The organism is Nocardia sp. NBC_01730 (genome assembly GCF_035920445.1).
GTDB lineage: Bacteria > Actinomycetota > Actinomycetes > Mycobacteriales > Mycobacteriaceae > Nocardia.
The window spans coordinates 403,217-633,902 of the sequence record NZ_CP109162.1 but is presented as its reverse complement, the minus strand read 5'-3'; the positions used below and the strand labels follow the sequence as shown (position 1 = coordinate 633,902).

At 65.7% G+C, this 230,686-nt stretch carries 125 protein-coding genes and 7 pseudogenes (2 of these 132 cut by a window edge); 63 read left to right on the top strand and 69 right to left on the bottom strand.

The genetic code is table 11. From position 1 onward, the window contains the following. The 4 genes from OHB12_RS02530 to OHB12_RS02515 all read right to left on the bottom strand — a co-directional run. Nucleotides 1-7,832, bottom strand: the 5' portion of a protein-coding gene (locus OHB12_RS02530; RefSeq protein ID WP_327115752.1) for a hypothetical protein. The gene continues 2,263 nt to the left of window position 1, outside the view; only the first 7,832 of its 10,095 coding nucleotides appear in the window; the start codon lies at nt 7,830-7,832; the stop codon falls past the left edge of the window. An 82-nt stretch (nt 7,833-7,914) separates the two neighbouring features. Continuing rightward, complete coding sequence (locus OHB12_RS02525) at nt 7,915-9,060, bottom strand: IS701 family transposase (protein WP_327115700.1); 1,146 nt, start codon at nt 9,058-9,060, stop codon at nt 7,915-7,917. Between the two features lie 227 nt (nt 9,061-9,287). Beyond that, the gene (gene ltrA, locus OHB12_RS02520; RefSeq protein WP_327115698.1) at nt 9,288-10,631 is read right to left on the bottom strand and encodes a group II intron reverse transcriptase/maturase; all 1,344 of its coding nucleotides are present in this window, start codon (nt 10,629-10,631) and stop codon (nt 9,288-9,290) included. A 585-nt stretch (nt 10,632-11,216) separates the two neighbouring features. After that, entirely contained in the window at nt 11,217-12,065 is an 849-nt protein-coding gene (locus OHB12_RS02515; RefSeq protein ID WP_327115751.1) for an IS630 family transposase, read from the bottom strand. A gap of 90 nt (nt 12,066-12,155) precedes the next feature. Here OHB12_RS02515 and OHB12_RS02510 point away from each other — a divergent pair, with 90 nt between their 5' ends. Continuing rightward, a complete protein-coding gene (locus OHB12_RS02510) occupies nt 12,156-13,805 on the top strand; it encodes an IS1182 family transposase (RefSeq protein WP_327120843.1) in 1,650 nt (549 codons plus the stop codon). Here OHB12_RS02510 and OHB12_RS02505 read toward each other — a convergent pair. The 4 genes from OHB12_RS02505 to OHB12_RS02490 form a co-directional block, all read right to left on the bottom strand. Next, complete coding sequence (locus OHB12_RS02505; RefSeq protein ID WP_327115750.1) at nt 13,773-14,018, bottom strand: helix-turn-helix domain-containing protein; 246 nt, start codon at nt 14,016-14,018, stop codon at nt 13,773-13,775. The two genes, OHB12_RS02510 and OHB12_RS02505, sit on opposite strands and share 33 nt — an antisense overlap. A 117-nt stretch (nt 14,019-14,135) precedes the next feature. After that, a complete protein-coding gene (locus OHB12_RS02500) occupies nt 14,136-100,061 on the bottom strand; it encodes an inositol monophosphatase family protein (RefSeq protein ID WP_327115748.1) in 85,926 nt (28,641 codons plus the stop codon). 6 nt (nt 100,062-100,067) lie between these two features. Next, nucleotides 100,068-100,736 carry a YbaB/EbfC family nucleoid-associated protein gene (locus OHB12_RS02495; RefSeq protein ID WP_327115746.1) on the bottom strand — a complete coding sequence of 223 codons (669 nt, stop codon included), beginning with the start codon at nt 100,734-100,736 and terminating at the stop codon, nt 100,068-100,070. Nucleotides 100,737-100,822: 86 nt separating this feature from the next. Then, complete coding sequence (locus OHB12_RS02490) at nt 100,823-101,146, bottom strand: hypothetical protein (protein ID WP_327115744.1); 324 nt, start codon at nt 101,144-101,146, stop codon at nt 100,823-100,825. Nucleotides 101,147-101,441: 295 nt separating this feature from the next. Here OHB12_RS02490 and OHB12_RS02485 point away from each other — a divergent pair, with 295 nt between their 5' ends. The 3 genes from OHB12_RS02485 to OHB12_RS02475 all read left to right on the top strand — a co-directional run bounded on the left by OHB12_RS02485 (nt 101,442) and on the right by OHB12_RS02475 (nt 106,199). Next, nucleotides 101,442-102,965 carry a hypothetical protein gene (locus OHB12_RS02485; RefSeq protein ID WP_327115742.1) on the top strand — a complete coding sequence of 508 codons (1,524 nt, stop codon included), beginning with the start codon at nt 101,442-101,444 and terminating at the stop codon, nt 102,963-102,965. A 541-nt stretch (nt 102,966-103,506) separates the two neighbouring features. Next, nucleotides 103,507-105,417 (top strand): hypothetical protein, encoded by a 1,911-nt coding sequence (locus OHB12_RS02480; RefSeq protein WP_327115740.1) that lies wholly within the window; start codon nt 103,507-103,509, stop codon nt 105,415-105,417. Next, complete coding sequence (locus tag OHB12_RS02475; RefSeq protein ID WP_327115738.1) at nt 105,417-106,199, top strand: ESX secretion-associated protein EspG; 783 nt, start codon at nt 105,417-105,419, stop codon at nt 106,197-106,199. Before OHB12_RS02480 ends, OHB12_RS02475 begins: the two co-directional genes overlap by 1 nt. A gap of 466 nt (nt 106,200-106,665) precedes the next feature. On the opposite strand, the gene OHB12_RS02470 is transcribed toward OHB12_RS02475, so the two are convergent. From OHB12_RS02470 to OHB12_RS02455, 4 genes are all read right to left on the bottom strand, one after another. Further along, nucleotides 106,666-108,348, bottom strand: a complete 1,683-nt coding sequence (locus OHB12_RS02470) for a hypothetical protein (RefSeq protein ID WP_327115736.1) — start codon at nt 108,346-108,348, stop codon at nt 106,666-106,668. Between the two features lie 440 nt (nt 108,349-108,788). Further along, nucleotides 108,789-109,658, bottom strand: a complete 870-nt coding sequence (locus OHB12_RS02465; RefSeq protein ID WP_327115733.1) for an ATP-grasp domain-containing protein — start codon at nt 109,656-109,658, stop codon at nt 108,789-108,791. Between the two features lie 419 nt (nt 109,659-110,077). Then, the gene (locus tag OHB12_RS02460) at nt 110,078-110,287 is read right to left on the bottom strand and encodes a DUF397 domain-containing protein (protein WP_327115731.1); all 210 of its coding nucleotides are present in this window, start codon (nt 110,285-110,287) and stop codon (nt 110,078-110,080) included. After that, nucleotides 110,284-111,174: a helix-turn-helix domain-containing protein gene (locus tag OHB12_RS02455; protein WP_327115729.1), complete on the bottom strand. Its 891-nt coding sequence runs from the start codon at nt 111,172-111,174 to the stop codon at nt 110,284-110,286. The genes OHB12_RS02460 and OHB12_RS02455 overlap by 4 nt, the downstream gene beginning before the upstream one ends. Before the next feature lie 325 nt (nt 111,175-111,499). Here OHB12_RS02455 and OHB12_RS02450 point away from each other — a divergent pair, with 325 nt between their 5' ends. The 5 genes from OHB12_RS02450 (at nt 111,500) to OHB12_RS02430 (ending at nt 113,669) form a co-directional block, all read left to right on the top strand. Continuing rightward, the gene (locus OHB12_RS02450; RefSeq protein WP_327115727.1) at nt 111,500-111,877 is read left to right on the top strand and encodes a hypothetical protein; all 378 of its coding nucleotides are present in this window, start codon (nt 111,500-111,502) and stop codon (nt 111,875-111,877) included. Continuing rightward, nucleotides 111,877-112,215: a hypothetical protein gene (locus tag OHB12_RS02445; protein WP_327115726.1), complete on the top strand. Its 339-nt coding sequence runs from the start codon at nt 111,877-111,879 to the stop codon at nt 112,213-112,215. Before OHB12_RS02450 ends, OHB12_RS02445 begins: the two co-directional genes overlap by 1 nt. 572 nt (nt 112,216-112,787) lie before the next feature. Continuing rightward, nucleotides 112,788-112,910: a hypothetical protein gene (locus OHB12_RS02440; protein WP_327115725.1), complete on the top strand. Its 123-nt coding sequence runs from the start codon at nt 112,788-112,790 to the stop codon at nt 112,908-112,910. Nucleotides 112,911-113,053: 143 nt separating this feature from the next. Then, nucleotides 113,054-113,299 carry a type II toxin-antitoxin system Phd/YefM family antitoxin gene (locus OHB12_RS02435; protein ID WP_327115723.1) on the top strand — a complete coding sequence of 82 codons (246 nt, stop codon included), beginning with the start codon at nt 113,054-113,056 and terminating at the stop codon, nt 113,297-113,299. Further along, nucleotides 113,286-113,669, top strand: a complete 384-nt coding sequence (locus OHB12_RS02430; RefSeq protein ID WP_327115721.1) for a type II toxin-antitoxin system VapC family toxin — start codon at nt 113,286-113,288, stop codon at nt 113,667-113,669. Before OHB12_RS02435 ends, OHB12_RS02430 begins: the two co-directional genes overlap by 14 nt. A gap of 120 nt (nt 113,670-113,789) precedes the next feature. On the opposite strand, the gene OHB12_RS02425 is transcribed toward OHB12_RS02430, so the two are convergent. Continuing rightward, nucleotides 113,790-114,605 carry a hypothetical protein gene (locus tag OHB12_RS02425; protein ID WP_327115719.1) on the bottom strand — a complete coding sequence of 272 codons (816 nt, stop codon included), beginning with the start codon at nt 114,603-114,605 and terminating at the stop codon, nt 113,790-113,792. An 83-nt stretch (nt 114,606-114,688) separates the two neighbouring features. Here OHB12_RS02425 and OHB12_RS02420 point away from each other — a divergent pair, with 83 nt between their 5' ends. Then, nucleotides 114,689-115,111 carry a winged helix-turn-helix transcriptional regulator gene (locus OHB12_RS02420; protein ID WP_327115717.1) on the top strand — a complete coding sequence of 141 codons (423 nt, stop codon included), beginning with the start codon at nt 114,689-114,691 and terminating at the stop codon, nt 115,109-115,111. 368 nt (nt 115,112-115,479) lie between these two features. On the opposite strand, the gene OHB12_RS02415 is transcribed toward OHB12_RS02420, so the two are convergent. Further along, entirely contained in the window at nt 115,480-117,702 is a 2,223-nt protein-coding gene (locus OHB12_RS02415; protein ID WP_327115715.1) for a hypothetical protein, read from the bottom strand. A 428-nt stretch (nt 117,703-118,130) separates the two neighbouring features. Then, a complete protein-coding gene (locus OHB12_RS02410; RefSeq protein ID WP_327115713.1) occupies nt 118,131-118,322 on the bottom strand; it encodes a hypothetical protein in 192 nt (63 codons plus the stop codon). Between the two features lie 827 nt (nt 118,323-119,149). Here OHB12_RS02410 and OHB12_RS02405 point away from each other — a divergent pair. After that, nucleotides 119,150-120,055: a TAXI family TRAP transporter solute-binding subunit gene (locus tag OHB12_RS02405; protein WP_327115711.1), complete on the top strand. Its 906-nt coding sequence runs from the start codon at nt 119,150-119,152 to the stop codon at nt 120,053-120,055. Nucleotides 120,056-120,428: 373 nt separating this feature from the next. Next, a complete protein-coding gene (locus tag OHB12_RS02400; RefSeq protein WP_327115709.1) occupies nt 120,429-120,908 on the top strand; it encodes a hypothetical protein in 480 nt (159 codons plus the stop codon). A gap of 355 nt (nt 120,909-121,263) precedes the next feature. Here OHB12_RS02400 and OHB12_RS02395 read toward each other — a convergent pair whose 3' ends face one another. The 3 genes and pseudogenes from OHB12_RS02395 to OHB12_RS02390 all read right to left on the bottom strand — a co-directional run bounded on the left by OHB12_RS02395 (nt 121,264) and on the right by OHB12_RS02390 (nt 124,776). Next, nucleotides 121,264-122,238: a GlxA family transcriptional regulator gene (locus tag OHB12_RS02395; RefSeq protein ID WP_327115708.1), complete on the bottom strand. Its 975-nt coding sequence runs from the start codon at nt 122,236-122,238 to the stop codon at nt 121,264-121,266. A 770-nt stretch (nt 122,239-123,008) separates the two neighbouring features. After that, nucleotides 123,009-123,353, bottom strand: coding sequence for an ESX secretion-associated protein EspG (locus tag OHB12_RS35995; protein ID WP_442799943.1), 345 nt, complete (start codon nt 123,351-123,353; stop codon nt 123,009-123,011). 89 nt (nt 123,354-123,442) lie between these two features. After that, nucleotides 123,443-124,776, bottom strand: a pseudogene (locus tag OHB12_RS02390) (IS1380 family transposase). A gap of 51 nt (nt 124,777-124,827) precedes the next feature. Here OHB12_RS02390 and OHB12_RS02385 point away from each other — a divergent pair. Continuing rightward, entirely contained in the window at nt 124,828-126,537 is a 1,710-nt protein-coding gene (locus OHB12_RS02385; RefSeq protein WP_327115706.1) for an IS1634 family transposase, read from the top strand. A 63-nt stretch (nt 126,538-126,600) separates the two neighbouring features. Here the strand turns inward: OHB12_RS02385 and OHB12_RS02380 are convergent, their stop codons facing one another. Together OHB12_RS02380 and OHB12_RS02375 are read right to left on the bottom strand one after the other, a co-directional pair. Then, nucleotides 126,601-126,798 (bottom strand): hypothetical protein, encoded by a 198-nt coding sequence (locus OHB12_RS02380; RefSeq protein WP_327115704.1) that lies wholly within the window; start codon nt 126,796-126,798, stop codon nt 126,601-126,603. A 111-nt stretch (nt 126,799-126,909) separates the two neighbouring features. Beyond that, on the bottom strand, nt 126,910-127,455 hold the full coding sequence (locus OHB12_RS02375; RefSeq protein ID WP_327115702.1) for an ESX secretion-associated protein EspG: 546 nt from the start codon (nt 127,453-127,455) through the stop codon (nt 126,910-126,912). A 338-nt stretch (nt 127,456-127,793) separates the two neighbouring features. Between OHB12_RS02375 and OHB12_RS02370 the strand changes: the two genes are divergently transcribed. Further along, nucleotides 127,794-128,939, top strand: a complete 1,146-nt coding sequence (locus OHB12_RS02370; RefSeq protein ID WP_327115700.1) for an IS701 family transposase — start codon at nt 127,794-127,796, stop codon at nt 128,937-128,939. 357 nt (nt 128,940-129,296) lie between these two features. Here OHB12_RS02370 and ltrA (OHB12_RS02365) read toward each other — a convergent pair whose 3' ends face one another. Next, nucleotides 129,297-130,640: a group II intron reverse transcriptase/maturase gene (gene ltrA, locus OHB12_RS02365; protein WP_327115698.1), complete on the bottom strand. Its 1,344-nt coding sequence runs from the start codon at nt 130,638-130,640 to the stop codon at nt 129,297-129,299. Between the two features lie 687 nt (nt 130,641-131,327). Here ltrA (OHB12_RS02365) and OHB12_RS02360 point away from each other — a divergent pair. Further along, the gene (locus OHB12_RS02360) at nt 131,328-131,798 is read left to right on the top strand and encodes a hypothetical protein (RefSeq protein ID WP_327115696.1); all 471 of its coding nucleotides are present in this window, start codon (nt 131,328-131,330) and stop codon (nt 131,796-131,798) included. 53 nt (nt 131,799-131,851) lie between these two features. On the opposite strand, the gene OHB12_RS02355 is transcribed toward OHB12_RS02360, so the two are convergent. From OHB12_RS02355 to OHB12_RS02330, 6 genes are all read right to left on the bottom strand, one after another. After that, entirely contained in the window at nt 131,852-132,889 is a 1,038-nt protein-coding gene (locus OHB12_RS02355; protein WP_327115695.1) for a TAXI family TRAP transporter solute-binding subunit, read from the bottom strand. A 148-nt stretch (nt 132,890-133,037) separates the two neighbouring features. Beyond that, nucleotides 133,038-134,459, bottom strand: coding sequence for a sensor histidine kinase (locus OHB12_RS02350; RefSeq protein ID WP_327115693.1), 1,422 nt, complete (start codon nt 134,457-134,459; stop codon nt 133,038-133,040). Nucleotides 134,460-134,474: 15 nt separating this feature from the next. Continuing rightward, nucleotides 134,475-135,137 carry a response regulator transcription factor gene (locus OHB12_RS02345; protein ID WP_327115691.1) on the bottom strand — a complete coding sequence of 221 codons (663 nt, stop codon included), beginning with the start codon at nt 135,135-135,137 and terminating at the stop codon, nt 134,475-134,477. A 609-nt stretch (nt 135,138-135,746) separates the two neighbouring features. Continuing rightward, a complete protein-coding gene (locus OHB12_RS02340) occupies nt 135,747-136,763 on the bottom strand; it encodes an NADP-dependent oxidoreductase (RefSeq protein WP_327115689.1) in 1,017 nt (338 codons plus the stop codon). Between the two features lie 5 nt (nt 136,764-136,768). Beyond that, nucleotides 136,769-136,948: a hypothetical protein gene (locus OHB12_RS02335; RefSeq protein ID WP_327115687.1), complete on the bottom strand. Its 180-nt coding sequence runs from the start codon at nt 136,946-136,948 to the stop codon at nt 136,769-136,771. A gap of 32 nt (nt 136,949-136,980) precedes the next feature. Further along, the gene (locus OHB12_RS02330) at nt 136,981-138,279 is read right to left on the bottom strand and encodes a glycoside hydrolase family 27 protein (RefSeq protein WP_327115685.1); all 1,299 of its coding nucleotides are present in this window, start codon (nt 138,277-138,279) and stop codon (nt 136,981-136,983) included. Between the two features lie 194 nt (nt 138,280-138,473). On the opposite strand from OHB12_RS02330, the pseudogene OHB12_RS02325 reads away from it, so the two are divergent. Beyond that, nucleotides 138,474-140,010 (top strand): annotated as a pseudogene (locus OHB12_RS02325) (FAD-dependent oxidoreductase); the annotation flags it as partial. A gap of 350 nt (nt 140,011-140,360) precedes the next feature. Here the strand turns inward: OHB12_RS02325 and OHB12_RS02320 are convergent. Continuing rightward, nucleotides 140,361-140,861 (bottom strand): cupin domain-containing protein, encoded by a 501-nt coding sequence (locus OHB12_RS02320; protein ID WP_327115683.1) that lies wholly within the window; start codon nt 140,859-140,861, stop codon nt 140,361-140,363. A gap of 366 nt (nt 140,862-141,227) precedes the next feature. On the opposite strand from OHB12_RS02320, the gene OHB12_RS02315 reads away from it, so the two are divergent. Continuing rightward, a complete protein-coding gene (locus OHB12_RS02315) occupies nt 141,228-141,548 on the top strand; it encodes a hypothetical protein (RefSeq protein ID WP_327115681.1) in 321 nt (106 codons plus the stop codon). Between the two features lie 395 nt (nt 141,549-141,943). Further along, nucleotides 141,944-142,114: pseudogene (locus OHB12_RS02310) on the top strand (DNA alkylation repair protein); the annotation flags it as partial. 142 nt (nt 142,115-142,256) lie between these two features. Here the strand turns inward: OHB12_RS02310 and OHB12_RS02305 are convergent. The 6 genes from OHB12_RS02305 to OHB12_RS02280 all read right to left on the bottom strand — a co-directional run bounded on the left by OHB12_RS02305 (nt 142,257) and on the right by OHB12_RS02280 (nt 147,841). Next, complete coding sequence (locus OHB12_RS02305) at nt 142,257-142,562, bottom strand: hypothetical protein (RefSeq protein ID WP_327115679.1); 306 nt, start codon at nt 142,560-142,562, stop codon at nt 142,257-142,259. Then, nucleotides 142,517-142,993: a hypothetical protein gene (locus OHB12_RS02300; protein ID WP_327115677.1), complete on the bottom strand. Its 477-nt coding sequence runs from the start codon at nt 142,991-142,993 to the stop codon at nt 142,517-142,519. Before OHB12_RS02300 ends, OHB12_RS02305 begins: the two co-directional genes overlap by 46 nt. Nucleotides 142,994-142,995: 2 nt before the next feature. Continuing rightward, nucleotides 142,996-143,268 (bottom strand): hypothetical protein, encoded by a 273-nt coding sequence (locus OHB12_RS02295; RefSeq protein ID WP_327115675.1) that lies wholly within the window; start codon nt 143,266-143,268, stop codon nt 142,996-142,998. Nucleotides 143,269-143,289: 21 nt separating this feature from the next. After that, nucleotides 143,290-143,535 (bottom strand): hypothetical protein, encoded by a 246-nt coding sequence (locus OHB12_RS02290; RefSeq protein ID WP_327115674.1) that lies wholly within the window; start codon nt 143,533-143,535, stop codon nt 143,290-143,292. 1,869 nt (nt 143,536-145,404) lie between these two features. Next, nucleotides 145,405-145,995 (bottom strand): C40 family peptidase, encoded by a 591-nt coding sequence (locus tag OHB12_RS02285; protein WP_327115673.1) that lies wholly within the window; start codon nt 145,993-145,995, stop codon nt 145,405-145,407. A 325-nt stretch (nt 145,996-146,320) separates the two neighbouring features. After that, on the bottom strand, nt 146,321-147,841 hold the full coding sequence (locus tag OHB12_RS02280) for a catalase (protein WP_327115672.1): 1,521 nt from the start codon (nt 147,839-147,841) through the stop codon (nt 146,321-146,323). A gap of 564 nt (nt 147,842-148,405) precedes the next feature. Here OHB12_RS02280 and OHB12_RS02275 point away from each other — a divergent pair. The 5 genes from OHB12_RS02275 (at nt 148,406) to OHB12_RS02255 (ending at nt 153,991) form a co-directional block, all read left to right on the top strand. Beyond that, nucleotides 148,406-149,461: a fused (3R)-hydroxyacyl-ACP dehydratase subunits HadA/HadB gene (locus OHB12_RS02275; protein ID WP_327115671.1), complete on the top strand. Its 1,056-nt coding sequence runs from the start codon at nt 148,406-148,408 to the stop codon at nt 149,459-149,461. A 765-nt stretch (nt 149,462-150,226) separates the two neighbouring features. Continuing rightward, nucleotides 150,227-150,673 (top strand): response regulator, encoded by a 447-nt coding sequence (locus OHB12_RS02270; RefSeq protein WP_327115669.1) that lies wholly within the window; start codon nt 150,227-150,229, stop codon nt 150,671-150,673. Between the two features lie 338 nt (nt 150,674-151,011). Then, entirely contained in the window at nt 151,012-151,296 is a 285-nt protein-coding gene (locus tag OHB12_RS02265) for a cold shock domain-containing protein (RefSeq protein WP_327115668.1), read from the top strand. Between the two features lie 642 nt (nt 151,297-151,938). Next, a complete protein-coding gene (locus OHB12_RS02260; RefSeq protein ID WP_327115667.1) occupies nt 151,939-153,618 on the top strand; it encodes an IPT/TIG domain-containing protein in 1,680 nt (559 codons plus the stop codon). Between the two features lie 112 nt (nt 153,619-153,730). Beyond that, a complete protein-coding gene (locus OHB12_RS02255) occupies nt 153,731-153,991 on the top strand; it encodes a hypothetical protein (RefSeq protein WP_327115666.1) in 261 nt (86 codons plus the stop codon). Here the strand turns inward: OHB12_RS02255 and OHB12_RS02250 are convergent. Next, on the bottom strand, nt 153,988-155,325 hold the full coding sequence (locus tag OHB12_RS02250) for a cytochrome P450 (RefSeq protein ID WP_327115664.1): 1,338 nt from the start codon (nt 155,323-155,325) through the stop codon (nt 153,988-153,990). The two genes, OHB12_RS02255 and OHB12_RS02250, sit on opposite strands and share 4 nt — an antisense overlap. 362 nt (nt 155,326-155,687) lie before the next feature. Between OHB12_RS02250 and OHB12_RS02245 the strand changes: the two genes are divergently transcribed. After that, nucleotides 155,688-155,900, top strand: a complete 213-nt coding sequence (locus tag OHB12_RS02245) for a hypothetical protein (RefSeq protein WP_327115663.1) — start codon at nt 155,688-155,690, stop codon at nt 155,898-155,900. A gap of 404 nt (nt 155,901-156,304) precedes the next feature. Here OHB12_RS02245 and car read toward each other — a convergent pair. Further along, nucleotides 156,305-159,782 (bottom strand): annotated as a pseudogene (gene car / locus OHB12_RS02240) (carboxylic acid reductase). 394 nt (nt 159,783-160,176) lie between these two features. On the opposite strand from car, the pseudogene OHB12_RS02235 reads away from it, so the two are divergent. Continuing rightward, nucleotides 160,177-160,759: pseudogene (locus OHB12_RS02235) on the top strand (LLM class flavin-dependent oxidoreductase); the annotation flags it as partial. Between the two features lie 120 nt (nt 160,760-160,879). Here OHB12_RS02235 and OHB12_RS02230 read toward each other — a convergent pair. From OHB12_RS02230 to OHB12_RS02220, 3 genes and pseudogenes are all read right to left on the bottom strand, one after another. Beyond that, complete coding sequence (locus OHB12_RS02230) at nt 160,880-161,365, bottom strand: glutathione peroxidase (RefSeq protein ID WP_327115662.1); 486 nt, start codon at nt 161,363-161,365, stop codon at nt 160,880-160,882. A gap of 113 nt (nt 161,366-161,478) precedes the next feature. Continuing rightward, nucleotides 161,479-163,068, bottom strand: a complete 1,590-nt coding sequence (locus OHB12_RS02225) for a succinic semialdehyde dehydrogenase (RefSeq protein WP_327115661.1) — start codon at nt 163,066-163,068, stop codon at nt 161,479-161,481. 221 nt (nt 163,069-163,289) lie between these two features. After that, nucleotides 163,290-163,718 (bottom strand): annotated as a pseudogene (locus tag OHB12_RS02220) (SDR family NAD(P)-dependent oxidoreductase); the annotation flags it as partial. Nucleotides 163,719-164,116: 398 nt separating this feature from the next. On the opposite strand from OHB12_RS02220, the gene OHB12_RS02215 reads away from it, so the two are divergent. The 6 genes and pseudogenes from OHB12_RS02215 (at nt 164,117) to OHB12_RS02190 (ending at nt 170,754) form a co-directional block, all read left to right on the top strand. After that, nucleotides 164,117-164,446 (top strand): hypothetical protein, encoded by a 330-nt coding sequence (locus OHB12_RS02215; protein WP_442799942.1) that lies wholly within the window; start codon nt 164,117-164,119, stop codon nt 164,444-164,446. Then, on the top strand, nt 164,401-165,870 hold the full coding sequence (locus OHB12_RS02210; RefSeq protein ID WP_327115660.1) for an FAD-dependent oxidoreductase: 1,470 nt from the start codon (nt 164,401-164,403) through the stop codon (nt 165,868-165,870). Before OHB12_RS02215 ends, OHB12_RS02210 begins: the two co-directional genes overlap by 46 nt. Nucleotides 165,871-165,902: 32 nt before the next feature. Next, nucleotides 165,903-166,481, top strand: a complete 579-nt coding sequence (locus tag OHB12_RS02205) for a TetR/AcrR family transcriptional regulator (RefSeq protein ID WP_327115659.1) — start codon at nt 165,903-165,905, stop codon at nt 166,479-166,481. A gap of 139 nt (nt 166,482-166,620) precedes the next feature. Continuing rightward, nucleotides 166,621-168,189 carry a GMC family oxidoreductase gene (locus OHB12_RS02200; protein ID WP_442800063.1) on the top strand — a complete coding sequence of 523 codons (1,569 nt, stop codon included), beginning with the start codon at nt 166,621-166,623 and terminating at the stop codon, nt 168,187-168,189. A gap of 176 nt (nt 168,190-168,365) precedes the next feature. Beyond that, nucleotides 168,366-169,243, top strand: a pseudogene (locus tag OHB12_RS02195) (sigma-70 family RNA polymerase sigma factor). 311 nt (nt 169,244-169,554) lie between these two features. Beyond that, nucleotides 169,555-170,754: a cytochrome P450 family protein gene (locus OHB12_RS02190; protein ID WP_327115653.1), complete on the top strand. Its 1,200-nt coding sequence runs from the start codon at nt 169,555-169,557 to the stop codon at nt 170,752-170,754. Nucleotides 170,755-170,802: 48 nt separating this feature from the next. Here OHB12_RS02190 and OHB12_RS02185 read toward each other — a convergent pair whose 3' ends face one another. Then, nucleotides 170,803-171,768: an AraC family transcriptional regulator gene (locus OHB12_RS02185; protein ID WP_327115652.1), complete on the bottom strand. Its 966-nt coding sequence runs from the start codon at nt 171,766-171,768 to the stop codon at nt 170,803-170,805. Between the two features lie 238 nt (nt 171,769-172,006). Here OHB12_RS02185 and OHB12_RS02180 point away from each other — a divergent pair, with 238 nt between their 5' ends. Further along, nucleotides 172,007-172,345, top strand: a complete 339-nt coding sequence (locus tag OHB12_RS02180; protein ID WP_327115650.1) for a hypothetical protein — start codon at nt 172,007-172,009, stop codon at nt 172,343-172,345. A gap of 171 nt (nt 172,346-172,516) precedes the next feature. Then, a complete protein-coding gene (locus OHB12_RS02175) occupies nt 172,517-173,269 on the top strand; it encodes an LGFP repeat-containing protein (protein WP_327115648.1) in 753 nt (250 codons plus the stop codon). A gap of 206 nt (nt 173,270-173,475) precedes the next feature. Here the strand turns inward: OHB12_RS02175 and OHB12_RS02170 are convergent, their stop codons facing one another. The 8 genes from OHB12_RS02170 to OHB12_RS02135 form a co-directional block, all read right to left on the bottom strand. Then, nucleotides 173,476-173,604 (bottom strand): hypothetical protein, encoded by a 129-nt coding sequence (locus tag OHB12_RS02170; protein WP_327115646.1) that lies wholly within the window; start codon nt 173,602-173,604, stop codon nt 173,476-173,478. Between the two features lie 210 nt (nt 173,605-173,814). Then, entirely contained in the window at nt 173,815-174,033 is a 219-nt protein-coding gene (locus tag OHB12_RS02165; RefSeq protein ID WP_327115644.1) for a helix-turn-helix domain-containing protein, read from the bottom strand. A 255-nt stretch (nt 174,034-174,288) separates the two neighbouring features. Next, entirely contained in the window at nt 174,289-175,710 is a 1,422-nt protein-coding gene (locus OHB12_RS02160; protein ID WP_327115642.1) for an AMP-binding protein, read from the bottom strand. Then, complete coding sequence (locus OHB12_RS02155) at nt 175,703-176,305, bottom strand: energy-coupling factor transporter transmembrane component T family protein (protein ID WP_327115641.1); 603 nt, start codon at nt 176,303-176,305, stop codon at nt 175,703-175,705. The genes OHB12_RS02160 and OHB12_RS02155 overlap by 8 nt, the downstream gene beginning before the upstream one ends. After that, a complete protein-coding gene (locus tag OHB12_RS02150) occupies nt 176,302-176,982 on the bottom strand; it encodes an energy-coupling factor ABC transporter ATP-binding protein (RefSeq protein ID WP_327115639.1) in 681 nt (226 codons plus the stop codon). The genes OHB12_RS02155 and OHB12_RS02150 overlap by 4 nt, the downstream gene beginning before the upstream one ends. Before the next feature lie 76 nt (nt 176,983-177,058). Further along, the gene (locus tag OHB12_RS02145; protein WP_327115637.1) at nt 177,059-178,186 is read right to left on the bottom strand and encodes a thiolase family protein; all 1,128 of its coding nucleotides are present in this window, start codon (nt 178,184-178,186) and stop codon (nt 177,059-177,061) included. Continuing rightward, complete coding sequence (locus tag OHB12_RS02140) at nt 178,183-179,307, bottom strand: class I adenylate-forming enzyme family protein (protein WP_327115635.1); 1,125 nt, start codon at nt 179,305-179,307, stop codon at nt 178,183-178,185. Before OHB12_RS02140 ends, OHB12_RS02145 begins: the two co-directional genes overlap by 4 nt. Continuing rightward, nucleotides 179,300-179,884 carry a biotin transporter BioY gene (locus OHB12_RS02135; protein WP_327115633.1) on the bottom strand — a complete coding sequence of 195 codons (585 nt, stop codon included), beginning with the start codon at nt 179,882-179,884 and terminating at the stop codon, nt 179,300-179,302. Before OHB12_RS02135 ends, OHB12_RS02140 begins: the two co-directional genes overlap by 8 nt. A gap of 235 nt (nt 179,885-180,119) precedes the next feature. On the opposite strand from OHB12_RS02135, the gene OHB12_RS02130 reads away from it, so the two are divergent. Beyond that, nucleotides 180,120-180,662: a hypothetical protein gene (locus OHB12_RS02130; RefSeq protein WP_327115631.1), complete on the top strand. Its 543-nt coding sequence runs from the start codon at nt 180,120-180,122 to the stop codon at nt 180,660-180,662. A 162-nt stretch (nt 180,663-180,824) separates the two neighbouring features. Beyond that, nucleotides 180,825-181,523 carry an NUDIX hydrolase gene (locus OHB12_RS02125; protein ID WP_327115629.1) on the top strand — a complete coding sequence of 233 codons (699 nt, stop codon included), beginning with the start codon at nt 180,825-180,827 and terminating at the stop codon, nt 181,521-181,523. A gap of 151 nt (nt 181,524-181,674) precedes the next feature. On the opposite strand, the gene gndA is transcribed toward OHB12_RS02125, so the two are convergent. Together gndA and OHB12_RS02115 are read right to left on the bottom strand one after the other, a co-directional pair. Continuing rightward, the gene (gene gndA / locus OHB12_RS02120; protein ID WP_327115628.1) at nt 181,675-183,120 is read right to left on the bottom strand and encodes an NADP-dependent phosphogluconate dehydrogenase; all 1,446 of its coding nucleotides are present in this window, start codon (nt 183,118-183,120) and stop codon (nt 181,675-181,677) included. Between the two features lie 163 nt (nt 183,121-183,283). Next, complete coding sequence (locus OHB12_RS02115; protein ID WP_327115626.1) at nt 183,284-183,961, bottom strand: FadR/GntR family transcriptional regulator; 678 nt, start codon at nt 183,959-183,961, stop codon at nt 183,284-183,286. A gap of 215 nt (nt 183,962-184,176) precedes the next feature. Here OHB12_RS02115 and OHB12_RS02110 point away from each other — a divergent pair, with 215 nt between their 5' ends. The 5 genes from OHB12_RS02110 to OHB12_RS02090 all read left to right on the top strand — a co-directional run bounded on the left by OHB12_RS02110 (nt 184,177) and on the right by OHB12_RS02090 (nt 190,206). Then, the gene (locus tag OHB12_RS02110; RefSeq protein WP_327115624.1) at nt 184,177-185,658 is read left to right on the top strand and encodes an amino acid permease; all 1,482 of its coding nucleotides are present in this window, start codon (nt 184,177-184,179) and stop codon (nt 185,656-185,658) included. Beyond that, complete coding sequence (locus OHB12_RS02105; protein WP_327115622.1) at nt 185,655-186,776, top strand: asparaginase; 1,122 nt, start codon at nt 185,655-185,657, stop codon at nt 186,774-186,776. Before OHB12_RS02110 ends, OHB12_RS02105 begins: the two co-directional genes overlap by 4 nt. After that, nucleotides 186,773-188,203, top strand: coding sequence for an aspartate ammonia-lyase (locus OHB12_RS02100; protein WP_327115620.1), 1,431 nt, complete (start codon nt 186,773-186,775; stop codon nt 188,201-188,203). The genes OHB12_RS02105 and OHB12_RS02100 overlap by 4 nt, the downstream gene beginning before the upstream one ends. A 204-nt stretch (nt 188,204-188,407) precedes the next feature. After that, the gene (locus OHB12_RS02095) at nt 188,408-188,767 is read left to right on the top strand and encodes a DoxX family protein (RefSeq protein ID WP_327115618.1); all 360 of its coding nucleotides are present in this window, start codon (nt 188,408-188,410) and stop codon (nt 188,765-188,767) included. Nucleotides 188,768-188,952: 185 nt separating this feature from the next. Further along, nucleotides 188,953-190,206, top strand: a complete 1,254-nt coding sequence (locus OHB12_RS02090; protein ID WP_327115616.1) for a phosphatase PAP2 family protein — start codon at nt 188,953-188,955, stop codon at nt 190,204-190,206. A 167-nt stretch (nt 190,207-190,373) separates the two neighbouring features. On the opposite strand, the gene OHB12_RS02085 is transcribed toward OHB12_RS02090, so the two are convergent. Further along, on the bottom strand, nt 190,374-191,414 hold the full coding sequence (locus OHB12_RS02085) for an LLM class flavin-dependent oxidoreductase (RefSeq protein WP_327115614.1): 1,041 nt from the start codon (nt 191,412-191,414) through the stop codon (nt 190,374-190,376). 45 nt (nt 191,415-191,459) lie between these two features. Then, nucleotides 191,460-192,476 carry an alpha/beta hydrolase gene (locus OHB12_RS02080; protein ID WP_327115612.1) on the bottom strand — a complete coding sequence of 339 codons (1,017 nt, stop codon included), beginning with the start codon at nt 192,474-192,476 and terminating at the stop codon, nt 191,460-191,462. A 661-nt stretch (nt 192,477-193,137) separates the two neighbouring features. Between OHB12_RS02080 and OHB12_RS02075 the strand changes: the two genes are divergently transcribed. Beyond that, a complete protein-coding gene (locus tag OHB12_RS02075) occupies nt 193,138-194,688 on the top strand; it encodes an acyl-CoA carboxylase subunit beta (RefSeq protein WP_327115610.1) in 1,551 nt (516 codons plus the stop codon). A 213-nt stretch (nt 194,689-194,901) separates the two neighbouring features. Here the strand turns inward: OHB12_RS02075 and OHB12_RS02070 are convergent, their stop codons facing one another. The 6 genes from OHB12_RS02070 to OHB12_RS02045 form a co-directional block, all read right to left on the bottom strand. Continuing rightward, nucleotides 194,902-195,486, bottom strand: a complete 585-nt coding sequence (locus OHB12_RS02070; protein ID WP_327115608.1) for an Rv1733c family protein — start codon at nt 195,484-195,486, stop codon at nt 194,902-194,904. Next, a complete protein-coding gene (locus OHB12_RS02065) occupies nt 195,468-196,127 on the bottom strand; it encodes a TetR/AcrR family transcriptional regulator (RefSeq protein ID WP_327115606.1) in 660 nt (219 codons plus the stop codon). The genes OHB12_RS02070 and OHB12_RS02065 overlap by 19 nt, the downstream gene beginning before the upstream one ends. 623 nt (nt 196,128-196,750) lie before the next feature. After that, complete coding sequence (locus OHB12_RS02060; RefSeq protein WP_327115604.1) at nt 196,751-197,692, bottom strand: helix-turn-helix domain-containing protein; 942 nt, start codon at nt 197,690-197,692, stop codon at nt 196,751-196,753. 352 nt (nt 197,693-198,044) lie between these two features. Beyond that, nucleotides 198,045-199,109 (bottom strand): fused (3R)-hydroxyacyl-ACP dehydratase subunits HadA/HadB, encoded by a 1,065-nt coding sequence (locus tag OHB12_RS02055; RefSeq protein WP_327115602.1) that lies wholly within the window; start codon nt 199,107-199,109, stop codon nt 198,045-198,047. 196 nt (nt 199,110-199,305) lie between these two features. After that, nucleotides 199,306-200,712 carry a lipase family protein gene (locus OHB12_RS02050; protein ID WP_327115601.1) on the bottom strand — a complete coding sequence of 469 codons (1,407 nt, stop codon included), beginning with the start codon at nt 200,710-200,712 and terminating at the stop codon, nt 199,306-199,308. A 231-nt stretch (nt 200,713-200,943) separates the two neighbouring features. Next, complete coding sequence (locus OHB12_RS02045) at nt 200,944-202,167, bottom strand: lipase family protein (RefSeq protein WP_442800061.1); 1,224 nt, start codon at nt 202,165-202,167, stop codon at nt 200,944-200,946. A gap of 297 nt (nt 202,168-202,464) precedes the next feature. Between OHB12_RS02045 and OHB12_RS02040 the strand changes: the two genes are divergently transcribed. From OHB12_RS02040 to OHB12_RS02020, 5 genes are all read left to right on the top strand, one after another. Further along, nucleotides 202,465-202,698, top strand: coding sequence for a hypothetical protein (locus OHB12_RS02040; protein WP_327115600.1), 234 nt, complete (start codon nt 202,465-202,467; stop codon nt 202,696-202,698). Between the two features lie 406 nt (nt 202,699-203,104). Further along, the gene (locus tag OHB12_RS02035) at nt 203,105-203,641 is read left to right on the top strand and encodes a DUF2599 domain-containing protein (RefSeq protein ID WP_327115598.1); all 537 of its coding nucleotides are present in this window, start codon (nt 203,105-203,107) and stop codon (nt 203,639-203,641) included. A gap of 34 nt (nt 203,642-203,675) precedes the next feature. Then, complete coding sequence (locus tag OHB12_RS02030; protein ID WP_327115597.1) at nt 203,676-204,335, top strand: NAD(P)H-binding protein; 660 nt, start codon at nt 203,676-203,678, stop codon at nt 204,333-204,335. A gap of 64 nt (nt 204,336-204,399) precedes the next feature. Further along, the gene (locus tag OHB12_RS02025; protein ID WP_043690427.1) at nt 204,400-204,702 is read left to right on the top strand and encodes a putative quinol monooxygenase; all 303 of its coding nucleotides are present in this window, start codon (nt 204,400-204,402) and stop codon (nt 204,700-204,702) included. A gap of 294 nt (nt 204,703-204,996) precedes the next feature. After that, nucleotides 204,997-205,224: a hypothetical protein gene (locus OHB12_RS02020; protein WP_327115596.1), complete on the top strand. Its 228-nt coding sequence runs from the start codon at nt 204,997-204,999 to the stop codon at nt 205,222-205,224. Between the two features lie 266 nt (nt 205,225-205,490). Here OHB12_RS02020 and OHB12_RS02015 read toward each other — a convergent pair whose 3' ends face one another. Together OHB12_RS02015 and OHB12_RS02010 are read right to left on the bottom strand one after the other, a co-directional pair. Next, nucleotides 205,491-206,378 (bottom strand): helix-turn-helix domain-containing protein, encoded by an 888-nt coding sequence (locus tag OHB12_RS02015; protein ID WP_327115595.1) that lies wholly within the window; start codon nt 206,376-206,378, stop codon nt 205,491-205,493. An 89-nt stretch (nt 206,379-206,467) separates the two neighbouring features. After that, the gene (locus OHB12_RS02010) at nt 206,468-206,689 is read right to left on the bottom strand and encodes a DUF397 domain-containing protein (protein ID WP_327115593.1); all 222 of its coding nucleotides are present in this window, start codon (nt 206,687-206,689) and stop codon (nt 206,468-206,470) included. A 338-nt stretch (nt 206,690-207,027) separates the two neighbouring features. Between OHB12_RS02010 and OHB12_RS02005 the strand changes: the two genes are divergently transcribed. The 4 genes from OHB12_RS02005 to OHB12_RS01990 all read left to right on the top strand — a co-directional run bounded on the left by OHB12_RS02005 (nt 207,028) and on the right by OHB12_RS01990 (nt 210,324). Then, nucleotides 207,028-207,825, top strand: coding sequence for an SAM-dependent methyltransferase (locus OHB12_RS02005; RefSeq protein ID WP_327115591.1), 798 nt, complete (start codon nt 207,028-207,030; stop codon nt 207,823-207,825). A gap of 223 nt (nt 207,826-208,048) precedes the next feature. Next, entirely contained in the window at nt 208,049-208,285 is a 237-nt protein-coding gene (locus OHB12_RS02000) for a hypothetical protein (RefSeq protein WP_327115589.1), read from the top strand. Nucleotides 208,286-208,622: 337 nt separating this feature from the next. Then, the gene (locus OHB12_RS01995; RefSeq protein ID WP_327115587.1) at nt 208,623-209,801 is read left to right on the top strand and encodes a PucR family transcriptional regulator; all 1,179 of its coding nucleotides are present in this window, start codon (nt 208,623-208,625) and stop codon (nt 209,799-209,801) included. 88 nt (nt 209,802-209,889) lie between these two features. Continuing rightward, nucleotides 209,890-210,324 (top strand): CBS domain-containing protein, encoded by a 435-nt coding sequence (locus OHB12_RS01990; protein ID WP_327115586.1) that lies wholly within the window; start codon nt 209,890-209,892, stop codon nt 210,322-210,324. Here the strand turns inward: OHB12_RS01990 and OHB12_RS01985 are convergent. Then, on the bottom strand, nt 210,321-210,752 hold the full coding sequence (locus OHB12_RS01985) for a pyridoxamine 5'-phosphate oxidase family protein (protein ID WP_327115585.1): 432 nt from the start codon (nt 210,750-210,752) through the stop codon (nt 210,321-210,323). The two genes, OHB12_RS01990 and OHB12_RS01985, sit on opposite strands and share 4 nt — an antisense overlap. 143 nt (nt 210,753-210,895) lie before the next feature. On the opposite strand from OHB12_RS01985, the gene OHB12_RS01980 reads away from it, so the two are divergent. The 10 genes from OHB12_RS01980 to ligD all read left to right on the top strand — a co-directional run bounded on the left by OHB12_RS01980 (nt 210,896) and on the right by ligD (nt 221,108). Continuing rightward, nucleotides 210,896-212,149, top strand: a complete 1,254-nt coding sequence (locus tag OHB12_RS01980) for an aminotransferase class V-fold PLP-dependent enzyme (protein WP_327115584.1) — start codon at nt 210,896-210,898, stop codon at nt 212,147-212,149. Then, a complete protein-coding gene (locus tag OHB12_RS01975; protein WP_327115583.1) occupies nt 212,146-213,432 on the top strand; it encodes a heavy-metal-associated domain-containing protein in 1,287 nt (428 codons plus the stop codon). The genes OHB12_RS01980 and OHB12_RS01975 overlap by 4 nt, the downstream gene beginning before the upstream one ends. After that, nucleotides 213,429-214,970: a decarboxylase gene (locus tag OHB12_RS01970; protein WP_327115582.1), complete on the top strand. Its 1,542-nt coding sequence runs from the start codon at nt 213,429-213,431 to the stop codon at nt 214,968-214,970. The genes OHB12_RS01975 and OHB12_RS01970 overlap by 4 nt, the downstream gene beginning before the upstream one ends. Beyond that, the gene (locus tag OHB12_RS01965) at nt 214,970-216,295 is read left to right on the top strand and encodes a pyridoxal-phosphate dependent enzyme (protein ID WP_327115581.1); all 1,326 of its coding nucleotides are present in this window, start codon (nt 214,970-214,972) and stop codon (nt 216,293-216,295) included. Before OHB12_RS01970 ends, OHB12_RS01965 begins: the two co-directional genes overlap by 1 nt. Nucleotides 216,296-216,369: 74 nt before the next feature. Then, nucleotides 216,370-216,999 (top strand): TetR/AcrR family transcriptional regulator, encoded by a 630-nt coding sequence (locus OHB12_RS01960; RefSeq protein WP_327115580.1) that lies wholly within the window; start codon nt 216,370-216,372, stop codon nt 216,997-216,999. Nucleotides 217,000-217,086: 87 nt separating this feature from the next. Next, a complete protein-coding gene (locus OHB12_RS01955; protein WP_327115579.1) occupies nt 217,087-217,320 on the top strand; it encodes a hypothetical protein in 234 nt (77 codons plus the stop codon). Between the two features lie 19 nt (nt 217,321-217,339). Next, on the top strand, nt 217,340-218,440 hold the full coding sequence (locus OHB12_RS01950) for an SPFH domain-containing protein (protein ID WP_327115578.1): 1,101 nt from the start codon (nt 217,340-217,342) through the stop codon (nt 218,438-218,440). A 39-nt stretch (nt 218,441-218,479) separates the two neighbouring features. After that, a complete protein-coding gene (locus OHB12_RS01945) occupies nt 218,480-218,878 on the top strand; it encodes a cold-shock protein (protein ID WP_442799940.1) in 399 nt (132 codons plus the stop codon). Between the two features lie 146 nt (nt 218,879-219,024). Beyond that, nucleotides 219,025-220,110: an ATP-dependent DNA ligase gene (locus OHB12_RS01940; RefSeq protein ID WP_327115576.1), complete on the top strand. Its 1,086-nt coding sequence runs from the start codon at nt 219,025-219,027 to the stop codon at nt 220,108-220,110. Then, nucleotides 220,107-221,108 (top strand): non-homologous end-joining DNA ligase, encoded by a 1,002-nt coding sequence (ligD, locus tag OHB12_RS01935; RefSeq protein WP_327115574.1) that lies wholly within the window; start codon nt 220,107-220,109, stop codon nt 221,106-221,108. The genes OHB12_RS01940 and ligD overlap by 4 nt, the downstream gene beginning before the upstream one ends. A 34-nt stretch (nt 221,109-221,142) precedes the next feature. On the opposite strand, the gene OHB12_RS01930 is transcribed toward ligD, so the two are convergent. The 3 genes from OHB12_RS01930 to OHB12_RS01920 form a co-directional block, all read right to left on the bottom strand. Beyond that, nucleotides 221,143-221,904 (bottom strand): DUF4190 domain-containing protein, encoded by a 762-nt coding sequence (locus OHB12_RS01930; RefSeq protein WP_327115572.1) that lies wholly within the window; start codon nt 221,902-221,904, stop codon nt 221,143-221,145. Nucleotides 221,905-222,190: 286 nt separating this feature from the next. After that, complete coding sequence (locus tag OHB12_RS01925; RefSeq protein WP_327115570.1) at nt 222,191-222,853, bottom strand: TetR/AcrR family transcriptional regulator; 663 nt, start codon at nt 222,851-222,853, stop codon at nt 222,191-222,193. Further along, nucleotides 222,837-223,982, bottom strand: a complete 1,146-nt coding sequence (locus OHB12_RS01920; protein ID WP_327120839.1) for an acyl-CoA dehydrogenase family protein — start codon at nt 223,980-223,982, stop codon at nt 222,837-222,839. Before OHB12_RS01920 ends, OHB12_RS01925 begins: the two co-directional genes overlap by 17 nt. A gap of 272 nt (nt 223,983-224,254) precedes the next feature. Between OHB12_RS01920 and OHB12_RS01915 the strand changes: the two genes are divergently transcribed. Both OHB12_RS01915 and OHB12_RS01910 read left to right on the top strand, forming a co-directional pair. After that, nucleotides 224,255-225,700, top strand: a complete 1,446-nt coding sequence (locus OHB12_RS01915; RefSeq protein WP_442799939.1) for an SDR family NAD(P)-dependent oxidoreductase — start codon at nt 224,255-224,257, stop codon at nt 225,698-225,700. Between the two features lie 59 nt (nt 225,701-225,759). Beyond that, on the top strand, nt 225,760-226,152 hold the full coding sequence (locus OHB12_RS01910) for a DUF2784 domain-containing protein (protein ID WP_327115568.1): 393 nt from the start codon (nt 225,760-225,762) through the stop codon (nt 226,150-226,152). Between the two features lie 26 nt (nt 226,153-226,178). Here the strand turns inward: OHB12_RS01910 and OHB12_RS01905 are convergent, their stop codons facing one another. Together OHB12_RS01905 and OHB12_RS01900 are read right to left on the bottom strand one after the other, a co-directional pair. After that, nucleotides 226,179-226,940, bottom strand: a complete 762-nt coding sequence (locus OHB12_RS01905) for a thioesterase II family protein (protein WP_327115566.1) — start codon at nt 226,938-226,940, stop codon at nt 226,179-226,181. 186 nt (nt 226,941-227,126) lie between these two features. Then, complete coding sequence (locus OHB12_RS01900; protein WP_327115564.1) at nt 227,127-228,107, bottom strand: MBL fold metallo-hydrolase; 981 nt, start codon at nt 228,105-228,107, stop codon at nt 227,127-227,129. 83 nt (nt 228,108-228,190) lie between these two features. Here OHB12_RS01900 and OHB12_RS01895 point away from each other — a divergent pair, with 83 nt between their 5' ends. Next, nucleotides 228,191-229,141 carry a LysR family transcriptional regulator gene (locus OHB12_RS01895; RefSeq protein WP_327115562.1) on the top strand — a complete coding sequence of 317 codons (951 nt, stop codon included), beginning with the start codon at nt 228,191-228,193 and terminating at the stop codon, nt 229,139-229,141. On the opposite strand, the gene OHB12_RS01890 is transcribed toward OHB12_RS01895, so the two are convergent. The 3 genes from OHB12_RS01890 to OHB12_RS01880 form a co-directional block, all read right to left on the bottom strand. Beyond that, nucleotides 229,126-229,338 (bottom strand): serine hydrolase, encoded by a 213-nt coding sequence (locus tag OHB12_RS01890; protein WP_327115560.1) that lies wholly within the window; start codon nt 229,336-229,338, stop codon nt 229,126-229,128. The two genes, OHB12_RS01895 and OHB12_RS01890, sit on opposite strands and share 16 nt — an antisense overlap. A 27-nt stretch (nt 229,339-229,365) precedes the next feature. Further along, nucleotides 229,366-229,713 carry a serine hydrolase gene (locus tag OHB12_RS01885; protein WP_327115558.1) on the bottom strand — a complete coding sequence of 116 codons (348 nt, stop codon included), beginning with the start codon at nt 229,711-229,713 and terminating at the stop codon, nt 229,366-229,368. 67 nt (nt 229,714-229,780) lie between these two features. After that, nucleotides 229,781-230,686, bottom strand: partial view of a hypothetical protein gene (locus tag OHB12_RS01880; protein WP_327115556.1) — the final stretch only. 1,416 nt of this gene lie beyond the right edge of the window; the window shows 906 of its 2,322 coding nt (coding positions 1,417-2,322); its start codon lies off the right edge, out of view; its stop codon occupies nt 229,781-229,783.

Sequence of the window (230,686 nt, the reverse complement as noted above, 5' to 3'; positions counted from 1 at the left end):
TCCGGCATCAACTCGGCGACCAGGAAGACTGCGTCGGGGTCCCGGGTATAGGTATCTCGCAGCGCGGCGGGGCCGGCAGCACCGTTCGGGCCATAGGAGTCGATGATTACCTTCCGCATCGCCTCCAACGCGTTACGCAGCGGAACTGCGATCCGGACCAACGCAGTCCTGAGTGCCTCGACTGCCTGATCTCGTTCGGAGACACCGTCGTTCTGCTGCTCGCCGTCCGAACGAGTGCCTGTCTCGGAATCCCCTCGAGACGGAGGATGTCCGGAGAACAGCCGGGCAGGCCGACCGAAGGCCCGCGGCGGCGCGATCCCTAGTAGCGCATCCGGGCTCCTGCGGGTCGGCTTGTTTGTCGTATCCGTAGGGCGGGTTCGTGCGAGCCAGAGATAAGCGCGGCTCGTCAGGCCCGTATCGGTCAGTGTGGGAAGGTCACCGAGGGAACGTGCTTCCTCGGGCCGGGGGCTGCGTTCTCGACGCGGCGGCTCGCCCGGACGGAAAACCGTCATCCGAGTCTGCTTGCTGAGCACTTGACGTTTGACCGCTGCCTCCGGTGGGGTCCGAGCCAGCCACCCGGCGGTCGCACCGTGCTGGAACAGACCCATTTCGTTCAGGATCAGCATCGCCACGTCGTAGTCGACAGGGTTGAGTTCGTGGCCGAGCCCGTCGAGAACCTTGAATTCAGCCCCGTCGATGTCCGAACCGACCGGCAACCATTCCCCGTCGTCGTTACACATGTAAAGTACGTTGTCCGGGCCGATCACTACGTCGGCCGGTACCGGCGGCGGAGAATTGAGCCACATGAAGTATTCGCCGCGACGGAGTTCGGCGCGTTTCTCCAACGCCGACCACTGCTCTGGTGTCACCAACGACCGCAACCACATCGGTAGCTGGGGCAGGTATATGCCCAGCTTTCCGAGATGCTGTCTCTCAGCACCCAGTATCCAGTCCAGCCGATCCAATGTTTTCATGTACATCCCGGCCAGTTTCGGAATGCACTTCCCCTCGGCACGCAATCGCGCGGCATCCGGATTGGAATCCCAAACGGCCAGCTGATAACAACCCCCGAGGCGGTCGAGCAAGTTCTGGATCTTTTCCTGTTCCTCGACCGCGATACCGTATTTGGTTTCGAGATCGGCGGGCGTCACCGGTCCCACGTAGTCGTGGTCGCGCGGGTCGAAGAATGCGTCCAGTACACGGCGAATCTCTTCGAATTCGCTGGGCGACCGCCAGGCGTTTTCGGTGGATTCGTCTCCGCCCGAGTCCGTTTCCGGATCGGGGCGGACCACCAGCACAGACCCCCGCACCGGGAACGGCCAGCGACGGGCGGTGACGTCGGGACCGATCAGAACCTCTGAACGCGGCATCGGTGCACATTCGGACACCGGATGGGTCAGTTCGCCCGCGGCGTCCGCCACGATCGCCGCCAGCCACTCGACCCGGGGCAACTGGTCCGGTCGATAGGAACGCATCCGCATCGCGCTCTTGGCGGAGCTGATACGGATATTGTCACCGTCAACGGTCATGCACATCAAATGGCCGACGCCGTGCGCACCTTGTCCGAGCAGCAAAGCAGACGGTGAGTCCCACGGATTTCTCCGGCGATCCGAACGTGCCAGCTCCAGCAGGTGTTCGATCACGCTCTCGTAGGAACCGAACGGACGCAGGCGCCCGCCCACCATCTCCTCCAGTTCCTCCTCATCGGCGCCGGTCATTCCGATTTCTCGTTCGAATCGCAATTCGCGGCCGATCAACGCCCCGAACTGATACACAGCCATAGGCACCAGATAGTTGGGCGGAAAGACTTCCGCTACGCCGTCCGATCCAGGCAGCCGGGACACCTCGACAAACGAAACCTCTTCTGTACCTGTTGGTTCAACGCCGACCCCAGGGTAGCGGTCTCCGACGATGCGTGAGATGGTCGCCTGCGAGGGTTTGAGGATCCGCGAGTCGTTGTCAGAGAATCCGAAGGGATCTCTCGAACGGCCTACACCCGAAAAGAGATATACGTCGTCGGATCTACGGAAGGCCAGCCGGGCCGCCGGCCCCGCGTCGATGAGGATCGCCTTCTCACACACCGCACTGTTCGCTGTGTCCAGGCGCCGCAGCGCCGCGTGCACGACCGCGGCACCGGCCCCCCAACCCAACCAGTAGTTCTTCGGCATTGTCGCCGGATCGGCACTGGTGGCGCGAATTGCCATGATTTCGTCGACATATCGAATCAATCCGGTGGCCAACCGACTACGCGGATTGATCGAACCGCGGTGGCGGTTGTCGACCAGTAGGACGGCAGCAGCGGTCGGGTCCGACTCGAGTGGAAGAAGTCTGCCAGTCGGCAGAGCGGTCAGCACAGTCGCCTCGATATGCCGTCGCATATCGTGCACACCCGAGGCCAAATGCAGGAAGGTGGCGGCGTTCGGCGGAAGGTACCACGTCAGCGATTGCGCAAAGAGACTTCCGACGAGCACCACCATTAGATCGCCGTGGTCATCAGAAAGGTACGAGACCAGACCTGCTGGCGCCGGCAGCCGCCCGGAATCACTGCTGGCATTCCAGCGCAGCGAATAGATCGCTGATTTCAGATCAGATTTACGCGCCAGCAGCTCCACTTGAATGATCGAGGAGCGCTCTTGTACCTCGAGATATTGCGCGTGCACCTCGGCATATTTTCGACACAGCTGCCTGAAATTCACGTCGTACCGTACAGAAATCGGAACGCCCGGCAGATTGCCGATCAAGGTCGGATACCGTTCGATCATCACCGCCTGTCCGGCGTCTCCGAGTTGTTCCCACCACCGTTCCACGATCCGCACTGTCTCGGCGGAGGTCGGTACGGCTTCGAGAGCACCCGGAGCTGTTTCGATCAGGCCGTGTACCCAGTCACGGTCGGGAAGCAGAACCAGCAACTGCTCGAGCAATGGTTCGGGATCACGGGAGCTCGGCAGTGGGTTGCTCGGCGCACCGCCGGTACCAGGCCCACGCCGCGGAGCCCGATTATCTGGGCGCGGTACCGCGCCCAGATTCCCCAAACGACTCAGATCCGGTGGGCCCTCCATACGATGATGGGGGTCCCGATACCGCGGGCCCCGCCCTTCGCCACGGGCATTCAGGCCATCCACTACGCCGGTGTCGACCTCATCGATCTCGTCGGCGGCGGCCACCGTCGCATCCTCGTTGCCCAGGTCTCCGTCTACTGGACGATAGGGGCCGATCAGCGAGATCGGACGGATCCGGCTGGGGCCGAACAACTCCGCCGGGAGCTCGGCCGAATCGTCCGGATTCCAGCACATTTCCCACCACATCGTCACTGCCCGCGGTTGCTGGACCCACACGTCGTACGGCATCGGCTCCGCCGCGCCTGGTTCAGTGATCGTGACTTCGGGACCGTTTCCTAGGTCCGCGACCGTCATAACGTACGGCTCGGTCGCGACCCCGTACCGATCGATCGGCCCGTTGTGCTGGCCGAGCAGCAGCGTCGTGGCACCGATCGCACTGTCTCGCAAGTTCTCGGCCGCAGCCCACGGACCGAGGACATGCCTCGCACGATTACGCCCACGCGTCTCCAACTCGCCCAGCGACATCACCGGACCGGCACCGGCAACATCAATGGACGCCCCCGGGTGACGCTGTGCGACAAGAGAAAGCGCCGCGCCAACACCACCCGCACCCGATTTCGGCGCGGCGGCGACACCCGACACACCAGGAATCCGATAGGGCACCGGAGCCGCTGCGGGCAATTCCATAGCCCATCGGCTCATCTCCTCGCGCAACGACTGTGGATTCGCGGTGACCAATCCGATGAGTTGGCCGCCCGACCAGCATTCCCGGTCAGGATCGTCATCATTCGATTGCCGAAGGGTGACCAGCTGGCCGTTGGGCGAGAGAAGTTCCTTGATGCGCGCCGAGTATTCGCGGTCCGAACTGCCCAGTCGGTAGCGGTGCTCGAAACTCTCGAGGATGCCGACCGTCCTTTTCACCAGAAGCCTCATCTCCAACCGCGGTGGATTGTCAGTCCGCGGGATCGGTTTCTTCGCCTCTCGTCTGTAGTCCGTGCCCTCGGTCAAGACGAAGTGCCCTACGAATGCACCACGCCAACCGAAAGTCAGCGCCCATGCGCTCATCCGCGCCAATGCCTCGACGTCGTCGGCCGTACCGATTTCGACGGCGACACCGTCGACGCCGAGGCGCATCGCGGCGAGGAATTTGTCCCGGACGGCGCGGGTCCAGGGGCCCGGCCTTCCCAGGTCGACGATGATCTCGAGCCGAGACACCGGATCGCGGTCACGCTTGGCCAGATCATCGGCCCGATGGTGCATTCGGCCGCCAGGCCGGACCGGGATGGCCTCGATTACGCCGGGCCGAGCCCGGATCCTCGGTGGCACCACGGCGGCCGGAACGTCGGTGGTCGGGTGCATGACGATGCGGCCCTGATCATTCTCCAGCAGATAGTGGTCACCGACCTCGTCACCGGGCACACCCGTCGTCACCACCGCCGCCGCGGAATGCCCTTGACTTTCGAGCCAGCATACGAGTTCGTCGAGCGACGAATAACTCCGGGCCCGCCCCATCGTCCGCTTCTCCGATTCGGCGGTAACCAGCTCGAACTTGCCGCGCTCGCGTAGGTCCGACTGCAACGAAGAATCGCCCGTCAGATCGCCCAGCAGCCACAACGCTGATGACCCTGACTCAACCCAGGCGCGGATTGCCCGGCCGAAGCGCTGCTGCCTACGGCGCCACTCCGGCCGGCGTCCGGACGCTTCCACCCGCTCCGCAGTGGGGTTTCCGATCAGGACCCCATACATGCCGGCGACCGCGGCTCGATGTAGTTCTCGCACGGCGGTGGCGTCGAGCCCACGAGCACGGCCGATCTCGCACGGCAACTGGCCGTCGATCAGCCACTGCTGGAGGAACTCCGCCTGTCCGGGAGCGATCTCGGCGAGCCGAGCCAGCGCGTCATCCCATCGGGCACCGGACCAAGGCCCAGATCTCGAATTCCAGGCGCAAGAAACGACTTCGATCCAGGCTGAACGTTCCCGCGGCTCTGGATAAGCCCCACCGGACAATTCAGTGTATAGACGGTGAATACCGATATACGCCAACGACTTCACCGAAATGATGTCCTCTTTGACGATCCCCTTCGACCATGGCGGCTGGTCGTCGAAACGACGTCGCGCAATCGCCTTGCCCAAGGCTGATCGAATCCCCTGCGGGTAGTGTGCGTAGATTTCCTGGAAGGCGTCGGTACCGATCGCGCGCATGACGTGAGCAAGCGCGGCCGGCCACTTGCGCCACTGCACAGCGATCCGGCTACCGGGTTGCGCCCACAGCGCGGCGACCAACCCTGGCTTGATCTGCCCTGAACGGTCTGGCACCCATAGCGGCGCGAGTAGATCCTCGGTATGCAGGTCGAACATCACAGGGTTGGCGGCACGCGCGGCCTGAAGCGCGGCATACAGTTCGTCCGGTGCTGAGCTTCCATCCACACCGAAGTCGGTAAGGAACCGACGCACCCATCGGGCCGCCGCACGCTGCCCGACGACGATCCGCTCGAGTGCGGACACGTTCGCCTCCCCGGGGATCGGATCTATAGCGAGAACGACCTCTGGATAGAGCGCCGCCACCGCATCTCGCTGCGCCTCGGGCAGTACCGCCCACCGCCGCGCGAAAGACTCCGCGTCGACCAGCGCCGTGTGGGACTCGGATCGATGCCACAGCGCGGAGACGACCGAATCCCAATCCTCGACATGGTCCCGATCCGGATCGGCGACGCCGGTCCCCAACATCGCCGTCAAGGCCATCGCGGCCTGCTCGTGCAACGCGAGCGCCTCGGGCAACCTGGCCGCCAGCTCCGGTTGGACGCCCGCCGCGAGCTCCTCCACCGCGGCCACCGAAATGCCCATGTCGAGGGCGATTTCAGCAAGCGACTCCCCAACGCTGAAGCGCAGGTGCGCATACCGCCTCAGGAAGTCGTTATCGATCCCCGAGAACACGACCTGCCATGCTCGCCGATCGGCCTCCGCGATCCTCGCCTCATCACCCGCCAGTTGGCCGCTCGACCACGGAGCCAGCAGCCTCACCAGTTCGAGTATCACGGCGCGCCGCAGATCCGCGCTCGGGTCGAACGACTCCACGACCTCCTGATCCGCTCGCGGCCTCCAGCCGAATATTCGATCGACTATGCGGAGCTGGTCGATATCCAATGCTCTGAGAGCGACTTTCACCACATCCGGGTCGGCATCCACGAGCACCTGTGCTAGCGGGAGGAATTCCGTGCCGCTGTCCTCGGACAGATACTGCGCCAGAATCAGATCCCTGAATCGCTCGGCACTGAACGTACGTAATACTGGGTGCGCGGCCTCCGCACGGGCCCCAGACTTCCGCTCAGAACTGTGCTGCTGCCATTGTCCCAACCGGTCCTCGCATCGAAATCGCAGTTGGGACCATAGTTTTGCCCACTCTGTCTCGGACATCCAATATGGCTGGAATGGACGCTCCGGCAGGGACGGTTGGAAGATCCTCGCCAGGCCGAGATCGGTAGGATCAGCCCCGAGCAGAACATCCAGCATGGTGATCGTATCGCGACGCTCCTCGTCGGCGAACTCGGATTTGGGCTCGGTGGTGGTGAGCACATCGACCACGAATTGGTCCGATATCTCGACGTGACCGCCGCGACCTTCCGGCGGCGCGCTCTGCGGCACTACGGAGTCGGTGAAATGTTCGACAAAGAAACGGACGGCTTCGTTTTCGAGGCTGTCGACGAGCTGAATCGGCATCTCCAACCAGCTCGCGGTCTGCTCGATCGAGAATCGGTAGCGCATTCGCAGCAGCAGGATCTCTCGGAGAATCGGCTTGTCCGTGAAATTCTCGAGCACGTCTCGCAGCCGTTGCTCGCCGGCCTGGTAAACCGCACGCACCAGCGGGTGTTCGGATTCGACGCGAAGGGTGGTGGCGTATCGGACCGCGACCTGACGCCGGAAGGTTCGCCATCCGAAGTAATCTCGCAGCCGGCGTACGGCGTGACTGCTCAACCATTGGCCGAATTCCCGCGGCTGCATGGCCGAGATTTCGCGACGGCAGTTCTCGCGGATCTCCGCGAGCAGCTCACGCCGGATCTGCTCGCTGTCCGACTGCCCCGGACCGAATTCAGCATTGAGACGGCGATACACATATTCGTACACCTGCGTTTCGACGCCTGCCCACAATTGTTCGAACGCCCGTTCATCGCCCTGCGCCGCCGAGGCGGCCAGCTCCGTCACCCGGGTGTCTCTGCTGCCGAACCGGGTAGCCCATTCGTCCGCCAGTACGGCGTCTTCCAGGCCGGGGTCCGGCGCCACATCCCTGGATACCGGATCGAGCCTTGTAGCTCCCTGATCAGCGGCTACGGCCACGACATGGTCGGCCAATTCCAGGACGGCCTCATACACGAGCCGTTCCGCCCGCGCATCGGGAATTCCCAGGTAATCAGCGATATTCGCGGATCGCGGCCTGGACAGCAGCAGATCCAGGGCGCCGGGATACAGCGAGTTGAGGGCCAGGGACCGGGTTGAGCAACGCCGTACCGCCGTCTTCCACTGAGCCAAGGTCAGCCGCCGCGCCCGGCTCACCCGCGGATCGGCCGCGCCCAGGCGCACGAAGTCGGTGAGGAATTCGGCGAGCGCGGTACGGCACAGCCAGAAGTCCTGGTACTCGGCCAGCAGATCCTCGGTCCGGGTGTCCGTCCAGACCGAATCGCCTAGTACTGCAACTGCACTCAGGTGAGTGGGTGGCCGCGGCGTCGGTAGTGCGAGAGCCTGGCTTGATGTTGTCGGCGTCGTCGCCAGCGTGACCAAGCCCAGACGTGGTCGGCGGGATTGAGGCGAGTGAGGACGAACGCGACGAGTAAGCGGCGGATCTCGGGTAACGTGAAAGCGATCATGCCGTCTTCGCTGTCGGTGAGTCCCCCTTTGCAGCAATGGTTTTGGTGGCCGCGAGCCAGGCCAGGGCGAGCATCGACAAAGTGATATGCGCATACCAGGCACGCCATTTTCGGACCTGGTAGTGATCGAGGCCCGCTTCGCCCTTGGCTTGCTGGAATGCCTCTTCCACATGCCAGCGCGACCCGGCAGTCCAGGCCAGGTCGACCAGCCGCGTGGTCGCTGGACCGTAGCAGAGGTAGTAGGCGATCTCGAAGGTCCCCTTGCTGTTGGGTGTCAACGCCCGCCGGGCCAGCAGCCAGTGTCCGCGACCGCTGTTCCAGGTGCCCTCGATCTGGCGGCGCGCCCAGTCGTATTCGCGGGGACCGTGCGCACCGGCACCGACCGAGAGTCGCTGCCAGGTGCGGTCCCCGAACTGCGCTACCAGATCATCGGCGCGGGCGATGCGGTCGGCGCGGGTGCTCACCTGCTGGTCGCAGCGGGTGGCCAGCACGTAGAACACGTCGTGGTCCTCGCACCAGTCGCGCAGGTAACCAGCCTGACCGTAGGCTTCATCGGCGGTGAACCATGCGAAGGGCACCTTCGCGGCCAGGGCGCGTTCGAGCATGGCGATCATCTGCTGCGGCTTGGTCGCGAACTCGACCTCGTCGCCGATCCCGGCGTCGCGGCAACGCGCGCGATCGACGGTCCACGATTGCGGAACATAGAGCTCCCGGTCGATCAGGGCGTGCCCGTGCTTGGACGCGTAGGCCAGGAAAACTCCGATCTGGCAGTTCTCGGTTCGCCCGGCGGTACCGGAGTATTGGCGTTGCACACCAGCGGATTTGGTGCCTTTCTTCAGGAACCCGGTTTCGTCACCGGCCAGCACCGCCGCAGGGTCACCGAGGTGTTCGATGACGTAATCACGCACATCGTCACGGACCCCGTCGACGTCCCAGTCCGCGGCCCGCAGCAACCGCTGCATCCCATCCGGGGTGCCCTCACCAGCACGTTCGGCCAGGGTCCACCCATTCTTGCGTTCCAAACCGGCGACCAGCCCTGACACATACTCACCAGCACGTCCCCGCGGTTCAGTGCGGGTAAACCGCTCCCCGATCCTCGCCATCAACGAATCCAGCTCGGCCACAGCACGATCCAACACCACCCGACAGGTCTACCAGCACCCACTCACCTGAGTGGTTGGGTCGAGAGCTGGCGCGGTGACCCGGGCTGATGGAAGGTGAGGGAGCCGCTGTGACCGGGCGGTTTCCCGCTCGGTTGTTCTTCTCCGTCACCGTGACCATCCCTGGTTTCCGTTTCCAGCTCCCGCCCGTCAAACCGTGCAAGCGGTTCTCCCGCACACGGCTTACCGACGTTCTTCACCGGCGGCATTCAACCCTTCCAAGCCCGAAAGGGCCTGGGCAGCACGACAATTCCATCGAGGCTGATCAATCCCAGGTGATCCGGCGAGGCCAGCACCCGGGCCATGCCCCAGCCCCACGCCCGACGCCGGTTGCCTCGTTTGGACAACAACAGCGCCAGCCGGGACAGGGCATAGTTTCTGACCTGACCGAACACCAGGGCGGAGTTTCCGTATCGGAAGTATCCGGCCCACCCGCGGAGGAACAGATTCAGTTCCGCCACGAGTTGTTCGGTCGGTAGCAGCATCCGGGACCGGGCCGTGATCGACCGGATCCGGTCCCGGGCATGCTGCACCGCCCTGCGTGAGGGCCAGCGAGCCAGGAACACCAGGTGCGCCGATCGCGGAGTCCGCCCACGCACCAACCGATTGTGGAAGCCCAGGAAATCCACTCCCTCGCCTCCCTCGGCCAGCTCCACGATGCGGGTCTTGGACTCCTTGCACTCGAGTCCGAGCCCGGCGAGCAAAACCCTCAGCCGCTCCAGCGCGGCCTGGGCCTGTCCCCGTGACCGGCACATCACCACCAGGTCATCGCAGTAGCGCACCAACACTCCGTGCGCATCCGTGTCCCATGCCCGGTCGAGTCGGTGCAGATATATGTTGCACAACAACGGTGACAGCGGACCGCCCTGCGCGGCTCCGGTCACCTCGCGACGCACTACTCCATCGGCCATCACTCCCGCTCGCAGCATCGCGCGCAGCAGCTTCAACACACCCTGGTCACTGACTCGTTCCTCGATCGTCTGCATCAACTTCTCATGCGGAATCGCTGAAAAGCAGTTGGCGATATCGGTTTCGACCACCCACCGGTTGCCCCGCCAGGACTTGTCGATGAGTACCTGCAGCGCGTCGTGTGTCGACCGTTTCGGGCGGAACCCGAAACTGCACGGCAGGAACTGTGCTTCGAAGATCGGCTCGAGCACGATCTTCACAGCCGCAGCCACCACACGATCACGCACCACAGGAATCGACAGCGGCCGTTTCTCACTCGACCCCGGTTTGGGGATGAGCACCCGCCGCGCGGGCCGCGACCGCCACCGATCGTTCTTCAAGTCCTCAGCCAGCTCGTCGAGGAACTTCTCGACACCGTATTCCTCGACCTCGGCCAGGGTGGTCTCGTCGATACCCGGCGCGCCGTTGTTGCGGCGCACCCTCACCCACGCACGCCACAGGACGTCTCTGCGATAGACCTTGTCCCGCAACGCATGAAACCGTCGTCCCGGATCGGCCTTGGCCGACCGGTAAAGCGTGTGCTGCAAGGCTCGAACCGGGTCCAACGACCCCACAGCGACGGAACTAGCCTGACCGGCACTCACCGGGCCCATCCTTTCCAGACACAACGCACGAACGAAGCAGCGGCCCTTCCCTCACCGGCGGTTATGTTGTCCGCTCGGCTCGATCAGTACTACGACCGCCTCCGACTCCCTCCCGGCACCCGATCCACTTCCCGGCTCCACACCGGTTATAGGACAAGCCTTTCCACGCAAAATTTCGCAGTGCGTTTCGGCCGGGGAGGGCCTCCCCAGTTCCCGCCGCCACCTTCTGAACGTTCCGCGCCCTCTACGCCGGGGAGTCCTTCACGGCTGCACATCCAGGCTCTTCACCGCTTCCATGGCCTTCACCGTGAACAGCCCGGCTCGGCTCTCCCTCAATGTCTAACGACGCGGCAGGCTTCGCTCCCGCTACGGACCGCTCAGTCGCTTCCCCCAACGGGGCTTTCGACGCTGGGCTTCGACCCGACCCGTTTCCAGACCGAACCGCCAGCCTGCTACCGGGCCTCCTGGCAGCTACCCGGACCGGACTCACACCGGCAGGCGACGACGAGCTTCCGACACAGGTCATGACCGCAAAACGATCACCTCCTGATCTCTGGGCGCACCAGTTGCAGTACTAGTGCCGCTTCAAGCAACGTAGGGCAGGTAATCGGGCAGCCGGATCTTGGAGTTGACGGCGAACTCGCGTTTGGGTTCTGCGTGCTGGTTGCGCCAGCGGATGTAGGCGCCGATGGCGTCGTCCTGCTCGCCGTGGCTGCGATGGTCGGTGCCGTTGAGCGCGAAGTAGCGCAGCGCGGCGAACTCGGACTCGATCCAGTTCAGCCACGACGAGTAGGTCGGCAGAAGTACCAGTTCCACGTCATTGTCGGCGGCCCATGCGCGGACCTCGGCCTTTTTGTGCGGACCGAAGTTGTCCACGATCACATACAGTCGCTGGCCGGGCCAGCGGGCGCGCAGGGTTTTGAGAAAGCCCAGAAACTCTTGCCAGCGCTTGCGATCCCGGATGCGGTAGTAGATCTGGCCGGTGGCCAGATCCAGCGCACCGAGCAGATGCCGCACCCCCTCGGTGCGGCGATAGGTCGCCCGCAACCGGGCCGGTCGCCGCTTCGGATACCAGCCCTGACCCGGCCGCAGCAGCAGGTTCAGCGGACCGAACTCGTCGGCGCAGATCACCCGCCCGTCGGCGGGCGGGTGATCGTAAAGGTCGAGAACGCGGGCCATCTTGGCGGCGAACTCGGGGTCCTTGCCGGCCTTCCACGTTTTGGTGGCCTGCCACGACACGCCCTCGGCCTTCAAAATCTTGCGCAGCGTCTCATGGCTGATATCGGCGATCTCGTTCTCGCGCAACACATCACGCAGCTTAGCCAGGCTCCACACCGAGAACGGCCAGCCCAGGTCACGGGGACAGCACCGAGCGATCTGACCGATGCGTTCACGCGTCACCCGGTCGGTCTTGCTCGGCCTGCCCCCGCTCATTTTGGACACCGTTGGCGAATTCGGTTGGGGCAGCGTTCATCCGGCAAGATCGACACGGGTATTTCGGGTCCGGGGTTGGTGGAGGTCGTGGTGTCGTTGCGTCCGTGTAGGTGCGATGTGGTTCCGGTGGAGACGGCCCGGGTTGCCCGGGCTGTCTTCCCGGAGGGCTGTCTGGCGATGCGGATGCGCGACGTTCTGGGGCCTGTGTTCTCCGATGACGAGTTCACGCAGGTGTTCTCGCGTCGCGGTCAGCCCGCGATCTCGCCGGCGTTGCTGGCGTTGGTGTCGGTGCTGCAGTTCGCCGAAGGGTTCTCCGATCGTCGAGCCGCGCAAGCGGTTCGGTCCCGGATCGACTGGAAGTACGCGCTGGGATTGGAGCTGAGCGATCCCGGTTTCGATTACTCGGTGCTCAGTGAGTTCCGGTCCCGGCTGATCGTCGGCGGGCTGGAGCAGCGGGTACTCGATGCGGTGCTGGAGGCGGCGCGTCGAGCCGGGCTGTTGAAGGCGGGTGGCCGGCAGCGATCCGACTCCACGCATGTGCTGGCCGCGGTGCGTGACCTCAATCGGCTGCAGTTCGTGACCGAGACGCTGCGTGCCGCGCTCAACGCGCTCGCCGCCGCGGCACCGGATTGGCTGGCCGGCATCGCCGAACCCGACTGGTTCGACCGCTACAGCGCGCGCTGCGAAGACACCCGGTTCCCGAGCCGCTGGGCCGCACGGGCGGCCCACGCGAACCAGGTCGGATCCGACGGCATGACTGTGCTGTGCGCGGTCACGGCCGGCAAGGCACCCGCCTGGCTGCGGCAGCTTCCGGCGGTGGAGTTGCTGCGTCGGGTCTGGGTGCAGCAGTACTACGTCATCGACGACGGGACGGTGGCCTGGCGGGACAAGAAGGATCTGCCCCCGGCGGCGATCCGCTACTGCTCGCCGTATGACGAGCAGGCTCGCACCGGCACCAAACGCGACGCGTCCTGGAACGGCTACAAGGTCCACCTCACCGAGACCTGCGAGCCCGACGCACCGCACTTGATCACTCACGTCGCCACCACCGCAGCCCCGGTTCCGGACATGGCGATGACCGCAGCGATCCACGCCGGCCTCGCCGAGCGGGATCTGCTGCCCGACGTGCATCTGGTTGATGCCGGATACGTCGATGCCGACCTGCTCATCACCGCGCAGCAAGACCACGGCGTCGAACTTCTCGGCCCGGCGAAGGCGCCGACCGGCTGGCAAGCCACAGCCGACGGCGGTTACACCCTGCCCGATTTCACGATCGACTGGGAGAACGAGAAGGTCACCTGCCCGCAAGGCGCCGTTTCCAACTCCTGGAAAGCAGACCGCTCCCAGGACGGGACACCCGTGATCAGGGTGCGTTTCCCCAGCGCAGAGTGCCGTCAGTGCCCGGCACGCGAACACTGCACCCGCTCCAGCACAGGTCGGCGCCTGACTCTTCGGCATCGTGCCCAGCACCAGGCCCTGCAGCTGGCTCGCGCCGAACAGCAGACCGACCAGTGGCAACAGCGCTACCAGCATCGCGCGGGCGTGGAAGGCACCATTGCCCAAGGCATCCGATCCTGCGGTCTGCGCCGATCCCGCTACCGCGGCCTGACCAAGACCAGTCTTCAACACCTACTGACTGCAGCAGGACTCAACCTCAACCGACTCAACACCTGGTGGGAGACAACGCCGTTCGCTCCAACCCGAACGTCACATTTCGCAGCCCTCCGGCCCGCCGCCTGACAGCGGGCCGGAATTCGCCAACGGTGTCCATTTTGGGTCCAGCGCCGCGAACCCTTTCTCGTTGAAATCGTGGATCACTTGGCGCACATAGCCTTCCGAGACCTGCATCAACCGGCAGATCAGCGGCACCGGCTGTCCCTGAGCCGAGGCCATCACCACGATCGCGCGCCGCATCCGCACCGGCTGCTTACTCGTCCGCGCGATCTGCTGCAACCGCCGACCCTCTTCCGGGGTCACCGACCGCACGAACACTTCCGGTTTCCGAGCCACCGGCATCACCTCCGCCAGCAGCATCACCGGCCGACCACCCACGATCAACCCGACACTCGGTTACCGAAGCAACCTTCCTTGAAGCGGCACTAGTTCGCGTACGACGCGGTAGAACATCGCACGGGTTTGGTCACGTGTGCGTGCGGTGTTGTCGAACAGCGCGCCGAGGGGATCGTTCTCCTCTATCAGCAACTGCACAATCTGCTGCTCGAATTCGGTTCGTGAGTCGTCGGCGACGGCGTCACGAAGCAGATGCGGATAGCCCAATCGGAGTACGGCGGCGATATCGTCGGTGGTGAACAGGTCACTCGTGGAATCGGCTGCCGCGGCGCGGACGGTTTCCAATGACCCGCCGCTGGTCGAAAGGCGTCCTGCGGTCAATCGGTCGACCAATCGCTTGATGATGTCGCGGTCGTGCCCGTGGCCAATCGGGGTGTCAGATGTCGAGGCGAGCAGTTGCTCAGCGCGCGTTCGTTCGTCGACGGACGTCAAGGTGCGAATCGCCAGCTCGGCAACGTGCGGCAGCCGGTCGTGCACCACTGTGAGCAACGCCCATCTTTCCGCGTCACAATCCAAAGTCTCGTTCCGCCGGTCGAATTCCGCATTGCCATCCGAGTGCGGGGCATGGTGCCCTCCCCGTACGGGAGGCTCCCGGTGGCGCCTCCGTCCACCCGGCTGTGACGTATTCGGATTGCCCTCGTCGTGCGGATGGACCGGCGGAACGGCACCTTCACGATGTGACCCGTCGGGGTGCTCCTGGGCACGAAGGTCCACCGCGGCCGGCACCAGCTGGTCGGGTCCGATCACCCGGTGCGGGATCCCGCCGATCTCACGGACTGTTTCGGGCGTGCTGGAGAAGTCCCAGAATTCGGGACTGGGGATGGTGGCATCCGCCGCATCGGCGTCCGGCAGGTTGGCGGCTGGATCTCGCTGGAACCAGAATCGCGAAGTGCCGTACTCCCTCGGTACGCCCCACGCCAGGAAGTCGCCGGCGACACGGTTTGGCACGGAGTCGGGGAACGGAGTCACCGCCCGCACGTCGACGTCGAGGTGCGGGGTCCCGTTCGTCTCGAGCCGGTGCACGACCACCGAGTACCGGCCGGGACGCCCGCCGACCAGATCGAGGATCTGGCGAGCGGTCGCGAGCAAGCCCGCGCCGTGGCTCGCCGGCGGAAGCAATTCACCGATCTGTTGGCGCACTACCTCATCGGTCAGATCCGCATGGTCGAATCGGCCGTCGGTGACTTCGAAGACGACCGTGTCGGGATCCTCCGAATTCGCCGCGGTGGGATCACGCTCGAGTGAGTCCGGCGTGTTCCAGGCCGACACCGGGCCCGGGACACCCTCGGGCAGCGACTGCGCAGGCTCCTCGTTGCTTTCACCGACGAACCGTGATTCGAAAGGTGCACCGATCCGCTTGGTCCTGCCCGCGATCTCCGACGGGAATTCCGCGATCGGCCGGGTCGGACGGTACTTCGGGGTTTCGCGATCGGTTTCGGTTTCGGGATCGAGACTTTCGGGAGTCCGCTCGAAGTACATGACCCACCGCTCCCGCACGTGGGCCGACAACGCCGCTTGGTCGAACGGTATCGAGGTATCGGTGTGGATGTCGATGTTCCGCGGATCGATACCCGAACTGTTGTCGAATACCCGGAGTTCGCCGTTGATGCGGGCAACCATATAGACATGGGCTCCGACACCGTGCTCGTCGGCCTTGCCGTAATAATCGTCGAGGATGAGCACGAAATGTCTCTCTGGCAAATCGGCGAAATCTTCGTCGATTCCGACTTCTTGGAATCGGCCACCCAGGTTGTTCTCCTCGTAGCCCTCGCCATCGATCCCGCTGAGGCCGGGTTCGCCGTCGGGAATCACCACGGGAACACCGAATCGGCGCAACCTATGGAGTTGGTGGAACCAGCAGTCGTTCCGGGGCGGATCTGCCGCCGGATCGGCGGGTGCCCGACGGAGACGATGCTGCCAGCGCGGCCGGGTGTCCGGCAGGCGGTGCGGAGCGGTGCTGACTTCGCTGGACCGACCAGCGGTGACGAGGGCGGCGTTCTCCGCTGCGACGGTGGGAATCCTGGTGCGCGGATCCTCGTAGTCGAAGTAGGGGACGACCATCCCCTCGGACACCCGGTTCCGGGGTTCCGCGTCGACGCGGATGGCCCCGAAGTCGGCGCTCAATGGATCCACCGGGGCACTGGCCGCCGGCGCCGTTCCCGGTGCCAGGGCAGCCCGCACATCGGCGGAAGCCGCTTGCACCAGAACATTTCCGGCACCCATGCCGAGTTCGTCGGCATGCCGGACCGGAAGACTGCGCGGCGGGGCGATCATCAGCACTTGCGTGACGCCGGGCAGGCCGTCAGCGCGGGCGGCCAGCGCGACGGTCACGTTGCCGTCGCGATAGCCGAACACATCCTTTCTCGGCAGCGGGTCACCTGATGTGTTCGCTGCCTCGCGGTATCCGTCGAAGCCGGCCAGATTCCGCGTGAGTTGCTCTGCGGCGCGGTCGGATTCACCGATGCCGAACCAGGCGACGGTGGCCGTATCCGGAGAACCGGTCAGTCGCATCGTGTTCTCGCTGTGATTGCGCGCGGCACCGAATGCGCGCGGTAGGTCCCCGTTCTCGTTGTGCACTATCCAGGTCACTGCGGCGGCGGTTTCGCGATCGGCGCCGAACACCATCCGCACGCTGTGCGTTAGGTGGTTGTAGCCGATGGCTCTCGGCTTTTGCATGCGGTGCGCCACATCGGGGTGCGGAAGCTCGGGTTGGTTGACCGCGCGGTTCACCTCGTCCCAAACCTCATCCAGGTGGGCTATTTCAGCCTCCAACCGGACTCGCCGGTACCGATCAGCTGCGTTGTACAGTGCAACCTGCAAGTCTCGTCGTCGCAGTTTCATGGCTAGCAGAGTCGCGGGGTGCCGGTCGGGGTCGTCGACACCGTCCGCATTTCCGATCAGATACGGCTCACTGACGATCAGTGCGTCTTTCTCGCTGCGCGACAACGAGTTCCACCACTGTTTGATCGACGCCGCCCGCAGATGAATCGCCACAACGGAATCGTCGGCATCGGGCGTCAATCCAGGCGCACCGCGGAATTCACCGCGGTCGAACAATTCACCTTGTTGAACCTTCAGACGATTCAGCGCCTGTCCGGCGAGCTCCGCTTCATCCTCATAAGGGTCCCTGACGTCAGCCCACCAGCTCGTGGCACGCGGCTCGGCCGAGGTGTCCGCCACACCGGATAGCGGTTCGAGCGTGTACACCAACTCACCCAAACCAGTTGCTATTCCTGCGATCTTGGCGAGTACCGGCGACGCCTCGTGCGTATACGGATCGCGTGTCAGATGCCGCAGGGGATCAGGCTGCACGGATTTCCCGCGCAGCGGCGGGGTTTTGACTGCGACTGCGTCGAAAGCATCGGCGGCTGGATTCATGCCAACGCCACGCTCGGGCAGACCCGAGAACATGGTCCCGATACCACCCGCTGAGGCACCAGCAGCAGGCACTACGAACACATTGCGCACTCGGTTATCGGAATCATCGAACAGTTCCGAGCTATCGGCGTCGCTGTCTTCTTCGAGCCGAAGCCGTACGACGTCGGCTTTGGTAGCGGGATAGAACTCGCCGGCATGCTTCAGCTTGCCCGCACCGACCGGCTCGACGAGAACTATGTTGTCGCAATCGCCCTCGAGCCCAGACTTCAGGTCAGCGAATTTGAAGAACTCGTCCGACCCGAGCGCATCGTCGGGCACGATGGGCTGACCGTACTCAGCGGCCGCGGCGAGGATCAGGGCACCATGCCCCACCCCGATCAGATCAACGTGCAGTCGATCGCTCGAATCGCGTTGCCGTGGCCGATGGAATGCCGTCAGCTCGCTGAGGAAGGCCCACGCCGCCCGAACCGCCGCCTGGTAGTCGGATACAGCCGCGCTGCTGAGGGATTCATGTGTCAGCCACGCTACGGCCGCCGGCTCGGCGCCGGGGTCGGTTCGCAGCATCGTCTCGACGAGGTCGACCGCCGCCGTCAAGGTGGGATCGAGATTCGAGCTGGTCGTCGCACTGCCATTCACCAGCCACGGCACCGATTCGGTCTGCTGACGGTTGCCTACACTGATCGCCGCGCGGAAAGGTGTGCGGCCGTCAGCGGGCCGCAGCGTCACCAACCGCACCGCCGGAGGGATTCCGCCGATAGCGGCGAGCGCGTCCGGATGCATCGATGCAGTCAATTGTTCAGTGCGCCACAGCGATTTCCACACCGACCACAAATCGCGCCGCCACTGCTGATCCTCCACGCTGAGATCGGCGCCCGGCTTTTCCAGCCGTCGCAGCTCATTCGCGGCCCACAGTCGATTCGCGCAGTCCAGGACCTCATCGGGAATTCCGGTGAGTTGAGCGATCAGCTCCGGGTGCGCTCGCGTCAGTGCGCCCTGCGGCGACGATTCTTCACGCCCGTACACATCCGGACCGAGCCCGCGCCACCATTCTTCGACGGCGTCGGTGAACTTCCGCGCCGCACCCCGGATGTCCCCATCCGCGAGTTCCTGCCGCCCAGCCTCGAACAACGCGTTCAGCTCTTCGAGCGTGGCGGGCGCAATGGCGGGGGTCGGCGCTGGTTCGCGCGGCCAGTACTCCGCCCACAAGGGCGGGAATTCTCCGAAGCGGTTCGGGCGGGGACGTTGTCCGATCCTCGAACGCAGTCCGCCGGTGCCCGGCTCGCGAGCCGCCGTCACGTGGCCACTCTCCAGCGTCAGAACAACCGCCGACCCATCCCCAAGGTAGGTACTCAGTTTGTCTACAGCATCACTGATTTCACTGCGACCCAGTTGTGGCTGTGCGTCGAGCCACTCCTTGACCGCGCTACCCAACTCTCTCCGATCGATATCGCGGAACGTCGGGTCGATCACGGTACGCACGATGCGGAATTCAGCGACCCGGGTTGTCTTCAACTCCAGCCAAGCCGGAGCGTCGGGCCGATCAGCGAAGGTGACGACGACATTGCCGTGGCCGTCGTCGGTCGGCACCATCGTCATGCTGCCACTACCGGCGACCCGCAGGATCTGCGCGAGCAGTTCCTCAACATTTGGGCGCATATTCTCGATGGGCTCGAGATACCTGTGCAATGCGTCGATGTCGATTTCACCCGATGGCCCGACAACGAAAGCGGGCGCCGTCGCGTCGGGTCGACTGATCCCACGCGAATTCGTCGCCCAGTCTTTGGCTGTGGCTTCCGCCCCTACAGTGACAGTCATGGCACGGTCCGAATCGGGACCGGTTATGCGGAGCTCGATCGTCAGTTGGTCGCCGTCCTCGAGTTCCACAAATCCCGGGCGATCGGGTGCCAGCTGCTGAATGCGCCTTATCTCTTGGCCGACAAATTGGCCGGACTCAGCGGTGTCCATTCTGGAATCTGGACGCCGCTTACCAGCGATGTACGCGGCGATGTCATCGGCGATCTTCGCCACCACGTCCAAATCTTCGATCGTCTCCGGGGCTTCGAGCGAATCGGCCAGCGCCACAGTGGTATCCACTCGGATGTTGCGAGCATCGGCGGGCCCAGAGGCGGTCAGCACGACTCGCGGCTGGCAGCCCTCGACGGTCACTAGCAACGACGTCCCGTCGCTGTTGACCTCGACGCACGGCGTCTCGTCGCCAGACCAGCCATCCTCGATCGCGCGGTACGCAACCTGGTTGACGATGTCTTCTAGACCCTCAAAACCGTTGGCACGAATGCGTCTTCCGACGACCAGGGCTTTATCGACGGTGTAGCCGTTGGGGCATGACGCACCCTGTGAACCGTCATCGGTGGAAGCCACTGGGGGGTCCTCGAACGCTCTGGTTCCGTCCCCGGAATCATCCGGCAATTCTTCTGGGGTGGATGGGAAACCACCGGCTGGATGTGTCCCGCCTCGCATCGGCCGCCCGCTGGGCGAGGACGGATAGCGCGGTCCGCCGCGTCGCGTCCGCCATATAGTGGCCGCCCCGCCGAGCAGCGTCTCATCGCTGGGGTAAGGCTCAACGGCTCCTCGCCAGGACGAACCCTCCTCCGGCGCAACAGCATCGCCGCCGGGCTCATCCGTCTGCTCAACTTCGCCGGCAGGCACGCCAGCAGCTGCCGCCATGTCAGAGGACGAGGAAGCCGAGCCGACCTCGTCCTCCCGCATGGCGGCAGCTGCCGGGTGTTCCCGCGGGGATCCTGGCTCACCGAGATCGAACTCGAACCAGGCGAAGGTTCCGTGATCTTCGATTGGTTCCGGACCTGAGCGGTCCGCCCACTGTGCCGTTGCGGCCTCGCGATCCGCGTCGGTGACTGCGCCGGGGCGGAAGTCGAGCTCGACTCGTAACGCCGGGCCGTGCGGGCCGGTGACGACCTCGGCGTACACCCCGCGCTCGTGCGCATCGTCGTAGAGAAGCCTCCGCAGCATCGTCACCGCATCGAGAACGCGGGGATTGCGACGATGCTCGGCAACCAGCTGTCCCAGCCAGTCGGCCAGCTGCTCCGGCGACGCCGACCGGGTCGCGCCCAACCGCAAGCCGACGGCCGCAGCTGAGCCGTCGACGCCGACGCCGTCGGACCACTTCCATCGCACGCCCTCGCCATCGACGACAGCCCGCACCCTCAGCCGCGACGACCGGCGTGTGGCGCGGATGTCCTCCAGTATGGGCTGCAGGCCAGCGAACCGACCGCGCACAGCGTCACGCAGCGTGCGTGGCAGGTGACCGGCCACCGCGTCCAGCTGGTCTGCGGCGGCATCGAGCATGTCCGGATCAGTCGGCGACACAATCCAATCCAGCTCCCACTTGCCGGTGTCCGTCGCCGTCGCTTCCAGAGAGGAGTCCGGGCCGCGTGACACCGTTATCAGTGTGGTCTTCTCCGAAGGGTTGTGGGTTGCGACAACATCGCCGGTGACGCCGGTGAGCCCCGACCTGGCCAGGTCAGCCGCGGCCTCAATAATCTCCGGGTCGGGCCCCGGCAAGCCGCGAACTTTCGCCGCGGCCTCGTCGACACCGACGCCCTGCTCGACGTTCGCACTGGTGCGCCACGTCTGGTCAGAAGTCCATTCCGTACCTGACGGCGAGAACACCGGCGCGGCTGTCTCGTATTCGAACTCTCCGAAGGCGGACTCGCCATACTTGTCTTTGTCATCCTCATATTTGTCACGGTCCTCGAGGTACTTGCCAACTGGAACCTCGAGAACGGGACCCTCGAGCTCTGTGAAGCCCACCTCCGTGAACATGAATTCGGTTTTAGCCACTCGTCCGGTGAAGGTGTTGCGCGCCGAGTTCACCCGGGTGAGGTCCGCTTGCAAGCCAGCATCGAGACTGTCCAGGTCGCCACCGCCGCCGGCCCCGCCTTCTCCCCCACCAACATCCGCCTCCCGGCGCGGCCGGATCCGCTGTGTCTCAATGGTTTCGGACGGCGGCCCATCGGGGTCACCCTCGAGCGGTCCACCACCTCGCCCCCACGGCGCATGCAACCCGACTTTCGCTTTCGAAGCGGTATTCGGCGCAAGCCCGTGCTCGGCCACGAATTGCCCGGTATCCGGTTGACGTTTGTAGACGATGCCGAAGATGGTCCATTCCTCCGGCAGCTGCTGTCCCCAGACATGCGGAACATCGCTCACCTCGGGCCGCAGCTGCCCATCGACACGCTTGAACACGGTCTGGCGCACCATGATCGTGTCATCGCCGTCGGGCAGATGGCTGTTGTCCCGGCCCGGATAGTCGCCCGCCCGGTACACCACAGCAAGGTACGAACCGACCTTGTCCGGCGCGGTCAGGTCCGGCGATTGGGTAGCGCGCACCACGAACCCGCCATGGTCACGAACATGTTGGGCAACCGCGTCCAATGAGTCGAATTCCCCGGATTGTTCGGGTTCGTCGACACCGTGCCAGTCCCCACGGAACGCCGAAGCTATCCAGCCGTAACCCACGCCGCGAGAGGTCAGTCCGGGCGAATTCTTATCAACCTTCGTGATTCCGGCGTCGGGAGCCAATATGGCGGCTGTGTCGACCGCCTCGATCAGGCAGATCATCGGCGCGCCTGGCAACTGCAGGTGGGCGTCGAAGCCGACATCGCTCAGCACCGGTGCTGGGGTGTCACCGGATTCATCGGCGTTGGTGGAGGCGAGCGGGTTGCCCTCGGCGGTGAACACCATCGCCCCGAGCACATCTCCCATCGCACCCCACTGTGCCTCGGTGCGCTCGTCGTACCGGTACTCGCATACCCCGCCGCCGAGATCTTCGGCGAATTCCGGAATCCGGGCGGGGTCAGCGGTCCGCTCGTGCACCCACACTTCGCGATCATCACCCTCGCCCTTCAGGAACAAGGACCAACCGTGCTCCTGCGGCTCCGTCGAGCCCGGCACACGAGCAACGACGTTCACCACGCCGCCCCTCGTCAATACCCGGTCGAAGGCGTCCTCGAATGATGCAATGCCGCCTTCGTGGTACTCGGCACCGATCCCGGTGGGCAGCCATTGCGATCCGGTCGCTTGAATATCCGATTTCGTGGGATCGATACCGCGCCAACCGGTTCGGCTCCATGTGAATCGCAGCATCTCTTCCGCCCACCCCTCGGGCAGGAGGCCGAGTGCCTTCTCGAACTCGTCGATACCGGCGAGCGCCCGCGCCTCGTAGTCCTGGACGTCTCGCGCCGGGACACCGAGCTTCCGAGCCACCTGATGCTCTGTCACGGGCTTGTCATCCAGGTAGAGCTTCTCGATGACGAACAGTTGCACGGTAGGAAGCCGGCGCAGGTGCTGGCGCAGAATCCAGCGTTCACGTGGTGGCGGTCCGGCCGCGAACACCGTCCACAGGGGTTTGATCGCGCCATCCGGCCCGAACTTCACGGGGATTCCGAGATCGCTCTCCTTGCCGACGTCAGCGAACAGCAGCTCGAGCTTGGAGTTCGGAGCCCAGACATCGATGCCGATTCCGGCGGCACGCAGCGAGGTAACAGCGGCCCTGGCCGCTCGCCCGCTGCCTGTGTTGTCCGCCAGCAGCCTCAGCACACCTGTTGGTGCGGCATTCAGCGCTTGCCGCATGCGGGTGTCCGCCGCGAGCAGCAGTCCGAAAGTCGCACCGTCGACGAAAACTTGTTCTCCGGAATCGAGCGCGATCAAGAACTGGTTCCGGTACGCATGCGCATGGATATCGATGAATAGCGGATCCTCCGCGTAGCCTGCCGACGGCGCCTGCAGCCGGAGATCGTAGGACGGCGGATGACCTCCCAACCGGGGGTGCACCCTGGGTTGTCGGGGGTAGCTCGGCCGGTAGGTGAAGCGGTCGTAGCGAATCGGCTTCGCTGCCCAGCGCTGGATTAGTTCGGCGTCGTCACGGGGGGTGAAATCTACTCCGTTGACCGTCCCGTCGTGGCCTCGCGTCACACGGCTGACAATCTGGTCGAGCCGGAACCGGACCTGACTTGTACTTATCTCACCGGTCTCGGTGCGAGCTGTTCCCACGAGAACGGGAATATCGGCCCCGTTCCAGTCCCAATCCTCGATCGCCTCCGCCCCGTCCCCTATCACGGCACGCCAACCCTCCATCACGGCACGCAGTTTCGGGTCGACGTCGGGAACGGTGTCGATGATGTCGACCCGCGGTGTGGCAGGTTCGGAGAGCTGGTAGTCGAACCATAACCGTGCACCATCAGGGAGATGCACCGCATCCATGCGGTAGGCGCGACGGCGCAGCATCTCACTTGTTGCCGGATTACCCAGATCGGACGGCTTTTTAATCGTGGCCGCCACCCGAACTGTCGGGACACCGTGGACGTTGTGCACCGAGATTTCGATCGTGTGTGATTTCAGAACCTTCGCTACCCGCAACGCCTCCAGCATTTCGGCGCACAGATCGGCGGCCGCGTCGACACGACCGCTGTCGACGCCTTCCGGCAGTAGTCCGGTGAGACCGGAACGGAACCAGGCGCGGGCTTGCTCGATGCTCGCCCATCCCGCCTTCCTGGCAGGTATGAACCTGGCGGGCATGAACCTGGCGGGCATATCGAGGCGACGCCCCTGAACTGCTCCGTCCTCGTCATCGATTGGCTCGACAACGGGGTGCACAGTCCAGGATTCAGCGTCGTCGGAATCCGTGTCGATTCGGGAATCGGCCTCGTCTCGATAGGCGTCCGCCAGATCGAAGAAGTCGTAGGGGTCGGTGGGGCTTGGAACCAATGGCTGTGGCGCCTCCACTCCCTCCTGTTCCTTGCTCGCGTGGGCCTGAGCCTTCTTGAACCGCTTCATCATCGAGTCGAACCACGCCCCGCGGCCGCGCTTGACGAACGCGGGCTCCAACATCGCCAGCTTCTCCGCGAGCTCGTTGTAGTAGTCCCGGCTCAGTCCGTTTTCGATGAACAAGCGGCGACCCCTGACGTGCTCGCTCGTCCCGACGAAGAGGCGCTCGAACTCGCTGAGCGCAGCGCTCTCCGTGAACGCCCGCTCGTGACCCACCAGCACATCGAACAGCCCGCGAAGAAGGCCGGGTGCCGCGTTGTCCGGGTATTCGGGAACGTGCCGATTGCGGCCCGCGGGGAAGTCAGTCAGGATGCCGGTCAGTGTGTATTCGTAGCCGCCCTGCGATTCGACATAGACGATATCGGAACCGCCCCGGACCACACGTCGCGTAGTCGCGCCGATCGTGCGCCCCACCAGTGTTGAGAGCTCCTGCGCGTCAGCACTCTCGATACTGTCGCATTCCACGCGCTCGACAGTCGAACGATCGGGGAAGACGAACAGATTGCGGCGATAATCGTTCAAGTACCTCGGCTTTACACGGGCATGCTCCTTCAGCTCCGCAAAACGGGTCTTTGTGGTGCTGGCTGATTCGCTGCCCGATCCCTCCGACGGCCGCCTCGGAGTAACTCGACGCGGCCGGATCCGCTGTGTCTCACTTGTTTCGGTCCGTGGCGGCGGCTCCGGCTCGGCCGGCACCCCCTTCGACGAACCGGGCCGCGCACCGAGCAGCGCATCCGGCATGGTCACACCGGCGATACCGCGTGATTTTCGGTCCGGGCCGAGGGAAACCTCGGCAGAGCCGTCACCATTGATGACGATGGCGTAGATGCCGATGACGTTGTCGCCCAATGGTGGCGGATACCGGTAGGTGTGGATCGTGCCACCGACTTTTTCGGTGATCCAGACGTTGCCGTCCGCACCGCGATACATGACCAGCAGATGCGCACCGACCTCGTTTTCGGAGAATCCGGCGAAACGCACGGCCACGTTGACCGTCGCACCGGTGTCCCGCACCAGGTCATGGAACTTGTCGAGTGAGGTGATCTCGTCCTGGTGCCAGTCGGCGACCAACGCCTCGGCGTAGCGGGCGGGGAACTTCCCGACCGCCCGCATCCGCTGCCAATCGACCGGCCGTCCGGTCAGCTCCTCGGTCACCTCGGCGCCGTAGATGTAACATTCGGGATCCTCCGCGAGCGTCAGTTGCTCCGTTCTCGACTCCGGGGGCGTGAATGTTGCGGTCGCGTCGGGAACCGGCGGACGATGGGCAATAGCGTGGTCGTGGGAGCGCCAGTCATATCCGGCGTCCGGGGCTTCTCGATCGGAGAAGGCGGGGATGCCGGCCCAGTGCCCCGCGCGGCGGAACTCGCGGTCGACCTCGGCGGCGATCCCCGGAGCACATGCCATGGTGGTCGCACCGTCGCTGCCGTCGGAATCGGTAGTGGGCGTGATAACCCACGCACCCGCCTCCTTCGCGATCAATGCCGCGGCGGCCCAATCCCACGGGCTGAGGCCGTGCTCGTAGAACAGTGCGCTCTGCCCGTCGGCGACCCGGCACAGGTCGAGCGAGGCCGGGCCGAGCCGCCGCAGGTCGGGGTTGGTATGCAACTGCGAGCCCAGCAGCTGCCATTGCAGACGCCGTCTATCGTCCGACTTCGTACTGAACCCGGTCCACGGGATGACACCATGCAAAGACCGGGCATCCTTGGTGCGCAAGGGAACCGGATCACCGGTACCGATCCGCTTGGTCGCACCATGCCCTTCTGCGGCGCAGTAGACGGTGCCGGTCATGACATCGACCACCGCACCGGCTACCGGCACGCCATCGACCACCGCGGCGATAGAGACAGCGAAACTGGGCACGCCATCGATGAAGTTCGTTGTGCCGTCCAGTGGGTCGACGACCCATTCGACATTCGTCCGGCCGGGCTGGTGGCCGCCTTCTTCACCGCGGAAACCATCGTCTGGGCGCAGCGTGGCCAGACGCCCGCGGATATGGCCTTCGCTGAGGCGATCGACCTCGGTGACCAGATCCGCGTAAGAATCCTTGGTATCCACGGTGCCGTGATCACCGAAACGGTCCCGGACGATCCGCGCCGCCTCCTGCGCGACGATCGCCGCCATATCCCGCAGCGGAGCGGAATGGGCCGACTCCACCGTCTCGGGGATGGTCATCAGCTCATTTGTCCCCACCGGCAACGCTTCGAGCAACTGCCGCAGCCACCGGTACCGCGACGCCGCCAATTCGTATTCGGTGACATGGTTTTCGAAGTCCGCGGCCACCTCCGATACCGACTCCCGCTCCTTGATCAACCGCCGCGCACACTCACGCTCGACATCAGAGGTGAAGGCGGCGAGCCAGCTGTCCACCAGCGCCGGATCATGCGCATGGATCTTCCCCGCGACAGATTCCGATTCCGCCGTCACCTCCCGCCCCGGCAGCACTTTGTGCATCGCTGACGCCGCGCCATACACCCGCTGCTTCACCGCTTCCGGGCTCAGCGGCCAACCACCGATCGTGACCTCGGCAGCGAGCCGCTCATGCGCCTCCGCCGCGGACATCCTGCGCCCGCGCAGTTCGAGGAACCGCCGGACGAGGTCAGCGTTCGCCGGATCCACCGCCCCGGCGGCGGTCTCGAACGCTTCGCTGCCCAATGCTGCTGCCAACTCGCTGAGGTGCGATGCCCTGCGAGTCTTTCCTGCCACCAGGCGCTCGGCCAGCACCAGCAGATAGCGAGTACGCCCACCATGATCGTTGGCACGGATCCCGCCTTTCACACCGCCGTGCGGCCAACCCGACTCGACCTGCTCGGCGAGAAAACGTCCCCGCACACCACCGAATCCGGCCAGCACGCCGGACATCACACTGGGAAGGTGACGTTGCATTGCCCGCACCAGGAGCAGGGCTTCTTCGGTCGCGGATCTCGGGGCCTGATCTTGCGAATCGGGACCGCTGACATCGATGTCCGGCAAAGAACCTGCCGCAGTATCGGGTTCGAGCAGCCGCCGAACGGCACCGTATCGCGCCACCCTGATCAGGTTTTCGTCCCGATCCAAGGCGGTGGCCATCCTGCCCACCGATATCCGGTCGAGTAGTCCGTCGATCACCGGCCAGATATCTTTGTTGGCAGGGTCCCGCCGCCACCGTCTCACCCGCTCCGGGTCCTGGCAGCGCAAGGTCGTCACCACATCGGCCGTGACGATCAGCCGGGCCGCGTTCTCATTGGCAATCAACGCCTCGAACATCGCCGAGCGTGCTCGGTTCTGCGCGACCGAAACGACATTCGGTCGTTTGATCTTCAGCGACGCGGCGATGTCGGCAACTGTCTTTTTCGCATCGATGATTCGGGGCAGCACACGAGGCTGGTCCGCCTTCGCCACGGCGTCCCAGATCGCCTCGAAAGAGCCATCGTCGCGTCCGCGCATCCCGCGGAACGCGGCCCACTGCTCCTCGGCACTGGGTTCACCACGGGTCAGTGCATCGGCCACCGCACACACATCGTTCTTGGCGGCCCACGATGCGGAGGAGACCCACCCCACGACCGAGTCGTGGCCGCCCGCCAGCAGATCCTCCAGCGTCCCCCGCTGAGTATCATTCAGCCCGGTGACGCCACCGGGCATCGACCGCTCAGCAGCCAGAATCAGCTCCCACGCCTGCACACAAACTTGCTCGTACGAGATCATCCTGACCGCGGGGCCGATGTCCCCGATGTCGGACGGCGCACTGTCGCGGTCCGGCGAATCAGCTCCACCTGAAGATGATTCGGCGAAGACATCGGCCTCGGACCGTGCTTCCAGCACGTATTCGGCGGTGCCCTCGCCGCCATCCACCACGGCACCAGCGCCGGCCGGTGACGGCGAATCGGCTTCGGTGGCTCCGGAATCCGGTGGGCTTTCCCTCGATGCCGGATCTTCCTGCGCCGCAGCAATATCCGCATTCTCCGCACCAACATCCGACCTGCGACCGAACGACCCGCCACCCGCACCGGGCCCACGCCGCGGAGGCCGCGGAAGTCCATGACCACGCTGATACCCTGGCCGACTACCCAACTGCGCCAAATCCGGCGGACCCTCCCCCATCACATGATTGGGGTCGAAATAACGCACACCGCCGACGTCCGAACTGTCGCCTGGCTGATCGGACCGCTCGTCACCGGAGCCCGGCTGTCCTTCCTCGGTCGACGTGCTCGGCGCACGTGAATCCGGAACGGGGAGGCGCCCGGCGTCACCCCCGCCCTTCGGTCCCGGGCCGTCATCTTCCTCGCCCATGCCATCCGGGCCGCCTGTCCACGGTTGCTGGAACAGGTATCGGCGACCGACGATGAATCTGCCGGAACGCAGCGGACTCTCCGCGACACGCTGGACAAGTGATTCCGGGGAGAGTCCGGCGATGACCTGCGAGCCATCCCGCGACGGTGCATCGACCCGTCCGTCATCGACGACCAACGTGAAGCCGGATTCATCGACGTCGAAACAGATTGTGCCGCTGCGACCAGCCGCACTGATCGCGGTCACCAGATGACGCATCACCTTGATGGCGTCGTCGGCCAGTTCGGTCGGCCAGTCATGAGTGAGTGACCGGATTTCTTCCTCGGCCTCCGCCGCCGACGCCACCGCATTGTCGGGTTCGAAGTCGATCCGGACCAGGTACTCGAGCGACTCATCCCAGCCCGATACGAAGTCGCCGGACAGCTGGCCGATACCACCGTAGGACACAACGAGTTTCACTTCGTTGACGCCCGCATCCGGGCCGACCGGGTTGATTTCCATGTCGAAGCTGTCAGCGAGCAGACGGATGAGCGCCCGGCTCTCGCGGCTCTGCGTGCGGTGCGCGTCCTGCACGGCACTGGTCACAGTGACCGACACCTCGAGAGCAGCGGTGTCGCTGGTCGGCTCGACAACCATCTCTACTTGGAGATCGTGGTCCGAAAGATCTTCGAGCAGCCGCGGAACCGCCTGTTTTGCCGGATCGCGCGAATCGATGTCCTGCCGATCCTCCAGGAGCCGCACACCTCGTTCGACAACCTCGATCCACTGTTGGCTCCCCGCAGTGACTTCCGCGGTAGCCCGCAGCCGACCGTCGCTCTCGACGCGGACAGTCAATACATTGCCGTCGACGTCGGCGTCGGCAATACGCATCTCGAGCACCGAGTGGACGATGTCCACCTCGGACTCGAACCTGGTGGGGTTCGCCGAACGCAACGCGTCCTTGAGCAACGCCACCATGTCCTCGGCCCAGCCTTCCAGCCGATACTGCCGCATCTGCGCGAGCAGAAGCCGTGGGGCAGAACCGATGTCACCGTCGGCGTCGATTTCGATCTGCGGGCCAGGAAGCACACCGTCGACCACCGGGCGCACCGCAGCGGTATCGACCGCCGCGCCCTCGGCGAGTCCGGCGAGCATCCGCTCGAACGCCGTGCGCACATGGTCGCGCACCGAATCCCGCGTGGCATTCGCCGTCAGTTCGGCGGCCGAGAGCTTCACCCACCGGCCCATCGCACTCCGGCCGCCATCGACAACACCCCAGCCGCCCGCGCCGACGACCCGAATCCCCTCCACCTCAACACTGTGCTCTGATCGCAGCGCCTCGACGGACTCGATCGCCCACCGGACCGCACCCGGATCGCTACCCTCGAATCCCCGCATCCGCAGGGCTCGATGCCGCTCATCATCGACCTCGGAGCTGTTCTCGAGTTCGCCCCCGTCACGACCGGAATCATCCGAACTCAACGAGTCGGTATCCGGCAGGGTCGCCGATCCACTCGGCAGCGCAACGTTCTCACTATCTCGCGTACCGGACACTCCATCCGCGTCGGCATCCGCCAGGGCAGCGAGCGCACTATCCGGGTTGCCGTCGGCGGCGGACCCCACCGTGGAACGTTCGTACGTACCGGTGCCCTCAGCCGCGGAATCGCTCGGCTCGCCTCCCGGCCCGGCGGAAGCGGCGCCGTCCGGCGTCTCTGTACCGGAGTCGACGAAGTCGGCCAGCTCGACGGCTGTCTCGGGCTCGTCGGGGAAGCGTACATACGCGGTCGCACGCAGGTCACCGGCGGACGGTTCCCGTATCGCTTTGACGTCGAATGAATCGGCTGCGCCCCAGCCGGATACCGTCACCATCCAGGCGCCTATGCCGTCGTGCATTTCGGCTGGGGCGAGCGCTGTCAATTGGGCCGCGATCATGTCGCAGTCCGCGGGGCGCGGATGGGCGATTTGCCATCGGGCCTCCACCTGGTCGGTGTGCACCCCTACCTCGAGGGACAGGGTGCCCCGCCGGTCGGTGATGCTGACCTTCAACGTGCCCGACTCCCGATCTTCGTGCACTGAGATTTCGGCGTACTCGGCGGCGAGCACTGCCCTGATCACGTCCGCAACTCGTGCCGCGGCGCCCGCACTGCCGGAATTCGCGTGCGCGTCGCTCCACTGCCGCAAATAGGTGTCGACTTCTGCCGCAGCACACGTGAATTGCTCAGCGTTGGCGAACATCTCGGCCGGGACGCCGAAGCCACGCGGACCCACCGCCTTCCCGACAGCAGTGCCCGATTCGATCCGCACGATGAATCCGGCACGTTCGGCGAGGTACCGCCAACGCAGATCTGCCGGGGACTGGGAATCGGAGTAGATCGAGCCCCGTCGCGCGAGGTCCTCAATATTGTCCGGCAGCGCCGACCGGTCGACCGGTGCCTCGCTGACACCAGCGGGCCGGAATTCAGCGTCCAGCGCCGACCGCCCGGTTTCGGTGCTCGTATCGACCGCGTCCGAGCGCCGGCTCGGCTCGGCTGCGGAGTGCGCGACCGGGGTGGCGTCGGTTTCGGTATCGACAGCCACCGAACGCTGGCCGTTCGGCGCTTCGTACATAGGGTTGGCGCCTTCGGCGGCTACCGCGACGTCGCGCACGATCCCCATCGATTCCAACTGGCGCTGAACCCGATAAATCGCGTCCGCCTGTTGCTGGGGAAGCACCCACTCCCATCCCCGGCCCATAACGTCGCCTGCTGCACGCAGCGAGTCACCACACAACAACCGCCGCAACACTTGTCGCTGAGGCGACACCAGCCCGGCGATCCAATGCTTCACTCGGGCGGGATCGTTGCGCCAGATATCGGCGACTTCCTCGCCGAGCAATGCGGCCACCCGCTCGGGATCGACATGGTCAGCCCAATCGTCACCGCCAAGCGGCTGGTCCACAAGCACCGTGCTCCCGACCATGCGGACCACGTCGGTGTGGGTGTCCGGGACGTCCGCACCGACCTGCCAGTACCGCACGGTCAGATCGGCTTGGTTCGCGACGAGCGTAGCAGTGGCCGCATGGTTTTCGCAGAGGTCGGAAACCAGTGCCCGCCGGGCGGTTTCGTCGTAGTCGGCGGGGACCACTACAACGAGTTCCTGCTGCCCACCAGCATCGGCATCGACGAATCCCGTCCAGAGTGATGAGAGCCGTACTTCCTGGTCGGCCAATTTCCGGACGGTCACAAGGAATTCGACCAGCGGATTACGGGGCGGCTGCTCGACTTCCACGGACGGCATCCGCGCCAGTTCGGCATCGAATTCCCGCTCCGTCAAGTCGACTCCGATGCGCCGTGCGAGATCCTCGAATTGGCCGGCCAGTTGGGCGGACCGTTGGACCTGCTGATCCCGGCGATCGCTGGTTTCCACCACCTCGGCGAGCTCGACCAGCATCGAGTACCGGCGCACAACGTCTGCGGGTACGAATGCCGTACCGCGCCGGAACATCTCCTCCAGTTCCCGGGCTGCCACGTCCCGCAGATGAGCGATCCAGGCTGCCGATTCCGGTCCCGGCACCTCCGGAATCGAACTGTCGTCCAGTTCGGCGAGCAGCGCACCGTATCGCGCACCGGCGTCCGCGCGGATCGAATGCGCTTCCCGCAGCGCCATTTCCAACCGATTGATACCACTGATCCGCGCACCCATCCGGTGCTTGTCGACGTCCCGTGCCGCCTCGGCTTCTCGGCGCAGCCGGTCCAACGATGGCCCGATCGCGACATTCGGTTCCGCCTCATCCTTGACGTCGGGTCCGCGGCGCGGTTCAGGTGCGCCGATGCGTCCACCTTCCGGATAGCCACGGCCGAGGTCCGGCAGCCCGCCGGCCCGGATCAGATCGACCGGATCGCCCTCGATATCGAAGTCGTAGTGGCGGGCCTCCACATCCGGGTAGTGCTCGGTCGCGTCGAATTCCTCATCGCGCTCCAGCGGCGGCCCCTGCAGCCGGGTGCCGTCTTCATCGACGGGGTAGACCCACTCGTGAATCCGCACCGTTTTGTCGGGGTTGCCGGCAGCGTCCTTCGCACCGAGCATGTCCGCGCGATACAACGTCAACACATGCCACTGCGCTTCACCTGGTTGCGCACCAGGACGATTCAGCACCGCCGCTACCGAGAAGCCACCCGCACGAGCCACCCGCTGCGCTATATCTCGCAACGGGACCAATCCGTCGGCGATCTCCGCACCCAGCAACATCGCCGCCGCAGGGAAAGTGATCCCGCGGTCGTGCGCGACCGGGTCACGGAGCGCCTTGATGGTCAACGGATCCCGCAGCCGTGCACGCACATGCGGTGACAGGTGTGCGGCGATGAACTCGAGTTCCGTCTCCAAACAGACGTTCGCTCCATTGCCATCTTGCAGCAGCAGCTGCGCGTCCTGAACCTGGCCTAGAATGCGGACGAGGTGGATCGGCGGCTCCGCGCCACCCTCGGTGAATGGCGGCGACGCTACGAAGTCCGAGCCACCAAGACGGATCGCGGGACCGCCCGCACCGTCGACCTCGCCTGCTACACCGTTCGCCGCGCTAGCGGCACGCAGCAGCTCAGCCACGTTACCGACCGCATCGCTGAGCTGCGGCCTGAACGAGGACGCGGTGGTATCGAGCGCCTTGGCGGATTCCTTGACCGACTTGCTCGCCAGATACCGCTGCCGGAACGCCGCCTGCTGGCCTGGTGCAGTCAGTCGCCCAACGAGCTCTTTGACCAGTTTCCGGTTGTGACGCATGGCCCAGTTGACAGTCGCCTGAGCGATCCGGGCGGGCGGGCACTCGCCACCGGACAGGACGTCGACTACCTGATGGAGTGCGTTCCAGAACAGCGGCGATATCGCCTTTTCACTCAAATCGGTCGCCAGAGCGGTTGCGGCAACCGAGTTGCGCGCTGGATCCAGATACCGAACCCTGAAAACATCCGCCTCATCCGGCGTGAGCAGATCCAGCGCACATGCGAACCGCTCCGGATCGTTGTACTGAACTTCTTCGAAAAGACGCTCGGCAACGATCAATTCGATAATCTGCTTCGCGCCTTTTCGCCGGTTCATCTCCACTGTCTTACGCAGGAACCCAGTTGACTGCGTAATTTCGGCGTCCGAATTGCCCTCCAGGAATGCCGCTGCTGCGACCCTTGCGATGGACGGGCTGAGCAGATCAATTGCCCTACGCACGGCTGCTTCCCCGTCAGGCTCCTCTACCAGTGCGAGGACCGTGACGCCGTCACTGACGGCCGTGACATCGCCGAGCGAACCCAGGTGACGGACCAATTCCGTCACTGCATCGGCCCGGCGGTATGGCATTTCCTCGAGCCTGTACCCGGTCACACGCACCAGGTGGGCATCGGGCACGTTCTTCTGCACGAAACTGCCCGCAAACACGGCATACAGATCCGGGTGCGAGATCTTCAGCATGGCCACCGCATCCGACCAGCGCCCATCATCTACGGTCCGGATCAGCCTGGCCTCCGGGCTGTCCTCGTCCCAGACCTCCACCGCGAACTCGAGAACCCGCCTCCGCGGCCCACTCATAGCGCGATCCGACGTCGAATCTTCCTGGGACGCTTCGGGCGCCATACCCTCGACTTCGGCTGCTGGGCCGTTGGCGGAAGTGGGGCTGTCCTCAGGGCCGCCATTCGGAGTAGTTGTGGCGGTGGGTGCCGGCGGCTCCGCAGGTGACACGACCGCGACAGGATCGGGGCCATTGCCCAAAGCACCGGCGGGGGCATCGGGGTTGTCGATATCGACTTCGGGGTGCCCGCCGCCAGGGCCGAGCGTGATCACGGCGATGTGTTCGTCGATGGTGGGGGTGCGGTGGTCGGTGCGGTAGGCCGGTTGGCCGGGGCGGGTGAGGATGTCGTAGAAGGCATCCGGGCCGTAGACGGCGGAGTAGAAGGTGAAAGGGTGGACGTCGGCGGGGTTGAATTCGCGCACCACCCCGTCTCCGCCGCGGTGCAGCATCCGGGTGCCTGTGTCGGTGGAAATCACTGCGGGGTAACCGGTTTCGGCTACCCAGTACGCGACGTCGTCGACCGATTCGAACGGCTGGCCCGCGCCGACGCGCTGCCAGTCCCGGCCGAGGCCGGTAGCCAGCTCGAAGCCGAACCAGCTGTCGGCGAAATCGTTGGCGTCGCCGAGGCTCAGCTTGGCCACACCATCCGCTACGACCGAGGCCACGCCCAGCAGGATCGGGGCGTCGAGACGTGGGTAGCCGAGCAGTGCTTGCGTCCAGCGGGGGTCCGCCGGGGCGGGTTGGGCAGACGGCAGGTTCCAGGTGCCGGATAGTTCACGGAGGTCGGTGAGGGTATGGGTGAACGTCTCGATCACCGGGTCGACGGCACCGAGCTGCTGGCCCGTGTAGTACTCGCGACCAGCGCGCAGGTCGTCGTCGCGGGCGGCAACCAGGGTTTCGACGTCCGGGCTGGAAAGCGGGATAAGGCGCAGCAGCGACGCACGCCGCCGCAGACGGCCCGCCTTGGCGTCGTGACTCTGCCGGCCGGCGTGTTGGCCCAGGACAAGGTCCAGGGCGTCGGAGACCCGGGTGACGGGTGTGTCGGTGACAGTGTGAATGTCGATGCACTCGGCAGTGTCGAGGTCGTCGCCGACAGCGATCTCCACGTAGCCGGTTCTCGGGTCCACGCGCGTCAGGTACACCTTCTGGTTGCCGTCCTGCTCGGCCGCCCAATCGTCGACACGCTGCAATGCCCGCAGTACCGCCCGTATTTCGTCCAGCTCCTGGCGGGTCACGTCGTCGAGTTCCGGCAGCGCTTCCAGCTCAGCGACGGCCTCATCCAACCCACGGCGCAGCGCCTGATCGCGCCACGAGGCGGTCATCGCCGTCATACCCACGCCGTCGCGGCATTCCAGCACCATCGGCGGATCCCAGGCGAGCAGTCGCAGCTTGTCGACGCCGCTGGTCAACCGCCAGGCCTCCACGCGGGCAGCATCCGGATCGGGTGGGCGTTCGGCGTCACGCACCCGCGCGGAGAACCGCCGCAGGGCGGCGAAGAATTCGCTCTGCGGCACCCCCCGCGCGGGCACCACCGGCCTGAACCACGACCGATCATCCTCGGCCAGCGGCGCGACAAACACCACCGGGGACACGGTGCCAGCACCCTCAACCGTGACGTTAGCGGCCAGCGCGCCAATGAGTTCCACCACCGACACCGTCACGGTCGCCGATTCCGCGCCCGCGTGCAGCGCCGCGATCACCAACGCCTGCACGCGCCGCTGCGCATAGCCGATTCGCTCGGGCGACTCCCAGGGGTGCCCGGACAACTGCCCGCCGACCCACCACGCGGCCTGAGCTGCCGCCTCCTCGGGGGTGGCGCCCGTGCCAACCACCAGAGACGGCAGTTCGATGGAAGTCCTGTCGTCGCTATTCTCATTGGGCTCGTCCCGAGGTTCTTCGGAACCCATACCGCCCATCAGCGAGAACAAACCATCCGAGCGAGGACCAGTAGTCTTCCGCGACAACGCATTCCGAACATCGGCGATGACCTGCGGGTCCACCCGCGCACCATCTCGGTCGTACCAGTCGTTCTCGGCACCCCCGACCCGGAGGTACACCGCACTGCCATCGACGAGGAGTTCGGCCGTCTCAGCGATCGCGTTGGAATCCGCACCGGTCTGGTAATAGGTAACCGGTATCCCCCACACCTCACGGCCGGCCCTACTACCGTGCCCGACGCCGCCGGACCCACGCTTGCGCAGCAATGCGCGCTCCACCGCTTCTATCGCGGACCGTTCAGCGGTCAGCGCTTCGAGCACCATCCGGCGCCGGTAGCCTTCCTCTACCAACTCCCCGGCTTGCTGCTCCAGAACAATCAGTTCCATATTGGAATCGACACCGCGCCAGCCAACCTGATCCGACAGCGGACCAGCACCCATTGCGGTCAGCAGATCCCGTCCGGCAGCATGGACTGTCGCAGCGTCCGCAGGCGAGCTCAGCGGCGCATGGGGAGGGCGGTCGGTCGAATCCGCATCGATGCCGGCGGTGTGCACTGCGCCCTCGGCATCGCGCCACTGCCCGTCCTCGTCGAGCAGTAATGCCGTCGAGCCGTGGCGCATGGCGCTGATGTCTTCCACATGCACGACCACACCGCCGGCTCGGATCAGCCACAGCCCCACCGGCGTCGGTTGTTCTCCGACCATCGCGGCGAGTTCCGTCAGCCGCAGCGCGTCGAATACAGCCGCACGACGAGCCGCCTTGTCGTTGCCGGGAGCAACGAGCACCAGCACCTTGCGCTGCCCACCCTCAGTAGCGAATCCGGCTCGCGGGGAGACGAATTCCACGTCCTCGAATTCCGGCCGGCGGGTGACCCGCTTCAGTTGGGATGCGAGGAACGGATCACCTTCACCTTCCCAGTCTTTTGCCGAGTAGCAGAATCCGGCGACACCGGTTGGAGCCAGCGAACGCATCAGCGGTCCGATCGGATTCACGACGATCACCGACTCGTCGTTGCCTGCCAGGCTCCCCGCACCGCCCTCGGCCAAATACTTACCGGCCGAATCCATTTCGACCAGCACCATGCCGACTTTCGCCTTGCGGCGGGCCGTGTGCTTGTGCAGTTTGCTGTCACGCAGGTCAGTGGCCAACTGCACATTCGGAGTGAACTTGCGGACCTGCTTCGCCGTGGCGGCGTCGCCGACCACCACCGCATGGTGGAGGTCCGAATCTGCCGGCCGGTGCAGGAGCGCCAGCACCATAATCAGCTCTGCCCGGTCGAGATTTCGAGGGACGGCCATCAGCCGCTGGCCTTGCTGCTCGGCCAGGCGTATCGCGTGCGCCAGCGGCAACGCCTTGGTGTCCACGAAAGCCGTTCCGGCACCGAATGTTTCCAGCCCCGCGAGTACCGGGACACCGTCCACTACCGAGACATCCACCCTGATCATCGAGGCACCGGATTCCAGACCGCGGACGAAACGCTCGACCATGCGCTCGGCCTGATACGAAGGCCAGGTCTCATAGATCAGCTCCCGCGATGCCGCGGGCTCCGCGATGCGCGGCCCGTGAACCGGAAGCGGCCGCTCGGGCAGCAGCTCCGGGTGCCGCGTCTGCACCCTCAGTCCCAACGCCATCATGCGGACTGCATCTTCTGGACTGTCAACGCGCACGAGCAGAGCCCGGCCGACATCGCGCACCAGGTCGGTGGTGACATCGGCGCGGTCCACCGACACGGTCGGCATGAGCCGGGGCGACCTGAACTCAGGAATCGTGCCACCGCGCGGCACGACAAGCACCTTCTTCCGATGCTCCTCTGGATAACGATTCTTGCGGAGGTGTAGCTGCAGCACGTCCGGGTCCGGACTCGCGAAGCTGTATGCCACATCCGTCATCCGGCGACGGAGATCCTTGGTGAACTCGTTCACCTGATCTCTGGTCAGCCCCTCGGTCACCAACTCCAGCACGATATTTCCGTCCCAGCCGGAATCATCGATCACCGACAGCGCCTCGGCCAAGCTGAAGCAACCGAGGTCGCGTAGATGGACCTGCGTCATGGTCGCGGTCCCGGTGACAGGTTCGGGGACGACAACGATGTCCCGATCCTCCACAGCGATGAATCCGGGATCCGCGGTGATAAGTCCGAGATCCGCCGTCCAGCCCACACGCAGTCGCACTGCGGCGACGTCGTCGCGCAGGACTCGACGCAGGCCCTCGGTTCCGGCATGGTCGCCGACCGCGGTTACCGGCACCGGGTGGGACTTCGGCCGTTCGGCCGCCGTACTCGGATCCGGCCCGATCGCCGAGGGTTGCCAGTGCTCATGTTCGGTGACGAGCTGTTTCATCCGGTCCGGCGCGGACGTCGTGATACCGGCAACGCCTGCGGCTTTCAACGCGATTCCGGTGTCCAGGTTATCGACTCGGTCGGCTATGACGGCGATCCTGTATTTGCGAGCGCGACCGAGGAGATCCGCGTCTATGTAGCCGACCGGAACCGTCCAGGTGGTGATGTTGTGCTTCTTCGCGAAACGCATCGACGAGGCATCCAGGGTGTCGGGCCACATGCCCACCGAGGAATGCACATCATCGTCTTCGGACATCAGCCGGGCCACATTGCGGTCACGGAACCCTTCGAGGCGTGTGGCGATCCCGCTGCGGGCCAGAATCGCTTCGACGGCCAGTACGCCGTTGCGGGCATCCGGCATCTCTCGATACGGCTCGTCACCGACCTGCAACGACACCGCGATCGGCCATCCGACGAGTCGGCGGGCGAACTCGTCGAGCGGCATCATCCCGTGTGCTCGGGCCTGCTCATAGTCTGCCGGTTCGTCCCAGTTCCGGCCGACCGGGAACACCATCGGCACACCGCGGAACCACCGCAGCTCAGCGTGGATCACGTTCGCGCCGCTCCGCAACACGCGATCGACACCATCCGGGCTCGCCTCGCCCAATTGGGTCTGCACCTCGAAGTCCGGCCACGACATCCGGGCCGGGCGGCGGCGCTCGAGGTGTGTTGTCGGATGGCTGTTCACCACTCGAGCGGCCGCATCGGGCTCGGCCGACACAATGCCATCGACACCGAGATCCAAGGCACGCGCGATGTCCGTGGCCCCGCCGGCGCGGGCGATCACCGGGATGTCCTTTCGGCGCAGCGCATTCCACAGCAGTCGAACGTCGATTGTCCGATCCACCGTGATCAGGTAAGCCTGCCGCGAATCCGGCGCGATCTCTCCGACGGCATCCAGCACCGTCCAGTCGTCGGCGACGAACTCGGCGATCGGCGCGATCCCATCCGTCGCCAGCACGCAAGCGCCGACCAGGCCCCGGGCGCGTTCGCTATCGATCCCGGCCTCGGCAACAATGCGGACCGACAGTGCCACGCCGCAGTAAGCGGCATGCTGGGCGACCTCTGTCAGTGTGGTGTCGGTGCCGGCCAGACACATCCGGTCGCCGTCTTTGTCCAACTTCACATCGACCTGCACTACTCGCGGCCCCTTGCGGGTTATCGCGTCCTTCCAAGGACATGTGCCGACCAGCCCACGGACCGTCAGCGGCTCGGCAGCGGTGTCCAGGCCCTCGAGTTCGCCTTGCGCGATCGTCGACTCGATCACCGACGGCGCCAGATCCCCGAGCAGCCACTGCCCGATCCCCCGCTCGAGCAGACTGTCGAGAGTGCCTTGCGCCCGGTAGGTTTCGGCCACCAGCTGTTCGGCCTTCGCGAGCACCTTCTCGATGACAGCCTCCGCGATCGGCCAAGGACCGAATGCGGCCTCGGCCAGCTCCCGTACCTCCACGTGGTACAGGCGAGGAAAGGCCGTGGCGAGCAGGTCGAAGGCGTCCCGCACCTCGTCAGGGATGTTCTGATCGGCGATGACCTGCTCGTTCGGGAGGTCGATCGCTCCCTTCATCTCGAACAGAATGGCGAGCAGGGTTTCGTTCAGAGCGGGAGTGGTCTCGGTCGGGTCATCGGTAACGGGGCCGTAATGCCGCATCCCGTAGGCGAGGTAGGTTTCGACGGGCACATCGATTGCGGCCACAGAGATGTGAATCTCGTAGTCGATCTCCCCATTCCGTCGCTTGTCCGCGACCCATTTCTCGGCCAATGCCTTGGTACGACGAAGGTGGTGTGGGTTGGAGAGGAACCGGACGGATGTGGGATACCTACCGTCGACCTTCAGCTTCTCCATGGAGAAGTCGATGTTCTCCCACGTGGTCGATGCTTCCGACTCCTCGATGATCCGCAGCTCGGACTGTGCGTCGTAGGCCGCCAGCTCCTCGCTGATGATGGTCGATTCGGCCGCAGCCGATTCCGGGCCTCGATAACCGGACACAACGACAGGCTTACCTCGGAGATCGGGGTTGTCGACATAGTGATTCCAGAACACCGCCGCGATCGATCGCGCAGTAGCGGGGTTCCCGAGCACGATGGTCGCCTCGGGGGCGGGCTGGTTACTCGAGCCGGACGCCGAAACCCGGTCGGCGGAAAGGAATTCCCACACCTTCCGCAGACCGGTCAGCGCTGCGCCGCTGTCGAGCCGGCGCAGGTCCGCGAACCATGCTTCCAGTTCAGCCAGGACGGATGCCGGGACCGGCGCATCAGGGGCCGGGTCACCGGGTACGGCGACGGAGTTGGCTTCCGTACCAGCGGTGTTCGGGTCCGGCTTCGGACTCGGCCGCCCGACCGGGTGCCGCCCACCGCGCAGCGGCTGCTTCCAAGGTGGACGGTTCGACGTCCCGAAACCCTCATCCCCCGGGAGATGATCCGCACCGAACGACCTGCCGCGTTCCGCCTGGGATATCGCCGCATCCAACTGGTCCTTCAACCGCCGCAAAGCGGCCCGCAGTTGCTCGGGTGACCGTCGGTCCTTCTTCCACTCCTCCGGCGGATTCTTGAGGAACTTCTGCGCACCACCCATGTCGGTGCGGCCGGCGGACCGGCGGGTGCCGATCAATTCGACGAATTTCTCGGGATCGTTGATCTCCGCGCGAATACGCACGAGGGCCTGCTTGACCACGGTCAGGTACATGTAGTGCATAGCCGCGAGAACGAGCTGAGGGTTGGTCTCGGCCATGCTCCCGGGGCGAGACTCGGCGGTGCTGCCGGGATAGGTGAGAACACCGGAGTTGTACGGATAGCCGAGTTGCTTGTTGATCGCTTCCACGGGAACCATCTGCTCCCGCAACACCTCGGCCAAATACACCGCGGAACCGGCGTTTCCGTTCCGCACGCGGGCCAGCTTGTCGCGGCTGTAGACGGCGAGATCCAGGCCCTCGCAGGTGCCTTCGCCGAATTGGTCGCGGATCATCACCTTGCCGCCGGGGTAGCCCGCCCAGACACTCTTGTCCTCTTCGTCCCAGACCTCGAGTTCGTTGTCCGGGTAGGTGGCCACGTCGCGGAGGTACTTGACGAAGGCGTTGATGTCGACTTCACCCTCGTCGACGATGAGGATGTGCGGTGCGGCGATGCCGTGGCGGCGGGCCTCCAGTTCCCAGCGGACCACGCTCTCCATCGCGGGCCGGGTGTAGGTGCGTTTGTAGGTGCGGGTGCCGTCCTCGTTGTTGATCACCTCGACCTTCGCGACCAGGAACGGCTTCTTGCCCAGCTTTTCGCGGATTTCCTTGATGTGCGGGTTCTCGTCGCCGACCTCGGCATGGATCCGATCCAGCAGCATGATCACGTGCGCCCGGCCACCGAGGACCTTGTAGGTGAGCGCGTCGAGGAGCATCCCCAGCTTCTCGTCCAGCGTCGTGTCCTTGATGAACGCGGTGACGGCGGGCTCGCCGTTCGCGCCGACGGCGAGCCGCGCCGCCTTGGTGGTGTACGGGCCGGGGGGAGGGCCCTCCAACTCGACGGCGAGCCGGGCCGCCTTGGCGGTGTACGGGCCGAAGAACTCGAACTCGGGGAACGGCCCACCGAGCACATGGTTGACGAGAACCTGATAGATCGCTTCCCCGGAGACATCGAATCCGTTGTCGCGCAACCAGGTGGCGAGGTCCGTGGCGGCGCCGTCCGGCAGCATCGCCCGGAGTGCGGCCTCGGCCTCGGCCAGCAGCCCGGTGACTCGGTCCTCGGTGTCCGCGAGTGTCGCCCGGGTGTCGCCTTCCACCTCGGCTTTCTTGCCGGTCGCCCAGGTCCGCGTCCATTCCGTCAGGTCCGCGTTCGCCACCGCCGTCATGTACGCCGAATCGGCCACATCCACGACGGCATTGATCATCGCCTCGAGGTCGTCGTCCACGATGATCGGCTTGGCCGGCAACAGACCGTTCAGGTGTTGCGCCGCGAGCTCGGTGCTGACGAGGTGGAAGTCCACGATCTCGTCGGAGAGCAGCTGGCCGCGTAACTGTTCCGCGACAACATCGATGAAGCGGTTGCGGACCGTCGCCTGGGCCGCGCTCATCTGGTCGGCGCGGCTGGTCGTGGACTCGTAGAACGGGCGGGAGTCGATCTCGCGCACGCGTGCATCCTGAGCCGCCCGTTCGCGGATATCGGCGACCAGCAGGGCCCGCTGCTGCGGATCGACCAGCTCCTCCAGCAGCGCCACCTTCAGCGCTTTGCGTCCCTTCTTGTTCCCGAAGATCCCTGTGACCCGCTGACGAGCCTGTATCCGGTGGCTGTCCGGGCCGTCGGCGTAGACGTTGGGCGTGTTCAGATTCTTGACCTGAGTGGGTCGCTCGGCCTGCGAACGTGTGAGGTAGCGGACCAGCTTGTCCAGCTCCTCGTCGATCAGGACCGTGAGATTCCACTCCGCACCCGACGGGGTCGCCTCCTGCACCCGGGTCAGCAGCGCTTCCATCGCGAGGTCGAGCCCATCCGGGTCGACCGCCTCAGCTTCCGGCTCGGATCCCGCGTCGGTAGCGGGTTCCGTGTCCGCTGCGGATTCGGTCTGCTCGGAGAGCGCGTTCTCCACGGCGCGGACCAGGTCCTCGTAACGCTCTCGCATCTGCGCGACGCGCTTCTCGGCGACCAGCCGCCCTACGATCGCACGGCCCTGATCGCTGAGTACCGCCGCCGCGGGACCGGAGAGCAGCTGCTGCGGATCCTCGATGCCGGTCGCATCCGCGAGAGCCTCGATCTCACTGTCCTCACGGAGTTTGTAGGTGATGGCTGCCTGGTCCATGAGGCTGTTGATTCCAGCCTTCGCCCTCACTACCTGGTCCTCGTACTCGTCCGCAGCCGCACGCTGGACGAAAACCCATATCCCTTCGGTGAATGCGTCGGCGTCGCGGCCTTCTTCCATGGCACGATCACGAGCGTTCTCGGCGTCCTCGACCCGCTGAGCGGCCGCCGCCCGTCGTGCGTCGGCACTGTCCCGTTCCGCACGCCGATTGCGGATCTTATTGGCGATCTCGATCAAGCCCGCCTCGTCCGCGGTGTTCGGACGCAGCTGCGATTCGGCAAGTTCCAGTTGGGCTTTCGTTGCCGCGAGGTCCTCGTGGAGATACTCGAGCAGGGAGTTCGCCGGCTCCTGGTAGGGCTCGTCACGCGCGGTGCTTCGTCCCGACCACGTCACATCGATCCGGCGCTGGTGGGTGGTCGGGTCGAGCGTCAGCTCGGCAGTAGCCGTTCCTCCATTGCGCAGCAGCTTCGACAGCTCCTCGAACCGCTTGACCGGGCTCAGCGGGTCGGCAAGATGCTGATCGCCGGGCCAGTCCGCCATCCATCCGTTCGCCAGCTGACCGCGCGCGGCCTCCCGCACGTCGTCGGCGTTCAGGTCAGCTGGCTTGGACCACTCGGCTTTCCACCCGTGGCCACCGCCCAGCGATGTCAGAGTGTGCCAGCTCTGCTCGCCGCCGAACTCGATGCGCAGCCGGGTACCCGGCTCGACCACTACACGAAGCTGCGGGTGCACCCGCAGCGCCTCGGTCACCCACTGCGACACCCAACCGGCCATCCTCGGCGGGATGCCGCCGTGCTCGGCGATCACGAGATTTTCCACCAGCGCGGCAAGGTCATCGACGCCGATGTCCGCGCCCGCACCGGCGATGAAATCGATGCGCGCCTGGGTACCCGGCTCGGCCACCACGCGAACGTGCGGGTGCATCCGCAGGGCCTCGGTCAGCCAACCGCCCACTTCCGGCGCGCTGCTGCCGTGCTGTTCGGCGCTCAGGAGACTTTCCACCAGCGCGGCAAGATCACCGGCGCCGTCGCCTACTGAACCGTCGAAGTCGATACGCCCGTCCTCGCCGAACTCGAACCGCAGCGACTCCTCGCCCGCGACCTCGGTGTCACGAATCGTGGTCACGCCTGTTCGGCCGTCCACGTCCAGCCACATCGGCTTCGACCAACCGTTGGCCAGAGCCGCCCGCACCCAGCGCGACGCAAACTTACTGCGCTGGTTGTCGGTGGTCAGGCTCGCGACGACCGTCGCCCACAGTTGTGCCTGCTCGGCTGGCGTGGACGAGTCGCCCGAATCGACGCGCAACGATCCCGGCGCGAGCGTCTGCCACCGCACCCGCAACCGGAGGGTGCCGTCGCCGTCGCGTACCTCGACGTCGATCTCACCGCCGCCGACCGGCGTGACCTCGACCTGGGAGTCGAACCGCAACGCGGCATCGATCACCGTCAGCAGTGTGCCCATCAACGGTCTGTCGGCACGCTCGACTCGGCCGCCATCGGATTGCGCCGCGGCGATCTGGAGCACCTTTTCCTTGGTCGCCTCGCGGAGTTGCCATCTGGCCGTCTGTTCCAGCGTGCGGTCGAGTAGGGCTTCGTCTCTGGTCAATTCGGTGTACGACCACAAACTCTCGTATGCTTGGAGGCGACCCTTACCGGCTTGCTCGTAGCCGACAGACGCGGCGAGCAGTTCTGTGACCAGCTGGTGCCAGCGTGTCAGTTCCGCTTCGACCTCACCGGACACTGCCGCGTCGGACTCGACTTCCGCCGCCTCGTGGTCGCGATACAGTTCCTCGTCGAGCTGGGCCAGCAGTTGCCGCAGTTCACGAGTTGCGTGAAGACCGGGCTCCCTCGGAATGGGGTAATAGCGATTTCCGCCGAGCTGCTCGTGGAGGAGCTCCGAGTATTCCGCACTTGTACTCGCCAGTGTCGCGGCTTCCTTGCGGAATTCGGCGTATAGCCGTTTCACGTTCTCGCGCAACCTCTCGATCGCGCGCACACGCACGGCATCTCCGGCCGCCTCGGCAGCGGCCTGCGCGAGTTGCAAGGTGTGATCGGCGAGGAGGGTGGCCGAGTCTTCGATAGGTGAATCGGGTTCCGGATCGTCGTTCTCGGCGGGCAATTCGGCGGCCGTACCAGGGTTGCCGTCAACGAACCTCGGGATATCTGAGTGACCATCCGGCCCTCTGAACATCTTCCGATCAGGACCACTCCAACCGCCCAACCGGTCTATCCGTTTAGTCCGCTGGGGCGGCTGTTCCGCCGTTCGATCACCCACGCCGAAGACTGCCCCAGCGATGGGTGCGTAATTACCGCCTGAGTTATTTGGTGGCAGGGGAGAGTCGTCGTGTGGTGGATGTTCGAAGGAGTCGGCTGAAGGGACTGGATCCGGAGCGCCCGCATCGGGAGGGACTGGGTCTGAATGGAACGACTCGAACTCGGGCTCTTCATGCCAGCGGGCCTCAATAGACCGGCGGAGTTTCCTCTGACGTGGCGCCGTGCGGTCGGCGACCATTTCGTCCAGTACCCGTGCCACTCCTTCCCACCAGTCGAGGTCGCCGTTCATAACCTCGCCGATGACGTCGAGTTCGCCGTAATCCTTGTCGGTTTCGTAAGTCTCGCGGGTGTAGCTGCCGATGTCGGTGCCGTCGGTCTGGTCGATTTCCCACCACGCCTGCGCCCCCGACAACAACTCCACCGCTTCGGGCGTGAGCTTCCGCCGCATTTCCCGTTCGATCCACTCCTCCCGGGTCATGCCCTCGGTCGGTGGCTGCACCTCTACATCTACGGTTCCGCCGCGCGCCTTAGCAACGAACGCGGCCAGCACCCACACTGCCTGCCCCGGGTCGTCGGCGAGGTAGCCCGTGAGGCCGATCTCGTTGCGTTCGGTATCGATATAGCTCGGGGCGTCTTCGACGTACCGGATCGTCCAGCCGGTATTCAGCAGTTCGGCCACGTCATCGAGCAGCGAGCGCGACTTCCACACCAATGCGTCGACGTCGGGGCCGAGGCCGGTCCGCACCGTGATGTCGAGCAGCCGGTACCACTCGTCGGTGTATTCGCGGCCGTAGTCCTGATACCAGACGCCGTGCCTCTCGAAGTTGTCCTCGTATGCCTGGTCGAAGTCCCGCATCAAATGGTCGGTGACCAGTTCGCGGGCTTGGTCCCAGGTGATCTCGCCACGAACGACACGGGCATACGTGTCGTTCTCGAAGGCGTTGTCCACCTGAAGACGAACGCCGTCCGCACCGTGGACCTGGCGTGCCTGGATGTCGATTCCGGCGTTGACGAGGATCTCGTGGCGGGCTCGGGCACACACCAAGTTCGCCTCGGCCTCGTTGGTGAACTTCTTACGTAGCTGACGTTTGATCCAATCCCGGAAGGATTCTCCACGTTGGGGCGGCTCGGCGGTGGTGTCTATTTGCACACCCGTGGCATGGCCCAGTTCATGAGCCAGCACCGCCGTCGAGCGCCCGTCCAGCGCGCGCAACGCGCGACGGAGGTGGATCTCGTCGTCGATCCGCCTCCCTCGATGCACGCCATCCGCGCCTTCCGGCACGTCGCCGTACTCGATCTCGTAACCCGTACCCAGCACGCGCTGTAGCCGATCCCACATATCAGGCGACATCTTTGCCAGCTTCAGCACGTCCTCGCCCAGACCGAAGGAGCCATAGGAACTGTCGCGGGAAACACCAGCCAGATAGGTGGCCGCAGTTATCATCTGCACCACTCGAAGAACGGTCCGGCGTTTCGGCCGGTGCGTCCATGGCGAGCGGGTGCGGATGACGGGGTCGGGCGAGGGTGCTGGACTCCGAACGGGTGCGGGAGGGATCCAGTCGATGACTCCAGTCGCGTGCGCCTCGATCTCGTCGAGCCGGGCAATCATCGCGGTGAACAACTCTCCGTGACCGTGCTCTTCAAAGCGTGATTGCAGTGGCGCAAGGATGCTTCGGTATTCGGCAACGGCAGTTCGGCTCAACGGGTTGTCGATGAAAACCCGGCGGCCGTGCTCATCGGTAGCGGTGAAAACATCGTCTGGATCGCCACTCGCGGTCAGAGCGCTGAGAAGTCCGAGCAGGAGAGCTTGCGGGCCCGGTTCCGGTGACGCGGGCGCGCCCAAAACATAGGCGACCAGTTCGAAGAGCTCCTCAGCGTCGGCGGCGTAGCTGTCGTTCTCCGGCCGATGCATTACTTCGGCAGGCGGCTGCCGCATTTCGAACCACGCCGTATCCCCGTCCGCCCGCGACTCGACACCCCAGGTCGCGGTTGCCGGGTCGAGGGTCCGCACCCAGGTCTGTGCCGTCATGATCTCCGCGGACAATGCGCCAGGGCTCGCCAGTTCGATCCGGATACCATCGTCGAGCACAGTGACGGTGAGCCGCCGGTCGGCGACCGTGCCCGATTCCATCATTTCCAAGAGACGCTGGGTGGCGACGGAGGCGGCCTCGATCTGTGCCGCACTGAGTCCGGGGGCGGCACGCAGTCTTTCCGCAACATTGGCCAGGACCACCGCGCGCGCCCAGATGGACCACCGCTGGCCCCGGACGAGCACCTCGTACGGAGCGGACGACTCCGGATCAGCGATCGGGCCGGAATCGGTCACCTCTGCGATGGCCTTCGAGGTTTCCCGCTCGAGCGCGGCATAGGTCCGGTTTCGAATGGTCCTGATATCCAGCGCCGAGGCGGCTTCCGCCGCAGTCTCCCCCTTCAGATAACGGTGGGTAGCAATGAGTCCCCGTACCGTCGACAGTTCGGGCAAGGTACGGCGGATGACGGCGAGACTCGCCCCCGCGACCGCGGTCACATCGTGGTCGTTGCGCGTCAATGGTTCCCGTAGCTCGGCCCGTGCCCGGCCGACCTGATCCGCTCGGTGCGCACGGACACCGTAGAGCCCCTGGATCGTCAGCAGATCCGCTATCTCGCTCCCTGCCTGGTCCGCGATCGCGATCACCGGAAGAGCGCCCGCGGCCCGCACGAGTTCGGCCACCGAATCCGGGGTCGCGCTGTCGACGACCAGCAGTGTGGCGCCTGACTTACGCGTTCGAGTCAGGATCTCTCGTTTGCTCATCCCCTCACTGACGCGCACAACGAGACCGCGAGCGAGATTCGGCGCCAGCGCGTCGGCGGCCTTGACGACGCGGGGATCGTCGCTCTCCAACCGGATCTTCAGCTCATGCCGGTTCACCACGGCCAGCACCGATTTCACCATCTCGGTCGCACCGCCGGGCCCGGCCGAGACAGCCACAACCAGCGTGGCGCCACTGCCTGCCACTGCCCTCGCCGCACGCTCCAGCGAGGACAGCGTGGACGGGCCGACCTGCACAACATATTCGGCGGGCTGCGACTCGCTCTCCAACGCCGCATCAGCCAGGCGAAGCGATTCGATCGGCCCGGCGACCGCGGCGGGAGCGGACGCGACCCGTGACGGCATGGAGTCCACCGCCGCTTCGACTACCCGTTCAGGATTCATGGTCTCGAAGCCCGACACACCCATCGCCATCAACCGGCGGATCTCGGCCACATCCGGTTCGGAATCGAACCGCACCTGCACCGGAAGCCCCTTGGCCGCAAACAGTGTCGCTGTGCGGGACTGCTCGTGGGTCACCGACAGCGCGGACACCCCGGCCGCGCTGGCAGTGGCCACGGCATCCTCGCCGGCCTCCGGCCCGAAAATCGCGATCACGTCGACACCGTCCGGAGCGTTCTTCCATACCCGCTCATCGAGACTCGACACCTGATACCGCACACCGGAATCCGACACCGCATCCTCCAGCGCGCCAACGAAATCGGCGATCTCACCATCCCGCCAGGAGCTTTCGGTATCGAGACGCACATCCAAAACCACCGGATACGCAGCACCCGCCACCTGCGCGGCCACCTCCGACAACAGCGTCACCTCGACACCGTCAGCCCTCAGTTCGTCGAGCGATTTTCCACGCACCCACTCCGCGACGGACGTGGCATCAGGCACGCCAGCAGGCGCACACACCGAAACCACCTTCCCGTCGGAGGTGATCATCACCGGCACGCGCACTGTCGGCGCTCCCGAGGCCAGGGCATGCCGCAGACCTTCGGCGCCGCGGTCCGCCAGGGCCATGACGTCGTAGCGGCCCGCTCGAATCGAAATGTCCTGCGCGACGGGGCCGATGAGTTGGACACTCGCGGCGGTGGCGTCGGCGGCGTCCAAAACATCGGAGTCGGCGGAAGTTTTGTCCCCGGCGGGCGGTTCGGCGGCGACCTCGACAACTGAGACATCAGCATCCAGCTCTGACTCCGAATTACCATCTTCCGGAATGTCTTCGGAACTCGTGGACCGCGCAGCACCGGAGGGCCGACGGGATTGCGGATGCTGCGATCCGATCGGCGCTGCCTCCCGCTGATCCGGCCGGTCAGTGTGGCGGCCCCAATTATGGTCTGAATGCCCGAAATTCCACAGTTCGCCCGCGGCGTCGCGCCACAAGCCGCTCCGGTCGGTCATCAGCGGCACCCTGCGAACGAAGCCCGCTTCATCGGCTTGCGCCGCTACATCGTCGAACTGGAAGGAATGCGGCGCCGACAACGCATCGGTATCGGGGTACCAGAACTGCAGCTGCTGACGAGTGCGCCGAGGGAGGTTACTTTCAGCCAGCTGGGCCAGGGCCTCGAATGCGATGCCGCGCTGCGTCGATTCGGTGCTGCCGGGCGGGACAACGACCACAAGTGTCCGCTTCCCGTCCAGGGATATGAACGCAGCATGCTTGGAGACGAACTCCACATCGCTGTCACCGTATTGGCTGGTCAGGGCCCGCAGGTCGGCGGACCCGTCCGGCGATGCCGGAGCGCTACCGGTTTCCCTTCTGGACCCGGCTCCGCGAGCTGCAGCCGCGGCCGGCTTGTCGACAGCGGCCACGTGTGCCGCGACCGTGTCCGGATCCCAGGATTCGTCGTAGCACAGCCCGACGGCACCATATTCGATCAAGGCGCGGGCACGTGCGGCGGATGGCGGATCGACAGCCAACACTGCCACCCCACGTTTGCGGATCAGCTGCACACTCTTCCGGTCCCATTCCTCGCCCACGATGTCGAACAGCGATGAATACAACGCTGATGTGATGCCCATACGTCGCAGGTTCGGTCTGCCGGGACTACCGACCAAACAATTTCGATCGGAATACAACCCGTCCGTGCCCAACACCACATCCATTTGGGGGAGAGACTTTTTCGCTCGACGGGCGATGTCGGCGTGCGAAACGACCAACCCGCCCGCGACCCCGGAGCGTCGCAGCATTGCCATGGTCATGTCGGGATCCCACCGAAGGTCGCCGACCGGTCGAACCAACACCTCGACGTCGCGTTCCTTCGCCATGCGCAAGACATGGGCTAGTGGGATCGCATCAATGTCGAGCAGTGTCATGTTCGGCCGCTGTCCCTCGGCGGCGAGCACAGGCACCCCGTCGATTCGTGAGACGTCGACGATGACGGTATGCGCACCGGATTCCAGCGCCGCGGCCAGATCCTCGGTTGTGCGGCCACGGAAGGAACGCAGCAGACGCATGCTCGCGTTCTCGAAACGTCGCGACTTCGGACGTGGCTGTGGCAGTTGCGGTTCCGGCACCGGATGGTGCTGCGGAATCAGCCCCAGCGCCGCGACCCGTGCGGCGTCGGAGGGTTGACCGATGCCAGTGACCACCACCGGCACATCAACCACCATCAAAAGGTCGGCGCTCACATCGGCTAGGTCGACGGACACCATGGTGGCGTGGGCGAGGGCTCGGCGGTTGGGCTTTCCGCCAGGGGGAACGACGAGGATACGATCGGCGTCCGGATCCACCGCCTGCGCGGCAGCGAGCACGTGCCGGCTACCGCTCACCCACTGGTGCGGCGGCAGCGTCTTCGCATCGACGGCGGTCACCAGAGACCGCACCTGCCGAGCCGAGAGGCCATCCGAGTCGACTTCCAGCCTCAGCACGTCGCCCCCGATGGATTCCGCCACGTGTGGCAGCGCGAGGGATATCGGAATCGGCGTTGGTGAATCCGGTACGGCCGCCACAATCCGGCCGTCATCGGCGTAGTAGAAGCGGAGCGCGGCGCTGGGTTCCGAGTCGGGGACGCGACCGGAGGTCAGGTCACTCATGCGGTCCGGTAATGCGGTGCTCACTCCGAGAATGCCGCGGTCGCGCATTTTCTGGGCATGTGCGGGGCTGAGGACTTCGCCCTCCACGACGACCGGCAGCGACCGGAAGGGCCGGGGTCCGGGATCCTCGGAGATGTTGCGGCCCAGCCAATGCGCGCGAGAGGTCGCCCGACGCACGATGTCGCGCGTGGCTCCCTCGACGGACAAGACGATCATGGTCGCGCCCATGTCGCGCAGTTCGTCGAGCTCGCGGTCGGAGATGTATTCCTCCGACGTCATCACCGCGGCGATGCCCGCGGTAATCCGCTTGTCACGCGCCAATGCCCGGATGGTTCGGGAATCCCGCCTGGGATCCAGCTCGAACCGATACGGTGCGGCGCCGGGCCGAGCCATCACCGCGGCACACGTCAGGAACTTCGTCAGCGCCGGCTTCGGTGCGCGCCCTCCCCGACCGGAAACCCGCAGCGCCAATCCCACTGCTTTGCCGGCCGTCAGCCTTTCCAATTCGGCCAGCGGCATAGCGGGGCCGCCGCCGATGTGCGCGGTCATCGGAACATCGCGGTCCCACCACAGCTCGACGCCGAGCACATTCGCACCTGCGGCGACCGCCTCGTCCACGGCGTCAGGAGTGACCTCGGTGAGGTCTTTTCGGATCTCGAATTCTGCGAGCCGCCCGGTCGCACGGTCCTCCGGTTCGAGGGAACCGATTGTCGGCACGGCACTGGGCGTTCCGATTCCGGACGCCGCGACGATCGAATCCGCGGCGTCAAAAGGAGCCACTACCGCGGCGTCCTCCGCCGCGATCACGTCCGCACCAAGGTCGACCGCCCGGCGGACGATCGGATGCGCGGCGGCAAAGCGCGCCACTACCGCGGCGTCCTCCGCCGCGATCACGTCCGCACCGAGATCGATCGCCCGGCGCGCCTGATCCTCGGTGACCACCCCGAAGAACGCGACCTGAGTATCGGCATCCTGATGGGCGGAAGTCAGCGCCGCGGTGTCGAGGTGGGCTGCGTGCGCGTGGATCATGTACACCCGAGGCGCGTCCGGCGCTACCTCCGTCGCCGCCTCGAGTGCGGGCCAATCCGCACTCGCGAAACCGAATCGGACTCCGCTCCCGTGCATCGCCGCGACGCACTCCGACATCATCCATCGGGCATGTTCCCGCACCGCATCATCGCCGTCAGCGAGGAATCCCGGGCGCACGATGAGGGTTTTCCCCTCGATCGCGGCGCGCCGCGCAACCTCCGTCAAGAGCGCCGACGTGTCGGCTTCGCCGCCCCACACACGCACCTTGCCGTACTCGTCGATGACCGCCACGACGATAACTGTGTCGGCTGCTTTGGAGAGGAGCTGCCGCTCCCAGTCCCCGTCTGCTCCGACCATGCCCCATACCGGCACCGCCTGCATCTCACGCGGCTGCGACGAGGGGTCCTCCCCACCGCTTCCTGCCGAATCGGCTGGCCCGGTGGCTCGGGGAGTTTCAGCCGGGGCCACTCCATCGTCAACAGGCCCACCATCGCGCCCCCAAGAACCGCCCACCTCACCAGGCCCAGCCGGACCACGCATCGGACGGAACCGCCCCTTGCTCGGCCGCCCGAACGGTGACGGGCCGCCGCCGTGCCGCCCCGGCACAACCACATCACCTGGACCACGCCACAAACCCTGAGAGTCCTTGATACAGAGAACACCGTTCTGAACCCGAACCGCCAAAGCCTGACGACCACCAGCCGAAGCACCCCCACCCACCGTCGTCACCGAAGGCTCGAAATCAGTTCCCAGATAACGGACGTCAACCTTCATGCCGCGCTCCACCGCGCGCATCATCTCCGGATCCCCGCCCAGCACCTCCCGCAGCCACGACCGCAGATCCTGCTCGGTTTCCGCCGGCACCCCAACAATCACCAACCGACGAATCCCCGCGCTGTCGGTCGCGATCCCCATCCGCGCGTTCACGGGCTCACCACCCGCATTGCGCAGCACCTGTTGGAGATGGTCCGCGAAGCGCTGAAGCACGGCGACGCGCACCTGGTCCGGCGTCAGCAATCCGTCGAACAGGTCCCGATCGAGAGTGAACCAGTTCTCTTGGCGGCTTCCGACAAAGCCCTCGCCGTCGGGAATCCACACCCCGCGCAGCGGACCGTAGGTGGTCGACACCTCGACCAGCGTCTGCGCCGCCACCCGCAGCGACGCCTGGTCCAAGCGCTCGTCGCCGAATCCGACAGCGCGGATTCCGTAGTGGCGCAACAACTCATCGGCATCGATAGCCGCTCGCTCCAACGCGACGACGCTGATCGTGGAATCCGTGGACGCGCCGCGGCAGTAGTAGACATCGATACCGGCAAAAACCAGCTCGCGCAGCTCCTGGTCGGAGGCCAACAGGTACTGCAGGCGACTCGGATGGCCGATCAACACCAGCCGGGGCTCACCATCGTCGGTGTGCACGATGCCGAGTTCAGCGGAACCATGCCAAGGCTCGATATCGTCGGCGTCGAAGGTGGTCGACCCAATGACCGACGGCGAATCACCTTCCTCGCCAACAGCACTCGCGTCCATCTCCCCGAAACCATCGCCGGCCGAATCCGATCCGAACGCCAGCGCGAGGTAGTCATCCTCGCCCTCGGAATCCTCGCCGTCGAACATTCCGATAAAGCCCGCGCCGGAATCGGCCGCCCCAGACTCCGTCGGAGCTGGCTCGACAAGCGGTTCCGACGCGTCTGGGTCGTCATCGATGTCGAACTCGCACCACAGATCCCAGCCACCTAGGTCGGGGTCCGCATCCCATCCGGAACGGTCCGCCAGTTCGGCCGCAAGCAGACCGAGGAAGTCCACATGCCCCTCAGTGCGCCCAGCCCCCGCCAGGGTGACCCGCAACTGTCCGCCGACATGCTGGACCGTCAGCTCACCGTGCCTTTCTTTGTCAGGGCCAGGCCGCGGCAACCCTTGTGTCAGTAACTCCTCAACCAGGATCCGCAACGATTCGTACCGACGGTCGTCCTGCTCCACGCCGGACATCGCCAGCGCCTCAGCAACGACAGCGGAGACTGCGACAACATCCTCACCAGCCCGAATAGTGAGCGAGTAATCGTGCCCATCCGCACTGCGCCTCAATGTCACCTGCCACGACAACGCGGGTTCCGGCATAACTTCGTCGAGCATGTTCGACGATGTATCGACTTCCGGGCCTGCCTCGTCGCGCCCTAGCTCGATCCTGTCGGCCGCTTCCGTCGCCGGATCGCCGGGCACATTCGATGGTGTATCAACATTCGGGCCTGGCTCGTGATGCGCCTCGTAGCGCCCCAGCTCGATCCCGTCGGCCATTACCGTCGCATGATCTCCGGTGTGGTTCATAACCAGCTCCGGGGGGCTGCCGCCCTCCTTGCGGAGTGTCTGCTGCGCTTTGTACAGGGGTCCGGACAACTTCTGGCGGTCCAGATCGCTCACTCCGAACAGCAGTGGGCTCGCGAGCAATACATCCACCAGCAAGATCAAACTGTCGGCATCTCCACCGATCCACCCGCTGTCCCAACTCACCGACAACGCCGGCGTGCTGTCATCGGAGGACTCGCTATCGTCGAAGCGCAGGGTCACCGATGGGCCCTGGTCGACCTGCACACGGATCACGCGGCCCGTCGCGTCGCTGGGGGAACTGGAGTCGAGAACACTGACGACCGCGGACCCACCACTCACAGACATCAGCACACCCATGACCACGGCTCGAGCCGCCCCGATCTCGCGCGGCGTCAGCCCCCATCCGGTCAGTGCGGTCGCCATCGGCCCGCCCGCCGCCGCGTCGCCGAACTGGGCTACCAACAGGCTCTGTTCGCCACTACCCTGCCCATCCAGACGCTCGAACGATTTCGACGCGGCGAGCAACTCCGTGAGCAGCTCGTACTGCTCACGGAGGGCACGCATCTCGGCACTCGGCACCACTGTGGAACCGCTGTTCAATGCCGAGATGACCCGTTCTCGTATCTCCGATATCTGCTCCGCGTCCAGTACCGACGAATCCGAATCGGCGGCCCCAGGGGCCACCGGGTTCTGGCCGTCGAGGTGCGCGTGACAACGCCATGGTGCCTCCTCCCCACCGTCGACGTTGAGCTCGATGGCGACGTGATCGGGCAGGTTGCCGGACGGGCTGGTCACATCGCGGTCGGTGTGCGAAAGACGTACCACCGCTTGGCCGTTGCGCGGCGCGGTAGCCAATTGTGCCCTGAGGTAAATCAGGGCGTCTTGGATGTCCGCGTCGGCGAGAATTCCGCGCAACTGTTGCTCCACGAGCGCCATAGGGCGGGTGTAGGCGTCCTCGTCGCCCGCGTACACCTTCAGTTCGAAATCCGGGTGCCGCCCGTAGACACCTCCACCGGCCGCGACCAGCTCGTCGCGCAGAACCTGCTTACCGCTATTGACGGCGGACTCGAAGTCCAACGGCACCGAGGAGTATTCGACCGTCATCATCTCGTACGAGGCAAATGCTTCTGCGAATGCCTGCGGAAGATCGACGTTGCCTTCGGCGTCTACCACGTCGCGGCCGAACTGTTCGCGCAGCCAGTTCGTCAAACCTTGTTCGGTACCACCGTCACTCAGATTTCGCGCCGCCAGTGCCGCCCTCGCCCGCACCATGGCACGCTCCCCGGCCGCGCTGTACGCGACAGCCCCGAGAATTCTGCACATAACGAAGTCACCGATACTGGCGGTTGCCAGATACGGCAACTGGTCGCGGTTCCAAATCAGGCTGATACTGCCGTCAGCCTTCCGAACCGGCCAGACGAATGCGGCTGGGTCCAGATCGGGACGGTGACGCCGCCGGAACCGGCGCATCAGATCGTCGTATGTGGTGGCCTCGAGCTCCGTGATATTGATCCACGGATACTTTTGTTTCGTGTTCGTCAACCGACGAACGAGTGCCGTGCACAGAGCCTGCTCCGCGGGATCGTCGTCGCGGAATCCCCACGCCGGCAGCTCGCCGTCGGCCTCCGGCATCGCGGCGTGGGCTGTGATACTCGGCAAGAAGGCGGCCGCGAGGTGGTGCAGGAAGCCTGCGGTGAATTCCGACAGGAACGGGAACCGGCGATCCCGCACCCCTTCCTGGTCCGGGCCGCCTTGTTCCGGAACAACATTCGTGTCCTGCCGGCCTGGAGCCTCGGCGGATTCGGAACCTGTCTGTTCCGCATTGTCCCGAAGCGCACGCTGAGCAGACGAATCCGATCCGGCCTCGACCGCCGCCGTGCCGTCCGCTGGCCGATTGCCGCCGGCATCGGAGGCGGCTCGCAGAGGTAAGGTGTGGCGCACCTTGCCGTCAGGTTCGACGACGTGGATGTGCAGTTCACGGCCGTTCTCTCCCTCCTCGACATAGGCGACGAGCTCGCTATCCGGGGCGGCGCCCTCGAGGGCACTGCTGAGGTTCCGTATCACCGTCGCTGCGACCATGGCGCCGAACGGGTCTGCAGCGTCCGGGTCGCCGAACCGTCCCGCGACCAACCACTTCCGGAGTTGCTCTACGGCGGCGGTGGCATCAGCGGGCAGGCGAACGCCGAACCAGCCGCTCTCCCCCAGCGGGTCCGGAAGGCACTCGAACCGCAGTTCACCATCGTCGGGGAACTCCTGGGTTATCGCGGGGGAGTCGAGACTCAGGTGCCGTGTCGTCACCATCCGGATGTCACTGTGGGCGAGCCGACCCCGGCGCTGTTCCCAGCGCTGCGCGGCCCGCTGGCGATCGTCGTCGGGGATGCCGGACAGCGTTTCCGTGGAGAGATATCCACCCACCGTGTCGAATCCCACCGTATCACCTTGTGCCACAGTCGATTCCACGCGCAGAATGCCCGAGGATCCGGCGGGAGACGACACCACGAGCCGGGCCGGGTCGCCGGAGTGCTGTCCGGCGTCGCGTAGCTCGACCCGCAGCCCGCCACCAGGAGTGACCATGGCCTGGATCCGGCCGCCGCGGTGCGCCGCCGCCTGCTCGACGAGACGCGCCACTCGTGGCGAGAACGCATAGCCGCACCGGGTAAGCCACTCGGTCAACCGGGCCGGGCTCGAGCCGGCTTCCAGTTCGTCGGTGAAGCCGTCGGCAATCGGATCCATGGGCAGATCGTCGTAACCACGGCAGGTACCGTCATCCTCCCGGATGAATACCCGGTTGCCGTCGACGATGACCGCGGCCGTGCCGGTCCGGATGGGCTCACCGCCCGCAGCCTGCCAGTACTCCAGCCGGACACTGGGCAACAGCATGCCCGGCCGGGCCTGCGCCCGCACCTGGTCGGCGACCCGCGGGTTGTGCACCAGTGCCGCAATGGCGGCGCGGCGCAGATCTGCGGGCGAATCACCTTCCACGCCAGAAACAATCAGCCGCGCAGGCTCGCCTCCTGAACGCGGCAGAAACGCTGCTCGAGACGACAACGCTTCGGCCGTCCCGGCGGCGACTCCGTCACGAATCGCCCGCCGTGCCGCAGTGCGGTCGACCGCGTCCAACATCGACTGCATGCCACGGCGCCAGGTGAAGTCATTGTCTTCCAGGTACTGCCGGACCGCCAGCATGCGTTCCCGCGCACCCGACAGATCCTGCGCTAGTTCGGCGACCTTGCGCGCCCACCGCACGGGATCCGGCTTCTCGGTGAAGCCCTGCTCCACCAGAAGTGTGCGCCGAACCTCCTCGGACAGGCCGAGGTCGTCGACCAGTACCCCGAACCCGGAGGTATCCGTCGTCAGCACGATTCCGCCGCCCACGGCAAGCGCTTTGGCGCCCGCCAGGCCGACACCTTCAGCGCCGCCGGGCATCACGACGAAGTGCGCGCCCCGATAGTCGGCGTTGAGCGCGGCCTCGTCCTGGGTGAAAGGCCGGTACTCGATGTCGACGTCCGGACCGACCAACGCGGTCAGCCGCTCCCGGAGCTTGCTCTCCTCGTCGCCTGGCAGCGCGCCACGCAGTACCAGCTTGGCATCGATGCCCTGCTCGTTCAGCAGCTTGACGGCCTGGGCCATCTCGGCGGCGCCCTTCTGCTCATCCAGCACCCGCCCGGACAGCAGAATCACCAGCGGGCCGTCCGCCGGAGCGGTCCACACCGGTTCGGGGAAGGTGAATCCGGGAGTTACTTCGATGACTTCGCCGCCGCCCTCGGCATCGGCGTCCAATCGCGTCGCGGTGTCACGCAGCACCGGCCCGAATCCCGCCCTGATGTCGGGGGTGAGCGCCGCCTCCCATGCGTCATGGGTTTCGGCTGTCTCGACCTCGTCGGGTTTGCTCCAGACCTTCCCGACCGCGATCCAGTCGCCGTGTACGAACTGCACGAATGTCATGTCGGGATGCATCTCGTGCATCCGCTGCGCCGCCGGGTCGTAGGCATGTGCCACTACGAGCGATACCCCGGGAGGCAGATTGCGCGAATCGAATCTTTGCTGCTCCCAATAGCGCAGGCGCGGACTGTACTCGCTCGGGCCATGTACGGTCAGGCCCTCGTCATTGTCGAGGTAGGGCAAACTGCTGACGAGGAAGACCTCGTATCCGGCGGCCTCGAGCTCCTGGCACACCCTCCGGTTCACCGTGGAAACCCCGCTGTTGTCGAGCAGGCCGTACACCAGAGCGCGTCGTGGCCCGTCCGGGTTGACGGTCAATGCGGACCAGTCATCCGACTCGTCCAGCACCTGGCCGCCGACGGTCCCGCTCCGCCGGGCCCGCAATTCCTGGGTGACATAGTGATGGCCGAACATCTCGATCTGTGGCATCAGGGGCAGGCCCGGCAGGTGGGTCTGGATCACGTCGTCCAGGTCGCGTTGCAGTCGCAGCCCCGCCGCGGTATCGGGGCCGGCCGCCTCGCGGCCGAACCGCACGATCAGCGCCGTTCGCCGCACGGGAAGTTTCAAAGCCCGCTGCTCCATGTGGTTGGCGGCCACGGCCAGAGTCGGCTCCAGCATCCGGATCGGCATGCCGGAGAACGCCATCGCCTCGACGACGTCGGCCTCTAGTTGACCTGTCGGACCGAATACGCCGATGACGACCGTCACCTCCCCGCTCTTCGGATCGACCCGCCATATCCGCATTTCCGGCTTACCGGGCAATTCAGCGATCCAGGCACCGGCACTGCCCAGAGCAAGCTGCAGTTCCGGCAGATCCAGCGGGTCTGCCGTACTCGGCTGGTCCTCGGGCCAGGCGCGTTCAAGGGTGTCGGCATCGGCGCGGGCCTGTTCGACGATCTGTTGGTAGGCCAGGTCCCGGTGCCGGGCTGGAATGCGCTCGAGCCGGTCCACCGCACCGGGGTCCGCAGCCAAATACGCGGTCTGCTCGGCCGGGGTCAGCGAACGCCAGGCGTAGCCCATCGCATCGGCCCGATGGCGTGCGTACTGCGGCTCGGCCGCTGCCGGATCGACGCCGTGCACCCGGAGATAGTGTGCCTCCGCGGCAGCGAACGTCGCGGCGGCACCGACGGCGGCCGTGTCCGTGCCCGCTGTGTTTGTGCCCCAGGGGATTGCCGCTTCGGACGGTGTGGGACCTGCCCCCCACATCCCGGGACGCCCTTCGTTCACTGTGAAATCGACCGATGCGCCGCGATCACCACCACGCCACTGCCAGTCCTGCTGCGTAGCAATCAGGTACCCGCCGCGGCCTGCCACCCGGTCAGCGGCGGACCGGTACTCCGGTGCGAGCGGGGAATCTCCGTCGTAGAAGACCGTGACATTGAACTTCCTGCGGGGCCGCCCGGAAGCCGTGCCGGTGAGGGTCCCCCGCACCCGCAGCCGTACCGGCCCGCCCCCGCCGTCCTGCAACGCATTCCAGACCAGCTCCCGCGTTGACGCATGCGTCTCGGACAGCTTTCCACCCGCATCACGCCACCCGAACTCGTTCATCTTTTCGATGACGAAATCCGCTGCGGCACTGGCCTTCTCCCAGTACTCGTCTGGACTGACGTCGTCGAGAACGATCTCTCTGGCGGCATTCGGTTGTCTCGGGCCGTGTTCAGCGGCCCGCGCGGTCTCCGGGTCGGGCGGCAACGCCGGGCCGATCCCCTGCCCCGCGATCAGCAGTTCGTCGGTCAGCGGCAGACCATCGTTGGTACCGGGTACACGGCCCCTGTCGATCCGCGCCTCGCCGGAGGCCATCGCGGCATCGACTGTCCCTTCTCCCGCAGCGAAGTCACCATGGCCACCGGACTGGTCCGCCGACCCTGCGGCAGGCTCAGCCGCACGGGCGGCGCGCAAAGCCTGTACTGCCCGGACGAGTTCGTCGCCCGCGCGACTGTGCTCCTCAGCCAGCGCGGCGAGCTGATCACGGACAGCCGCATCCGGCTGCGTCACATCGAGCCCGCGCACCGCATCGGCCAGGCGGCGGGGGTGCAGGTCCGTGGGGTCCATCCAGAAGGACAGCTCCGCGACCAGCGCACGGACCTTGTCGGACACCGCCCCGAACCGTCGCTCCGCCTCGGCGTACCGCGCCGCCTCTGGTGCACGCTCTGCACGGTCGGAGTCGTTCGGGCGGATCTTGTCGTCCACCCGGGCGGCACGATAGCGGATGTCCAAGTCCGCCTTCTTCAGCAGGCTCGCCGCCTTGCGCAGAGCTTCAGGCATGGGCATGTCGATCTGCTCGCCCCGCTGGTTGAGTGTCTCGTCGATGCGCTCGGGTGTCAGTTCGGTCGAGTCCACCTCGACCGGCAGCTGCTCGATCAGCCTCTTGACGGCGGCGACCGCCTTATCGCGTCGGCTGACCGCCTCCGACAACGCTTTCGTCGTCTCCGACAGCGACGTCTCGACGGTCGGCTCGTCCGCCGCGAGTAGATCGAGCAGATGCGCCTCGGACGCTTGATGGTTCAAAGCCAAGTGACGGTGATCGTCGTCATCCGACGCCTGCCCCAATATGTCGCGTGCGTTCAGATGCGCCCGTACCGCCTCCGCGAGGTCACCCTCCGCGCTCGGCAATATCGACTCCAGGTGCCGGACGCGGTCGACCGCCTCCGGGTACTTCTCGAGGAACTCATCCAGCTGGTCCGCCAGCTGATCTTCAGCCGCCGACAGCTCGTCCTGGTCTTCCAACTCCTCGAGCCGCGCCTTGACCGCGGACAAACGGCCCTCGGGTCGTGTGTCGGTCCGCAAATCGTCGGGAAGGTCCCTCCACCTGCGTTCACGGCCGGAAACCTCGGCGGCATACAGCTGGGCCATCGCCTGACCCATCTCGACAGCCGACTCCTCGGCGTCCTGCGAACGCTCCGCGACGGGATGCGCGGCGAGCACTGTCCGCGCACGCTCGGTGTAGTGGTTGAGCCTCCACGCCACGACCCGCAGCAGCGGTGCGAGCGCGATCAATTTCTCGCGCTTGTCCGGGTCGCGCTCCTGCAACAAATCCTGATAGACACGATCGGGATTGGTCAACCACAACTGCGGATTCACGTCCTCGATGTGGGCCTTCACATCGCGATGCCCGACCAGCGCGACGGCGTAGGCGCGCACCGTCTCATCCACATTCGCATCCGACCGCGCGCCTCGCTCGTCCAGCAGCCGCGCGAACAGCCCCGCCTCCGCGTCGGCCATGCGGTACTTGGCCGCGGCCGCGGCCAAGTCGCCGGGCAGTCCCCCGGCTGCCGCGCCGGTGAGCTCGCGAACCGTCGCGTCGATCCGGTCGGCGCTCAGGTCCCGATCGTCCACCCACCGACCCAGGTCTCCGATCGCCTCGCGGATCGCGTCGGTGTACTCAACGACCTGTTTGTCCGCCGACCACAACGCCCACAACACATCCGGAGACACCGCCACCCACTCCGCCGACCGCATCCGCTCGGCCAGCGCCTCGAGTTCGGCGACGCGCCGTTCGTAGTAGGCAACCTCCATCGCCGTCTTCCGGTCTGCACGAACCAGATCCTCGGTGCCCAACCACCGCTGCGCCGCCGATTCGGGACGCTCATGCCGCAAACCATCGAGAACCTCGAGATCCACGCCCTCGGATTCGAGGCTGTCTCGCACCGTCCGATGGGCCTGACGGGCAGCCTCGGCACGGTCAGCGGCTTCGACACGCGCCTGCTCTATCTCCGCGAGCAGCTCGGTGTGCCGGTCAACGCCTCGGACCCGCGCGGCTACAACCGAACCGTCTGCGCGGTAAGTGATTCCGCTCGGTGTCGATACGTTGACTTCGCCATCGACGATACGAACCTCCGCACGTGACGAAGTCACGTCACCGGATTCTGTAACCCATTCGAAGTCTGCGAAAGCACTGTCCCCCAGCATGTTACGCACCTGTGGGTCAGTACAGCTGTTGACTACCGATGCCAGCCGTATCGCCAGCTGCGCCTCGGATTCGCTGTCGGTACCGAGCACGACGAACCGGCGCACCCCTGATGTCTTTATACCGACGTGCGAGGAAAGCCCTTCGACACCACCGTGGGCACCCAACTCTCTGCGATGTCGATCGAGTTGCGGCTGGGCTTGGTATCCGTCGCTCAGCTCTGGTGGCCGCACCTCGCGGCCATGCGCAATCTGCGCGTTCTCAACTAGCGCCTCATGGAGTGCCACCGCAGGTTCGGATGCGGCCACACCGAATGCCTTTACGTCCACACCCGCCTCGGCCGGAGCCTCCACTTTATTCACATCACCAAGCGAGACATTGCTGTCGGGATCATCGCGGTAGTAGAAGCTGTAACCGGGAAGCTGGCGTGCCCATGCAATAAATCCGACGAAGCCGAACTGTGGGTGTTCTTCGGCCAGTTCGGCGTACCGATCCAGCAATATGCGATCGGCATTGTTCATCGTGCGCAGCTCTCCCGCGAAATCGAGCGCGTGGAACAGTTCGTGCACGATAGTAAAATAGTAGGGACGCAATTGGTACGCGGGTCCCTTGAGGAGCAAATTTGATGGATCGGCCATGAGTTCGTGGAGTACTTGGCTGTTCGTGGCTACCCTACGACTCAACACTATTCTGTTGCCGGAGTCTTCCGGCCTGAAATATGCCGCTTCTTCCGCGTCCTCGATAGCGATCTCGGCGAGGTCGATGCGGGGATACTCGGTGAGCATGTCATGCACGGCTCGCGCATATTCCCGCACGACCTCGATATCGATACCCGGGCCATAGAATCCGGTAACTAGAAGATTGTGCTCGTTTCGCAACCAGTCTGCGATTTCTGTCACAGATCCAGCATCCAGGATCGCAATGCCGTCCGACGGCAGTGGCACAGATACGTCCGCAGCTACTTCCGGGTCGGTCCGTCTGCGGACAATGCCGAATGTCGCACTCGCTTCAGCCAGTAACAGACCGTGAACCAGACGTGCCGGCTCGGAGGCACTGGCCCCGAGGCGCTCCACTTGCTCGAACGCCAGCTGTACGGCTCGTTTGCTGTCGAAATCACCGCTGTCGTCGATAACGCTCGCGTCGATTTGGCGGACCCATGAATCGAATCCGCCGCCCGAATCAAGGTGCCATTCCGAAAATCGCCGCAGCAACAACAACTCCGCGCGTCGACGTACCGTTACGCCTGCGAACGAATCCAACGACCACCCAAAAGCCTTGACGGTATCCCAATAGATCGATTCGGCCGTGTCTTGACCGGTTGCCGTGGCGTGTGCGATCCCGATGTACTCGGTATATCCGAGATTTCCTCTACCGCCGGATATTCCGGACATCGCACCCACGTGCATACCAGGAAGCAGCTCGTCTACGACCCGCACCGACCGTACCTCGACACCCGGATACCGGGTGAGCATGTCATCTACTGCACGGGCGAACTCCCGCATCACCACAATGCTCAGGTCCGGCGCATCGAATCCAATGACGTCCACTCCGTGCCGCGCAGACAGGTACTGCGCGATATCCGAAATCGTTCCATTCTCCAAGACAGCACGATCCTGCCCAGCCGATACACGGTCCGGGACCAGATGGTCGGTGTCAGCGATAACGTGCTGTTCCTCGGGCTCATACCCACGGTTGCGCGGCTCACCCAGCCCTTCGAGCCGGAAGCGCACAACCCCGGCAGCCTGCTCCATGCATACGCGTACTCGTGCTGAGGCACCGGCGCTGTCCGCGTCGGCCAGAGCGTGCAGCAACCATTCACGTGCATCGTCTCGCTGGTTGTCCAGCAACTCCAACCCGGACAGCACCTGGTCGGCGAATTGCTCGTTGTCGAGGTGGCCTCGGGTCCGGGAACTCCGTGCAAGTTTCCTGTTATCCGAAGCCACCAGCTCGATGTTCGGTGCCTCACGGAACTCGAACCAGACCGTATTGCCATCGGATCGGCGGTCGACGCCCCACATATCGGCGATGCGGTCCATGGCGATTCGGCCGTCGCTCCACTCGACCTCCTCATCGGCCTCGATCCACAACGGCAGCTCCGGTTCGCTGTCGGAGACCTCGACACGAATCACCCGGGCGCCCGGCGCCCCCTGTTCCGTGACAGTCACCAGCGCATCAGGTCCGGCCTGCCGCACCGCCACGCCCGCAAGCTCGCGCAGCAGTCCCATGCTCGGCGGGTCTGTTACGAGCCAGTTCCGCATAGTCTGTCGGACCCGGTGGCGGATATCGTTGTCGAGCTGGCGAGCGACATCACCATCGCCGTCGGGTTGACTACGCTCGGACTCATAGCGCTTCTCGGCGGCATCGATCACCAACCGATGCAGTATCCGCTCGCCAGCGGTGGCCGATTCCGGGCCGCAAAGCTCGACGACGGCAAACGCTTCCGCGACGGCTTCATGAAGGTTCAGAGTGCCGTCCTTGTGGAAGCTGTACTCGCTGAATTGGGTGCGCAGCCAGTGCTGATACCAGATTTCATCGTCGAATCCATATGTGGCACGGAAGTATTCGCGCAGTTCGGCTTCGGCATCCACCCACGCGCCGTGCCCGCCCGCGTAGTCCACGGCGTGGCCGAGCTCATGGAAGATGAACGAATACAGCAGACGCTCAGCGGGCATTGCACTGAACCCGTTTTCGATGTTTTGCGCCATCATCATCTGCTCGAGCTGCGGCAGATCGAACGCGAACTCCTGATTGAAGATCAGCGCACTTGTGTAGCGAAGCTCCCCGTCGACATATCCGCGCTTGGCCCGCGCATAGGTGCGTTCAAGAATCTGACCTGTGCTGCTCATGGATTCGAGAAGCTTGTCGATACGGATCTCAGGAAGATCGATCCAGGGATATTTGGTGAAGATGTGGTCAATCGCGCGCGCGAACTCGCGAGCCAGGTCGATGTCGATCGCAGGGTTGTCGAAGACAACCGACACTGGGCGCAAGTGCCCCCTACGCTCTCGCAGCCTCTCCTCAAGTGCCGCAGCGACCTGCTGTGGAGTTTCGCACTGTGCTGCCCAGTCATCGGCGACAGATCTGCGGTGCTCGGCGCTGAGTAACGGCACGGTCGACACCCCGCCCGAGGCACTACTATCTCCGGACAGCGCCTGCGCCAGAACCGCTGACCGCGGCCGAACCTCATTCCGGTAGACCTCGAGCGCCTTGCCTGCGACCAGTGCGTGCAGTTGCTTTGTGGAGTCTCGCTGATTCAGAGTCTGCGACTCGACGGCAGCGAAGGCGTTGGCCGCAGCGCCGTACCAGTCCTGGTCACCAAAATTCAACTGAGACCAGGCGATCCACGCCGATTCCTCCCGATCTGGGTGGATCGCGATCGTACGCTCGAATGTCGCTGCAAACAGCGCTTCCATGGCCTCCCGAGCCTGCGCATCGATAAGAGGCCGGCCGAGCTTCTGGTCTATGGTGGCCATCAGCGCGAAACCGAGTTCGCGCATCGTTGACTGGTACACCGGTCGATCACTGACATCCGGCAGCATCGCAATTGCGGCCTGCCGGACATCACTCGATGCCGACCGGCCGTTGAGAACGATCGATGTCGCGGAAGCCGGCGCACCCCAAACCGGCTCCGAGACAACAAATCCCCGATCCGCCGCAAGGTCCCTGACATGCACCTCGCGGAGGTCGATCTCGGGATACTTCGTGAGGATATGGTCGATCGCTCGACCGAACTCACGAACTGTCTCGACATCGACCTCCGTGCCGCGGAACTCGTCGACCGCGACCGCAATGCCGGGGTGCCTGCGTTGCAGCTCCTCCGCGACTTCCACTGCCGTGCCGCACCGAGCCGCCCAATCGGCGGCGTCGGGTGGACTGTCGGGGGTTTCGGGCGCAACGTCAGTGGTATCCCGGTTGGCAGACTCTCCCCGGCGGGGGTTCTTCCCGGACGAGGCAAAGTGCTCGTCGAACACCGAATCCCCCATGGCGGCGAAGTCGTCCCGCAGCGGACCGGACTGCGAGCCCGGCGGCCGCGGCGCTTCGGTGTATACGGCCCGGTCCGAACCGTCCGCCCGGCCGACCGTCAGTACCCGTGAGCCGGGTTTCCCGCTGATCCGCACCACCACGTCGCGGTAGTCGCGATACAGCCCCTCGGCATGCCGTTGCGCCACGCTGAGCAGGGCGGGGTTGCCCTGCCACCCACCGGCCAGACTCTCGACGGCGACCGGCACCCGGTCGTCCAGTCCGCCACCGTTCCACCGGTACTCGCGAACCACATGATCCGGATTCGCTGCCGAGAATTCCAGCCGTCCCGACCACGGCGTATCTTCGTCACGATTCCGATTCTCGACAACCTCGAAGACGGCGACCCGCGCGTCCGCCGGTCCGGATACCTCCATCGACACCGTGAAGTTGGATCCGGTCAACCGGCCGCCGATCAGCTCATCCAGCATCGCCGACATCGCATCGATGTCGCCCGGCGACCACACCCCGCGACCATCGGCCAGCGCCCACAGCCGCAGCTGTCGCTGCACGTCCTCCAGCGCGGCCCGGAACGGCGCCACCGTCCACCGGACGCGCAACCGATCGTCGGATGCGCTGGCTTCCAACGTCACCCATGCCGATTCCAGGGTTCCGATCTCGACCAGGGCGCGCCCGTCCTCGGACACTGCCTTCGTCAGCGAGGGATTCACCCCATCGCCCGAGACCGCATCGTCGATGGTCGACTTGCCAACCTCGGCAAGGTCCTCGGAAAGGATGGCCGACAACGTGGACGCTGCCGACGCGGTGTCCGACTCGCCGTTGAAGCGAGCATTGGCAGACACCGCTTGCGATTGATATGCGCCGACACCGTCACGATCCTCGACGGCCGAACGAGCGTGCGAATCTCCCGATCTCCGGCGCACGACCCACGACGGATCGATGGTGCCGTCGGCTTTGCGGGTGAGGTAGGTAGCGATGCCGGCGGTAGAAACGCGGTGCAATCTTCCGGTTAGGCGTGGGCTCACCGAGTGTTTGGCGGTCCACACATCGCCGGTGCCGCCGACCGTCTGCATGACAGCGACGAAAGCATCCGCTTCGAGCTCCGACTTGCAACCCCACAGCATCAGCTGCGAAGGATCGGCGGCCATGGCCGAGGAGAATTCGTGGTCGATGGCCGTCAGCAAGCCCAGCTCCCGGCCTCCGACCATGAGCTTCTTGCGGAACCCGAACGGGGTCACCACCTCGATGTCGAATCCTCGGTCCCCGCCATGAGCGCTGACGATCTTCATGGGTTGTCCGGTCCAGGGCGCACGCACCGGCGTACCCGCCGACGGTCGGGACGTTGGGTCGAAGTCGCTGCTCGGATTGATCGGTGTATAGACGAGATGGTCTTCACGGACATCCATTCCAGCCCACTTGTGGGCCAGCTTCTCGTCCTTGGCCTGACTCGGGAACGCGATGCCGAAGTAGTGCCCGTCACCGTCGATCATCGGCGTGCTGACCACCCAGTTCGCCCGGAACGGCCACGGCACACCGTGCTCGTCGCGCCCCCACAGCCACGGGACCTTCCCGTTCTTCGATGCTTCGATGACCGCGCGAGCCGCAGAATCGGCATCCGGCGCCAACCGCACGTCGGCATGCGGATCGCCCGGCGCAAGCTGTTGCTCGAACCAGATACTGTCGCGGTTACGGCTGAAATCCGCCCGGTATGACCGACTGCGCAGCAACTCACCCAGATCCGGACCCAACGCCGGCTCCCCGAAGATCGCGGACACGTGCAGCGTCGGCGCGCCATCCACGTCGTGAACCCGCACCTCGACCGTCACCGGCGGCATCGACTGTGTCGCAACCAGATCCGCCAGCAGATCCGCGGCCGCGACGATGCGATCAGCGTTCGTTCCGGCCGGCAGCAGCGGCTCGAAATGCCGCGCGAACCATGCGCGGACCCCGTCGTAGTCCTGCCACGGCACGTCACCACCGCCCGGGACACGATGCCATTTCGGCGGATCGAACTCATCCGTCTCCGGCTCACGGTCGTAGCGACCGCGCTGGTATAGCGCCTGCTCCGATTCGTCGGCAAATTCGTCGGCAAATTCGTCGGCGTGTTCGTCGGTACGAATGTAGGGCCGCAGCGCCCGACCACCGATAGCCGCCGCGGCCCCCGCCTCGACAGCGGCCTTCCTGTGCTCTCCCGCCCCCGCGTCGTCGGCGGTGGGCACACTATCCCCGCCGGAACCCCAGTTACCGCTCGACTCTTGGTTTGCCCACCACTCTTCGAGTTCCCGCTCTACAGCGTAGAGCGTCTCCAGGTCACGGCGTTCGAGCATGTTCTCGAGGACCTCGTCAAAGACATGGCCCTCACTCCACACGCCTCTTCGGTCCGTCCCGAGGCGACTGACCGCTGCCGTTTCACCGAAGACGCCCTCGGTGCCGTATACCTCCTCGGTATATGAGCCGATGTCGTGGCCGCTGCTCGTGCGAATCTGCTGGCGGACCAACTCGGCGAACGTCACTGCTCCTGCGAGAGGCCGGAACCGTTCCGCCAATTCCCGGTCTAGCCAGTCGTCGTAATGCATACCGTCTGAGGGCGGCTGCAGGCTGTACGCGGGCGCCCCCCGCCAGGCGTGATCGACAGCCGCAGCCAACGCCCGTGCTACCGCATCGCTGTCGCCCTCCAGATCTCTGTCGATACTGATAACTCGGGTTCCGTCGGGATAGACGCGAGCAGTACTGGCCCCGGACGGACCGTACTCGATCTGCCACGGCACCTCCTCCCGCGGAAATGCTCCCGTGTCCACCAGCAGTTCACCGACCCGAAGCGCAAACGTCGGCGAATCATTGACCAGGGTGTCAACATCCTCGCCCAGACCGGTTTCCACCCATTCCGAATCGTCGACAGAGTGATCGTCGACAACGTCGGAATCGGGTGTGTCCTCAGCGACCTGGTCCTCTGCCGTCGAAATCCCAAACACGCCAGCGGCTGCGGCGGCCACTGCCGCTGTACCGCGCAGCACCTTGCGTCGATTCAGGCCGGAATCAGCTTCGCCGCCTTCGGTATTCGCCGTCCCCCGGGACACCGGCCCGCTGTCCGTAGACTCCACGCCCACGTCATCGGAAGTGACGGAAATGCTGATCTCTGTCTCCCAGCCGTCGTCGTTGCCGGGGAGATCTACTTGATCCGAGCGACCGTCGCTACCGGTGGAATCCGCGATATCCGCGACGGACGCCGAAGCCCCCGCCCCACCATTCTGGGTCGTGAGGTCGCCGATGCGCGCGCGGTAGTGGGCAGCATCCATCGCCGCCTTGCGGGCCTTGCTGACCAGCGCTACCAAGGTCGAGTACTGCGGGCTGCCAGGATCGAGCACCGACGCGGCCGCAGCCGCAGCCGTATCGAATCGCTCATGGTGGAGAACATCGACATCCACGTCCATCCCGGCGATCTCCGCGCCCACCTCGTCCTGGGTCTCGATCGCCGCGTCGTAGCGAGTGCGTGCTTCCGTACTAACCCTGCTGATCCCCGCGTGCAGCTGAACCCGACGAACGTCGTCCAATGCCGTGTACACAGCCGCCAATCGGGTATTCAAATTCCCCCACAGCGCATCCACCGATTCACTCGCCTCGTCGAGTGTGTCGAAGTCCTTGCGCAGCTGCACGACAGCATCCAGTTCATGCTCCGCCGTAGCCAATGTCGCCAGACCCGCATCCGACTCGGGACCGGCACCCAACTCACCCTCGACCTCACCCCGCAGCGTGGCGATACGCTCCCGCAAGGCCGCCACCTCACGGTCCACCAATCGCCGCCACGCCCGATCACGGTCGACTCGGCTGTCCTCCTGGCCTCGGTCGCGGTGGTGGTCACCATTGGTTCGCGTCATAACCAGCTCAGCGGGACGTCCGTCGATCGCACGCCGACTACCGATCTGCTGTTCATTCGGCGGCGCCACCGCGTCGTCTGCGGGTTCGACGTCGTCGGAGGGCGCGCTCTCGGGGTCTTCGCCTCCGGCCCCTGCCACAGCGGCCGCGAGCGGTGCCGCCACCGGCCCGGTATCGGACGGTCCGGTCCCGGGCTCGGCTCCGGATTCGGCCAGATAGTCTCCACCGGGAGGCGACGCGGTGAGGGGCCGGCCTTCCCAGAGCCGCTCGAGCCTCTCGTACAGCTGGGACACATACTGCGATGCATGCGGGTCTGCGACCATGGCATCCAGTACCAGGGTGCGACCCTCCTCCCCGGAGATCTCTTCATTCTGGATCCGGCCGATGACCTCGCGCTCGCCGAAGTCCTCCGTTGTCAACCCGTAGTGTTCTCGCGTGTAATAGTCGAGTTCGAGGCCTGCGTTATCGGCCTCCCACCACACCAGTGCGGAGCTGAGCAGCGGATCGACATCGGGTTCGAGCAACCGGCGCAACTCCTGCGCGATCCACTCGTCTTTTGTCATCGATGACCGCGGCAGTCCCGGTGTGACCTCGACATCGCCGCGCACGACGCGGCCGACCTGGTTCGCGAGGATGTAGACGACCTCGGCTGGGTCGTCCTGGGCATCGTCATTGACGTGGATGACGTTGCTGTCGAAATCAACACCACCGTATCCCCGCTTCGGCCGGGAGTACCGGCATGTCCACCCGACGGATTTCAGTGCCTTCAGGGTGTCGACAAGCCACGGCGAATGCAGGACCAGCTCATCCACGTCAGGCCCGAGACCGGTGACCACTCCGCGGTGTTCATACCACATCTCCACGTAAATGGGGTGATACGTCTTGTAGTAAAACCCGTCCGGGTCCTCGAACATGTTCGCGACGATGCGCTCGCGCGCCTCGTCCCTGGTTATCCGCCCTTCGGCATAGAGGTGGTAGGTGTTCTGGGTGAAGAGGTCCTGTGCGCCGATGTCGGGCCCCTCGGCTGCCATGATCTCCGCCCGCGCCTGGGCAGATACGAGACCAGCTTCAGCCTTACACTCGAATCGGTTGTGCAGCTGCCGTCGGACCCATGCATCCCGGGTATCGCTGTCGTGCGGCGGTTCGATGACCCTGACACTTTCGGTATCCGTAGCGTGGCCGATCTCGTGTGCGAGAACTGCCGTGATCGTCAACGGATCGCCTTTGACATGGGGATCGATAGAGATGAGCTTGATGTCGTAAGCGGTCCAGTGTCCCGAACCTTTCGCTCCGTACTGGATCCTCCAGCCGTCTTCCAGAGCTGTCGTCAGCCTCTTCATGAGCGACGGAGACTTCTCGACCAGCGCGTACACTTCCTCCCCGAGCGCACGCGAGACCAACTCCTTGACATCCACCTCCGGAATTCCGGTGTCACCATCGCCCACGTCGCCGACCGTGGTCTTCGCCATCACGATCATGGCGCCGAAGGCTGCAGCCCCACCCGCCAGCCTCAGCACACGCCGTCGCGACCAGCCATGCTTCCCCGCACTACCGTCGTGGCCTGCATCACCGCGATTCCCATTCGCGGCCATCAAATTCCGCAACCACGGCGGAAGGAACCGGAACCACCACTGCGGGTCACTTTCCGCCGCGCCGAGGACATCGCCAGAGTCCAGGGAGATGGCGGTGGTGCGTGAATTGTCTTCCTGGACAGCGCCTCCATCAGCGTCGACGCTGCCGGAACCGACCCGCTCAGCGGCATCATTCGGCTCGGTGTCCGTGAGCGGCAACCGATTCCCCGCGAGCTCGTGGTAACGCAGCACCGCATCCCGCAACCGCCCGATCAGAACCTCACGGTCCTCGGGACCACTCGCCTCCAAGGCTTCGGCTATCGCCCGCTGCCGATCGGGCGGTAGGAATCGGACGTAGTGGGTGTGACCGACCGTCTCGAGGTGGCGTTCGGCGTGCTCGTACGACATCAGCAGGTCCGGATCGGCCCCCACCACAGCGGCCGCAGCCCTCAGCTCGCCCTCCGCCGCAGCCAGCCGTTCCGGCTTCCGCTGGTCGCCAGGCATATTCGGCGGGGTTACCTGTGTTGTGTCTCCGTCGATCTCGACCCGGCCGATGCCCAGTCCGCCGAACTCGTTGCCGAGGTGGGTCCAGCGGCGGAAGTCGACGTCCATGCCGTCACCCAGCTGACGCCGCAGCTCGTGGTCGGTCCGCAGCAGGCCGGTGAGGAACGCGACCACGTCGTCGACCGAGGCCCGGACTTCGCCTGCGACCACCAGGCGGTCGTCGACGACTCCGACACCGAACCGACTGTCGGCCGTCTCGATCACCCGCAACGGCATATCCGCTGTGGACGTGGACGTTTCGTAGGCCTTCTTGGTCGGCACGCCGTGCGCACGACCGTCCGCGCCGACAAGCCCCTTCTCGCCCTCCAACACCCGCCACGGCGACTCACCACGAATCGTGAACGTGACGGCGTCGTACAGCTGACCCACCAGGAACAGCGGATCGTCGGCGGACGCGCCGATGTGTCCCAGCAACCGGGCCACGTGCGCTCGCAGCACCGTGTCGATTTCTTCGAAACCGGCTTCGCCGTGCACGGCAGTGTAGGTCAATTCCGCACCGTCAAAGGTGATTTCGTACGACACCCCCCGCATCATCGTCACGACGACATGCACGCCGTTGTCGTCACGGTCCGACGTCACGGTCGCCATCGGTGCACCGTCGTCGCCGATGGCAATCGCGTCGGAATCCGGCTCCATCGGATCGACCAGCGCGTCCCGGACGATAGTCATCACGGTATCGACGACATCGCCGTCGACCTCCCAGCCGCGCAACACGTCCCCGGTCCGCTGCACCTGCGCGCGGATCGACGACTCACCGTCGGGCCCCACGGCGGCGAGCGGGTCCGTCGGATCGCCGGCCTCGCTGCGCTGCGCATCGGCTGGAACCGGCGCACCGCCGTGCTCGGCCGATGCCAGATCCGTGCGGAACGTGTATCGCGGGACGGTTGTGTCACCGACCACGTCCAGGTTCTCGAGGTCGTAGTCACCGATGTCGTCGAGCACCTCGATGGCTGCATCGGTCGCCACCCGGTCGAAGGCGTACAGCCGCACCTCGAGCCGCATTCCGCCGGGCGCTGGCACCAGTCGCGCATCGGCCGCCACGTGCGTCGTGCCCGACGCCTGCGCCAGCGCGACCAGTCGACGCGCCGCATCATCGACGGCCGCGCCGTCGATGTCGTCGGAGATCAACTCATCGAGCCACTGTCGAATGCCGACGACATCGAGGCGCTGTCCGTCGTTGCGTTCGAACTCGATTCGGTCGGCGGTGTCGTCACCCTCATCCAACCGGTAGGTGAACGACGCCGCCGACCCGTCGGGGCTCTCGCTGACCAGTGTCACCGGCCAGCCGTCGATCCCCGCCTCGACGCGGGTCGCAGTCAGCGAGCCGTCGGACATCAACTCCCACAGGAACCGCCGTTCGCCGACCGGGGAATCGTTCAGCTCGACCTCGCCGAGGTGCACCAACCGGTTCCACTGGATCAACGCCGTGCGCCGCCATTCCGGAGAGTCGAACGCGCCCTCCCAGCGCAGCTGTACCCGCCCGTCGGCGGCCACCAGCAGCAGGATGCGCACCGGTCCGCTGCGAATGTCGATCTGCCAGTAGTATTCGGCGGATTCCGACTCGGTCGGCGCGCTCAGCGCGACCTCCCCGCCGTGTGCGGACAGCACGCCGCGCACGTGATCGGCCACCTCGATGGCGAGCGCATCGGTCACGTCGTCGGAGAGTGTCTCCACGATGGTGCCCGTGATCGACTCGAGGTCGTCGCCGGCCGACACCTGCTCCCGCAACACCTCGCCGGCCAGTTCCCGGTCCGGGCCGGAATTGCGGTGCCAGCCGCCGAAACGGTCCGGATCGCCCAGCATCGGACCGCGAGTCGGCCGATAACGCCCGCGGTCATCCGGGCGCTGATCCCCGTGGCCACGGGTGGTGCCAGGGATGGGACGGGAATCAGTCGACTCGGTCGGGCTCGCGGTGTCCCGACGGCGCATCGACTCCTCCGACGCAGCGGCCGGCGACATATTCGCCTGCCCCAACAGCGTCCAGAGCTCTGCGCGGGAGATCCCCATGGCGCGAGCGGCTTTCGCCGGTTTCACGTTGTGCAGCCAGATGAGCCGGGCGGCACGACGAAGGTGCGGCGGCAACTTCTCGACATCACGACGTTGCACGGCACGCGGTTCGGGTTCGACGTAGATGGCGCTGCAGCCCTGCGGGGGCACAGCCACCCGGCGGTGCACCACCTTGGCGACCCGGCCGGATTCGCCGGTAACCCAATAGCGCCTCAGATTATGCTGATTCAGCACGGCGATAACAGATTCGGCTGCGCGCGCGGCGTCCTCGCCGCTCGCCTCCGGCAGGTGCACATCCAGGCTGGGGCCGTGCGATCGCCCGGCCAGCGCCCGCGCCACATCGGCCAGCGCCACCGGCGTCGTCCCCGGCGCATGCTCAAGTATCGGTGTGCCGTCGGCGGCAAGCACGACCCGGGCGGTGAATCGGTCCGCGTTCTGCGACAGCGCCGCGATCACGGCGGGCAGATCCATCGTCGCGTCGAGACTCACCTCGGACGCCCTCGGGCCGCCGGGATCCTTCGGCACGCCCCGCACGTCCGGAATGCGCGCTGCGGCCGAGCGAACGTGCTGCGGCGCGGCGGTTTCGAATCCAGTCACCCCGAGGTTCATCGCCCGGTGGATGGCATCGACGTCATCGGTCACCGCCGTGACCGGAATCCCCTCGGCACGCATCACGACAGATCCGTCGATCGGCACCCCCGGCTCGAGCACGATCTCGCGCGCACCCGCCCGCAACGCCCGATCGAACACGTCGGGCTTGCGGGCGGCCACCGCCTCCGGCGTCAGCCGGGCCACGACGTCCACGTCCTCGGGAACGTGATCCCACACGCGCGGGTCGCTGCTCGAAACCCCGTACGACACCTCGAGGTCCGCGAGCGCGCTGAGGCACGCGCTCACCGTGGCCGCCACCTCTCGATCGCTGCGCAGACCGGCGGTGGCCAGCAGCACATGCAACGTCACACCACGCTCAGCCCAAAACTCGGTCACCGCAGCCACGTCCATCGCACCGTCGGCGAAGTCGGCGACCACCTCGCCGGAGGCCGTCACGCTCACCGGCACCTCGACCACTGTCGCACCCGCGTCCACCGCCGCGCCGACCTCGGTCATGGAGCGGACGGCGGGGTGCCGGACCGTCGCCGCCACCGCGGCGGCTCGCCCACCATTGGCACTCCACCGCCTGCCTGGCGGCTCTCCGCGTCCGCTTCCGTCGTGACTGCGCGGGCCGGACACATCACCCAGACCGGGATGGTTCGGCGGCCGGCCACGGCCTGAAACCGGCGTTGTGTACACCGTCCACGGCGATGCGACGATGGCGCCATCGGGACCGAATTCGACGTCCGCGCCGATCCCGGCACCGACAGGGACATCCGAATCCGCGTATCTGGTCAGCGTCAGATACAGCGTCCGACTCGAGACACACACGTCGCCGTCCACCCCGGCGGCACGCAACGCGCCCACCATCGCCTCGGCGTCCGACGCCGACAGCGCTGTCACCGAGTCATGGTTCGCCGTCACCGCGTCGTCGCCGTCCGAGTCGGCGGCGGCCTCGCACGACCATACGTTCACGGTGGTCGCGGCCCGCACGTCCGGATCGGCTGACGCCAACAGACCGAAAGTCCGACCGTCGACGGCGATGTCACGGACACGGCCGAACCGATCCTCGATCTGGATCCAGAAGCCTTGCTCATCGTGGTGTGCGTCGATGAGCATTGAATCCGACGGCCACGGCGCCGGAACCGGATCCGCGCGGACCTGCCGTCGACCGTCCCAGGTGTCGACGTGCCGCACCGGGGTGAACATGGTCCGGTGCTGCTGAATCGGCATGGTCATCCACCGCTGCGCGAACTCGGTCCGCTCCAGGGTGCCGAAACTGATACCCGCCCGCCGGCCGTCGTTGCCGATCAGCCGCACCCGGCGCACATGCTCGGGCCGGAAACTGTGCTGCTTGCCTCGCTCGTCGACTCCGGTGAACACAGGGGAACGACCGCCGTTCCAGGCCTCGACAATCTCGCGCGCCATGTCGTCGGCGCCGACGTCGTCGATGATCGTCGCATCCGGCACAGCCGGAGGCGTAAGCCACAGTTGACAGCGCACCACGAGGCGGGTTCCGCGGGCGTCCATGTCGAACCCATGGGCATGAGAACCCAGCAGGTCGGTGATCTCGCCGCGATGCCTGGCCTGATCCTTGGGAACAGTGACGGTCAGCCGGAGAATGGGGACACCCGCGACGGTGTCGATCTTCGCGTCGATGGCCGACGGAGCCGCGGTCACACTACTGTGCAGCCGGAGCAAAAGATCGGCGGCCTGACCGAATCCGGGGTTGTTCCCGCCGGAGGGCAGCAGCGGCCCGAGCCGGGCGCTCAGCCGGGCGCGCACCAGCTCCTCCCGCTCGCTCGGCGACGTCGGCGGATCCGCCGGACCCGGAACCACATCCAGCAGCGACACCCGGCCGGTGAAAGGGTCGGCCCGCGCAGCGTCATCGGTGGACGGGGACACCGGCCGCCGCGGATGTCCGCCGGAACTGCGCGTGGGTCGCCCGTCGGGCGGTCCGGCCGGCGGATGGAAGTCCGAACGCACCGGCGGACCGACCTCCAGTGTGCCCTGTGCCGCGGCATTGAACTCGCTGCGCCGCACGGTGTCCGGCGATGGCAAACCCGGCACCCCCGACTCTGCCGCAGGCACATCGTGGCCCGGTTCGCCAGCAGGCGGGTCGACGCTCTCAGCTGCCGTACCGATTGGTTCCAGTTCGTCTCCGCGCCACGAGATGCCGTTGGCGGCGAACCAGGGAACCAAGCGGTCTGTCATCGCGTCCAGGATGTCAGCGACTCGTTCAGACTCGTGGCCGAGGTTTACGGAGGTGCACTGGGCAGTCCCGCCGTTGTTGTTGCGCTGCACCAGAATCGTGACGATGCCCGGTTCATCCTCAACTGGACCCGGTTCACCCTTAACTGGATTGAGTGTCAAAGTAACCGACACCCCATCTGGTATTGACGTCACTTCGGTGACCTGCACCCAGAAGTCATCCCCAAACCCAGCGAAAATGTCTTCGGCCGCACTGAGCCCGCCGTCGATCAGATCGTCAACTGCAGGCGCCTCAGCGCCGTCCCACCACAACCGCCCCTGAGGTTTACCCGAGACATCCAGCTCGAGGACTATGCTCGGGTCGACGCCATGCTTCGTCAGCTGATTGCACAGTTGAGCAACGAACTTTGGATCGTATTGGGCGTGTTCGAACAATTTGCTGTACGGAGTGACACTTGTGATCCGGCCGTTCTCGACCTCCCACACGCCGAATGCGGCGACGCCGTCGCCTCGGGACGCCAATGCCGCCGTCGGGTAGTCGTGGATGTACTTCGACGTGACGAAGGTGCCCGAGGAACTAGCGAGAACGAAGTTGGTAAGGTCTGGACCGCTGTTGTATAGCTCGCCGTCCGCAGTTCGGAACAACCCGTGCTCATCCACCTCGATCCATGTGCAGGACTCCTCCAGCACGGCGGCAAGCGGCCAAGCAAGCCCTTCTGGAAGCGCCACATACTCGTACGCACCGCCCTCCGGCACGGGTTGAGCGTCTGGACCAGTGGAGAGGAACGCCCGGTTCTCGTGGAAGTACTCCCCAAGTACCGCGGACACGTCCGCCATCATCTCCGACAGCGGGGGCGTGCCAGGTCCCTGCTGAACTACGCCGTCGAGCAGCCCGCTCGGACTGACGGATACCTCGAGTCGACCATCGATAGAAGCGTAATCGATGTCATACCAGTAGCCACCATCAGTTGACCAGCCCACGGTCCACGGCGCGCCCCCCTCGCCGGATATGCGCACTGATACGTAGTGCACCCCACCGTCATCCACCACCTGTACCGACACCGCTCCGCCGGTGCGGTGCATCACCTCTGCGGCCGGCACGACCGCCAACTTCACGACCGTGCGAATCTGCTCCGGAGTAGCCCATTCGGTCGCCCCCATCACCTCGAGAATCTGCTGCCGTACCGAATCCTTCTCGACAGCGAGCGGATCGAGTTCGGATCCGCGGTCCGGCATGCTGTCAGCAATCTGCTGCTTCGCCCTGGCACCATCGGTTTCCGAACCAACGTCGGCACCGGATTCGCCGCTGCTGTCATCGGCCTCCGCAACGAACAGTCCTTCGTCAACGGCCTGGTACGACCCGAGAACCTTGTTGCCGGAGGCCGTCGGCCGCAGTTCAAGCACCACACCATCATTGGTTCGCGCCATAACCAGCTCAGCGGGACGGCCGTCGATCGCACGCCGACTACCAATCTCCTGTTCAGCCAACGAGTTCCACAGGTACTCGCGATCCGGATCGCCCAGAGCAAACAGCGCGGGGGTACCCAGCAACTGGTCGGCCAGCAGGATCAACGACATACGGCCTTCACTGGCCCACGCACTGTCCCACACCAGCGGCAGCGTCAACGACAGCTTGCTGCCGTCGAAGCTCATAGTCAGCGCCGGGTTGTTGTCAGCGTCCGTGGCGTTCACGATGACCACCGGGCCCGTCGCACCGTCACCGACACTGACGTCCGCGAACCCTTCGTGCGCGAACAACGCGAACTGGACCGCGGTTCGAGCCGCCCGGATCTGATTCGGCGTCAGCCCCCGGTCGGACAGCGAGCCTTCGACCGCCGGGTCCCATGCCTGGGAAACCCGCACGCTCCAGAGCTGCTCGTCCGCCATCGTTGCGTCGGAGGCAACCTCAGTAACGGGAACATCGGTATCCGCTGACGGCTCCGAATGACCCTCCAGCCCGTCCTCAGGCGGAACATTCTCCGGAAACCTGCGCATATCGGGGTGCCCCTGCGGCCCCCGCATCATCTTGCGGTCACGACCACTCCAACCGCCCAGCCGGTCCGTACGACTGGCCCCACCCTCAGGTCCGCCACCCACCCTGGTATCGGTCTCGTCGTCTCGATTTGTGCCCTCGCCAGGTGCGCTGTCGGGCAGCTTCTCCCGCTGTTCTCGCGACGACTCCGTCGATTCGGCCTGGTCAGCCGGATGGCCACCCATCAGCTCGTGGATCGCTTCATGCCCCTCGGTGGCGCGCGCAGGTGCCAGCTCCATCGTGGCCCACGATTCGGGGCACGCCTCGTTCAGATCGAATGATGTCGTGCGTGGATTGATCGACCGCTCACTGAACTGCGATTCGAACCACGGCACGAAGTCAACGTCGCCGCGGGGACGTCCATGGCAGCGCCCCACCAGCACATCCATGACACGGCTCTCGGTTCGTTGCTGGTGGGTCCAGTACGCCACCCGCCCGAGTTCGTAGTACACGGCCGTCTGGCCGGGATGATCGCTACTGTCGGCGACATAGCCAATGGTTTCGGCCACAGCGGCGGTGAACAATTCCCGGTTGCTCATGAAAACCTCGTTGAACACGATCCGGGTCGAAACACCACCCCTGCCGTCGGACTCCTGATACGTCCAAACGACATCGTCCTCGCGAGCCGACGGTAATTTGCGACGCATCTGCACGAATGTGGCGACGCCGATGCCATCGAGCCCGAGCCACGGGTACTTGGCCAGAGCCGCATCCGCACCAAGCACGATCTCGTCAACCGTTTCATTCGGAACCAACGACCGAAGGCCCGACACCTCGACACCTCGACGCTCAAGCGAGTCGAAAGTCCGATCGATCTCGGTATTAACCTTCAGACCGGCGGGGGCCGCTGGATCGCCATCCGAATCACCGTCGCGCCATTTCCGGCCTTCCCGTCGATGGCCGGTATGGCTGCGCTTCGGATCCCTGCCGAAATTCGTTCGACGACCGGGCTTCTCTTCGACCAGCGGAATATCGACAGTCTCGGCTGCCCCCGCGGTGTCGATCTCCAGCCGCAGCACCGGTTCGCCACCGGAGTCGACGCACGACATCGCAACCTCGGATTGTTCACGAACATCGACCGACCCCGGCGACCCCAGCGACCGCACGACCTGCCGCACAACAGCATCGACTACGGCGGCGGGCGTGCCCGGCGGGAGGATCTCATCGAGGTAGGCGCGAATCTTGTTGCCGGTGGGCATCGTTCCGGCCGAACGCGTGAACTGCACACTCGGCGCCGAATCTTCGATGACGGGCGCCATCTCGCCATCGCCCAACCCAGCGGCGATCTCGCTGGCCTTCCCCGCAGCTGCCGTAGCGTCGTCGGGCGTCGCGGAAGTCGCGGAAGTCTCCGAGCCGCCCAGCTCGGATTCCCACTTCGACTCCGACGATGATTCCGGGCCGGATTCCTCGGACCCACCACTCAGTGCGACTGCTGGCCGCATCTCGTCCAGCCACGCGCCCGTCTCGATCGACAGCGCCCGCGCAGCGGCGGCAACGTCGTCCGCGTCCGGCCCGTGGAAAGAGCTGGGGGAGAACTGGGTGATCTGGCCATCGTTGCCGGGTCCGAACTGCCAGACGAGCGGCTTCCGCACACCATTGTCGAGCTCCAGCCAAAAGATCAGCCGCACACCGCCGTTGCCCGCCCGCTCCAATCTGTCGAGCTGGATGGTAAATCCGTCGCCGCGGCCGCCGAAGAACGCCCGGATCTTGTCGAGGGACAGGTCGAGCAGCTCGTCCACCGTCAGATCGGTGTAGCGACCCAACCACAGTCCCCCTTGCTCGACGTCGGCAAGGGCCATGTCCTGTTCCGCTGACGGCGCATCGGAATCCGGCAGCTCGGCCGTGAGGTCGGTGGTCGGCGTCGACGAATCGGGACCCGACTCCGTCTGCTGTGGAACAGATTCGACATACCTGGCCGGCTCGCCAACCCCAGACCGCTCGCGTTGCAGCGACCGGTTCGGTGCCCGGCCGGACACCGTCACTGTCACATTCGACTGGGTGCCGGGGACCCCAGCGTCGGTGAGCAGCTCCATCGCGCCCTGGAAATCAGCGGCCTCATTGCGCCAACCGGCTACCAGCTTGCCGAGCAACTGAGAAGAGAAGCCGGTCGGGCGCCCCTTGCCGTCACGTTCGAGCGTCCACGTGAACGCCAACTCACCGTCGGTGCCATCGATGATCAACGAAGCCGCGCCGAATGCCTCGATGCGGAGGTGCCCGGACTTCTCCTGGAACCGGATATCGACATAGTCGGTTCCGCTGCCGGACAACACATCCTGGAGCATTCGTGCGGTGTCCACGTCGAATCCCCACGCCGTCAAGACGTGGGTCAGCTCACCGTTTCGCCGCAGTGTGTAAGGCCGGGCGATCCAGGCCGACAGGCCGGTCTGTTCATCACGAACAGGGCCGGTTCGGGGATCCCTGGATGTGGTCGTCGCGGTATTGGAGCGGTGCGCCGCGAACCGTTCGACGAGGCCGGCTTCGACTTCGTTCAGTGTCTGGTCCGACGGTTCTCCGGTCCCCGCCTCGTCGCCCTCCAGTCCCGAGGTCGGCTGTTGACCGCTGAGCAGTTTCGCGACTGACGCAGCGACCGCTTCCCCAACGCTCAGCAGGGAACCATTGCGGCCTTTGGGAAAGCCGGATTGCTTCCACTGCTGGTACTTGGAGTCGGTGACATCGTCGACGTACCGCTTCTGCTCCGTCGAATAGCGTTCACGAAGCCCCGCATCGAGCTCGTTGTGTGCATATGCTTCAGGATCGCTCTCACCACGGAAGTCGTTGGACTCCAATAGATACGCCGCAGCGCCGATCGCGTGACCGAGCACGGTCGTCACATCGTGGGGCAGATCCACCGCCCACGAATGCGACTCCAGCACGCTCGACAACCAGCCTTCTTCGGTGAAGATCCGCCGGTTGAGCACGAGCACCGACCACCGATCGGCTCCGTCGCCATGAATCTCCACCTCGTACAGTTGGTCACTGTCGTCCAACTCGGCCACGGAGATCACCCCGGGCAGTGCCACAGCCTCGGAGTCGCGTGCGCCTTCGAGGAAAGCCGCGATCCCGGCGAACATTGCCGGCGTGACGGCGTCATCGACGACGAGCCCGTTCAGTCCGACTTCGACCCTGGATGCCTGCTCGGCACGAGCCTGTTTGATCCGCGAACGCCGACCATCGACCGTCGTGGCCGCTGAACCTGGGGCGGTGCCGCCCACCTCTGATGCCTGAGCTGCGTTCTCCTCGTCGGCCATCCGTGGGCCACCCGGACGACTTGTGGCCGCGTCCTGATCCGCGGGCACCGAATCACGCTTCGGCACACCGGCATTCCCTGGCTGATACGCCCCATCCACGCCCCCGTACGCAGGGTAATCCGGCGGCAAGAAGAGCGACGAAGCCGACGGAGAACTGGGCGTTTCAGGTGTTGGTGCCGCGGCGTCCTGGGTCGAACCCGATTCGGTCCCGCTCCCCGATTCCTCCTCCCACGCCTGCAGCGCTTCCCGCAACTCCCGACGATCGTCGGGGTCGATTTCGGGGCCCGCTACGAGCTTGTGTGCCGCCTCCAGCACCTGCTCCCAGCCCCAGACATCCACCGCCGGGACCTCGCTCCGAGGACGGCCCAGCCGTTTCCACATCGCGCTCTCGTTCGCATACACCTCACCCAACTTGCGCCGAAGCGCACACTGAGCAGGCGATTCCGCTCCGGCCTCGACCACCGCCGTGTCTTGCTCGCTGCCACCGCCCCGAGCTTCGTCAGCTGTGGACGAGCCATCCTCCGGTGGAACGTCAGTGATGCTCGAGTCCCGCAGATGACTGTCGCCTTGCTCGGGAGGCAGGCCGGCCTCCGACAGCTGGTACTCGCCCAGGCCCTCCAGACCGGGCATGAAGTGGGTGTCTTGCACGCCGTTGCCCAGCTGCACGCGCGGCCGACCTGACAGTTTCAGGGTGGCGTACATCGCGAGGTTGCCCTGGTCCTGTGACGCACGGACCTTCTCCTCGATCCAGTCCTTCGCACCGTTCGCGCCGGGGTGGTCGAAGCACGCGGCAAGCTGTGAGCACACGTATGGCGCCCAACCCTCGTCCAGCGACCCTTGATGGATGTGTGCCGTCGTGGAAACCGACACCTGGCGGTCCTCAGGTCCGCCGGATACCCGCAGGTAGGTGATCGCCGAGCCGGCCGAGTTAAGGAATTGCAGTTGCAACCAACCGTCGTACGCCTCCAGACCGACCTGCGGGCATCGATTCTCGAGGCCCTCGATGTAGCGCAGCACCAGTGCGCGTTCGCGGTCATCGAATTCCGGATGCCCATCGAACCAGGCAACGAGTGCCTCGGTGTCGGCGGGGGATCCGACGAAACCGGCCGGTGCAGGCGCACTCTGAGCCTCAGCGTCGACAGTGCGGTGTGCCGCACCAATGCCGACTGGCCCGGCCGGCTTGCCTCCCAGCTGACCCACCACCTCGATCGCGAGGCCCGGTACCAGGTCCAGAACAACGTTCCCGTTCTCGTCACAGAACGCCCCATACGGGAGACGTCGCCGCTGATCAATCTGCGCTGCGACCTTTTCGCGTTTCGACGTGTCATCGCTGGGCAGCCCTCGCAGCTTGTCATCCAACGCTTCGTCGAGCTCGGGATTGATTCGACTCACTATGATCTTCACCGCGATCGGCCCCAGGCCCGCCGGTCGCTGCGCGACCTTATCCCCCAGGTCCACCAACTGCTCGGTCGCAATCGGACCCACAGGCCCGACGAAGAACTGCTCGTACCCCGCATAGCCAACCAGCGACGCTGACTGGGTCAGGCTCGCGTGCTCACCTGGCAGATTATCGTCGAAAACGTATGTCTCATAAGGTGTGCCCTCGGCACTGCGAATCGGCCCATCGTCCGGCTCGCCGTACCAGCCCTTACGTTGCGCCGCAACGAATGTCACCGCCACATCGTTCTGGAACGCATCCGCCAGCATCCCGAACACCGCGCCGACATCCGGCGCCGCACGATCATCCGGGTCTCCGTCATAAACCAACACCACCGGAAGACCCTGCCCGCGCAACTCGTCGATGTATTCGCGCACACGGGCCACGATCGAATCCAGGTCAGCCGGATCGATACCGTTGACACCACCCGCGCCGCGCATGGTGATGATGCGCGCACCCGACCCCGTCCACTCCGCGACGCGGTCCTCCCACACCTCGAGATCCGTTCCCGCCGCCGTGCGGGCGATATTGCGCCCCAGTTCCACGTGCCGCGCGCCCCCCGGCGGCAGTGGCGACACAGGCTCTTCGACATCGTCGGACAACTCGGCATTGGAGCTGTCGCCATCGTTACCACCCATGCGGGCTCCGGCGGCTGCCGCGGCCGCGGCGGCGATCGGCGCGTAGTTGCCGCCGGAGCCCGTCCCGGGCGGTGCGAAGCCTGAGTCGATGGAATCCGGGGTGATGGGATCGACCTCGGTGTACTTTGAGCGCCAGATGTCCTCGAGAGCCTGGCGGAGTTGCCTCTGGATCGGCGCGGTGCGGTCGGCGACCATGCCCTCGAGGACCCGCACGACGCCTTCCTCCCAGTCGAGGTCGTCGTTCATAACCTCGCCGATGACATCGAGTTCGCCGTAATCCTTGTCGGTCTGATAAACCTCGCGGGTGTAGCTGCCGATGTCGGTGCCGTCGGTCTGGTCGATCTCCCACCACACCCGCGCCGACGACAACAGCTCGACCGCCCTCGGCGCCAGCCGCCGCCGCATTTCCCGCTCGATCCACTCCTCCTCGGTCATGCCCTCGGTCGGCGGCTGCATCGTCACGTCCGCGGCTGCGCTGCGGGCCGTAGCAACGCGGGCGGCCAGCACCCACACGGCCCGCTCCGGGTCGTCGAGGCCGCCCTCGACGTAGATCTCCTTGCGTTCGACATCGACAGAGCGTTTGGAGTCGTCGGCGATGATCTCCTTGCGTTTACCGACAGAGTCTTTGGGCTGTTCGATGTACCGGATCGTCCAGCCGGTATTCAGCAGTTCCGCCACGTCGTCGAGCAGCGAGCGCGACTTCCGCACCAATCCGTCGACATCGGGGCCGAGGCCCGTCCGCACCGTGATGTCGAGCAACCGGTACCACTCGTCGGTGTAGTAGCCGCCGAAGTCCTGGTACCAATAGCCGTGACCCTCGAAGTTGTCCTCGTAGGCCTGGTCGAAGTCCTGCATCAGGTGGTCGGTGACTTGTTCGCGGGCCTGTTCCCAGGTGATCTCCCCACGAACGACACGGGCGTACGTCTCGTTCTCGAACGCGCGGCGCACCCCGAGGCGGACGCCGTCACGGTCATGGACCTGGTAGGCCTCGATGTCGATTCCGGCGCTGACGAGGATCTCGTGGCGGGCCTGGGCGCGCACCAGGTTCGCCTCGGCCTCGTTGGTGAACTTCTTGCGCACCTGGCGTTCGATCCAGTCACGGAAGGATTCTCCGGGGCGCGGCGGATCGGCGGTAGTGTCGATCTGCATGCCGGTGGCATGGCCGAGTTCATGGGCCAGCACACCCACCGAACGTCCATTCAGCGCGCGCAGCTTGTGGTGGAGATGGATGTCGTCCCGTTTCGTCCAGCACCTGCCATCCACGCCCTCCGGCAGATCGCCGTACTCGATCTCATAGCCCACGCCCAGCGCCCGCTGCAACCGATCCCACAGATCCGGCGACATCTTTGCCAGCTCCAGCACGTCCTCACCGAGAGCGAAGGAGCCGTAGGAACTGTCGCGGGAAACGCTGAGCAGGTAAGAGGCGGGAATGACCCCCGACGCCACCCTCAGTGCGGTGCGGCGTTTCAGCCGCAGCTTCCACGGCGAGCGGGCGCGGCTGGGGGAATCGGACGAGGGCGCCCAACCCGCATCGGGTGCCGGGGGGATCCAGTCCCTGTCGCCGATGGCATGGGCCTCGATCTCGTCGAGGCGGGCCATCATCGCTTCGAACCACGCGCCGCGACCGCGCTGTTCGAAGCGTGATTGCAGCGGCAAGAGGATGCTCCGGTACTCGTCGACAGCGGTTGGGCTCAACGGGTTGTCGATGAACACCCGGCGGCCGTGCTCGTCGGAAGCGGTGAAAACATCGTCCGGGTCGCCGCTCGCGGTGAGAGCATTGACGAGCCCGAGCAGCCGGGCTTGCGGACTGTCGTGTTCCGGTGACGTGGGCGCGCCCAAAACGTAGGCCACCAGTCCGAACAGCTCCTCGAAATCCCGCTCGCTGCGGGCGATCTCGGCGGCGACCGCGTCTTCGCGCCCCGGTTCGGTTGCCGCGTTCACGGAGGTGTCGGTCGCCGCGCCGTCCGTGGAGAGCCCGCCCGTGGCGTCGGCGTTCCCCACAACCGGCTCGTCGTAATCGGCCAGCACCTGCGCTACCGGACCCCACTGATCTTCCGGCAGCCCCGGACGTGTCATGACCTTCCGTGCCGCAGCCAACAGCTCGTCAGGATCATCCGACGTATCCGCCAGCCGGGCGAGCGCATCGACCAGCGGCGCGAGGATCTCATTCCGGGCCGCACCGGCTTCTTCAGCGCGGGCCGCGACTGCCGCGAGCACTTCCAGCGGCGCCCACCGGCTCAGGAAACGTTGTGCGGTCTCCCCCAACCGGTCCGGAGTCATGGTGGCGGGCTGACCGAGCATCTCCGCGAAGTCGGCACGCTCACCACGCAACCTGTCCCGATCGGCCAACCGGGACGCGAGTTCTTCCCCTGCAGCTACGCGCCTTTCGGCCAGCCGCCGCCGCTCGGCTTGATCGGCCGCGTTGGCGGCCCGCTGCTTGTCTACATCGCCGCTGAGGTTCAGCTGATGGATGGGCGGATCGCCACGCAACTGATAGTCGAGTTCCTCGACTTCGGTGGTCAGCTCATCGATATCGTCATCGGCCGCGATGAGCTGATCGTCGAGCGCGGCCAGCAGTTGCGGGAGTTGGTAAGGCATCGGGGCGGTCTCGTGCGCACCCAGCCGCGGCGGATCCAACTGCAAACGGTCGGCGTGCGCGTACCAGTCGATGCGGGCTCTCCCGCGGCGGGTGAGGAGTTCGTCCCGCTCCGCGCGCAACTCCGCGAGAGTGGCTTGCTGCCCGGGCGACAAGCCCGAGGTCTCGGCCGTCTGCTCCAAGAGCCGGATGCGCGACGTGATATCGGTAAGTTGCGCGTCCGCAGCATCGACCGCGCGGGCCGCGTCGAACATCCCCGCCACGTCGGCCACCGCCGCCGCTTTCGGGCCGGATGTGACCCGAAGATGTTGCACGGCAAGAGCTTCCGCTACCACCTGCAGGTTTCGCTGCCGCAGTCGCAGCGACTCCCCCACGGTGATCGGCGCCGCCGAACCGGCCGTCGCCGGCACTTCCCGCAGGCTGCTGGTAAGGGGTTGCTGAGAACCACCGCGGATCCACTGCTCGACCACCGGCTGTTCGTACGCATCGAGCCGAACCCGCAAGCGCTCGACCGGAAGATGCGCCTCAATCGCACTCAGCACCCGCGGATCCAGTACCGGGTCGTCCACACCCGCCGGGGTGAGCACCACAACCCGGTCATCGAGCACCGTGGCCCAATCACCAACCGGCACACCACCCGACCGTTGCAGGTGCGCCGACACCGCCTCCGCGACCTTGGCATCGTAATCGACCAGTACCTCGGCCACCGCCGCCCACTTGCCGCCCGACAGCTGCGGCCACGACATCACCTCGCGTGCGAGGACGACCAGGTCATCGAGGGAAAGCCGCTCAGGATAAGCGAGGAGAGCCTGAAGTGCTCTGCGCACGGGAATCCGCGTTGGATCGTCCGCGCGGGTCCCGATCGCTTCCCACACCAGGGGCATCCCCTCGGGATCATCCCGCAAGCCCACGAGTGCTTCCCGCAGGCGGGTTGTCAAGGGTTGTGCCGCTTCAGGGTTCCGGGACGTACCGATGCCGGACTCGTCGGCGTACTGGTCCCAGCCCCGCTCTTCCGAAATGCGCACCATCTGCTGCATCGTCGCGGCGACGTGTGCCTGCCGCACTGGCGGATGATCCCGAGTGGATGCCCCCTCGTCACCATCGGCATCCCCGGGCAGCCTGCCGGGCGGCAGATCGCCGACCCACCACACCACTGCCGGAGATTGCGTATTTTGCGCACCCCGCGGCACCGTCATCCGCACCGTCAGGCCACGGGGGTCGACGTAACCACCCAGGGCCGCCACGACCTGCTGCAGCGAGTGTTCGCCGACACGAACAGCGTCGAACCTCGCCGTTTGCGCCAGCGCGATACCGAACCCGGGCCAATTCCCCGGCAGCACTCGCCATATCGCGATCAACTCGGTGCCCGACACCGTCACTGTGAGCAGCACGCCCTTGTCGTCGTGCATCTCGACAGCCAACTCACCGGATTCGGTCGTGCCGATCCGCACCCGCACCAACCCGCGCTCCGGATCGAGTGCGGTTCCCGCCAGGTTCGCCAATGCCGATACGACCTCGGCATCTTGGTTCCGTTTCCGCAACGCCGATACAACCTCATCGACGGTGGTCGCCTCATCAGGGTCAATGCTCCACGACGGTGATGATGTACCGGGTGTGGCGGCGGATGCTGTAGCCGTCGGCAGGAACGCGTGCGCGGCCGTGGTCAGGATCTTCCGCCAAAGACCACCTATCCCCCAGGAACCGGCTTTTCGCCTATTCCCCTGTTGCGCAGTAGGCTCCGCGTCGACACCGTCGACGGCGGGCATCCCGCCTGGTCCGGAAGAGGTGTAAGCGGCGGTACCATCCGATGGGTTCGGCCCACCGGCATCTTCGGCCGCCAGATTCTGCTGCGGTCCCTCCGCCGCCGCCCGAACCGTTTCGACCAACCCGTTCGCGCGCCCCGCGCCGCCGGAACCACTGAACCCCGCCGCGCCGACACCAACCACAGCCGGCCCCGCAACCGCATCACCAGCCCCCGGATCCGCAACGACCGGCACACTATTACCACCGGAACGCCCACCACCATTAGCCAAATCCCACTGCGACTCAGCCTCTTCCAGCCACAAATCGTAATAAGGCGCGTCGGGATCCTCCATCAACTCCCGCGCAACCCATTCGCGCGCAATCTGTGGATCCCAGATCCCGATCATCAACTGATCAAGAGCATCCCCCTCAGGATGCTTATCCGACACAACACCGAAATCAACCGGCTCGAAATCGAAAATATCCACCGGCCCATCCGCGGCACGAGTACCCTCCAGGATCTCCCACCGAACCGCCGCAGCCACCAGCAGATAATCCGCATACTGCGAGAACCGCGCCAGCAGATACGCCTCCACAAAATCCTCACGAGGCATCCCCGCCGGATCCGGCACAAAAGCCGAATACCGCAGCGGATACCCACCGGCCTCCGCGACCGCGATCGCGAGCAGATACACAACCTGCGCCGGATCCGACCGAGCACCCTCGTCGATCGAAATCACCCGGGCATCGTGATCCACCACAAAACGATCCCCGAACCCGATCGTCCACGGAGGTTCCTCGAGCAACAGCTCATTGATCCGCCCGCACAACAGCTCCGAATAGCCCACCAACTCGGCGACCTCATCACCGAAAGTCGCGCGCAACCAATCCGATCCAGCGGCACTATCACCCCCCACCTCCAACCCAGTCCCAGCCGCAACCCGGCCGACCAGAGTCAACACCTCACGCCGAGTCAGACCCCCATCCGACAGCTCGCGTTGCTCATCGGGCAGCCCGACAGCGGCATCCCTCGGGGCGGCGTCCGCGACAGGGCTGTCGGGATCCGGCAGATCCGAGGCGGCGTCTCGTTCCATGACGCGCCGCCTGGTCAGCTCCGCAGCCTCAGCATCGTCGACCTCGCCCTGAGTCGATCCTGGCTGTGGCATCGGAGCGTTCTCGTGCATGATGCGGTCCGGGTTGAACGAGCCGATCGGATCGCCACCGACCGGAGCGTCGTATTCGGCCACGATGTTTTCCACCGGCCACCACTGGTCGTCCGAGAGGTCTTCCCGTGCCAATACCTCACGCGCCGCCGCCAGCAACTGGTCGGTAGTCAACCGATCCGGATCATCCACCAACCCATCGAGCACATCAACCAACGGGTTGACGATCTGCATCCGATCATGTCTGGCCTGTTCGGCACGAGCCGCGACCGTCGCCACCGCCTCGACGCCCGACCACCGGCCCAGGAACCGTTGCGTGGTCTCCCCCAACCGATCCGGCGTCATGGTGTCGGGCTGACCGAGCATCTCCGCGAACTCAGCACGCTCAGCCCGCAACCCATCCAGATCCGCCTGCCGGGCCTCCAGCGCGGAAACCAACCGCCGCCGTTCGGCGCGACGCGCCGCATTACGAGCCCGCTGCTCATCCACATCATCACGGCCGAGATGCAGCTGATCGATCAGGTCGCCGAGCACAGCGAGTTCGTCCGCCAGTCGGGCAACGTCCCGCTCAGCGGCAGTGATCCGGTTGTCCAACGCCGACAGCAGATCTGGCAGCTGATACGGCATCGGAGCGGTCTCGTGGGCACCCGGCCGCGGCGGCTGCAACCCCAACCGACCAGCACACGCATACCAATCGATACGGGCCCTGGCCCGGCGGGTGATCAGGTCATCCCGCTCGGCGCGCAAGGCTTCCAGAGTGCTTTCTTGCTCCGGGGACAGACCTGGCGGCTCCGACCCAGCCTGCTCCAAGCGCTCGATCTGCCCACCGATACCGGCCAGGTGCTCGTCGCAATCATCCACCGTGCGGGCAGCGTCGAACATAGCCACCACATCAGCCACGGCCGCCGCCGCATGCGGGCCGGGCGTCACTCGAAGATGATGCGACGCAAGAGCTTCCGCCACCTTCTGCAACTGCTCCTGCCGCTGCCGCAGCGATTCCCCAACCGTGACCGGCGCCGCCGGACCAGCCGCCTGAGCATCCGCGACCGGCACCCACCCACCATCGACCCACTGCTGCACGATCGTCCGGCCGAGCGCGTCGAAACCGGCGACCTGCAAACGCTCGACCGGCAGCTCCCCGTGCAGTTCGAGCGCCTGCCGCGCCCGCATGTCCACCACCGGGTCGTCCACTCCCTCTGGAGCGACAACCACAACCCGATCCGCGAGCACCACCGCCCAATCCCCCACCGGCACACCACCCAACCGCTGCCGAACCGCCCGCGCGGCCGCCGCGACAGCAGCGTCATAATCGGCCAGCACCCCCGCCACCGGACCCCACTCGACCTCCGACAATTCCGGACGCGCCACCACCCCACGCGCCACCACCAACAACTCACCAAGCGACAACCGCCCAAGATCATCCGCGAAAGCCGCGAGCTCCGCACGCAAACGCCCCACGAACCCGCCAAGCGCACCGGACAGCGCGGCGGCGACGGTCTGCTCCGCACCGGCGCCATCGGCAGGTTCCGACGCACCGCCGGAACCAGGATCGACGTGGTTGCCGTCCGGCTTCGGAGCAGGGCGGGATCCGCCGCCGGACTCCGGGAACGTCTTCTCCCCAGGAACTCCCTTCACGGTCACGGTCAACGCCCGGTCCGGCTCCCGCCCGGACAACGTCGCCGTGACATTGCGCGCCGTCCCATCCGACGGGTCACCGACCACTTCATAGAACCAGTTGGCGGCCCCCTCACGGACATCGTCGGAATTACCCCAGTCCGACATCAGCTGGGTCCACCCGGTCGGGTCGCCCTCGGCCTGCACCCGCCACCTGACCTGCACGTCCCCGGAATCGGGATCGGCGGTGACACTCACCCAACGCTTACCCTTACCACCAGTGCCATCGTCCTTGGCCGCGTAGCCGGTGATGGTCACCGCTCCACTCGATAGGCGCGACGCCCTGACATCTCCCCCGTGCGCCGCGAAACCAGCCGCCACCAGCGCCCGCAATGATTCGGATACTCCGCCCAAACCCCAATTCTCGAGCACCTGACCGAGTGCCCCACCCGGCACCATCATCTCCGGCAGCACACGCAGTATCGAAGATCCCAGACGTTCAGTGAGCGTGTACCCCGGACCGCCCTTGCCCGACCCGGAACCTCTCGACGTCGACGCGGCAGCAGCACTCTGCACGGGGGTGGTGCCCTCGACCGTCGCACCGTCCGCAGAGTCACCCAAGGCCGTGATGTCGGCCAATTCCGCCCGGGCCCGCACCAGCTTGGCGCGCAAGTCGCGCACGTAGGCAACCTGCTGACGCATTTTCTCGAGAGCGTCCGCCGAGCGGTCCTCAATTTCGTCAGTGGGTTCGGCGCCCAGCCTCCCCAACTGGTCCAGCGCAAACTCTGCCCGCTTCAGCCTCGCCTCGAAATCGGCTACCTCCTCAGCTTTGGCCTCAGCCGCAGACTCCCCCTCGACCGGACCGTCATCAACCAGAGCATCAGGTTCAACGGAACTTCCCAGGCCCGCGACCGCGGCCGAGACAGCGGCGAATTCCGCTGGCGAGAGACGTTTTCGGAGGTCACGAAAACCTGTCAGCAGCTTCCGCAACCGCTGCGCCTGGCCCCCAGGTCCCTTCCCGGCTCCGCCCGACGCGACACCATAGTCGGACAGCAACTGTTCGAGACCATCGGCATAGGAGCACAGCGTGGCCTCGATGTCCTCGGCGCCGCGAACATCGGCCGCCAACAGGTCGATGATCGCGTGCACCTGCGCCGTCCGCCGGTCCCCTGGCGGCAGTTGTTCGGGCAGCAGCTCAGCGAACAGCTCGGCAACCTGCTGACGCGCTTCCATGACGTCGGCCGCGGCGGCCGCCCACTCCGGCGACTCACCATCGAGTCCGGCGGCCCGCGCCCGCAACCGGGCCAGACGCTGCTGAGCCCGCTGCAGCACCCGCAGCCGTTGTTCCTCCCGCGCGACCATTCCGCGCGGCACCCGGAATGCCTGCTCGATCAGCGCGTCCCGCAGCGTCCGCAGCGCGTGTTCCTGCAGCAGCGCGGTCAGAACGGGGTTCGGCGATCCGGCCTGCGTGGCCATCGGCCGCCCAGCCACCGACTCGCCATTCCGCTGCGTGCGCAACGTCGGCCGACCTGCGGCATTGACCCCCGCCTGCCACAGCTCGATCTCGACACCACGCCGATCCGCGGCCTGGCGCACGTACACGTCCAGCACCGGGTCCTGCACCCCGGCGGGCAGGATGATTATCAGCCTGCCGCCGATCAGCCGACCCCATGTGCCGATCGGGACGCCACCGAGGCGTTCCAGTTCCGCCCGGATGGCGGCGTCGGTGAGCCGTTCGACCAGCGCGTCGAATTCCGCGAGCGCCTCGGAAAGTTCGCCGTGGTGTTTGTCATCGGGGTCCAGCAGAGCCAGCTGGAGGCGAACCTCGTCGGCCAGCTGGCCGAGCGGGAGGGCGCCGATGCGGTCCGGATCGCCGCGGACCGCCGAAAGCGCACCCGTCAACATGCGACGGACCTCCAACTCGGTCTGCTCCGGCTCGTCGGTCTCCGACGCAGTGGTCCCCGACTCAGCGATCCTCTGCGCGGTCGTCTCCTGCTCGGTGGCCTTCGAATCAGCGTTCTTCGAATAGTGGCGCCCCGCAACCTCTTTCCGATCTGTCGCGGTCTGCTTTCCACTGTCCCCGGCAAGAGCGGATTCATGGTCGGCCAGGATCTGGTCCAACGCCGTGTAGTCATCCAGCGACAGCTCGACGCCCTCCCGGAGTTCGACCCGCCCGGTCAGTTCGTCAGACTCCCCCGACAGCACCGCTTGTGCCGCGGCCCACATTTCGTCGAATGTCAGCCCGTCGCAGTTGATGAGCAATGAATCGAAAGTCTCCGCCAAACGCATGGCGGTCTCATTCCGGACCTGGCCCGGCGATGTGCCATCCGAGATCGCGTCCTCGTATCCGGCCGCCGCGAGGGCTAGGGGCTCCCATGCCCATTTCGGCAGGTCCATACGCCCCAGCTGCTGACGCGCCAGCTCCAGCAACTGCGACGGAGTCATCCGCTCCGGGTACTCGACCAACCCCTCGAGGGCCCGCACCAGCGCAACGACCTCTGGACGGCCCATTTCGGCGCGACGCCGCTCAACGGCGTCGACAGCGGCCTGTTCCAACATGTTGCTCTGGGCACACAAGCGCTCCGCCCTGGACAACCGCTGGAATGCATTGGCGCCATTGGCTTTCGCATCATCCGCGCGGCTGAACTCCTGCAGTTTCGCCCGGACGGCGGCACGCTGCTCCGGATCCGGGTAGCCCATGAAGACCCGCTGGTACAGGCGCTCCACCAGGTTGGCGGCCTGGCGGGTGGCCATCCGGGCGAGCCGGTTGCGTTCGCGGGTGATCTGTTCGGCACAGGCGTTCGCCTCGGTCAGTGCGCGCAGCAGTCCCGACCGATCCGAGTTCTGGGTGGTCGACTCAGGCGTGACCGCACCCATCAGCTTGTCTCGCCGCGCCTGCAACCTCGCCTGTTGGGACCGCAGTGCGTCGAGTTCGGCTTGCAGCTGATCCCGCATGACGATCTGGGCCGCCGCGCGGGCCTGCCCCAGTTCCCGGATCGACTCCGGCATCTCGTCGGACTGCTCCAGCGCGGCAACGAGCTCGGCGTGTTCGGCCGCGAGCTGCTCGATCTCGGTCTCGATCTGCGCCACTTTCCTGGCCACGTCATCGAGTTCAGCGTCCAGACGCTCGACCTCGGCGGCCAGCGCGGTGGCCGCGGCGACCGGATCGATGCTGCTGTCCACATCCGACACCCCGGCGAGTGCCTGGGCCGCCAAGACCTCCTGCACCCTCCGCAGGGTCTGGAGTTGCTGTGCCCATCGGGCGTCGAGGCTGCCCAGCACGGCGGACTCGGTGCTGCCCGCGACCCGCCGATCGGGTCCAATCGACTGCGGCGGTTCGGTTCGCCAGGAACCGCCGTTCCAGTAGGCGATGGTCACCGTACCGTCTGCGGCCACCGCACGCCGCTCGACCACGACCCCAGCCGATTCCAGCGCCGTCAGGGTACTCGGATCGCTGATCGGGTTGCCGCCCGAGGTTTCGTCGGCAATGATCACCAGCCGGTCGCCGACCACCTTGCCCCAGTTGCCGATCGGGGCGCCGCCGACCTGCTCACGTTCGGCGCGGATCGCGGCCGACTGCCGAAGTGATCGCTGGAGTTCAGCTACGGCCGCGGCCAACTCTTGCCGCGTCTGGTCAGGGATATCGGTGTGCTGCGGGTCGTTGAGCACCCGCTCCGCCGCGGCGAGCAAGAACGTCGCCGTCCGCTGTTCGGGCAGCTCGACGCCCGCGGCGGCAAGTACCTGGGCCAACTGTTCGGGGCCCATCGGCGCAGCGCTGGGCTTCCCATCGCGGCCGGAAACCTCTGAACCGAACTGTGTTTCGAGTGTGTGCAGGCCCGCCTCGATCGCCTGCACCCGTTGAATCGCGGCGTGCGCGTCGTCGCCGGTGATGGCGTTCGCGGCGGCGACGGCATCCTCCGAAACAATATGTGCCGCAGATGGATTCATCCCAACGGTGAAGGCATACAGCTGCCGTTTCGCGATCTGATACGCATCGTCCGCGGCGGCGGCGATCTCGTCGTCGGTGCGGGCCTGCTGTTCCGACAGCCCATCCGCCGCCCGCGACTGCGCCAGCCGCGCCAACAGTTCGCCCGCCTGGTCCAGTACCGCCGCCAACCGGTCCCGCTCGGCCTGCAGCCGCGCCCGCTCCTCTTTGCGAGCTTCGAGTTCGGCCCGCAATCGCGCCCGCTCGGCCTGTCGAGCCTTCTGCGCCGCCTCAGCGCGACGCCCGCGCCGTGGCTGTTCTGATTCGCCGAGGTCGAGCCCGACGCGTTGGGCCTCGATACCGCCGATCTCCGTGTCGAGGTTACCGATCTGCGTATCGATGTCGCTCAGTGCCTGCGGCAGCTGTTCCGGCAGCACCGGCAACTCGGACGCCGAGGCGGCCAACTCCGCGGAAATGAGCTGCATGCCCTGCGCCCGCGCGAACCAGTCCGACCGGGCCCGCGCCAGCTCGGCGCGCAAGTCGGCGACCTGCTGACGCATTTCCTCGACAGCCTCCGCCGAGCGGTCCTCTTCTTCGTCAGTGGGTTCGGCGCCCAGCTTCCCCACCTGCGCCGGCGCGAACTGGGCCTTCTTCAGTTTCTCCTGGAGTTCAGCTACCTGCTCAGCAAGCTCGAGCAGCTCCGAAATCTGTTGTCTCGCAGTCGGCGACGGTCGTCCATTGCGCACCTGCAGGGCGCGTGCGACCAGTACATCCCGCACGGTCCGCACGGCGTGCTCCTGCGCCAGCGCAGCCCCCGCGGAATCCAGCGCCTTGGTGTCCGGTTGACCTGGCACCCATTTGCCGTTCTGCCACTGCTGGTACACCGGTAGACCGGCGGCGTCGACCTGCACCCGCCAGCGCTCGATCGGAACGCCCCGCCGCGCCAATGCCCGCAGAACCGGATCGTCCAGGACCGGATCGTCGGTCTGCATCGGGCGGATATGCAGCAGCTTGCCGCCGACTACCCGCGCCAACGGACCGACCTCGACACCGCCGAGTTGATTCAGCCGCGCCCGTGCCGCGGCTTCGGTCACCGGCACGACCAGTGCGTCGAAATCGGCGAGCGCATCGGTCAGCTGCTGGCGGATGTCGGCAGCGAGATCCTGCTGCTCCAGCGCGTCGCGCGCCTCGGCCACCAACCGGTCGATGGTCCACTTACGCATCTGCTTCGACGCATTCGGGCTGTCGGCCAGCTCCCCGAGCGCGGCTCGCAGTCTGCCGCTGATGCCGGGGAGACCGGACTTCTCGGACTGCACCGCCGGTGTCGCCGGAATCTCGAACCGCAGTCGGTAGCGCCAGCCGAATCCGGTGCTGTCGGCGACCCCGACGTCGACGCCGTAGGTGTCGGCATGCATCGTCACCGCTGGGAGGTCACGCACGCCGTCGCCCGGCTGCGCCGACAGCTCGGTCGGCATCCCGATGCCGAGATCGAACACATGCACCCGTAGGCGCGGTCCCGTCTTCGGATCGTCGGTCACCTCGGCTTCTATCCGCACCTTGCGGCCGGAAAGCGATGCGGCATTGCGCAATGCCTGCTCCAGTGCGGTCTTCGCATGCTGGGCCTGGGTGGGCGACCAGTCCGCGGTCATCGCGTTCAAAGCCTGAAGTGCCAGTGCCACACCGGATTCCACGTCGTCACCAGCGATCGTCAACCCGATCTTGGCCAGCCCATCGGTGATAACGAAGACTTCGTCTTTATCATCAACATCCTGAAGATCCTCGAGCCCGGTCACCTCGTGCACGCCGCCGATCGGCTGCCCGCCGGCCTGGTACGCCATCATCTGCCGAGACGCTTCCTGCATCCACGGCATCTTCTGGCTCTCGAGCCAGCCGGACAGATGGTTGGCCAGATGGTCCACTTTCCGATCACCACCGGGCTGTGCCGTCAAGATAGACGTGTCGGCCGCGAATTCGGCGGGGACGGGGCCGACCATCTGCTCCAACGCGGTGAGGTCGCTGTACTCCGAGGATGGCGCCGCACCGGCGCCGGACTCCGATGTCGACGCGGTGGGGTCGCCGAACTCCAGATCCGGTGATGCACCGACCAGCTCGGCGAGATCCGCTGCCAGACCTGCCACACCGGTCCAGCCGTCGAAGACCGGCGCCTTCGGATCGACCGACGCCGCAGTACGTTTCGGCCCGGAGCCGGTCGGCGCGGACGCCGTGAAACTCGGGGCCGTCAGATTTGCCTCAAACCGAAGCTCGTTGTGCCCGGATGCATTCCACCCATACGCCCACTTATCCGTGTTCGCGAACACCAAATCCAGTTTCCGGTGGCCGGACTGATCGCCCTGTCTACTTCCGATCAGTTGGTCATTGGCGCGCAACCCCAGATCCGCGTGCGCGTCGACCACCCGGACCTGCACAACCCCATCGCCGCCCAGCGTCGCAATGACCCGCGCATTCGAACCGGTTCGCCGCACCGCATCGACGATCGCCTGGGTGACTGCCGCACGGAATCCGTTCACCCGGAACTCGAATATCCGCAACTCCTTCTGCCGTTTGCGCCGCTCCTTCTCCGGCAGTCCGCTGAGGTCGACCTCGGGGATCTGCGGCACCAGCTGCATGATCTCGTCCACAGTCTTGGTGATCGCGATGGACTGACCGATGTTGTCGGCGCCGATCAGGACGCCGTTCTCGTCGTACCGGGAGGCTGGCTGGGCGGCTTCGTGGCTGGCGAAGATGTCGGTGCCGACGATCCTCGAGACGAAGCCGGGCCCCGAGGACTGTTCGGCCTGTGTGACCGTCGCGGCGGATTCTTCGGATTTCTCCTCCTCTTCTTCCTCCTCAGGCGCTTCTGGCTCCATCCACTCCTGCAGTGCCTCATCGAGCTGTTCGAACCGCGCCAACCGCTCCGCTTCGGACAGGGAGGAATCACCGAGATTCGACGCGGCGATACCGAACAGCATGTCGTCGATCAGCCGATGCGCGGCGAACTGCTCCGTCCCCTCCGAGAAACGCCCGTCCACCTTCTGATGCAGCCCGGCCACTATGCCATCGGCCTGCCCCCGCGCATAGACGGCGTCGACATCGGCTTCGGTCGACACCCCGGCCAGGGACGCGCCCTGATCGATCCGCTCCGCGACATTGACCTGGAGCTTGTCCATCAGCATCCGCCGGGCATGCTGGTTGACCTGGGTTTTGCCCTCGTTATCGAAGGTGACGCTCTGGCTGACCTCCCGGACGGCGGCGTCGAGCGTCTGGTGGGCGCTTTCCCGCTCGGCCTCGTCCTGGAGATAAAGGTCGATATCGCGATGCATCTGCCGGACGAGGACGTCGGCCTGGATGTCCGCCTCGACGTCGCTCATCCAGGTCCGGAGATCGTGGAATTTCTGCTGCTCCTCGATCGGCCGCCCGCCGAATTCCGAATAGCCGCGGAAGCCGTAGACCATGCTCGACGGCGCGCCCGACACCGCACCACTCAGCAGTTGCAGCCCGGTGATCGAGTCGAATGCCTCACTCCATGACATGCCGTCGTACCGGGCCCCGGCCACACCACCGAACACCGCGCCCACGAGACCCGTCAGAATTCCCTGTATCGCGCCGCGGCCGAGCCCGCCCCACTTGTTGTAGGGCAGTATCTGCATCAACTTGGTCGATTTCCCCATCAACCGCTGCAGAAGGTGGCCGAAAAGGCCGCCCGCGGCACCACCCCAGGCACCGGCCTTCATAGTCTTCTCGAGTGCTTCCCAGTCGAGCTCGTCCTGTCGGCCTTTCTCGATCAGCGATTGCTGGACGATCCATTCCTGCAGGCCCCCTTGAAGAATTTCCTCGAGCATTTCCTGGATACCCTCGTAGAGGTAACCACCTGCACGGGATATGTATTGAGCGATCTGCGGAAACTTGGTTACCAAACGTTTGGCCAGGACGCGGGTTACAAACTCGATACCCTTATCCAGCAGGCCACCGAAATACTTCGACGCCCAGCGGCCGCTGAGAATCGACCGCCATGCGGCCACTTCACCGGCCGGCCCTGCCAAGCTTGCGATAGTTACTTCGATAAAAACCCACGCGAGCGTAAAGAGTAGGTTCAGTTTCGTCGCATAGATCTGATTACCGAACGCGCCGATAGCATCCGCCAGCGCCTGAGCATTCTCGAGAATACCGGCACCGGCGATGCCGAGCTGGCTGATCTGCCGCTGCAGCTCCTCAGAACCCTCTCCCTCCGGCCAGGCCAGGGCCGTTTTCCTGGCCCACTCGGCCGTCTTCTCGATGAGCGCGGCGTTCCCTTCATCGACAAGATCTTGCAGAGCGTCCGCAATCGCCCAGACCTGCTCCTCGTCGGTCGCCGGCCAATGATCGCCAGCCACCACAGGGAAGAGCGGCTTCAAGTACGGGGGTACTTCGAGTCCCACGAGCGGCTACCCCCAGCCGCGATCCGAGACTTCAGAGCCCTCCGCATCACCGGCCATGTGACCGTTATCGACCTCATCCGCGAACCACGGTTCCGTGGTTTCCTCGTCCATGTCCGCGGCAACCATGGATGTGCTCGGCTCGGGCAAATCGACCGCGTCCACGATCCGCAGCTCCGGATCTTCGTCATCCAGGTGTGCGGCTACCAGCGATGCATTGCTCGACTCGGGCGCCGTGCTGTCCCAAATCTCTTCACCGGTTTCGGTATTCGTCCGCGCACCCGTCACCGACGGCCGCGATGCGGCTGGGCCCTCGATATCGGGCAGCCCCTCGATCAGCTCCGAAAGCTTCGGCATGCGAGCCCGGTGATCGTTCAGCGGCTCGAACAGCTCACCGCCGCGGCGGGTCACCTCCGCCACCGCCTGCTGCGCGGCAGCGACAACAGCCGCCGCGATCTCGTCATAGCTGAGCTGCTTGATATCGGCGGAGAACTGGAGATCGGTCAGATGGCCGTCGGCATCCACCGTCACCGTGACCCGCTTATCCCGTGTCGCCGCGCTGGCGGTCAGCCCGGCGCGCTGTTGCGCGACATCGGTGACATGCCGCAACTGATCCTGCAGTTCACCCAGCATCGCCTCCATGCCGGACCCGTTGCCTTTGGCGCGCCCATTCCACATCTGAAGTCCCTCAACCGATCTCGAATCCGCACAGCCCAACGGCCGTGCGCCTACCTCATCACCCCAGCATCCAACCGACCTTCGCGTCAGTCGAATCCCCGCGTCGATGCCTCTTCGGCCTGTTCCAATCTGCTAACTATGTCGAGTTCCGCATCACGCATCACCATGGCTGACTTATGCACGTCGTCAGTCGCCTCCACTGTGGCGTCCCCGCTCTCCTCGACCCCCGGCTCACCGTTGCTGCCCTCGAGAAATTGTTCGGCGGGTTTGCCAGTACCGCAGGCCTCGGGCAGCCGCCCCAATATGTCTTTCAGGCGCGCGCCGAAGGACGCGATCCCATCGCACACCTCTTCGCCGTATGAAGCCGCCGTTTGTAGCGCATCGAGGTCGACCTCGATCCGTTCCGCCATGACAAACCTCCCACAGTTGCCGAACGCACAGGTGTATACCCAATGCTTGCACGGCAGACCCGAATTCACACCTCAAGGGAATGTCAAATCCTGCACTTACCCCAGCGGAGGTCACTACGCCCTTACATCGCGAGATCGCAAAGTCTGCTCCCATACCATGGGAACCCGGCCTCCCGGCCGAGCAAGCCGTGAACTCCCAGATAGAGTGCCCATCCGCTGATTCGGCGGCCGAGGACCCCGTCAGCGGTATTCTCGGACCAAACGAAGAGAACCGTAATGTCCGAGGGGCGTAACAGTGACAAGTGGACAAGCGGAGAGCGGTCGAGACGACCTGCCCCAGGATGACGCGGCGGAATCGGAGCGCGCTCCGGATATCGTATTCAGCCTGCTGGCCGACGAAGCCCCGGCGTCGGACACCGATGAAGCGGTGGACGATACCCCCCGTCGCATTGTGGACGAACTGAAGACCGCGGCGCCGGACGAATGGCAGCGACTGTACGCCGAGTTCGCCATCACGGTGTCGACCGAAGCGGCGCAGGCGGTCTATTCCGTCGAAGACATCGAGGTCGCGGTGGCGGTACCGAAGTCGGCACTGCGTTTGGTCCGCGAGCATCGAGAGGCTGCCGCGGGCTCGGACGGTTCCGGCCCGAGCGCCGCGCCATGGTGGCGGATGCTGGTACACGCGACCTCCGATGGTTCTGTCGATGTCGACTACGACTACGGCGATCGCCCTTTCCTGGACAATCAGTTGTTCCCGCCCGCCGCGTATCGCGCCGACCTGGAAACCTATCCGCGCGAACGCCTGCCGGTATGGCTCGCGGCCTACCTCGGACACGCGGACCGGCAGTCCCGCAGTCCACAGCAGGCGGCTATCGCGGCTCGCGCGGATCGCCGCGCGGCGGTGTGGGCGACCTTGGCGGAGAACGAATTTCCGACATTTCCCGTGATGTGGGCGCGGTGGGCAACGATCGCGGCCGGATTCGTCGCCGCTGGTTCGGAGTTGGGGCCGCGAATGCTGCCCGCACTCGGCTGGTTCGAAAGTTCCCGGCGCAGCGGTTCCACGCTGTATGCACTGCCCGATGGTCGTGCCGTACTCTCCGGTGGGGTATGGAACGCGCCGACCCTGGACGCCACCTACAACGACGGCAGCGATATGCCGAAATTCTTTGCCGGAGCACCGGAATGGGTGGCCGATCCGATGCTGAACCCGCGCATCGGGGCGGGCCTGATGTCGTTCTGCTACTGGTGGGAGTCCGGCCGGTGGTACCGGGGCGAGTCACCCCCGGCATCCGAGTGTGCTGCCGCCATGCCCGGAGTGTGGTCGGCGGATTCGGTCGCCGACATCGTGGCACGAGCAGTCTCCAGCCAGCCGAACAAGGCCCAGCTCCTGGCCGCCTCGACACTGGTTTCGGCCGCGGAAGTGGGTGTCGTGACCCGCGAGACCGTCCTGAATGCCTTCGGCGACGTCGGTTCACTCGATATCGACAGCGCCCTCCTCCAGTTCCGGATGGCCGGCCTGGTCACCGTGGTACCGGAAGCAATGCCCAAGCAACTGGCCATCACCCGAGTGCGGCAGTACATCCTCGGCCTCGGCCTGGACACCACCGGCTACGCGCTGGGCGATCTGGTCGCCGACCGGCTCAGCTGCGGCTGGATGGTGTCTGTGCCGGTGCCGCGCGGCGAGATCGCGGGCGGGCGGGCGATCTTCTACATCGCCGACGACGGGGTCCTTGAACGGTCATCATCCTCGGTGCCGCCAGTGCAGTTCGTCGATGGGTTCGAGAAGAGGTTCCAGCAGCGCCAACGATCGGAAGTGTGAACGTTCACCCGAGCTTGCCCGGACTGCCGTACACGGCAACACTTTTCGATCGAGACGCGACAAGGATCCGATAAGCGAAGCCCAAGGCCTCCATGAACAAATGTATCGCGAGAGGCGGACCGCGGCGATGCACGAAAACCGCGCGCCACCGCCGCATCGGAGGTAGCCATCGCAGATGCGGCGGTCCAGGACATAGAGAGAAGTACCGAGATGACCACAACTCAGTCGATTGCCCTGACGATCATCGGCGTAGAGGCAGCCATCGTTGTCGCCGCCCTGTGCTGGCCGCGGCGCAGTCCCACCCCAGGTCGCAGCCTCGCCCGTCAACAACGCCAGAGCCCTGGGCACAGCCACCAGCGACCGTTGCGGCGGGCGGGCCCACAGGTCCTATCGGCGAGTGGTCCCGCCTCAACCGAGTGTAAATAAATACGACCGTAGCGTCTACGACGTTGACCGGGAGCCATTGACCAAGTGCGATGAAATCAGACGGTTCACGACCCGGTATGTCCGAGGGGCGCTGGGGCTATTAGGAGTGTGCGGTATGCCTCCCCAAGAAGAGGGTGGAGAAGAGAGAGCGGGCGAGTCCGTCACGGAGGCGGCTTCCTGGTCGATGTTGAACGAGTTCGTGGGCGCCGGTGATCTGCTCGTCGACAATGACATCGCCCTGACATGTGCAAATCTGTGTGCCGACTTCATCGAGGTGTTGAGGGGTATCAGGGATCAGGGAGATGTCGAGGGGGCGAGCTCGTATGTGGCGTACGCAAAGGATGCCGGGTACGGTGGCGCTCCGCTGCCTTCCCTGGAGACGCTCGACATATATCTCACAAACCTGGGAACCAAACTGTACGACATAATTGGCAGCGAGGATCGAGAGGGCACTCGGCTGCATGATTTGAACAATTTGAAGGAGCTTTTTATATCGGCCGGTAAGGCGTACGAGATAGCTGAAGGCATCTCGGCGTCAGATTTCGACAGCATAACCTCCGGCGGTGTTACCCCCTTGATCGATCGCACTCCCGGAAGCTGGGTTCCGACGAGTAGTAGAATCGACGAGCTACTGCCCGAGGGCGAATCGTTCGAGTCTGTTTCGGACGAGATCGGCCCGGATCCTTCGAAGCTGAGTTACAAACAACTGTACGATCTGGGTGAGTTCATCCGGGGGGTGGATTTGCCGTACCACTATGAGTCGAGAGCCATTCTCTGGTATCGGATGGGTGATACTCTCCGTGACAAGTCCACAGAATTCAAGAATGATCTCGTACTGGCCGCTTCCGACTCGTGGACCGGGAAGGGAAAAGAATATGCCATCACGACTGTCGACAATTTCAAGAACCAACTGGATCCATTGTGGCGGGCAATGCATCAGGCTGGTCATGTGTACACTCATGCAGGCTACTGGCTCGATGAAACGCAGAAGGAGATGCCGCAGGATGCTGAGAATCCGAACAGTTATGTCGTCAACGAGGACGGGTGGTGGATCTTTGGCACAGCGAAGCGGGTAGAAGACGACCCGACACCCCAATATCAGGAAGCTTACCGCAACACATATAAGGCCGGTTACGAGGAAACAACCAAATACTTTCCGAAGTTTCCGGAGTATGCAGGCACGCCGAATGACGGCCAGAGCACCGACGATGAGTACACTCAAGCGGGTGGTGGCGGTGCTGGTCTGAATAACGGTCTCGGCGGTTCGCCGCTGGACAAGCAATGGGCGGCGCTGGATTCATATGCCGATGAACTGGAGCAACAGGCTGCGGATCTGGACGGATACGCGAACGCGCTCGATCCTATTGGTGCCGACCCTGCCGCCGGGCTCTCGAACGGTATGGGCGCCCTCACGGACGCCCTGTCCACGGCGTCGAATGCGGTACAGAACGCACTGGGTGCGGCGAAGAACGCACTGCCCAGCGATCTGATGAAGCCGCCGGCCGCCGACCTGCCGTCGACCTCGGCGGGGCTTGATGCAGCACGGAACCTGGTTGGCGGCAAGGTCGGCGGTGGTGGTGTCGGCGGAGCGCCGCACAGCGCGCCGAAGGCGCCGTACGACGCATCGCGGTTGTTTCCACGCGTGAACGCGGGCACGACCATGGCCGGGTCGGCGGCTCAGGTGCCGCGGGCCGGTGCCGCCCCCATGGCGGGTCAACCGATGACGGGCACGCCTGGCCCCGCAGGCACGCCAGCTGCCGGTGCGCGTGGCGGTGGCCAGGAGAGCAAGCGCGAGCGCCCGAAGTACCTGGATTCCGCGGAGCATCTCGATGACGCACTGGGTGAGGCGCCCGACATGACCCGCGCGGTGGTGGGAGGGATACAGGCGCGTCACGTGACTGAACAGGCGCAACAGCCGGCGCCGCCGGAGCAGCAGCCGAATCGGCCGCGGATGTCGCGCTCGGATCCGCCGCGGGCGCCGCGTCCGGAGGAGCCGATCATCGTTCGGCAGCCGGAGGCGCCCTGATGGACCGGAGCTGGACACTCACCGACGTGGAGTTCGTCGTTGCCTGGGACCGCATGCGAGAGCTGCGGCTGCCCGCGCCTTTCACCGCTCTCGTGCGTGATCTGGATTGGGATGAGCAATACGAAGAACGCCAAGCGTGGCTGGGGTTGCGGACTCGGTGGAGCAGTGGGCTCGATGAGGTGTTCGACATCGTAGCGAAGCCTGATTTGCGTATCATCGCGCACGGTTGGGATCAGCGCGCTGCCGCCGATCCGACGTCACATATCCGTCTCCATGCCATTCGGCGCGCCGACCGAGGCTACCTCCTCGAACAGATTCCGGGCAGGACCACTTACGACGGCGGCCGTGTCACAATCACCGAGTGCGATTGCCTTTCCCTGGCCGAACGGATCGCTGCCCGTCTGCCGGCGGAGGAGCGCGGGCAGTTCGACAATGTCGTGCTACCCCGCAGATCTACCGACGCGGAATTCGACGCCGAATTCGGTGCATCGATGGTGCGGGAACCGAAGGAAGCTCCGGTCGACCAGCATGGTGCCGAACTTCTGCGCAAACCGGTGGCGCGCCGAGGTATCGTGGAGGTTCGGCAGGGGGTAACGAGATTCGGTCCACGGAATCTGGCTCGACGTGGATTGTGGTGGCGCGATATCGCCGACGACGGACGCTATGTGATTACTCCTGGCAGCCCGGCCATTGCTACCGGCGTCGACACGGCGCGGTTGGTTAGCTCGATAAATCGTGCTGTTGCCGACGTGATCCGTCTGATCAAGGACGAGCGGCGCTGATTCGCGCGGCGATCACTCGGACTCCTCACTCCGCCAGCTCCACACTTCCCATGGGCGCGGCGACACCGTCATCGGATGGTCCATTCGCGGCGCAAAGCCGCAGGCCATGAGCTCGCGGCGTGGAGGGCACCCTGATCTATACCGACCGTATCCGCAAGCCCGGAATCACGTTGGAATGGCTCATTGACCGCGACCAAGGAGGATCGCGCCAGTATGCGACTCGGCCCCCGGCGCGGACCGACGCCGCGCACACGAAAGGTCGCTCGCTCCCTGGGGTATGACAGTGTTTCAGACCGTAATTCTCCTGGTTGTCGTCGTGGAGAGCGGCATCATCGTGATGGCACTGTGCTGGCCACGACGGCGGTGCAATGACGCGGTGCGCGCACGCCGTCGGCCGCTGACGTTGCCGGAACCGTTTCTGGAATCCAGGCACGAACCTGGCCGGCGGCGCATGAACATGGCGGTCTCATCCCGTCGGCTGTTGACGTTGCCGGAACCGTTCCTGGAATCCCGACACGAACCTGGCCGGCGGCACCGATGACGAAGACGGTTCCAGCACCCCGTCATCGGCGACATAGAAGATGGCACGGCCGATCGCGAGCTCACCGCCCGGTACCGGTGCGAACACCATCCAGCCGCAGCTGAGCCGGTCGGCGACGAGTCCGTCCAGTGGGTAGCCGGTGGTATCCAGCCCCCGCCCGAGGATGTACTGGCGAACTCGGGCGATGGCCAGCTGCTGCGGCATCGGCTGCGGTGTGTCGGCCACCAGCCCGGCCATCCGGAACTGGAACAGCGCACCGTCAGCATCGTTGTCCCCGAACGTCTTCGCGACAGTTTCCGGCGTCACCACACCTACTTCGGCGGCCGACAGCAGAGTCGCCGCCGCCGACCGTTGCGCCGCGCCCGGTCGGCGCGAGATGAGGCGCGCGACAATGTCCACGACGGTGTCGGCACTCCAGACTCCGGGTATCGCTGGAGCGCACCGCTCCGCCGACGGCGATTCGCCCCGGTACCACCGGCCCGCTTCCCACCAGTAGCAGAACGACATCAGGCCGAGACCGGCGCGCGGATTCAGCACCGGGTCGGCAACCCAATCCGGGGCTCCGGCAAAGAAGTTCGGCATCTCGGCGTCGCCGTTGTAGGTGTCCTCCAGCGCCGGTGCGTTCCACACACCACCCGAGAGCACCGCCCGGCCACCAGCGAGCGCGCAGAGGGTGGCGCCGCTGCGCCGCGAACTTTCGAACCCGGCCAGCGATGGGAACATTCGCGGCCCCCACTCCGACCCAGCCGCGACGAATGCCGCCGCGATCGTCGTCCACCGCGCCCACATCACCGGGTACGGCGGAAACTCGTTCTCCGCCAACGTCGACCACACCGCGGCGTCGCGGTCCGCCCGTGCCGCGGCGGCGGCCTGTTGCGGGCTGCGCGTCTGCCGCCCGCCGTGGCCGATGTAGGCCGCAAGCCACACCGGCAGGCGCGCACGTGGATACGCCGCCAGGTCGGCGCGATACGCCTCGGGCGCCAGTAACTGCTCGTCCGGAAACGGCTCGTCGCCATAGTCGTACTCGACATCGGCGCGGCCCTCGGCGGTGAGCTGCAGCAGCAGTCGCCACCACGGACCGGTGGACGAATCCGCCGCAACCCCTCGATGCTCGCGGACCACCTCCAGTACCCGATTCGGCACATCCACCTCGACCTCGGCGTCGTCGGTGGCGCATACCGCCCGGGCACTGCCGGCCGTGACGGTTATCGCGAACTCCACGGTCAGCCGCTGCCACCCGACCGGCGCTACGCTGCGCAATTCATCGGCAACGCGCTGGATGATATCCGCCGCACCATCGTCGGACGGTGCTTCGGATTCCGCCCCGCCCGCCGCGGAACTACCAGGCACGCCATCGGACACCGCGATATCACCGGACGCGCCCGGTCCGTCGAATTCGGCGCGCTCGACGATAGCCGCCGCACCGGCATCGGACGGTGACTCGGATTCCGCCCCGGCCACGTTGCCGACCGCGAGACTACCGGGCACGCCACTGTGCACCGCGATATCACCGGCCTCCGCCGGTCCGCCTAATTCGGCGAGGGTGAACGCGATATCCGGAGTTCCATCTGCTATGTCCTCGGCATCTCGGCTGTCCTCGCCCGTCACGCCTGAACCCTTTCACAAATTGTGCACGAATTCCCTCAAGGCGAGGTAAAATTCGTGCTCAGGGGATGTTCAGCCGTGCACCGTGATTCACGAGGTTCGTGAGAAGACGCGTATCGAGATCGCGGTGACCAGCTTCGCCGAAACCTACAGGACCCTGGTCACATCATCACCTATGACAACGGCCCGGGCGGAATCGTTGCGTTGCAAGAGTTCTCGGTATGGTTGCACGCCCGGGATATTCGGGTGATAGCCGCGCCGACGGCGGCGAATTCCGCACCGAGGGGTGTGCATAGCCCGTTTCAGACCAATGCCCACCGTCCGGCGCAGTTCCGGCGCCGCGCTCGCTCAGCATCCAGCAATCCGGCCACGAACTCGACAACCGCCACAAGTCCTGATCGCGCACGCACCCTCAACAAGCGAGGCAACCAAGACGTTTCAGTTCAATACTCGAGTAAGCTACTACTAAAACCTTTGCGGAGGACAGTGATCAACGTTTCGGGCGAGATCGTGCGCGGCCGGTCACTGACCTGCCCATCGCCGAGCTCCACCACGCGCCATGCCCCGTCGGTGCGCAAGGCGAAGTCGACTGTCACAAAGGGCAGACGGAGGTTCGCGATCAGCGGCTCGATCTCCGTCAGGTCCAACTCCGCAGCGGGCAGTTCCTGCGGAGTGTCGGGATGAGGGCCGATCAACCGGCATCTGCCATCTATCCACCAGGTGCGAACCTCCGCGGCGGAGAAATGCTCGAAAGCACGGAGCACAAATCCGCCGGTCATGTCCTCGTCGCGCAGCTCTCGGAATCGACTTGCCACTCGCCATGCGGCATCCCCGTCGTTCACCTCCGGGATGAATGCCGCCTCATGCCAGTAGTGCTTCATCGACTTGGTGTAATCGCGCAGGACAGCAGGACCCGATCCCAGTTCCCGACACGCACGATCGAACGCCTCCCGATCGTGCCCGACAGTCCATACCGACCGAGGTGTCAGAGCGGCGAGATCCGAATACCAGCCCGGCAACTCGTGTGCCCGCCGGTACTGCTCCGGACGGGTCGGCAACATGACACCGCGGCGGCGCAGAGCTTCATCGAATGACGCGTACCGGTCACTGCGCAGCATCCAGCCCCGATAGAACGCTGGACCCGACACCCGCACCCGGCGGACCGCGTCGTCAGCGCCAGCGGGCCCGGTCAACGCATCATGGTCGACCAGCGCGACATCCATCCCGGCCGCAGCGGCGGCATCCGCTTCAGCGGCGAAATGTTCATCGACACGGCGAGGATGCAGAACATCGGCAGGAACGAGAAGAATCACAGGTTGCATCATGCTGCCCGGACCAGCAGATTTCCAAGCAGTTTTGAATCAGCGTGACCATAACATCGTCAAGCCCGATGTACTCGCGCTCGCCGGGCTCCCACGCGGGAAGATGGTGGCGCGGCAGGAAATGATGGAGGAGCAGGTACGACAGGAGCCGCAGGGCTGGCTCCGATCGGCCGGATCGGCGGGGCGAGCGGAAGCAGCATGGACGAGTCGGAGGCGCAAGCGCGGCGGCAGCGGCACCGCATGCATGATGCGCACCAAAGGCACTGGACGACTTGCTGAAACGCCTCGGCCACTGATCAAAGCTACGGCAAGGACGAGCCACTCGAACTACCAATCTTGGAGACGGCAGGCGGCCCCGTCCCGACACGACTCGCCGGGACGGGCCGCTAGGGTTCTTGGTACTGAATGGCTCAGGCGGGGCGGCGGAACTCACCGTCAATGACACCGGCCGTGAAGGCATCCCATTCACCCGGCGTGAAAATCAGCGCCGGACCGGTCGGGTTCTTCGAATCACGGACACCAACCCTGTTCCCCTTGAGCCACGCCACCTCGACACAGGCGGTCTGGCCGCTGCTGTAGCTGCTCTTGAACCACGTCACCACAGATAGGTCAGTATTCACGCTGCATAACTCCTTGCTGCCCGCCTGAGCACGTCTCGCGTTTGCGTCTCATCCAGGGCCGCACTCCGTACGGCCGAAGCAATGTCATGGTAGCGCCGCACGCCATCGGCGTGTTCCAAGTACAGGTCCGGCCTCCCTGCCCCTTCGAGATAGACCTGAGAGGGCTCGACCAGCCGGCCTTTGGCATCGGTGCCGAAGTCGAGGATCTCGAATGGACCGTGCAACAGTCCTGACGCGCATCCGTCCGCGAACGGATGAATGCGCAGTGAAATGTTCGGTAGCTTGCTGATCTCGGCCAGGTGCCGCATCTGCGACGCCATCACACGGGGACCGCCGATTATGCGATGAAGCGCCGACTCATGGAGTAGCAGTTGGAGTTTCACCGGGTCGGCCTTGCGGGTCACGATCGCTTGCCGCTTCAGTCGCAGCTCGACCCGACGTTCGATGTCTTCCGGGCTGTTGTCGCGATAGAACGCACTGATCACTGCTCGCGCGTAGTCGGCGGTCTGCAGCAGGCCGAGAACGATCTCGTGGTACGCGATCAGGTGGCGCGCCGAAGCCGCCAGCTCCACGTACATGTTGAACGTCGCATCGCTGTACAGCCCGCCGAACGCCTTGTACCACGAGGTAACCCGCGCTTGCTTGGCGAGTTCGACCGCACGGTCGGTGTCGTCGGGTTTGACCTCATACAGCTCACATAGCGCCTGTATGTCGCGGATACGGAACTTCTTCACACCCCCGGTCTCGATTCGTTGCAGAGCGGTCTTGCTGAGCTCCACGAGCTGAGCGGCTCGGTCGAGGGATAGTCCGCTGCCTTCGCGGACCTCGCGCAGGAAACGCCCCAGTTGCCGCCTCGGCAGGGTCGATGGTTCATCGTCGCTGGTCATGTTGTCTGCATCCTCTGCAAAAGCGGAACGAAATGGCACCGAACGCGGATCAGACTGTACGCCGGATGCGGACCGAATCCTGGCAGCTTGGACCAAAAAGATTCGGACGGACCGAATTCCGGCTCTCGTCCACGTACTCGTGCTGTGCTGAGGCACGGCGTTCAGGGGACATCGCAGGTTGGAGCCACCTCCGACAGGCGGGAGCTACAACAACTTCCGCTGTGCATCGCGGTTCGAGAATCATCCTCGCGAGATATGGTGATCGTTGTTGCCGGTTCCCCAAACGCCCCCACAAGCCAGTACATCGACCAGGTTCGGGGGAACCATGACACACACGCAAGCCATCGCCGCACCGCCCTCGGCGGACGGCAAGCCGAAAGCTCTTAAGTTCGTCCGCAATGACGTGTCCGGTCCGCATGCGCTCCGCCACGCCGGCGACGTGCAACGACACGCCCGCAGGCTCGGCTACCGGTACGTGTACACCGTGCGGCCACCGGCCGACACCGATGACCCGATCGGTTACCTGCTCGGCATGGCGGCCGAGTTCGGCGTCGAAGTGATCGTTGTCTTCGACCTCGGGCACGTGGACAGCCAGCCCTCGTCGGTTTGCGACAAGGGTTTCGACCTGGAAACCGTGTGCCCACAAGGCACGTGGACCCGCTCGGCCCAGCCCGGGCCCGATGTCGACGCGGGGGCCGCGTGATGAGCGGCGACACGATCGTCACCCCGCCCATCATCTGCGGCTTCGCCGAGGTCGAGCTGGCGCACCAGCAGATGCGCACGCACCGGGCATGCCGGGTCGACCGGTGCGCGTGGAAGTGGGTCGCCTACTACACCCTCGTATATCACGGCCGGATCGCGCCGCAGGAGTTGAGCCCGCGCGAACGTGCCCACCTGCGCGGTCTCGACTACCCGGCCGACGCCACCGACCGCGCCGCACCCGATGGCACACCCGAACCCCAGACGTTCCAGCAGGTCATCGACGGGCTCGCGCAACTGGCACTACCGCCGACCCACTCGGGCAGCGGCGGCGAGAGCTGAACGGCCATGGACGCGTGGCAGATCGTGCACAGCGTTCTCGCGGTCGTCGGAGGCGGCGCGTGCACCGTGGCCGGAGCGGCTTGCGTGTGGCCGATCAACCAGCCCCGACGTCACGTCCCGGCGAATCGACCCGTCAGCCGCTGCCAGTCGCGCCCGGTCGAATGGCCGAAGGCATGGACCTGCGACCCACCCCGCCAGCCGTTCACCCTCGCCGATGCCCATATCGCAATGCAATTGCACCGCGACCACGACTGCGCCCGCAAGCGCGTCGCGTTCGCGGCGCTGGTCGCGGCCGGACGCATTCACCCCGATTCCGCACGACGACACCGACTCTGGGGAAACCCTGGTGAACCAGAACGAAAGGCACCCACCGCCGGCACAGGAACCGGATTCGATTGCGGCGCAGGCTCGTCTCCTCCAGCCGCCCACCGAACGTCCCGGATACCGCCTCGTCCGTAACCAGCATCCGTCCTATTTTCAGTTGATTGAGAGCGATGCAGGTATAGGAAGCAAGAAGCCATGAGCGACCGCGTCACAAGCATCAAATATGTTCCAGAAACCAGTGATGAATCATGGGCACACGATTGGACGCCCGTACCTGGGGTCACCAAGACGGCACCGCATGCACCTTCGCCGACGTCGACCCCATCGCCGCCGCGGAAATGTTGCGCGACCTGGTCGCCCGGACGGCCTGATACTCCAGCAGCACTTCGAGGGCCGGGGGATCGCGGCAAGCTGGTGCCCTGTCGTTCCCATTACCGAGCGATGGGACGAGGCGAACGGACATCCGCGGTTGCGGCGACAGACTAGACTAGACTAAGTCTGATATGGTATCCGCATGACTGCGGTGAACATCCATGAGGCGAAAACGCATCTGTCCAGGCTTTTGGAGCGGGTCGAAAAGGGGGAGCGCATCGTGATCTCCAAAGCTGGGAAGCCGATCGCTGACCTGGTGCCTCATCAGGCGGCTCCGGTAACGATCGGCGGCCTGAAGGGGCAGCTGCGGTACGACGACAATGCATTCGACGTCGATCCGGACATGCAGCGCATGTTCTACGGAGATGACGCCGATGCTTCTGCTTGACAGTCAGACCGCACTCTGGGTGCTCGATGACAATCCCCGATTGGGTGTGGCTGCCCGCAAGGCGATCACGTCCGCAACCGAGGTCTATGTTTCGGTGGCGACAATCTGGGAACTAACGATCAAGTCCATGCTGGGTAAATTGTCGGTGCCGACGAACCTCACCGACACGATGAGTGACCAGGGGCTCGGAATTCTGGATGTCACCGGACAGCACGCGGAGGGCTTGCGTGAATTCCCCGAATTGGTACGGCACGACCCGTTCGATCGTTTGATCACAGCTCAGGCGTTGTGTGAACGCCTGAGCTTACTGACCGCGGACAGCGTCTTGCTGGGACTCGGACGGAACTTCATCGTCGACTCCACCCAGTAGTCCGATCGCGTCGCCGACCTGGCGGCCGCTGGGTGGTGGACCAGTCGGGAGACCGCCTTCGCCGCCGGATCCGTTGCCGGACATAGGAAAGCGGCGTGTGCGCGTGAGCCATGCCGAGTTTCAGGCAAGGCCAGGACGCGCGGCGGCTGCGCTGTCTGCGGCAACCATGAGCGGGTCGATGAGGGGGCGTCCGAGCAGATTGTGTAGGTCGGGGCTGATGTTGCTCAGGAAGCCGTGGCGGACGCTGGTTGCGATCGAGGCGAGCATAGGTGGCTGGAACGGCAGCAGTTCATCGGAGGCGAGCAAGCGAGCGCGGTACTCGCCCAAACCGATCGTGTGGTGGGCGACGCCGAGCCGATCGGCGACGTCGTCAGCCGTGATCGGGTCGCCGACCAGGTCGTAGATCTTGCCTGTGTGTGCTGCAGGTGCGGTTGCGACGATCGCTGCCGCGGCGGCGAGATCCTCGCGTGCCACCGCCGACAATGCGCCAGTGCCGAATGCCGACTCCACGCCGTCGGGAGACCACATCAGCAACGCACCGAACAATTCGGCGTACAGACCGTTGCGCAGCAGTGTCCACCCCAATCCGCTGTTCTTGACATGCTGCTCGGTCGCGCGGTGGGCAAGGGCGAAGCCCAGGTGATCACCCGCAGTGGTCAGGCTGGTGTAGACGACGTGGGTGACGCCGTCCTGGACTGCGGCGTCCAGGACCGCGCCATGGCGGGCGATCACCTGATCGTCCTCGGCGTACCCCGCCGAGACCAGCACGAGGGTGGAAATACCGTGCAGATCGAGACCGGCCGGATCGTCGAAATCCAGACGTCGTACGCCATCTCCCGGAATACGACTTCCTCCTACGGCCTCTACCCCGCGCGCCCGTAGCTCAGCCAGTGTCAGGGAGGCGAGATGTCCGTTGGCCCCGGTCACCAAAATCATGAGTTCACAGTCCTTCGTGGTTCTTTTCAGTAACTACGATGGATCTTGATTCACCCCAGGCTTGCTCACAAGGAGGCAGTTTGATGTCAGCCACGCACACCGCTGTAACCACCGGCGTGGCCGAGCTGAACCCGTGCGGGCAGCCGGACCATCCCGACTGCGGCATCCGCGACGTCCTCGACCGTGTCGGGGACAAGTGGTCGGTGCTCGTCATCGTCGAGCTCGCGAACGGCCTGCGCCGCTTCAGTGAGCTACATCGAGCAATCGACGGCATCTCTCAACGCATGCTTACGCTCACAGTCCGTCGGCTCGAACGAGATGGCCTTGTGCTTCGGACTGTCTATCCAACCGTGCCCGCCCAGGTCGACTACCGACTGACCGAGACCGGAGCCAGCCTCACTCATCTCGTCAAGGCGCTTGCTGACTGGTCGCTGGGACATCGGGACGTCATCGCGCATGCCCGTCGCGCCTACGACGAGAAGTACCCCGACAACGAAATGCGGTGACAGTACCTGCCAAGGTCCGTCAGGTGCTGTCCGCCGTCGACAACGTCATGTCCCGCAACAGAAGTGGCCCACGTCCGGACCACGCCGGGGTTGCGAAGAAGATGTCGGCGGTGGTAGGCGGTGATGGTCGCGGGAATGGCCACCACATACGGCAGGTCTCGTCGTGTGAGTCCGGTTGGGAACTCGGCGGTTTTGCCGTAGCCGGCGGCGGCATCCCGCCCACGAGATGAGCTCGTCGATCGCCTCGAGCACCATCTCCCATTTCGCGCGATGCCGTTCGTCGTGGGGAGCGGCGCACTTGGCCCAGCGCGCCTCGACCGCGGCGGCGGCTCCGGCACCCCGCCGGTAACAAACCTGACAAGGTACTACTAGAACCGTGGAATCGCCTTCGAGGGGGTCAACTTGACGTTGCCTGTCCAGTATTCGGAATGCGCCATGATCTGCAATATTTCCGAAGCTTCGTGGAGGTCGCCCTTGTTGGCGGCGGCCAGGTATCTCTGACTGAGATGAGGCATGATGAACCTGTTCATCAGCAGGCCACGTTCCTGACTCCAGCCCTCGAACTTTTCCGGCAGCGGGTAATCGTCGTTCGACTGTTTAAGAGCCCCTGTGCGGGGATCTCGAGTAATCGTGCTCCCACTGGCGAGGGCTTCGATGCCTCTGATCTTGTCCCTTGTGGGGTTTTCGAAGTAGTCGTCGAGATAGTCCCGTTCGGCCTGAGTGAGGGCGGACGACGGTACATGGTCGATATAGCGCCGGTTTGCCAACCTGTGCGCGGTGTGCTGGAAGAGAGCCATGTTCGTCGGTGTTTGACCCAATTTGAGGATCGACATCGAGGCCGCGGCCTCACCGATGTACGCGTCACCATCCCATACACTCGGACCGAACTGCTCCCGGTAGTTGTAGGCCCTCATCGCACCGACCATCATGTCTTTATCCTTGAACCCGGCGTCCACCATAGAAGTGACGACGTCACCCAGGGATCCGCCACGATTGATGACACGGTCCACAGCCGCGGCGGCGCCGCGATGGGTGAAGCCGTATTCCTTGGCAGCGGATCTGGCGGCTTCGATATACCCCTCCCGGACCCGCATTGCGTTGACCGACCAGCCCTTCCCGAGGATCTTCTCGTTTGCTTTGAGAGTCAACATGTCGACGCGATGCCTCAGTTTCGAGTCGAGGTCCCACGGTGACCGCCTGCGGAAGAGCAGCGCGGTGATCGGGTTGGCGCCGACGGTGTTGATGGCGGCCATTCCGGCCATGAGACCGGCCCCCGGCAGACTGTGGCCTGCCCCCATGTTGCCCATACCCAAAGCGGTGCCACCGCCGCCCCCACCAGAACCACCCGCACCCTGTATCGCGAGAGCAAACCGGTTGGCGACCCAATTGTTGCCACGGCCGATGCTCGCGCTGAGGCGCCTCAGCTGCAGGATGGCGACGATCTCAACCATGGCGCCCAGGACAAGTACCACCCCGACCTGCCCTCCGGCCTGCCGGAACAAGTTGCCCAGAAACAACACGTAGACACCGAGAAAGACCGTATAAGCCGCCATCCTTCCCGCCGCGACGAAAGCATCCACGACATTGCGAACCAAAAACGTCTGTGTCGGACCGTAGATGAACCCGCCTGCCGCGAAACCGAAGATCGCCATGAACGCGTGATAGATCGAGTCCAGCGCAGCCCACATGATCTTGTTTCCGAGATACACCCCGAACACCAGCAGGATCGTCCCACACAGCAACAGCACCAGTCCGGAGCCGACCTGCCCTAAACTCGGATTATCCGCCATGGCATACGCCGCCGAGTCGCCACAGGTCCGCATGCCGTTCAAGACCCGGGCATCGTCACCCGACTGCACGCCCGCCGACCACGCCGCAGCGCACCGCGGGGACTGATCGACGACGTGACCGAAGTTCCACACCTGCACCGGGCGGCGTGCGAAGTTGTCGGCCAGATCCCCCTGCATGGTGGCGACCAATTGGTTCGGATTCGGGCTCGCGTGACCGTTGAGCCCCGCCGCCACCGCGATACCCAGGTTGCGGCCCTGCGCGAGCAGACCGTGCGAGGACAAGACATCAGCCAACGGCTCCGCCAGCACGATCGGCCCGAGCACGGCAACCCCCAGCATCGTCACCACCTGCATCGTGGCCTTGGCGACAAACCCACGCACCACGAACCAGGCGACGAAGAACGCACCGATCCCCGCCGCGACGATCAGCACCATGGGTGTCGCGATCTGCCCGGTCAGGTTGTCCGCGACACCGGTCAACGCTCGACCGAACGAATCCAGCCACTGAAAGCTGATCGCGAAACCGATCAACCACACCGCAGAGGTCACGATGACCATATAGCCGATGAACTCCAAACCCAGGATCAACGAAACGATCGTCTCCAACGGATTCAACACGCTCCCGTGACCGGTCGCGAACACATAATCGGTCAACCGAACCCCGGACGAGTCCCGGATATTCATCCAGCTGAGCATGCCGATGCTCGACCGACCAGCCGCCATACCGCTGTGCGTCTGCGCTACAGCCACCGCGCCGACAACGCCCGGGAAGACGGACAGCGCACAAGTGATCCCCAGCAACCACACAATCCTCCGCCGTCGGCGAGTAGCGTCGACCCAACACCGAAGCCGCTGCACCAAAACCCGCGGTCGCCACCGCGCCGGATCCCATAACTCGAATGCCGTGCCGATTATTCGCCTATTGATCGATTCTGTCTGGAGGCAACGAATTCCACCGGTGCTCGACATCGAGATACTTTCGACCCCTGAGCCGGATCCATCGCCGAGCCGACCGCGCGGAACACCGACCCTCTGACCATCTCGGTCTTCAGTAGTCCAGTTCATGACTTTGATACCTTCGCCAGCTGTGGGATCTCCTGGTCAATTCTTTGCGTCCGAGGTAGTGGTCACACCGAGTTCACTCGCGGCCCGAGTAAGACGGTATGTGGCCATTTCAGCCACATCCACGCCGGCTTCCCCGACGGGGTCGACTCCGCGGTGGAGCCCGGTCACCTGGCGGCATCCCGGGCATTCCGGGCAGCGCGTCGACACCGCAGGCTCAATTCTTCGACAACGCGCCGGAAAAGGTCGTCCACCGCCTCATCGACACCGGACACCGGGCCGGATTCCGCCGCGGCATCGGCAACCTCGCCACCGCCCGACTCCTGCTCGATGGCAGTCGTGACGTCGGCTTCCTCCACCTGACCTTCCACCAAGGAGGCGGAACACAATATCGGGAGTTTCGTCGAATTCTGCTGCGCCGTCTCGACCTTCGCAGTCCGTTAGATTGTTCACTTCTTACACACCTCGGACATTGCGGTTATCCCCATCCGCCATTCTAGACTTCCACCGACGAGCCCATACTCCCCGAATCTTCGAATAAGAAGAGGTGCGGTACGTGGCACAATCGATGTTCACGATTATCGTTTCACGAACTCCACCAGACGTCCCCACCCCCAAGCAAAGACAGACTCAAGGGAACGTAAAAATCGGCTTCAATGGCAGATTCCTTCCGGTTGGGCATCCAGGACGTCAGATATTGCAATTTTCGGCTATGGCGGTCGTTCACTGTCATCCGCCCCCTTGCACTACCCGGCGCAAGCAAAAGTAACCGGTAAAGCCATGTGATGCCATCTTCAGCGTGCTGGATTTACTCCTGCTTGATATCCACCCCTCGGAAGAGGGTGACTCCAAGGGCTGTGTCGGGTGAGGGTATTCCGCCCTGGATCGTTTCCCAATATATTCTTAAGACTTCGTTAAGGCCGCTGGCGTGTAATGTTTTCGGGTTGCCCACCGCGGCCCGGCGCCGAGAGCCCCGGCTCCATAAACCAGAGCCTGCGCCCCGATCCGGCGTCGAGCTGGGCATAGGTCCACTTGATAGCTATGACGGAGTAGTTGAGTTGATGTCGATCATTGGAGGGTTACGCCCACGGCGACGTCCGGCAGAGCCGAGATGGTCGACGGAGCGACGAGGCGTGACAGCGTTCGCGACGCACAGTGCGATCACTCCCGGCACCGTGGTCGGACAGTGATCGGCCGCCGCGGATTCCTTGCGCTCGCCGCGCTGTCGACCGTGTCTGCTTGTTCCATCGGCGATGACGCGGTCACGGTACGGCTCGGCTCTGGGCGGGTCGGCGGGCTGTCCCACACGTTCGCCCGCCTCCTCGCCGATGCGGCCGCCGAAGCGGGCACCGTGCGGATAGATCCGGTCATCACGGCGGGATCGTGCACGAACCTCGATCTGCTTGGCCGCGGCGAGATCGATGCCGCTCTCGCACTGTCGGATTCGGCGCGCGAGTCGCGCACACGCGCACTGGCCATCGGACGACTGCACGAATGCTATCTCCACTTGGCTGTGCCCGCCGAGAGCCCGATTCACCGGGTCGAAGACCTGCGCGGCGCACGAGTGGACCTCGGGGCGCTCGGGTCGGGTGCGGAGATCAGCGCCGAACGGGTGGTGCGGGCGGCGGGCCTGGACCCCACGGCGGACCTGCAGGTCAGCCATCGACAGCTGTCCGACGCGGTGTCGGCGCTGTATGCCGGTGAAGTGGACGCGATCATGTGGGGCGCCGGTGTGCCGACGCCGGGTCCCGACATCCCGCGGCGTCTGCGGTTGATCGACCTCGGCGGATTGGTCACGGTTATGCGAGAACGGTTCGAATTCGACTACCACCGGGTGACGATCCCCGCGGATTCCTATCCGGGCAGTCCCGCCGTAAGCACAGTCGGCGTCCCCAACCTGCTTCTCGCCAAACCCGATCTAGCGCATTCCGCAGTGAGCGCGATCACTGAACTGCTGTTGCAGCGCGCCGACGGACTGGCACCGACGCGCACCGTGGGATTTCAGTTCCTGAATCGACGGTGGCTGGTCGGAACCGACGCTATCCCGATACACCCCGCATCGGTCGATGTCTACCGCGCCTGGCACGGGTGAACAATACCCATGCCGAGCGCGCCTGGATGCTATCGGGGAAAGGCTTGTCGCCATAGTCGTATTTCGACTGACGTGGCCGCATGCGGCCGCAGGAAATACGACTCGTCCGCGATACCCCCGCAACCTCAAAGCATAGTCAAATATGCGGCCGCTAATTGCGGTCGGTAGAAACCTCCTGCCATGCTTTCCGCATGTTCAGCGACCGCCGAGCGATCACATATGAGCCACAAGCCGATCGATAGCGTGAGGCAATCAAACCAGAAGACGGTGAGAGCCGAATGTCATACCCGACGGCATGATCGGATCACCCGCTGACTGTCCCATGACAGCCGTCCGACCGGCTCGTGGCGATCACCACTATCTGAAAGTGCCCATGATCAGCGAAAGCGATTTCGTCAGCAGGGCCAGGCGACGGCCCGGCCACGCCCGCAGGAACAGCGGCCTCGAGATATCCTGCGATACCGCAGGACCGGGTCCCTACCCAACCACCGAGACCGACATTGTTCGCGCCGGCCGGACCGATCCGGACCTCCCCACCCCCGAGGGGGAAGACGTCGAATCCATCGGGGACCATATCCGCGAATCGCTGACCGACTGGTACCAAGACAATTGGGATTGGGTAGAGCGGCGCGCGGCCCAGGAACGAGCCGACAACGCCTCGCATGATACCTACGGAATCAAGCATTTTCTGCGGGATCTCGAAGCGAGTATCGACACCGCCGCTTTCGGTGCCGATGAAGTCGGTGCCGCTCACCATCAGGCGATTCTGGATGCAGTAGACGCACTCCAGGCAACCCTCGACAAAGCCGAGACGGCGGCCGACGGTGAAAAGTTTTCGGCCGGCACCGAGTAGAACCTGCTGGACAAGACTCTCGAGACCGTGGAAGACGATGCCGAACAGGCACTCGAAGAACTACGCGAGCTCGGAGATAGTGTCGAATCACCCGACGATTCCCGATCCATCGGACAACACCGAAACCTCGACAAGCATCGACGACCCGGCCTCCGGCGGATTCACCGACACTGGAGCGCTCACCTATACCGCCCTCACCGACACGACCGCGACAAAATGCCGGCTCCCGTCTCACGAAGCCGTTTCATAGCTTCGAGAAAAAGGCCGCACCAGCTCCAAGGGGTATAAAACAGGCGGCCTGACAATATCCGACAGCAATGATTCGTATCGCCAGATGCGCTCGGACCCGTCTACGTCACCACGCAAACCGCGAAGCTCGAAACTCGGCGATGGACATCCCTCGACGCCTCCGTACCAGACTACGCAGAGCGTTCGCGTCGGCGTAGCCGACCTTATTCGCCACCGCGTCCACCGTCAGCGAGGTCGTCCGCAGCAACCGCGCGGCCAACTCCAGGCGGATGTCGTTCACGAAATCCCTAGGAGTCATGCCGAGTTCGGCCCGGACCGCGCGTTGCAAACTCCGTTCGGTCACACCCAATTCGCATGCGGCACGGGAGATCTGGAATTGCTCGGCTACGCGCTCACGGGCCCACCGCTCGAACGCGGCGGTCAGGGAATCCCCCTTCGCGACCACCGCCGGAATGGCGAAGTCAGCCTGATTCTTCCGGTTTCCGACCGCCAGATACCGGACAACCAGTTCCGCCAGCGCGGGACTCACGGAATGCACGAGAGACAACGCCAGATCCACATGCGCCAGCGATGCTCCCGCCGTGATGACCCGATCCCCGCGGCACAGCGTTCGGCTCTCGTCGAGATCGACCCGCGGATATCTGCGACGGAAGCTCGGACCGAGCCACCAGCTCGTCGTCGCCGCCGTGCCATCCAGCACGCCGGCTTCGGCGAGATAGAACGTCCCCGTGCAGGCCGCGGCGACATAGCCACCGGCGCAGCGTACACGTGTGATCCAGTCCAGCGCTTGCCGGTTCGCCGACGAGGAAACCATGTCGATCAGCGGCTCTGCGCCCAGGACGTTCACCGCCGGCACGATCATCGTGCTGGGCATTTCGGGCATACTCGCGAGCGGTGTGGTGGGCACGACGTACCCGTCACTGGAACGCACACTCTCGCCGAGCGACACGATCTGGACATCCCACGGTGCAGGTGCATGTGCCAGCTCAACACGCAGAGCGTTTGCCATGCCGAACGTTTCACGTAGGGCCGCAAACCCGAAGTCGGCGACCCCGTCCACGACGAACACCGCAACCTGCATGTCGCACACCCTACTGAATGTGTCGATCCCGACACTCCTCTTGCGGACCGACTCAGCCTACGCTTTCTGATGCGACGGTCCGCTCTGGAGTTCCTTAATTGCCAGAATCTCACCACGACTGACGTCGGACACTTCCACCGCCTCTCTTCGGACTTCACATGCCAATTCGCGAAGCCCGCCGACACCGACCACATCCGCTGATGGTGACCCGATGCCGAACGAATCCCTGTGCCATCTACCGGGATGTGGCCGGGTTCCCGATTGCGCCGGGTCGCCGGGCGGCCCTGATGATCCGCAGGTGCGCACGATCCGTTCCAGCTGGTCGGCGTGGGTCCGGCTCGACGGGGCCGACACCGCACACGGTGAGGTCACCAACACGGCCGAGTTCGGAATCGCGATCCTGCCGGTATCAACATCGAACTCATCGCGCCCCTGTGACATTCGGTGGGCGGCGGGGACCCGGCAGGGACAGGCTCCGCCGCGACCTTGCTGTCGGAACCATCACCTATCATGTCGTTTCCGACACTGATACTCGGTCAGCTCCTCCCCTAAGCTCTCCGTATGGCGGCATCCCGGGCATTCCGGACAGCGCGCCGACACCGCCGGACCAGTAAGGTTGCGAAAGGCCACCAGGCAGATGACCATGCTTCAGATCGTGTCCGTGGTGGTCGTCGGCCTCGAGATGTTGACAATTGTTGCGGCCGTATGTTGGCCACCACGGCGGCGGCCAACGGCCCCCAGTCAGCGGACAACCCGAGATCGCGAACACATCAGCAACATTCATCCTTGACTGCCCGAGCCACACCGGCGATCTCGGTGTCGATTCGAGCAGTGAGGCGTTTCGCGTCGACCCCTTGCGCCATCGGGGGAGCACTCCCGATGATCAGATATCTGCCGTCCCCGGAAATATCACGCCACTCCAGCATCCGCCGATCGGCACGACGGCGATCGAACCGCGAAGTCCCCTGACCGACAAAAATAGCCCCCGCGCAGGTCACCGGTGACCGCAAGAATTTCTCGGCCTGCAACCTAGCCTCGATCTTTCGCTGGGCCTTCGGCCCGGCGTGATCGAGTTCGGATTGGGTTTTTGCTGCTGACCGGCAGCGTGCGGGCAACCGAGGATGGCCCGGTCAGCGGGTTGGCTGCCGGGTTCCACGGGTCCGGAGTGATCGTCCTTTCGTCTCGCGGGGGCGGTTGAGGCTGGTCAGCCGGGTTGCAGGCGACAGATCGCGGTGGTGAGCAGGTGAGTGTGCGGGGCGTGCCGTGGCAGGCGCAGCCAAATGCGTCGGGCGTGGCGGGTGATGCGGGCTGGAAGTGAGAACAGCTGCAGGCGCAGGGTTTTCGGTTCCCAGCGGCGGGCGGGGTGGTCGTGCAGGGCAAGAGTTTGTAGCCACGCGGTCAGGTCCAGCGCCAGGGCGACGACAGCGAGCCAGATCTGGTTGGCGGCATAGCCGTGGAAGGGCAGGTTACGGGCCCCGGTGTCCTTCGCGGCACGGATGCGGTCCTCGCAGCGAGCGCGGCGACGATGCCGTAGCTCGAGATCGGCGAGCTGACCGCGGCGGGTGTTGGTGACGAACGCGGTCAGCCGCAGCCCGTCGACATCGGTAAACCGCAGCTGTGCTCCCGGATGCGGGCGTTCTTTCCTCACGATAAGCCGCATACCGTCGGGCCAGCCCGACAGATCGGCCAGATCGGTGATCTCGGCGACCCACGCGCCGTCGCGGACCTGCCCCTCGGCGTTGTAGGCCGGGGTCCACACCTGCTTCGGCACGGAGTTGACGGCCTCGACGAGCGCGTCGGTGAGGGTGAACCCGAGCGAGTACTGCACCCTGCGGTTGGTGCAGTAGGTGACGAAGTCATGGGTGCCGCCGCCAGCGTCGGTGCGCACCAACACTTTCCGCCCGACGCGGTAGCCCGGCTGCCAGGGCAGTTGCTCCAGCGCGGCGGCGAGGACCAGTTTGTGGTCGGCGGCGGTGTTCGCCCCGGCATTCCCGGGACGCAGCAGGATCGCCGCCGGTTCACCGGTACCGGTGGCGCCATGATCGATGAACCCGAACAACGGGTGAAAGCCAAAACCTTTCTTGAACGTCGGTGCCGCGTGCTCCTTGTCCGAATGCGCGTCCAGCAGACTCGCGTCCAGGTCGATGATCAGCGGATGCTCGGCGTCGATCCCGTGATCGGGAGCATGCTCGCCGGCGTGCGCCCATGCCCGCGCCCGCGCCGCGGCGCGCGCAGAAGCCAGCGCGGACAACACCTTCGGCGCGTCGGCGGCCAGTGCCGCAGCAGTGCGGGACACCGTCGGATCCGAGGCCACCGAACCGAAAACCGCTGGCTCGCACCGTAACAGGGCAAGATCCGCGGCGCAGTCGGCGCCGCACGCGATCGCCACCGCCAGATCCAGCACGATCTTGCCCGGATCGTGCACCGCCAGGCCCGCGTTCCGCGTAATTCGGGGGTTGTGGAGGTAGTGGCTTGGCGTATCAGCTGGTCGGCGGGTCGGAGTGGAGAGGATTCCCTGATTCTGCCTAGAGACGCGATTCTTGTTGTTTCAGTGGATTGTTCTGCTGTTTTGTCGTAGCGTCTGGAGTCATGTACGTGAAGACGACCAAGCGGGACAACAAGTCCGGCACGGTCAGGTATCTGCATCTGGCCCACAACGTGTGGGATCCGGTGAAGGGGCGGGCGACTCCGAAGGTGCTGTTTACCTTCGGCCGTGAGGACGAACTTGACCGTGACGCGGTGAAACGGCTGGTCGGGTCGTTGTCGCGGCTGCTCGAGCCGGGCGAGGGCCTGGCCGCCACAGCGGAGGGTGCGGGGTTGGAGTTCGTGTCCTCCAGGGCGTTCGGCGGGGCGTATGTGCTCGATCATCTATGGCGGCGGCTGGGCATAGATACCATCGTGTCCCGGCTCGGGCAGCCGCGCCGCGGCCGGCCCCGGGACGTGAGCGCGACCGAGAGGGTTTTGTTCGGGCTGGTCGCCAACCGGGCGCTGGCGCCGTCGTCGAAACTGGCTGCCGCGGACTGGATCAACCACGACGTGCACATCGACAGACTGGCACAGACCAGCGACGATGCCTGTTATCGGGCGATGGACTGGCTGCACTCGGTGCGCGAGGAGTTGGAGAAGCAGGTGTTCGACCGGGTCGCGACCCTGCTCAACCTGGAGGTAGACCTGCTGTTTTTCGATACCACCTCAACATATTTCGAGCTCGCCGACGCCGACGACCCGATCGCCCGTGATGAGCGCGGCACCCCGATCCCCGGCAGCGAGACCACCGATGCGGCCGAGGGCGGGTTCCGTACCTACGGCAAGAGCAAGGACTCCCGTGACGACCTGCCGCAGATCGTGATCGGCATGGCCGTGACCCGTGACGGGATCCCGGTGCGCGCCTGGTGCTGGCCGGGCAACGCGTCGGATCAGGCGCTGATCCGGCAGGTCAAAGACGACATGCGGGACTGGACACTGGCCAAGATCGTGTGGGTCACCGACCGCGGCTTCTCCTCCGCGGAAAACCGCCGCTACCTGCGCTCGGGCGATCACCACTACATCATCGGCGAGAAGATGCGGTCGGGCTCCGAAGAAGTCAAGGCAGCGATGTCGCGCCAAGGCCGCTACCTCGAGATCGCCGAGAACATGCGCGTCAAGGAAGTCCGCATCAGCGAGTCGGAACGGTTCGTGATCTGCCACAACCCCGAGGCCGCCGACCGTGACAAGCACATGCGTGAACAGCTCGTCGCCCAGCTGGGCGAGCTGATCGACGGCTCGGACACCCTGTCGGACTTCAAACGCGGCGAGTTGCGCGGCAAGATCTCAGCCAAGCCCGGACTGACCCGCTTCCTGCGCGTCACCCCGAGCGGGAAGCTGCGCATCGACGCCGCGAAGGTCAAGGCCGAAGCCAACTTCGACGGCAAGTACCTGCTGCGCTGCAGCGACCCGAAACTGTCTGCCGAAGACATCGCCCTGGGATACAAGCAGCTCCTCGAAGTCGAACGCGGCTGGCGCGACATGAAACAGGTCCTCGACCTGCGACCGGTCTACCACCGCCTCGAGGAACGCATCCGCGCCCACGTCATCCTCTGCTGGCTCGCGCTGCTGCTCATCCGCATCACCGAAACCACCACCGGCACAACCTGGTTCAATGCCCGCCGCGAACTCGACCGCCTCCACGTCGGCACCTTCACCGGCCCCACCGGCACCTTCCGCCGAACCACCGAACCCACCAAGCCCCAACGCGACCTACTCGCCAAGCTCGACATCCCTGCACCCAAGCAGATCATCGAACTCACCCCAACCCCCTGACCAGCACCGACACCCACGCCTAGAGACACGGTCTCCCGGCGCACTCACCCATGTCCACGCAGTTCAGGACCCAAATCGCGGCTCCAGGCGACCAGAATTACGCGGAATGCGGGCCAGGGGCTTGCGCCACGGCGACAGCGCTGCCGACAGCGCCCGATCCAACCCGACCGTGACCGCGGTCCGCAGCAACGCCACCGCCCCGGCCTGCGACACCACACCCGAACCATCCCCGCCAACTTTCAGCGACGGGTACCACGACATAGACTGCTTCACCGAGAAGGTGCTCCTGCAACTGCGAACTTCGGTCCTAGACAAATCGAATTATCGCAGTTCAGAGCACCTTTTCGCTAATTCCGGCACGCAGTGCCGGAATTAGCGTGAATGGCCGAGGCTAGCGGCCTTCTCCGCGGACGCACAGAGCCGGGACCGGCGGAACATCTGATCCGTATCGCAGTAGGCATGGGCGGACAGATCGATACTGCCGTGCTTGCCCCTCGGAGCTTCGGGCAGCCGGGCGACGACGACAGCACCGAACTCCCGCACACCGTATTCTGTGATGGCAAACCCACTACTGCGCGGAGCCGTCTCACCCGGAAGCTGCTCCAGCAGGTACACCCGCTTGCCGTTACAGGCTCCGAGCATCCGGATCCACGACCTCGGGTTGTCACACTCGCCGGGGTCCCACCCCTGCACCGTGATCCGGATATCGGGCACGGCCACCACATCGAGCACGTCCTCGAAGCATCCACCCAACTGAGCCCGCACCGCCTTGCGCGCTTCTCGCTTCGCTCGTGCCAGGTCGCAATTCTGCCGAATACGGTTGGTCACGGTGAACGGCGCGGGAGGACCTTGCGCACCCGCATCCTCCCAGAGGACAAGGAACTCGAGACCTGTGAAATGCCAACTCCGTGTCACCACGAGCGGGCACCTGCCGCCAGCGGACTCGGCCGCAGCCTCGCGCCTCCTGCCAGCATGCTTCCCGGTTCCCACACCGTGGCCTCCTCGTCAACAGAATCGCCCGCTCGCTCCGCCCTGGACCAGACCCCTGTCGGCCTCATTGCCTCTGCGCCGAGATGTCGCAATATCACCCCGGCAGTCCATGCCGTTTCTGGTCATAGCACGTAACTGACTGTGTCCCAACACTTCAGTCGGTTTCGGCAGCGGGCGCAACAGTGCCGGACGCGGAACCACGATTTCTAACACTTCCTTAATACTGCAACTGCACTCATGTGGTTCGGTGCTGGTAGACCTGTCGGGTGGTGTTGGATCGTGCTGTGGCCGAGCTGGATTCGTTGATGGCGAGGATCGGGGAGCGGTTTACCCGCACTGAACCGCGGGGACGTGCTGGTGAGTATGTGTCAGGGCTGGTCGCCGGTTTGGAACGCAAGAATGGGTGGACCCTGGCCGAACGTGCTGGTGAGGGCACCCCGGATGGGATGCAGCGGTTGCTGCGGGCCGCGGACTGGGACGTCGACGGGGTCCGTGACGATGTGCGTGATTACGTCATCGAACACCTCGGTGACCCTGCGGCGGTGCTGGCCGGTGACGAAACCGGGTTCCTGAAGAAAGGCACCAAATCCGCTGGTGTGCAACGCCAATACTCCGGTACCGCCGGGCGAACCGAGAACTGCCAGATCGGAGTTTTCCTGGCCTACGCGTCCAAGCACGGGCACGCCCTGATCGACCGGGAGCTCTATGTTCCGCAATCGTGGACCGTCGATCGCGCGCGTTGCCGCGACGCCGGGATCGGCGACGAGGTCGAGTTCGCGACCAAGCCGCAGCAGATGATCGCCATGCTCGAACGCGCCCTGGCCGCGAAGGTGCCCTTCGCATGGTTCACCGCCGATGAAGCCTACGGTCAGGCTGGTTACCTGCGCGACTGGTGCGAGGACCACGACGTGTTCTACGTGCTGGCCACCCGCTGCGACCAGCAGGTGAGCACCCGCGCCGACCGCATCGCCCGCGCCGATGATCTGGTAGCGCAGTTCGGGGACCGCACCTGGCAGCGACTCTCGGTCGGTGCCGGTGCGCACGGTCCCCGCGAATACGACTGGGCGCGCCGCCAGATCGAGGGCACCTGGAACAGCGGTCGCGGACACTGGCTGCTGGCCCGGCGGGCGTTGACACCCAACAGCAAGGGGACCTTCGAGATCGCCTACTACCTCTGCTACGGTCCAGCGACCACGCGGCTGGTCGACCTGGCCTGGACTGCCGGGTCGCGCTGGCATGTGGAAGAGGCATTCCAGCAAGCCAAGGGCGAAGCGGGCCTCGATCACTACCAGGTCCGAAAATGGCGTGCCTGGTATGCGCATATCACTTTGTCGATGCTCGCCCTGGCCTGGCTCGCGGCCACCAAAACCATTGCTGCAAAGGGGGACTCACCGACAGCGAAGACGGCATGATCGCTTTCACGTTACCCGAGATCCGCCGCTTACTCGTCGCGTTCGTCCTCACTCGCCTCAATCCCGCCGACCACGTCTGGGCTTGGTCACGCTGGCGACGACGCCGACAACATCAAGCCAGGCTCTCGCACTACCGACGCCGCGGCCACCCACTCACCTGAGTGGTTGGGTCGAGAGCTGGCGCGGTGACCCGGGCTGATGGAAGGTGAGGGAGCCGCTGTGACCGGGCGGTTTCCCGCTCGGTTGTTCTTCTCCGTCACCGTGACCATCCCTGGTTTCCGTTTCCAGCTCCCGCCCGTCAAACCGTGCAAGCGGTTCTCCCGCACACGGCTTACCGACGTTCTTCACCGGCGGCATTCAACCCTTCCAAGCCCGAAAGGGCCTGGGCAGCACGACAATTCCATCGAGGCTGATCAATCCCAGGTGATCCGGCGAGGCCAGCACCCGGGCCATGCCCCAGCCCCACGCCCGACGCCGGTTGCCTCGTTTGGACAACAACAGCGCCAGCCGGGACAGGGCATAGTTTCTGACCTGACCGAACACCAGGGCGGAGTTTCCGTATCGGAAGTATCCGGCCCACCCGCGGAGGAACAGATTCAGTTCCGCCACGAGTTGTTCGGTCGGTAGCAGCATCCGGGACCGGGCCGTGATCGACCGGATCCGGTCCCGGGCATGCTGCACCGCCCTGCGTGAGGGCCAGCGAGCCAGGAACACCAGGTGCGCCGATCGCGGAGTCCGCCCACGCACCAACCGATTGTGGAAGCCCAGGAAATCCACTCCCTCGCCTCCCTCGGCCAGCTCCACGATGCGGGTCTTGGACTCCTTGCACTCGAGTCCGAGCCCGGCGAGCAAAACCCTCAGCCGCTCCAGCGCGGCCTGGGCCTGTCCCCGTGACCGGCACATCACCACCAGGTCATCGCAGTAGCGCACCAACACTCCGTGCGCATCCGTGTCCCATGCCCGGTCGAGTCGGTGCAGATATATGTTGCACAACAACGGTGACAGCGGACCGCCCTGCGCGGCTCCGGTCACCTCGCGACGCACTACTCCATCGGCCATCACTCCCGCTCGCAGCATCGCGCGCAGCAGCTTCAACACACCCTGGTCACTGACTCGTTCCTCGATCGTCTGCATCAACTTCTCATGCGGAATCGCTGAAAAGCAGTTGGCGATATCGGTTTCGACCACCCACCGGTTGCCCCGCCAGGACTTGTCGATGAGTACCTGCAGCGCGTCGTGTGTCGACCGTTTCGGGCGGAACCCGAAACTGCACGGCAGGAACTGTGCTTCGAAGATCGGCTCGAGCACGATCTTCACAGCCGCAGCCACCACACGATCACGCACCACAGGAATCGACAGCGGCCGTTTCTCACTCGACCCCGGTTTGGGGATGAGCACCCGCCGCGCGGGCCGCGACCGCCACCGATCGTTCTTCAAGTCCTCAGCCAGCTCGTCGAGGAACTTCTCGACACCGTATTCCTCGACCTCGGCCAGGGTGGTCTCGTCGATACCCGGCGCGCCGTTGTTGCGGCGCACCCTCACCCACGCACGCCACAGGACGTCTCTGCGATAGACCTTGTCCCGCAACGCATGAAACCGTCGTCCCGGATCGGCCTTGGCCGACCGGTAAAGCGTGTGCTGCAAGGCTCGAACCGGGTCCAACGACCCCACAGCGACGGAACTAGCCTGACCGGCACTCACCGGGCCCATCCTTTCCAGACACAACGCACGAACGAAGCAGCGGCCCTTCCCTCACCGGCGGTTATGTTGTCCGCTCGGCTCGATCAGTACTACGACCGCCTCCGACTCCCTCCCGGCACCCGATCCACTTCCCGGCTCCACACCGGTTATAGGACAAGCCTTTCCACGCAAAATTTCGCAGTGCGTTTCGGCCGGGGAGGGCCTCCCCAGTTCCCGCCGCCACCTTCTGAACGTTCCGCGCCCTCTACGCCGGGGAGTCCTTCACGGCTGCACATCCAGGCTCTTCACCGCTTCCATGGCCTTCACCGTGAACAGCCCGGCTCGGCTCTCCCTCAATGTCTAACGACGCGGCAGGCTTCGCTCCCGCTACGGACCGCTCAGTCGCTTCCCCCAACGGGGCTTTCGACGCTGGGCTTCGACCCGACCCGTTTCCAGACCGAACCGCCAGCCAGCTACCCGGACCGGACTCACACCGGCAGGCGACGACGAGCTTCCGACACAGGTCATGACCGCAAAACGATCACCTCCTGATCTCTGGGCGCACCAGTTGCAGTATTAAGGCACTCACGCAATCCGCGCCCACTAGCAATTCGCAACTCCACCACGAGCTTTCGGCGTCGCACGCACTGCTCCGGGCGAAGGCGACACCTCAGCCTGGGCGCCGCGGCGCGCGCCTTCTCGTACTCGGTGACGTTGGCGAAATCGCCCGCCGCTGGCCCGTTCCTCGCCACCCCGCCGGGTCAGGCGTTCGTGCTGGCGATGTCGACCGAGACTGTTGCCGAGGCAACCGCTGTCGTGGCGGCGACCCGCGCCGAGCTGACCGTGTACAGCGCGGAGATGACCGCGACCGGAGCAAAAGTACCGATCACGAACGCACCGACCGGTGTCGGCCCGATGCAGATGGTGTCGCGGCTGAGACAGATCATCCCGATGCCGGCGAACGCGGCGACCACCGGCGCGAAGACCGTTGCCGACGTGATGAAGCCACCGAAGACGCTGGAACGGCTCGAGGAAGAACGGGCGGGCATGGGCTACGGCAGGTCGGTGCCGCTCGTACCGGCGACTGACATGGCCATCCGGCAGCCCTCGGCGGCCCGTGCATTCGATGGAGCGACTCCACGGGCCGCCTGCGTCCAGCAATTGCTGTACCACCGTTGATCCTCGGGGCCGGCATACGGCAGCGGCCAGACCTTGTCGTTCGCGGCAGGGACTCAGTCGCGCCAGCTGCGATAGAGATCAGCGGCGGCGGGATGCAGCGGAACGTCCCTGGTCCCGACCAGCCAGCGCCGGTCCAGGAACTGAAATCCCTTGGCATGCTCGGGCACCAAACTGTCGGGGTACCGTAGCAGCAGTTCTGTGATCGCGACTACCGCGGAATGCGCGATGGTCGGCGCGACGAGTAGCAGGTTCGGTATTCCGACGGTACTGACCGCCGGACCCCCTGGGTACGCATTCTGGTGGATCACCACGCGGTCGTAGTGGTACCCGAATTGCTCACGCATCATCTGGGGGAACTCCCCCAGGTCGATCAACCGTATCCGCCGGGGGATGTCCAGACCGGGTGTCGGCACGCCACCGCCCCAGAGGATCGCGTCCGCCTCACCGCTGTGGAGGGCTTCCACCGCCCCGGCAAGCTGCCGAGGACCAGCCACCACGTCGACCGTTGGGTCCAGGCCGGCCGCCCGCAGTACGCGTTCTGCGGTCATCGCAGCACCCGAGCCGACGACGCCGAGGTCGACTCGCTTCCCACGTAGATCACCCACCTGCTGAATCGCGCTGTCGGCGAGCACGGCCATCTGCAGGTACACCTCGTACAGGCGTCCGATCGCAAGTGGACGAGTCTGGGACTCATACACCGAATCAGCGAGGGCCAGTGCGGCATCGATCTCGCCGCGGGCCAGCAGGTCGAGGTTCATCTGTGACCCGGCGGTGACGACAGGGTCGACGTGCACCGTGCCGGACTCGGCCGCCACGGCAGCGAAGAGTTGGGCGATTTCGTGAAACAAGCCGTTGACCCGCCCGGAACCGAGCCGGATCGTGACGGGGTTGCGGCCGACACCACAGCTGGAGACAGTCGCCACGGCCGCCACGACGACGAACAGATCACGGCGATTGATCATCGTCGCACCACCACCGACGATGGTCTGCCACCGTCCGGCCATACGCCAGAAACGCTGCAACACATCCGCGCTCCTGACCGTCTTGCCGTCACCGGGGCCTGTCGCGTGGCGACCTGGTGCCGCGAACATCGCCCTCCCATTTCGGATGGTATTTCAACCGCCCGAGGAATGTCAGCAGGTGCCTGGCCCTGGCCCCGCCAAGCTCGGAGTCGTGACAAATTTTCAGCGACCATCGATCAGCTGGGTTCGAAGACGATCCGCGCCGCCACGCGACCGATCATGACGCTCTCACCGGCAGCTGAACTGTTATGCGCAGCCCCTGCGGAACCGCCGGGCCGACCGTGAGCTCGCCCCGATATCGCTGTGCCAGCGCCGCCGCAATGGGCAGGCCGAGTCCCGACCCACCGGGTATGGCCGACGAACCACGGAAGAATCGCGTAGTCAGCTTGTCGAGTTCGGGCTCCGCGACACCCACCCCGTCATCGACCACCGACACGGTCACCCACCGCTTCCCGCCACGCACGCGAACCTCCGTCCGCGCGCCCGCGCCCGCATAGCGACACGAATTGCTCAGCAGCACGTCAAGGATCTGCATGAGCGCATCCTCTGGCGCTGCCACCTCGACCTCGCCGTCCGGGACAGCGGCCGCGACGTCCATGCCGGCCCGCTCGAAAGCCACCCCCCACGCCTCCACCCGGTCCGCGACAACTCGCACCGCATCGCAGCAGCTCGGCCAATCGGAATCAGGCTGTGTGGGGTGGAACCCCACGGGTGTCTCGGCCACCGCCAAACGCAGCAGACCATCGAGCACCGCCGCGAGTCGGTCGACCTGTGAGCCGGCGCGCTGAAACGCATGCGCGGCCTGATCCGGTATCACGGGCTTCAGCGATTCCAACCGAATGGCGAGCGCAGCCAAGGGGTTCCGGATGGCGTGCGCGGTATCCGCGACCAACTGGCGCTGGGCTTCCACCGCATCGGCCACCGCCAGCGCCATCGCATCGAACGATCGGGCCAGCGCGCGCACCTCCGGCGGTCCGTCGTACTGCCGCATGATCGACGTGGGCGGGGTGTCCGCGACCGGCCTCGGCAACGTATCCGTCAATGTCGCCACCGATTGCGACAACCGTGCTAGGGGACGCAGCACCCATCGGCTCAGTGCCAGCGCCAGTCCCGTGAACAGCGCCAGCGCCGTCCAGATGCCCACCGCGATCAGTGCCCAGCGGTCAGCGATATCCCGCTGGGCCCGTACCGTCGACGTCTCGATGAGCACCGCACCGTCGACCTTCATTCCGGATCCGATGGGACGGGCAATCATCATCGAGTCCGGGTCCCAGGTCCCCAGACGATGCGGGAACCGCGTCGAATGCCGATTACTGCGGGCCGCTGCCACGGCATCGACAACTGCCGGATCGTCGATGTCCACCCCGATGTTCGCGAACTCGGCACCGCTGGCATCCACCACGAGCACGGCGTCCTCATACAGGTCGTGATGGCGCTCCATCGCCGCGACCAGCGGCTGACGGTCACCGGTCGCCATCGCCTGCTCGGCGAGTTCGCCGAACCACTCGGCGTCCACGTACCGACCGAGCCACAGCTGCTGTGTCCGAGTGGTGGACGCCATGGCCCCCAACGGAACCGAAAGTCCGGACACTGCCAGCGCAGCGAAAGCCAATAGCGTCACCAGCAGCCGTCGTCGCAAAGTCTCAACCTGTACTCATTGGCCCCAGCGATAGCCGAATCCACGGATAGTCGTGATCAATCCCGGTCTGCCGAGCTTGGCACGCAACGTCGAAATATGCACATCCAGAGAGCGGGACACCGCCATGAACGCATCCCCCCAGATCCGGTCCATCAGTAGTTCGCGGCTCACCGCGGAGCCCGGCCGCTCCGCCAGTGCCTCTACCAATTCGAACTCTTTCTGCGTGAGAGTCACCGGCTCACCGCCGACCTCGACCTGCCGCATCTCGAGATCGATCCGAACATCCCCGGTGATAATCACGGTGGCCTCCGGGCCGGCCGCAGCGACAGCGGCGCGCCGGGTCACCGTCTCCAGCCGGGCAACCAGTTCCGCAATACGCGGTGGTTTGACGAGGTAGTCGTCGGCACCACCTCGTAAGCCACGGACCACGGTACGTTCGTCGTCGCGCGCGGTGAGGATCACCACAGGCACCGAACTGACCTCACGAAGCTGCCTCAGCACTTGCAGCCCATCGCCGTCCGGCAACCCTAGATCGAGGATCACCGCATCGCAGCGGCGGTGCCCGATGAGCAGATCCGCTCCCCGGCGCATACGTTCTGCCAAGAACCCCTGGTCAGTGAGGACCTCCACCAGCGCATCGCCCACTTCGTCGTCGTCTTCGACTATCGCCAGCCGCACGCTCCGATCCTTCCCGGATGACGAATCCGTGTGGGCAGGGTCCGGCGGACCGGTTTCGTGGTGCTCACTCACCGTGGGTACACCGCCCAGCAGCCGACGATCGGTCTCGACCCGGCTCGAGACGAATGTCCGTCGGCCGGATCGACCAGGGCACCGTCACCGCGATCCCCGGATCGAGAGCCGCATACCCACTGAGCCACAACCGATACCGTGCCCTAGGTACGTTACGAGCCACACGGTTCACGGCTCCGACCGGCAATGTTGCACACACCACTCCTACATATTCCGCGACTACACCTAGACGCAATGAAAACGGGGAAACTTTACAGTGCTTTGAGATATCCAGCCTCGTCGGCATCGGACCGCTTTCCAGCCACAACGCCCACGACGGCTAGGCACATCAGCGTCGACGGCGGTCAAGCAGGTCCGGAGCCCTCACATCGACACGAAGACTTCGACGAAGTGAGCGGCCGATCGGAGATGTACCGCGCGGCAACCACCATGATCCAGCGGGTTTCCGGCGCTGGGTATACGCATCGTGGGAGAAGCCGAAGAGTAAAGAACCTCAGCACGGTGCCGCCGACTGCGCGAGCACCCGGGTCGGCCCGTTCAGTCGGCGACCTTGATCACCAGTTTGCCGAGGTTGCGGCCGACGAGCAGACCTTGGAACGCCTCGACGGCGTTGTCGAGCCCCTCGACGATGTCCTCGAGGTACTTCATCCTCCCGTCGGCCAGCCAGCCCGCGGTGTCGGCCAGGAAGGCCGGGTACTGTTCGGCGGCGAACTCGGTCTGGATGAACCCGCGCACGGTGAGGCTGCGGAACAACACCGTCGCCATGAGCTTGCCCAACCTGTCGGGGCCGGGCGGCAATTCGGTGGCGTTGTAGCGGGAGACCAAGCCGCACACAGGAATTCGGGCGTATTGATTCAGCCGCGGAAGCACCGCATCGAAGACCGCGCCGCCGACGTTCTCGAAGTACACATCGATGCCGTCGGGCGTGGCGGCGGCCAGCTGCTCGGCGAAGTCGGGAGAGCGATGGTCGATCGCGGCATCGAAGCCGAAATAGTCACGCAGCAGCGCGACCTTTTCCGGACCGCCCGCGATGCCGACCGCCCGCGCGCCCCGCAGCTTGGCGAGCTGACCGACCGTCGCCCCGACCGGTCCGGTCGCGGCCGCGACGACCACGGTCTCGCCCGGCTGCGGCCGCCCGATGGTGAGCAATCCGGAGTATGCGGTGAACCCGGGCATGCCGAGCACGCCAAGTGCGGTGCTCAGCGGCGCGGCCGCGGGATCGAGGCGGTGCAGGATGCGCACCGGCTCCACCGAATGGGTTTGCCAGCCACCGTATCCGAGCACGAAATCGCCGGATTGCAGGGTGTCTTCGGTGGTTTCGAGCACTCGGGAGATGGTCGCGCCGACCATGGGCTGCCCGATCTCCACCGGCGGCGCATAGGACGGGGCGTCGCTCATGCGCCCGCGCATGTAGGGGTCCAGCGACAGATACAGCGTCTGCAGCAGGGCCTCGCCGGGCGCCGGGGCGGGCAGGTCGACGGTTTCGGTCCGGAAGTTCTCCGATGTCGGCATGCCGGTCGGTCGTGAAGCCAGCACAATTCGGGTGCTCTGCATTGGGTTCAGCCTTTCGCTCGGCGGTCGGACAGGTGCATGTGGCAGTGTGTCATGGCGTGCACGGCCGCGGAACCGGAGCGGGCCCGCGTGAAGTCCGCGTTGCTGCCCATAGCGACGGTCACGCTGCTCGGGTTCGGATAGGTCCCGTCGAACTCCGTGCCCGGCCGGACGAGAGATTCGCACATTCCGCTGCTGTGCATGGCGGAATGTGCACCGTTCACGGTGTCGGCACGATACGCAGCAACGCGGTGTCGTGGCCACCGACGGTCCGAACCAATTGTCCGGCGAGCGGTTCGGTCGCGCCCGTCCAGAGGTCGATGACCGTGTACCGGCCCGCAGGCAGTCCGAGCTGGGCGAGCGAAAGCGCCCACCGTCGGTCCCGGTTGCCCTCATTGCGGCAGGCAACGACGAGCGCGCCGTCGGAGGAAGGCCGGCGCCAGACACCGGGCTCACTGCGCAACGGGATAGCCGGTCCTCCAGCTATGTCCTGGTCGACGGCCAGCACGGCGGGGTTGATCAGCATCGCCCGCACCCACGGTGGCATTCTTTGCACATCGTTGCCCGCGATGAGCGGCGCCGACATCATCGCCCACATCCCGACCTGAGTGCGCGCCTCGGCCTGCGACAAACCCGGCGTCAGCGAGCCCAGCGCGCCGGGTATCCCGACCACGAGCATGTCCGGGTCGTTGAAGTACCGGCCCTCTGTGCGGGAGGTCAGCGGCGCGGTGATAGTGACAGCCTGCGTCACGCCTATGTTGGGTGCCAGGCTGCCGGCAGGATCGAGGGCCCATGCCGAGTCCACGTCCTGCGTGGTGCGGGCCATCGTGGCGATGCCTGCCCAGTCGAATCGCCTGCCCGGCGGATCGCCCGCGACACCGCTGTTGGGGTTGATGCTGTAGACGATGGGCTGACCCGTGGCGCGCAGCGCGTCGCGCATCGCGGTGAAGGCGCGGATCTGGTGGCGCAGGTCGGGATCTTCAGAGCACCAGTCGTATTTCAAGTAGTCGACGCCCCAGGCGGCAAAGGTGGCGGCATCGGTGCGCTCATGACCCGCGCTGCCGGTCGCGCCGGGATAGTTTCCGCTCAGTTGGGCGCAGGTCCGGTCGGCGGGAGAGGCGTAGATTCCGAATTTCAGGCCATGGGCGTGCATGTAGTCGGCGAGGGCCGCCATCCCGGCCGGGAACCGGGCCGGATCGGCCCGCAGTCGGCCGTCGACGTCGCGCTGCGGTGCGAACCAGCAGTCGTCGACCACCACGTAGCTGTAACCAGCGGCGCGCATCCCGGAGCTCACCATGGCGTCCGCCTGCGCGCGCACGTCGTCCTGTGTGACCAGGCAACCGAAGGTATTCCAACTGTTCCAGCCCAGCGGCGGGTGGGCCGCGACGCCCGCAACGGCGGGACCCGAGCCGCCGAGCGGGCGCATGGGCGAGTCGGGGGCTGGGATGTCCGCGGCGGACAACACCTCGAGCAGCACGAGTGCCACCAACGCGATCAAGCCCTTGGCGATACGGCACATAGGCCCCACTAGTACCAGCACGGGCCGGATTTACCACCATGGAGTACATCAGGGAGCTGTTGCCGTGGTAGCGGCGACGTCGGTAGTGCGGTCGGGTAGCGCCCGGCGAGGCAATAGAAAACGAGCGCCGTCTGTGGGTAAAATGCGTGGCCGTTCGCATTGCGAGGGTGGCGGACCGTCATTAAGTTCATTCCGTGGGATCGGCTTTTCCTCGCTTACTGTCACCGCTCGAACTGGGGAAAGTCACGCTGCGCAACCGCGTGGTGATCGGGTCGATGCACACCGGCCTGGAGGAGCGGGAGTGGCATATCGACCGGCTGGCAGCGTATTTCGCCGAACGGGCCCGTGGCGGCGTCGGGCTGATCGTCACCGGCGGGTACGCGCCCAATCGTGAAGGCTGGCTCTCGGCGTTGGGCGCCGCGATGCTCACCGAGGCCGACGCGGAGCGACACCGTCTCATCACCACGGCGGTACACGAGGCGGGGGCCAAGATCGCGATGCAAATCCTGCACGGTGGCCGCTTTCACACATTCCCAATAATGTGTCGGCCTCGGCCCTGGCGTCGCCACTCAGCCCGTTCGAGCCTCGGGCGTTGACCGAGCAGGAAATCGAATCGACGATCGCCGACTACGCGCGCTGCGCGCAGCTGGCGGAACAGGCCGGATACGACGGTATCGAGGTGATGGGCGGCGAGGGCTGGCTGATCTGCCAGTTCCTCGCGCCATGCACCAACCTCCGAACCGACCGATGGGTGGATCGGCGTCCAACCGACGGCGGTTCGCGGTCGACATCGTTCGGCGGATCCGGGCGGCGGTCAGCGATGACTTCTTCATCGTGTTCCGGATGTCCATGGCCGAATTCGTCGAAAACGGACAGACCTTCGAGGAAATCGTCGAGCTGGCGAAGGATTTGGAAGCCGCCGGAGTGGACGTCATCAACACCTTGATCGGCTGGCACGAGGCGCGGGTGCCGATCAGCGCGACCTCGGTGCCGCGGGCCGCGTTCGTCGGATACACCGCGAAACTCAAGGCACACGTGCGCATCCCGGTGTGTGCGTCGTATCGAATCAACATGCCCGAGGTCGCCGAGGAGATCCTGGCCCGCGGCGACGCGGACCTCGTCTCGCTGGCCCGGCCGTTGCTGGCCGACCCGGAGTGGGTGAACAAGGCCGCCGAATCCCGGGTCGACGAGATCAACACCTGCATTGCCTGCAACCAGGCCTGTCTCAACCATTCTTTCCTCGACCAAACCGTATCCTGCCTGGTGAATCCGCGGGCCTGCCACGAAACGCTGCTGCAGCTACTGCCCACCCGGCACGCCAAACGCGTCGCTGTCGTGGGCGCAGGCCCGGCCGGCCTGTCGGCCGCAATCGGACTGGCCGAGCGCGGCCACCACGTCGAGCTCTTCGAAGCCGACGACACGATCGGCGGCCAGTTCGACCTGGCCCGCCGCATCCCCGGCAAAGAGGAGTTCGCCGAGTCGATCCGGTACTTCCATCGAAAGCTCGAACTCACCGGTGTCACAGTGCATGTGAACACTCTCGTCACCGCCGAGCAGCTCGCCGCGGGCAACTGGGGCGAAGTCGTGCTGGCCACCGGGGTGCGCCCCCGCATTCCCGACATCCCGGGAATCGACCATCCGATGGTGCTGTCCTACCCGGAACTGATCCGGAACGAGAAACCCGTCGGCGAGCGCGTCGCCGTGATCGGCGCGGGCGGGATCGGTATCGAGCCGCTGGCGCTCGCTCGCCGGTGGGTCCGCGGGCCGGTATCGGGACGCCGGTTTCCGCACACGGGGCCGGCGCTGACTCGGCGGTTCAGCCCGGTTCTCATCGCCGTGCATCACGACGACCCGCTCCGGCCGGCAGGGTCGCTCGAGTTCGCACGGCGGTTCAGGCTGGAAGTCGATGAACCGCCACCAGCCCTCCTTCATTGTCCCGGGCAGCCCGCTGGTTAACAGACCTGCGGAAAAAGTCTACGGCCGAAGGTGTCTCGGCAACGAACTTTCGTGAGAGGGACCATTGCACGGGCTTTCAGTGGTCGTGCCGTGTACGGAGAGTGCCTAGGATGTGTGGGCGAGTCTCAGCCACGCGCGAGTTCCTCGCGCCACGCAGGGCTGTCGAAGTAGTGGTTGTCATACAACTCGGAACTGTCGCGGATCTCCTGGATGGTCGCCTCACCGCGGTACACGCGCTCCAGTAGCCGGTAGTAGTCGAAGCGGTGCAGGCCGGGAGTGAAAACGACGAGCAGTTCGGCTTCCGTGTCGGGTGCCGGGGCGAACGCATGCGGCACAGCGGGCGGCACGGTCAGGAAGTCGCCCCGGTCGAGGCGGACGACATCGTCGCCGAGCAGGAACCGCATAGAACCCTCGAGTACCAGGAACATCTCGGTGGTCTTGGTGTGAAAGTGCGCAGGCGCCCCGGGCGAGCCCTTCGCCAGCGTCGCCTTGTTGGCGGTGAGCGCACCGCCGGTGTCACCGGCGTCGGCGAGCAGCGTGATGAGGCTGAGCGCGCCGTCCTGGACCGTTGCGGCGGTCTCGGAACGAACGAGAACAGGGGCGGCGTGCCGCGCGGAACTGGTCATCGAGAACTCCCTGAAGGCTCCTGAGCGGCGATTCGCGCCGCCCTTCCATGTGTCGATAACTCGACGGCGCAGGCACACCGAGTGTGACATCGACAGCCGGTCACCGGAGAAACGCCGGTTCCGCGGCGACCCGCGGTCGAATCGGCCCAGCGGACCGTGGCCTCGGTGACCACGCGGTTGGGGTCATGAATTGAATCTGGGAGGCGGCTGGCGACCCAGGTGCGATCGGCTGGTCCTGGGCCGTGCGGCAGCACAGCTCGCTGCGCCCGAATCCGTGCTAGGACTTCGGATGTCACAGACGCGCGATCTGCTTCGTCTCCTCCATGACAGCGGGTTACCGCAAGAGCCGAGGTAAGGAGCGCGGAAGTGTCTGATACGAAGGAAATCACAACGAGCGGGGCGTCGACAGCACAGGGCGAGCTGCAGGCGCGCGTTGACGCTGCTGCTGCCGGCGCAAAGAACGCCGACACCCATCCGCCGAAATGGAAGTTCTGGCTGCTGACTATGGCCGGTCTCTACCCGATGCTCACCGTCTTGGTGACGATCACTGCCCCACTGCTCGAACCTCTCCCGACACCCCTGCGGCTGGCCTGCATCATACCGGTCGCGGTGGCGGCCATGGTGTGGGTGATCATGCCCTTCCTGACCCGATGCCTCGCCGAGTGGCTCAACACAGACGAGCGGTAACGTCTGGAATACATCACGGCTGTCAGACAATCCCCGAAACCCATCACCCCGCAGCGAACCCAGCAGGTCGAGGACGGGCTGGCGGTCTGCGCCGCGTTCGACACGACCAACCGGCTCGCCGACACCTTCGGCTTCGAACTGCACAGCCCCGAGGACTTCGAGGCGGGAGCCAAGTATTTGCTCGAACGGGGCTACCGATAGGACTGCAACTCGATTGGCGGCGGCGGTCGCGGCTCTGCCTAACGAACTATGAGTGGCCGCAACGCCCGACAATGCCGCTAGCGGTCTTGACCATGCGCTTGCTGATCACCTGGTTCACCGTGCTTTCTCGTAGGCTGAATCTCGCACGTGATGGACAGGAGACCGGGGTGGCCGAGACGACGGTGGCCGAGGTGATGGCCGAGCTGGCCGCGCTCGAGGACCCGAAGACACGCGAAGTGAACGCAAAACACGGAGACGATCACGGTGTGAACCTCAGCAAGCTGCGCGCGTTCGCGAAGCAGCTGAAAACACAGCAGGAACTCGCGCATCAGTTCTGGGAGACGGATCACACTGCGGCGCGACTGCCGCGACCCCGGTCGATCGCGGCCGGTGAGGTCCTTCGTCGGCCAGCACCCGACGCGGCCGTGGCAACGGCCGTCCCCCGACCACGGCACTGATCCAAGCGTCGAGACGCCGAGGGTCCGGATGGAATGTCGCCTCCATGGGTTAAAGCCACAGCTCGGGAGGATCGTCGATGTCGAGCCCAGCCCGCCGGGCGATGATTACCATCTTCTTGTCCCATTCGCGGTGCATGCGTAACGCCTGACGCAGTTCGCCGAGTTGTTCAGCCATCAGCTGGGTCTGCGCGATTGCGGTGTCGCTCAGCGTCTTTGCAGCGTCAGCCTTTGTCTTCGTCATACTGGCGTCGAGATTCTTGCGGCTGAACCACGCCGTCGCGATGGAAGAGACGACCGAGGAGCTGGCGATCAATACGAACGCCGCGAAGATCGGCGACTGCGAGATGCCGTCCATGCTGCCTCCTCTTGCATCGACGCGCGTAAATGCTTGACGTCATTCCATACCTGCTGACGCTTCCAGAGAAATGCGACGCCGAGTCCGATGACCAATGGGCCGCCGAGCACCGTAGCGGGCGACAGAGAGTGGCGCTGGATCTGCAGCAGCAGCACCTGCGCACCGTATGCGACCAGCGACCAGCCTGTGGCCATCAAGCCGATCTGCTCGACGAGATAGCCCCACACCCAGCGTGAGAGGACCCCACCGAGCGTGAAGGCGCAACCGGCCGTCATCAACACCAGCCATACCAATCGGAACCCCGGGGGCAGTGTCGCGGCGGTCGACCCCGGCGCTGCCCCGTCGAAGAACTGAAGGACCGCAGACGCCCCGAACACTACGCATAACACCACCTCGAAGGGGTCATAGTGCACCACTCCCAAGCGTTGCATGATCACTGTCCCTTCGCGACCGGCGTCACCTTGCCACGTGCCGCCTCGACAGCCGGGAGCCCCAGCAGGGCTGCGACGGCAGCGAGGATGTACCACGACAGGTCGTCCGAGACCACGCCCTTGGCGACGAGGCAGACCACCAGTACCACCAGCAGCGGGTAGGCCGGGGTGCGCACCGGCCGACTTCCAGGATAGCGAGCAGCTCGTCCATCGTTATCCCCTCGTCGGCCCTGCGGATCGCGCAGGGGCGTACCGGCGCCGTCGACGGAGACCATCGCCAATGTCGGACGTGACGTTCAATAGACGCGACCTTTTCGAATTGTTGGTATGCGCCGGTATCCCAAGAGATTTCGTAACACACCGGTCGGCGGCCCGTTCTCGTTCCAGTGGTCTCTGATCGCGCCGCGCACCCAGTTGGGATCCTGACAGTCGAGCCGGTCGACCGCACCAGCTTGGAAATTCGGCACCAGACCGTCGGGGAGATCGGTGTATTCGATGACCGGATCCCCCAAAGCGACTGCCTCCCAGCCGGCGTCGTCCACTTCATCGCCCGCGGCTCGGCACCGAAACTTACGTCGGGCCGGAAATCGCTGAAATAGCCGACCACACCGGCGTATCCGATGCCCTTGATCGCCGACGGGTCGATGAGCCCGGCTGAAAAGTCGATGAGCTCAGCCATGCGTACTTCACCCCTCCGAGATATTCGCGGACATAGCCGACGATGAGAAGGTCCGCGTCCGAGCTGCTTTCATCTCAGCCGACGAGGCGCGGCTGCCCGCAGGGCGAAGTGGCGGTCTCCGATACCTACGGTCGCCTCGTGAGAGACAGCACCACGAGGCAGGCGCAGCCGCCTACTTCTGGGAACGAATCAGCGCGCAGATCAGCGGAGCACTAGCACAACCCGATTCGCGAGGGCGGCCCGGCTGGAGGCGTCGATACTGTCAGCCGGCATCTGCCGCGCACCCCCCTTCGTGTGGTTGCTCATCGACGCATGAATTGCGCCACAACCATTAGAAACCCGCCACACCTGGTTCGTCAATCAGTTGCGCAAGTATTCGATTCGCGATACTGCCGACAAGTGGAGCGGAATGACCGACCATCGCGCCCGAAGGCCACGCCGACGCAGCGCTCGAGGGTCTTCGCCCCGGCAGGCACCCAGCCACCCCGTGCGGCGCATGTTGATCGCTCCCGAACTCGATGAGGCCACACCTGGTCACCGAAAAGGCCGACGCCGCATCGCTATCGCTCGCCGAACTGAACAAGATTGCAGCTCTGCCTGATCGGCGACTCCGCCTATGGAATCCGACCGGCTCATCGCCCTGGGCACCGAAGCACCCCGTCACGAGAGCTCGAGTCGGTGACTGCAGGGTTCACAGTGAGCCGAGGAGGACCGCGGCTGATATGACGGTGAACCCCGAGCGGCCACCTCGGCGATGCGCCGGGATGAGGTATCCACAGCTGAGGCAATGCTCCTCGACCCCGGCTGTTCACCACCTCGGAGCCCCGGCAATCCCGACGGGGTCGCCGGGGCTCTCCACTCGAGCTCTTCCGTTTCCTGCTAGGCGCCAGGAATGGAGGCGCCGGCAACGCTATTGAATCGTTCGATGCCCAAGGAAGTTTCGACGCCGCCTGTGGGCAGGCTATGAGCCTTTGTTGCGCCGTGCGATCGCTGGCGGCGGCACACCAGGAGCGAAGAGTTATCGACGGTGGTCGCGGCCGCGCGAGCGCAGCCCACGGGCCGGGCGTGCGGGCGTTGAGTGGTTATGAGGTAAACCCCCCGCCGGTAACGTAACCCATGGGGCCCATGCAGTAAGCGGAGACCGGCCCAGGGGCGAAGAACGTCCCGCTCACTATTCCGGTTCCTCCCGGAGCATTCATGCCGAAGCCCCAGCCCGGACCGAGGACCAAACAGTTGTAGCCCGCCAGGCCGGCGGTATCGCTGAGCGTTCCGTCGACAGGCGCCCCGAGCGACCCGGGAGTCACAACCGGTACGGCTGATGCTTGACCGGCCCCCATCACGAGGAGCGCCGCGGCGGCCAGGGCCGAGCCAAGTGCTGCTTTGACCATTGTCTTACCCTTCTTTCACGATTCTCGCGTCTTGCGTCCAACGAGCCCAGAAAACGTCGCAAGTGTCTGACCAGTGCACAGCGCCGCGCGCTGCGCCGCGGTGGCAATCTCTTCGCACCAACCAATCACGCTCACCACCAGTGCAACTGCCGACCATCACGTCGTAACAGTTACCGCACAGCATACATACACCACCGAGCTACCCACGGATTTCCGCGGTCCGGAATTCGATCTCGCGTCGGTGAATCGTCGCATCGAGTTCGCCTGCGTCGGCTGGCTTCCCGCACCGGACCACGCGTGGGTGGTCACGCTCAGCAACCGCGGGCGCACCGCCCGCCGCCTGGTCAGAACCGGCGTGCTCCGGCATACGGCATCGATGAGATCGGCGCCAATTTCACACCCGTCCCATAGGTCGCGGCGTGGATGACGTTGCCATCTCCCGCATAGAGGGCGGAGTGGCTGCCGCCGTAGAAGGACACGACATCGCCCGGTCGCAGATCGTCCTGCGATGTAGGGCTGCCCGCAGCGAGCTGCTCATAGCTGGTGCGCGGCAGTTCCTGGCCGGCCTGCCGGTAGGACCACTGCACCAGTCCGGAGCAATCGAAGGCAGAGGGTCCCGCCGCGCCGCCCACGTAGGGCGCGCCCAGTTTGGTCAGCGCGGCGTCGACGGCGCGCTCACCCAGGGACTTCTCCGGCTCCGGGGCCGGGGGTGGCGTGAATCCTGGAAGACCCGGAAAAACCAGAAAACCGGGTAAGGGAATTTCCTCGGCGCTCTCCGAGCTGCCCGTACCCAATAGCGGCTGGGCGACTGCCGGTGCGGCAGCTTCGATCACTCCGACGGCAGCAAGGGCGACCGCCCCCGTGGCGAGGGCGAGTGTGCGGCATGAACTGCGTTTCGAGCGTTGATCAGGTCGAACATCGGCGCTGAACGCCATGATGCGGTCCTCCGATCTACGTCGGCAGGCCCGGTGAGACGCATCCGGTATCGCAGGACTTCACCAAGCCTCGAATGAATTCGAAACACCACGGTGTTGTCAATCCAGCAGATCCGAGGAGTCATATTTCAGCACAATCTCTATTATGCAAAGCCCGACACACCCCATATTTGATAACAACACGATAACTAAGAATATCTCCATGGTCACGCGCATATTCAGAAAGGAAAACGCGGCCACGGCAGACCGGCAGGCCGGGCTTGATGATGCGGTAGGCGGGCATGGAGAAGCGGCCGGCATCGCAACCGGCCGCTCTTTCGACAGGTCAGGCTTTGGCTCGAGCCGACGGGCGAGCCAGGTCGGCCTGCACCGCGACCTTGGGGTCACGGTTGTCCTGTTTGGCGCGCACGCCCGCTTCGACACGGTCGCCCAGATTCTTGTCGACGTTGCGCCAGTAATCGAAAGCCCTGGTCAGCACCGATGCACTGACTCCGCCGAGCAGGTGCCCGACGATATTGTCGACCAGCCGCCTGCGCGCCGCCTCGTCGAGGACCTCGCGGACCATGGTGCCCGGCTGACCCCAGTCGTCATCGTCCTTGCGCACGGTGTAGGCCGCACGCACCATCTCCCCATCGGTGTACCAGCCCGCCGACGGGCCGGAGACCGCGGAATCGGCGTGCGGGCCACCCTTCGAGTTCGGCACGTACACCGGGTCGCCCGGGTTGTGGTGGCGCATCGCGCCATCCTTGGTGTACGACCGCACGGTAGTCGCGTGCGCCGAATTGACCGGCAGTTCTTTGTAATTGGCGCCGATTCGGTATCGATGGGCGTCGGGGTAGGAGAACCAGCGGCCCAGCAGCATCTTGTCCGGGCTCGGGCCGGTGCCGGGCACCGAGCTGCTCGGCTCGAACGCCGCCTGCTCGATCTCGGTGTGATAGTCCGCCGGGTTGCGGTTCAACGTCATCCTGCCGACTTCGACCAGCGGATAGTCGCCGTGCGGCCACACCTTGGTGAGGTCGAACGGGTTGAATCGGTACGTCTTAGCCTCGTCGAACGGCATGATCTGCATCTTCAGCGTCCAACTCGGATAGTTGCCGCCCTCGATCGTCTCCCAGAGGTCACGCATGTGGCAGTCGGTGTCCATCGCCGCCATCCGGTCACCTTCGTCCTGGGTGAAGAACTCGACGCCCTGATCGGTCTTGAAGTGGTACTTGACCCAGAACCGCTTCCCAGAGGCGTTGACCCACATGTAGGTATGACTGGAGTAGCCGTTCATGTGTCGCCAGGTGCGGGGAATGCCGCGGTCACCCATCAACCAGGTCACCTGGTGGGCGGATTCCGGTGACAGCGTCCAGAAGTCCCACTGCATGTCGTGGTCGCGCAGATTGTTGTCCGCACGACGCTTCTGGGAGCGGATGAAGTCCTGGAACTTCATCGGGTCGCGGACGAAGAAGATCGGCGTATTGTTGCCGACCATGTCGAAGTTGCCCTGCTCGGTGTAGAACTTCAGCGCGAACCCGCGCGGGTCGCGCCAGGTGTCGGGACTTCCACGCTCCCCGGCGACCGTGGAGAAGCGGGCCAGCATCTCCGTCCTCTTGCCCGGCTGGAACAGGTCGGCCTTGGTGTAGGCGCGCACGTCATTGGTGACCTCGAACGTGCCGAAAGCTCCGCCACCCTTGGCGTGCGGCTGACGTTCTGGCACCCGTTCCCGGTTGAACGCAGCCATCTTCTCGATCAGATAGGCGTCGTTGAGCAGGATCGGGCCGTCGGGCCCCACCGTCAACGAGTGCTCGTCGCTGGGGACCGGGATACCGGCGTCATCGGTGGTGTAGTTCGGAACAGACATCTCTCTCCTCTCCTACGAGCCGCGGGCGGGAGCCCCACGACAAACCGTCAGGACGTACGACACCGGGGACCGGCGTCGCCCTGCACGCGAGCTCGACGAGGTCGGGAACGCATCGCGAGTGGTCACAAGGGGCTCCGCGGACGAAGATGTGCCGGAATCGAAGCGAGGCGCATCGCGCACCTCCGACCGCGCGGCCCGCACACCGACATCTTCCGGCCCAGCTCCCCCAGAGCCGGCCTGCCGCCTGTCGAGGTACGTCCACGGTCACTGAATGCCGATACCCTTCTGTCGATCAACTTTCCCGGTGCCCGTCACAAATCTACCGCTAAGCCAGACATTCGACGGCAAAATTTTCAGAAGCAAGGGCATCAACGACCATATTTTCGCGTATGCAGAGACAGGTGCCTCCAGTCGAAAGGCATACGAGGTAACGGGACAGCATCTGCGTACCGCTTCTGAGCCGTGCTCGATCACAGGCGCATTCCGTTCTCGGTGTCGATCCGCGAAACGGCGTGTGATGCGGGCTGACCGGAAATTCGCGGTTCATTGGGTAGATTCCCCGCGATGTCCAGCAACCGTTCAACGTCCGGTGAGACCGAAGTGATCGATCCCGCAGCGCTTACGTCTTCGATAATCGGGCGTCGGTACCGCACCTGCGATTACTACGAGGTCGGGCGCGAGAAGATTCGCGAGTACGCGAGTGCGGTGCGTAACTACCACCCCGCGCATTGGTCAGAGGACGCAGCGGCCGGCTTCGGCTACGACCGTCTCCTGGCGCCACCGACCTTCGGCTCCGTTCCCGGGTACCTTGCCTACGCCGAGGTGTTCGACATAATCCTGCCCGGTCACGAACTGGGCAACATGATCCAGACCGATCTGATGATCGAGTTCCACCGCCCGCTGCTGGCCGGTGACCGGGTCGGCTTCGAGATGTGCCTCGACTCGTTCCGCCCCGCGTTCGGCGGCGACCTCATCGGGCTGCGCCAGACCATAGTCGACCAGAACGATCGGCCTGTCCTCACTTCCCGGACCAGCCTGTTCGGCCGCGCCAACGGCGCCATACCCCGCTCGGTCGATGCGATCGTGATGCACGGCGCACACCCGGACACACGGAAGTCACACCGGACGCTGCCGCCGCGGTACGTCGGTACGCAGACCTCCGAGCCGGTGCGGCGCGTGCCCGCGGCTACGGCACCCGCGCACGCACTGTCATTCGACGCGGTAGCCATCGGCGACGAGTTGCCCCCGCGCACGCTCGCGCTCAGCCGTGGTGACCTGGTCAACTACGCCGGCGTCGCAGGCGATGCGAACCCGATCCACTGGAGCGCCGAGATCGCCACGCAGATGGGACTCGATACCGTTGTCGCCCAGGGCATGTTGACGATCGGGCTCAGTGTGGACTTCTTCACCTCGTGGCTCGGCGACCCCGGCGCGGTGCGGGCCTACAACGTGCGTCTGACCAGCCCGGTCCATGTCACCGAGACCGGCGGGCGGATCGAGTTCCGCGGCAGGGTGAAGGACCTGAATCCGGACGCGCGGACCGCGACGGTGGCGGTCACGGCCGAGCACGACGGGCGCAAGATCTTCGGCCGCGCGACGGCCGAGGTCGCCCTCGCCTGATCGCCTCACCCGTATCGCGCCACCGCCGCACCACGAATTCGTGGTCGGCCCGGTGACGATGCGGGATCGACGTTCTCGTGATCGGCGGCAGCGTCACCGGTGCGAACTCGGTGTGTTTGGTCCGGAAGAGTCGGGGCACGTTGGACACGGAGCGCGCGCTGCCAGAATCGGCGGGCCCGCGCTCCGCATCCGATGAAGCGGGCATCCCGGCCCGCTCGCGCCCGAAAGGACCGGTATCTGTCGTGGTTGTGCTTCTCGCTGCGGTCGGCTCTGCTTCCCTGGCGGTCATAGCGGCACATGTCACGGTCGTCGCCCGCAGCTTGGCGGAACTGCGATCGCCGCGCCGCGAGGGCGCGCTCGACCGCGCCGAGCAGACATCCTGCACCCCTACGGTCTGACTCCCACGCAAGACGCCGTTCGGACGCCGATTCCCACTGGTCGGCGTCATGTCTCGACCCGACCGAAGATCGGATACGATCGCTGCTACCTCTTCGGTCCAGCAACCGGCCGCTGAGACAGTCGGCGTCCGCCGGCGTCAATCGGTGATCGGAGGCCCCGTTGTCGGTGCTTGCCGACGACGGCATCAACGCAGTCAGCCCTTCATCCCGAGCACATCCCCGACCGTCGGTGTTCATGCGGCGTGACCGATCGGACAACCTGCCCGAGTGGCCGTCGACGTGGAGTTGCCAGGGCAGAAACCCGCGCGCCTCGAACCCGACAGGCACACCCGCACCACCGATCCTTTCGTTCTGAAGGAGCATCCGCATGACCGTCCACGGCCAGCCCATCGACATCCTGCTCGTCGAGGACGACCCCGGCGACGAGTTGATGACCCGGGAAGCCTTCGAAGACAACAAGATCGGCAACACGCTGCACGTCGTTCGCGACGGAGAGGAAGCTCTCGATTTCCTCTACCGCCAGGGCGCACACGCCGAGGCGGTACGACCGGATCTGATACTGCTCGATCTCAACCTGCCCAAGTACGACGGGCGGCAGGTCTTGGAGAAGATCAAGGCCGACCCCGGCCTCGCGCACATTCCAGTGGTCGTGCTGACCACATCGGCGGCCGAAGAGGACATCCTGCGCAGCTACCGGCTGCATGCGAACGCGTATGTCACCAAGCCGGTCGACCTCGACCAGTTCGTCGCCGCGATCAAACAGATCGACGAGTTCTTCGTCCAGGTCGTGCGCCTGCCGCGCCGCCATTCGTAACAATTCGCTCGACAGCCGCCGAATCACGCCATCCGGTACGCCGTTCCGGAATGGCTCGCCTGCGGCAGCAACGAACCAGATGCCTGCCGGAAACACGAAAGATGTTGCCGCATCGGGGATTATCCCCTGGCACACAGATCACCTGATGGAGTAACCTCGATCATGGCACCCACCGAATCCCGTCGCACCCCGCCGAGACCGAACGCAACCGAAGCCGTCGGCACGCCCGAGACCCCGATCGTCTGGCCCGACCCCAGCCCCCTCGACGCTTGGTGGCGGCGCGTCATGCACGTCGATCGACCTCGGCACAGTCGCGTGCCCGCCGCCACCCAATCCACGTGATCGGTCGGCAGCAGCGTCCAAGCACGTCTGCGGAGTCCTGGCGCCGCGGCACCGTGGCCTGGTTCAACGTCGAGAAAGGTTTCGGATTTCTGCAGCCCGACGACGACCCCACGCCGGTCTTCGTCGAGTACACCAGCATCGAGACCACCGGCTACAAATCCCTCACCGCCGGCCAACCAGTCATCTTCACCGCAACCGTGCGCAAGCGCGGTCCTGAGGCCATTGCCGTTCGTCCGCTCCTTCCCGGTGCCACGGACGCCGGAACCGCCGCCGACGGCTGATCGGCCCCACACCTACAGCCGAAGCGACGCGATCCGCCTCAGATCATGTGACGAACGCGAGTGCGCCATTTTACCCTCGCGTATCGCTTGGACGCGGGCCACCGCTATAGTGTGGCCCGCTCCTACGAGCTCTGCCGGAAGATTTGGGGGGCAAGCATTTCGGTGGATCCGACATTTGGCAGTCGGACGCAGAGCTGACGCCACGGGAATACGCAGATCGCTCGACCACGCAGTGCGATCGCACTGCGAGTCGGACCGTCTACGGTGGCGAGAAACCAAGCACTCGCTCAATTCTCTTGGCAATAAGTCGACTTCGCTGAAACAAGGCAAGCGGAACCACGAGCGGAGGCTCCGAGAGATCCTGGTTTACGCACCATTTCCAGCGTGGTTTACATCCGAATCTCAGTGCGTCCCGGCGTGTCGCGAAGTCGATGTGCACGAATTCCAGTGTTTCGGTCAGTTTGTAGTGTAACGATGGTGATGCTGCCGAGGGGGCGCTCATGTCGAAGATGTCGAAAGAGTTGTACGCGGCGATCAGCCGGGATCTTCGTTCAGGCATGGCCGAGCCGGTGCGTTTCTGCAATCTCTCAACCTGATGGCCGTTCGCCATCCTGAAAAACCCACTACAAAGGGGGGAGTCTCATGTCCACCAACACGCGATCGTTGTCCCTGCTCGGCCCCGAGGCCGGGGACCTTGCGCCCGTCGCGCTTTCGGCCGCCGACACCGTCTTACCGATGGGTGGCAGCCCTCTGGGGGTGGTGCTGTCTCCCGACGGGACACGCGCCTACGTGGCCGGCAGTACGTCGAACACCGTCACTGTGCTCGACACCGCGACCGACGGTGTCGTCGCGACCATTCCCACAGGGGCGGGGCCGAGGCTGTTTGCTTTCGCACCCGACGGGGGCCGCCTCTATGTGAGCGTGGCCGAGGATGGCTTGCTCAGCGTGATCGACACCGCGACCAACACCATCACCGCGAGCGTCCCGGTGGGGACGGCGCCTACTGGCGTATCAATCACTCCGGACGGCGGCCACGTCTACGTGGCGAACCAGGGCAGCGACACGGTCAGCGTGATCGACACCGCGACCAACACCATCACCGCTACCATCGCGGTGGGAGTGCTGCCGACCGGTGTGGCGGTCACCCCGGACGGGTCCCGCGCCTACGTCGGCAACATCCTCGGCGACACCCTCAGCGTGATCGACACCGCCACCAACACCATCACCGCTACCATCCCTGGGGGCGGCGGGCCCTCGGTCGTGGCGATCACCCCGGACGGCACGCGCGCCTACGTCAGCAACAACTTCGCCAGCACTCTCAGCGTGATCGACACCGCCACCAACACCATCACCGCTACCATCCCGGTCGGCGTCGTGCCGCGTTTCATGACCATCAGCCAGAACGGCGCCCACGTCTACGTGGCGAACTACGGCTCCAATACCGCCAGCGTGATCGACACCGCCACCAACACGCTGTCCGGAAACCTGCGGGTCGGGCAAGGCCCGAGCGGTGTCGCCGTCACCTCGGACGACTCCCTCCTCTACGTGACCAACACCGACGACAACACACTCAGCGTCATCCCTCTGACCCTGGTCCCACGGGAAGGGAGCACCGCAGGTGGCACCCTCGTGACCATCAACGGCCACAACCTCGCCAACGCCAGCGCCGTGCACTTCGGCACCACCGAAGCCACCATCCTCACCAACACTCCGACCTCGATCACCGTCGCCACCCCTGCCGGGGCCGGAGCGGTCCCCGTGACGGTCACCACCCCGGGCGGCACCGGATCCCTGGGATACTTCATCTACTTCCCACCACCGCAGATCAACAGCATCAGCCCCGCCGAAGGCTCCCCCGACGGCGGCACCGCGGTCATCACCGGCTTCAACCTGTCCGGCGCGATTGCCGTGTCCATCGGCCCCAGCCCCGTCACCATCCAGTCCGCCACGCCCACCCAGCTCATCGTCGGCACCATATTCGGACAAAGCCCCGGCACCTTCCCGGTCATCGTGACGACACCGGGCGGCAGCGCCGACGATCTCACCTACACCTACCTCCCCAGCCCCAACATCAACAACGTCACCCCGAGCGCCGGACCGACCACCGGCGGCAGCCTCGTGACCATCACTGGCAACGGACTCACCCACACCGACACCGTGACCTTCGACGGCATCCCGGCAAGCTTCTCTGTCATCTCCGACACCACGATCAGCACCATCGCCCCGCCCCACCCAGCAAACCCAGGAATCACCATCGACGTCACCACCCCGTGCGGCCAGAGCTCCTGGACCTACAGCTACGAGGAAAACCCGACCCTCTGATCCAATGACCCTGTATCGACGCCCACCGTGGCGGCTGGAGTCAGCTTCGAGAATTGCCGTCGTTTGCGGGCCGGTGACACAGTGCGTACCGGCACGCCCCGACAAGCAGATCGTGGTCTCCTCCAGCCGTCCACCCACCTACCCGTCCACCGGCGCTGAAGATCACCCGAACGTCGACGACCAGTTTCCCGCCTCTCGCGCACCCAGGGATGGAATTCGTATGGACGAGATCGGCCGCACCGAGGTCATCGAGGCACTACGACCCGCAGTGGCCGACCTCGTCGAGCCCGGTTCGACCGCCGCCGCGCACGCACCGTCTCGGTGGCAAGCGATCGCGCGGGCCATCCAGCCGCGGGATCGGCTGTCTCTCTAAAAGACAGTCAGCGGAGGTGATTTCGGGAAGACGACGGGCAAGGAAACCAGCGCGCGGTGGAAGGGACCGGGTCGCCAGACCAGGTCCTGCGCCGCGACGGCGAGCCGCATCTCGGGCAGGGCATCGAGCAACTGATCGATGGCGTCCTGGGCGATCAGGTACGCCGCCGACCCGGCCGGACAGGCGTGCGGTCCGAGACTCCATGCGAGATGAGCTCGGTTGTCGGTGTATTCACCCGTATTGATAGCGGGGTCGTTGTTGCAGCCGGTCATGCTGATCACGACCGGCTGGTGCGCGGGCAGCCAGACACTGTCGATGAGAATGGGCTGCTTCGGGTAGCTGACGCAGTAGTTGGCCCCCGGCGGATCGCTGAACAGCACCTTGTCGAGGGCGTCGCGTGTCGACAGGCTGCCGCCGAGGATGCCGCCCGCGAACCGGTGGTCGGTGAGCATCAACCGCAGGGTGTTGACGATCAAGTTCTGCGTCGGCTCGATTCCCGCGCCGTACATCGTGACCAGCTGGTGGATCATCTCCACGTCGTCGAGGGCAGCGGGGTGCTGCAACAGCCGCGAGGTGATGTCGTCGCCCGGTTCCTTCCGCTTCGTCTGCACCAGGTTGAACAGCGCGTCGGTGATCATCGCGTTGCCCTTGGCTGCGTTGACGCCCTCGAAGATGGCGGCCATGCCGGTCGCGACGTGCTGCCCGATATCCGGTGGGCAGCCGAGTATGGCGTTGAGCACCGCGAAGGTGAGCGGAAACGCGTACTGGCTGATCAGCTCCGCCGCGCCGTCCTGGCAGAATGCATTGATCACCGAAATGGCGATCTGCTCGATAGTGGCGTGCATGGCGTGCAGATCGACCTCGGAGATGGCCGCAACGGTGGCCTGCCGGTAGCGCAGGTGCTCCAGGCCCGCGCTGCGCAAGGCATTGGGCCGCCACTCCAGCATCGGCAGGATCGGGCACTCGCCGGGAATGTTCTTCTGCCAGGTGCGCGGATCGGCTGGAAAGTGCTCGGGGTCGTGGAGGATGCGCAGGGCCGTGTAGTAGCCGATCACCAAAGTGGCGGGCACGTCCGGCGCCAGCTCCACCGGAACGAGTGGACCATACCTGCGACGCATCTCACGGTAGGCGTGGTGCGGATCCGCCGCGAATGCCTCCGAATACAGTGCGACCCTGTGGCCGTCGGTGTCGATCGGCGAACCGTGCTGGATGGGGCAGCCAGGATCGGACGTCGACGTGGGTGGCTGGAAATGTGGCGTGGTCAAAAGACGGGACTCCAAAAGGAATAGGCATTCGACGACATGGTCGGTACGCGCGGCACGCGGCTCGGTCACATGCCCAGCTTTTGTACGGGTGACGATTTTCAGGTCGATCGGCGCGTGCCTCGATGGGGGTGCAACTGGACCCGTGATCGGTTATCTCCCTTCTGAATCGGTCTACGGCATTCCCTCGCGCCGAGCTGATCGAGGCTAACACCTGGCAGCCCATCGGGAATGGTGTTGGAACTATCGTTGCGGATGAGTTTCTGACGCATGCCGAAGAACGCTTACCCGGACCAGACCAAGCACTCGCCCGGATTTACAGCGTCAGACGCCGCGGCCCGATTCGGTAGGAATAACTGGCGTTGCCGCGACCACCTTGTCGCGGCAGATTCTGTGTCAGATCAGGGCTTTGCTCTGGGGCGAACCCTGATACCGTGGCGACTTCTCTCATCAACCTGGAGGACCTCATGGACCGTGGCATGCTGAATGTCATTGCCGCCGGGGCGATCTCGCTTGCAATCGGTCTGCAGCCGGCGATCGCGGCGGCGGCCCCGGACGGAGTACCGCTGGAACCCACGGACACCGCCCAGGCCGAGACGACAGCTCCTTTCGACCCCATTGCCCTCTCTGCTTCCTGCGCGAACTGATCGAGAGCGGCTCCTAGCCGCAGATTTCGAAGACGAGGTCGACGGGCGGGGTGCTCGATGTCTACGACAACCCAGCCGCAGACGGGCGCGTGATCCGTGTGGACGAGTTCGGACCACTCGACCTGGTTGCCACGCGCCGGTCGTGACCGGCGGCCGCGGCGCAAGCCGAAGCGGTTGCGGACAACCTACCACCGCAGCTACGGCGAGCAGGACGACGCCGTCGCCGCGCACATCCGCTGGCACAACCAGCCCGCCGAACCCGCACGCGACTTCGCCGTCAACTCCGAGATCCGGCAGCCGGATTACCAACGTCCACTGCCTGAGCGGACAGCAGCCGCTGGTGAGCGGCGAACTCGAAGCGCGTCCCAGCGAAGGGGCAGCATCCGAGTCGAGCCACGCGACGCTTACAGCAGGCCCCGCAGTTTCAGGTCGGTCGCGTATTTCTCGATGAGCCCACGCGACACGTGCGGAATATCGTGATCGGTACCGATTTTCGCGGCCTGGACGGCGGATCGGAATTTCTTCGCGGGAAGGGCGGAGCCGCGAACGGCGGGAGCCGCGCGCCGGTAGGCGTGCAGCAACGGCAGCAGGGACGCCTGGCGCTGCTTTTCCGGTAACGCCCGCAGCGCGATCTCGAAGCGGGCGAACCACTCGCCATAGTCGGCGATCCGCTCGATCCGGTGACCGGAGTCGATCAGCCAGTCGACGAACTCGTCGAGCGAGAGGCCGTCGTCGTGTGGGTTGAGCACGTCGAAGGTCTGGAAGCCTGCGGTGGCCGCGGCACCGAGGGTGGTGATCGCCTCGGCGGTGAAATCGGCGGGCAGGCCGTCGTAGTGGGCGCGTGGCCGGTTGCCCTCGGCGCCGGTGCGGTAGAAGGAGAACGGCGCGATCCCCGTTGCGATCAGGCTCACCAGCAATCGAGTAAACATGTCCGGCACGTTGAGCTGGCCGGCGTAGCGGCTGTGCGCCAGGATCATGTCCGAACGGAATACCACGACCGGCAGACCACACAGGTCGTTGGCCTCCCGCAGCAGCACCTCCCCCGCCCACTTGCTGTTGCCGTAGCCATTGGCGTAGCTCTCGTCGACAGCGCGCGTCGCGCTTATCGCACGGATGTCGCCGTCTTCGTCGAAGACGGGCGGATCGATCTGCGCGGCCACCGCGACGGTCGACAAATAGGTGAACGGCTTCAGCCGGGTGGTGACGGCCAGGCGGATCAACTCGGCGGTGCCGACCACATTCGGCCCGAACAGCTGTCGGTATGGCAGCACATGGTTGACCAGCGCGGCCGGGTGCACGATCAGATCCACGCTGCCGGCGAGCCGGTCCCACGTCGCCGCGTCCAGGCCGAGGTTCGGCTCGCCGATGTCGCCGGCGAGCACCTCGAGGTTCGTGGCGGCCAGCTCCTGGAAATGCTGGACGAGCGCCTGGTCGCCGCTGTCGAAGGCGGCGTCGAGGCGTTTGCGCGCGGCGGCCTGGTCGCCGCCGCGCACGAGGCAGATCAGCGTCCCCCCGATCACGTTCAGCCGCTCCAACCATTCCAGGCACAGAAAGCGACCGAGGTAGCCGTTCGCGCCGGTGAGCAGCACGGTCCTGGCGGGCCCCGCGGGGCGTGGGCAATGTCGCCGCGTTCGCAAGAGTGCGGGCGTCGAGGAACTTGTCCAGCGTGAGCTCGTCCGCCCGAACCCGCGAGCCATCGCCATGCACCGACGCGAAGGTCGGGCGCGGTTCGATCGAATCTCGTCCTGCCGCAACGTAGTCCGCAACCTCACGCAGACCGTTCGCCGGGCTGATCACCACCGACACCGGTACCTCGACGCCGAAGATCTCGTGCAGCAGGTTCGAGAAGGACAGCGCCGAAAGAGAATCGCCACCGAGATCGGTGAAATGTGCGTCGGGGCGCACGTCTGTGCTCGCGCAACCCAGCAGTGCCCTCGCGGCACGGCTCACGGTCTCCAGCACCGGCAGATCGGCCGCGGCGCGGCGCAGGTCGAGTAACTCGTTGGTCTGCCCCTCTGCCAGCTCCGCGTACAACTGCTCCAACCGCTGCCTGTAGCGTTCTTTCAGCTTGGGCCGCAGCAACTTTCCGATGCCGGTCAGCAGTCCGTCGCCGATGGTGAACGGCCGCGTCTCGATCAGGAAGGCGCGGGGGACCTCATAGGAGTGCAGGTCGGCGTCCTTGGCGAGCCGTTGCATCGACTCGATCAACGCCGCCTCGAGTTTGCCGAGATCGCCGTCTGCCAACGCGTCGTCGGTGGGCACGATCACCGCGAGCAGGTAAGCGCGTTCGCTGCTGCCGTACACGAAGATCTGCCGGATCAGCGGGCTGGTGGCGTAGACGGCTTCCAGATGCGAGACGGCGACGAATTCGCCCTGAGACAATTTGAGCACATTGTTACGGCGGTCGACGTAGACCAGCCGATCCGGTTCGAGTTCAGCGACGATGTCGCCGGTCTTGTAGAAACCGTCGTCGTCGAAGACCTCGGCGGTGATCTCAGGCCGCTTGTAGTACCCGGGAATCATGGTGGTGCTCTTCAGCAGCAGCTCGCCGCGCGGATGCGGTTTGTCGGTCCGGAAGTAGCCCAGCTCGGGGACGTCCGCGAGCCGGTAGTCGAGCACCGGCGGTCGCCGCACTTGGTTGTCGATCAGGATTCCCCCGCCTGCCTCGGTGGAGCCGTATCCGTCGTGCAGATCCAGGCAGAGCACCGACTCCATGAAGGCTTTCATCTCCGCTGCCACCGGCGCGCTCCCACAGAGGGCCGTCATAAGGCGTCCGCCGAGAAAGTCTTGACGCAGTTCGGCTTTCACCTCCCCTTCCAGCGCTGCGCTGTCGACGCCCGGCCCGCCGCGCCGGTCCACTTCGCTCTGATAGCGATGGAACACCATGTCGCACACGCGCGGAACGAAAAACAGCTCGGTAGGCCGGGCCAGCGCGATGTCGTCGAAGAGCGTGGACATGTCGCTCGTGGCCGCGAAGTACGCCGTCCCGCCGCGCGCAAGCACACCGGTGAGCGACATGCGGCCGGCGACATGGCTCATCGGCATGTAGTTGAGGTTGATCGCGGCCAGATCCGGCCGGTCCAGCCACATGGCGGTGACCAGCCGTTCGGTGTACATCGCGCCCTTAGGCGTGCCCGTACTGCCCGAGGTGTAGATCAGCAACGCCAGCGGATCCTCCCCCGACTCGGGGGCGTACAGCGGCGCGGGCGGCAGGCGACGGCCGCGTTCGAGCACATCGTCGAGCGATTCGACGACCACCGGGCTGCCCGCGACCGCGAGTCGTTCGCGCGCCGCCTCGAGCGCCGCACGCCCGCCGTCGTCGCGCGCGTCGTAGTCGAAGACCACCAGCCGCTGCGGCGCGGGAACCGCCAAGACGCATTCGACGGCCGCGTCGAGCAGTTCTGGTGTCGCGGCGACCACGCTCGGCTCGGTCTCCCCGACGATCGCGGTCAACTGTGCGACAGACGCACTGGACTGCAGTGGAACGGCGACCAGTCCCAAGTGCACACAGGCCAGGTCGACCGTGGCGTAGTCACTGCTCGTGAATCCGAGCATCGCCACGAAATCGCCGGCGTGCAGCGGATTCTCCGGGGCGCCGTGCCACGCGGCGGCAATCGCGCGGACGCGCTCCCACAATTCGCCGTAGGTGAGGGTGTCGAAGTGCGGCAGCAGAGTGCTCGACGTACGGCCGGTGGTTTCGTCCGTCACTATCCGCACCGCCCGCTGCCTGAGGGCGGGCCGATCGGCATAGCCGACCATAACCTGCTCGACGATCTCCGTGAGCCGCATCTCGGGCTTGCGGATCGTCTGGACCACCTCCGCACGCGGTCTGGCATTGCGGATGTCTTCGTGCTCCGCGTACAGCTCGGCGATGTGGCCCATGAGCCATGTTCCCCGCGTCTCTACCTCCACAGCCGACCTCCTTGTCCGGGAAGACGTCTTCGAATTGAACGTTAGCTTGTCTAAAGACATTCTAGGCCGACGATAGCTGGCGACAAGCATCTGTGACACGAGACATAGATTCCTAAATGTCGCAAACATGCGGAAAAGCCCCTTGTGGCGCATGCTCAGCCTGGTTCTGCCGGCACCCCGTCGGTATCGCCATTTTCGGGTCTCTGTTCCTGGGCCTCGCGGGCGGCACCGCCCTGAGCGCGGCACACGCCCTCGGCGCTACAGCGATCGGAAGGCGTCACGGTACTCGTCGCCGCGGCACTCGCGCGGCGCGGTAGCGGACCCCCGAGGTCACGCACGGCCTCGGGGCACTCAACCGCTACGCGACAACGCGTGGACCGGCGCCAACTTCCGGCGTGGCGGCTATCTGGACCACACCCTGCGCTACGAACGCGCCGCCGAGTTCGTCGCGACAGTGCGCGCGATCTGGGATTCCCGGGACGACGGCGCGATCGCGACCTCGCAGCAGAGCCCGACGTGGGCGCGCCCGGTAACGCGCGCGAGCGACCATTTCCGGGTGACGATCACCCCCGACGCTGCCGCGCAGCGCACAAGGTCACCCGGTGATCTTCCAGGCGGGCGATTCACCGACCGGGCGCGACTTCGCCGCGGCGCACGCCGACGTCATCTCCCGCCGCGGCGAAGACCCGCAAACCATCGCCCGCGAGTGGCGGGCGCGGGCCGAGGAGGAGAATCTTTCGCTTCGGGAAGTCGTGATCACGGCGACCGAACGCTCCGGCTTCGCGGGCACCGCCACCTAGGTCGCCGACGAACTCGCCCGGTGGGTCCGGCACGGTGCCACCGACGGCTTCAACCTCTCCCCCTACCTGGCCCCGAATGGGCTCGACGAGATCGTGGACTGGCTGGTACCCGAACTCCAGGAGCGGGGCGTCTACCGCAACGAGTAGACCGGCACCACGCTGCGCAGGCACCTCGACCTGCGCGAACCGCTCACCCGGCGGTCCTGACGCGTCTGAGCACGACCAGAGCCGCCGTTCCTCTCGACGACGGCTCTGCGTTGTCGACCTTCAGAGAACGGATTCGATCGCCGACACCAGTTCCGGCGCGTCGGGCGTCACGGTCGGACGGAAGCGGCCCGCCACTTTGCCGTCCCTGTCGATCAGGAACTTCTCGAAGTTCCACTGGATGTCACCGGCGTTACCCTCGGCGTCGGCGGTCTCCACCAGGGTCTGATACAGGTTGTGCCGGTTCTCGCCGTTGACCTCGGTCTTCTCCAGCAACGGGAAGTCGACGCCGTAGGTGGTGGCACAGAACTGCTGGATCTCCTCCGCGGTACCCGGCTCCTGGCCCATGAACTGATTGCACGGGACGCCGACGACGCTGAACCCGCGCGGCCCGTAGGCCCTCTGCAGTTCGACCAGGCCGGAATACTGCGGCGTCAGACCACATTTCGACGCCACGTTGACCACCAGGACGGCGTGATCGCCGACCAGGTCGGACAGCGTCGTCGGCTCGCCGGACAGCGTGCGCAGCGGTACTTCTCGAAGGCTCATTCGTATCGGACCTGCCAATTCTTGATTCCGTTGGCCCACCCCGAGCGCCACGGTACCGGATCGAGCAGGTACGGGCTCGGGCACGATGCCGGACGGGCGGTACGGAACAGCGCTCAGCGCAATCTGGTTCGGCGCATGAACCGCAGCGACATCAGGGTCATCTTCAACTGTTTGTCGTAGGGCTGACCCGACCGCGCGGCGAGCACCTGGCGCTTGAGCACACCGACGTTGACCGTGTCGGTGTACTTGAGCAGGCCCTGGTCCCCGTGGCGGGTGCCGACGCCGGACTGCTTCACTCCGCCCGACGGTGTGGACTTCGCGGCATAGGTCGCGACGAACCCGTCGTTGATGTTGATGCTGCCCGCCTGGAGCTGGGCGGCGATCCGGTTGGCGTGCGTCGGATTCCGGCTCCATACGCTCGCGTTCAGTCCGTAGTCGGTGGCGTTGGCGAGGCGGACCGCCTCCTGCTCGTCGTCGAACGGGTACACCGTGACGACCGGGCCGAAGGTCTCCAGCGTCGCGTGCGTCATCTCGGAGGTCACCCCGGTCAGCACAGTGGCCTCGTAGAAAGCGGGTCCGATGTCCGGGCGCGCTTTGCCGCCGACGTGGACGGTGGCCCCTTTGGCACGCGCGTCCTCGACGTGGGCGGCGACCCGCTCGAGATGCTGCGGGGAAACCAGGGAACCGAACTCCGGCGTGTAGTCGTACGCGCCGCCGATCTTGCCGTTCAACTCGTCGGTGGCCGCGACCAATCGGCGCACGAACTCGTCGTGAATACCGTGGTGCACGTAGATCCGCTCGATGTGCATGCACGCCTGGCCCGAGTTGGCGTACGCCGCGAAGACCGCACCAGGGATCACCTCGTCCAGATTCGCGTCCTCGAGCACGATCATCGGGTTCTTGCCGCCGAGTTCCAGGCTGCAGCCGATGAGGTTGCGTCCCGCCTGTTCGCCGACGACCCGCCCGGTGGCGGTGGAGCCGGTGAACATGACGAACTCGACGTTGTCGATCAGGGAGGGTCCGATGTCCGGCCCCTCGCCGCACACCACCTGGACCAGTCCGCGCGGCAGCCCGGCACGGTGCAACAGCTCTACCCCATAGAGCACGCAGAGGGCCGTCTTGTTGTCCGGCTCGAGCACGACTCCGTTGCCCGCCATGAGTGCCGGCATGGCGTCGGACATGGCGATGGCGAAGGGGAAGTTCCACGGTGCGATCACCGCGACCAGCCCTTTGGGCCGATGCTCCTCGGTCGAGGTGGTCAGCAGCGGCATGGGGCCGCCGTGCCGTTTCGGCCGCAGCACCCGGCGCGCGGTCTTCAGGTAGTGGCTGATAACCATCGGCACGTCACAGGATTCCTCGACGGCCATCCGGCGGGTCTTGCCGCAACCGATCTGGATGAGGTCGGCGATGGTCTCCACTTCGCCCAGGATCAGCTCGTGCAGACGCTCGAACACACGCAGGCGCTGCCGCAGCGGCAGTGCGGACCATTCCTGCTGCGCGGCGCGAGCGCGCGCGCACGCCGCCGCCACGTCCTGCGGTGTCGACTGCGGCAGTTCGCCGACCGGCGCACCGGTGTAGACCTCGGTCATCGTGAACGGCGCCGCACTGCCGTCAGCGGCGACCAGCCCGGTCAGCCGGTCGATCATCTCGTCAGTGATCCTGGCGGGCACGGCGGCCGTGGTCTTCTCGGTATCTGTGCTCATCGGGTCTCTCCATGACGTCGGGCATCGTCGCAGCTGTCGGGCCGGATATTGCGACCAAAATAGAACACGTTCCGGTTCGTCTCCATACTATTCGCCGCGGTATCCGCACGTACCTGCCACGACCGAAGAATTTTCGCTCAGGCGTCCGTGACGATCGACAGCGCACGAGTCGGGCAGTCGTGGACCGCGCGCTCGATATCGGCACGCGCCTCCAGGGCGCGGACCACGACGTCGCCGCGCCGCCTGCGCAGCATGCCGGGTAGCACCCGGTGCACGAGACGCTGTGCGCCGACGAGGTGAACCTGCACCTGCTGCAGAAATCGCTAAGGAAGCATCGCGTGCACCTGATCGAACTCGATGTCGCCCGCGCTGGACACCAGGATCTCGGTGGGGCCCAACGCATCTTCGGCCGCGCTCACGAACTCCTCGACCGAGTCCGGGTCGGTGACGTCGAGCCGGCGCGCGAATGCCGCGCCGCCGTTCGCGCGGATCTTGTCCGCCAGCGCGGCGCACTGCTCCCCTCGGCGCGCGCCGAGGGCGACCGTGTGGCCGAGTTCGGCCAGCGCCGCAGCGGTGGCCGCGCCGATCCCGGAGGAGGCGCCGGACACGACCGCGGGCCTGCGTTCCGGGTGCGGCGCGAATCTGGGCATTTATCCGGCCTCCACGGCAAGTTCGGCGAACCATGATTCCCTGGGGTTCGCCGATGGCGACACCTCCCGCATCGACGATTCCAGGCTGGGCAGCTTCGGCGCCTTCCCCGGTTTCGATAACGAGTTCTCGTCGACCTCGACGTACAAGCAGTTACACAGAGACACATAACTGGACATATGTCTTGACGCTACCACCGGCGCACAACTCCGACAATCCATGCGCTGTACCACCTAACTCTTGCGCACAAGCCGGTGCGGCGATCGCAAAACGCAGAGAGATTTCACCTTCGACCGGCTGCCACATCGGCAAGAATGACAGAATTAGAACCTGTTATTGCATCACTACATTGACCGAGACTATATTCCATACATATGTCCAGACAGCATCGGAGTCATCCATGAGCAGCCTCCTGCCCGCCGACGGGTCGCGCCTGCTGATCGGCGGCAAGCTGCTGCGGGACACCACAGCCCCGATCGACGAGGGAGACTTCTGGCTGCCCGTCCTGCGACATGTGCGCGATCTCGGCGAGAAGGACCTCACCCTGGCTCTGGAGCTCGGCGTCCGCCTCGGCACCGCACTTCCCTTGGCCGAGCTCGCCCTCGACCGTCTCGGGCCCGGCCTCGGCGTCGGAATGCCCGCCAGCAGCAGTCCGACCGCACCGAGTAGTGAAGGATCCGAAACATGTCTGATGCCAGCACCATTCGTCCGCTCCGCGCAAGCACGGTGACGACCTGGGACGATGAGGCCGACGTCGTCGTCGCGGGCTACGGCATCGCCGGGGTGTGCGCGGCCATCGAGGCCGCGAGGGCAGGCGCCGATGTGCTGATTCTGGAACGCACCGGAGGCTGGGGTGGCGCAGCGGCCATGGCGGGCGGTTTCATCTACCTCGGCGGCGGCACGCCGTTACAGCAGGCCCTCGGTTTCGAGGACACGCCGGAGAACATGGAGACCTTCCTACTCGCCGCACTCGGCCCCGGCGTGGACAAGGCGAAGATAGCCGACTACTGCCGCGGCAGCGTCGAGCACTACAACTGGCTGGTCGCCTGCGGCGTGCCGTTCCGCGAGGCGTTCTGGGGCGAGCCGGGCTGGGAGCCGCCGCACGACGAAGGGCTGATGTACTCCGGTGGCGAGAACGCGGCACCGTTCAACGTGATCGCGAAACCCGCACCGCGCGGCCACGTTCCGCAGATGGCCGATAAGCGCATCGGACGGAAGAGCGGCGGCTACATGCTGATGAAGCCGCTGGCCGACACCGCGGGCGCACTCGGCATCCGCGTCGAATACGACATGCGGATCGGGCAACTGATCGCCGACGACGACGATCGCGTGGTCGGGGTGCTCGCCCGCCGCTACGGACGGGAAGTGGCGATCCGCGCCGACCGCGGCGTCGTGCTCGCCACGGGCAGCTTCGCCTACCACCAGGGGATGGTCGCGGCGCATGCGCCGCGCCTGATCGGCAGGCCCGCGGCGGCGATCGAGGAGCACGACGGCATCGGCATCCGGCTGGCCCAGGCGCTGGGCGCGGAACTGGCGCACATGGACGCGACCGAAGTGGCGTTCTTCGGCGACCCGCAGCTGCTGGCACGCGGCATCCTGGTCAACGGGCGCGGCCAGCGCTACATCCCCGAGGACACCTATCCCGGCCGGATCGGGCAGGCGACGCTGATCCAGCAGGAGAATCAGGCGTACCTGGTGATCGACGAGACGTCCTATGAAGCCGGTCTCGCGACCGAGACCTCGACGCCGTTCTTCCGGCAGCCGCCGACCTGGGCTGCGGAGACGGTCGCCGAACTGGAGTCCGACATGGGCCTGCCCGCGCAAGCGTTGCAGGCGACCGTGGCGTGCTACAACCTGCACGCCACGGAGGGCAAGGACCCGCTGCTCGGTAAGAAGCCGGAATGGGTCCGGCCACTGGAGGGCCCGCTGGCCGCTTTCGACCTGCGCGGCTTCACCGCGGGGTTCACCCTCGGTGGGTTGCGCACCGATCTCGATTCGCGGGTACTGCATGTCTCGGGCGAGCCGATCCCGGGACTGTTCGCGGCGGGCCGGTGCACGTCCGGACTGTGCGCGGGCGGCTATGTGAGCGGCGCGTCGCTGGGCGACGGAAGCTTCTACGGGCGCAGGGCGGGCACCGCGGCGGCCGAGAACTGAACGGCCCGGCCGACCCAGTAGTATCCAGACACATGTCCGAACCCGATTCCGTCATGCTCGAGGCGACCCGACGCCGGCTTTCGGGCAAGCAAGCCGACACCGTCGACAAACTCACCCGCGCGGCGGTGCAAGTGCTTGCGCGCGAAGGATTCGCGGGCATGACCGTACGAATGGTCGCCGCGGCGGCCGGCGTCGGGACCGCCACGGCGTACACCTACTTCTCCTCCAAGGAGCACTTGGTCGCCGAGATCTTCTGGCGGCGGCTGGTCGGGTCGCCGTCACCGGTCAGCGACGACCCGGACCCGATCGTGCGGGTCGTGGCCGAGCTGCGGAACATCGCGATGCTGGTGGCCGACGAGCAGGAACTTTCCGGCGCGGTAACCAGCGCGCTGCTCGGCCGCGACCCCGACGTGCAGCACCTGCGTGGACGCATCGGGACCGATATCCGCGAGCGGATCATCCGCGCCCTCGGTTCCGACCCGGACGAGGATGTCGTCGAATCACTCGAACTGCTTTACGCGGGCGCGCTGGTGCGCGCGGGCATGGGTTACGGATCGCATTCCGAGATCGCCGACCGGATCGAGAAGTCCGCGCTACTCATCCTGCGCTAGCGCCGACGACCGCCGAGCCACCTCCGACTCCGGTGACTTCGCCCGGGTTGGCCGGAAACCGAACCCTGGGCGATCGCTTGATCGTATCTTTGCCGTAGTCGGTACAGATCGGAGTAAAACAGTGCAACCAGATGGGCACATCGCGGATTACGTCGTCGTCGGGTCGGGATCCGCGGGTGCGGTCGTGGCCAATCGGCTCAGCGCCGATCCCGGAACGACCGTGGTGCTGCTCGAAGCAGGCCCGCCGGATAAGAACAAGTTCATTCATATCCCCGCCGCGTTCGCGAAACTCTTTCGCTCCGAGGTGGATTGGGACTATCTGACACAGCCGCAGCCGGAACTGGCGAACCGCGAGATCTACTGGCCGCGCGGCAAGATGTTCGGCGGCTCGTCCTCGATGAACGCCATGATGTGGGTGCGTGGATTCCGCGCCGACTACGACGAGTGGGCGCTGCTGGCAGGCGCGGAGTGGAACTTCGCCGCGGCCGTCGAACAGTTCCGCCGGATCGAATCGGTCGAGAACGCCCAATATCCCGACGAGGGAACCGACGGACCGCTGCACATCTCCCGCCAACGCAGCCCACGCGGCCTCACCGCCGCATATCTGGCAGCGGTCGAGGAGGCGGGCTACGCCGTCGAGCCGCCGAACCGGCCGCAGCCGGAGGGCTTCAGCGAGACCATGGTGACTCAGCGCGGCGGGCGCCGCTGGAGCACCGCCGATGCGTACTTGCGGCCCGCCCTGCGCCGGGCGAACCTCACGGTGCGCACCGAGGCGCTGGCCACCAGGGTGCTCTTCGACGGCACGCGCGCCGTTGGCGTGGAATACCGCAGCGGCGGCGGCACCCACACGGTGACCGCGCGGCGCGAGGTCGTGCTGTGCGGCGGTGCGATCAACAGCCCTCAGCTGCTGATGCTTTCGGGCATCGGCGACCGCGATGAGCTGACCCGCCATGGCATCGAGGTGCGGCAGCACGCGCCGGACGTAGGGGCGAACCTGCAAGACCATCTGGTCGCGGCCGTCGGCTACAGCGTGGCGTCCGATTCGCTGTTCGCCGCCTTGAAACCGCGCCAAGTGCTGGACTACGTGCTCCGGCACTGCGGCATGCTCACCTCGAACGTGGGCGAGGCGTACGGATTCGTACGTAGCAGGCCGGAGCTCGATGTGCCCGACCTGGAGCTGGTTTTCGCACCCGCCCCATTCTTCCATGAGGGACTGGTCGACCCGACCGAGCACGGCGTGGTCCTCGCGAGTGTGCTGCTGCGCCCGCACAGCCGCGGGCGGATCACGCTGGCCTGCGCCGATCCGTACGCCAAGCCGCTGATCGATCCGCGTTATCTGTCCGACAGCGCGGGCGCGGACCGTGCTGCCATGATGGCCGGGCTGCGCGTCTGCGCCGACATCGCGGCCGAGCCGTCGATGAAGGCGGTGCTCGGCCCGCTGATCTACCCGCCGCAGGCGCCCACCGAACGGGAAGCCATCCTCGAACTGACGCTCAACGCCTACTCGCACACCCTCTACCACCCGATCGGCACGTGCCGGATGGGCACCGACACCAGTAGCGTCGTCACGCCGCGATTGGAAGTCCGTGGTGTGCAAGGACTGCGAGTCGCCGACACCTCGGTGATGCCGCTGATCATCCGCGGCCACACGCACGCGCCCGCGGTGTTCATCGGCGAGCAGGCGGCCAAGTTCATCCTCGCCGGATAGTCGGGCTCACAACGCCACGAAAAGCCCCAGCCCCGCCAGCACGAGATACGGCAGCGGATACCCGATGTGCGAGTACCTCCGTGCCCGAGCGGCGGCAGACGTCGCCGCACCACGGTCACCCGGGCGCTGTTGTATCCGTCATCTCGGTGACGCGGCACAGAGCCGAAAGGTGACCGATGCACACCGACGACGCGTTGGCGCGGGAATTCGAGTCGCAGCGCGGGCATCTGCACGCCGTCGCCTACCGTATGCCCGGCTCACCGAGTGAGGCCGACGACGCCGCGCAGGAGGCCTGGTTGCGGCTGGCCCGGCACGACACCGGGGACGTGCGGAACCTGCCGGGCTGGCTCACCACGGTCGTGTCCCGGATCTGCCTGGATATGCTGCGCGGCAGGGCAGCGCGCCGTGCGGACCCGCTCGACGGGTCGACCCGGCTGGAGGATGACGCCGGCGACAACGAGCCGGAGCGCGAAGCAGTCCTGATCGATGCGGTCGGCCGTGCGCTGCTGGTGGTCTTGGACCAGCTCGGTCCCGATGAGCGGGTCGCGTTCGTCCTGCACGACCTGTTCGCGGTGCCGTTCGACCAGATCGGGCCGATCGTCGGGCGCACGACGGCGACCACCAAGAAGCTCGCCAGTCGCGCTCGACAGCGCGTGCGCGGTGGCACCGCCACGGCCCCAGCAGAACTCGTCGCGCAGCGGCATGTCGTGGACGCGTTCCTCAGTGCCGCCCGCAGCGGTGATCTCGAAGGACTGCTGGCCGTCCTCGCGCCCGACGTGATCCGGACGGCCGACCCTGCCGCACTCCCAGCGGGCCTGGCGACGACAGTGCGCGGAGCACTGACCGTGGCCAGGGAGACCGTGTTGCTGCAGCAACGTTCGCGGCTGGCGACGCTCGCACTGGTGGACGGCACCGTCGGCATCCTGGTCGCCCCACGCGGCAAGCTGTTGCTGGCACTCACGGTGACGGTGCGCGGCGAGCGGGTCGCGGGTACGAAGTGATCGCCGATTCGGCCCGGCTGCGGCGGCTGACGATCGCCGTGCTTGCCGATTGATCTCGGCAGCACACGTATCCGACACCATTCCACCGCAAGGGCTTCCGGCTTCCACGCGCGGACAACTTTTGTCGGCTGCGTCACGGTGCCGATTCCGCCGCCACGACTTCGACTACGCGTCGATCTCATTCATGCTGCTGCTGTCGATGTTCTCGCCGTCGCGCGATGGCTCGCTGCGTCGCTCCGCAGCCGTCCTTATGTTTTGGTGCCTTCCGGTTCGGGTCCGAGGCAGGTAACCCGCGTACCGCGCTCTCGGCACGTCCGGACGACCGAGACTTTCATCAGCAGTCCGCAATTAGTTGGGAGACAGCATGACCGAACAAGCAATACAGCTGCCCACGGCTAACGAGTCCACCTACGACACCTATGACCGAATTCGGGAGCGCGGCGAGGTCGTTCCTATCGAATTGCCAGGCGGCGTGCCCGCCTGGATTGCCGTCAGCTACCAGGCCGTCAGTGAAGTCCTTGATGACAAACTATTCAGCAAGAGTGCAGCGCAGTGTCCCGCCTTGCGCGATGGCACCATTCCGGCCGATTGGCCCATGCGCGCGCTGACCGATATCGACCACATGCTCAACAAGGACGGTCTCGACCACCGGCGGCTGCGTAAGACCATCAGCCAGGCGTTCACTCCGGCCAGGGTCGCCGCGCTCGAACCGCAAATCGAGAAGATCGCCGCGAACCTGATCGCGAACTTTCCCGGTGGCGACCAGATCGATCTGGTCTCGGCCTTCACCACACCGTTCCCGGTCCGTGTGATCTGTGAATTGTTCGGAGTGCCGAGGGCGGTACAGCCGCAGCTCAAAGACTGGACCACCACGCTCGTCTCGCACACCAGTACCGGCGAAGAGGCGCAGAACGCGATGGCGGGCATGCTCGGCTATTTCGCCGAGTTGCTGGAGAACAAACGGCGTCACCCGGGCGATGATCTCACCACCGCATTGCTGCAAGCCAACGCAGAGAACGAGCTGACCGACGACGAGTTGTGCAACATGCTCTGGATAGTGATCGTGGCCGGACACGAGACCACCGTGCACCTTCTGGGCAATGCCGTCGTCACGCTGTGCACCCATCCCGAACAACGCGCCAAAGCGCTCGCCGAGGCCAGATGGGCCGATGTCGTGGAGGAAATGCTGCGGTACAAGTCATCTGTCGTCGGTGCCCTCATGCGATACGCACGCCATGATGTGACGGTGGCAGGGGTCGATATTCCCGCGGGCAGCATGATGATGTGGTACGGCGGAGTAGGCAGGGACGCGCGGCACTATCCGGACGCCGATACGTTCGATATCGACCACGACCACCGGGACCAGTTGGCCTTCGGTCGCGGCCCGCACTTCTGCCTCGGTGCGCCACTCGCCCGACTCGAGAGCCGCATCGCACTTTCCATGCTGTTCAATCGCTTTCCGCGGTTGAGCCTCGCGTGCGAACCGACGGATATCGAGTACGCCCCCCAAATCAGCACAAATGGACCGCTCGAGCTTCCGGTGCGACTCGATTCCGCCACCTAGACGACGTCGGCCGGATGCGGCTCCCGCGTCCGGCTCGATCGGCTCCGGTCAGCGCGTCGCCATCGACTCCTGCGCACCGCCGCGCTCGGTGAGATCCGCCAACCTGCGACGCCGGAAATCCCGTGGCGTCTCGCCGAAACGCGCTTTGAACGCCGCGGAGAACCAGGCCGGGGTGAACCCACTGCGGATGGCCAGATCGCGGATAGGCACTGCCTCGCGTGCCGGGTCCTCGAGCAGGTCGCGGGCGGCGCGCAGCGCCTCGTCCCGACGCACATCACGGAACGTGGTACCCGACTGCTGCAGTACCGTTCGCAGCTGCCGGGGCGACCAGCCCAGCGCATGTGCCACCGCGGGCAATCGCACGTCGCCATGGCCGACGTGCGCCCGCACATATCGCCGAATCTGCTCGGCGATCTGCGCGTGATGGGCCCGCTGCGGTTGAGTGTCTCCGAGCGATAGCAAGGACAGCAGCTCGGCGATCCGATCACAGACCGCGTTGAACTCACGGTCGGACAGGTCCGACCGTTCGGTGTGGACATTGCGGATCATGGCCTGAGTGATCCGGCCGAGGCCGGAGCCCAAGTCGAGCACCCTGGCCCCCGGACCGGAAGACCCCGCCCGATGGTCGATCTCGGTGCGTGGCACCTGGAACGCGTACGCCGACAGTTCCGGGATGTATTGCTGCAACACGTCATCGAGGGCGGTCAGCGCCACGTGGCCGGGATGCGTCCAGGTCACCTCATCCCGATAACGGACCGAGTACAAGCCCCGTTGAGGAAGGACGACCCAGTAGAAGTCGTCGCAGGGAACGTGACGGATGTTGGTCCGCGTGCGGAAGGACGTGCAGGTTCCGCGCTGCTCCCAGCGCAGCAACCGATATACGGTCGACTCCTGAACCGTCAACCCCGAGTGCCACCGATCGGGATCGACGTACTCGTAGTCCATTGGAACGAAGCCGTTGGCAACCGTAGTCCACGACTTCGCATCACTCGCGGTCACCTCATAGCACTTCATGGTGACAATCCCAACCTATCGCCGTCGAGCCACCGATACCGTATTGTGCACCAACACAATACGGCTGCACCATAACAACGCTCGGTTCTATGTCGGATGGCTCGTCCGCGTTGTCGATGCCAGTCGTAGGTCCAGCACCGCGACGACGCCACACACCCGTGGTCTGAGACATTATTGCCAGGTCATTCCCGTCCGGTACTGCTGTGGCCGTTCACAACCACGCACCGACTGGTCGCGCGTGCTCTCACAGAACCCGTCGATCCGGTCCGGGGTCCAAGCCGAGCTGGGCACCCGGTGCGGCGAGGTCGCGCCGTCGCCGAGCGTGGACGACGGCACGGTGCTGATCCCGTCCGGTCACCTCCACAACGACCAGCTCGACGCGCTGGTCATCGAGCTGTCGCAGGACGCGCAGGTGGGCATCACCGCGACCATGGTCGAGGCAACCCCCGAAAAGATCCCGAACGCCGCCGATCAGGCGCACGCGCTGCTCGACATGGTGCAGCGGTCGCAAGCTGTCGCGGCTCGAACACACCGACAACTCAGCGGGACACTGTTCACCCACACCGTCACGGGCTAGATTTGCCACAACCAGATCGAACACGCGCCACTCGCTGTCACAAGCGTGTCGAAACGGCCGACTTCGTCACCAAAGAATGATGTCGTGCTAACGATCGCAGCACGCCCCGGCACAGGAGATGTCGCGTGCTTGACCGCTCGTAACCAGCCAACACCCCCTCAGGGAGATCCTTTGGAACCGCGAACCCGCAACCGACCAGGCAGACGCAACGCAGTCGCTACCACCCTCGGCACCGCGGCCCTGCTCGCCGCTACCCTGGGCGCGACCGACGCCACGGCACGTCCCATCGGCCCTTTCGACGTCGGCGGAGCTATCGAAGTCGAATACGACCAAGCAGGCGGCCCCGCCTTCTTCGGCGACCCCACCAGCCCCGAATCCGACGCCGCCAGCGGCGGCCGCTATCAAACCTTCCAGCGCAACGCCTCGATTTACTGGCATCCCCGCACTGGAGCGAACCAAATCGGCGGCGCCATCCGCGACAAATGGGGCAACCTCGGCTTCGAGAGCGGATTCCTCGGCTACCCCGTCACCCGCGAAGCCGCCACTCCCACCAAACCCGGCGTCTACAACCACTTCCAAGGCGGCTCCATCTACTGGTCCCTCGGCACCGACGCCCACCAGATCGGCGGCGCGGTCCGCGACAAATGGGGCAGCTACGGCTGGGAAAACAGCCCACTCGGCTTCCCCATCACCGACGAAACCGCCGCCCGCAAAGACAACGGCCGCTACAACCTCTTCGGCGGCGGCGCCATCTACTACTCCCCTCGCACGGGAGCCCATGTCGTCTGGGGCGCCCTGCGCGACACCTGGGAAGCCGCAGGCTCCGAAGCAGGCCGCTACGGCTACCCCACCAGCGACGAGTACGACTTCGAAAACGGCAAAGCCCAAGACTTCCAAGGCGGACGCATCACCTGGACCCCCTGAAACGATTCGTTGTCGTTTGCGCCATTACGACCGGAACCCCGGATCAGCGGGACAGCGCCCCGGCGACGACGCCGTTCACCATCACACGGACAGCCGCGGTCTCGGGCCGTGCTCCTTTCCGTCGCGAATGGCGGCGGCACAACAGAATGCCGATGTGGTATGCGACGAAGGCTCGGTCGAGCAGTTCGACCGCGCCGGGGTCGGGTTCAACCGTGCAGCCCACGTTCGAGCAGCGACCACGCGTGTATGGCCGTCTCCTCGCCCGAAGGCGGCGCCGTCTTCGCAAGCATCGCGGCGAGCATCGCGATTGCCATGACGACGTCCGTGGCCGTCACGTCCGCTCGCAGCGCGCCACGCCGGTCCGGGTCATCCAGCTTGCGGTTTATCAGGTTGATCAGGCGCCACGCGATCTGGATAAGGCGAGGGTCGTCCGTGCTGGTGGATCGAGCATCGCGATGAACGCAGCGGAAGAGGCAAGCTGGGCCACGATCACGGCGAGAACGTGGTCGACGGTCGCGTCCGGATCCGCCGCGATTGCCTCGACCTCACTGATGTTCTCCTCGAACTGCCAGCGCGATGCTTTCGCGATTCGGAAAGTGTCGATACGGCACGCCCTGCCCCACCCCGGCAGTGCGCGCGATCGAGCTGAGCTGCGCGTCGAAGCCGTTCTCCGCGAAGACCACCCGTGCGGCCCGAATCAGTGCGGCTCGGTTTCCCGGCGCCGCCTTCGGCCCGCGGTTCGCGCGGCGTGGTGCTGCTGCCATTCCTGAAACATCAGTGCACCGCATCCGGTCGCTCGGCCCGCCGCAAGGTGCACCGACGGACTCTCGCAGGATGTCAGCCCGAACCGCAGTCCGATTCGCGGTGGCCGCGACGAGGGAGAGCCTGCTGACGGTCGGATGTACTCCGGCGGACGCCTTCCTGCGCATCTTCTCTCTGAATCGGGCTGCGAAAAGCGGGACATGGGGAAGGCGCCGACAACACACGGCAGGGGGAGTTGCCGAATCCGACGGCTACTGTCAGCGGTCGGACTCGTCCCCGATGCCGATGGGTAGCCCGCCGCTGCGATGGGTGGCGAGGGTGACGGAGAGAGCCCGACGATCGAGCTTTCCACGCGGTGTGCGCGGCAGGCTGTCGACCACCAGGACTTGGACCGGCATACTCGGACTCGGCAAGGTCGCGCGCAGTTGTCGCCACATTTCGTCGGAACTCGGAACGTTGCCGTCCACCACGATCGTGGCGGCAGGCACCTCCCCCATTCGCGCATCGGGCACTCCGATGCAAGCGGCCTCCGCGATACCCGGTATCGCGATGAGCGCCGCTTCGACAGCGGCGGGTTCCACGTTGAGTCCCGCCCGGATGAGCATGTCGCTGTCCCGGCCGAACAACTGCAGGCGGCCACCGATCACTCGGCCCCGATCGCCCACCGACATCCACCCCTCGACGGGACCGTCCACCACACCGTCCTCGGTCAGATAGCCGTCGAACAACATGTCGCTGCGCACGAACACCAGGCCGTCTCGGATCTCCACCTCGACACCGTCGAACAGTTCGCCCCCCGAATCTTCGTCGGCTGTTCCGAGTCCCCGAGACAACGACACGAAACTCAATTCGGACGCGCCGTAGAAGTGTACGAGCGACGCGTTCGGCACGATCTCCTGCAGCGCTCGTCGGCCCGTGTACGGCCACCGGGCCGCCGAGGACAGCACCGCACGGACGCTCTCGACCGGAGCCATGCCCGACCGCACCACGTCCCAGGCGATCGTCGGCACCGAGTACAGGTGTGTGGCCCTGTCGTGCAGAGCCTGCGCGACAGGCCGCAGGTCGACCGTCGCGCCTCGGGTGAGGGCATGCAACGCGCCGTACAGAAAATGTGTGTGATCGAGGACGCCGGGCACCGAGACACGGCTACGGCTCGCGATGTCGAACGTGCCGTCGGAACGATCGAGTGTCGTGGCCCACGATCGTTGGTCGCGCACGAACAGCTTCGGTTCACCGGTAGTTCCCGAGGTGATGCCGACCAGCAGTTCGGTGTCGGGATACGCGTGGCCGACCGGACCGTCGGATTCCAGTGCGACAGCCGTCTGGACGGTCCCGTCGTATCCCAGCCGCCGCAACCGGCGGTGTTGTTGCGACGCAGCCACGACGGCACCGGGTTTCGCGAGTTCGAGCACCCTGGCCAGCTGACTCGGCAGCAAGTGCCGGTGCAGCAGTACGACGCTGACACCGGCATGCATCGCGGCCGTCACGACGACAAGCGATCCGACATCCGACGTGGGTAACACGGCAACCCGATTCATGCCGCCGAGCCCTGCGGCAGTGCGAGTGACCCTCGACCAGAACTCGCGGTAGTCGACGCTCTCGCGACTGGAAACGATGGCTGTCGACTCCGGGCAGTCGGCGGCCTGTCGGGCGATACGCTCAGCCGGCAATTCAGTCATCGTCCACTCCCCTCGCGGCAAGGGCGTCGCCCATCGCATCCGCGGTGCGCAGCGCCCGGACCAGCACGGGTGTGGCCAGTGCCGTCATCGACCATTGCAGCCCGCGGGCACGCCGTGCCTGAGCGACGTCGTGAACGATCCCGGCCAGCAACGGAACACACCGGATGGCCAGAGCCAGCAAGAGCCCCACCCGATCGGGATCGACGCCGACCTTCCGTAGCGGTCCGAGTGCGCGCGTCACGGTGTCGAGCAGGTCCGTCACGCGAGTGGTGAGCGTGACCAGTGCCGCGAGCGCCACCGAGATCAGCAGGACGCCGCACACGACGACAGCCCGCGCCGGCGAAGTGATCAACGCTTGGAACACGGCGATGATCAGCACCAACCACACCACCGGACGCAATTGCGCCAGAGCGACTTTCACCGGAATACCGGCCACCGCGAGCAATCCCGCCACCACCACACCGGCAACACCGACCTGCGGCGGGCTGTGCACGAACACCGTCGCCGTCACGATCGACACGATCAACAGCACCAGTTTCAGCCCGGCGGGCATCCGGTGCAGCAGCGAGTCACCCGGGAGGTACATGCCGATCATTCGACCAATTCCCGGTAGGCGGGAACGGCGTCGTCCGGGGTTCCATCGAACGCCACGCCACCGTCGGCGATGACGATGACCCGCTCGAAACTGTCCAACAGCGACAGCTGATGGGTCACCACGATCACCTGCTGGTTCATGGAATCCAGTGCCTCGGCGACCACGCGGGCGTTCCGCAGGTCCAGCAGGGTGGTCGGCTCGTCGGCGACGATCACCTCGGGCCTGCGGATGAGGACGGCGCCGATGGCGAGCAACTGCTTCTGACCGCCGGACAACAGGTGTGCGGGATGGTCGGCGTGCTCCTCGAGCCGGAACCGAACCAGCATCTCCTCGACGCGCGCCGCAACCTCCTGCTTGCTCAGCCCCGTTCGCCGCAATGAGAAAGCAAGATCCTCCGAGACCGTGGGCATGACGATCTGGGTGTCGGGATCGGTGAACACGAACCCGACCTTTCGCCGCACCTGTGCGCCCTTCCTGGCTGCGTCGACTCCGTCGACCGTGATGGTGCCGGAAGTCGGCGTCAACAGCCCGTTGATCATGCGCGCCAAGGTCGATTTGCCGGAACCGTTCGATCCGATGATGCCGATGCGCCGCTCGTTAATGCGTAAATCTATGTCGCGCAGGACTTTTCGATCGCCGAAGGCATGGCTCACCGAGTCGAAGACGATCTCACTCACGACTTCGCCTCGCTGGCGCTCGGCTCCGTCGTGCATGACCACACGCTGTGCCCTTGGTTCACTCGCTGACGCTCACTCACGGCACACGCTCCACAAGCATCGCGATGCCTTGCCCGCCGCCGATCGCGCATGCCGCGAGCCCGACTGCCGCTCCGCCCTCGCGGAGCATCTGACTTGCCAGCCGCACCAATAAGATGGCTCCCGACGCACCCCAAGGATGCCCCAGTGCGATGGCGCCGCCCTGTGGACAGATCTTGGACTCGTCCAGTCCCAATTCATCCGACACTGCCAGCACCACCGACGCGAAGGCCTCGGTGATCTCGATGACATCGAGATCCGCCGCGTGGAATCCGGTTCGCCGCAACAGTTTGCGTATTGCCGGCACCGGTCCGAGACCGGGAAAGGCAGGATCGGATCCGGCCACCGCGGAACCGAGTATCCGCAGCGCGGGCAGCCCCGCTGCCAGCGACTCATTGGTGACCGCCACTACCGCAGCCCCGTCGGAGATGCCACACGAGTTGCCCGCGGTCGCCGTTCCGCCTGCCCCGAAACCGGGGCGCAGCCGCGCGAGCCTGGCCTCGGTCATACCTGCGCGAATACGTTCGTCCCGGTGCACATCGCCGATCGGCACGATCTCCGCCGAGAAGTCGGCCGCCGCGGCGAGCGTGTGCGAGCGCGTCGCATAGGCATCCTGCCGCTCACGGCTGATACCACGGACTCGCGCGAGATCGTCCGCGGCGACACCCATGTCGGGATCGGGAAAGCCTTGCGGCGCAAAGGGAGCGCGGGTGTATCGCACCGGGTCGGCGCCTGATATCGGCGGCCAGAACCGCCACGGCGCCGTGCTCGCCGATTCGACGCCACCGGCCAGAATGAGTTCGTCCGCGCCGCTGCGCACACGCAACGCCGCCTGCATGACCGCGTCGAGGCCGGATCCGCACTGACGATCGATGGTGACGCCGGGAACGTGCCCGCCGAGGCCGGCCTGCAATGCCGCGATTCGAGCCGGATCACCGCCCGGCCCGAGGCAGTTGCCGAGGACCACATCGTCGACCTCGGCATCGATCCCGGCACCACGCAGCGACGACAGCACGTCGCGCAGCACAGGGGCGGCCAGATCAGTGGTAGTCAGATCGGCGAACCCGTGCCCGGCGTTGCCGATCGGCGTCCGGCGTGGCGCTACGAGAACGGGGATGTGGTTCATGTCAGCAAATCTTTCAGCCGACCACGGGCAACCTTGCCGTTGGCAGTCCGCGGCAGCGAACTGAGCAGCACCCAGCGACGGGGCATCGCCTCCCTCGTCAGCACCCGACGTGCTCGCGTCCGAACCTCGCCGATCCTCGCGGCGCCGTCGAGTTGCACTGCAGCCGTGACAATTTCGCCGAACACGGCATGCGGCGATCCGACTACGGCCGCGGCGGCGACGCCGTCGAGCGTCTCGAGGATGCGCTCGACATCCTCGGCGACCACGGTGGTGCCGCCGACATTGATCGCATATTCGCCCCTGCCCCGGACCGTCAGCTCGCGATTGTCCCCGAGCTCCACGAGGTCACCGACACCGAACCACTCGGGCGCTCCGATCACACGGTAGGGGGACCGGACGTAGAGCAGCCCACCGCGAACGTCGGCATCGACGCCGTCCACCAGTCGAAGCGGCTCGGGAACGCGCCGCGCGGCGACCAGTGAGACTTCCGCGGACCCGTAGTACTCGATGATCTCGATGCCGACCGCCGCTGTCCGAGCGCCGTCGTCCAGGGCGATGCCCGCGACGATTGCGGTACGCAGCTTCGGAGCACCACGGACCACCTCACGCAGAACAGCGGGGACAGCGTGCACCACTGTGGCCTGCGACACGTCGTCGGTGACGCACGCACCTCGCCACAGCGCATGCAGCGCACCGAACAAATGCATCGTCGCGTGCAACGGGCCGGTGATCAGCACACGGTCCGCGGTCTCGACGCCGGTGATCGTGGTGAACGCCGGGAAACTGTCGAACCAGGATGCCGCCGTCCGGGCGAGCGGCCGCGGACGTCCGGTGGAGCCGGATGTCGCCACCAGCAGAAACGCTGACGGCGGAATGCTCGGGCGGTGGGGACGCGCATCGGGATTCTCGACTGTCACCGGGACGCCGCGCCGCGCCGCGGCACAGACGCAGATCAAAGCGTCCGGAACCGCGAGCGTCGACGCGTCGTAGACGACCGCGCGCGGTCCCTGCCGGTCGATCCACTGCGCGATCGCATCGTCGAGTTGCCGGTAGGTGTAGGTGCGGCCGTCGAAGTCGATAGCAGGCTGATCCCCCCGGCCGCCGAGTTCGGGACTATGCACCGATCACACCGGGGTACGCACGGTGCACTCCCTTGGCGACCACGGTCGCGACGACAACTTTCACCAGGTCGCCTGGAATAAACGCGAAGTTGGTGGTGACGGCGGGCCCGACCCCCAGATCGGTACGGAGCAGGAGCCCGATAGTGCCGAAGAGATAGATGATCAGAATCCCGCCGGCCGCATTGACGAGCAGACCGAGAACGATCGGGTATCGCGGCAGAATCCGGGCGGTCAGCAGGCCGATGAACAGGGCTGCGGGAATCCAGCCGATGAGGTAACCGGCACTAGGCCCTGCCAGCGCGGTCAATCCGGTACGGCCACCGGACAGCAGCGGCAAGCCGATCATCGTCAGCGCGAGGAAGACCGCCACGGCCGCCGTGCCCTTGCGGCCCCCGAGCACCGCGCCGGCCAGGATGACACCAAGAGTCTGCACGGTGATCGGCACACCACTGAATCCCACCGTGATGGCGCCGGGCAGACCCAACGCGGCGATCAGCGCCGCGAACACGGCGATCTGCGCCATGTCCCGCGCGGGAATACCGATCCTCGACTCCCGGGAGTTCTCGACACCCTCCACGACGACATCCTTCGCTACAAAACTTGAACGACGTTCAAGATAGCAGGCCGAGCGTGGCGGCGGGCCGCCCGAATCCGGGTTGCGGCACCGATGCACAAGCCCGGCCGGACTCCTAGACTTGGAAACTGCGGCAACGGTCGGCCGTCGAGGCGCCACCGCGACTCGGCGATCGGCATATCTCGAAGTCCCGATCCAGCCAGGGCCCGAATTTCCGCCCGTTCCCGGAGGAGGCCGCATGCCCGATCCGTCTCACATGAAAGTCTGTCTGTTCGGCCGGGGTTGCACCTGCCCCACCATCACGCTGTTTCTCGCCCCGGAGCCTCTGATCCCCGGCGGGAGCATATTGCACCTGCTCGAACAGGCACCGCTCGCCGGCGGCACAGCCGCGCCGAGCCTAGATGCGGGATTGGTCGAGTTGGTGCAGACCGACTCGGCTTCCGCCGATCCGGGACGGCTGGTGCGTATCGAGTTCCGGGCGTTCCGGCCCGATCTTCCCGATCCGGGCCCGGTCCGTGCCATCCTGCACGACCATCACATCTCCGACACCGCGCCGATGGGTCTGGACTTCGGCGACCCCGCCGAGCTGACGCGGCTGGCGCTGCTCCCGGAGCGGCTCATCGGATTCCGCCGCACCGAGGACTTCCAGCAAGACGCGACACGCAGTGCGATGTTCGCGGTGTACCGCCACTTCGATGTCGATCAGCGCATCCGCCTGATGTATCACGGCTTCGCCGATCCCGCAACGGGCTGGTTCACACTGCGCACCGCGATCGCCTGAACGCTCGGTGGCGGACTTCCGATCAGGGGCGCGGTGTCCCGTCGACCGATGCTCCGCCGGCATGGCGCTCGCCCATCCGCTCGTCGGGCCGACCCCTGCCAACTCGCGAAGTAGATCGAGTGCCCGCGCCAGTCACTCGCGCGGTGGGGCAAGATCGACGATATGGGCTCCACCCCGGGACAGCGTCTCCCCGAGAAGATCAACGACTTCCGCGTGCTCGCGCACTCCCGATTGGATGATTTCCCGCGCATCGAAATTCCGGATGCTCCGGATACACGCCGCGCGGCGGTTCTGCTGTGCGTGGTTGCGCAGGCCGACGGACGGCTGTCAGTGATCGTCATCAAACGGGCCTACCGTGGCCGCAACGCCGGCCAGTGGGCACTGCCCGGCGGCCGGCTCGACGACGGCGAGACTCCGGAACAAGCCGCGGTGCGCGAATTACACGAAGAACTCGGCCTCACAGCAGATCCTGCCGATCTCATCGGCAAGCTCGACGACTTCCCCGCCGCATCGGGATTCGCGATCACCCCGATCGTCGTGGCGCTGACCGACACCACCGATCTACGCCCCAGCCCCGACGAGGTCCACTCCGTGCACCTGGTCGATCTCGCCCGGCTCGCCGCCGAGAACACCCCGCGCTGGGTCCACGCCGACGACGCAGTACGACAAACAGCACTCCACGACGACGCCCCGCCGACCGACGAAACCGGCCTTCTGCAAATGCGACTCGGCCCGAACATGACCATCCATGCACCGACCGGCGCACTGCTCTGGCAATTCCGCGAGATCGTTCTCCTCGGCCGAACCGCGTCCGCCGCCCGAGTCGCCCACTTCACCCAGCCCGATTGGACCCACCGCTAGCCCGCGCTCAACCGGACAGCGGCTGCGGCTGCGCACCTGCGCACTGTCGCTCGAGGCGAGTCCGTTCTGCGGTGCTCGATGATTTCCACTGCGGATGAAGCGGGCGAACAGGGATCGTGGCGCATTCCGCGGCATCTATACCGACGTGACGTCAGTCTGCGGAGACTTCGCTGCGGTCTCCGCTCCAGAGGGTGTGGAACTTGCCGTCCGCATCGATGCGCTCGTAGGTGTGTGCACCGAAGAAGTCCCGCTGGCCTTGGGTGAGAGCAGCCGGGAGCCGCTCGGCGCGCAGGGCGTCGTAGTACGACAGCGACGATGCGAAGGCAGGCACCGGAATTCCGAGCAGGGTGGCCGTGGAAACGACACGCCGCCAGCTGTCGATGGCCGTTTCGATCGCGTCACGGAAGTACGGCGCGAGGATCAAGCTAGGCAGTGCGGGGTTCTCGTCGTAGGCATCCTTGATCCGGTTCAGGAATCGAGCCCGGATGATGCAACCGCCGCGCCAGATCGTCGCCAAGTCGCCGGGGTGCAGGTCCCAGTTGTATTCCGCACTGCCTGCGGCAATCTGGTCGAAGCCCTGCGCGTACGCGACAACTTTCGACGCGTAGAGGGCCTGACGAATGTCTTCAGTGAATTGTGCTGTGTCGGTGGGCTTTTCACCGAGTTTGCCCGAAGCGAGACCGGCCGCGGCTTTCCGCTGCTCGCGGGAACCGGACAGCGCTCGCGCGAATACCGCCTCGGCGATCCCCGTCACCGGTACACCGAGATCGAGTGCGGCCTTCACAGTCCAGCGACCGGTGCCCTTCTGCTCGGCCGCGTCGACGATGACATCGACGAGCGGTCGGCCCGTTTTCGCGTCGACCTGGTTCAGAACCTCAGCCGTGATCTCGACGAGGTAGCTTTCCAATTCTCCAGAATTCCACTGGGTGAACACCTCGGCGATCTGCTTCGCGTCGAAGCCGAGCGCATCGCGGAACAGATGGTAGGCCTCGCCGATGAGCTGCATATCGGCGTACTCGATGCCGTTGTGGACCATCTTGACGAAGTGCCCGGAGCCATCGGGGCCGATATGTGTGCAGCACGGCGTCCCGTCGACGTTCGCCGCGATCGATTCCAGCAGCGGTCCGAGCGAGTCGTAGGACTCCTTCGGACCGCCGGGCATGATCGCGGGACCGTTCAGCGCGCCCTCCTCGCCGCCGGAGATGCCGGCGCCGACGAAGTTCAGTCCGCGCTCCTGCATTGCGGCTTCACGCCGAATGGTGTCGGTGTAGAGCGCGTTACCACCGTCGATGATGATGTCGCCCGGCTCCATGGCGGCGGCGAGCTCCTCGATAACGGCGTCTGTCGGATCGCCCGCCTTGACCATGATCAGCACCCGGCGCGGCTTCTCGAGTGCCGCGACGAACTCTTCGATGGTTTCGGTGCGCACGAAGTCGCCGTCCGCCCCGTGTGCCTCGAGGAGTGCGTCGGTCTTGGCGATGCTGCGGTTGTGCAGTGCCACCGTATAGCCATGCTTGGCGAAGTTTCGGGCGATGTTGCTACCCATGACCGCCAGGCCGGTAACCCCGATCTGTGCGCGCGCTGTAGAGGACGCCATGAACCCGCTCTCTTCGTTCGATAGATGTAATTGGGTGACCGCGCGACGCTGCGCGGCGGCATCGTGGAGTTCTTCCACAACACCTCGACCTTTCTACCCCTTATCCTCACAGCAATGAACGAGCGACGTCCGCTGCCCTGCTGTCTCGGCATGGTCGCCGCGATCACTCGCCGATGCGCGCCAAGGTATCGGCTACTCGCTCCAGATGCTCGGCCATCGCCGAACGCGCGCCCTCCGGCGAGCCCACCTCGATAGCTCGGACAATGGCCTCGTGTTCCCGATCGGAATCGGCGCGGCGGTCTTGGGTCAGGTTGAGGAACTCCGACTGGATATCCAGCGCCCTCCGGGTGTCCGCGACCAGGGTAGCCAGCATCTTGTTTCCACTGGCGGCCGCGATCGCGGTGTGCAACTCGCCGTCGTATCGGACCCATTCGTGGTCATCCGTGGCGGCGGCAAGTTTTCCGAGCATTTCGACAAGCCGCTGTAGTTGGTTCGGTGAGCGACGTTCGGCCGCGAAGCCCGCGGTGGGGATCTCGATGAGCTGGCGAGCCTCGATCAGGTCTTCGGCATCGACACCCGCGAACGTCAGTTGCGAGCTCTCCTTCTTGGAGACGACGAAAGTGCCTCGACCGGTTCGTGTCTCGGTGAGACCCAAGGTCGCGCAGGCATGCAGCGCCTCACGGACCACCGGACGGCTCACGCCGAACTGTTGAGCCAAGGCGAGCTCGGCGGGTAAGCGGTCGCCTACCGCGTATTCCTCGCTTTGGATCAGGCTTTTCAGCCGACGAAAGACCGCTTCTGTGGCGCCGATGCGCTGGACCCGTCCTTCTTCGACCGTCACGTGACCAAGTATGGAGATCCGCTGTTGTGGCGTCAAAACGCTCCGTCCAGCAGGTATTCACGGCGGGAACTCCGGCGTTGACAACGGATGTGACCTACATTACGGTAAACCTGTCTTACAGCCTGACAGCATGGCAGCTTTACTGACCCGTCGCTCTCGATGAGGGGGAGCGGCGGGCTGTCCCGGAGGCTGGAGCAGGCCCAAGGAAGGTTTCGATGACACACCACGACGAACTGTCGGCCCGGCCAGCCGCGACACCAGCACCGAAGCTCGACCTCGGCGATGTCGGCTATCACAAACGGCTGCGCAAGCGCCACCTACAGATGATCGCGATCGGCGGGTCGATCGGCACCGGACTATTCCTCGGTGCCAGCGGACGCATGGCACTCGCCGGGCCGTCACTGGCCATCGTCTACATCGTGTGCGGCATCTTCACGTTCATGGTCGTGCGCGCGCTCGGCGAGTTAGTGATGTACCGCCCCTCGTCCGGGGCGTTCGTCTCCTATGCGCGCGAATTCCTCGGCGAGCGCGGAGCATATTCGGTCGGCTGGCTGTACTTCCTGAACTGGTCGACCACACTGGTCGCCGACATCACCGCCGTTGCGCTGTACGCGCACTTCTGGTCGCTGTTCGTACCGATACCCCAGTGGGTGCTCGCACTCATCGCGCTGGCTGTAGTCGTGGGACTCAACGTCGTGTCGGTGCGGTTGTTCGGTGAGCTCGAGTTCTGGTTCGCGTTGGTCAAGGTCGGCACCATCGTCGCGTTCATGGTGCTGGCCGTGGTATTCATCGTCACCGGCACCTCCGTCGACGGAAACGTCCCAGGCATCTCGACGATCGCCGACAACGGCGGCTTCTTCCCGCGCGGTCTGGCTCCGATGCTGACCATCGCGCTCGGGGTGGTGTTCGCGTTCGGCGGGACGGAGATGATCGGCGTGGCCGCGGGCGAATCCGACAACCCCGGCGCCGTCGTTCCGAAGGCGGTCAACTCCATTATGTGGCGGATCATCCTGTTCTATGCCGGCTCGGTTGTCCTGTTCACGCTGCTGCTGCCGTGGACGGCGTACTCCCCCGACGAGAGCCCATTCGTCACGGTGATGAGTTCGATGGGGATCCCGCACGCTGGTGACGTCATGAATCTGGTGGTTCTCACCGCCGCGATGTCGAGTCTGAATGCGGGTCTGTACGCAACTGGTCGTACCCTCCGGTCGATGGCCGTGGCCGGGACGGCGCCCCGCTTCGCCGCGCGGATGAACCGCCATGGTGTTCCTTACGGCGGGATCCTGATCACCAGTTCGGTCGGCATCGCCGGTGTTGTGCTGAATCTGCTCGTACCGCACAAGGCATTCGAGATCGTGCTGAACCTGGCCGGGTTGGGCATCGTCGGCACCTGGGCGTCGATCATGATCTGTCACTGGATATTCGTGCGGAAGTCCCAGCGGGGCGAGTACCGTCGACCGGAATTCCAGCTGCCCTTCGCCCCTGTCCTCAACATCCTGACCCTCGGCTTCCTGGCCGTGGTCGTCGGACTGATGTTCTTCGACGCGGAGATCGGGCGGATCACCCTCGCGGTGTTCACCGTCGTCGTCGCCGCCATGATCGCGGGATGGTTCCGGATCAGGGGCCGTCTCGATCCGGACGTTCTCGGCCCTGTTGATCGGCCCGACGCGGCGACCGGTGGAGTGCTGGGCGAATGAACTACCGAGAAACACCTGTCCGCGAGACATCGACGTCGGCTCCGGCGACAATTGCGGCACATCGCCTCTCGGCATTGCGGGTCCATATCCTCTACACCGGAGGCACCTTCGGGATGGCCGACGGGGGCGCGGGTATGTGCCCCCGCTCGGGGATCGGCGATGAAATCACGGACATCATCACCCAATTCGAGGAAGCGGAAGGCAAGTCGGTCGAGTTCCGATACGCCGAGTTCGACCGCGTCATCGATAGCGCCGATGCCGGCCCCGAGACCGCATGCCGAATTGCCGAGTGGGCGCGGTCCGACACCGAATCAGCACAGCCGGACGGTGTCGTCGTCATCCACGGAACCGACACCATGGCCTACGCGGGTGCCCGCATGGCGTTCGAATTGCGGGAGATCGCTGTTCCGGTGGTGCTGACCGGCGCCCAGATACCCCTGGGCCACCCTGGCAGCGACGCGCGAGACAACCTGCACCTGGCATTGAATTCGATTGCCGCGCGACCGGGCCCAGGAACATTTATCGCGTTCGGCTCGGCACTGCATCGCGCCGTGCGAGCCAGCAAACGTGCCTGCGACAACTACGACGGCTTCACGACACTCGGCGAATTCGCACCACCCCTGTCCCCGCCTCGGGCACCCGAAGCGCGGAGACACAGTGCAGCGACCCGCTTGCCGGTCGGGTTGCTCACGGTGTTTCCCGGCATGCATGCCGACCTGCTCGCCGCAGCAATTCGTCATTACCCCGGCGGGATCATCCTCGAATGCTATGGCTCCGGCACATTGCCAGTGGACGGGTCGGAAACAATCGAGGCGATCCGGAACGCAACTCGGCACGGGACGCCGGTCGTCGTCATCACGCAATGTGACAGCGGTTCGGTTGATCTCGAGCGATACCGGCCCGGACGCGCCCTGCTGGACGCGGGCGCCATCGGCGGAGGGGACATGACCAGAGAGGCGGCGCTCGCCAAACTCGGCTACCTCGTCGATCGTGGGCTCTCCGGTCGAGAATTGCACCGTTGGATGACGACCAACCTGCTCGGCGAGTTGTCGAATCCTGCCGCGCCCAGAGCAATCCATACCCAAGACACCCACCTGACTGCCTGGAGTCGATCATGACCGACAGCACCCGCACCGAACGTGACTCTCTGGGCACCCGTACCGTGCCCGGCAGCGCGTACTGGGGCATCCACACCGCACGCGCGCTGGACAATTTCGCCATCACCGGCGACAGCATCGGACGATACCCCGCGCTCATCGTTTCGCTCGCCGCGGTCAAGCAGGCCGCCTGCCGCGCCAACCGGGAACTCGGCATCCTCGACGCCCGCCGCGCCGACGCGATCGAAGCAGCCTGCCACGAGATCAGGGCCGGCGCGCTGCACGATCAATTTCCTATCGACCCGATCCAAGGCGGCGCGGGAACCTCGACGAACATGAACGCCAACGAGGTCATCGCCAACCGGGCGCTGGAGTTGCTCGGTTACGACCGTGGAAGCTACACCGAGCTCGATCCGCTCGACCATGTCAACCTCGGCCAATCCACCAACGACGTGTATCCGACAGCCATCAGACTCACTGTCGTGCACCACATCCGGGAACTCGGCACCGTGTTGGGCCGCCTCGCGGACACCTTCGGCGGCAAGGCGACCGAATTCGCCGATGTCATCAAAATGGGCCGCACCCAGTTGCAAGACGCCGTGCCGATGACGCTGGGACAGGAATTCGGCACCTTCGCGGTCATGGTGCGCGAGGATCGCGATCGGCTCGAGGAAAGCATCGCACTGCTGTGCGAAAGCAATCTCGGCGGCACCGCGATCGGAACCGGAATCAACGGCCATCCGGGCTACCCCGCACTGGCATGCGCACACCTGGCCGAGCTCACTGGCGAACGCGTCACACCAGCGGCCAACCTGATCGAAGCGACCCAGGATTGCGGCGCCTTCGTCCAGGTGTCCGGAATCCTCAAGCGGGTCGCGGTCAAGCTGTCGAAGACGTGCAACGACCTGCGTCTGATGTCATCCGGTCCCACAACAGGTTTTGGTGAAATCAACCTGCCCCCGGTGCAAGCGGGGTCATCGATCATGCCGGGGAAGGTCAACCCGGTCGTTCCGGAGATCGTCAACCAGGTCGCGTTCGAGGCCATCGGAAACGACCTGACCGTCACGATGGCAGCCGAGGCCGGGCAACTGCAACTCAATGCCTTCGAACCGATCATCGCCTACAGCTTGCTGCGCACCACGACACACCTGACCGCCGCCGTCGACGCCTTGGCAACCAAATGCGTCGCGGGCGTCACCCCCAACCGCGACCGCTTGGAACAAGGTGTCCGACGCTCCATCGGCATCGTCACCGCGCTGACCCCGCACATCGGATACACCGCCAGTGCCGTCATCGCCAAACAAGCGCTGCAAACCGGACAATCCGTCAGTGACATCGCAATCGAACTCGGCTTCCTCGCGCGCGAGACAATCGACGAAATCCTCGCGCCCCGCCGACTCGCGGGCCTCACCGGCCCCTCGGTGGAAACCACCGGGCCCCGCCAATAGCCCATGTCACCGGTGGTGACACAAACCGATGTGATGACGTCGGACCTAGGCCATGCCTCCCAATCGGGTTCTCGCAATCGTCCCTTGGTGACGGGTATGCCACGTCGGCAACCAGTCGGCTGATTATTACGATTATCGTATAGTATGAATCTCGTAGTCAATCTGCTGCTCATGCGCACGTTCGTCGATCGAAGGGTTGCTGCCATGTCCACGTCTATTGCCGAGATTGCCGTCACCGGTGTCACGATCGCCATGACCGGGTTCTCCGGCATCGCCGCCATCTTGCATTTCAAGCCCATCCTGGAGCCGATGACAGCGATGGGAGTGCCGGAGTCGTGGCTGATCTTTCCGATCGGCATTCCCAAGACAGCGGGCGCTGTCGGCCTGCTACTCGGCCTGCTCGGCGTACCACTGATCGGCCCGGTCGCCGCGATCGGGATAGTCCTGTACTTCGTCTGCGCCCTCGGTTTTCACGTCCGAGAACGTGCCTACACACCGCAATTCGTCCTCGCCATCGTCTTCGTCGGCTTGGGCATCGCGACACTGACGCTGCAGCTGACGTAGCTCAAAAAGCGCACTGGGTTTCCGCGATCGAGCAGCGCGAGCGACTTCCGCTTATCTGCCCGTGCAGACCCCGTTAACGTCGTGTTTACGATATCCCAATGCTTGTGGACGACGTGCGAGGAAGCTTGACCCCACCGGGCGAGCGAGCGGGTGTTGAGGAGCTTCAGGAGCGTCGGTTTCGACCGGTGGATGTTTGGTGCGGTATCACGGGCGCGGTGTTCGTGCTTGTCTGCGGGGAGCTCATGGCCGCGCACATCGGCGCGCTCGGACCGCTGACCAGTCTTTTTCGGGACTACGCAGGGACTCCGAAGTCGGCGACAACGCCGTGGGCGGGGCTTCTGCTGGCATTGGCCGGGATCACGGTTCGCGCGCGGATAGGCGCCGTCGCCGCCGCGGTCTCCATCGATCTGCTGTTTGTGGCCATGAGGGTGGTGGAGGGGCGGCCGTTCACCGTCGGAAACGGTCCGACCATCGTGCTCACCGCGCTGGCGGTGATCGCAGTCGTGCAGTGGGACGGGGAGCGACGCCGTACGGCGCTGCGCACCATCGTTTTCGGGGCACTGCTGATCTTGGCGACGAAGGTCAGTGAGATCTGGTTGGACATCACCGCGTGGGTGTGCCCGATGGTCCTCGATCCGTACGTGCAAGTGGCCGATCGGGCGCTCGGCAGTCCGTCGTGGCTCGTCGGGCGTGCACTCGACGCGGCGGGACCGGTAGCGCCAGGCGTGGTGCGCTGGGTGTATTTCGAGCTTCCGCTGGCGGCCATCGTCGTCGCAGCCTGGCAGCTGCGGGGTGTGACCGCCGGTCGGTGGCCTCGGCACTACCTGGTACGAACGTTTTTGACGCTGGGCGTCATCGGACCGATCTGGTATGTGATCTTCCCGGTGGTGGGGCCGGTGCTCGCGTACGGGCCGCAAGGGCATGGTTTCGAGATCGCCGACGTCTGGCCGAATGTTGTTCCAACGGTGCCATCGTCGGTCGGACCGCTGCACTTCGACAGCATCACACCACGTAACTGTATGCCGTCACTACACACAGCTTGGGCGCTGTCGCTGTTCATCCACTCCCGGCGCGGCCCGCTGTGGTTGCGTTGGGGCGGCGTGTTCTGGCTGGTGTGCACGCTCATCGCGACGCTCGGGCTCGGTGCTCACTACGGCATCGACCTCGTCGTCGGCGCCGCCCTGTGCCTGACCGTCGAGTCCGCGCTACGCGACCCCGACCGGGGCTGGGACCGCCACCGCGTGCGGATCGTGACGATGGGGGTTGCCACCTTCGCGGGGGTGCTGCTGTGCATCCGCTTCCTTGCCATGCCGATGGCGGCACACCCGATCCCGTTCGCCATTGCGATCCTCGGTGCACTCGCTGCGCTGGCGATCATGTTCTACACCACTTGGTTCGACGCACCATCGGTCGAACCGGCTACCCCTGTGAGACCGTGAGCCCTTGGGCCGCAAGAGGTTTCGGTGCCGATCGCGCCTCGACGCTCCTGTGCTCGAAGAACGCACGCCGAACGGTGGACATCCTGGTGCCCCTATGCGGCTGTTCGTTCGGGCCACGCCACAGCGGAAGTGCTTTTTCCGCAGTCGGTTTCGGTGGCCGGCGAAGATCAGGCCGCCGTGCCAGGCTGCTCCCGCACGTCGGCGGGATCGCACGACAGGCGTAAGAGCCGCGCCAGCCTGCGGTGCGATTCCAAGCGAGCGGCACGGTCGTAGGTACTGGTGTGCACGAGGATCTCGTCAGCGCCGGTCCTGGTCACCAACCGCTCCAGCTGATCGGCGACCTCGTCTTCAGTGCCGTGAATATGACCGCGCAGCGCTTCATCGAATATCCGGCGCTCCCGGTCGGTCATGGTGAGCGCTTCGATCTCCGAGGGCGGGATCAGGGTCGGGAATGCGCCACGGGTACGCGAGTACGCGGTAGACCATGCCTCCGGCAGCAGCAGCCGATGCGCCTGCCGAGTGGTGTCGGCGATGACGACCGATCCCGAGACCAGCACGTAGGGTTCGGCGCCGGAGGCGGCGGGACGGAACTCGGCCCGATAACGCTCGATAGCCGCGATCATGCGGTCTTCACCGCCAACAGCGGCGATCACCAGCGGAAGCCCGAACCGAGCGGCGCGCTCGGCGCCGGACCGGGTCGCCAGCAGGAACGCCGGAACCCGCAGCCCTTCCGTTGGCCAGGCGTGCACACCCTGCCTGCCGTGGGTGAAGTACGCCAGCAGCTCGGTGAGCTGGGCGTCGAAATCCTCGGCGGCACGCTTGTCATGCCCGAGCGCTCGCCGCACGCCGTCGGTGAAGCCGACCGACCGGCCCAGCCCCATGTCGATGCGTCCCGGATATAACGACTCCAGCACGCCGAACTGCTCGGCCACGATCAGCGGCTGATGGTTGGGCAACATCACTCCGCCGGTGCCGATCCGGATCCGTGCGGTCGCGGCCGCCGCGGCGGCCGCGAGCACGATGGGCGCGGAACCCGCCACGCCGGGGACGCTGTGGTGCTCCGACACCCAGAACCGGTGATAGCCCCACTGCTCGGCGAGCCGGGCGAACTCGACCGTCTCCCGCAGCGCCGCAGGATGGCTCTGGCCGCGCCGGACCCGCGAGCGGTCGAGGACGGAGAACCGGACGGAGCGAAGTGCCGAGGTCATACCGGTGTCAACGCCACGACTCCGCACGGATTCCGCGGCGCCGTTTCACTTGGACTTCGGCAGATCCAGCGCCTGCGCCAGCACCTGCCACGCCCTCGGCAGCTGTGCCTCGAAATCCGGCCAGGTGTGCATTCCGTCGGCCGGGTATTCCACCACGGCGGGAATCCGGAGTGCGGCGAGCCGAGCGGCGAACAGCTCGGTACACGACCGTGCCCCCGCCTCGAGTGCCGCGCCGCCGCCCGCGGTCGCCAGCGCGTCCACGATCGTCGGCGAGTTCGCCACCGCCACCAGGTCGGCGCCGGTGGGAAGGCCGGTGGCTGCCGAGAGGTAGATCGCGGTGCCGCGCAGCACTTCGGCGTGCAGCAGGCTGTCGTGCGCGGCCCATTCAGGTGAGGTCGGCGGGCCCCAGAGGTTGTCGACGTCGCCGCCACGTGAGGCGACCGTGATGGTGGTGACGGCGTGGCCGAGTGGGTCGGCGGTGGAATAGCACCCGCTCATCCCGGCGACGGCGCGGTACCAGCCGGGGTGGCGCTGGGCCAACATGATCGCCGCCTGTGCCCCCATCGACACGCCGGCGATCGCCCGTCTGCCGTCCGAGCGCAGCAGCGATTCCACGATCGGCGGAAGCTCGGTTGTGAGGAAGGTCTCCCAGCGATTGAGCCCCAGCCCGGTGTCGTGGCGGACCCAGTCGCTGTACATGCTGCCGGTGCCGCCGGCGGTCAGCACCACGTCGACCGGTTTGTCCGCGAAGAACTCCGCCGCCCTGCCCTTGGTCAGCCAGGCGGAGGTGGCGTCGCCATCGACGCCGTCGAGCAAGTACAGCACCGGCCGAGGCGCCGCTCCGCTGCCGCGTAGGACGTCGACGGTGATGCTGCGGCGCATCGCCGCCGAGGCGATCGACAATCGCTCACGCTGCGGCGCGACCTGCTCGAGCGAGATCAGACCGGTCCTGGTCATCGCTGGATCGACGGCGGGTGGCGGTGTGGGCGGCGGCATCGGCTCGGCAAGCACGGTCGCAGCAGTCGCCGAGGCGACCGCCATCGCCGCCACCGTGATCAGCACTCGGAGACTCCTCCTGCCGCGGCAGCCCGTTCTGCTCGACCGGCCGCGGCGAGCTCGCGCTGTTCCTCGAACCACCGCGCACGGACCTCCAGCTCGTCGAGACACGGTGGTCACAGCTGCATGCCCATCATGCCTCCCGAATCTTAGCGACAGATCGTGATGGAATCGAGATATGCTCGAAAGTATCACGGAAGTCATCAGAGTTCACGGTCGCAGTTGGGCTGAACCACAAGCACTCGAGCAGATTCCGAGGCACTCGGCGCGTCAGGCTGTCACAATTTCCGCGGCGCCTCGTTTCGGCTTCGCGAATTTCCGATCCTGGCGATTTCCCGGTTTTCCGACAGCGTGTGACACAACACCGACCGCGCATTCCGGCGCTGCGGCGGTGGTCACCCCTGAGCCGTCCCGACGGCCGCGGACAAGCCCCCGCGACGTCGTCGGGACCGTTCATCGTCGCGATGGCCCGCGACTGGTAAGTTGCGCAAATCGCCGCGCGCCGCGGCCGATCCGGCTCGTGCCATGAGCCACGGGCGTGGCGGGCAATCCTGCGAGCCGTCTCATGAGATCATCCCAACGCGTGTGCGGCGGGTCTCACCACCGATAAAATCGAGCGCCGCGCCCATACGGCGAGGCGACGAGTTCGAAGGGCGAAATACCACATATGAGCGGTACGCGAGAGAAGCTGGACGAGCTGCGAGGGATCCTCGAGCTGGCCGACGAACCCGCCGGCGAAACCGGAATCGCGAAACGCAAGAGCAAGGGCATTCCGAGCGCGCGGGAACGGGTGCGTGCACTCCTCGACCCAGGCAGCTTCGTGGAGATCGGCGCACTGGTGCGCCAGCCGGGTACATCCGATGCCATGTACGGCGACGGCGTGGTGACCGGCCGAGGCCGCATCGACGGTAGGCCCGTCGTGGTGATCGCGCACGACCAGACCGTGTTCGGCGGCTCCGTCGGGGAGATGTTCGGTCGCAAGGTCGCCAAGGCGCTGGACTTCGCCACCGACAACGCTTGCCCAGTGGTCGCGATCAACGACTCGGGCGGCGCCCGCATCCAGGACGCGGTCACATCGCTGGCCTGGTACGCGCTCATGAGCCGCCGCCAGGAACGGCTGTCCGGCTTCGTGCCGCAGGTGTCGATCATGCTCGGCAAATGCGCGGCAGGGTCGGTCTACGCCCCGGTCAACACCGACATCTTGATCGCGACCGAGAAGTCGTACATGTTCGTCACCGGGCCGGAAGTGATCAAAGAAGTCACCGGTGCGGAGGTGACCATGGAGGAGCTCGGCGGAGCGCAGGTCCAGGCGGCCAACGGCACCATTCACCACGTCGCCGCCAGCGAGCAGGACGCGTTCGATTGGGCCAGAACCTATTTGAGCTACCTGCCGTCGAGCTGCCTGGAGCAGGGACCGATCGTCAATCCGGGCATCGAGCCGGAGATCACCTCGCACGATCTGGAGCTGGACTCGATCATCCCGGACTCGGACCGGGAGGGCTACGACATGCACGAGATCCTGCTGCGCCTCTTCGACGACGGCGAGTTCCACGAGATCAGCGCCGCCACCGCGCAGAATCTGATCACCGGTTTCGCCAGGGTGGATGGACGCAGCGTCGGCGTGATCGCGAATCAGCCGCTGGCCCTCGGCGGCGCCATCGACGCCAAGTGCTCGGACAAGGCGACGCATTTCATCCGGCTGTGCAACGTCTACGGGCTGCCGTTGATCTTCGTCGTGGACACCCCCGGCGTGCTGCCCGGCGTCGAGGAGGAGCGTAGCGGCGTGATCAAACGCGGCGGACGGTTCTTCCGAGCGGTGATCGAGGCGACCGTCCCGATCGTCACCGTCGTGGTGCGCAAGGCCTATGGCGGCGGCTACGCGGTGATGGGCTGCAAGCAGCTGGGCGCCGATATCAGCCTGGCCTGGCCCACCGCACGGATCGCGGTGATGGGCGCGGAGAGCGCCGTGAGTATCGTCGGCAAGCGCCAGCTCGCCCAGGTGCCCGCCGAGCAGCGGGCGGCCGCGCGGGACTTCTTGATCGATCAGTACAACACGACCATCGCCACGCCGTGGATCGCGGCCGAGCGCGGTTACATCGACGCGGTGATCGAGCCCTCCCGGACCAGACTGGAGATCCGCCACGCGCTGCGGCTGCTGCGCGAGAAGGAGGCGAGCGTGGAACCGAATCCGCGCAAGCACAGCCTCTTCCCGGTCTGATCCGATCCCCACCGCCCCATCCGGTTAGGTTGTGTCACAACATAACCGGCGGCCCACCGTGGGAAGTCCGGTAATCGACGCCGAACCGGGCGCCCCGGTTCCCTGATGTCATAGCGGTGCCGGGCCTCTTCGTTCGCCACGTTGTAGCCCGGCGCGCGATGTGCCCGCGGTGCGCGTCCCTACCCGCGCCCGGCGGGCACGCCACGCTCCGGCTCAGCCATGACCGCCCCAGGTGAGATCGGCGGCCGTCCATTCCGATTCCCACTTGTGCAGGCGCCGCCGGTCCAGGCCGCGACGCAGCAGGAAATAGTTGCCCGCGAGCACCACAAAGACACCGAACGCCGCGCCCGAGGTGAGCAGGACCGCCTTGCTGGCCGCCTGGGTCGAGGACGGCGGCTCGACGATGGTGCCACCTTCGTTCAACCAGATCGAGACCGTGGAACCTGGCTCGACAACGGTGGTCGACTGGTAATCGCCCGTGTGCGTCACGCTGTCGGCATCCTTCCAGGACACCCGCGCGGGCATGATCGGCGCGTACAACGGCGCCTTGCCGGTCTCGATCACGGTCGCGTCGACCTGGTGCAGCTGCGCCGTTCGAGCTTGCACCGCGGCTGTTTCCGCGTGGTACACCCGGCCGCCGACCGTCACGGCAAGCACTGGAACGACGAGCAAGAACACCAGCGCGAGAAACATGGCGACCACGGCTTGCAGGCGGTCTTCCTTCCGCCGCAGCGGATTACGGTCCAGCCCGACGCGTCGGCACGTCCGGCGGTACATACTCACCGACCCGGTAGACATGACGGTGACTCCTCGTTCCGGAATTCGGTTGTGAGAGCGACAAGGGTGTCGAAGAACTCTTCGACGAGAGCAGGCAGGCCCATCGGGTCCGGGCCCGCCGCCCAGGTCTGCAACGCGGCGAGCAGCATGCCCGCACCGGCGCCTACGGCGGCGGCCGGACGTGGATCCATCAGCGGATCCACCCCCAGCCTCGCCGCGATGATCCGTACCGATTCGCGCTGCCCATCGATGCGGATGCGCTGATAACCGGCGAACAGTTCGGGTTCGTCCTCGAAACGCTGAAACAGCGCCCAGCGCCGCGCCAGCAGAGCCGCGCGGGCTCCGCCGTATTCGGTGGCCAGCCAGTCGTGGACGGCGTTGTGATACGCGGTCAGGGGCGGCTCGCCGATCGGGCGTCGGCACAGGGCTTCGTTGAACAGGTGTACGTCCTGGTCGACGTCGCCGAGAATCGCCTCCTCGATGGAGGCGAAATGCCTACTGAAGGTGCGTCGGGTGACGCCGGCCCGCACCGCGATGTCCTCGACGGCGACCGCCCCGAGCCCCCGCTCGGTGAGCAGATCGAAGGCGGCGCGCGACAACGCCTGCCGGCTACGCCGCGTGCGCAGCCGACGCCCATCGAGATCGACACCGTCGTCGCTCATGTGCACAGCTTACCACCTTATTGTCTCAATGGGACAATACTTTGCCCTTTCTCCGCCACCCCGGACATGGCAGCCTTCACCTGGGTGAGTTCGCCCCTGCTCGATACTCCGCGGCGGACGTAGCGTCGGATGGGCATGAGCATTCGTCTCGGTTATCACATGCCCAACTTCAGCCACACCCAATCAGCCGCCGAGTTGTTCGGCGTGTGTCCCCGCGCAGGAGGCAGAGACTGCCGGATTCGACGCCGGATACGCGATGGACGACATCTATCAGCCACCCGTCATCGGCAGCCCGGACGAGCCGGCGCCGGACACGTGTCCGGGTCGGCGATCTTGTCGATATAGCGCACGCCGGTCAGCTGCGGGAATAGACGACGTCGGGCAGGTCGGCCTCCGCGAAGCGCGGCACAGTGAACGCACAGTCGGGTGCGGGCGGCGTCACCGACGTGGTCGGCCAGGACCTGGATCGTGATGTGTGGTTTGTGCCTCCGCGCGCAACTGCACAACTCATCGATGATCGGCCATCAGCTACGGGGCTCCGGCCGGTACAGGGCTTGCGGCGCAGGCGAACGGCGAGGCGACACCTGATCGACGCCGACCGGCTGGGCGCGCTCGAGCCGCTGTCAGATGTCGGACGGCTGATCCAGAGTCGGTGGATGGCGTTCCCGCAGTGCCGCGATCAGTTGGCTGGTGTATTCGGGCGGCGCGGCGTGGACCGAGAGCAGGTTCGCGACGGCACGGTACGCGGCGAGATCGGCGCCCTTGTCCAGATAGAGCGCACCGGTGAGCTGCTGAAGATAGACGATGTCCGGCAGATCCGACTCGGCGAAGCGCAGCATGGTGAACGCGCCGTCGGCGAGTGCCGGCCCGCCGACATGGTCGGCCAGCACCTGCACGGTGATGTTCGATTTGTCCGTGGCGCGCAGCACGTGGTCCAACTGCGCGAGCCACACCTGCGATCCGCCGATCCCGCGGCGCAGCGCCGCCTCCTCGACGATCAGCCACAACTGCGGCGGATCCGGTCGGGTCAGGATCTCCTGGCGCCGCATCCGCAGCGCCACCCGCCGTTCGATCGATTCCTCGTCCTCGTTCGGGTGGGCGAGAACCATGAGCGCGCGGGCGTAGTCCGGAGTCTGCAAAAGCTCGGGGACCACGCGCGGCTCATAGCAACGGATCAACTGCGCCGCCTGCTCCAAGCCCAGGTAGGTGTCGAACCACTTCGGCAGCCAGTCGGTATCGCGATGCCACCAGCCCGAAGTATTGGCCTGCTTGGCCAGCTGCTTGAACTCGGCGCGCTCGTCTTCGTCGATGATCCCGTACAGATCGAGCAAATCGACCAGGTCGCGTTCCCGGAATCCGGTGCGGCCCAGTTCGAGCCTGCTGATCTTGGAATGCGAACCCCGGATCGCCTCGCCCGCGTTCTCGAGCGAGATACCGCACGCCTCCCGCAGTCGCCGCATTCGCCCGCCGAGAATCATCCGCAGGACGGTCGGGCCGCCCTCGCCGGCCGGAGTTGTTCCGAGAGCGACGGATTCGTTGTGATGCCGCACTACCGAAGCACGCATTCACCGAGTCTTTCATGTGGATCGTCCACATTCCAGACCGAAACCGCTCGGTTCGAAGAATTTTCGCAGTTATGCGTTCGCAAGTGCACTCCGGACGCCTTATGACACGTCCGAGCGCGGACCGGAACACCGGGGCCCAAGAGATGCGACGGCCCTGGCTGTTCGCGCTCACCCGGCGCAACCGGCATGCGCGCTCTCGCCGCACGACTGGTGGCGCTCGAGTCCGGTTGCGCCCGAACACCCGACCACGGCGGATCAGTCCACGGGTCGTGTGACTGTTGCGGAGCGCCACCGCCTGCTTCCGGCCGCCGAGCGCCAGCCGCAGGCTTCGCCGAGCCCACGGCTGCGCTGTTCAGCGCAGCAGCACCTCCGCCGTCGCGCGGCCGAACAGCTTGCGCCCGTCGCACGTCGCAGACAGTGCGATGGTGGCGGCGCGGCGGACCAGGTCCAATTCCTTGACGCGGCCGCGGAATTCGATCGCGCTGGCCTTGGTGGCAGGCACTGGCGCGAACCCGGCGAACCGAACTCCGTAATTCGTCACGGTGGTCGGATCCCCCAGCCACTCGGTGAGATACCCCGCACCCAGTCCCATCGTCAGCAGCCCGTGCGACACCACATCGGGCAGGCCCGCCCTGCTCGCTACGAGGTCGCTGAAGTGGATCGGATTCGAATCGCCGGAAACCCCCGCGTAATTCACCAGATCGCCCCGGGAGAGGACCATCGTCCGCGGGGCGAGCTCCATACCGACCGACAGCTCCTCGAAGGCGACAACGGTGCGCGGTGGCCTGCGCTGCTCGTCCGAATCCTGTTGTGCCACCTGGTCGAATCGCTCGACCAGGCCCGCGTGCTGGTCCCTCGCCCGCGCGGCCGCCGCATCGGACCGGTCGCCGGCCGACTGTCCCGTCATGATCACGCCCTCGACCGCAGCGCGCAGGTCGGCGGCGATTTCCACCCCGGTCTGCGCCACCGCGGTGGTGTGGGCGGTCTGCAGCACCTCTTTGTGCTGGTTGCTGAGCACGGTCTTGGTGACCATGAAGTCCTTGTCACCGAACTGCCGAAACGACTCGATATAGGAGTCGCACTGCAGCTGGTCGCCCGCGATTATCGGCCGATGCACCCGGATGGACTGTTCGGTCTGCAATACCTGCCCGAGGTCGTAGCCCGTGAGCAAGGACTCGAACATCTTGCGCTGCACCAGCATCAGAACGATGGAGGAGAAGGTCAGCGGCGCGACCAGCCCGTCGAAGCCAAGCTCCGCGGCGGCCCCCTCGTACCGGTGCGCCGGATGGCCGTCCTGCACGGCCCGCGCGAACTCCCGGATCTTCTCTCGTCCTACCTCGTACTGCTCGGTCATGCGGAAATGCCGCCCCACCAGCGCCATGGCCTGTTCGGACGCGGTGGTCGTAATGTCGTTCATGTGCCTCTTTCGCGAGTCCGGCGTCACCCCGCCTGGACCGGCCCCACCGTACCGGAGCCGCGACGACGACGCACTGCCGCCCCGAGCAGTTCGGACACGCAGCAACCGACCGACCGGGATAGGGCAGGCGGTCATCAATCGCCGCAGTCCGGGCACACCGCAACATCGGATGTCCTGGGGCAATACCGGCGAACCGTCAGCACTCGCTCGGGGCAGGCACTCCTCGCAGCCGATCGTCCAGCCAGATCATAGCCTCCGGATAGCCGAGTGCCGCCGCGATGACATGCTCGCCGAGCACACTCCGGTACACCGCAGGCACACCCAGACGGCACTGTTCGCGATAGAGGTTGCGCGCGCCCTCGGCGGGGATCCAGAACTCCTGCTCCCCGTTGTAGACGTACAGCGGGGTCGCCGATTTCATGTCGGCCATCCTGGTCACGCGGTAGATGTCCGCGGCCAGATCCGAATGCAGCGGATCGGGAATGTTAGCGGCAATATCGATCGGCAACATCAGCACGCCGACCACCCCGAAGCTGCCGCCACAGAGGTCCTTCAGCCGAGACGTGGCCGCCCACTGGGCGAGATTGTTCATCCTGGCCAAGATTTCCGGCCGTTCCCGGCCGATCCCGAATACCGCACCCAGGAACACCGCCGAGGCGAGATTGCCGTTCATGCTGCGAGCCAGGATCTCGTAGTCGGCGGGCACGCCGCCCAGCGCGGCGCCGACGATCACGTCCGCCAATTCCGGTGCATAACTGGAGATCAGCTTCACCGCACCGTGCGTGGCGATGGCACCGCCGGAGTACCCCGCCATGCCGAACCGACTTGCGCCGAACTCGCCCGGCAGCAGTCCGCGGACGGCTCTGATCGCGTCCAGCACCGCGTGACCGGCCACGACCGGCTCGGCATAGGCCATCGAGGGGCCCTCGTGGTCCGGGATCAGCACGGCATACCCGCGCAGCGCTGCCACATGGGTGGTCGGCGGCACGAAGTCGGTGAAACTGGTGTCCGGATTGGCCCCGTGCGCGAGGGTGTATCCCGGGGTGCAGGTGCGGCCGAGCGCGTCGATCGGCAGGTTGTTCACCACCACCGGCCGGGGGCCGGGCCCCGGCCAGGCCGCGGCGGGAACGACCAGCGTGGCCGTGGCGTAGGAGGGCGCGCCGTGCGCGTCCGCGGTCCGGTACTTCAGCAGCAGAGCCCGCTGGATCGGCATCAGCATCAGCGGAGCGGTCGTTGCGCTGACGTCGCGGTAGTCGATGACCTGCCCCTCGGTCAGCTCGCCGAGATTCGCGGGCCAGGCGTCGAATATCGGATCGCCGATCGGCGCGGGCAGGGTGGCCCGGCGAAGCGCCGCCAGCGACGGCGACAACGTGGCCGCCTGCTGAGTCGGCGAATTCGGTTCCGGCGCAGGTGCGATCGGCGGCGGGGGAATTATCCGGTCGATGAATTGCTGCAACCCGGGTAACAATCCGCCCGGCGGCGGGAACATGCCCGACACGTCGGGCAGCGCCGGCGGCGCGGGCAACGGCTCGGCGACGGCCTGTCCGGCCATGGCCGGACAGACGACGAGCAACGTGACCGCGATGGCACGTAAGCATCTCATGGCACACGCCTCTGGGTGCGACGTCAGGTTCGCCTGGCACCCGGGCGATGCGGCCTTCGGCCCCCGAAAATGCCCCCTATCATGCCGGGGCCAGAAGGCAAGGCTACGTCAGTACACCCAATTCGACATACAAAAGCGCTCGAGTTGTGTGTGTCACGTGTCCATTTCGCAACAACCGAGCCGAGACCCGCTCGTAGAGAACGGGTCGGCTCGGTCGTCGCGTGCGGTTGATCAGCAGTTACTCGGAGCGGGCTCCCCACGGAAACGGGCATCCAGCCAGTTCAGCGCCGCCGGGATGCCGATCACCGCCGCCGTCAGGTGGTCGGGTACCGGAATCTGCTCGGTCTGTACCGTGGCGCCGGCGGCGCACCAGCGCTTGTCGGTGTTGACCACCGAGTCGATCGGGATGAGCCCGTCGATCGGCGAATGCCATTCGTACACCGGCGTCTTGGGCACGCCGTCGTAGAGCTCGAGGCTGTTCTCCTCGACCACGGCGCGGGCGGTGTCGTCGTTGATCATCGAGGTCGTTTTCGCGAAGTCCAGCGCGCCCCGGCCCGCACCCGCGGCCAAGATGTCGTTGGTGCAGCTGTTGGCGATCTGCGTGCGGGCGGCGAGGCCTCGCTCGTTCAGCTGTTCGCTCAGCGGGAATCGGTCCGGATACTCGCGCTCCAAACCGAGGCCAGCGGCCAGCGCGAGCCCGAACACCGGGTGCGAGTTCAGCCCGAGCGTCTCGAGCATCTTCACCAGGTTCATCGGCACGCCGCCCATGGCCGCGCCCGCGATGTTCAGCTCCGGAGCGTATTTCGGCTGCAAGGCGGCCGCCCACGCGGTGGCCATGCCGCCACCGGAGTAACCGACCATCGCCACCGGGCTCTGCCGCACCTCCAGCTCCGCCACCTGCTTCACCGCGCGGAGGCTGTCCAGCGTGATCTGCCCGCCGAGTTTGGCCGCGCCGTAGGCGAAGTTGGGACCGAGGTGGTCGGGCAGCACGACGCTCCAGCCGCGGGCCAGCAGCACGTTCCAGCCCGGGGCCTCGCGCACGATCAGGTTCGGGTCGCCGGTGTAGAGCACGCGGGAGACCGAGCACTCCGCTCCGAGACCGTTGATGATGTGCTGGAACGACAGCAGCGGCCCATCCTTGCGGTGCACCTTCGGGGTGAGCACCGTGGTGGTCGCGGCGATCGGCTTGCCCTCGGAACTGGTCGACCGGAACCGCACCACGGTGACAGTGGTGTCCGGGAAAATCATCAGTGCGGGCATCACGCGGGTCGCGATCACATCCCCCGGCTTCTTGTCCGCGATGTCCGCAGGTGTCGCGTAGAAGGGGTCCGGATCCGGCGCCGGATACAGCGGCGCGCCGACGGCCGCCCCGGCCATACCGGCAACCAGCACGAGGCCCGCGGCCATCGCACCGAACGCTCGCGCGAGGCGCCGTCGCCGCACTCCCCTACCCATCGACCGTGGGCCCTGACTCATCGACGTGTGCCTCCTGCATCGTTCAACGCTGTGCTCATCCTCGACAACATCGCGCGCGCAGGGCAGCCGCCGACGCGAACGTGTTGACAATTCACAAGTTTCGGGTAACCGACCTGTGACCGTAGTGTGCCCCCGCTCGTGACTCTACCTCGGCTGCCGGGTGTCCGCGCTGTGACAAATCCAGCCGACTGCCTAGAACATGTTCTCAGTAATGGTGAGCGCTTACCGTCGGCCTTACCGGCGCGCCGGCGCGCCGGCCCGGAAGGAGACGGTGGCATGGATGGCACGACGCACAAGTTCGCCGACGACACCGAGACACCGACACAGCGGATCACTGTCTATTTCGATGGACCCACGCCCGAGGACGCGCTGATCCTCGAGTACGCGGCGACTCGGACCGAGGCGGGGGAATTCACCTCGGCCGCCGCGCACGCTGGGCTCACCGTCACCGTGGACGGGAAGGTGCACCCCGACCTGCGCAGGCTGCCCTGCCGATCGCTCTGGCGCTGAGCGCGGTCGCCTACCGACGGTCGAGCACACCGTCCAGGAGCACACGCATGTCGGGGAAGGCCTCCCAGGCGGCACCGAGATGACACACTGATTCCGCAACACAAAGGACCTCGCGACCGGTCGGCGTCAGATCGTGGGCGTCATCGAGTTCCGATGCGCTGGAACGCAATCCGGCCAGAAGAATCCCGAAATAGGTCGTGCTCCTCGGCGACGGAAGCGGCGGCAGCCAGGGGCTCCCGAAGGGAAGCAACAGATCCAGGTTCGGCGACGCACCCGTCGCGGCCACCCGGCGCAGCAGGCCACCACAATCTGTGCCCTCGCCGCCAAGTCTCGCAGGGGCCGCCCCCGCTCGCTAGGCTCGGATGGGCACGCCAGCGGTGCCGAGGAGAACACAGGAGGTTCGACCGTGGCACAGCGGTACCCGCACCGGGACGGGGTCCGGTTCCATGCTGCCGCGCTGCTGTCCGTCGCACTGCTGCCGATGACCGTCACTGCCTGCGGCTCCGAGGAGTCCGCGTCCGCACCGGGCAGCACCACGACGACAAGCCCTGTCACGACCACGCCGACGCGGAGTGCACCGGCCACCCCGGTTTCCACGCCATTGGGCGCCGTACCCACCGTCGACCCCTACCCGGGTATGCCATTGATCGACCACGTGACCTGGACCGAAGCCGTCGACGGGCCGCGGCTGCTCGTGTTTCCCACCTCGGCGGGGCGGCAGACCACCTTTCCCGGCTCCGACGAACGCGCCTGGCAGGAGGTGATCGCCCAGTCTTCGGACGCGGACACACCCGGCATGCGGGATCAGTTCACCTGCCACTGGGACTGGGCGCGGCTGGTACAGCCGAACAAACCCAGCTGGAATCTGGAACCCTGGCGTCCAGTGGTCGGTTACTCGGCCACCGTCGACGCACGCTGTAATCCCGGCGGTCCCGAGCGCTGAGCACGGACACCGCCCCGACCGAAAGGACCGATCCATGCGCGTCGTCATCGCAGGCGGACACGGGAAGATCGCTCTGCTGCTCGCCAGATCGCTCACTACTGCCGGCGACGAGGTGGTCGCGCTCATCCGCAATCCGGACCACGCCGCCGACGTCCGGGCCGCAGGCGCCGATCCGGTCCCGCTCGACCTGGAGAACGCGGGCACCGACGATCTGGTCGCCGTCGTAAAGGGTTCGGACTCCGTAGTCTTCGCGGCCGGAGCGGGACCGGGCAGCGGTGTAGACCGCAAATACACCGTCGACTTGGGCGGCTCCGTCCGACTGGCCGAGGCCGCCGGACGGGCCGGCGCGCGCCGCTTCGTACAGATCTCCACGGTAGGCGCCGGTCAGCCACCCGCGCCCGGCACCGACGAGGTGTGGGCCGCCTACATCGATGCGAAGACCCAGGCCGAGAACGATCTGCGGGACCGGGATCTGGACTGGACGATCCTCCGGCCGGGCCGCCTCGTAGACACCGCGGGCACCGGAATGGTGACACTCGCCCGGCCCATCGTCGGTCGCGGCGATGTCCCGCGCCCCGATGTGGCCGCCGTGCTCACCGCACTACTACCCGCCGCACACACCTTCGGCACGACACTCGAACTCGTGTCGGGAACCACTCCGATCAGCCAGGCGATTGCGCAACTGACACAGTGAACCGATACGAACCCCGCTGCCGCCCTTGCCGATTGACGCCCACGGTCACGATGGGAGAACAACCGTGTTCAGTCGTATCGTCTCGATGAAGATCCGCCCCGGCTCCCGCGCGGAGTTCCTCGCGGCCATATCCCGGAGCGCGGACGCCTCGGTCCGGACCGAGCCCGGATGCCTGCGCTTCGACATCTGCGCAGATCGGGTCGATCCGCACCGATTCTTCCTCTATCAGCTCTACACCGACGACGAGGCGGCGGAAGCACATCGTTTCACCGAGCATTTCCTCGCCTGGCGGGCAGCGGCGGACCAGTTCGTCGAGCCGGGTACGCAGATCGACTACAGCACGGACGTACTATTCGGGCGCGATTGAATTCGCTCTTCCGAGCAGTGCGTCCGGCAAACTCACGGATACGAAATGCGTGCTGCGAACATGCAGTCGACCGTGCAGATGTGCTTGCATCTGAAAGGTACGGCGAATTAAACTCAGTCCCGCAACGGTTTACAGGGGACAACAGGAGGCCGCGTGGGCGAGCCGAAGGCTGACGTCGCCGTGGGTTTGCTGCCGCCACACAACAGGGGCGCTCGAATGGAACAACCACTTTTCGGCGGTCGGCTCGGATCAGCCGACATCACACTGGCCGACCAGTCGGCGAACGGTAGAAGAATGAGCACAACGCCAGCCCGAAGCGGCCAGACCGATACCGCATTCTCGCGGGAAACTGCCGTGGCGTACGTTATAGATGCCGTCGAATCCACCGGTGCGGCGACGCGGCATGATTTCGATATCGACCGAATCGTCACCACCGTGCACGCGATGGCCGACGATTGGGATTTCGACACCTTGCAGCGCGCGACGTTCTGGCGGATCACCTCCAGCTTCATCAAGCTGTGATTCCGCCCCGCTGGCCGATGCCCAGCGGGGTGCCGAAACGCCTTGTGCCACAAGCACTGAGGAGTCGCGCCCAGCGCCTTTCGTATTCCAATATGCCACTGGCGCGGGCATCACCGCCTGACCGCCCGAGCCGCGGTCAGTTCGGTCTATGAGGCCGCCGGGGAAACACCATACGCCAGGCATCCGCCGCCGTTCAGGCGGCTGCTGCCTGGCGTGTTTTTCGTTCTGACCGATCGGCTCTGCGCCGCAGAAACCTCTCAGTGGACTCAGAGTCCGGCGGCATACCTATCGATGATCGCGATCGACTTCTCCGGACGCTCGGCCTGGACGCTGAGCCGGTCCATGACCGACAGGTACAGCGCAAGGTCCTGCCGGCGATCGAGGTACAGCGCGCTGGTCAGGTGCTCGAGATAAACGATGTCGGGCAGTTCCGGCTCGGCAAAACGCAAGATACTGAAGGAACTACCCGCCGCAGCGTGCGCGCCCGCGGAGTACGGCAGCACCTGGATTGTCACGTTCGGCAATTTGGCGAGCTTGCTCAGATGCTGCATCTGCTCACAGTGCACCGCCGCACCGCCGACCGGTCGATGCAACGCGGCTTCATCGATCACCGCCCAGACAATCGGCGGATCCGACCGGAACAGGATCTCCTGCCTGCGTTGCCGCACCGCGACCCGCCGATCCGTGTCGGCGTCCTCGTACCCGAGCGCCACGACCGCCCTGGCGTATTCGGGCGTTTGCAGCAGGCCGGGAACAAGATGCCCCTCGTAGGTGCGAATCTTGTTCGCAGCCTGTTCCAGACCGAGGTAGGTGCCGAACCACTGCGGCAGCAGGTCACTGTAGCGATGCCACCAGCCCGGCTCGTTCGCCTGCCTGGCCAGTTCGAGAAACGACTCGCGCTCCTCGGTGTCGAGTACTCCGTAGAGGGTCAGCAGGTCGCGGATGTCACGTTCCTTGAAACCGGTGCGGCCCAACTCGAGACGACTGATCTTGGCGTGCGAGCCCCGGATCGCGTCGCCCGCCGCCTCGCGGGTGATGCCCTTCTTCTCCCGGAGCTTGCGCAACTGACCCCCCAGTGCGATGCGTAGCACGGTCGGACCACGTTCCGTGACAACAGCTTGCACATGACCATCATCATCGGGTTCAGCGATCATCGAGTTCGTCTCCGATACTCCGGGGTTGCCCACAGTGTGTCACAACCACCTGTCGCGAAACACACCGCACCGACCGCCAATGCTACCGCTCAGCTAGTCAAATAGTCGAACTCTCCGGCCTTGGCGCCGCGGACGAACGCATCGATCTCCGGACGCGTATAGAGGAGCACGCCGCCCTCCGGATCACGCGAATTCCGCACTGCCACCTGACCATTGGCCGCCTCGGCGACCTCGACGCAGTTGCCGCTTGGATTGCTGAAGGAACTCTTGCGCCAAGCTCCGATGATCTTGTCCATGGATGTATCCGACATCTTCCCCACTCCTCGGTTACACGGTCAGCGGTTACACGGTCAGCAGATTCGTTCGTGCAGATGCACGCTCAAACGTTCTTGCATTTGCACCAACATCCGGACGATAGCACGAGGTTCACCCTTGCGCCCCTACTACTGCGAACCACTCGGCCGGGAATGTGAACCACGATCGGTTCGACACCGAAAACACGTGATCAGCTCGGCGATCCCACCCGCCCCTCGAACACGAATCTTGTACTGTCACAGTGCACATCGGATGTACCAGTCATTCGCGACACCCCGCAGCGTCCACCCGCACGGGCGTGCCGCCGACACGTTTCGCCTGAGGAGTCCTACCCATGCCCGACGACCACAGCCCCCTGATCCGGACAGACATTCCGCACTCCGCGCGGATCTGGAACTACTGGATGGGTGGCAAGGACTACTACGAAATCGATCGCGTCGCCGGAGACGCCGGCATCGGGGTCGACCCCGACATCACCACCATGGCAGTGCAGTCGCGCCAGTTCCTCATCCGTGCCGTGCGCTACCTCACGGGTGAGCAGGGCATCCGCCAGTACCTCGACATCGGCACCGGCCTACCCACTATGCAGAACACCCACGAGGTCGCCCAGAGCGTCGCGCCCGAGTCCAAGATCGTCTACGTGGACAACGACCCTTTGGTGCTCGCGCACGCGAGAGCGCTGCTGACCAGCACGACCCCGGAGGGCGTCACCACGTACGTCGACGCCGACTACCACGATCCCGAGCGAATCATCGCCGACGCCAAGAACGTCCTGAACTTCAACCAGCCGATCGGCGTCATGTTCATGGGCGTGCTCGGCCATGCCAAGACCTATGACGACCTGCTGCGGATCGTGCACACCGTGCTGGACGCGGTGCCCTCGGGCAGCTACCTCGTAATGTGGGACGGCACCGACGACAGCAAGGCCTACGTCACGCTGTGCGAGAACTACACCGGCACCGGAGGCGCTCCGTACGTCCCCCGTCCCCAGGCTCAGATCAAAGCAGTCTTCGACGGTCTGGAAATGGTGGAACCCGGCTTCGTGTCTCTTACCCAGTGGCGCGTCGGCGAGACCGAGGTGGGCGAGATCCTGCCGATCTCCGCCTACTGCGCGGTCGCCCGCAAGCCGTAAGCCCCGTAGACACCAAACCGCAAGCGCCACAGCGGCGGTCGTCGGTTCGAAACCGACGACCGCCGCTCCATTTTTCCCTCAACCGATCGTGCAGATGTACTTGCATCTGCAAGCAACAGAGGCATAGACTCGTACTCGAAATCGGGGAAGTACGCAGGGAGTTCGCGCCGGCGTCACCATCACATCGCACTCCCCGCCGCACGCAAACGCGAGGGGTAGTCGAATGAGCCAGCCATTCCTAGCTCCCCGCCGGGTCGCCGTCATCGACGGTGCCGGTGCCGAGCCCCTGCGCCAGCGCCTAGCTCCGGAACACCCGGTGTCCGATTGCGGATTCGAGCCACGCGGCCTCACCTACCGGCAGGCACGCGACATCCTCTACGCCCATGAGGTACACGGCCCGCAGTGCAGGCAGTGGCTGGCGGCCGCCGCTTACCTCTCGGCCGGACTGGACGACGAGTAGCCGTCCGAATCACTTGGTGCGCACGAATGTTCGCCGCAGCGTGAATCCTTCGCAGCACGACGTGCGGCCGAGGTGCCCCGCGCAGGGCACGTGGCCACCAGCAGGTCATTGCACAGAGCAGTAGGCCGCCAGCGATCTCGCCGATCACTCACCGTGCGCACGACCCTTTCGTATAGTTATCCGATCGACTCGGGCGCAGTTCTCTTCACGCCCGAGGTGGCATTGGAGCGAACTCGTAATGACCTTCTCCGCGTTGGATCTATCCACTGGTTCGTCCGACTCGATGCTCGAAATCGGCGGACAGCCAGCTTCGATGCCACTGCAGAACACTGATCGCGTGGCTTCGCGCATGGTCGGATACTTCGAGACCTGCGTGGCCCCCTGTCGCACACTGCCCGGCGAGCAATTGCGCGGGGACGTCACGAAACTCACCCGCGGCTGCCTCACCCTCGTTGCCGAGATGTTCGACCAGCGCACCGTGCCGGACGGCGAAAAGCTCGGCGCGGTGCGTGAATCCGCGACCCGATGGGCCCGCGAGGGCGTGCCGCTGAGCACCATCCTGCGTGCCTACCACGAAGGGGTGCGCATCGCGTTCGGCCTGGTGACCGCGCACGCCAAAGCCGACGACGTCGACGAAGTACTGATCGCCACCGATTTGATGCTCGAGCTACTGGAAGCGATCACCGCAGCGGTATCCGACGCCTATACCGACGAGCAGCACCTGGTCGCGAAGGAACATCAGACAGCGGCGCAGACACTGGCCTCGGCACTGCTGAGCGGGCGAGGAAGTTCGGCACTGGCCCGGCAGACAGGCATCCCGATTGCGGAGTCCTATCAGGTCGTCGCCCTCTCGATTCCAGAACATGCGGACGAGTGCGACCCACGGGTCGACGCGAATGTCGCCGCCCGCCGCAAGCTACGCAGACTACAGTCCGAGCTGGCAGCGGTGTTCGTTTCCCGCGCGCTGGCCCTGCTGAGCACCAAGGGCGGCACGCTCCTCATCCCGCTGGGCGCTGACGAGACCATCGTCAGCGCGGCGACGCTCGATCTGCTGGCCGAGGCCGCCGAGGTCCCGCTCACCGCGACCGCGGTGGCCGGCGACACCGATCACATTCCGGAATCGGCCGATCAGGCCCACGAGCTGCTCAACCTGGTCCAGGTCGGTGACAAACCACCCGGTCTCTACCAGATGTCGGATCTGGCGGTCGAATATCAGCTCACCCGCGGTGGCCCCGCGACCCTGCGGATCGCCACATTCCTCGATCCGCTCGAGGATCATCCCGAATTGTTCGACACCATGCGCGCCTATCTGGGCAACGACATGAACCGCCAGCTCACCGCGCGCCAGCTCTACGTGCACCCCAATACCGTCGACTACCGGCTGCGCCGCATCGCCCAGCTGACCTCGATCGATCTGGCGACCTCGGACGGCATCTCGCATGCGGCGATCGCGCTGCTGGCCCGCGATCTCGACCGCGCCGTCACCCGGCGGCTGGGACCGATACCCGCTCCGTGACCGATTTGTGGCCTGTAACGGATTCGTGCTGGTCACCGAACCGCGAACTTGCGATCCTGGAAGTGCCGCGACGTCTGGATGGTGAAATATGCGAATTTCGGAGATCCTACGCAGGAAGGGTAGCGACGTAGCCACCGTCGCGCCCGACACGACGGTACGCACGCTGCTCGCCGCGCTGGCCGATCGCAATATCGGCGCGGTGGTCGTCTCCCCCGACGGGAACACGATCGCAGGCATCGTCTCCGAGCGCGACGTGGTGCGCAGCTTGCACGCCCGCGGCGCCGCCCTGCTGGACACCCCGGTCACGGAGATAATGACCTCCGACGTGCGCACCTGTGCGCCAGACGACCCGGTCGACGGCCTGCGCCGCACCATGACCGAGCACCGCGTCCGGCATCTGCCCGTGGTACACGACGGCAGGCTGGTCGGCATCGTCAGTATCGGCGACGTGGTGAAGAGCGCGATCTCCGAACTGGCGACCGAACGCCAGGCTCTCGTCGAGTACGTGCAGGGCCGGTACTAGAACTCGCTGAGATTGCCCAAGTCGGCCGAAAGCCAGTGCTCCGGCCGCAGGTAGACTGCAACCTGCTCACCGTAGCTCTCGGCCGCCTTCAGATAGCCGTCGACCGATTCCGCGGCCAGGTACCGCGAGGCCATCTCGCGGTGCATCTCGTCGGTCATGGGGGTGATCCGGGTGACTGGACCTTCCACGCTCACGTATCGGATGGTTGGTTGCAACTGCTGCACCATGAGGGTGAACCGGCCGGTTTCCCGGATGTAGCGCATCTTCTGCGACTCGGGTCCGGTGAGCACCCACACCTCAGCGCCGGGGCCGTACTGGTACCAGATCGGGACGGTGAGCGGGCCTCGACCGGGGCCCGCGGACACCGACAGCGCCGCGATGTGCGGCTGCGCGAAGAACCTTTGACGCTCGTCCGAGGTTAGCGGCATAACACCCACGCTAGTGCCTGAAAGCCGTTGTCCACGACAAAACTTCGAAGTCCGTACCAAAAATGCGTATCGTTGGGGACGTCCAGTGATCCGGTGAAGGGAGCGTCACGGTGCGGTCCCCCGCCTCGAGATCGCAGGTCGCCATGCCGGAGGCTACGCGACTACCGGCGCCGGCACTCGCACCCGCCATGGTGCGCGCGCTGTTTCCCGCCTTGGCCGACACCACCGAGGTCTACCTGGACAGTGCCGCCACCACGCAGAAGCCGTTGCCGGTCATCGAGACCATCCACCGCTATCACAGCTCCCGCACCGCCAACGCGGGACGCGGCACCTACCCGTGGGCGACCGGTCTGTCCGCCGGGATCGCCCGCATCCGGGAGCGTACCGCCGCGTTCATCGGCGCCGAGCACCCCGACGAGGTGGTTTTCACCGGCGGTGCCACCGCCGCGCTCAACGCCGTCGCGCTGTCGTGGGGGCTGGCGGCCCTGGCCGACGGCGACGAAATCCTCTACAACGCACGCGATCACGCCTCGAACGTGCACCCGTGGCATCACCTGCGCGGGCTGCTCGCGCGGTTCGGGCGCCGCGTCGAGCTGATCCCCTATCGGGTGACCGGCGCGGGCGAGGCGGACACCGACGACATCCTGGCCAAGATCACGCCGCGGACCCGGCTGATCACGACCAGCCATCTGCACCACGTCTTCGGCGGCCTCACCACCCTGGAGGAGTTGCGCGGACGGATCGATCCCGCGATCCTGCTGTGCTTCGACTGCTCGCAGAGCGGCGGACACCTTCCGGTCGACGTGACCGAGCTCGACGCGGATTTCGCGATCTTCGCCGCACACAAGATGTTCGGCGCACCGGGAACCGGAGTGCTGTACTGCCGCAGGCGCGTGCACGACAGCCTCGTGCCGTTTCTGCCCGGCGGAAACTCCGGGGTGCGTCTCGGCACGGACGGACTGACGCCGCAGGCAATGCCCGACCTGCTGGAGGGCGGCACACACAACATCCCTGGCATCCTCGCACTCGGCAGCGCGCTGGAGGTGCTGGAATCGTTCGACGTCGGTGCGATCGCCGCGCACAACCGTGATTTGACGCTGCGCCTGATCGACGGCCTGCGACCGATCCCAGGGCTGGAGTTCCTGCCCGGCCCGGCGCACGCCGCCTGCGCTGTCGGCTACGGGATCGTCTCGTTCACGCTGAATGGCATCTCGGCGACCGACCTGGGATTTGTGTTGAGCGAGCTCGGCTTCCTGGTGCGCACCGGCGCGCACTGCACCCCCGCCGCGGGCGACGACACCGACTCGGTGCGGGTCAGCACGCACATCTACAACACCCTCGACGAAATCGGCCGCTTCACGGCCCACGTCAAGACGATTGCCGAGGAGGTCGCGTGACGATCGACATCCCCCGCTACGACCGGCGCGCCGCGTCCCGCGTGCTGGCCGGGCTGGCGCAGCCAGGGCTGTTCACCGCGCAGGTATCGCAGCCCGCGCCGCGCGGATTCGAATTCACCTGTGCCGCAGTGCGTCCCGAGCAGGATAGTCATCTTACCTACTCACAGCGGCTGTACCTGGAGCGATTCATGCGGCCGTGCCGGGCAGACCAGGTGACCAGCGCCACCCACCGGATCGCGTGGACCGACAGCGACGGCATCCCCAACACGGGACACTTCCGCTCCGATGGGCTCGGACCGCTGGTGCCGATCGCGATGCGCGAGACCGTGCTGGCACTGTGGCACGCTCTGGATGCGAATTCCGGTTTCGCCGATCGGGTTTCGGCGCTCGGTCCGCACGAGCACGCGGTGCTGGATGGCACGACCACCGATCGCGATCCGCTCGACATCTTCAGGGTGGGCATCGAGGCCGCCGGGCGCGTGCTGGCGCAGCACGCGCTGCTGGCCAGGCAGACCCCCTATCGCGGCGCCGCCGAGTTCGCCAGGGGCATCCATGATTCCGGACTGTTCGCCGCCGCGGCCACCCACTGGTTCTGGGAACTGCAAGCCTCGACCTACCGGCGCGGCATGATCCCGGTGACGCTCGTGGCGCAGCTCGACGGCACCGTCCGCTACTCGGCGGAGACGGTAGCGACGCTGCGCGCGATGAAGGACGCCACCATCGCCGACGCGCACACCGTCATGCGCCGCGCCACCACCATCGAGGGGCTCTCCGTTCAGGACGCGATCGCCAAGTACCACGACGACCTCGACCTGATCTCCCGCCAGTACGCGCTGCTACCCGCGGGCACCCACCCCTCCTGTCTCGCCGCCGTGCCACACCAGCTGAACGGTGAGCACTACAGCATCCTGCCTGTGGTGGTCGACCGGTTCGTCGCGACATTCACCGAGATCGCCGAGCGGTGCGAGGTCGTCGAGGTGAGCGCCGATCTCGACGAGGCGACCGCTGACCGCGCCGCCACCGCCGAGGACCAGGTGTTCTATGTGCCGGACATGACCTGCAAACACTGCGTCCGCACAATCGGCGGGGTGCTGGAATCGATGGACATCCGTGTCCTCGACATCGGCCTGACCAGCAAGCGAGTGGTCGCGGAGTTCCGCAGCCCGCGCAACCGGGCGCGGGCGTTCGAGGCCATCCGCGACGGCGGCTACAACCCGGTTGCCGAGCAGCACGAGACCGCGGCGCTGGGATCGGGCACGGAGCCATCGGATACCGCGGTATGACGTCGCCGTTCCCGGCGCTACCCGCGAAGCTCCATCCGCTGGTGCGCGCCTTCCTCGATACACCCGATGCCGTAGCCGCGACGCTGACTCGGTTCGGCTCCCCCGCGCACCTGATGTTTCCGCAAGTGTATGCGGAGAACCTGGCGAGTCTGCGCGCGGAGCTGGACCCGCGGTTGCCCCGGCACCGGATCTGCTACGCGCACAAGGTCAATCAGTCCCGCGCGTTGGTCCGGACCGCGGAGCACGCGGGTATCGCCATCGACGTGGCCTCGCCGTACGAGCTCGCCAGCGCCGTCGGCGCGGGGTTCGATCCGGCACGTATCGAGGTGACCGGACCGAAGGGGGAAGCCTTTCTGCGCGACCTCGTCGGCTGCGGGGCGACCGTCAACGTGGACAACCTGTGGGAACTGCGCCGGATCACCGAGCTCGCCGAGGAAGGCGCGCGTGTGCCCGTGTTGCTTCGGGTATCCGGTTTCGATGCGGGCCAGGTGAGCCGGTTCGGCGTGCCGCTCGCGCACCTCCCACAGGCAATCGACCTGCTTTCGGCGCAGCGTGGCCGAATCGCGTTCCTCGGCTTTGCCTTCCACCTCGACTCCGGCGACCTCGGCGAGCGGGTCCGTGCGATCGACGCCTGCCTCGCAGTGATCGAGCAGGCCTACGACTGCGGGCTCGCACCGTCGGTGCTCGACATCGGCGGTGGATTCCGTCAGGTGTTCACCGCCGACGCCGAGCGGTTCGACGCCTACGTGCTCGCACTGCGCGAATCACTGCTCTGCCGTGGCGAGCCGATGAGCTGGGGCAGCAACACCTTCGGCTACCACATCGCGGGCGGCGCCGTGCACGGCACACCGGTGTTCCACAAGTACGCCAACACCGTGCCCGCGAGCGGGATGCTCGCGGATCTGCTCGACGCGCCGCTGGAGCGCCATGGCGGGCGCACCGTGGCGCAGGTCGTGGGCGACAACCTGCTCGACCTATGGCTCGAGCCAGGTAAAGCGCTGGTCGATCACGCGGGCATTACAGTGGCCACGGTCGAGTTCGTCAAAGAGCTTGCCAACGGCACGGTGCTGGTGAACGTGGACCTCAGCCGCGATTCCGTGACCCCCGCCGACCAGGAGGTCATGGTCGATCCGATCGTCCTGCGCGGCGCGGCCGACGGACCCGCCCCGGCAGAATGTCCCGCCGCGTCCCACCCGGTGACCGAGTCCGGCCCGGTCGGCGTGTATTTTGCCGGACGGCTGTGCCTGGAGCGAGACCTGATCACCAATCACAAGGTGTGGCTGCCCGAACGGCCGCAGCCGGGCGATCTGGTCGTGTTCCCGAACACCGCCGCCTACCACATGGACTTGTCTGCGGCGTCGGCCTCGATGCACCCGCCGACAGCGAAACTCGCAGTCTCGCATCACGCGAGCGGTTTTCAAGTCGTCGGCGACACCGACTACGAGCCACACGTCCCCGCCGATCCGCCACCGCGTCCCGTCGTGCCGCATTCTCCCCACCGGCCTCCGAGGCCGGTCCGACCCGCCGAGGCTCCCTGATGCGCTACGAACACATCACCGAACTGATCGGCAATACGCCTTTGCTGCTCCTCGATCCCGCGGTGCACGGGCTGGCGAATGTCGAGCTCTATGCGAAACTGGAGTCGCACAATCCGTTCGGCTCGGTCAAGGACCGGGTGGCCTGGGGCATGCTCCGCGACGACCTGGATGAGATCCGCGCGAGCGCGCAGACACTCATCGAGGCCTCCAGCGGAAATACCGCCAAGGCGCTCCGCGTCCTGGGGGCCATGCGCGGCATCGGTTTGCGCGCGGTGACCAACCGAATCAAAGTGGCCGAGGTCCGCGATCTGCTGCAGCTGTTCGGCACCGAGATCGTGGAACTGCCCGGCCTCTCCGAATGCCCGGACCCCACCACACCGAACGACGTCTACTCGGTCATCGAGGCAACCATGGCTCAACAGCCCGGCACGTACCGCCACCTGTCCCAGTACACCAACGAGAAGAACGTCGAGGCACACCATCACGGCACCGGCCGGGAAATCCACGAAGACCTCGCCGCCGACGGCATCACCAGGGTCGACTACCTGATCGGCGGGCTCGGCACCACCGGGTCCACTCGAGGCGCCGCCACCTATCTGCGCAAGCACAATCCCGAATTGCGCACCGTCGCCGTGGTGTCCGAGCGGTCGGACTTCATTCCGGGCATCCGGTCGGAGAGCGAGATGTGGGATGTCGGATTGTTCCAACCCGACTTCTACGATCGGATCGTCACCGTGGCGGCGGGCGACGCCGTGGACGCGACGCTGCGGCTCGCAACGGGATACGGGGTGCTCGCCGGGCCGACCAGCGGTGCGAGCTATGTGGCGACACTGGAAATACTTGGTGCACTTCATCATTCGACGACCGAATCGAACGAGCCGATCGTCGCGGTATTCATCGTCTGCGACCGGCTCGAGCCGTACCTGTCGTATATCAAGAAGCGCAGGCCCGACCTGTTCGGCCGCACCGACCGCGAACCGGCGCCGACGCCGGCCGATCTGACCACTACGCCGGCACTGTCGCCCGAGCAGCTCGCCGAACTGGACCGGGTCGGCCGACCGACCATCGTCGACACCCGTGGCGCGATGGCCTACCGCATCGGCCACGTGCCCGGCGCGCTGAACATCCGCGACGACCAGCTCGACGACATGTTCACCCACGGCATCCCGTTCCCGCGGTCGCGCCCGGTGGTCTTCGTCTGCCCGGTGGGCGAGTTGTCGCTGCGTTTCGCCGCTCGAGCCCGGCATGCGGGATACGACGCCGCCAGCCTCGACGGCGGCATCGTCGCATGGCGTGACTCGGGCCTTCCCATGGAGCGCGGCTGAGTCAGGATCTGTCGCGGAACGTCGGCGGCGGTGAGGTCGCGTCGGCATGGGAGGCCAAGCATTATCGTTGGCCCGTGCAGACAGGTCAGGAATCAGAGGATGACGCGGGCCCGCGGATCTGGGGTGGAACGACACTCTCCGAGCGCAGGGAGGCGCGGCGAGCGGCGCTGCTGGAGGCCGCGCTCGATCTGATCGGCGAGGCGGGCGCGAGCGGGGTCACCATGCGCGCCGTGTGCCGTAAGGCGAACCTCACCGACCGCTATTTCTACGAGAGTTTCGCCAGCCGCGACGAACTGCTCGACGTGCTCTACCGTCGGATCGCCGACGAATTCCTGGAGCCGATGACGGTATTCGCCTCCACTGACGACCCGTCCCGTGACCGCAAGCTGTCGGAGATCCTGGTGGACAAGGTGCTCGCCGACCCGCGAAAGTCGCGACTGTTCCTGGTCGAACCGTATTCCAGCACCGGACTCGGCCAGACCACCATCGCGGTGATGCCGGTGTTCACCCGCATCATGCAGGACCATCTGTTCGGCCACATCGACGACCCGGTCAAGCGCAGGCTCGCCGCGGTGACGATGGCCAGCGGCAACGCCGGCATGTTCTCGGCATGGCTGAACGGCTCGCTGCGCGCCACCAGGGACCAGATCGTCGACCACTGCGTCGCGATGCTCACCGCGTATCGCTCGCTGTACCGCTCGTGACGGCACGCGCCCATCGAAGACCGTATCGAAAGGCGCTGTGCGAGAGGTAGGGTGGCGATCCGGGATCCAGCAGGAGAAGATCGTGGGATGACAGACCCTGTGGTGGGTTTGACAGGTAGGCTCACATCGCCGATCCGGGGCGCCGGGACGCTGGGTGAGGTCCTGGTCGCGATTCGAGGGGGAACCGAGCTGTACATCGCACAGGCCACCGAGCCGATTCCGGCAGGATCGGCCGTACTGGTCATCGCGGCCCATCCCGGGCGCGTCGTCGATGTCGTTCCATGGATTCCGCTCGGCCCGGATTCGCTCGAAGGAATCTGAAACAGTAAGGGAGACAGACGTGCTGGGTTATCACGTACCAGACCCGGACGAGGCGATGCTGGTCAGCGGCGGCAAAAGCCGCGACAACGCACCGTTCAAGGTGATCATCGGACGCGGCTCCTGGGTGATTCCCCTGTTCCGCAAGGTGCGGTACCTGTCGCTGGCGATGTTCGAGTCCGAGATCAAGGAGCGCTGCGTCACCAAGCAGGCGATCCAGCTGGACGTCCGCGCGGTGATCGCGTTCAAGGTCGCCAACGACACACAGTCCATCGTGAACGCGGCGCAGCGGTTCCTCTCCGAGCAGGAACGGGAGATGTCCGTGCTGACCGGCCGTATCTTCTCCGGGCACTTGCGCTCGATCGTCGGTTCGATGACGGTCGAGGAGATCATCCGGGAGCGCCAGAAGTTGGCCGACGAAGTGCTCGTCGCGTCGAAAGTGGAGATGAGCAATATCGGCCTGTGGGTCGATTCCTTCCAGATCCAGTCCATCGACGACGGGAACCTCGGCTATATCGCCGCACTCGCCGCGCCGCACAACGCTGCCGTGCAGCGCGACGCGCAGATCGCGCAGTCGCAGGCCGCACAGGCGGCGGCACAAGCCGAGCAGGAATCTCAGCGCAGGCAGGCGGAGTATCAGCGCGAGACGTCGATCCTGCGCGCGCAGTACCAGCGCGACATCGACAAGGCCAACGCCGAAGCTGCCCAGGCCGGTCCGCTCGCCGAGGCGATGGCGCTGCAGGAGGTGCTGACCGCTCAGGCCGAGCAGGCGCGCAAGGAGGCGGAGCTGCGCGAACAGCAGTTGCAGGCCGAGGTCGTGAAGCCCGCTCGGGCCGAGGCCGACCGGGTCCGCATCCTGGCAGAGGCGGAGGCCGACCGCACCAGGATCCAGGCCGCGGCGGCCGCGTCGAACAACCGGATCGCGCTGGACCAGTTGTTGATCGAACAACTTCCGGAGATCGTCAAGCAGGCCTCGACCGGGTTGGCGAACGCGAATCTCACTGTGCTCAACGGTCCCGACGGAGTGGGTGAACTGGTGAACGGAATGGTCGGTCAGGGACTGACTGTTTTCAATTCATTGCAAAAGGCGCTTTCCTCCAACGCCGGCGAAAATGCGGGTTAAAGTGGCCGAGTAGCGTCAGAGGATGAGGAGTGGGTGTTGGTGTCCATCGGGAAATTGGTGTCGTTCGACAGCTCTCGGGGATTCGGGTTCATTCGGCCGGAAGACGGTGGGCCGGATGTGTTCGTCCACGTCAACGACATCGGTCTGGACGAGGACGAGTTGCGCCAGGGACGGGTGTTCGAATTCGACATGACCGAAGGCGACCGCGGACCGAAGGCGGTCAATCTCAGTGCGGTCGGCGGCCAGCCCGCTCCTCCGCCACCCCGGCACAAGGGAAAGGACAAACCGAGTTCCGGGCAGCTCACCGTGGTCGAACACAAGCGCCTGATCACCGAGTTGCTCCTGGAGGCGAGCCCCGCGCTCACCGCAGGTGAGATCCTCACCATCCGCGATCGGCTCACCGCCTTCGCCGACGAGCGCGGCTGGTTGGAGAACTGAGCCGACGGCCACGGGCGTAACGCGCCCGAAGTCCACGATCTTGTCGGGGCCGCCGCCTACGATCGAGCCGAAGCCGCGCCACGTACCGATGAGTTTGCGCCGCGCGCGACGTCGGTACGGGTGAGGATCGACCCGAGGAGGATCGCGTGGACCTACCGGTGCTGCCACCCGTACGGCCGATGCTAGCCAAATCCGCGTCCACGGTGCCGCGCGAGCCGGGCCTGAGCTACGAACCCAAGTGGGACGGCTTCCGCTGCATCGTGTTCCGGGACGGCGACGAGGTGGAACTCGGCTCGCGCAACGATCGTCCGCTGACCAGGTACTTTCCCGAGGTTGCCGAACTACTGAAGCAGGCGCTGCCGGACAAGTGCGTGGTGGACGGCGAGATCGTGGTGGTCACCGAGCACGGACTCGACTTCGACACCCTGCAGAACCGCCTGCACCCGGCCGCCTCCCGGGTGAACAAGCTGGCCGTAGAGACGCCCGCCAGCTTCGTCGCCTTCGACCTGCTCGCGCTCGGCGACCAGGATCTGACCGCTGCGCCGTTCACCGAACGCAGGCGGCTGCTGGAGACGATCCTGGACACCGAACTCGCCCGCGTCCATCTGACGCCGCTCACGCACGACCCCGACGTCGCCGAGGACTGGTTCACCCGATTCGAGGGTGCCGGATTCGACGGCGTCGTGGTCAAGTCCGACGAGTTGGCCTACCTGCAGGACAAGCGGGTGATGGTCAAGGTCAAGCACGAGCGCACCGCCGACTGCGTGGTGGCGGGCTTCCGCTGGCACAAGGACGGCCTCGGTGTCGGTTCGCTACTGCTCGGGCTCTTCGACGACGAGGGCACCCTGCACCACGTAGGTGTGGCCAGCAGTTTCACCGCGGCGCGGCGTAAAGACCTGGTCGAGGAACTGGCTCCGCTGCGGGGGAATGCACTGGACGAGCACCCGTGGCGGGACTGGGCCGACGCCGCGGCGCAGGCCAAGGCCGACGGCAAGATGCCTGGCGGAGTGAGCCGCTGGACCGGAGGCAAGGACCTGTCCTGGGAAGCGCTGCGACCGGAACTGGTCGCCGAGGTTCGCTACGAGCATGTGCAGTCGGGCCGGCTGCGGCACGGCGGCAGGCTGGTGCGCTTCCGCCCCGACCGAACGCCGGAATCGTGCACCTACGCCCAGCTCGACGAAGTCGCGCCCGCGGAACTGGGTGCCCTCTTCGGCGAAAGCGCGGCGCGATGAGCGAGTCGATAGATGTCGAGGTCGACGGCAGAACCGTCACGATCAGCAATCCTGGCAAGGTGTATTTCACCAAGCGCGGCGAGACGAAACTGGACCTGGTGCGGTACTACCAGGCAATCGCCGAACCGTTTCTGGATGTGGTCGGTGGGCGGCCCCTGCTGCTGGAGCGTTATCCCGACGGCGCGTCCGGCAAATCATGGTTTCAGAAGCGGGTGCCGAAATCCGCGCCGGACTGGCTGCACACCGTAGAGGTTTCCACGCCGAACGGCACCACCAGCGACGCGCTCGTCGCACACGATCTCGCGCACATCCTGTGGGCCGTGAACCAAGGCTGCCTCGGATTCCATGTCTGGCCCAATCGCGCCGACAACCTCGAGATCGCCGATGAACTGCGCATCGATCTCGATCCTTCGCCGGGCATCACCTTCCAGGATCTCCAGCACGCCGCCGTACTCACCAGAGAATTGTTCACCGAGCTCGGCATCGAATCGCGGATCAAGACCTCCGGTTCCCGCGGATTGCACATCTACGTTGCGCTGGAGCCGAGGTGGGACGGCTACCAGGTGCGAGCGGCCGCGGTCGCGCTGGCCCGCGAACTGGAGCGCAGGCACCCGGAGGAGATCACCGCGCACTGGTGGAAGGAGGAGCGCGGCAATCGGGTCTTCGTCGACTTCAACCAGAATGCCCCGCACAAAACGGTTTTCGGCGCCTGGTGCGTACGGCCGAAGGTAGGTGCACAGGTATCCACGCCGATCACCTGGTCCGACCTGGATTCCGTGGTACCCGACGAGCTGACCATCGCCACTGTGCCCCAGCGCTACGCCGAACTCGGCGACCCGTGGGCCTACCGCGAACCGCAGTCCATCGCCCCCCTGCTGGAGCTGTCCGAACGCGACATGGCCGCGGGTCTGATGGACGCCCCCTGGCCGCCCCAGTACCCGAAGATGCCCAATGAGCCGCCCCGCGTCCAGCCGAGCCGCGCCAGGAAGGCCGAATAGCGTTACCCGTCGATATCGAGCGTCGGGTCGACGGCTATTCGGTCCACAGGATCCAGGTGCCGCTGCGGCCGCTGACTTCGCAGACCAGGGCGCGGCCGTCGAACGTGCGGCCGGTCTTCGCGCCGGTGGCGTCGCATTTCGATCCGGCCTGCTGCACGGCGGTCGCCACGGTGTGCGGGCCGGACCACTGATAGCCACCGCTGGTGGTGGTCAGGCAGAGGAGGGTGCCGCCGTCGGCGGCAGAGCCGATCTGGCCCAACTGGGCCTCGGTGCACGATGAGCCCTTGGTGACGGGGCCCTGGCCGGCCGCCGGTGGGGTCGTGAGCGTTGGGCTGGGTGCGACGGTCGTCGGGCTCGCCACGGGGCGCTCGACGGTCACGGGCGCCGACGCGACGGATGTCGGGGCGAGTGCGGCCTGGCGGTTCATCACGTCCGACAGCCAGTTGCCGGACAGCAGCACGAATCCAGCCAGTGCGGTCACCTCCGCGACGCCGATCAACAGCGCGAACATCGCCATGACGCGCCCGCGGGGATGGCTGAAGGCGATGAACCCGAACACGAGGGCGACCGGGAACAGACCGACCAGCGCGGCGACCAGCGCGACAATTGCGTACGGATTGACGATCGGCGGAATTTCCACGCGTAGTCGCCCGGTCCTGCGGCGGCTGGGCACCTGCTCTGGCCTGCGTTCGTCCTCCTCCTCCGGCCAGCGACCGTCGACTTCCGGCTCCGCCCACCGCTCATCCGGCTTCGCTTGCGGCCAGCGGTCCGTCTCGAGTCGTTCTGCCCGTGCCATCAAGGTCCTTTCGTACACCACACCGCGCAGGAACCTCGGACTGCCCGGACCCGCCCCGATATACCGACACAGAATAAGTGGCGAAACGCGAACAGAGGATCTGAAATATCGAATTTTCGTGATTGGGCCGTGATATTGCACACATACCGCAGGTATGGATCGCGACGCCGGCCTGGACCGTTACTGATGCCGGGTCCGCTTCATCGGCTTTTCCCGGGTCGCTGCGGTCGCGACCACAGCGATGTGGACCGCGAGCGTCGGCGTGCCCGGTCGTCGGCCCCCGGCCTCACCGTCGCCGATCCACCTTCGGCAGCGATTCGGTGACCAAGGTCAGCAACATGTCGGATAGCAATTCGTGCACCTGCTCCCGGGTGAGTGTGCCGCGGGTGATCCATTCGCGCCCGGCGACCTTGACCAGCCCGCCGTACGCGCGGACCATCGCGCGCAATTCGGTACCGTGCGCCGAACCGGCGAGCCCGACCATAAGCAGCAGACGCTCGGCCGCGGCGTCGTCGGCTTCGTCGAGGATCTGCTGTACCTCGGGGTCGTCACCGACGCCCTCGTGGCTGGTGACCTTCACCCAGGTGCTGCCGTGCTCGGCGATGGTATCCAGCAGCCAGTGCACACTGGCATCGACGCGCTCACGCGCGGCGCCGGTGGGCACGATCATGTTGTCGAGCTTGGGCAGTGTCACCATTCGACGCACCACCGCCAAATAGAGATCGCGCTTGTTGCCGAAGTAGTGGTTGATCAGGCCGCGGGCCACCCCGGCCCGCTGCGCCAGCTCGGCGGTCGACACCGCCGCGTACGGCCGCTCACCGAACATGTCGATCGCGCGGGCGAGGATCTGCGCGCGCCGCTCGTCGGGTTCGAGTCGACGGCGGCGCGGCAGCGCCGGGTCGGCGCCGCCGTCCGCGGTCTCGCTTCTGGTGTCAGAGAGACCGGGCAATGAGATCCTTCATCACCTCGTTGCTGCCCGCGAGGATGCGCAGGACGCGGGCGCCGGTGTAGAGCTGCGAAATCGGGTACTCCGTCATGTAGCCGTAGCCGCCGAACAGTTGCAGGCAGCGGTCAACAACGATACCGAGCTGGTCGGTAAGCCAGTACTTCGACATGGCAGCCGTGGGAATATCGAGTTCGCCACGCAGATGCCTGCCGATGCAGTCGTCCAGGAAGGTGCGAGAGACCTTCGCGATGGTCGCGCACTCGGCGAGTTCGAATTTGGTGTTCTGCATGGCGAACAGCGGCTTGCCGAACACTTCGCGGCCCTTGGTGTAGTCCACGGTGAGCTGCACGGACTTCTCCATCATTGCGACCGCGATGATCGCGGTGACCAGGCGCTCCTGCGCGAGAAGCTGCATCATCTGGTAGAAGCCCTGCCCCTCGGCCGCACCGAGCAGGTTGGACGCGGGCACACGTAGACCGTCGAAGAACAGCTCGGCGGTGTCCTGGGCCTTGCCTCCGATCTTGTTCAAAATGCGCCCGCGCTGGAAACCCGGGGTGTCGTCGCCGACTTCCGCGAAAATCAGCGAGACACCCGCCGCGCCTTTGGTCGGGTCGGTCTTAGCGGCGATGATGATGCCGTCACAGAGCCAGCCGTTGGTGATGAAGATCTTCGAGCCGGTGATCACGTACTCGTCGCCCTCGCGCACCGCGCGGGTCTTGATGTTCTGCAGGTCCGAACCGGTGCCCGGTTCGGTCATGCCGATGGACAGCACCATCTCGCCGGTGGCCGCCCTGGGGAGCACGCGCCGCTTGAGCTCTTCGGAGCCGAACTCGTGGAGGTACGGCGCGATGATCGCGCTGTGCACGGGCATGCCCATCGACCCGTCGCCTGCACGGGACTGCTCCTCGATGATCGCGGCCTCGTGCGCGAACGTGCCTCCTCCACCGCCGTATTCGGCCGGGATCGCGGTGCAGAGCAGACCTAGTTCGCCCGCCCGGTTGTACAGCACGCGGTCGGGATGCCCCTGGGCGACGAACTTCTCCTCATGCGGGACGACCTCCTTCTCGAAGAAGGTTCTCGCCAGGTCGCGTACCGCCTCGACCTCGTCGTCACTCCACGCCATGCGTGCCATCGCTCGATCCTTCGCTCGCTCCGGTCCGATCCTGTCGCCGGCTCCGCTTTTAGATTCCCCGACTATTGGCGGACCGTCAATAGTGCGGTACGCGTCGGTCCGGAGGGGATACTCTCGGCAACACGGCGTCGGTTCGTGCACGGACAACCGGAGCGAAGATCGCACTGACGCCATCGCGGCATCGGACGGTGTGCAGGCCCATACAACCGGACGGCAGTTCACCAGGCGGGGTTTGCGACAATAGCCCCGTCGATTGCCCAGCTCAATGAAGGATGTCCGTAGCCGCGATGGCCGAAAGCATGATCGATCCGGAGGACCTCGCGACCTGCCTACGGGTCCTGGAGCAGGCCGGAGCGCTGGAAAAAGAACATCCCGACTCGATGACCGTGCAGCGCGCGGTCGGGCACATGTTCAAGAAGCTCAAGCAACGGCGCAGGTCCGAGGCGCGCGAGGCGGTCTCGGCCGCCGATCGCGCGGTGGTCGCGGCCACTGCGACCGGCTCGCCGAACCGGATCGATGACGAGACCGCCGGCATCCCGATCAGTTCCAGCACGGCCGGCGCCAGCGCGGGCACGCTGGTTCGCGCGCGGCCGTGCTATATCTGCAAGCAGCGATACTCCCGGGTGGATGCCTTCTACCACCAGCTATGCCCGGATTGCGCGGCGAGCAGCCACGCCAAGCGGGACGCTCGTACCGATCTGTGCGGGCGGCGGGCGCTGCTCACCGGCGGCCGCGCCAAGATCGGCATGTACATCGCGCTCCGGCTGCTGCGCGACGGCGCGCACACGACCATCACCACGCGCTTCCCCAACGACGCGATCCGGCGTTTCGCCGCGATGGACGACAGCGCCGACTGGCTGCACCGGCTGCGCGTCGTCGGAATAGATCTGCGCGACCCGGCCCAAGTGGTCGCCCTGGCCGATGACGTCGCCGCCCATGGCCCCCTGGACATCCTGATCAACAACGCCGCACAGACGGTACGCCGCTCCCCCGGCGCCTACAGCGCGCTGGTCGAGGCGGAGTCCGGACCGCTGCCCGCCGGCGCGCTGCCGGATGTGGTCAGTTTCGGCAAGACCATGCAGGCGCACCCCACCGCGCTCACCGCCTCGCTCACCCCGACGCTGTCCGCCGCCGACGTCGCCGAGCTGGCCTTGGTCGCGGGATCGGCGACGCCGGACCGCATCGCGCGCGGCGTGGCGATCGACGCGGGCGGTCTGGTGCCGGATCTCGCGCACACCAACAGCTGGGTGCAGACCGTCGCCGAGGTGGATCCGACCGAGCTGCTCGAAGTGCAGCTGTGCAACTCGGTCGCGCCGTTCATCCTGGTCTCTCGCCTGCGCCCGGCGATGGCCGCCGCGGTGGCGCGACGCAAGTACGTCGTGAACGTCTCCGCCATGGAGGGCCAGTTCTCCCGCGCCTACAAAGGGCCGGGACACCCGCACACCAACATGGCCAAGGCCGCGCTGAACATGTTGACCCGCACCAGCGCCCGCGAGATGTTCGAGGAGGACGGCATTTTGATGACGGCCGTCGATACGGGCTGGATCACCGACGAACGCCCGCACTACACGAAAGTCCGCCTCGCCGAGGAGGGTTTTCACGCACCGCTCGACCTGGTCGACGGCGCGGCGCGGGTCTACGACCCGATCGTGCAGGGCGAGAACGGCACCGACCTGTTCGGTTGCTTCCTCAAGGACTTCGAGCCCTCCCCGTGGTAGTCCGCCACGGCCTGCGCTGAAGCCCGGATCCCCGGTCGAGCGCGGGCTACCCTGGAAGGGTGCTGTACCGGTTGCTGGCCGATGCCACCGCCGCCGCGCATTTCGCCTTCGTGGCCTACGTGGTGGTCGGCGGATTCCTCGCGTGGCGATTGCCGCGTACCATCTGGCCGCACCTGGTCGCGGCCGCATGGGGGTTCGGCTCGGTCATATTCGGATTCGACTGTCCGCTGACGCACCTGGAGAACTGGGCGCGCGACCGTGCGGGCCAAGCGCGGCTGCCGTCGAGCGGGTTCATCGACTACTACATCACCGGCGTGCTCTACCCCGCGGACGCGCTCGGGCTGGTACGCATCCTGGCCGCCGTGCTCGTGGCGGCATCCTGGATCGGTTATGTGTGGGCCCTTCGACAGCGCCCCGGCGGGCCGATCGTTCGCCTGAATGCCCCGAGTTGAACGAAACTTCGCGCAGAGCAGAGGTTTCAGGCACGCATGAGATGGCGGCCGACGAAATCGGCGACCTCCGCGACGCGCTCGTCGAGGTAGAAGTGGCCGCCGGAAAACGTCGCTCGCTCGAATGCTCCGCTGGTGTGGCCGCGCCACTCGTCGGCCTGGCCGGGTCGCATGGTCGGGTCCTCGGTGCTCACGAGCGCCGCGATGTCGGAGCGCAGCGGGTCACCCGGCTGGTAGCGATAGGTCTCCACGGCCTGATAGTCCGCGCGCACCGCGGGCAACACGAGTTCGGCGAGACCCGGCTCGTTACGCAGCAGTTCGACCGGTGCCGGGTCGGCGGCCAACCGTTCCAGATCCCGGATCAGCTCGTCGTCGGAGGCCAGGTGCAAGCGCTGGATCTCCACGAAGGTCGGTGCGGGACGACCGGACACGAACAGCGTCGCGATCTGCTGCCCACCGCGCTCCAGCCTGCGCGCGGTCTCGAACGCCACGGTGGCGCCCATACTGTGCCCGAACAGCGACAGCGGGTCGGCCCGCCCGTGCGCCAGCACTTCCTCGGCGATCCGATCGGCAAGCTCACCGATATCCGTTATCGGCGCCTCACCCAACCGGTCCTGCCGACCCGGGTACTGCGCCGCGAGCACGACGATGCCCGCACCGAACCGCTGCGCCAGATCTCGATACGCCGCGGCCGATCCCCCGCCGGGCGGGAAGCACAGCAGATGGTGGCGCGCGGTCGCCTCAGATCGCAAGGTCCGCAACCACTCCGAGTCGGCGAAGTTTCCAGCCACGTTCGGTCTCCTTCTCCATCATCTGTGTCGGCGCCCGCACCGGACCAACGCGACCGTAGTCGTCAGGTGTGCCCTCTCGGGACCGACCGATCCTGCCGCGCGCTGCCACCGACCACCGGTCCAGTGCAATCGACCGGACACCGCCGTCAACGTCCTCCGCCCGGCGCGCGATGCGGCGCGGAACGGTTACGGCGTGAAGGTGCGCAGATGGTCGACGGTGACGAACGTACTCTGCGGGCTCGCCGCGGCGACGGCGGCACGCAGCGGCTCGAGACCGCCCCAGTCGCGGGCCGGATCGGTGAGCGGATAGTCGAAGTCGTCCCAGTGGGTGGGGAGCACATATCGCGGGTTGCCGGTGACGCGCAGGAGCCGCGCGACGTAGTCGACAATCTTTCCCCCGCCCGCGGGAAGCAGCAGCACGTCCGGTCGCAGGCCCTCCAGTTCCGACTCGATGTAATTCGATCCGCCGAAGTCCAGCACGCTCACGCCGCCGCCACTCACCTCGTAGGCGAGTGTGCCGCCCTCGACCAGATCACGAATCACCTTCGGCTCGGCGATCTTTCCCGCGCCGAGCCCGGGACGGGTACCCGCGAACGCAACCGTCGCCCTCGTTCCGGACGCCGAATGCAGCGACCGCAGCACCCGTATCGAGTAGCTGTCGAAACGGAGAAATTCACCGCCCGTGGCCAGGGACAGCTGATCCTCCGGTGCGCCGAGCGCGGCCATCAGGTTGAGATGCGTCTCGGTACCCAGCACCGTGGCGCCGGTCTTCTTCGCCAGGTATGGCACGTCGGCGAGGTGGTCGTAGTGCCCGTGGGTGACCAGAATGTGGTCGGCGCGCAGTTCGCCGCTGTCGACACAGCGGTCGATGAGCGCGGTGTCCACCGTGATCGACGTCTCCGGGTCTGCCCCCGCTTCGGTGTAGGTTCCGGTATGGAACCTGGTCAGCCAGGGGTCGATGAGCACCGTCTTGCCACCGGGCAGACGGATCTCCCAACCGTTGTTGCCCCACCAGCGCAGCGTCACGCCGCCCGGCTCGCCACTGCCCTGGGTCGCGACCGTCCCGCTCGGCTTTCCAGAATCCGTTGTGCCGCATGCGACCAAGCCTGCCAGAGCCGCCGCGCCCGCAGTTGCGCCGAGCAGCTCCCGCCGTCCGAAACCTGTCATGCGGGCATGCGATCACATCCGCGCGCCCCGTGTCCAAGACCAGCCGTGCTCCCTGGCGATATCGAAACAAATATCATCACAGCGTGGACCAGCTGCGCCAGCTGCGGTACTTCGTCACCGTGGCGGAAGAATTGCACTTCGGCCGCGCCGCGCAGCGCCTCGGTATCGCCCAGCCGCCGCTGAGCCAGCGCATCCGTCGGCTGGAGACCGACCTCGGTGCCCGCTTGTTCGAGCGCGACAGCCGCCACGTCGAGCTGACCGAGGCCGGGCAGATCCTGCTCGCCGAAGCCCGCGATCTGCTCGCCCGCTGGGACCGGACCAAGACGCTGGTCGGCAAGGCGCATCGGGGCGAGATCGACGCGTTGCGGGTCGGCGTACCGCCCGAACTCGCCGGGCGGATCCTCGCCGCGCTGCTCACGGCGTTCGAAGCCAGGGACGTCCGAGTGGACCTGCAAGAGCTGACGACCGCCGAACAGGTGCGGCTGCTGGCCGACCGGCAGCTCGACGCCGGGCTGTTGCAGCATCCGGTCGACGTGGTGGGACTGGAACTCGGTCCCGTGGTGGAGACACCGCTCGGAGTTGTGCTACCGCGTGATTCACCGTTGGCTGCGCGCTCCGCACTCGAGCTGGCCGACCTCGCCGGACACGGCTTGGTGATCTTCCCGCGCGCAGCGGCGCCCGGGTTCTACGACGAGACGCTGCGACGCTGCTGGGAGCACGGTTTCCGGCCCACGTCGGTGCAGCACGCCCGCAACCCGGAGTTCGTGCTCGGCATGGTCCTTTCCGGGCGAGGCGTGGCCTTCGACCAGGGCATGGTGGCGCAGAAGGAGCCGCGCGTGGTCTGGCGGCCGCTGCCGGAAGGCACGCTCAGTCGGCGGCTGTCACTGGCCTGGCCGGTCGGGGTATCCCCTTCGCTGGTGCGCGAACTGGCCGAGCTGGTCGTGGCCGTGGTGCAGGGCGACGGTGCGTCGCGGCCCGCGACCGTCCCGCTGCCGCAGCAGCGCCCGTGGAACGTCGTCTACGGGAGGTCGTGAGCGATACTCTCGATCGCGCGCACTGCGGCGGCGCCGATGGCGCGGTCCACCTCGGGCAGCCGCTGTACCAGCATCGATCCTCTGGTGAAAACCGCGACGGCGTATCGCTTTCCGTCGGGATACTCGACCACACCGATCTCGTTGCGCACGCCGGGCAGTGTTCCGGTTTTGGCCCAGATCTGCACCTGCGGCGGCAAGGCGGTGCCAGCTCACCTGCTGGCACATCAAGCGGCGTCGCGCAGGCTCAGTTCGACGTCGTCGGCGCAGCCCGCCGTGCCTATGCCGCCGAGCCGGTCGCCGGCCCCGGCCCGCACTCGATCGGCGGGGTCCAGCTCTCCCGCCGCGACCTGCCTGGCGAACTCCAGCACCATCGGCACCTTGACCACGGATGCGAGCACCACGGGCTCGTCCGCGCCAGAGCCCGCGTCCGCTCCACAGTCCAGGCAGCGGGCATACACCCACCCCCGGACGCCGACCGCCCGAAAGATCTCCTCCACCGGTGCAGCATCCCCGGCCCGCTCGGCGTCCGTCGCACCGGGGGTCGCCCATTGAGACCCATGTCGTACGGGCATCGTCCCCATTCCGGTGTAGGGCCAGTCGGTGAGTTTCCCCGCATGGGCCGTCGCCGACGGTGGGTCGCTAGAACCGCGGGATCGCCTTCGACGGCGTCAACTTGACATTGCCTGTCCAGTACTCGGAGTTCGCCATGGTGTGCAGAACGTTCGACGCTTCTTTGAGGTCGCCCGCGTCGGCGGCGGTGTGGTACCGGCTGGCGAGATGCGGCATGATGAATCTGTTCATCAGCTCGCCGCGTTCCTGGCTCCAACCCTTGAACTGCGCTGGTAGCGGGTAGCCCGGGTTGGACTGCACCTGGTTTCCACGGGCGTCTTCGATGATCTTGCTCCCCCCTGCGAGAGCCTGGATGCCTCTGATCTTGTCTCGGGTCGGCGTGTCGAAGTAATCGTGGAGGTAGTCGAGTTCGGCTCTCGTGAGCTCGGATTCCGGGACATGGTCGATGTAGCGGCGCTTCGCGAGCCGGTGCGCCGTCTGCTGGAACAGAGCCATGTTGGCGGGCGAGCGGCCCAGTTTGAGCACTGCGAGCGACGCCGCGGCCTCTCCGATGTACTTGTCACCGTCCCACACGCTGGGCGCGAAGTTCTGGCGGTAGTTGTAGGCCCGCATGGCGTCGATGATCATTTCTTGATCCATGAACCCGGCGTCTATCATCGCGGTACTGATATCGCCCATGCCCCCGCCGCGATTGACGATGCGGTCGACGGCCGCGGCGGCGCTGCGGGCCGTGTGCCGCCCGCCGTGCTCGCGGACGGCGCTCCTCGCGGCCTCGATGATCTGTTCACGGGTCCGCATGTAGTTGACATTCCAGCCCTTTTCGTTGATCAACGCGTTCGATTGCCAACCCCCGCGCTCCGCACGGTTGCGCAGTCGCGCGTTCGGATCGAGCGGACTGCGCTTGTTCCCGAGCAGCAACCCGGCGATCGGGTTGCCGTTGATGGTGTTGACCGCGGCGAGCCCGGTCATCAGCCC

Coding starts and splice junctions, on each gene's coding strand:
- OHB12_RS02160 (WP_327115642.1), bottom strand. CDS start 175,710: ATGACTGAATTGCCGGCTGAGCGTATCGCCCGACAGGCCGCCGACTGC.
- OHB12_RS01985 (WP_327115585.1), bottom strand. CDS start 210,752: ATGCCGCTAACCTCGGACGAGCGTCAAAGGTTCTTCGCGCAGCCGCAC.
- OHB12_RS02185 (WP_327115652.1), bottom strand. CDS start 171,768: ATGAAGTGCTATGAGGTGACCGCGAGTGATGCGAAGTCGTGGACTACG.
- OHB12_RS02015 (WP_327115595.1), bottom strand. CDS start 206,378: ATGATCGCTGAACCCGATGATGATGGTCATGTGCAAGCTGTTGTCACG.
- OHB12_RS02425 (WP_327115719.1), bottom strand. CDS start 114,605: ATGATTTTGGTGACCGGGGCCAACGGACATCTCGCCTCCCTGACACTG.
- OHB12_RS02095 (WP_327115618.1), top strand. CDS start 188,408: ATGTCCACGTCTATTGCCGAGATTGCCGTCACCGGTGTCACGATCGCC.
- OHB12_RS01900 (WP_327115564.1), bottom strand. CDS start 228,107: ATGACAGGTTTCGGACGGCGGGAGCTGCTCGGCGCAACTGCGGGCGCG.
- OHB12_RS01920 (WP_327120839.1), bottom strand. CDS start 223,982: ATGGCACGCATGGCGTGGAGTGACGACGAGGTCGAGGCGGTACGCGAC.
- OHB12_RS02355 (WP_327115695.1), bottom strand. CDS start 132,889: ATGTTCGCGGCACCAGGTCGCCACGCGACAGGCCCCGGTGACGGCAAG.
- OHB12_RS02285 (WP_327115673.1), bottom strand. CDS start 145,995: ATGGCGTTCAGCGCCGATGTTCGACCTGATCAACGCTCGAAACGCAGT.
- OHB12_RS02155 (WP_327115641.1), bottom strand. CDS start 176,305: ATGATCGGCATGTACCTCCCGGGTGACTCGCTGCTGCACCGGATGCCC.
- OHB12_RS01980 (WP_327115584.1), top strand. CDS start 210,896: ATGCCGGAGGCTACGCGACTACCGGCGCCGGCACTCGCACCCGCCATG.
- OHB12_RS01990 (WP_327115586.1), top strand. CDS start 209,890: ATGCGAATTTCGGAGATCCTACGCAGGAAGGGTAGCGACGTAGCCACC.
- OHB12_RS01955 (WP_327115579.1), top strand. CDS start 217,087: ATGACAGACCCTGTGGTGGGTTTGACAGGTAGGCTCACATCGCCGATC.
- OHB12_RS01930 (WP_327115572.1), bottom strand. CDS start 221,904: ATGGCACGGGCAGAACGACTCGAGACGGACCGCTGGCCGCAAGCGAAG.
- gndA (WP_327115628.1), bottom strand. CDS start 183,120: ATGGCGTCCTCTACAGCGCGCGCACAGATCGGGGTTACCGGCCTGGCG.
- OHB12_RS02205 (WP_327115659.1), top strand. CDS start 165,903: ATGTCCGAACCCGATTCCGTCATGCTCGAGGCGACCCGACGCCGGCTT.
- OHB12_RS02000 (WP_327115589.1), top strand. CDS start 208,049: ATGAGCCAGCCATTCCTAGCTCCCCGCCGGGTCGCCGTCATCGACGGT.
- OHB12_RS02475 (WP_327115738.1), top strand. CDS start 105,417: ATGGACCGGAGCTGGACACTCACCGACGTGGAGTTCGTCGTTGCCTGG.
- OHB12_RS02515 (WP_327115751.1), bottom strand. CDS start 12,065: ATGAGCGGGGGCAGGCCGAGCAAGACCGACCGGGTGACGCGTGAACGC.
- OHB12_RS02480 (WP_327115740.1), top strand. CDS start 103,507: ATGCCTCCCCAAGAAGAGGGTGGAGAAGAGAGAGCGGGCGAGTCCGTC.
- OHB12_RS02440 (WP_327115725.1), top strand. CDS start 112,788: ATGGGCACACGATTGGACGCCCGTACCTGGGGTCACCAAGACGGCACC.
- OHB12_RS02065 (WP_327115606.1), bottom strand. CDS start 196,127: ATGAGCGACGACGGTGTCGATCTCGATGGGCGTCGGCTGCGCACGCGG.
- OHB12_RS02395 (WP_327115708.1), bottom strand. CDS start 122,238: ATGCAGGTTGCGGTGTTCGTCGTGGACGGGGTCGCCGACTTCGGGTTT.
- OHB12_RS02490 (WP_327115744.1), bottom strand. CDS start 101,146: ATGGCGGAACGGATCGAGGTCGACCTCGATGCGCTACAAACGGCGGCT.
- OHB12_RS02230 (WP_327115662.1), bottom strand. CDS start 161,365: ATGAGCCTTCGAGAAGTACCGCTGCGCACGCTGTCCGGCGAGCCGACG.
- OHB12_RS02335 (WP_327115687.1), bottom strand. CDS start 136,948: ATGTGCGAATCTCTCGTCCGGCCGGGCACGGAGTTCGACGGGACCTAT.
- OHB12_RS02045 (WP_442800061.1), bottom strand. CDS start 202,167: ATGGGTAGGGGAGTGCGGCGACGGCGCCTCGCGCGAGCGTTCGGTGCG.
- OHB12_RS02270 (WP_327115669.1), top strand. CDS start 150,227: ATGACCGTCCACGGCCAGCCCATCGACATCCTGCTCGTCGAGGACGAC.
- OHB12_RS02320 (WP_327115683.1), bottom strand. CDS start 140,861: ATGACCAGTTCCGCGCGGCACGCCGCCCCTGTTCTCGTTCGTTCCGAG.
- OHB12_RS02070 (WP_327115608.1), bottom strand. CDS start 195,486: ATGTCTACCGGGTCGGTGAGTATGTACCGCCGGACGTGCCGACGCGTC.
- OHB12_RS02455 (WP_327115729.1), bottom strand. CDS start 111,174: ATGACCAGCGACGATGAACCATCGACCCTGCCGAGGCGGCAACTGGGG.
- OHB12_RS02300 (WP_327115677.1), bottom strand. CDS start 142,993: ATGCAACGCTTGGGAGTGGTGCACTATGACCCCTTCGAGGTGGTGTTA.
- OHB12_RS02050 (WP_327115601.1), bottom strand. CDS start 200,712: ATGAGATGCTTACGTGCCATCGCGGTCACGTTGCTCGTCGTCTGTCCG.
- ligD (WP_327115574.1), top strand. CDS start 220,107: ATGAGCGAGTCGATAGATGTCGAGGTCGACGGCAGAACCGTCACGATC.
- OHB12_RS02210 (WP_327115660.1), top strand. CDS start 164,401: ATGTCTGATGCCAGCACCATTCGTCCGCTCCGCGCAAGCACGGTGACG.
- OHB12_RS02060 (WP_327115604.1), bottom strand. CDS start 197,692: ATGCGTGCTTCGGTAGTGCGGCATCACAACGAATCCGTCGCTCTCGGA.
- OHB12_RS01970 (WP_327115582.1), top strand. CDS start 213,429: ATGACGTCGCCGTTCCCGGCGCTACCCGCGAAGCTCCATCCGCTGGTG.
- OHB12_RS01915 (WP_442799939.1), top strand. CDS start 224,255: ATGTCCGTAGCCGCGATGGCCGAAAGCATGATCGATCCGGAGGACCTC.
- OHB12_RS02380 (WP_327115704.1), bottom strand. CDS start 126,798: ATGTCGTGGTACCCGTCGCTGAAAGTTGGCGGGGATGGTTCGGGTGTG.
- OHB12_RS02020 (WP_327115596.1), top strand. CDS start 204,997: ATGAGCACAACGCCAGCCCGAAGCGGCCAGACCGATACCGCATTCTCG.
- OHB12_RS02145 (WP_327115637.1), bottom strand. CDS start 178,186: ATGAACCACATCCCCGTTCTCGTAGCGCCACGCCGGACGCCGATCGGC.
- OHB12_RS02295 (WP_327115675.1), bottom strand. CDS start 143,268: ATGGTCTCCGTCGACGGCGCCGGTACGCCCCTGCGCGATCCGCAGGGC.
- OHB12_RS02190 (WP_327115653.1), top strand. CDS start 169,555: ATGACCGAACAAGCAATACAGCTGCCCACGGCTAACGAGTCCACCTAC.
- OHB12_RS02105 (WP_327115622.1), top strand. CDS start 185,655: ATGAACTACCGAGAAACACCTGTCCGCGAGACATCGACGTCGGCTCCG.
- OHB12_RS02260 (WP_327115667.1), top strand. CDS start 151,939: ATGTCCACCAACACGCGATCGTTGTCCCTGCTCGGCCCCGAGGCCGGG.
- OHB12_RS02330 (WP_327115685.1), bottom strand. CDS start 138,279: ATGTGCCGTATCGCCAAGGGCTTGATCGCGTTGGTGGCACTCGTGCTG.
- OHB12_RS02400 (WP_327115709.1), top strand. CDS start 120,429: ATGATCAGCGAAAGCGATTTCGTCAGCAGGGCCAGGCGACGGCCCGGC.
- OHB12_RS02215 (WP_442799942.1), top strand. CDS start 164,117: ATGAGCAGCCTCCTGCCCGCCGACGGGTCGCGCCTGCTGATCGGCGGC.
- OHB12_RS02130 (WP_327115631.1), top strand. CDS start 180,120: ATGCCCGATCCGTCTCACATGAAAGTCTGTCTGTTCGGCCGGGGTTGC.
- OHB12_RS02110 (WP_327115624.1), top strand. CDS start 184,177: ATGACACACCACGACGAACTGTCGGCCCGGCCAGCCGCGACACCAGCA.
- OHB12_RS02030 (WP_327115597.1), top strand. CDS start 203,676: ATGCGCGTCGTCATCGCAGGCGGACACGGGAAGATCGCTCTGCTGCTC.
- OHB12_RS02165 (WP_327115644.1), bottom strand. CDS start 174,033: ATGGCAGCAGCACCACGCCGCGCGAACCGCGGGCCGAAGGCGGCGCCG.
- OHB12_RS02305 (WP_327115679.1), bottom strand. CDS start 142,562: ATGGACGGCATCTCGCAGTCGCCGATCTTCGCGGCGTTCGTATTGATC.
- OHB12_RS02125 (WP_327115629.1), top strand. CDS start 180,825: ATGGGCTCCACCCCGGGACAGCGTCTCCCCGAGAAGATCAACGACTTC.
- OHB12_RS02420 (WP_327115717.1), top strand. CDS start 114,689: ATGTCAGCCACGCACACCGCTGTAACCACCGGCGTGGCCGAGCTGAAC.
- OHB12_RS01965 (WP_327115581.1), top strand. CDS start 214,970: ATGCGCTACGAACACATCACCGAACTGATCGGCAATACGCCTTTGCTG.
- OHB12_RS02225 (WP_327115661.1), bottom strand. CDS start 163,068: ATGAGCACAGATACCGAGAAGACCACGGCCGCCGTGCCCGCCAGGATC.
- OHB12_RS02280 (WP_327115672.1), bottom strand. CDS start 147,841: ATGTCTGTTCCGAACTACACCACCGATGACGCCGGTATCCCGGTCCCC.
- OHB12_RS02100 (WP_327115620.1), top strand. CDS start 186,773: ATGACCGACAGCACCCGCACCGAACGTGACTCTCTGGGCACCCGTACC.
- OHB12_RS02085 (WP_327115614.1), bottom strand. CDS start 191,414: ATGACCTCGGCACTTCGCTCCGTCCGGTTCTCCGTCCTCGACCGCTCG.
- OHB12_RS02005 (WP_327115591.1), top strand. CDS start 207,028: ATGCCCGACGACCACAGCCCCCTGATCCGGACAGACATTCCGCACTCC.
- OHB12_RS02340 (WP_327115689.1), bottom strand. CDS start 136,763: ATGCAGAGCACCCGAATTGTGCTGGCTTCACGACCGACCGGCATGCCG.
- OHB12_RS02075 (WP_327115610.1), top strand. CDS start 193,138: ATGAGCGGTACGCGAGAGAAGCTGGACGAGCTGCGAGGGATCCTCGAG.
- OHB12_RS02385 (WP_327115706.1), top strand. CDS start 124,828: ATGTACGTGAAGACGACCAAGCGGGACAACAAGTCCGGCACGGTCAGG.
- OHB12_RS02445 (WP_327115726.1), top strand. CDS start 111,877: ATGAGCGGCGACACGATCGTCACCCCGCCCATCATCTGCGGCTTCGCC.
- OHB12_RS02010 (WP_327115593.1), bottom strand. CDS start 206,689: ATGTCGGATACATCCATGGACAAGATCATCGGAGCTTGGCGCAAGAGT.
- OHB12_RS02040 (WP_327115600.1), top strand. CDS start 202,465: ATGGATGGCACGACGCACAAGTTCGCCGACGACACCGAGACACCGACA.
- OHB12_RS02055 (WP_327115602.1), bottom strand. CDS start 199,109: ATGAACGACATTACGACCACCGCGTCCGAACAGGCCATGGCGCTGGTG.
- OHB12_RS02275 (WP_327115671.1), top strand. CDS start 148,406: ATGTCCAGCAACCGTTCAACGTCCGGTGAGACCGAAGTGATCGATCCC.
- OHB12_RS02495 (WP_327115746.1), bottom strand. CDS start 100,736: ATGTGGAATGGGCGCGCCAAAGGCAACGGGTCCGGCATGGAGGCGATG.
- OHB12_RS02430 (WP_327115721.1), top strand. CDS start 113,286: ATGCTTCTGCTTGACAGTCAGACCGCACTCTGGGTGCTCGATGACAAT.
- OHB12_RS02450 (WP_327115727.1), top strand. CDS start 111,500: ATGACACACACGCAAGCCATCGCCGCACCGCCCTCGGCGGACGGCAAG.
- OHB12_RS01885 (WP_327115558.1), bottom strand. CDS start 229,713: ATGCCCGTACGACATGGGTCTCAATGGGCGACCCCCGGTGCGACGGAC.
- OHB12_RS02435 (WP_327115723.1), top strand. CDS start 113,054: ATGACTGCGGTGAACATCCATGAGGCGAAAACGCATCTGTCCAGGCTT.